Below are 224,471 nucleotides of genomic sequence, written 5' to 3' on the forward strand. Positions count from 1 at the left end.
CAGCTCCACTCCACGACGGGAGACCTTCACCATCAACGACCGCTACCGCGAGTCGTCACACTTCCTCAACCAACCTGCCTGGGCAGTACAGCTAGCCACCCGGGAGATCCCGTATCGCCCGCCGCGCAGCGCTGTCGAGGGTGGCCGGGCCGTCCGCGATAGGCTTGGCCTCGTGTTTGAATCCCTGTCCGACCGGTTGACCGGTGCTCTCTCGGGCCTGCGGGGCAAGGGTCGGCTGACCGATGCCGACATCGATGCCACCGCCCGTGAGATCCGACTGGCGTTGCTCGAGGCCGACGTCTCGCTGCCCGTCGTCCGCGCGTTCATCTCCCGCATCAAGGACCGTGCCAAGGGCGTCGAGGTCTCCGCGGCGCTCAACCCGGCCCAGCAGGTCGTCAAGATCGTCAACGAGGAGCTCATCGGGATCCTCGGCGGCGAGACGCGCCAGCTGGCCTTCGCGCGCAACCCACCGACGGTCATCATGCTGGCGGGTCTGCAGGGTTCGGGTAAGACCACGCTGGCCGGCAAGCTCGCGCGGTGGCTCAAGGCCCAGGGCCACACCCCGCTGCTCGTCGCGTGTGACCTGCAGCGCCCGGGCGCGGTCAACCAGCTGCAGATCGTCGGCGAACGCGCCGGTGTGCACGTGTTCGCACCGCACCCCGGCGTCTCGCCGAGCGGCGCGACCATCGAGCAGATGGCCACGGGCGATCCGGTGTCGGTGGCCGCGGGCGGTCTGGCCGAGGCCCGGGCGAAGCACTACGACGTGGTCATCGTCGACACCGCGGGACGCCTCGGCATCGACCAGGAGCTGATGGCGCAGGCCGCCGCGATCCGCGACGCCGTCGATCCCGACGAGGTGCTGTTCGTCCTCGACGCGATGATCGGTCAGGACGCCGTCACCACCGCCGACGCGTTCCGCGAGGGGGTCGGGTTCACCGGTGTCGTGCTGACCAAGCTCGACGGCGACGCCCGCGGCGGCGCCGCGCTGTCGGTGCGCGAGGTCACCGGGGTACCGATCCTGTTCGCCTCGGCCGGCGAGAAGCTCGAGGACTTCGACGTCTTCCATCCCGACCGGATGGCCAGCCGGATCCTCGGCATGGGCGACGTGCTGACCCTGATCGAGCAGGCCGAGCAGGTCTTCGACGCCCAGCAGGCCGAGGCCACCGCGGCCAAGATCGGCAGCGGCGAGCTCACGCTCGAAGACTTCCTCGAGCAGATGCTGGCGATCCGCAAGATGGGGCCCATCGGCAACCTGCTGGGCATGCTGCCCGGCGCGGGCCAGATGAAGGACGCGCTCGCCGCCGTCGACGACAAGCAGCTCGACCGTGTGCAGGCCATCATCCGCGGCATGACCCCGAAGGAACGCGAAGACCCGAAGATCATCAACGCGTCGCGCCGGTTGCGCATCGCAAACGGATCCGGGGTCACGGTCGCCGAGGTCAACCAGCTCGTCGACCGCTTCTTCGAGGCGCGCAAGATGATGTCTCAGATGGCCGGCCAGATGGGAATGCCGTTCGGCCGCAAGAACACCCGTAAAGCCGCCAAGGGCAAGAACAAGCAGGCCGGGAAGAAGAAGGGTGGCCGCGGGCCGACACCGCCGAAGGCCCGTAATCCGCTCGGTGCGGGGATGCCCGGGATGCCGCCCGGCTTCCCGGATCTGTCGAACATGCCGAAGGGCCTCGACGAGCTGCCGCCCGGCCTCGCCGACATCGATCTGTCGAAGCTCAAGTTCCCGAAGAACTAGCGATGAGCGCCGGCGCGAAGAGCAGACGGTGACGTGAGGCTGCACGTTCGCGGCCGCGGCCTGCCCGACGGTGAGCCCGTCGAATGGTGGGTGGTCGACGGGAGGCTGAGCGCCGAACCGGTCGCCGGCGCCGAGACGGTGTTCGGGGCCGATTCGGACCGCGGCTGGATTCTGCCCGGTCTGGTCGATGCGCACTGCCACGTCGGGCTCGGACCCCAGGGCCCGATCGAGCTGGACGAGGCGGTCGCGCAGGCCGAGACGGAACGAGGCGCCGGCGCGCTGCTGCTGCGCGACGCCGGATCGCCCACCGACACCCGTGCCTTCGACGACCGGCCGGACCTGCCGCGCATCATCCGCGCCGGCCGCCACCTGGCCCGCCCGAAGCGGTATCAGCGGGGCTTCGCGGCCGAACTCGACGACCCGTGGCAGCTTCCCGAGGCGGTCGCCGCGCAGGCACGCTGGGGTGACGGCTGGGTCAAGCTGGTGGGGGACTGGATCGACCGCGAGACCGGTGATCTGGCGCCGCTGTGGTCCGACGACGTGCTCGACGCCGCGATCGACGCCGCGCACGCCAACGGGGCCCGCGTCACCGCGCACGTGTTCAGCGAGGAGGCGCTGCCCGGTCTGATCACCGCCGGCATCGACTGCATCGAGCACGGCACCGGCCTCACCGCCGACACCATCGATCTGATGGTCGAGTACGGCACCGCTCTGGTGCCCACGCTGATCAACATCGAGAACTTCCCGGACATCGCCGAGCAGGCGCACCGCTTCCCGGCCTACCAGAAGCACATGCGGGCGCTGTACGAAACGTGTGCGGAGAGGATCGGCGCTGCGCACGAGGCGGGCGTGCCGATCTTCGCCGGGACCGATGCGGGCAGCGCGGTGGCGCACGGTCGCATCGCCGACGAGGTGGACGCGCTCAAGGGCATCGGCATGACGCCGACCGAGGCGCTCGGCGCGGCATGCTGGGATGCGCGGGAGTGGTTGCGGCGCCCGGGTTTCGCCCACGGGGCGTCGGCGGATCTGGTGTGCTACGCCGAAGATCCCAGGGCGGGGGCCGGTGTGCTCGCCGACCCCACGGTCGTCATGCTGCGCGGGGTCGTCTACTAGCGGCGTGATCCGTTCACGGCTGGCTGAACCCGTAGTCCAGCAGGCTGATCGCCTGTCCGTACAGGTCCCCACTGCCGTACATCTGCACGACGACCAGGCGACGGTCACCGCGCTGCGCCGCACCGACATAGGTCTTGCGGGCCAGATTGGTGAACCCTGTCTTGCCGGCGAGGTCACCGGGATAGCGGCTCAGCAGTTCGTTCTGGTTCTGCAGCGTCTTGCCGGGGAACTGCGCGGTCGGGGACCTCATGATCTGGGCGATCAGCGGATATCGGAGTGCGGCGCGCATGATGACCGCGAGATCGTGGGGTGTGGTGACCGATTCCCACCCTGGCCCGTCCAGGCCGGACGGTGACGAGGCCTTCGTGCTGCGGGCGCCGACCATCGCCGCCTTGCGGTTCATGGCCGCGACCGCGACCCGCTGGCCGCCCAGCATGTCGGCGAGCATGTTCGCCGCATCGTTGCCCGACACCATCAGGATCGCCGCGACCAGCTGCGCCGTGGTGTAGGCCTGACCGGGTTTCAGTCCGACACACGAGCATTCGACCTGCGTGTGCGATTCGTTGGCCCTGGCGAAGTTGTCCGGGCGCAGGTGGTCGAGGACGGTCATCGCGAGGAGCACCTTGATGGTGCTGGCGGGGGCGTAGGTGCCGTAGGGGTCGCGGCTGGCCAGGACACGGCCGGTGTCGAGATCGGCGACCAGCCACGCCTTGGCCGGTCCGTCCGGAAGTGGTTGCGCGGCAGCGGGTTGCGCGGCCGGCTGGGCGGATCCCGCAGCGGCCAGCGACATCGACGCGGCGGGCAGCATCACGCTGAGGGCGAGCGCCAGCCCCGCGAGTCGTCTTCGCACGAAGGGCGACGCTAGTCGCGGCAGGACTCGACCCGGTCTCCCTCGGGTATCGACTTCGACCGATTTCGGCGTGTTCGTCCTCGCCGAGGCGACCTCAGCGGCCCCGACGGTGCCGCGGCGCCGTCAGAGCCGGCTCACCCCGGGATTCGGGCCGAGCGCGAAACCCCAGTCCAGCAGCGCGGCAGCCTGGTCCCAATACGTCGGCCCGCCTTCCTTGACCAGGCCGTACATCAGCGCCACCACGAGATGTCTGCCGTTGCGCGATGCGCCGGCGACGAAGGTCTTCCGGGCCAGGTCGGTGTAGCCGGTCTTGCCGCCGAACGCGCCGGGGTACCGGTGCAGCAGCTCGTCCTGGTTCACGAGCACCGTGTCGCCGTTGCGGGTCGGGAACACGGCGGTCGGCTGCGCGGTGATCTGCGCGAAGACCGGGTACGCCATGGCCGAGCGGAACAGCACAGCCAGATCGTGTGGCGTGGACCAGATGTCGATGCCGGGGCCGTCGATACCCGACGGCGACCCCGCACGGGTCCCCGTGGCCCCGAGGGCCGCTGCCTTGGCATTCATCTTGGCCACCGCGGCGTCGCGGCCGCCGAGCATCGTGGCCAGCGTGTTCGCGGCATCGTTGCCCGACACGAGCAGCAGGGCCTCCAGCAGTTGCCGGGTCGAATACGTCATCCCCGGCGTGACGCCCGCGCAGTTGCACTCGACCCGCGTATCGGCCTCGTCGGCGACCGTCGTCGCGTCCAGCGCCAACTCGTCGAGGACGACCATCGCGAGCAGGATCTTGATGGTGCTGGCCGGGGCGAAGCGTCCGTGCTCGTCGCGCGCGGCCAGCACGGTGCCGGTGTCCATGTCGGCGAGGACCCATGCCTGGGCGGGCCCGTCGGGCAACGGCAGCGAGCCGGCGGGCTGGAGGACGGCTGCCGAGGGGACGGCCGAGGCGGTGGGCGTCTGCCCCGGGGCCACCCCGGCGAGCAGGCACAGCGCGGCGGTCAGGCAGGCGAGAAGCCGTGTCATGTCGGGTGAGCCTAATCCGGGCGGCAGATCGTGTTCAATCGAAGCCATGCTGAGCATCGAGGAGATCTCCGACCGCCTGGAGATCCAGCAACTGCTGATCGACTACTCCACCGCGATCGACCGGCGGCGCTTCGACGACCTCGACGCGGTGTTCACGCCGGACGCCTACATCGACTACCGCGTCAGCGGCGGCGTCGACGGCCGATTTCCCGAGGTGAAGGCGTGGCTCAAGGAGGTCCTGCCGAACTTCCCGGCCTACTACCACATGGTCGGCAACATCGACGTTCGCCTCAGCGGCGACACCGCGACCTCACGGGCGATCTGCTTCAACCCGATGGTGATGGGCGGGGACAACGGGCAGATCTATTTCGTCGGCATCTGGTACATCGACGAGTTCGTCCGGACCGACGAAGGGTGGCGGATGAGCAAGCGCGTCGAGGAGAAGTGTTTCGACAAGCTGGTCTGAAGGTCAGCCGACCGCGCGGCGCGCAAGACGCCCGGCGGCCCGCTTGATGCGCGGCGACAGGTAGAGCGAGACGGCGACGTTGAAGATGTCCTCCCGGAGCCGGGTCAGCGTCGAAGCGGTGATCAGCCACCGCCCGTCGACCTTGGCGTAGGACTCCCGGTAGTGGCCGTATCCGCGCAGGTTGATCCCCGGCGCCAGGCGCACCACGTCTTCGAGTGCCCACACGCCGGTCGCGGTCGTCGGCGACGTCAGCTCGATCTCCGGGGCGTGCACCTGATGCACGGTGGCGTTGTCGCGCAGACTGCGGCGGGTGAACGCCACGAAGTCGTCGGCCCCGACGATGATCTTGCCGCCCGCCTGCGAGGTGTCACTGCGGAAGTCCTCGGCGAACAGGGAGCGCCAGGAGGTCCAGTCCTTGGTGTCGAGGTACCGGCAGTACCGTGCCTTCACCTGTTTGATGGCCTCGATCTCCAGCAGCGCAGCCGCGTCGTCCATGCCTAGAAGGTGACACCGGGGGCCGAATTTGTAAAGGTCACCGGGCGCGTGCCTCGTTCGATTTCCGCCGGTGCGCGCAGGTCTGGCACAATGGTCCGCTGTCTGCGTGCGGCTTCTGAATCAGATGCGCCGCGCCGCGGTCACACACGTAAGGCAAAACCGGATCCGGCACCCCGCCGCGATCGCCGAATTGCAGCGTGGCAACCACAGGAGAAACCGCTCAATCATGGCTGTCAAGATCAAGCTCACCCGTCTCGGGAAGATCCGCAACCCCCAGTACCGCATTGCAGTCGCCGATTCGCGCACCCGTCGCGACGGCCGCTCCATCGAGGTCATCGGTCGTTACCACCCGAAGGAAGAGCCGAGCCTCATCGAGATCGACTCGGAGCGCGCGCAGTACTGGCTCGGCGTCGGCGCCCAGCCCACCGAACCGGTTCTGCAGCTGCTGAAGATCACCGGTGACTGGCAGAAGTTCAAGGGCCTGCCCGGCGAAGAGGGCACGCTCAAGGTCAAGGAGCCCAAGCCCAGCAAGCTCGACCTGTTCAACGCGGCGCTGGCAGAAGCCGACGGCGGACCTTCCACCGAGGCCACCACGCCGAAGAAGAAGAAGGCCCCGGCCAAGAAGGACGAGCAGCCCGCCGAATCGGCCGAGGCTCCCGCCGAGGCCGAGGCAGCCGCCACGTCCGACGCCCCCGCTGCCGAATGAGCTCGGTCGTCGTCGACGCCGTCGAGCACCTGGTGCGCGGCATCGTCGATAACCCTGACGATGTCCGTGTCGACATGGTGACCAACCGTCGCGGCCGCACCGTCGAGGTGCACGTCCACCCCGAGGATCTGGGCAAGGTGATCGGGCGCGGGGGCCGCACGGCGACCGCGCTGCGGACCTTGGTGGCCGGCATCGGTGGACGCGGCATCCGCGTCGACGTGGTGGACACCGACCAGTAGCGGCTATGGACCTGGTTGTCGGGCGCGTCGTCAAAGCGCACGGCGTCACCGGCGAACTGGCCGTCGATGTCCGCACCGACGATCCGGAGGGCCGGTTCGCGCCGGGTGTCACCCTGCGCGGTCGGTCGAACCGGGGTGGCGCCGAACGCGATTACCTCATCGAATCGGTGCGCGCGCACGGTGGTCGACTGCTGATCCGCCTGGAGGGGGTCGGCGATCGCACGGCCGCCGATGCGCTGCGCGGCACACTCTTCCTCGTCGACTCTGCGGTACTGCCGCCGATCGAAGACCCCGACGAGTTCTACGACCATCAGCTCGAAGGCATGACCGTCACCACCACGTCCGGACATGAGGTCGGCACCGTCGCCGAGGTGTTGCACACGACCGCAGGCGAATTGCTGGCCGTTCGCAATCCGGACGGGGCCGAGGTGCTCGTCCCGTTCGTGTCGGCGATCGTGGTGTCGGTGTCGCTGGCCGACGGTGCCATCGAGATCGACCCCCCCGACGGCCTGCTCGAACTCTGAGGACGCGCAGCCGTGAAGATTGACGTGGTCACGATCTTTCCCGCGTTCCTCGAGGTGTTGCGACAATCGTTGCCGGGCAGGGCGATCGACGCCGGCATCGTGGATCTGGCCGTTCACGATCTGCGGGACTGGACCCACGACGTGCACCGCTCGGTGGACGATTCGCCCTACGGTGGCGGACCCGGAATGGTGATGAAGGCCCCGGTGTGGGGTCCCGCGCTCGACGACATCTGTTCGCCGGAGACACTTCTCGTCGTGCCGACCCCGGCGGGGCGCCTCTTCGACCAGGCTGCGGCGCAGCGGTGGTCGGGGGAGAAGCACCTGGTGTTCGCATGCGGCCGGTACGAAGGCATCGACCAGCGGGTCGTCGACGATGCCTCGACCCGGATGCGCGTCGAGGAGGTCTCCATCGGAGACTACGTGCTGCCCGGCGGGGAGTCCGCCGCGGTCGTGATGATCGAGGCCGTCGTACGGCTGCTTCCCGACGTCCTCGGCAATCCCGCGTCCCATCAGGACGATTCACATTCCGAACTCGTCGGCGGACTGCTGGAGGGGCCGAGTTACACGCGGCCGGCCAGCTGGCGTGGGTTCGACGTGCCGGACGTCCTGCTCTCCGGCGACCACGCCCGCATCGCGGCGTGGCGACGCGAGCAGGGGCTGCAACGGACCCGTGAACGGCGGCCCGACCTGCTGGCAGACGACTAGATCCTGCCCGCCGGGAACATCGTCTTCACCGCATCGGTGATGGTCTTGCGGGCCGAGTCGTCGCTGGCGGCCTGCATCGACCCGACCACCATCACGAAGCGGCGGTCGGAGCCGACCACGCCGGTCGATAGATGCATCCAGTCGGAGCCCACGCAGCACATCCAGCCCTGCTTGACCGCGACCGGCTCGGCGAACAGGCCCTCCGGAATGCCGAACCGCTGCGGGTAGATCCCACCGGGAACCATGCCGTCGGGTGCGGTCGGGGTGGAGGCGGCGAGGCTGGACATCATGACGTCGACCTGCTCGCGCGGCAGGCCGCCGGCGCCGGACAGCAGCATGTCGTAGTAGCGCACGAGATCGGTGGCGGTGCTGATGGTGTTGAACCAGCGACCGTTGCCGGGCTTGCGCGTCTGGGTGAGCCCGTAGCGCTTCACGACACGATCGATGATCGCGGTGCCGCCGCTGCGGTTCCAGAACACCTCGGCCGCACTGTCGTCGGAGGCGCGCAGCATCACGTCGAGGGACTTGCGGTCCTCCGGCGACAGCGTGGTGCGGCCCTGGGCCACCTGGAGCAGGAGGTCGTCGGCGATGAACAGCTTGACCACCGACGCGATGGCGATCGTCATGCCGTTGCCGTTGGTGACCAACTCTCCGGTGTTGCGGTCCAACACCGCCGCGGTGATGTCGGCGCCCGCCGAGGCGGCCTGCGAGGTGGCGGCGCGTTCCCGTTCGGCCAGACCGGTGAACGTGGCGACGGGCTGCTCCGGCGGGGCCTCGGGCAGCGGTGCCATCGCGCCCAACGGTGCGACGACCGTGAGGTGCGGGCCGGGGGAGACCGGCGGTGCGCTACTGCCGGTCGCGGTGCACCCGGCGAGGAGAGAGACGGTGGCACTCAGGGCCAGGGACTTGGTGAACAGCCTCGTCGGCTGCTGCATCGGTCTCCTCCGTAAAGTGTGGGTCGACGCTCGTGTTCCCCCAGAATCCGGCAGCGCAGCGCGCGTGCTCAGTGAGACCAGAGTAACGCGTGTGTACCCGGCCCGCTCCTTGCCGAAGCAAGTATCCGGCCCACCGCTGCGGCGGATTTCGGGGATCCACCCTCCGTCTGGCACAATTGGGCAGTTGTCTGTGCACGGTCGGGAGACACATCCCGGTATCAGCCGCACGACTCGCCCAAGCGCCCGAACACATCGGCCCAGTGCGCGTCACCATGACGCCGCAAGGCCGCGACAAGCAAGGAAGTGCCACCGATGAACACGCTGGATTTCGTCGACCAGACGTCGTTGCGCGACGATGTCCCGGCCTTCGGCCCCGGCGACACCGTCAACGTTCACGTGAAGGTCATCGAGGGCTCCAAGGAGCGCATTCAGGTCTTCAAGGGCGTCGTCATCCGTCGCCAGGGCGGCGGCGTCCGCGAAACGTTCACGGTGCGCAAGGAGAGCTACGGCGTGGGCGTCGAGCGCACCTTCCCGGTGCATTCGCCCAACATCGACCACATCGACATCGTCACCCGCGGTGACGTGCGCCGGGCCAAGCTGTACTACCTGCGCGAGCTCCGCGGCAAGAAGGCCAAGATCAAAGAGAAGCGCTGACCCTGTGTGGTCGCGCCGGTCGCGGCGCGCGCTGGCTAGTCTGATCTCGTGACGTTGCCTTCTGAGCCTGCAGGGCCGTCGGGCCCCACCGACCAGTCCGACGAATCGTCAGTCGAGCACCGGCGCCGAGACTCCGGTGACTCCGACTCCGGTGACTCCGACTCCGGTGACGCCGACGACGAGCCCGGCAAGAAGAAGCGGGGAGCGCTGCGCGAAGCGGCGATCCTGATCAGCATCGCGCTGGTGCTCTACTACGTGATGCTGACGTTCATCGCGAGGCCTTACCTGATTCCGTCGGAATCGATGGAGCCCACGCTGCACGGCTGCAACGGCTGCGTCGGTGACCGCATCATGGTCGACAAGTTGTCCTACCGCTTCGGATCGCCGGGGCCCGGCGACGTCGTCGTCTTCAAGGGTCCGCCGAACTGGAGCATCGGCTACAAGTCCATCCGTTCGGACAACACCGCCGTGCGGTGGATCCAGAACGCGCTGTCGGTCGTGGGTTTCGTGCCCCCCGACGAGAACGATCTGGTCAAGCGGATCATCGCCACCGGCGGGCAGACGGTCCAGTGCCGCGTCGACACGGGGCTGACCGTGGACGGCAAGAAACTCGACGAGCCCTACCTCGACCCTGACACGATGATGGCCGATCCTGCGGTCTACCCGTGCCTGGGCAACGAATTCGGCCCGGTGACGGTGCCGGAGGGGCGGCTCTGGGTGATGGGTGACAACCGCACGCACTCGGCGGATTCCCGCACCCACTGCACGAATGAGCCCGCCGACGCGCAGAAGGGTCTGCTGTGCACGGGCGATCCGACGGCCGGCACCATCCCCGTGGACAATGTCATCGGTAAGGCCCAGTTCATCGCCTGGCCGCCGGGTCGGTGGGGCGGCGTGAACTCGGTGAACCCGCAGGACTGACCGGTGGCGTGGAAGGGGCACTGACACTTGCCGACTGCTTGGCCACCGCGCGCGGTCATCCGGAGATCATCGGGCCTGCGCACCCTGGAATCCGCCCTGTACCGCGCCGGTCTCGGACCGGTCGCCGGGGTCGACGAGGTCGGCCGGGGCGCCTGCGCGGGACCGCTCGTCGTCGCTGCGTGCGTGCTCGGCCCCAACCGCCTGGAAAGCCTGGCCGCCCTTGATGATTCGAAGAAGCTGAACGAGAGCGAACGGGAGCGGCTGTTCCCGCTGATCCGCCGGTATGCCCTGGCATTCCACGTGGTGTTCATCCCCTCGGTGGAGGTCGACCGCCGCGGGGTCCACGTCGCCAACATCGAGGGCATGCGCCGTGCGGTGGCGGGCCTGCCGGTGCGTCCCGGGTACGTGCTCTCCGACGGGTTCCGGGTCCCGGGCCTGCCGATGCCGTCGCTGCCGGTGGTCGGCGGGGACGCGGCGGCTGCGTGCATCGCGGCGGCGAGCGTGCTGGCCAAGGTCAGTCGCGATCGTCTGATGGTGGCGATGGAGAACGAACACCCCGGCTACGGGTTCGCCGAACACAAGGGCTACAGCACACGGGCGCACAGCGCCGCGCTGGCGCGGCTGGGCCCCTCGCGCCAGCACCGGTTCTCCTTCATCAATGTGCGCAGATTGGTCGTGGAGGGGGAACCCGGGGAGCATGGGGAACACGGGTGCGAGAAGATGCTCGTGGACATGCCGGTCGCCGGCGATCTACGTGAAGGACAGTTGAGCCGATGAGTGCCGAGGATCTCGAGAAGTACGAAACCGAGATGGAGCTCTCGCTGTACCGGGAGTACAAGGACATCGTCGGGCAGTTCAGCTACGTCGTGGAGACGGAGCGGCGCTTCTACCTGGCCAACAGCGTCGAGATGGTGCCCCGCAACGCCGACGGTGAGGTCTACTTCGAACTGCGGCTGGGCGACGCGTGGGTGTGGGACATGTACCGGCCCGCACGCTTCGTCAAGCAGGTCCGGGTGATCACGTTCAAGGACGTCAACATCGAAGAGGTCGAGAAGCCCGAGCTCCGGCTGCCCGAATAGGGGCTTGCTGCCGCTGACACACTGGGGGAGTGCGCACCACACCGCAGTGCTGGCTGACCGACATGGACGGCGTGCTCGTCCGCGAGGAACATGCGCTGCCCGGCGCGGCGGAGTTCCTGCAGACGCTGACCGACCGGGAACGGCCGTTCCTGGTGCTGACGAACAACTCGATCTTCACGCCGCGCGACCTCGCGGCGCGGCTCGCCCGCTCGGGTCTGATCGTGCCGGAGAGCGCCATCTGGACGTCCGCGCTCGCGACTGCGACATTCCTGGCCGACCAGCTTCCGGGCGGGTCGGCCTACGTGATCGGCGAGGCGGGGCTGACCACCGCGCTGCACGAAGCCGGGTACACGATGACCGACGTGGAGCCGGATTTCGTGGTGCTCGGCGAGACCCGGACGTACTCCTTCGAGGCGATCACGAAGGCGGTCCGCCTGATCCTCGGCGGTGCGCGGTTTATCGCCACCAACCCCGACGTGACCGGCCCGTCGGCCGAGGGGCCGCTGCCGGCGACGGGGTCCGTGGCGGCGATGGTCACGAAAGCGACGGGGCGGGAGCCCTATTTCGTGGGCAAACCGAACCCGATGATGTTCCGTAGCGCGCTCAACCGCATCGAGGCGCACTCCGAGAACACCGTCATGGTCGGCGACCGGATGGACACCGACGTCGTCGCCGGCATCGAAGCCGGCCTGGAAACGATCCTGGTCCTGACCGGATCGACCACGATCGAGGACGTCGAGCGATTTCCGTTCCGCCCCAGCCGGGTACTGCCGTCGATCGCCGAGGCCATCGAACTCATATGATCCCGGTCGAGGTGGCCGCGGCCGCCGACCGTTCTCTGCGCAGCATCGGCGATGCCGGCGCACCGACACAGCGCTGCCACCGCCGTGTGATCCGCAATGCCGTCGGGGCGGCCGTCTCTTCCCTCCTCGACGGCCGACTCGACAGCCGGGTTCGCCCGTGGCACGAAGAGGCGTTGCGGCGCAGGGCCTCCCGGCTCAAGGGCGTGGTGTCCGCACGCGTCCTGTCCGTGGACCACGAGATCCTCGTCGCCGAACTGCACCCCGGCGGGGAGCGGCTCGTCTTCCGCGGCGCCGATGACGGGTGGCGTCTCGTCCGCTTCGCCGACGGCGGTGACTGCTCCGTACGGCCCGAGACCACGCGCCGCGTGTCGCTGCGGGGCAGCGGCCCTGATGCCGTGCTCGCTGCCCTGGGCCTGACCAGACCCCACGGTGTCGAGATGGAGGTCGTTGCGACGGACCTCGGCCAGGGGCAGACCGAAACCCGGTGCAGCTATCGATGGACCGAGGGCGGCCGGACCGTCCTGGCCGACGAGGTCACCACCGAGGTCTTCGACGGTGCCACACCACGTTCCACGCAGTTGCGCGGACTGATCGTCGACGGCGACCGCGGTGTGCTGCTCACCGGGCGTGACGGCAGCGCAGTGATCGTCGAGGGGTGAGGCATCGAGCGGGCGGTGCCCCGCTTGCTAGCTTGAGCGGATGACCGAACCAGCGCCTGACCCGGCGCGGCCGCTGGCCGGAGTGCGGGTGGTCGAGATCTCCAGCTTCGTCGCGGTGCCGTTGGCGGGCATGACGCTCGCGCAGCTTGGCGCCGAGGTGCTGCGCGTGGACCCGGTCGGCGGCGCCGCCGACTACCGCCGCTGGCCGCTCACCGAGTCGGGGGACAGCATCTACTGGGCGGGGCTGAACAAGGGCAAGCGCTCGCTGGCGGTCGACATGCGTGCCGCCGAGGGACAGGCGCTCGTCGCGCGCCTCATCACCGAGACCGGCGTGTTCATCACGAATGTGGCCGGGCGGCAATGGCACTCGTACGATGCGCTGCGCCCCGGGCGGCCTGATCTCATTCACGTCGAGGTGTCCGGGCGCGCCGACGGCGGCACCGCGGTCGACTACACCGTCAATGCGGCCATCGGGTTCCCCCTCGTCACCGGGCCGTCCGAGCTGAGCCCGCCGGTGAACCACGTCCTGCCGGCCTGGGACGTCTCCTGCGGGCTCTACGCGGCCCTGTCGGTGGTCACCGCGTTGCGGCACCGCGATGCGACCGGCCAGGGACAGCGGATCAGCATCCCGCTGGAGAACGTCGCCCTCGCCACCGCGGGCAACCTCAGCCTGCTGACCGAGGCCATGGTCAACGGCACCTCGCGCCGCCGTATCGGCAACGCGGTCTACGGAACGTACGGGCAGAACTTCACCAGCAGCGACGGTGTGTCCTTCATGGTGGTCGCCCTCACCGGCCGGCACTTCCGCGATCTGAACGACCTCACCGGGACCACTGAAGCCGTTGCGCTGCTGGCTGATTCGCTGGGCGCCGATTTCTCCGACGAGGGCGAGCGCTACCGGCACCGGGACGCGCTGAGCGCGTTGTACGCACAGTGGTTCTCCGGGCACACCGGTGCCGAGATCTGCGCCGCGCTGTCTTCGACCTCGGTGTTGTGGGAGCGCTATCAGACGTTCGGCGAGACGGCCGCCGACCGCCGGGTCACCGACAACCCACTGTTCACGCCTCTCGATCAGCCCCGGGTGGGCCGGTATCTGGCGGCGGGCCTTCCGGTGTCCATCGACGGCAGCTATCCGCCGGCGGTGTCCGCACCCGCCCTGGGCGACGACACCGACGCGGTGCTGGCCGACTGGTTGTCGCTGCCAGCCGACGAGGTCACGGGCCTGCGCGAGTCGGGCACCGTCGCGTGAGCCGGCTCCTGGACCTGCTCGACGTGGCCGAGGCCGGTGCCGACGTCTGGCGCGGAACCGCCAGCGGCCCGGCGGGAAAACGTGCCTACGGCGGCCAGTTGGTCGCGCAGAGCCTCGCCGCGGCAGCCCGGACCGTCGACACCGTCAAGACGCCGACGGCGATGCACCTTCAGTTCCTGCGCGGCGGGGAGGCCGGCGACCCGGTCGACTATCGCGTCGCACGCGTCTACGACGGCAGGACCGCGGCCTCGCGTCGGGTCGACGCGGACCAGGACGGGCGCCTGTTGACCACGGCCACAGTGTCGTTCGCCGCGCCGCTGCCGGGCCCCGAGCACGGCCACCGTGACCTTCCGGAGGATCCGGAGTCGCTGCCGCGAACCGGGCCTGCCGGGCCGGCACCGTCCATGCCGCTCGATGAGCTCGATCTTCGGCTCGTCGACGACGGCGCCGGTGAGCACTTCGTCCGGCGGCTGTGGTGGCGGGCCTCGACGGTGCTTCCGGACGATCCGCTGCTGCACACGCTGATCGCCGCCTACGTCACCGACGTGTACCTGATCGACCCCGCGCTGCGGGCCCACGGGCACTCCATGCGGTCCAGGACGCACCGCAGCGGCACCACCGATTCGTCGATCTGGTTCCACCGGCGGATACAGGCCGACCGGTGGAACCTGCTCGAGTGCCGATCGCCCGCGGCCGCCCGGGGACGTGGTGTGGTGTCGGCGAGTCTGATCGGGCAGGACGGCGTCGTGTCGGCGACGCTGGTGCAGGAAGGGCTCATCGCAGAGCGGGAGCCTGCGCCGGATCCGGTGGGTTGAGCCTGCGGGTCCGCAACCACTGTCGCACCAGATTCACCGCCGCGGTGACCGCGATCCCGACGGCAAGGGACGAGACGACGCCGGCGAGGTGATGGGTGCCGAACAACGGATACACCTGGTAGTGCGTGAGGTAGATGAACAGTGATGCCTCTGCGATGATCCCGGCCACCACCGCGACGCCGGTCGGGCAGCGCACCGCGGGCAGCCAGATCAGCAGTGCCAGACCGGCGAGCACCAGGAGTTCACGCAGCGTGCTGTCGAAGTAGCCGTGCAGGCCGACGATCAGCACGGCGGTCACCGCCGCGCGCTGCAGCGGGGTGCGGGCCTTCGATGCCGCCCAGCCGATGGCGAAGAACCAGAACGCCAGCATGGTGAACCACGCATCGCGGCCCAGGTCCAGCCCCAGCGCGTCGTACCGTAACGCCATACCGACGGCCAGGAACGCCATCGCCAGGACGAACGGCCGGCGTCGCTCCAGCCGGTCCATCGCGGGCAGCCAGAACACCGCGGCCAGGGCGACCAGCGTCCACACCAGCACTTCGACGAACCACAGCCGCCCCGCCGTCATGCTGTCGGGCGGACCCAGAATCTTGTTGACCAGCAACAGATTCGTCGGGTGATAGTCGTCGGTGAAGATCAGCGCCAGCGCGATCCACAGCACGGACGGCACCGCGATCCACGCGATGGTGGTACGCAGGTGCCGCGCTCTGTCGGTGCGCGCAAGCGGTGTCAGGCAGAACCGCCCGAAGTTGTATCCGGCGACGCCGAGCAGGATGTGCGCGCCGCCCCACAGTTCGAACAGATCGGCGTGCGAGCCCACGATCAGCACGATCGCCGCCGCCCGCAGGGCCACACTCGATTCCACGGTGGTACCCCAGGACTGCCACCACCGGGGCTCGGGTGGCTTCACGGCGGCCAGCTCGCGCACGGACTTTCGCTGCCAGTCGGCGGGCAATCTGCCGAGGGTCTTCTCCAGCCGCAGGGACATCGTCACGTAGGTCAGCGAGTTCCCGCCGAGTTCGACGAAACTGGCGTCGTCGTCGATGGTTCCGGGGTCGAGCTGCAGCACGTCGGAGAACACGGCGCGAACGTCGGCGGGATCCTGGCCGGTCGCCGCGGCGCCGGCGGCCAGGACGCGCGCCGTCGGGTAATCGGGCTTGCCCGAGGGCAGCGTCGGCAGTTCGGCCACGGTCACGGCGTCGACCGCCCCCGCTGGCACCCCCGCCGCCGAGGCCGCCGCGCGGCGCACACTGTCGGTGTCGTGGTCGCCGGCGGCGATGACCGCGAGACGATCGCCGCGGTCGGTGCACAGTGCCGGCACACCTTGGGTGCGCAGCGTGGTCTCCAACTGGTGGAGGTCGATGCGGAGGCCGTACATCTTGACGAAGCGGCTTCTGCGGCCGATCACCTCGTAGAGTCCGTCGTCCCCCCGGCGGGCGATGTCGCCGGTGCGCAGCGCGTCGAGCGTCGCGCCGTCGGCGAGGTCGGCGGGGGAGTGCGCGTAGCCCATCATGACGTTGTCACCGCGGTACACCAGCTCGCCCGCACCGTCCTCGGGCCACTCGTCGAGAGGCTCGATGGTGAAGGAGCCGCCGGGGATCGGCACGCCGATGGCCGACGGGCGGGTGCGGGCGAGATGGGGTGGGAGGTAGGCCATCCGTGCGGTCGCCTCGGTGGCCCCGTACATCACGAACAGCTGCCAGCCGCGGCGCTCGCCGAGGGTTGCGAAACGGCTCACCCGGTCTTCGGGCATCTTGCCGCCCGCCTGGGTGAGGTAGCGCAGATCGGGCAGGTCCATCGCCGGAAAGCCGCTGCGCTCAAGCAGTTCGAACGTGTACGGCACACCGGCGAAGGTGGTGCCGCGATGGCGGCGGAACAGCTCCCAGAACCGGTGGTCGGAGACCGACAGGTCGCTCAGGATCACCGCCGCCCCCATTAGCAGATGGCTGTGGATCACCGACAGTCCGTAGCAGTACGACATCGGCAGCGTCGTCGCGGCGCGGTCGGAGTCGTGGATGCCGAGATACGTGGCGATCGAGCGCGCGTTCGCGGCCAGGTTGCCGTAGGACAGCCGCACGAGCTTGGGCGAACCGGTGCTGCCGGAGGTGGACATCAGCAGGGCGAGATCGGGGTGCATCCGGTGGCGGCTTCCGGCGCCACCGCCGGTCGCCGTCCGGACTCCCGCGCCGTCGATGACCACGTCCGGGTGATACGTGGCGAGGGTGTTGCTCTGGTCCCGGCCTGCCGGCACGGGGAGCGCGACGTGGCCACCGGCGAGCACCCCGAGGTAGCTGACCAGGGTGTGGAGATCATTGCGAGCCTCGATCATCACGAGGCTGCGGGGGGCGCTCAGGGTGGCGGCGAACGCCTCGACCCGATCGGCCAGCTGGAAGTAGGTGAGCTGCTCGGTGTCGGTGAGCACCGCGACCCGGTCACCGTGGCCACGCAGGTGATCGAGCAGCGGGACCATCCGGCGAGAATACCGTCAGCGCCGGCTGACCCCGCCGTGCGCTCACATCCGGCTGTAGCGACTCCGGATGAACGAGTACACGCCGAAGGCGGCGATGCCGACGGCGGCGGCGATCAGCAGGAACTTGCCGAACGGAGCCTGCCCCAGGGTCTTCACCGCCGCATCCAGCCCACTGGCCTTCGCCGGGTCGGCCTGCAAGGTGGCGAAGACGACCAGCACGCCCGCGCCTCCGAGCACGAGGCCCTTGGCGACGTAACCGATGATGCCGATCGCGGTGATGCCCTTGCCGCCCGAGACCTGCAGCTCGTCGAGGAACTTCTCCGACGCCCCCTTGTAGATGTGATACGCGCCGACCGCGGCGACGCCGACACCGATGGCGATGAGAAGAGCCTTGCCCCAACCCGATTGCATCAGCTGACCGGACATGCCTGCGTTCTGCTGGGCGTTGTTCTGACCGCTGCCCATCGCATAGCGCGCCGCCGAGAATGCGATCGCGAAGTTGACGATGGCCAGCGCCAGGGGCTTGAGGCGCTTCCACGCCGGCTCGTCCTTGCCCTGGGAACGCTCTTTGGGTTTGGCCCCGATGATCGCCTCGGCGAGGTACCACAACCCCAGCGCTGCGAGCCCGGCCGCGGCCACCCACAGCATGATCGCCCCGCCCGTCTGGCTGGCCATGGTGGCCAGGGCGCCGGACTGGTCGGCGTTGCCTCCGCCGCCGGCGAACGCCAGCCGGGCGATGATGTAGCCGACCAGCAGATGCAGCACCCCACTGGCCGCGAACCCGATACGTGCCAGCTTCTCGAAGGCGTTGCTGTCGGTCGCGCGGTCGGCGGCCCCGTGCACGGAGCGGTGCACTGATCCGCCTGTGGTTCCGATCGCCATCGTGTCCTCCTGGTCGGCAGTTGATGGCGTGTACCCCGGATTTGACGGCGCCGAAACCGAAAGGGCGCGCGCCTGGGGATGAATTCGGATCTGGGGATGGATCGCGGGTGGTGTCGGCGACTCACCGCAGGGTGGCGGCATGACCGGAACAGAGAGCCGCGCCGAGATCGGGGCGCTGGGGGAGCAACTGGCGGTGGAGTATCTCCAGGGACTCGGGCTGCGGGTGCTCACCCGGAACTGGCGCTGCCGCTACGGAGAGCTGGACATCGTGGCGGCCGACGAGGCTCGGCGGGCCGTGATCTTCGTGGAGGTGAAGGCCCGCACCGGCGAGCAGTTCGGGGGCGTCGCGCAGGCCGTCACCGTGGCCAAGGTGCGACGCCTGCGACGGTTGGCCGGCCTGTGGCTGAGCGCGCAGAGCGGCAGCTGGGCCTCGGTGCGCATCGATGTGGTCACGGTGCGCCTGGGCCGGCGGCGGACGCCGGAGATCACCCACATCGAAGGCGTGGGCTGATGGCGCTGGGGCGGGCGTTCTCGGTGGCCGTCTGCGGGGTCGAGGGTGCGATCGTCGAGATCGAAGCAGACATCACCGCCGGCCTTCCCGGTGTGCACCTGGTCGGACTGGCCGACGCGGCGCTGCGGGAGTCCCGCGACCGGGTCCGGGCGGCGATCACGAACTGCGGGTTCACCTGGCCGATGGCGCGGCTGACCCTGGCGCTCTCGCCGGCCACGCTGCCCAAGATGGGTTCGGTGTACGACATCGCCCTGGCGGCCGCGGTGTTGTCGGCGAACCGCAAGAAGTCGTGGCCCCGGCTCGAAAAGACGGTTCTGTTGGGCGAACTCGCGCTCGACGGCAGGGTGCGGCCGGTCAAGGGCGTGCTCCCCGCGGTGCTCGCGGCCCGACATCAGGGGTGGCCCACGGTGGTGGTGCCGATCGACAACCTGGCCGAGGCCAGCCTGGTCGAGGGCATCGAGGTCTGGGGTGCGCGCAGCCTCGGCCAGCTTCAGGCCTGGCTGGCGGGCAAAGGCGACCTGGGCGCGCGGGTCGCGCATCCGCAATCTGCCCCCGAGCCGGCCGGCGACCTCGCCGAGGTCGTCGGGCAGTCGCAGGCGCGTTTCGCCGTGGAGGTGGCGGCGGCCGGTGCGCACAACCTGCTGATGACAGGGCCGCCCGGGATCGGCAAAACGATGTTGGCGCAACGGCTTCCGGGACTGCTCCCGCCGCTGTCGGATGCCGAAGCGCTGGAGGTCACCGCCATCCATTCGGTCGCCGGCCTGTTGACCGGCGATGCGCCGCTGATCACCCGGCCGCCCTTCGTCGCGCCCCACCACACCTCCAGCGTGGCGGCACTGGTCGGCGGCGGTTCGGGGGTGGCACGCCCCGGCGCGGTCAGCAGGGCCCACCGTGGCGTTCTCTTCCTGGACGAATTCGCCGAGATCAACACCAACGTGCTGGAGGCGCTGCGAACGCCCATCGAGGACGGCGAGATCCGTCTGGCCCGGCGCGACGGCGTGGCCAGGTACCTGTGCCGGATACAGCTCGTGCTGGCGGCGAACCTGTGTCCGTGCGCGCCGCCCGATCCGCGGGACTGCCAGTGCGGGGTGGCCGAGAAACGCCGCTACCGCACGAAACTGTCGGGGCCCCTGGTCGACCGGGTGGATTTGCGCGTCGAGATGCACGCGTCGAAGGGCGGGACGTTCACCGATGAGGAGGGCGAATCGAGCGCGCAGGTGCGACAACGGGTGTGGGCGGCGCGGCAGGCAGCTGCCGAGCGCTGGCGGCCGCACGGCATCAGTACCAACGCCGACGTCAGCGGCGCCCTCCTGCGGCGTCGGTTCCGGCTCGGCAACGACGCGATGAAGCCCCTGCGCACGGCCGTGGACCGGGGCGCCCTGAGTATCCGCGGGATGGATCGCACCGTACGGGTCGCGTGGACGCTGTGCGACCTCGCCGGCCGCACGGCACCGAACAAGGACGACGTGGCCATCGCGATGAGCTTCCGGCAGGGGAGGAGCCTGTGATGGACGAGATCACCCGTCGCGCCTGGGCGTATCTGTCCCGGGTCGCCGAGCCGCCCAATGCCCACCTCGCCGAGTTGGTCGCCGCCGAGGGCGCCGTGGCCGCCGCGGAACGGATCCGCCGCCGGGCGGTGGACGACAAGCTGCGAAGAGCCACCGAGGCGCGCGTCGATGTGGATTGTTCTGCTCAGGATCTCGAAACCCTCGACCGGATGGGTGGCCGTCTGCTCACCGCCGACGACGCCGAATGGCCCTACCTCGCCTTCAGCGCCTTTCATACCGTGGATCGCGTCAAGCGGCCCCAGGGATTGCCGCCCGTGGTGCTCTGGGTGCTGGGCCCGTTGGCCTTGAGCGAGATCCCCGAGCGCAGCGCGGCAGTCGTCGGCACCCGCGCGGCGACGTCCTACGGCGAATACATCACCGCCGATCTGACCGCCGGTTTGGCCGAGCACCAGGTGGCTGTGGTCTCCGGCGGTGCCTACGGCATCGACGGCGCCGCCCACCGCGCGGCGCTGGCCTGCGAGGGCGAGACGGTGGCCGTGCTCGCCACCGGTCTCGACGTCCCGTATCCCGCAGGCCATTCCGCGCTGCTGCACCGCGTGGGCAAGCACGGTCTGCTGGTCACGGAATATCCGCCGGGCGCGCGACCGACGCGCAGACAGTTCCTGACGCGCAACCGGTTGGTGGCCGCGCTCGGCAGGGCGACGGTCGTCGTCGAGGCCGGGGTGCGCAGCGGTGCGGCCAACACCGCCGGCTGGGCCGGCGCGCTGGGTCGCACCGTCTGCGCGGTACCCGGTCCGGTGACCTCGTCGGCGTCCATCGGCTGCCACGCACTGATCCGCGAGGGGCGGGCCACGCTCGTCGCCCGCGCTGCGGACATCATCGAGGTGGTGGGCCGTGTCGGCGAGCTCGCCCCCGAGCTGGAGCGCCCTGTCGACGCGCTGGACGGCCTCAGCGAGGAGGAGCTGGTGATCTACGAGGCGTTGCCGCGGCGAGGTGTGCGCACCCTCGACGAGATCGCCGTCACTGCGGGCGTGCCGGCCACGGAGGTGCTCGGGCCGCTGACCATGCTCGATGTGCGGGGGCTTGCCGCCCAGGAGGACGGCTGCTGGAAGGTGGCCAAACGCTAGCTCCCTGCGCGGTGACGGCCGCTCGTATAGTCGGCGGGGAAGAGCGAGGCATTGGGAGGCAGAAGTAGTGGCAGGACGTCCCGTGCACACCTTCGAGGTGGTGCGTACAGAACAGCTGACGCCGCATGTGGTCCGAGTTGTGCTCGGCGGCAAGGGTTTCGACACGTTCACGCCCAGCGAGCACACCGACTCCTACGTGAAGCTCGTGTTCGTCGCCGACGACCTCGACGTCGGCACCCTCGCGCAGCCCCTGACGCTGGACAGTTTCAACGCCCTTCCGGCCCACCAGCGGCCCACGGTGCGCACGTACACGGTCCGCGAGGCCGACCCGCAGCGGCGCGAGATCACCATCGACTTCGTGGTCCATGGCGAGCACGGCGTGGCGGGCCCGTGGGCGGCGTCCGCCGAGCCGGGCCGGCGCCTGTTCGTGATGGGTCCGAGCGGCGCGTACTCGCCCGACCCGCAGGCCGACTGGTATCTGTTCGCCGGGGACGAGTCGGCGGTGCCTGCGATCAGCACCGCACTGGAGGCGCTGCCCGACGACGCGGTCGGCCAGGTGTTCATCGAGGTGGCGGGTCCCGAGGACGAGGTCGAGATGAAGGCCCCGGCCGGCGTCGACGTGGCATGGATCTATCGCGGCGGACGCGCCGATCTCGTCAATGAAGACACCGCAGGTGACCACGCGCCGTTGATCGACGCGGTCAAGGGGGCGGCGTGGCTGCCGGGCCAGGTGCAGGTCTTCATCCACGGTGAAGCCCAGGCCGTCATGCACAATCTGCGGCCGTACATCCGCAAGGAGCGCGGGGTCGACGCCAAGTGGGCGTCATCGATCTCGGGCTATTGGCGGCGCGGCCGCACCGAGGAGACGTTCCGCGAGTGGAAGCGCGAACTCGCCGCGGCGGAAACCCAATAGCGCGGAAACCGCCGACGTCGATGGCAGGCTGAAGCCATGACGTTCGGCAATTACCAGCTGGAGATCTACCTGCAGGGCCTCGGCGGCATCATGCCCGAGATCCCGATGGACTACGCGGGCTGGGAGGCCAAGGCGCAGGCGGCGATGACGCCGTCGGTGTGGTCCTACGTGGTCGGCGGCGCCGGAGACGAGCAGACTCAGCGCGTCAACCGCACCGCCTTCGACCGCTGGGGCCTGATGCCGCGAATGATGGTCGGCGCCAAGGAACGCGACCTGACGGTGGAGCTGTTCGGCCACACGCTGCCCTCGCCGATCTTTATGGCTCCGATCGGCGTCGTCGGCATCTGCTCGCAGAGTGGCCACGGCGACCTGGAGGCGGCGCGTGCGGCAGCCCGCACCGGCGTGCCGATGACCGTCTCCACCCTCACCGAAGACCCCATGGAGGACATCGCCGCCGAGTTCGGTGACACTCCGGGGTTCTTCCAGCTGTACACACCGACCGACCGGGATCTGGCCGCCAGCTTCGTGCACCGCGCGGAGGCGGCCGGCTACAAGGCCATCATCGTCACGCTCGACACCTGGATCCCCGGCTGGCGGCCCCGCGACCTGGCGACGTCCAACTTCCCGCAGCTTCGCGGCCGCTGCCTGTCCAACTACACCAGCGACCCGGTGTTCCGCGGTCTGCTGCCTCAGCCTCCCGAGGAGAACCCGCAGGGCGCGGTCCTGCAGTGGACGCAGCTGTTCGGCAACCCCCTCACCTGGGACGATCTTCCGTGGCTGCGGTCGCTGACCGATCTGCCGCTGGTGCTCAAGGGCATCTGCCACCCCGAGGACGTCCGGCGCGCCAAGGACGGTGGCGTCGACGGGATCTACTGCTCCACCCACGGCGGCAGGCAGGCCAACGGGGGGCTGCCGGCCATCGACTGCCTGCCCGGGGTGGTCGACGCCGCCGACGGCCTGCCGGTGCTGTTCGACTCGGGCGTCCGCAGCGGGGCCGACATCGTCAAGGCCCTGGCCCTGGGCGCCACCGCGGTCGGTGTCGGCCGGCCGTACGCCTACGGTCTGGCGATCGGCGGCGAGAACGGGCTCGTCCACGTGCTGCGGTCGCTGCTCGCCGAGGCCGACCTCATCATGGCCGTCGACGGCTATCCGACGCTGGCCGATCTCACTCCGGATACGCTGCGGCGCGTCCTCTGAGACCCGGCGTCGCTCTCTGCGACGGTAGAGAGGTGCAGACCGCCGGCCAGGAGCGCAACGACCCGGACATCGGGTGCCGGCTCGAGGACTTCGACCAGTACCTGGCCCTGGAGCGCGGCCGCTCCGAGCACACCCGCCGCGCCTACCTCGGCGATCTGCGGTCGCTGCTCGAGTTCTCCGAGGCGCGAAATCCCGGCGCCGGCCTCTCGGGGCTGACGCTGCCGGTCCTGCGGTCCTGGCTGGCATCCCAGGCCGCCGCCGGAGCAGCCCGGTCGACGCTGGCGCGCCGAACCTCGGCGGTCAAGACCTTCACCGCCTGGGCGCTGCGGCGCGGCCTGATGGCCGACGATCCGGCGGTCAGGCTGCAGGTGCCCAAAGCCCGCCGCACCCTGCCCGCCGTCCTCCGTCAGGACCAGGCCTTCGACGCCATGGATGCGGCGAAAAGCGGTGCGCAGGAGGGGGACCCGCTCGCACTGCGCGACCGCCTGATCGTCGAGATGCTCTACGCCACCGGGATCCGGGTCAGCGAACTGTGCGGCCTGGACATCGACGACGTGGACGGGCCCCGCCGCGTGCTGCGCGTGCTCGGCAAGGGCAACAAGCAGCGCACGGTGCCCTACGGCGAACCGGCACACGCGGCGCTGGCGGCGTGGTTGTCCGACGGCCGCCCCGAACTGGTCACGGCGGCCTCCGGCGCGGCGCTGCTGCTCGGCGCCCGCGGCGGCCGGCTCGACCCGCGGCAGGCCCGCACCGTCGTCCATCAGACGATGTCGGCGGTCACCGGGGCGCCGGACATCGGCCCGCACGGGTTGCGCCACAGCGCCGCGACGCATCTGCTCGAAGGTGGCGCAGACCTGCGCGTCGTGCAGGAACTGCTCGGTCATTCGTCGCTCGCGACCACCCAGCTCTACACCCACGTCAGCGTGGCCCGGCTGCGTGCCGTGCACGACCAGGCGCATCCACGCGCGTAACCCGGGCAGCCATCGTCGGCCGCGCTCACCGCACCGGTTTGAGCCGCACCGGCGTCGTCGCCACCAGCCCCAGGGGATCGACGTAGTCGGCCCGCGACGCCGGTCCCCACATCGCACCCCAGTGCAGGCAGACCCCCGGGCAGCCGGCGTGGCCGGCCAGCAGCACCCCGATCGGGCTGCCGGCGGCCACCAGCTGCCCGCGGCGTATCGACGGGCGGACCGGCTCGTAGGTGGTGCGCAGCCCGCCGGGGTGTTCGACCGACACCAGTGAGCGCCCCGCCAGCTCGCCGGCGAACACGACGGTGCCGTCGCCCGCGGCGTACACCGGTTGCCCGTCGGCCCCGGCCAGGTCCACGCCGCGGTGCCCGCGCTGCCAGTTCGGCGACGGTGCGTCGAACAGACGCAGCACTGCGGGCCGGGGCCGTAGCGGCCACTGCAGGCGCTCGCCGTCGGCTGCCGCGGGGGCCGCGCACAGCACCGCGAACAGACCGACCCACGCGAGGAGTGACCGCATGAGCTTAAGTCCAACCGAGGTCCGCACCGACTGGAAGGGCCTGATCGCGCGGCTGGGGATGGTGTGAATGCACAGGTCGCGCTGGTAAAAAGCACCCGATCCAGCGTGTAAACTGCTATCCGCAGCTCGCTTCTGCGGGCTGACTTCGCGCGTCTGCGGCACGGGGCCCACTGGAGTCACTCTCTTGAGGGTCGCGTCACCTGCATGCCGGGCGGTCCCGCCACCGGGTTCTCACCCAGGCGGGTCCGGCATCGAGCAGTCGCCAGGGTCCGGCTCACCCGATGCCGGACGACAACCGACAACACAGAAGGCCGGCTACATCACTATGGCTGTCGTAACCATGAAGCAGCTGCTGGACAGCGGCACGCACTTCGGGCATCAGACCCGTCGATGGAATCCCAAGATGAAGCGGTTCATCTTCACCGACCGCAACGGCATCTACATCATCGATCTGCAGCAGACGCTGACCTACATCGACAAGGCCTACGAATTCGTGAAGGAGACCGTCGCTCACGGCGGGACCATCATGTTCGTGGGCACCAAGAAGCAGGCGCAGGAGTCCATCGCCGCGGAGTCGACTCGCGTCGGAATGCCGTATGTGAACCAGCGCTGGCTGGGCGGCATGCTCACCAACTTCTCCACCGTCCACAAGCGTCTGCAGCGCCTCAAGGAACTTGAGGCCATGGAGCAGACCGGCGGTTTCGAGGGTCGCACCAAGAAGGAAATCCTGATGCTGACCCGCGAGAAGAACAAGCTCGAGCGCAGCCTCGGCGGTATCCGCGACATGCAGAAGGTGCCGTCGGCGATCTGGGTCGTCGACACCAACAAGGAGCACCTCGCCGTCGCCGAGGCCCGCAAGTTGAACATCCCGATCATCGCGATCCTGGACACCAACTGCGATCCCGACCTCGTCGACTACCCGATTCCGGGCAATGACGACGCCATCCGTTCGGCAGCGCTGCTGACCAAGGTGGTCGCCTCCGCGGTCGCCGAGGGTCTGCAGGCCCGCGCCGGTGCGGGAGCCAAGTCGGAGACCGAGACCGCAGAACCGCTCGCCGAGTGGGAGCAGGAGCTGCTCGCGGGCGCCACCACGGCGGCACCCGAGGCGGGCGAGGCCGCCCCCACCGAACAGTCCTCCTAACCCGATCGAGCCTCAAAGGAAAGACTTTCATGGCTAACTACACCGCTGCCGACGTCAAACGCCTTCGGGAGCTGACCGGCGCCGGAATGCTGGATTCGAAGAACGCGCTCGTCGAGGCCGAAGGTGACTTCGACAAGGCCGTCGAGCTGCTGCGCATCAAGGGCGCCAAGGATGTGGGCAAGCGCGCCGAGCGTGCCACCGCCGAGGGCCTGGTCGCGGCCAAGGACGGCGCGCTCATCGAGCTGAACTCCGAGACCGACTTCGTCGCCAAGAACGCGGAGTTCCAGGCCCTCGCCGAGGAGATCGTCGCCGCGGCGGCCACTGCCAAGGCCGGCGACCTCGAGTCGCTCAAGGCTGCCCACGTCGGGGTGTCCACAGTCGAGCAGCTCGTCGCCGACCTGTCGGCCAAGATCGGCGAGAAGCTCGAACTGCGTCGTGCCGCGTACTTCGACGGTCAGGTGGAGACCTACCTGCACAAGCGCGCCGCCGACCTGCCGCCCGCGGTGGGTGTGCTGGTGGAGTACACCGGCGACGACAAGTCCGCCGCCCACGCGGTCGCACTGCAGATCGCGGCGCTGAAGGCCAAGTACCTCACCCGTGAGGACGTGCCCGAGGACATCGTGGCCAACGAGCGCCGCATCGCCGAGGAGACCGCCCGCGCGGAGGGCAAGCCGGAGCAGGCGCTGACCAAGATCGTCGAGGGACGCGTCACCGGTTTCTACAAGGACGTCGTGCTGCTCGATCAGCCGTCGGTGTCCGACAACAAGAAGACGGTGAAGGCGCTGCTCGACGAGGCCGGTGTGACCGTGACCCGGTTCGTCCGCTTCGAGGTCGGCCAAGCCTGACCTTCGACATCCACAGGCCCCCGAGACTCCCGGTCTCGGGGGTTTTGTGTTTTGCACGCAACACCCCGAAAACAAACAAATTCGTTCGCGGAGATCAAGAAAATAGGGCACGGCCGCAGATGTATTTGCCACACACGTCAGATTTGTGTCGATACAGAGTTCACTTGTGGGGCGGGTGTGATCTTGATATTTGCTTGATCTGGTCCTGCCGGGCGGCGGCAAATTCTTCAGCTAACTAACAAGGCCTGCCGTCTCACGCGCGTAACCCCAAACTTCATCCATGCTGCTTCCGACGAGTTAATCTCTTCGCATGGCGGTTGGCGCGAACTGTTCTGGTCACGGTGACAGACACGGTTGACACTGCCCGTACGGCAAACACACTTGTCAGCGGGGGATTGCCGGAAGTAGCTCCGGTCGAGGTTGTTCAGCTACATAAACGCAGGGCCTGGGTACCGTTCGCCAGTGCTCTGACCGATGTGACGACGGCATCGCTCTCGGTGGCCCTGGGGATGACCTGGGCCACGAGTCAGGATCTCGCGCTGCCGCCGATCTGGATGCTGTGCTTCTTCGCGCCGACCATCGTCGGGCTTGCGGCGATCCGCGGCATGTACAGGCCGACCCTGCGCCGCACGTTCCTCGACGAACTGCCGGCCATCGAGGCCATCACCGCCTTCGCGGCGATGCTGCTGCTCAGTGGCCTGGTCCTCAACACCAGCATCGACGCGCCGCGGGGGCCCGCCGTGGCCAGGATGTGGATGGTGGCGGCCATTCTGGTCCCGCTCGGTCGCCTGTTCTGGATCCTGGTCAAGAACCACTACTACCGGCACGACCGCCTGATCTCTCCGACCTTGATCGTCGGCAACGGGCGCGTGGCCGCCAAGGTCGTGGACCGGTTGAACATCACCCCCGAGTACGGCCTGCGCCCCATCGGCCTCATCGACGACGAGCTGCCGCACATGGGTATCGACCGCGATCAGCCGGCGACGATCCCGTACCTGGGCAAGCTCGAAGCGCTCGACGAGGTCGTCGCCAAGACCGGCGCGGAATGTCTGGTGGTCGCCTTTTCCCGCACCCGCGACGAAGCGATCACCGCCGCGGTGCGGGTCGCGCACCAACGTGGCATGCGGGTGTGGATCGTGCCCCGCATCTTCGACACCATCGGGGTGCACGCACGCATCGACCACATCGGGGGACTGCCGCTGATCGCGGTGCCGGCGACGAATCCGCGCAGCTGGCAGTTCGCGGCCAAGCACATCTCCGACCGGATGGTCGCAGCCATCGGGTTGGTGCTCATCTCTCCGCTGTTCCTGACCTTGATGCTGCTGGTGCGGCTGAGTTCGCCGGGTCCCATCTTCTTCAGCCAGCCGCGGATAGGGCGCGACGGCAAGGAGTTCGGCTGCCTGAAGTTCCGGTCCATGCGCGCACCGCGCGCCTCCGATGCCGCGTTCGAGCGCAGCGCCGACTCGGCGCCCGGCGGCGTCGAAGGCGTGGACCGCCGCACGCGGATCGGCAAGATCATGCGGTCGACGTCCATGGATGAACTGCCTCAGCTGCTCAATGTCATCCGGGGCCACATGAGCCTGGTCGGTCCGCGCCCCGAGCGGCCCGAGTACGTCGACCTGTTCAACGTCCAGATCGCGCGCTACGGCGATCGCCACCGCGTCAAGGCCGGTATCACCGGTTGGGCTCAGGTGCACGGTCTGCGCGGCCAGACCTCGATCGCCGACCGTGCCGAGTGGGACAACTTCTACATCGAGAACTGGTCGCTGTGGCTCGACTGGAAGATCCTGGCGATGACCGTCGGGGCGGTGCTGCGCCGAGCCGAGTGAATCGGGCACGCCCGCTTCACCGTTCGCAGCGGTACGCTTTGGTACCGTCGCGCCATGGAACGCATCTCCGCCTTCGGTGACGACGCTCTGGGCGACCTCGACGCCACCGGCCTCGTCGACGCACTGCGCGCCGGGACGGTCTCGAAGGCCGAGTTGATCGAGGCCTCCATCGCCAGGGTCGAGAAGGTCAATCCTTCGCTCAACGGGCTCGCTTACGAGGCGTTCGACCGCGCGAAGGCCCGTGCGGGGCGGCGCCGGCCCCACGGGGGCTTCTTCGACGGCGTGCCCTCGTTCCTGAAGGACAACGTCGCCGTGGCGGGCATGCCCACGATGAACGGCACCGACGCCTGGGACAAGGTGCCCGCGGCCGCCGACGGGGACCTTGCGCGGGCGTATCTCGCGACCGGCCTTGTGCCGCTGGGCAAGACGCAGATGTCGGAGTTCGGCTTCAGTGCCGCCGCCGAACATCCGCGCCTGGGCGCGGTGCGCAACCCGTGGAACACCGATCACACCGCCGGGGCGTCCTCGTCGGGGTCGGGGGCGTTCGTCGCGGCGGGTGTCGTGCCGATCGCCCATGCCAACGACGGCGGTGGTTCGATCAGGATTCCGGCGTCCTGCAACGGGCTTGTCGGTCTCAAGCCGTCGCGCGGCAGGCTCCCGCTGGACAGGGACATGCGTCAGATGCCGGTCCGCATCGTCGCCAACGGGGTGGTCACCCGATCGGTGCGCGACACCGCCGCCTTCTACCGCGAGATGGAGAAGGTGACCGCTGCTCCGAAGCTGCGGCCGATCGGAGACGTCACCGGACCTGGCGCGCAGCGTCTGCGCATCGCGGTGTGTACGCAGTCGATCACCCGCGAGGCGAGCCCCGAGGTCACCGAGCTGACGCTGTCCACCGCGGCCCTTCTCGAGCGACTCGGACACCGGATCACGGTGATCGACAACCCGGTTCCGGCGCGCTTCATGGACGACTTCCTGCTGTACTGGTCCTTCCTCGCCTTCGCGTTGGTGCGGGGTGGGCGCCGGACGTTCGGCCCGAGCTTCGATCGCGGCCGGCTGGACAACCTGACGCTCGGCCTGGAGACGTTCGCCGCCCGCAATCTGCACCGGGTGCCGCTCGCCACCGCACGGCTGGCGCGGACCCGCAGGATCACCGCACGCCTGCACGCCACCTACGACGTCGTGCTCATGCCGACCCTCGCCGACCCGCCACCGCGCGTCGGGCATCTCGATCCGACGGCGCCCTACGAGCAGATCATCGAGCGACTCGTCGACTGGGTCGCGTTCACCCCGCTGCAGAATGCGACCGGAGAGCCGGCCATCTCGCTGCCCCTGGCGCAGACCGCATCCGGGCTGCCCGTCGGCATGATGTTCGCGGCGGGCGTCGGGGAGGAGGCACGCCTGCTGCAGCTCGCCTTCGAACTCGAAGAGGCGCAACCGTGGGACCGGATCCGCTGACCCCCCTTCGGCACCGCGAGCGCGCGTGTCTGCACGGCGACACGCGCTGTCCCGGTGGCATTTTGAGCGCGCTCGCGGTGCCCGAAGCGGCCGTTCAGGCCCTGCGGTCGGCCGATCGCAGCGGCAGGAACAACGCGAGCGAGACCAGCAGCAGAGCGCTCAGCGTGACGACGTTCAGGATCTGGTCGCGCGGGCTGTAGTGGTGCAGCATCTGCAGGTGCAGGATCAGGTGTAGCAGGTTGAACGCGCTTCACGTGCTCGCCGCGACGCGCACCAGCGTCGTGTTGGTGACATGGACGAAGGTAAGCACGCTGAGCACGGCCAGGCCGAGGAAGAACGCTCCGACATCCCGGACGAAGTGCTCGTTGTACGGCCCGAGCGGGGGCAGCCAACTCATGCCCAGGCCCGGGAACGTGTCGTACCAATGGCGGGCCGCGAAGAAAGCCCATCCGCCCGTGACGATCCCCGTCGCCGCGAGAACACCGAGGAGGACTCGGTGCAGCGTCGTGTTCGCGGTGCCGTCACCCACGCCGGCGGCGGGTCGGATGCTGACGGTGGCAGGGTCCTCAGGTGCCGTCATGTGTGTGCTCCGTTCGTTCGGGCTCTTCTGTGTCGAAGGTAGGACGCGACGGAGGGCAGAAACGTGACAATGGCCGACGGCGAGGGCGCGCGAAATGCCGCGCGCGGCGGCGCGTCGGCGGGCAGACACGCGCGCTCGCGGTGCCCCCCGGGGGTCGCGGTGCCCTTCGGGACGCGGTGCCCCCGGGACGCGGTGCCGCCGGGTCAGGCGAGGGCGGCCAGGATGCGGCGCAGCTCTCGTCGATCGCGTTCACCCAACGGAGCCAGCACATGGTCTTCGGCCTGCCGGATGCCGTCGTCGGTGCGCTTCAGCACCGCCCGGCCCGCCGCGGTGAGCTCGGCGGGTCGTGACCGGCCCGCTGAGACCTCGGCCGGACGGGAGACGAAGCCGCGGTCCTGCAGGCCGCGCACGACGATGTTCATCGCCTGCGGCGAGACCATGACGTCGCGCGCCAATTCGGCGTTCGAGCGGCCCGGGCTGCGCGACAGGATTCGCAGGCAGATGTATTGCGGGAAGGACAATTCGAGCGGTTCGAGCACGCGCGCGGTCACGTCTGCGCGCAGCGACGTCGCCAGCCGGTGCAGAAGATAGCCCAGTGGCTGCTCGTCGGATCCTGACATGTCAACCATATTGACATATATCAACTACGTTGATACCAAGGAGTCATGACTGATCCCACAGGCCAGATGTTCGAGTCCGCCTACCGCGGCGAAGCAGAGGAGATGGGCGGGGCGGTACGGCCCCCGTGGAGTATCGGAGCACCCCAGCCCGAGATCGCGGCCCTCATCGACGCAGGCAGGTTCCACGGCGACGTCCTCGACGCCGGCTGCGGAGAGGCGGCGGTGTCGATGTACCTGGCCGAGCGGGGGTTCACCACGGTCGGCCTGGATCAGTCGCCCACGGCGATCGAACTGGCCCGGGAAGAGGCGGCGAGGCGGGGTCTGACCACCGTGAGCTTCGACGTCGCCGACATCAGCGCGTTCACCGGTTACGACGGGCGCTTCGGCACGATCGTCGACAGCACGCTCTTCCACTCGATGCCTGTCGAACTGCGCGAGGGCTATCAGCAGTCGATCGTGCGCGCCGCCGCCCCGGGGGCGTCGTACTTCGTCCTGGTCTTCGACCGCAGCTCGATGCCGTCCGACGGCCCGGTCAACCCGGTGACCGAGGAGGAGTTGCGCGAGGTGGTGTCGAAGTACTGGGTCATCGACGAGATCAGGCCTGCCCGCATCCACGCCAATGTGCCCGAGGCGTTCGCCCAGAATTTCCAGGGATTTGCCGGGGCCGACGTGCGTGACGAAGCCGAAGGTCGCAAGTCGGTGGGTGCCTGGCTGCTGACCGCACACCTCGGGTAACGCGCCGCGTTGCACCCATTCGCCCTCGGGGCCGCGAAGGTTTGGCAGGATTGAGGTCGGCCGTCTGCACGACGGCCTCCTCGTGTGCGGACCGGAAGGAGCCCGATGGCAGACCCAACGGCCGAGCAGTCCTCTTCGTTCAGACCCGCCTACACCAGAGTGCTGCTCAAACTCGGTGGGGAGATGTTCGGCGGCGGGCAGGTCGGACTGGACCCCGACGTGGTCGCGCTGGTGGCCCGTCAGATCGCCGAGGTCGTGCGCAGCGGCGTGCAGGTCGCCGTGGTCATCGGAGGGGGCAACTTCTTCCGCGGGGCGCAATTGCAGCAGCGCGGCATGGAGCGGACCCGGTCGGACTACATGGGCATGCTGGGCACAGTGATGAACAGCCTTGCGCTGCAGGACTTCCTGCAGAAGGAAGGCATCGACACCCGGGTGCAGACCGCTATCACGATGGGCCAGGTCGCCGAGCCTTACATTCCGCTGCGGGCGCAGCGTCACCTGGAAAAGGGCCGCGTGGTCATCTTCGGTGCCGGGATGGGCCTGCCCTACTTCTCGACCGACACCACGGCCGCGCAGCGCGCCCTGGAGATCGGCGCCGAGGTCGTGTTGATGGCCAAGGCGGTCGACGGAGTGTTCACCGCGGACCCGCGCGTGCACCCGGACGCGAAGATGATCGCGACCATCACCCACCGCGAGGTCATCGACCGCGGGCTCGCCGTCGCCGACGCCACCGCCTTCAGCTTGTGCATGGACAACGGGATGCCGATCCTGGTGTTCAACCTGCTCACCGATGGCAATATCGCTCGCGCGGTCGCAGGTGAGAAGATCGGAACACTGGTCACGCCGACATGAGCGAGGCGCGGAGCAGGTGCGAAGGACGGGAGAGGTTGTTGTGAGGGGCGAGCGAAGCGACGGGGAATGTTCCAGGGGCGAGCGAAGCGACGGGGAAATGTTCCAGGGGCGACGGGGAATGTTCCAGGGGCGAGCGAAGGGGATTACCCAGTGATCGATGAGACGCTCTTCGATGCCGAGGAGAAGATGGAGAAAGCCGTGTCGGTGGCACGCGACGACCTGGCATCGATCCGCACCGGCCGCGCCAACCCCGCGATGTTCAACCGCATCAGCATCGACTATTACGGCGCGCAGACCCCGATCACCCAGCTGTCGAGCATCAACGTGCCCGAGGCTCGGATGGTCGTCATCAAGCCCTACGAGGCCAACCAGCTCCGCAACATCGAGGATGCGATCCGCAACTCCGATCTGGGCGTGAACCCCACTAACGACGGCAACGTCATCCGGGTGTCGATCCCGCAGCTCACCGAGGAGCGCCGCCGCGACCTGGTCAAGCAGGCCAAGTCCAAGGGTGAGGACGCGAAGGTCTCGGTGCGCAACATCCGGCGCAAGGCGATGGACGAGCTCGCCCGCATCAAGAAGGACGGCGATGCCGGCGAGGACGAGGTGACTCGCGCCGAGAAAGACCTCGACAAGAGCACCCACCAGTACACCAGCCAGATCGACGACATCGTCAAGCACAAAGAAGGCGAGCTGCTGGAGGTCTGAGGTTGACCGATCAGCAATCGATTCCCGTGGCAGAAGAGCCGGTCCGAGAACCGCAGAACAAGACCGCCGAGAAGTCGGGGCGTGCCGGACGTAACCTGCCCGCCGCGATCGCGGTGGGCGTGGCGCTGGGCGCGTCGCTGATCGCCGTCCTCATCTTCGTCCCGAAGGTGTGGGTCGCGGTCGTCGCCGTCGCGATGGCGGTGGCGACCCACGAGGTGGTGCGCCGGCTTCGTGAGAGCGGTTTCTCCATCCCGGTGATCCCGCTGCTGGTCGGCGGACAGGCGATGATCTGGCTGACGTGGCCGTTCGGCACGACCGGCGCGCTGGGAGCGTTCGGCGGCACCGTCGTGGTCTGCATGATCTGGCGACTGGTGTCGGGCGGGCTGTCCACCGCGCCGCAGAACTACCTGCGCGACATGGCCACCACGGTGTTCCTGGCCGCATGGGTCCCGCTGTTCGGCAGCTTCGGCGCCCTGCTCATCTATCCCGAGGACGGCGCAGGCCGGGTCTTCTGCCTGATGCTCGGCGTCGTCGCCTCCGACGTGGGCGGTTACACCGCCGGCGTGCTGTTCGGGAAGCATCCGATGGCGCCGGCGATCAGCCCGAAGAAGTCCTGGGAGGGGCTGGGCGGGTCGCTGGTCCTCGGCATCGTGGTGTCGTCACTGGCCGTGTCCTTCCTGACCGACAACCCGTGGTGGGTCGGTGTGCCGCTGGGCGTGATGCTCGTCATCACGGGGACCCTGGGCGATCTGGTCGAGTCCCAGGTCAAGCGCGACCTCGGCATCAAGGACATGGGCACGCTGCTGCCGGGCCACGGCGGGTTGATGGACCGTCTGGATTCGGTCCTGCCGTCGGCGGTGGCGACGTGGATCGTGCTGACCCTGCTGGCCTGACGCCCGACCGGTGCAGGTGGGGCCTGCACATCGCAGGGGAGACGTACCACACGTGCACGCTCGCTGATTCGGGCGCCACCGCCGGAAGTGACACAATGGCAGGTGCCCATGACTGGATCCGTCCCCGCACTTCCACTCGTCTTCGATCCGCCGCGCCGCGCGATGCCGCCGCGGCATTTCGCCGATCTCGACGAGGCCGGCCGCGCGGAGGCCGTCGCGGAGCTGGGCCTGCCGGCCTTCCGCGCCAAGCAGCTGGCCAACCAGTACTACGGCAGGCTGATCGCCGATCCGGCGCAGATGACCGATCTTCCCGCCGCGATGCGCGGGCAGGTCGGCGAAGCGCTGTTCCCCAGCCTGCTGACGGCGCTGCGCGAGATCGAGTGCGACGCCGGTGAGACCCGCAAGGTGCTGTGGCGCGCCGGCGATGCCACGACCTTCGAATCGGTGCTGATGCGCTACAGCGACCGCAACACCGTGTGCATCTCCTCGCAGGCGGGCTGCGGCATGGCGTGTCCGTTCTGCGCGACGGGCCAGGGCGGGCTCAAGCGGAACCTGTCGACCGCCGAGATCCTTGAGCAGGTGCGCGCGGCGAGCGCCGAGCTGCGCGACCGGGACTCCAGTCCGATTGCGGGCTCCGCCCGCGGCGAACCGACCGCGGGGTCCGCCCGGGCGGGACGGCTGTCGAACATCGTGTTCATGGGGATGGGCGAGCCGCTGGCCAACTACAACCGCGTCGTCGCCGCGGTGCGACGGATCACCGCGGCGCCGCCGAACGGGTTCGGCATCTCCGCGCGGTCGGTGACGGTGTCGACGGTCGGGCTGGTGCCGGCGATCCGCAAGCTCGCCGACGAGAAGCTCAACGTGACGCTGGCGGTATCCCTACACACCCCCGACGACGAGCTGCGCGACACGCTGGTCCCGGTCAACAACCGGTGGAAGGTCTCCGAGGTGCTCGACGCGGCGCGCTACTACGCCGACGTGACCGGCCGGCGTGTGTCGATCGAGTACGCGTTGATCCGCGACGTGAACGACCAGCCCTGGCGCGCTGACCTTCTCGGTAAAAAGCTGCACGGCGCGCTCGGCCCGCTGGTGCACGTCAACCTCATCCCGCTGAACCCGACGCCGGGAAGTGAATGGGACGCCAGCCCCAAGCCCGTCGAGCGCGAATTCGTCCGCCGCGTCCGGGAGCGCGGTGTCTCGTGCACCGTGCGTGACACACGCGGCCGCGAAATCGCCGCTGCCTGCGGGCAATTGGCCGCCGAAGGCTGACACCTCAGGGTCGTCCGACGAACCAGACGTTCTCTTCGCGAAGGTGCCGGCTGCGCCATCCGTCGGGCGTGCGCACCATGTCGTGGTGGTAGTAGCCGCCGCAACAACTCTGCTGCGGCATCCCGGGCAACTGCATGGGGTTGTAGAACATCGCCCGCACCGCGGCGGTGTCTCCGGCGATGTCGCACTCGACGTTGGTGATGTAGTGCATGCTCCACGGCAGCGTCTCGAACCCGGCGGCAAGCCACGCCGTCACCTCGTCTCGGCTTCCCGCCGCGGCGCCGGCCGACGAGTAGTCGATGTGGGCGTCGTCGGTGAACACCGAGCGGTACAGATCCCAGTCCTTCGTGTCGACCGCACGGGCGTATCTGCTCAGCAGCGCCCGGATTTCCAGCTCGTCGGACACGCGCGTGACGTCGGTCATGCGACCAGCTCCAGGCGCAGGTCGCTGATCCGCCATCCCGACGGTGTCCGGACCATCCGGTCGTGCCAGCGGCCGTGGAAGAAGCTGATGCCCTCGGCCCCGGGCAGGCGAACGGCGTTGAACCACATCGCGACCGCGGTCGCGGTATCGCCGTCGATACGGCATTCCACGTTGGTCACGTAGTGCATACCGACGCTGATCGACCGCTGGTGCCGGTTCAGGTAGACGACGGCGTCGTCGCAGCCGCCCGCGAACAGACCGGCTGCCGAGTAGTCCACCCGGGCGTCCTCGGTGAACATCGAGCGATACAGCGCCCAGTCTTTCGAATCCACGGCGCGGCAGTACCGGGTCAGCAGATGGTCGATCTCGAGTTCGTCGCCTAGGGTCTCGACATCGCTCACGCGGGCATGCCGATGGTCTTGGCGTCGAGGTATTCCTTGTATCCCTCCTCGCCGTTGCGGTAGCCCAGGCCGCTCTGCTTGGTTCCGCCGAACGGGCTGCCGATGCCGAAGTGGCTCTTGCCGTTGATGGTGACGTTGCCGGTGCGCATCCGGGTGGCCACCGAGAAGGCGCGCTCGACGTCTCCGCCGCTCACCTCGCCGGAGAGGCCGTAGATGGTGTTGTTGGCGATCGCGACGGCGTCGTCGTCGGTGTCGTAGGGCGTGACTGTCAGGACGGGCCCGAAGATCTCCTCCTGGGCGATCTGCGAGTCGGGGTCGACGTCGGCCAGCAGGGTGGGCTGCGTGTAGTAGCCGACGGGAAGGTGCTCGGGCACGCCGCCGCCGGTGACCAGCCGCGCCCCGGACGCTATGCCCGACTGGATCAAGCCCAGCACCTTCTGCCGCTGGCCGTCGCTGATCTGTGGGCCCTGCATGTTGTTCGGGTCCCACGGATCGCCGACCGGGAAGTTCTCCATCATGTTCTTCATGATCTCGATACCTTCGTCATAGCGACTGCGCGGCAACAGGATCCGGCTGGGCAGGATGCAGCTCTGCCCGGACATGACGCACGCCATCAACGCCGCCATCGGCAGCGCCATGGAGAAGTCGGCGTCGTCGAGCACGATGTGGGCGCTCTTGCCGCCCAACTCCAGCAGGGTCTTCTTGACCGTGGGTGCACCCGCGGCCAGGATGGCGCGGCCGGTCGCGGTCGACCCCGTGAAGGTGATCATGTCCACCCGCGGATCCGAGGACAGCGCCGCGCCGACCTCGTTGGCGTTGGACACGACGACGTTGAAGACGCCCGCGGGGATGTCGGTCTCCTCGGCGACGATGCGGCCGTACTCGCTGCCCGACCACGGTGTCAGCTGAGCCGGTTTGAGCACGACCGTGTTGCCGGCCATCAGGGCGGGCACCGTCTCGGCGACGTTGAGGTAGAACGGCACGTTCCACGGCGTGATGGCCCCGACGACACCGACGGGCTCGTAGTGGATCTTGCGCAGCGCCGGGCCCATCGCGGTTTCGTGGATGCCGTTGTCGACCAGGTAGTCGAAGTTCCTGCCGTGGTCGGCCCAGTGCTTGACCTCGGCGATGGGACTCTCGATCTGGCTGCCGGTCACCTTGACCGGACAGCCCACCTCGGTGATCAGGACGCGGCGCAGCCGTTCCTTGTTGCGCTCGAACGCGTCGTGCAGCTGCATCAGGCAGTGGTAGCGGAACTCCAGGTCCCGGGACCAGTCGGTCTCGTCGAAGGCGCGTCGCGCCGCGGCGACCGCGCGGGCCATGTCGTCGACCGTGCCATCGGTGGCCTGGCCGGCCACCTGCTCACTGGCGGGATGGATCACGTCGAATGTGGCTCCGCTGCCGGTGAATTGCAGTTCACCGTCGATGAGCATGCGCTCGTCGCCCGCGAGCACGCCGGTTTCGGTCTCCGCTGTCGTCATGACAGCTAGCTTTACAAGTTTTCCGCCGAGTGTCACGCTTTCGCGCGGACTTCCTCAGGTCGTCTTGATGCCCACCGCGTGCCGCAGCTGAGCCAGGAACTGGTCGTCGTCGTCGGCTCGCACGATGTAGTGCGACACGGCCACACGGATCGCCGTGGCCGCTTTGACCGCACTGTTGGCGCCGGGCAGAAGTTTCTCCAGTTGGGCGCGCATCAGCGGAATGATGTGGGCCAGGCGTGCGATGACGACCTCGGGTTCGATGTCGACGACGCGCACTCCCGAATAGGAGTGCTGATATTCGACGATGAAACGCATCGCGGCGTCGACCCGCTCGGTGCCCCGCAGCCCGGCGGTCGCCTTGATGATCCCGGTCTCGAACATTTCGCGCTCGTAGATGCCGAAGGCTTCGAGCAGGGCCTGTTTGTCGGCGAACCAGCGGTAGAGGGTGGGGCGGGACACCCCCGCCTGCAACGCGACCTCGGACAGGCTCAGCTTGGTCTGGCCACTGCGACCGAGGACCTCGGCGGTCGCGACGAGGATCCGGTTCCTGGTCGAGGTGTCGTCGGTCTCGGCTCCGGCCTCGGATACTGGTTGATTCACGTCCCTGCCCTTACTTACGGGTTCGGTGTCGATCGTAAAGCGTGCCGGGGCTGCGAGCCGACGGCGCGCGCGGGGTTGTTGGTCACAGGACCCTCCGGAGCAGGGCGATGGTCTCCAGGTCCTCCAGCGCGTCGAGGCTGTGTTCGAGGCCGCGCAGGGCGATGTCCTCCACCTGCATGCCTCCCATGCCCGCGGTGATCAGTGTCGCGACGTAGGGGTACAGGGCGGCCTGGCGGTACCGGTCCCACAGGTCGTCGCGGTCCATATCCGGGCCGCCGTGTGCGACGAGGGACTGCCGGTATACGTCGAGCAGGTCGCGCTGGGTGTCGCGGCGCGCCCGCGTCGCCATTCCGGTGACCAGGGTGTAGGCGAGTTCCCGGCTCGGGTGGCCGCGCCGGACCGCCTGCCAGTCGAGCAGCCCGGCGGCACCCTGCGAGAAGTAGAGGTTGCCCGGGTGTGCGTCCCCGTGCATGACGGTGTGCGGAGGCCGGTCGATGTACGCCGCGGCGGCGCGGTAGTTGTCGTCGATGAAGCGGCCTCGCTGCACGGGCAGCCCTGTGCGCTCGGCGAGGCGGCGTGCCGAGGTTCTCAGCAGCGGCGCGGTCAGCAATGAGGCGCTGTCCTCGGACGCCGTGTACAGCCAGCCGAACGTCCCCATACCGCTGCGTGCGGGAAGACGGCCCCAGAACGTCGCGTGCAGGCGGGCGAGCAACTCGACCACCAGGGCGGCGCGGTCGGCGTCGATGGGGTGCAGCGTGTCCGGGAACTCGCAGTCATGCACCGCGAGGTCTTCGAGCACCAGCACGAACCGGCCTGTGCGCGCGTCGAACCGGCAGCCATGGCAGCGCGGGACGCCGGTCAGCTCCGGGGCGAGCTGACTGTAGAAACGGGTCTCCGTGTCGGCCAGGTTGCCCAGTTCGCCCATCAGACGGGTGCCGACGGTCTCGGCGGCCATCTTGACGAAGACCGTGGCCGGGACGTCGTGCCCGGTCAGGGCGAGGCGGGCCCGGGACGACGTGCCGGCATCGCCGTCGAGCACCACCACCGAGTCGACGGGGCGGCCCAGCAGTTCGGACATCGTGGTGGCATCGAGATCCCCGACGGCGCGCGGCAGCGGCCGGAGCCGGCCGATGAGCGTGTCGGTGCCGATTCGGCCGAATCCGCGGCCAAGATGCAGGGCGAGGCCGGCGACCGGCGCGACGCGATCGGCGATGGCAGACACCACGAGCCTCCTAGGCTTGGACCGGTAGCGTCAACAGAGTTACAAACGTCCGATAGTTTGTAAAGTGCAGAGAGGCGCGGGTGCGATGGCGGGTCCGCTCGAAGGCGTGAAGGTCGTCGAACTCGGCGTCTGGGTGGCCGGGCCGGCGGCGGGCGGCATCCTCGCCGACTGGGGTGCCGACGTCGTGAAGATCGAGCCGCCCGGTGGCGATCCGGCGCGAACCTTCGGCCGGATGCTGGGGATCGACCCGCAAGACCGTCACCATGTCAGCCCACCTTTCCAGATGGACAACCGCGGCAAGCGCGGCATCGTGCTGGATCTGGCCACCCCGCAAGGGAAAGCCCATGCACGGGACCTGATCGCCGACGCCGATGTGTTCCTGACGAACATCCGCACCGGGGCGTTGCGGCGTATCGGTCTGGATTTCGAGGCGGTGGCCGCGACCAATCCACGCCTGGTCTACGGCCTGATCACCGGCTACGGCGCCGAGGGCCCGGACGCCGACCGGCCGGCCTACGACGTCGCGGCGTTCTGGGCCAGGGCAGGTCTGGCGCACCTGCTGACCAGGCCCGGTCAGGCACCGCCGTTCCAGCGTGGCGGCATGGGCGATCACATGGCGGGAATGACGCTCGCCGGGGCGATCTGCGCTGCGCTGGTGGCGCGCACACGCACCGGCGCGGGTCAGCTGGTGTCCACGTCGCTGTATCGCCAGGGTGCCTACACCGTCAGCTTCGACCTCAACACCTTCCTGATCACCGGCCACGCGATCGCCATCGGTCAGCGCGAAACCATGGCCAACCCCTGCATGAACAACTACACCGCCGGCGACGGACGGCGGTTCTGGCTGGTCGGTCTGCAGGGCGAACGACACTGGCCCGCACTGTGTGCCGCCGTCGGCCGGCCGGACTGGACGGCCGACGAACGGTTCGCCACCGGACGGAGCCGCGCGGTCAACGCCGTGGAGCTGATCTCCGAACTCGACGTGATCTTCGCGCAGAAGAGCCTGGACGAGTGGGCACACATCTTCTCCGCACATCCGGACCTGTTCTGGTCGCCCATCAACTCGATGGAGGACGTGCTCGGCGATGAGCAGTTCCACGCGGCCGGGGGAATCGTCTACGTGCCCGACGCCGACGGCGGCGCGGTGCCGATGGTCGCCACACCGGCGGATTTCCACGGCACACCCACCGAAATACGTTCCAGCGCTCCGGAACTGGGGGAGCACACCGAGGAGGTTCTCGCCGAGATCGCCCGCCCCGCGACCGGTGGCGGCTAGTGGGCGTCGAGAGGGGGCTTGACGCGCGCGGCATGCCGTAGCTGCGCCAGGAAGTCCTCGGTGTCGTCGCTGCGCACGAGGTACTGCGAGATCGCCACGCGCACGGCGGTGGCGGCCGACAACGCGGCGTCGGGACCCAGGCACAGCCGTTGAAGTCGTTCGCGCATCAGCGGCAGGACGCGGGTCATCCTGCGGATCACCTGGTCGGGCTCGACGTCGATCATGCGCAGGCCGGGGTAGGACAGCTGGTATTCGACGATGACCCGCAGTGCGGCATCGAGACGTTCGTGCGGTGGCACTTCGGCGGTGGCTTTGGCGATGGCGCGTTCGTAGTACTGGCGCTCCCACACCGCGAACACGTCGAGCAGTTCCCGCTTGTCGGTGAAATAGCGGTAGAGGGTGGGTCGGGATACGCCCGCCTGCGCGGCCACTTCCGACAGCGACAGTTTGGCAGTACCGTTGCGGCCCAACACCTCTGCGGTCGCCGCCAGGATGCGCTGACGCGTCGCGTTGTCAGGCGGCTTCTGCTGCATCCTGCACACTTTACAAAATATTGTCGAAGTGTCACGCTGAATCGGTGATGACGTCATCGGCCGGCGCACCCTCGGAGCGGTCATGAAGGTCGGGGTGGACCTCGACAAGTGCACCGGCCACGGCATCTGCGAGTCGATCGCCGACGAGGTGTTCGAGGTGCAGGACGACGGCACCCTGGTGATCCACGGCGCCGACCGTCCCGAGGCCGACCGCGGCCGCATGCAGCAGGCGGTCACGCAGTGCCCTGCGGCGGCGCTGCGCCTGAGCGGCTAGCTTCGGGGTCGGACGAGCACCGACTGCTGGATGGCACCGACGGCACCGGTCTCGTCGAACAGGGTGCCCCGTGTGGTGCCGATTCCGTCTGGGCCGTAACTGGTCTCGGCGCGGATACCGATCCATTCGCCGTCCGGTACCCGGTGCACGTGCACGGCCAGATCGGTGTTGAGAAAGGTCCACCGGCGGATGTCGAGTTTGGTGCCGATCCCGTTGGCGTCGTCGGCGACGGCGAACAGGCGTTCCAGCGGCGTCATGGTCTCTCCCTCGACCAGATCGACTTCCGGCCTGATCCAGGACTCGCCGGGCCCGTCGGCCATCGGGGTGGTCAGCCATCGCCAGTCGAGGCTGTGGACGTAGTTGACGTCCCAGTTCTTCTTCATGTCCCGGCTGCGTGCCTCGGAGAGCGGACGAAGGGGTTCGGCCGGGTTGTGGACGACGGCCGCGGTGTCGAGGGTCTGCAGGCGCCACCCGCTGGCGCGGGCCACCGGCCGGGGTCGGCCGTCGGGCCCCGGTGCCAGCATCTCGGCGCTGACCAGCTCGATCTGCTTTCCCGGGCGTTCGCGCCGGGATCGCACCCACAGGTCACCGTCGACGGGCACGGGGCCGAGCAGGTCGACGAGCACGCGGCTGAGCCTGGTGTCCGCCCGCGGTTCGCAGCGCTGCAGGGCGCGCACCAGGAGCGCCGACACGGGAGCGGCGTGCTGGATCGCAGGAGACCATGTGCTGCGGACGAAATCGCGGGCGGTGAACTTCTCGCCCCGCTCGTCGTCGTCAGCGGCCAGCGTGTAGTACGAATCCGGCATTCTCGCCTCTCTCAATGCAGGTGCGGTTCGCCGACGAAGCCGGCGGCGGGTATGTCCACGGTCGTGGCGTCCAGGCGTGAAAGCGTTGTCCCGCGCAGCTTCTCGGGATAGGCGTCGGTGGTGGTCACCATGAACAGTGTCCGGCCTTCGGGTCCGCCGAGCGTGCAGGCGATGGCGGTGCGCCCTCCGGTGTCGATGCGGTCGGTCACCCGGCCACCGTCGGTGATCCGCTGGAACTGGTGCGCAAGCGTCATGCCGGCCCACACGCCGCCCTCGTCGTCGAGACAGATGCCGTCGGGCGGTCCCTCCAGACCGTCGGCGAACACCGTTCTCCCGGAGAGGTTTCCGTCCTCGGCGATGTCGAACGCGCTCAGTCGCCGCCCGGTGGACTCGGCGACCAGAAGGGTCGCGCCGTCCGGGGTGATCGCCAAACCGTTCGGGAACTCCAGCCCATCGGCGACGACGGTGGTACGCCGGCCGTCCTCGGGGTCGACCCGCACGATGACGCCGCCGTGGCGCGCCTGAGATCCGACGTAGGCGCAGCCGTGCCGGTCGATCACCATGTCGCCCAGGTCGGCGGGCACCAGCGGCGACAGATCGGCCACGGTCACCACCGACTCGCCGTCGTAGGCCAGCACCGCCCTGCGTTCGGTGGACACGATCAGCAGCGTGCCGTCGGGTCGAAAACCCAAGCCGGACGGCGCATGACCGCGCAGCGGCAGCGTGCTCGTCTCGCCTCCGAGTGTGACCGTGTGCACGGCTTCGCCCAGCATGTCGGAGAACCAGACGAGGCCCTCGAACCAGCGCGGGCCCTCTCCGAAGCAGAAGCCGTCGGCCAACGGGGTGAACGTCATATGACGACTTTACAAAACACGCGGCAAGTGTCACGCTCGCTGGGTGCAGCTGTCAATCAGGAGCATGACCGTCGAGATGACGCCGCGATGAAGCGCTACCACAGCCACACCCTGCTCTACCTGCACGAGACGATCGATCTCGGATCCGCGCGCGCAGACGAGTTCGTCGCGGAGTTCAGCGCGAGCTACCACCCGATGATGAGTGAGCTGGGTGCCCGACTGTTCGGGATGTGGGAGACCACGCCGTACAACGGACACTGGCCCCAGGTCACGATCATCTGGGAGATCGACGCTTTCGCCGACTATGCGCGCATCGGCCGGGCGCAGGCCCGCGGCGGAAGCCACGCGACCGCAGCGGACCGGTGGTCGGAATACCTGCGTGGCTCCGGCGCCAGGGGGGAGGGCCGCATCATGTACGCCGGGCGCAGCAACAGGACGCTCGCTGAGCTGCAGGTCGGGCAGTTCACCGCGGGCCTGGTGATCCAGGAGGTCATGCAGACCAAGCCGGGTCGGCAGGACGACTACATCCGCGAACTCGAACGCCTCTACGTGCCCTGGTCGGAGTCGACCGGTAAGCGGTGGCTCGGCTCGTTCATCACCACGTTCCGATTCAACGAGGTGATCCACTACTGGGCGCTGGACGGGGACTGGGCGTGCTTCGAGAACCACTACCCGTCGTGGAAGGACAGCCCGCCCGCCGAGATCGTCACCTGGATGAGCGTGGCGCCCGCACTGCGCGACGGCTGGGAGGACTCGATCCTGGCCGCCCTCCCTCCGTCCCCCCTGCAGTGAGCGCGGAAATGTCTGGCGCGCAGTTCACCTACGATCCGTTCGACCCCGCCGTGATGGCGGATCCGCTGCCGTTCTACCGCGTACTGCGGGATCAGCACCCGGTGTACTACCTGCCGCAGTGGGACACCTACGCGCTGTCCCGGTTCGACGACATCTGGAACGTGCTGGAGATCAACGACGGAACGTTCGTCGCCTCGGAGGGAACGCTGCCTGCCGCCACGGTGCTGGCAGCCCACAACAACGGGCCGGTGCCCGATCCGCCCCTGCATCCGATGCCCTTTCACGCCATCTTCGACGCGCCGGTCTACGACGAGGTGCGGCGGTGCACCGCCGCACCGTTCCGGCCGAAGAACGTGGCGGCGCTCGCCGAGCGGATCCGGGTGCGGGCCAACGAACGCCTCGACGAACTGCTGCCGCGGGGCCGGTTCGACCTCACCCAGGAGTTCGGGGGGATCGTCGCGGCGTCGGTGGTCTGCGACATCGTCGGTCTCCCCGTCGATCTCGCCGCCGACGTGCTCGCCACCGTCAATGCGGGCAGCCTGGCCCAACCGGGCAGCGGTGTCGAGGTTGCGAACGCGCGTCCGGGCTACCTGGAATATCTGGCTCCCGTCGTCGCGCGCCGCCGCGTGGGGGAGTCCGACCCGTTGCCGATCGTGGACAACCTGCTGGCGTACCGGCTGCCCGACGGGTCCGCACTCAGCGACATGGAGGCCGCGGTGCAGCTGCTCGGGGTGTTCATCGGGGGAACCGAGACGGTGCCCAAGATCGTGGCCCACGGATTGTGGGAATTGTGCTCGCGCCCCGAACAACTGGCCGATGTCAGAGCCGACCTGGACGCGTCGGTGCCCGTCGCCCGCGAGGAGATGATCCGGTACTGCGCGCCCGCACAGTGGTTCGCACGCACGCTGCGTAAACCGTTCACGCTGCACGGCACCACCATCGAGCCCGGCCAGCGGATCATCTCGCTGCTGGCCTCGGCCGGCCGTGACGAACGGGAATACCCCCGACCCGACGAATTCCTCTGGAACCGCCCCATCCCGCGACTGCTGGCCTTCGGCCGCGGTCAACACTTCTGTCTCGGCGCACATCTGGCCCGTCTGGAGATCACGATCCTGGTGAGCGAATGGCTCAAACGGGTTCCGCACTTCCGCGTCGACACCGCCGCCGCATCGCGGCCGCCGTCCAGCTTCCAATGGGGCTGGAACTCACTGCCGGTGGAGGTGTGAGGTGTGGTCGTACCGGCTCGTCGCCCCGTACACGTTCGAGAAATCCGATGTCCTGCCACGCTCGCCCGAATCGCTGGGCGACGGTCAGGTCCTGCTGCGGTTCCTCGCAGCCGGCATCTGTGGCAGCGACCTGCCCGCCTTCCGCGGTGTGAAGGGACGTCTGCCGTTCGACACCGGCCGCCAGGCGGCGGACAAGGACGGCTTCCCTATCCACGAGATCGTCGGGGAGGTCCTCGCGAGCAGGCATCCGTCCCATCGCCGCGGCGACCGGGTCGTGGGCTGGGCCTCGGGATTCGACGGCCTCATGGAGGAGGTGGTCGCCGACGGGGACGGTCTGCTGGCCTACACCGAATCGCTGAGCCCGGCCCACGCCGTGGCGCTGCAGCCGCTGGCCTGCGTGCTCTATGCCGTCGAGCAGCTGCCGGACCTCTCCGGGCGGCACGTCGCCGTGCTCGGTCAGGGATCGATCGGACTGCTGTTCTCCTACGTCGCCAAAGAGCGCGGCGCCGCGCAGGTCACCGGCGTGGACCCCGTCGACCGGGACGCCGTCGCGTCGTCCTTCGGCGTGGACACCGTCGTGCGGGCCACCAGCGACCGGTGGGTCAGCCACCTCACCCCGGATGCCCGGCCCGACATCGTCGTCGAGGCGGTCGGGCACCAGGTGGCCACGCTCGGGCATGCGGTGGAGGCGTGCGCCTTCGGCGGGACGGTGTTCTATTTCGGTGTGCCCGACGATGATTCGTACCCGATCAGCATGCGCACGATGCTCAGGAACAACCTGACGCTGAAATCGGGGGTGACGATGGAGCGCAGGCGGATGCTGGGGGAGGCCGACGCGTTCGCGGGGCAGCATCCCGGCCTGCTCGACCACTACCTCACCCATACGTTTCCCGCCGACGATGTCCAGGCCGCGTTCGAACTGGCCTCCCGGCCGGCGCCGGGACGCATCAAGATCGCGATCGTGGCCTGACATGGGCAGCAGACTGCAGGACGTCCTCGCGGCGAAGGCCCGTCTGTGGGGCGGCTGGATCGTCGGCCCCACGGTGATCGGGCCGGAGGAGTACGCGGCGGCCGGCTACGACTATGTCGGGTTCGACGTCCAGCACGGATATCTGACCGATGCCGACGTCGCGCTGATGCTGCGCCGGCTCGAGTACGTGCCCATCGCCACCGTGGTCCGGTTGCCCGATGCGAGCCCCGCACCGATCGGACGGGTGCTCGATGCAGGCGCCGACGGCGTCGTCATCGCGATGGTGGAGTCGGCCGCCGATGCCGCCGCCGCGGTGGCCGCCACCCGCTATGCCCCCGGCGGAGTCCGGAGTTTCGGGCCCCTGCGTGCAAGCATGGGCGCCGACCCGGCAGCCCTGCAGGCTCGGGCGTCGGTGTTCGCGATGATCGAGACGACCCGGGGCCTCGCGGCGGTCGACGAGATCTGCGGGGTCGACGGGCTCACCGGAATCTACGTCGGCCCTGCCGATCTGGCGCTCTCGATGGGTCACCGGCCGGCCGAGGCCTTCACGCGGCGTGACGTGCTCGATGTGATCCTGCAGGTTCAGCGTGCGGCCGCGCAGGCGGGGTTGGTCAGCGGGATCCACGCCGCGACAGGCGCGGCCGGTCATGCGATGGCGCAGAACGGATTCGGGATGATCACGCTCGCCAGCGAGTCGCAGGCGCTGCGCCGGGGTGCGGCCGCGCACCTCGCCGAGGCGCTCGGGGAGGAGGCCGGTGATGACCGCTGACCGCGTCGCGCTGGTCACCGGCGCCGCCCGCGGCCAGGGCGCCGCGATCGTGGCCCGGCTGCTGCAGGACGGATTGCGGGTGGCGGCCTGCGACATCCGGTTCGAAGAACTGACGCAGACGGTCGCCGACCTCGACGCCCACCGGGTCGTGGCGTACGACCTCGACGTCACCTCCGCCGAGCAGTGGAGCGCCACGGTGGATAGCGTCGTCACCCGCTTCGGAACGCTGACCGCGCTGGTGAACAACGCCGGTGTGCTGCACCGGGCTTCGCTGTCCGAGGAGACGGCGGTGGGATTCGAGAGCAGCTGGCGGGTGAACTGTCTTGGCCCGTTCCTCGGAATCCAGACCGCGCTGCCGCATCTGCGTGCCGCCTCCGGAGCCTCGATCGTCAACACCTGCAGTACCGGAGCCATCCGCCCGTTTCCCGGCCACAGCGCATACGGCTCGTCCAAATGGGCACTCCGGGGCCTCACTCAGGTCGCCGCCGTCGAACTCGCGCCCGCGGGTGTCAGGGTGAACGCGGTGTTCCCGGGGCCCGTCGACACCCCGATGCTCGACGAGGGCACGCAGTCCAGATTGGCCCGGCATGCACTGATGGGCCGAATCGGAAAACCCATGGAGATCGCGGACGCGGTCGCCTTCCTCGTCTCCGACCACGCCACCTTCATCACCGGTTCCGAGCTCATCGTCGATGGCGGGCAATCCCTGCAGATTGGATGACGACCCCCATGGCCAGAGACTTCACCGTCGGCATCATCGGCGCCGGACCCGGCGGGCTGGCGCTCGGAATTTTCCTGCGCAAAGCCGGATTCGACACCTTCACCCTCTTCGACCGCGAGGACGGCGTCGGCGGCACCTGGCGCGTCAACACCTATCCGGGCCTGGCGTGCGATGTGAAATCGCACCTGTACTCGTACTCGTTCGACCTGAACCCCCGCTGGTCTCGGCTGTGGTCTGGCCAACAGGAGATCCTCGACTATTTCGAGCGATGCGCGCTGCGCTACCGCCTGCACGACAATCTGCGTCTCGGCACCGAGATCGTCTCCGCACAGTGGAATCCTGACGAGCGCACGTGGTGCCTGACCACCCAGGCCGGCGAGGAACACCACTTCGATGTCGTGGTCTCGGCAGTCGGGCTGTTCACCGCGCCGGTCATGCCCGACCTCGTCGAAGAGGAGCCGTTCACCGGCACCCTCATGCACACCGCGCGGTGGGACCACTCGGTGGACCTGCGCGGCGCCCGGGTCGCGGTGCTCGGCACGGGTTCCACCGCCGCGCAACTGGTTCCGGAGGTCGCGAAACAGGCCGCGCAGGTGTACTCCGTGCAGCGCTCGCCGACCTGGGTGCTGCCGAAACCGGACCGTCCGTACACGGATCGGGAGAAGTGGGCCTTCGCCCACATCCCGCTGGCGAAAAAGATCTACCGAACGAGGTTGTGGCTGCGCAGCGAGTCGAACATCGCGGTCATCGAGCACGGCAGCGACAAGACCGAGGAGTTCAAGCGCATCGCGCTGCGCGCGCTGGAGAACGCCGTCGCCGACGACGACCTGCGTGCCAAGCTCACGCCCGCCCACCCCTTCGGCTGTAAACGGCTCGTGTTCGCCACCGACTACCTCCAGACGCTGACCCGCCCCCATGTCCAGGTCGTCTCCAGCCCCGCGACAGCCCTGCGCGCCCGGTCGCTGGTCACGGCCGACGGCACCGAGATCGGCGTCGATGTGGTGGTGTGCGCCACCGGATACGCCGCGGCCGACTATCTGGGCCAGATCGAGGTCCGCGGCGCCGACGGGGTGCTGCTGCGCGACACGTGGCGCGACGGGGCGTACGCCTACCTGGGAATGGCAGTGCCCGGATACCCGAACTTCTTCATGCTCTACGGCCCGAACACCAACGTCGGCTCGAACAGCGTCATCTTCATGCTGGAGGCGCAGGCCCGATACATCGTGCGCGCACTGAAGTACATGCGCCGCAAGAACAGATCCTCGATCGAGGTGCGCGCCGACGTGATGACGCGGTTCCTCGAACGGATCGACGCCTGGATGCAGGGCACCGTCTGGCTGACACGCTGCAGCAACTATTTCCGTGCACCCAACGGCCGGGTCGTCACCCAGTGGCCGCGCAGCGCCCGGGACTTCTGGGCGCGCACCCGGTGGTTCCGGCCCAGCGACTACCAGTTCGACACCCCCGGCGCCCGCCGCACCGTAGGCGTATCGGCCAGTACGGCCTCCGGTGGTGACACGCCGTGAACGTCCCGGAGCCGGCCGACATCGCCGAACGGCTCGAACCGGAGCTGCGGCACCTCGTCGCCGCACGGACCGACCTGTCGCCGCCGGTGCTCGGCGCGGTCCGCGACTCCCTGAACCAGCGGCGCGGTGACACCGCCCGCACCGCCGACCTTGTCGGTGTCGAGGTCGAGCAGCGCGACGTCACGGTCTCCGACGGGCACACCGTCACCGTCCGGATCTACCGCGGCGGTCCACCGCCGTCCCCGGCGGTGATCTATTGCCACTCCGGGGCTTTCGTCCTCGGTAACCTCGACACCGACCACCGCCAGTGCATCGAGCTCGCGCGCCGGGGGCGCGCCATGGTCCTGTCGGTCGACTACCGCCTGGCCCCCGAGCATCCGTATCCCGCGGCGCTGGACGACGCGGCCGCCGTGCTGGGGTGGGCGGCCCGCTGTGCCGCCGAACTGGGGATCGACGCGACCTCCCTCGCAGTCGCGGGCAGCAGCGCGGGTGCGGGGCTCGCGGCCAGACTGGCCCAACTCTCGGCGGCGGGTGAGGCGCCTCCCGTCGTCTTCCAGCTGCTGCACCAGCCGGTGCTCGACGACCGGCCCACGCCCTCGAAGGAGGAGTTCACCGCCACGCCGGGCTTCGACGCCGAGGCCGTGGAGTGGATGTGGCGGCACTACGGTGCGGGCGCAACGCTTCCCGACGATGCCGTTCCCGCCCGGGCCGAGCCGCTGCGGTCTCTGCCGGCGGCGCTGATCACCTGCTCGGAGCTCGACCCCCTGCGCGACGAGGCGATCGACTATGCGCTGCGTCTGATGTGGGCCGGCGTCGCCGCCGAAGTGCACGTCTTCGCCGGGACGTGCCACGGCTTCGACTCACTGCTACCCGACTGGGAGCTCAGCAGCCGGCTCTTCGACATGCAGGGAGCGGCCCTGCGGAGGGCCTTCCTACGCTGAGCTCCTCTGCGCCGCGTCGGCGAGCTCACGTGCCACGGCTTCGTGATAGGCGTCGATGTTCGCGGGGTTGACCGTGCGGAAGAAGCCGTCGGGCAGAGGCGAATCCCGGTACGCCTCGACGGTCATGGTGCGGCTGAACAACGTGATGCCCTCACCGGGCTGAGTGAACTTGTACTGCACCGTGATTCGTCCAGGCATTCCGCCCTGGCCGTCGCTGTCGTGGCCGAGGTTACCGACCGAGTTGAACATCCACAGCTTCGGCCGCATCGCGATGGCCAGATGCCAGGTGAAGATCCGCGCCCCGTCCGGTCCGGATTCGGTCCAGGTGTCGCCGACCTCCAGAGGCAGCTTCCCGGGACTCGTGCCCACGTGGGAGCTGCCCGGATACGTCTTCGGCCAGTTGCTGGGATCGGTCACGAAGTCGTAGATGGTCTCGGGGGACTGGGTGAAGGCCGTCTCTGAGGTCGTCGTCACGATACCCACACTGCTCACCCTTCGCCGGAAGCTCTCCATACTTTACAAAGCATCGCCATACTGTCACGCTGCGTGGAGGGAGCCAAGTGGGTGTGGACAGGAGCGGTGGCGATGGACTTCTCGGAAGTCGTGCTGTCAGACGAGGATCGGGCGTTCCAGTCCGAGCTCCGCGCGTTCCTGGCGTCGGTCGTGACCGAGGACGTCATCGCCCGCGACCGTGAGACCGGCGACAACTTCAACGAAGAGGTCCACCTGGCACTCGGTGACGCCGGTTACCTGCAGCGGGACTGGCGTAGCGAGGCCGACGGCGGATTCACCGCTGTGCAGCGACGGATCTGGGAGCTGGAGATCGGCCGCGCGCACACTCCCTGGTTCCACTGGGGCACCACGTCGATGGTGGCCCACGCGGTGGCGACGTTCGGATCAGACGAGCTGAAGGCCGAGGTTCTGGACGAGGTGCTGGCAGGCAGATACCGCCTGTGCCTGGGCTACACCGAACCCGAGGGCGGGTCGGATGTGGCCACCTGCAAGACGCGCGCCGTCCGCGACTCCGACGGCTGGATCATCAACGGTTCGAAGATGTTCACGTCCAATGCCCAACACGCGCAGTACGTCTACCTCATCACCAACACCGACCCGGACGCTCCCAAACATCAGAGCCTGACGATGTTCCTCGTGCCGCTCGACTCACCGGGGGTGGAGATCCAGCCGATCCGTACGGTCGACGGCGATCGGACCAACATCACCTTCTACAGCGACGTCCGCGTCGACGACCGCTACCGCGTCGGACCCGTCAACGGCGGATGGGGGGTCCTGCGCGAAGCGCTCAACGCCGAACACGGCACCGTCGAGCGAGACGCCGGCGGGCTGGACAAGATCGCCGTCATGACCGAGCACGTGCTGCTGCTGGCCGACGAGGTCGACCGGGTCGCCCGACAGGTGCAGTCCGCCGGGCTGCTCTCCGACGCCGCGGTGGCCTATCGGCTGGGCCGGTGCGTGACCCGCCTGGAGGCCGCCATGAGTACGCCGGGGATGTTCGGCCGGGTGGCCATCGCCCAGACCCTGCGCGACATCACACCCGACCTGATGGACATCCTCGGTGCACCGTCGGCGGTGCCGTCGGGGCTCAGCGCCGAGTACCTCTTCCGTCTGGCGTCGCCCATGGGCATCTACGGCGGCACGCTCGACGTGTTCCGCAACATGATCGCCCAGCACGCGCTGGGCCTGGGCAAGCCCGCCTACGCCCCTCCGGCGAAAAGGTCGTAGCCGGATCAGAGCCGCGGGACGACCTCGGAGGCGAGCAGCTCGAGCGTCCCGTCCGAGCAGCGGTCGTGGGTGAACAGCACGATCTGGCCGAAGCCCGCGTCGACCAGCGCGCCCAGTTTGTCCACCAACACCGCCGGGGTTCCGATCAGATCGGTGTCGTGCAGGCCGAATCCCGGCCCGCCGAACCGTTTCTCGGCCAGGCTGCGGACTTTCGGCAGGGAGGCCTCGTCGGGTGCCAGCGCCATCACCGCCTCGATCGAGAGCACGATCGTGGCCGGGTCTCGGCCGATGTCGTCGCAGAGCGAGTGCAGGACCGCGACCTTCCGGTCGATCTGGTCCAGGGCATAGGTGGGGACGTTCCAGACGTCGGCGAAGCGGGCCACCAGCGGCAGCGTGAACTTCTCGCCGACCCCGCCGACGACGATCGGTGGGCGGGGACGCTGCAGCGGTCCGGGTTTCACCGGCATGTCCGTGACGGTGAAGTGCTTGCCGGCGAAGTCGATCCGCTCGTCGGCGAACGCCTGATGCAGGATCGCCAGTGTCTCGCCGAGTTGTTCCGAGCGCTCGCCGAACGTCCCCCAGGGCAGACCCGCCCGGCGGTGCTCGTCTTCGATCGAGCCGCTGCCGATCCCCAGCGACAGCCGTCCGCCCGAGATCTGGTCCAGCGTGGTCGCCATCTTCGCCAGGGTGACGGGGTGGCGGAACTGGTTGCACAACACCATGTGTCCGACGCGCAGTCGCTCGGTGCGGCTCAGCAGCGCGGTGGCCACCGTCCACGCCTCGAGGGACGGGTACTCCGGCATCCCCGGGCCGTAGAGATGATCGAACAGCCACAGCGAGTCGATGCCCAGTTCCTCGCAGCGGCGCGCGCGGTGCAGGAGGTCGTCGAAGGCAAACCCCATCTGGGGCAGGTAGACGCCGATCTCCGGCCTGCTCATCGTGCCTCCCGTGCTGTACATTCCGCCACCTGCATGGTAACGACATTCTCTGAAGCGGAGAAGGCGATTCTGGTCAGGAGGCCGTATGCAGTTCGCGATCACCCACCCGATGCACAGTCACCCCTACAACCCGGAGCTGGTCTCGGGTGCAGGGATTGCCAGGGTGGCCGGCGCGGCCGAGGAGGCCGGCTTCGGCGGATTCGGTTTCACCGACCACCCCGCGCCGTCGCAGCGGTGGCTGGAGTCCGGCGGTCATGACGCCCTCGACCCCTTCGTGGCGATGGGATTCGCGGCGGCCCACACCACGAACCTGAGGCTGATCCCGAACATCGTCGTGCTGCCGTACCGCAACCCGTTCGTCGTCGCCAAGGCCGGCGCCACGCTCGACCTGATCTCGGGCGGACGGTTCACCCTCGCCGTCGGTGTCGGCTATCTCAAACGCGAATTCGCGGCACTGGGAGTCGATTTCGACGATCGCGCCAATCTGTTCGAGGAGTCGCTGGATGTCATCCGCGAGATCTGGACCGGCGACGACCTGAACTACGACGGCACGAACTTCAGCGCCAAGGGGATCACCGCGCACCCGAGGCCGGTCAGCACGCCGCACCCGCCGATCTGGGTGGGTGGGAACACCTCGGCGGCGCGGGCGCGCGTCGCCAGGTACGCCCAGGGCTGGTGCCCCTTCCAGGCCCCCGCGGTGCTCGCGCAGACGGCCCGCACCGCGGCGCTGGAATCCGTGAAGCAGCTCAAGGCCGGCATCGACGATCTGCACCGCCGGCTGGACGACGCCGGGCGGGATCCGCAGAGCGTGGACATCACGTTCACCAACGGCGCCGGGGGGACACCGGGGGCCGCCGACTTCGACGCCGAGGAATTCCTCTCCGGCGTCGGCGAACTCGAGGCGGTCGGGGTGACCTGGATTCAGGTGAACGTGCCCGGCGACAGCCTCGCCCACGCCGTCGAGGCGATCGAGCAGTTCGGCGAGACCGTCATCCGGCGAGCCTGACCAGTGTCTTGCCGATGTTGGCGCCGGTGAACAGGCCGTTGAGCGCGTCCACGCAGGATTCGATGCCCTCGAAGATGTGCTCGCGATGGGTGAGCAGGCCCTGCTCCTCCCACCGGCGCAGCGCGGTGAACGCCTCGTCGAAACGGCCCCACTCGTCGAGGGCGTTGAAGCCCTGCATGGTCGCCGTTCTGGCCAGCAGGTTCACGTAATTGGCCGGGCCGGGATGGTCCCCGGTCAGATAGCTGGAGATCACCCCGCACAGCACGACGCGCGCCCGGTGGGCGAGTCGCCCGAGCACGGCGTTGAGAATGGGCCCGCCGACGTTGTCGAAGTACACGTCGACCCCCTTCGGGCAGTGCTTTTTCAGGGCGGCGGGCACGTCGTCGTTGCGGTAGTCGATGCACGCATCGAAGCCGAAATCCTCCACCACCGCCCGGCATTTGTGCGGGCCCCCGGCGATACCGATGACACGCGCGCCCGCGATCTTGGCGATCTGACCGGCGACCGATCCCGTCGCCCCGGCCGCGGCGGACACCACCACCGTCTCGCCGGGTTGCGGGCGTCCGATCCCGGTCATCCCGAAGTAGGCGGTGGCCCCCGTCGGCCCGTAGATGGACATCACGGCGAGCTGATCGACCTGGTCGCCGGGACCCGGGACAGGCGTGGTGAACAGGTCGTCGCGGACCAGCGTGTACTCCTGGAACCCCGTCAGCGTCGTCACGATGTCGCCGACCGCGTAAGCCTCGCACCGGGATTCGACGACCTCGCCGATGCCGGCAGCCCGGATCACCTCGCCGAGCTGCACGGGCGGAAGGTAACTCGGCTGGTCGTCGAGCCACGTTCTTGCCGCCGCGTCGATGCCGACATACGTCGTGCGCACCAGCGCCTCACCGTCGCCGGGTTGCGGTGCCGCCACCGCCACCAGCTCGGTGTCCTCCGGCGCGACAAGGCCGTTCGGGCGACGGCGCAGCAGGATCTGGCGGTTCGTCAGCGTCGACACCCGCCAGAACCTACCGAAGGCGCATCGCGGCCGGACCCCAATCGGTCACACCCGCCACAGTGCTTCCTGGGTCGTCGTGGCGATCAGTGCGCCCGCGGAGCTGTACAGCGAGCCGTGCACCAAGCCCCGGCAGTCACCGACATTGAGCGGGTGCACCTCGTAACGGTGCCAGTCGTGGGGCACGTACGGGCGGTGGAACCACACCGAATGGTCCAGGCTCGCCGCGTATCCGAGACCGGGTTCCAGCGAGGCCCCCGAGGGGCGGGCGACCGGGACGGGACCGAAGTCCGACATGAAGGTCAGCGTGCAGGCACGGATCAGCGGATCGTCCTCGATCGTCTCGCGCGTGCGGATCCAGAACGGTGGCACGGCGAAGATGGAATCGTCCTCGGGTCGGGTGCGGATGTCGAAGCGCGCGGCGTACTCGATGTCGGGCTCTTTGGCGACAGCTGCGGCGAGGTCGAGCGACGGCGCGGGCGTCGGATACTCGTCGGCGCCGGGCTCGGGGGAGTGGAACGACGCGATCATCTCCAGGATGACCGCATCCTGCTGTACCGCCGTCACGCGGCGGGTGTCGAACGACCGGCCGTCACGGGTGCGTTCGACGTGCAGTTCCACATCGACGCCGTAGCGGCCGCCGCGCACGAAGTACAGATGCAGCGACTGGGGCAGTTTTCCGGGGTCGACGGTCGCCCCTGCGGCGCCCAGGGACTGGGCCGCGATCATGCCGCCGAACAACCGGGGACCCGGGCCCGCCGGGGGCGGCGAGGTGACGAAGGTGTCGCCGCGACGATCGAACCGTAGGAGCTGCGCGATCCAACTCGAGTTGACACCTGTCATCAACAGCAGACCCTATCGGGCGGCGAAGTACTTCTCTCCGTCGGTGGCCGCACGACCGAACCCGGCCTTCAGTACAGGCGCCAGGACCTTGAACGGTAGCCGCAACGCGCTCACCGGTTCGATCGCCACCAGCCAGGTGAACCGGGTGCCGGCGCCGTCGGGTGTGATGCGGTAGTCCTCGGCGAAGCGGCGGAACAGCGGCACGTTGGCCTCGTACGCCCAGAACGAGTATCCCGACCCCTCGTCCCACCGGAAGAAGCGCTCGCGGACCAGCGACGGGCCGGTTCCCACCTCGCGGGTGGTGCCGACTCCGAACGGCCGCGGCGACGTCCAGGTGACCGACCCGACCGTCGAGCCCCAGGCGGCCAGCGACTCGTCGGATTGCAACGATTCCCACACCTGGTCCGGCGTTGCCGCGTAGTGCTTTTCGTACCGGAACACGTGCGGGGCGGTGTCGAAGAAGCCGGCGTCGGCCGACTCGAGGGCATACCAGCGTGTCATGGCATGCAGCATCGCCTGTGCTGTGCGAGCTGACAAGCGGGACCGCTCAGAACGCCGCCTCCGGCAGGTTCATCAGGTCGTCGACGGTGTCGTCGAGCTCCTCGACGATGCGCCGGACCGCCGACAGCGGGGGCAGCATGTTCGCCGCGAAGAACGATGCGGTGGCGATCTTGCCCTCGTAGAACGGGGCGTCGCCGGCACTGTGCCCGCCCTCCAGCGCCGCCTGGGCCACGAGCGCCTGATCGAGAAGCCGCCATCCGATGAGCAGGTCGCCGACGGCCAGGAGCAGGCGCACCGAGACCATCCCGACCTTGTAGATCTCGCGGGGCCGCTCCGAGGCCGCCATCAGGTAGCCCGTCACGGCGGCCGTCATCGCCTGGACGTCCTCCAGCGCCGTGCGCAGCAGCATCGCCTGTGGCTTGAGCCTGCCGTCGCAGGCATCGACGGTGCGCACGATCTGGGCGGTTACGTGGGCCAGCGCCTCGCCACGGTCACGGACGACCTTGCGGAAGAAGAAGTCCAGCGACTGGATCGCCGTCGTGCCCTCGTAGAGGGAGTCGATCTTCGAATCCCGGATGTACTGCTCGATCGGGTAGTCCTGCAGGAAACCCGAGCCGCCCAGCGTCTGCAGCGATTCGGTCAGGATCTCGTAGGCCCGCTCCGACCCCACCCCCTTGACCACCGGCAGCAACAGATCGTCGACCCGGTGCGCCATGGAGGGGTCCGCTCCGGAGGTCTGAGCCGCCATGTCGTCGTTCTGGTGCGCTGCGGCGTACATGTACAGCGCGCGCAGCCCTTCGGCGTAGGCCTTCTGGGTGAGCAGGCTCCGGCGCACGTCGGGGTGGTGCATGATCGTCACCCGCGGCGCGGTCTTGTCGGTCATCTGGGTGAGATCCGCGCCCTGGACGCGCTCCTTGGCGTAGGCCAGCGCGTTCAGGTAGCCGGTCGAGAGCGTGCCGGCGGACTTCACCCCGATCGTCATGCGCGCGTGCTCGATGACGGTGAACATCTGGGCGATGCCGTTGTGCACGTCGCCGACGAGGTAGCCGACCGCGGGCCTGCCGTGGGCGCCGAACGTCAGCTCGCACGTCGGGGAGCTCTTCAGCCCCATCTTGTGCTCCAGGTTCGTCACGAACACCCCGTTGCGTTCGCCGAGTTCCATCGTCTCGGGGTCGAACAGGATCTTCGGTACGTAGAACAGGCTCAGACCCTTGGTACCTGCGCCGGCACCCTCGGGACGGGCCAGCACGAGGTGGAAGATGTTCTCGGCGGTGTCGCCGACGTCCCCGCCGGAGATGAACCGTTTGACGCCCTCGATGTGCCAGGTGCCGTCGGGTTGTGCGATCGCCTTGGCCCGGCCTGCACCCACGTCGGAGCCCGCGTCGGCCTCGGTGAGGACCATGGTCGCGGCCCAGCCCCGTGCGAGGCCTTCGGCGGCCCAATTCCTTTGCTGCTCAGTGCCTTCGACCGCGAGGGCATGGGCCATCGCCGGACCCAGGGCGTGGAAGAAACCGACGGCGGGATTGGCACAGAACATCATCTCGCCGATGGCCCAGGTCAACGCGGCCGGTGCGGGGACCCCGCCGATCTCCTCGGCGATGCCCAGCCTCCACCACTGCGCGTCCTTGACCGCGGACACGGTGCGCGCGATCTCCTCCGAGACCGAGATGCTGTGTGTCGCCGGGTCGAAGACCGGCGGATTGCGATCGGCGTCGACGAACGACGCCGCGACCGGGCCTTCGGCGAGCCTGGCCACCTCGTCGAGCATCGTGCGTGCGGTGTCGACGTCGAGGTCTCCGTAGTCGCCGGCGTCGAGCACGTCGCCGATGCGGAGCACTTCGAAGAGGTTGAACGCGAGATCGCGGACGTTGGCGATGTAGTGGCCTTGACCCATGACGGGCAGTGTGAGGGTCCAGCAAAGGCGTACGCAACCGTAACCTGGGCAAACCTACGGTAACGCAACCGTAGGGTGCGAGGTCCGATCCTTATGTGATGTCACTCACACCTGGCATCCGCAATCCTCGTAGGATGCCGAGGCGGGCAGCTCGGCCAGGACGTCGACCTTCGTCTCGTCGAAGCTGAGGAGGCCCTTGATCGGCGTGCTCTCCGGCAGCGGTTCCTCGTAGCTCCATGCGGCGTCCTCGATGACGACGCCGTCCGTGACGGCGTGCCAATAGGTCGCATACCCCTTGTAATTGCAGTAGCTCGACGTCTCCGAGCGCTGCAGCAGGTCCGTGCGGACGGTCGACGGGGCGACGTACAACCGGGGTCGCAGTGCGGTCTCGAACAGGATCACGGTGTCGACGGTGTCGACCAGCACCGTGTCCCCGACGCTCACTCTCAGGCCGCGCCCGGTGGGGCGGCAGTCGACGCGGTGGTACGGATTGGGCGGATAGTGCACCAGCCGCCGGCCCTCCTCGAACCACGTGTCGACAGCCGACCACGGGACCACGCAGTACCCGGGTGCTTCCGGCACGGGTTTGCTCGGAAGCTCGCCGACGTCCTCGACGGAGAATGCGTAGGCCAGTGGGTGACCCTGCCGGTGCACCATCAGGGCCCGCTCGGTGTCGATCACCGGGTGTCCGTCGACGAGTGCCTGGATGCGCCGCGGATGCGGTTCGATGTAGACGAGATCGCCTGTCGCGGGGGGAGTGAGCTGACCGGCCCGGTCGCGGCTGAGCGGTCCACTGCCGGCAACGAGGCTCATCGAAGCGACCCCGGGACAACGGTTTTCGTACCGACCATCGCGACCTCGACTCTGCGTTGCTGGGGTGTGTGCACGGTTCGCGACCGAGTTTACAAAGAGATCGGCGAATGTCACGGTGCCGGTTTTCGTGACGATGCCGTGCCGGCCAAGTTCTGCTAACAAGGAGTGTCAGATTCCATCCATCGCACGCCCGTAGGGGCGAAGATCGCTGGAATGGGTACACGTCCGACGGTGTCGATGGCGAACGGGGTGGCGCGGTGAGACGACTCAACGGTGTGGACGCGATGATGCTCTACAGCGAGACGCCCGAGATCCACATGCACACCCTCAAGATCGGTGTGCTCGATGTGTCGAACGTCGAGGGCTATGACTTCGAGCTGTTCCGCAGGGCTGCCCTGCCGCGGCTGCACGCGCTGGCTCCGCTGCGCTACCAACTGGTCGACATCCCGTTCAAGCTGCATCATCCGATGTGGGTGCAGAACGCCGAGATCGATCTGGACTACCACCTGCGCCGCGCGCGGGTCGCCGCCCCCGGGGGACGCCGCGAGCTGGATCAACTGATCGGCGAGATCGCCGGCACACCCCTGGACCGCAACCACCCGCTGTGGGAGATGTACATCGCAGACGGTCTGGCGGACAACAAGATCGCAGTGATCCACAAGGTGCATCACGTACTGGCCGACGGCGTCGCCTCGGCGAACCAGATGGCGATGGCCATCGGGGCGCGCGAGCCCGAGATCGGCGGGCAGCTCGCCGCCTACCCGGCCGAATCGACGGCGCCGGGAAATCTGGTCCGAGGCGCGGGCCGCGACCATGTCGGTCAGCTGCGCAGGCTTCCGAAGCTCGTGAACGAGACCGCGACCGGGGTGTCGCGCGTGCGACGGAAGGCCAGGGAGCGCGGGCGGCACCCCGACCTCGCGCGCAACTTCGCCCCGCCGCCGTCGTTCATCAACCATGTCGTCACGCCCGGGCGCCGGTTCGCCACGGCGCCGCTGGCTCTCGCCGACGTCAAACAGACCGCCCGGCATCTCGGGGTCACTCTCAACGACATCGTGCTGGCCACCGCCGCAGGCGCGCTGCGCGAACTGCAGCTGCGCTACGACGGCAAGGCCGACGTCCCGCTCATCGCCGGGGTGCCGGTCAGCTACAACACCTCGCCGGAACGCCTGGTGGGCAACGAATTCACCTATATGACACCGTCGTTGCCGGTCCACGTCGACGATCCCCTGGAACGGGTCCGGTTGACCGCGACGGCGACCGCGATCGCGAAGGAGAACCACAGCCTGCTGGGCCCCACCCTGTTACCGTCGTGGCTCACCTATCTCCCGCCGGGGACGACGCCGCGGGTCTTCCGGATGCAGGCCCGACGCCTGGAGTCGGCGATGGTGATGAACCTCACGATCTCCAACGTTCCCGGCCCACGCGAACGCGGCTGCGTCGAAGGTGCGGTCGTCGACGAGATCTACTCCGTCGGACCCATCGTCGCCGGCAGCGGGATGAACATCACGGTGTGGAGCTACGTCGACCAGCTGGCCATCTCGGTGCTGACCGACGACCGGACCCTCAAGGATCCCCACGAGGCGACCGACGCGCTCATCGCGTCGTTCACCGAGATCCGCGCCGCGGCCGGGTTGCCAGCGGAATTGACACCCGTCGAAACGGCCATGCCGATCGCCCCCGCCCTGTAACTCCCGGAAGCTGTTGTTCGCAGCCCTCTTTCGCGGTCGACGCCCTCCCGCCTCCGTCAGCCGAAATACGAACGAGGCTTTACAGAACACTGCGAGAGTGTCACGCTGTCTGAGGCGCGACGGGATGCGCGCGGGAGGGTGGCGCGATGACGATGTTTGACGTGAACGACCTCGGGGCGTTCGAGCGAAGAGGATCCGGTGTGCGGACGTCCGGCGAGATACTGCATACCTACGACCTCACGGTGATCGCCTCCGACGCCGACAGCGTGGTCGCGTCGGCCGGAGGCTGGCTCTGCGATCGGGTCCGTGCCGGCTGGCAGGTCACGGTCGTGGTACCGGAGGCGGCCGACGTGCGTGCGCTGACGATCCTCGGCGTGGCGGTGGAGACGTCGATGCCGCACGACGAAGCGCTGCAGCAGCCCGCGGCAGCCGTCGCGGTCGATGCGTCCGTCCTGCGCCGCGACGACTCGGTGCGGCGCGACGTGCTGCGGTTGGTGGATTCGCGACGGGTCGAGGTCACGGTGTGGGGCGAGGCGCCGCTGTTCGGGTCCGACGCGCGATTCGAGCGGGTCCGTCACCGCCTCAGCGCAGCCGCCCGCGCGTTCAAATCCGGCGCCCTACGCACGTCCGGGCATGCGGAAACCCATTCCGGTGCCGAAGAATTCGTCAGTACCGCACTCTGGTATCCGCCCGACGGGGCTGACCTGGTGCCGATCGCGGAACGCTAGGTCCGCGGCGTCGTCACGCCGCGCTGGGACCGGATGTCAGCGGGTGTCGCGGTTGCGGTGGGAGTACCAGCTGCGCGCCACGAAGCCCCAGACGAACAGGGCGAACGCGACCAGGAAGATGTCCTCGACACGACCGGTGTGATTGCCGTGGATCATCAGCAACAGGAAGGCGCCGGCCAGCAGGCCGCCGATCTGGAAACCGCGCAGGCTTCCGGTCGACCAGCCCCATTCCGCGGACGGTACTTCCTCGATGTCCACGCCGGTGCGTCGTTCCACCTCGGTGCTTGCCACGGCTGGCTCCTCAGGGTCGGGCGACTCTTCCGCCGCCATTCTGACACAGCACTACTACGAGTCGACGTAGAGCCGGGTCTATCGCGCAGTAGGCTCCCCGGTCATGACAGCTGAGGGCTCACACGGCGTCTTCGACGGCAAGGCGGTGCTGGTCACCGGCGCCGCCCGCGGGCAGGGCCGGGCCCATGCGGTCCGGTTCGCCGAAGAGGGCGCCGATGTCATCGCGGTCGACGTCTGCGCTCAGCTCGACTCCGTCGCCTACCCGATGTCGACGCCCGAGGACCTCGCCGAGACCGCGCGGCTCGTCGAACAGACCGGCCGCCGGATCGTCGCCGAGCGCGCCGACGTGCGTGACCGCGACCGCCTGGCCGAGGTCGTGGCCAGGGGAGTGGAGCAGTTCGGTCGTCTCGACTTCGTCCTCGCCAACGCCGGGATCCTGCCCGCCGCAGGTCCGCAGGGCCGCGACATCGCGGCCTTCACCGACGCCGTGGGCGTGATGCTCAACGGTGTGTACTACACCATCGACGCGGCACTGCCCGCCCTGCTGGACAACCCCGACGGCGGAGCCATCGTCATCACCAGCTCCGCGGCCGGATTCACCTCTGTCAGCACCGAATTCGGCACGATGAACCACGGTGCGGCCGGGTACACCGCGGCCAAGCACGGCGTCATCGGCCTGATGCGCCACTTCGCCCGCTCGCTCGCCGAGAAGAACATCCGCGTCAACTCCGTCCATCCCGGAGGGGTCGCCACCCCGATGGTGCTCAACCAGGCGATGGCCGAGTGGGCCGGCGAACACCCGTCGTTCAGCGCCGCCCAGCAGGCCCTGCTGCAGCTGCCGATGATGGAGCCGCGCGATGTCAGCGACGCGATGGTCTACCTGTGCGGGCCCTCCGGCAGGTACCTCACCGGCGTGGCGCTGCCGCTCGACGCCGGCCAGACCCTGAAGTAGTCATCCGACGGGGTTATCCGACGGGGTTGTCTGGTCGGATTCCTCAACGCGGCTCGTTCCTCGCCGCTTGATCGTCATCCGACGGCGCTATAGCGGCGCAGGGCCTCCGCCCTCTCCTGCTTGTGGTCCACGATCGGCTGCGGGTAGTCCACCGGTCGGTCGTCGCCGAGGTTGTGGACGTCCACGGTGCTGTCCAGGTCGCGCAGTTCCTCGACCCAGCGCCGCACATAGACCCCCGACGGGTCGAACTTCTTGCCCTGCGTCGTCGGATTGAACACCCGGAAGTACGGGGCCGCGTCGGTGCCGCACCCCGCCGCCCACTGCCAGCCGTGCTGGTTGTTGGCCATGTCGCCGTCGACGAGCTGCTCGAGGAACCAGCGCGCACCCCACTGCCAGGGCAGATGAAGGTCCTTGACCAGAAACGACGCGACGATCATCCGCACGCGGTTGTGCATGAAGCCCGACTCGGCCAACTGGCGCATTCCGGCATCGACGATCGGGAATCCCGTCCGCCCGGCCTTCCACGTCTCGAAGGACTTCTCCGCTGCCTGGCCGTCGTCGACCTTGATGTCGTCGAACGCGGTGTTCCAGTTCCACCACACGCTGCGCGGCCACTCGTGGACCACCGACGCATAGAAGTCGCGGAAGGCCAGCTCACGCAGGTAGGTCTGGGCGCCCTCGCCGCGGCCCAGATCCGCAGCCAGGGTCCGCGGGTGCATCGTGCCGAATTTCAGATGGGCCGACATGCGGCTCGTCGCGTCGAGGTCGGGCCGATTGCGGTCCTCGCCGTAGCTCTTCAGACCTTCCTCGACGAACTGCGTCCACTGATCGCGCGCTCCCTTCTCCCCGGCCGGCCGATCGAGCTCGACACCGAGGTCGGGAATCTCGACGATCTGCGGCCCCTTCGTCACCTCGGCCGGGTCGATCCAGCGTGCCGACGTCTTGTCCGACTCCGCCGGCTTACGCCACCCGTGTTTCCGCCAGGCGTCGAAGAAAGGTGAGAACACCTTGTAGGGGCTGCCGTCGCCCTTGGTCACCCGACCCGGGCTGACCAGGTAGGGCGACCCCGTGGCGACCAGCTCGACGTCGCCGAGCGCCTCGCGCACCCGCTCGTCGCGCCGTCTGCCGTAGGGGAGGTGCTCCTCGGAGATGTGCACGGAGCCCGCGCCGACGGCCCTGGCCACCGCGGGGATCCGTTCCGTGGGGTCACCGTCGGTGACGAACAGCCGCCCGTCAAGGCTGTCGCGGAGGTCGCGCAGCGCCTCGTAGAGATACTGCAGGCGCCGCGGACCCGCCGACGCCTGCAGCGTGCCGTCGAGGACGTAGCAGGCCAGCACGTCGCCGTCGACATCCGCGGCCGCCAGCAGGGCGGGCAGATCGGCGAGTCGTAGATCTCGGCGAAACCACAACACGGCGGGCATGGCATTGATGCTGCCCCCGATCTTCGGTAGAGAAACGGGGAGTCGGCGATTCTGACGAAAGGGTTAGGCCTGTGCAGTTCTGGTCCGGCGCGACGTTCCTCGACACCACCGATGTCCTCCCGCTGGCGCGGATGCTCGACGAGGCCGGCTACGACGGCATGGTCACCTCCGACCACATGATCTACCCGCGCCGGCTGCAGTCCACCTATCCCGATTCCGAGACCGGCACGCCGCCGTGGCCCGCCGAGACGGCGTGGCCGGATGCGTGGGTCCTCACCGGTGCGATGGCGGCGGTGACCACGCGGCTGCGTTTCTCGAACGCGGTCTACATCGCTCCCGCCAGGCCGCTGCTGGAGGTCGCCAAACAGGTCGCCACCGCGGCGGTCCTCTCCGGCGGCCGGGTCGCCCTCGCTGCCGGGGTCGGCTGGATGCGCGAGGAGTACGACCTGATGGGTCAGGACTTCTCCACTCGGGGCAGGAGGCTCGACGAGATGATCCCCGCGCTGCGGGCTCTGTGGCAGGGCGGGTGGGTGTCGTGGAGCGGAGAGCACTACGAAGTGCCCGAGATGATGATCGAACCTCATCCGCCCGGTCGTGTCCCGATCTTCTGCGGCGGCGAATCCGAGGCGGCACTGCGGCGTGCGGCGAGACTGTGCGACGGCTGGGTCGGCTACGCCTATCGGTGGGAGGAGGCCGTCGGCTATGCGCGCAGGCTCACCGCTCTGCGCCGCGAGTACGGCCGTCTCGACGAACCGTTCGACATCCTGCTGGCGCTTATGGAGCCCCCGACCCCGCAGCTCTACCTACGCGCCGAACAGGAAGGCATCACGTCGGTGATGGTCGCGCCGTGGATGGGCGCCGATCTGGGCGGGTCGACCGGCGTCGAAGGGTTCCGCGGCCCCATCGAGAGATTCGCCGAGACCGTCATCGCCAAGGTGCGGAGTTGACGCGACGTCGCCACCCGACGCGGGTGGCGCGTCGACATCGCCCGAACACTTCCCGGTCCACTGCCCCCGGACGCGAGGATCCCCCGCACAGCCGGGGGGGAAGGTGCGGGGGATCCTCTGTCGGAGCGCCGTCGGCTACATTGCCGGCGGCATCAACACGGTGTCGATGAGATAGACAGTCGCGTTGGCCGTCTGTACGCCACCGCAGACCACGGAGGCGTTGTTGACCATCAGGTGGTCGGGCATACCGGTGACGTTCACCGTGGCGCCCTGCACCGTGGCGTGTTCACCGACGACCTGCTCGGGTGCGGCCTGACCCGGAACCACGTGGTAGGTCAGGATATTCGTCAGCAGGTCGGCGTCGGTCTTGAGGGTCTCGACCGTCGCCGGGTCGAGTTTGGCGAACGCCTCGTCGGTCGGGGCGAACACGGTGAACTCACCGCCGTTGAGCGTGTCGACGAGGTTGACGGCCGGATTCAACTGTCCGGACACCGCTTTCGTCAGTGTGGTGAGCATCGGGTTGTTCGATGCCGCGGTGGCGACCGGATCCATCGCCATGCCCTGAACCGAGCCAGGGCCCTGGGGCACCTGCTGGACGTAGGCCGCGCAGCCCGGTCCGACCGGGGCCGCAGAGGCCGTCGATGCGGTGCCGAGTGAGAGGCCGACGGCCGCAGCCATCGCGAAACCCGCTCCGAGAACTGATTTTCCGGTGACATACATGAGTTTCATCCCTTCCTGTTCGCTAGTTGGCCGGAGGCATCAGAACGGTGTCGATCATGTAGACCGTCGCGTTGGCGGTCTTCACGCCGCCGCAGACCAGGCCCGCGTCGTTGACCTTCAGGTCGTTGCCCGCGCCGGTCACGGTGACCGGTGCGCCCTGCACGGTGGTGTGCTCGCCGGCGACCGCGTCGGGAGCGGCCTGACCCGGAACCACGTGGTAGGTCAGGATGCTGGTCAGCAGGTCGGAGTCGGTCTTGAGGGTTTCCAGCGTCGCGGGGTCGATCTTGGCGAACGCGTCGTTGGTCGGCGCGAAGACGGTGAACTCGTCGCCGTTGAGCGTGTCGACCAGGTTCACGTTGGGGTTGAGCTGGCCGGACAGCGCCTGGGTGAGGGTGGTGAGCTGCGGGTTGTTGGACGCCGCGACGGTGACCGGATCGGCGGCCATACCGGCGACGGAGCCGGGGCCCTCGGGAACCTGTTCTGCGTATGCGGCGCAACCGGTTCCGATGAGGTTGGCGGCGGGATCAGCGGCGGGGGCCGACGTCGACGTCGTCTCCGAGCCCGTCGCGGACTCAGCGGCCGACTCGGCCGCGCTGGTGGCAGAGGAAGCGTTGCTCGAGGCCTCTTCGCTCGAACAGGCAGCCGCGCCGAAAATGGCGAGAGCAGCGAGTCCGGCCGCGGCGGTCGTCTTCCGGTGGTGTGTCTTCATTTCCTCATCCCTTCGCGTACGGACACCGTTGCCCGCACTGACTTGGCACACGGGTAATTCCCAGCCGCCACGCAGTTGGATGGGTTCGGATCGCTGGTGTCACATTCACGTCACAACCCTTACGGCGACGTCCCGATCCGGGTCGGGACATCCGGTACACGCGATGGCGGCACAATGAAGCGGTGACAGCATCCGGCGACCGGCTCCGCGTACTGATCCTGGGCAGCACCGGCTCGATCGGAACCCAGGCCCTGGAGGTGATCGCCGCCAACCCCGACCGCTTCGAGGTCGTCGGGCTCGCCGCAGGGGGAGGCTCTCGCGAGCTGCTGGCCCGGCAGCGCGCCGAGACCGGTGTGACGAACATCGCCGTGGCCGACGAAGCGGCCGCCGACGCGATCGGAGACGTCCCCTTCGCCGGACCCGACGCCGCCACCCGCCTCGTCGAGACCACCGAAGCCGACGTCGTGCTCAATGCGCTCGTCGGCGCCCTCGGGCTCACACCGACTCTGGCCGCCCTGGCCACCGGTGCGCGGTTGGCGCTCGCCAACAAGGAGTCGCTGATCGCCGGGGGACCACTGGTCCAGCGGGCAGCCGCACCCGGCCAGATCGTGCCCGTCGACTCCGAGCACTCGGCGCTGGCCCAGTGTCTCCGCGGCGGGACCGGCGACGAGGTGGCCGCGCTGGTGCTGACGGCCTCCGGCGGCCCGTTCCGCGGCTGGACCGCCGACCGGCTCGAGAGCGTGACCCCCGAGCAGGCCGCTGCCCATCCGACCTGGTCGATGGGCCCGATGAACACTCTGAACTCTGCGTCGCTGGTCAACAAGGGCCTGGAACTCATCGAGACCCATCTGCTGTTCGGCATCCCCTACGACCGCATCGAGGTCGTCGTGCACCCGCAGTCGATCGTGCACTCGATGGTGACGTTCACCGACGGCTCCACCCTGGCCCAGGCCAGCCCGCCGGACATGAAGCTGCCCATCGCGCTGGCGTTGGGCTGGCCCTCGCGGGTGCCCGGCGCGGCCGCCGCGTGCGACTTCTCCACGGCGTCGCGCTGGGATTTCGAGCCCTTGGACGACACCGTCTTCCCGGCTGTGACCCTGGCCCGGCAGGCCGGGCAGGCGGGTGGCTGCCTGCCGGCGATCTACAACGCGGCGAACGAGGAAGCCGCCGAGGCGTTCCTTCAGGGGCGGATCCGCTTTCCGGCGATCGTGCGAACTGTGGCCGGTGTGCTGCGCGCTGCCGACCAGTGGGCCGCCGAACCAGCTACCGTGGATGACGTACTCGACGCACAGAACTGGGCCCGTGACCGGGCGCGGAGCGCAGTCGAGGCCGAAAACCGCAGGTAAGTATCCGGTAGTAGTAGTTAGGACTGGCCGCCCAGATGATGTACGTGCTCGGCGTGACGCTGTTCGCGCTCGCCATTCTGGTATCGGTGGCACTGCACGAGTGCGGCCACATGTGGGTGGCCCGCGCCACCGGGATGAAGGTGCGCCGCTACTTCGTCGGCTTCGGACCCACCCTGTGGTCGACGTTCCGGCCCAACCGGCTGGGCCAGACCGAGTACGGCATCAAGGCGGTACCGCTGGGCGGGTTCTGCGACATCGCCGGGATGACCGCCGTCGAGGAACTCGACCCTGCTGACCGGCCTTACGCGATGTACAGGCAGAAGACCTGGAAGCGCGTCGCGGTCCTGTTCGCCGGCCCGGCGATGAACTTCCTCATCGGGCTGATCCTGATCTACGCCATCGCGATCATCTGGGGTCTGCCCAACATCAAGGCGCCGACCACCGCCGTCGTCGGCGAGACTTCGTGCATCAAATCCGAAGTCGCGCAAGGCGAATTGGGGGACTGCATCACGCCCAGCCCCGCCGCGGCGGCCGGCGTCCAGGCCAACGACGTCATCCTCAAGGTCGGTGACACCGAGGTGCCGACGTTCGACGCACTCGTCGAGGCGGTGCGTCAGCAGAACGGTCCGACGACGCTGACCGTGCAGCGCGACGAGAACGGCACGCTGCGCGAGTTCACCACCACCGTCGACGTCACCCCCAGCCAGCGGTACGTGGCGGGCGAGGAGGGCGGGCCCGCCGTGCCCGTCGACGTCGGCAGCATCGGCGTCACCGCCGCGCAGTTCGGGCCGACGCAGTACAACCCGCTGACGGCCGTCCCGGGGACCCTCGTCTTCACCAAGGACCTGGCCGTCGAGCTCGGCAAGGCGATCGTGAAGATCCCCACCAAGGTCGGCGCGCTCGTGCACTCCATCACCGGAGGCGAGCGCGACCCGGAGACGCCCATCAGCGTCGTCGGCGCGTCCCGGATCGGCGGCGAGACCGTCGAGCACGGCATCTGGGTCGCGTTCTGGTTTTTCCTGGCCCAGCTGAACTTCGTCCTCGGCGCCGTCAACCTGATCCCGCTGCTGCCCCTCGACGGCGGACACATCGCGATCGCGCTCTACGAGAAGGCCCGCAACAAGATCCGGGAGGCGCGCGGCAAAGTGGCCGGCGCACCCGTCAACTATTTGAAGCTGATGCCCCTCACCTACGTGGTGATCATCGTGATGGTGGGCTTCACGCTTCTCACCGTGACAGCCGACGTGATCAACCCGATCACGTTGTTCCAGTAAAGGACTAAAGAAGTGACCTCAATCGGTTTGGGGATGCCCGCGCCACCGGCGCCCGTCCTGGCTCCCCGCCGTAAGACCCGCCAGTTGATGGTGCGCGACGTCGGTGTCGGCAGCGACCACCCGATCCCCGTGCAGTCGATGTGCACCACCAAGACCCACGACATCAACGCCACGCTGCAGCAGATCGCCGAACTGACGGCGTCGGGCTGCGACATCGTGCGGGTGGCGTGTCCGCGTCAGGAGGACGCCGACGCGCTGCCGATCATCGCGAAGAAGTCGAAGATCCCGGTGATCGCCGACATCCACTTCCAGCCCAAGTACATCTTCGCCGCGATCGACGCCGGCTGTGCGGCCGTGCGGGTGAACCCCGGCAATATCAAGGAGTTCGACGGCCGGGTCAAGGAGGTCGCCAAGGCGGCCGGTGCCGCGGGGATCCCGATCCGCATCGGCGTCAACGCCGGATCGCTGGACAAGCGCTTCATGGAGAAGTACGGCAAGGCCACGCCCGAGGCGCTCGTCGAGTCGGCGCTGTGGGAGGCCTCGCTGTTCGAGGAGCACGGTTTCGGCGACATCAAGATCAGCGTCAAGCACAACGATCCGGTGGTCATGGTCGCGGCCTACGAGCTGCTCGCTTCCAAGAGCGATTACCCGCTGCACCTCGGAGTCACCGAGGCCGGTCCGGCGTTCCAGGGGACCATCAAGTCCGCGGTCGCGTTCGGCGCACTGCTGTCCAAGGGCATCGGCGACACCATCCGGGTGTCCCTGTCCGCCCCGCCGGCCGAGGAAGTCAAGGTCGGCAACCAGATCCTGGAGTCGCTCAACCTGCGGCCGCGCGGCCTGGAGATCGTGTCGTGCCCGTCGTGTGGTCGCGCCCAGGTCGACGTCTACACGCTGGCCAACGAAGTCACCGCGGGCCTGGAGGGCATGGAGGTGCCGCTGCGCGTCGCGGTCATGGGCTGCGTCGTCAACGGCCCCGGCGAAGCGCGCGAGGCCGACCTCGGCGTGGCGTCGGGCAACGGCAAGGGACAGATCTTCGTCAAGGGCGAGGTCATCAAGACCGTCCCCGAGGCCATGATCGTGGAGACCCTCATCGAGGAGGCCATGCGGCTCGCCTCGGAGATGGAGACGGAACGCGGTTCCGATGATGCCACCGGTTCGCCGGTGGTGACCGTAAGCTGAGGGCGGGTCCCAGGGGGTGGGACCCCGGTTCGGGTCCGTTGTAGAAAGAGTCCAGATGTCGGCTCCTCCGCTTTTCCGGCTTGTTGACGAGCGAAGAGTGTCGGTGGTGCGCGACATTCACGCCGTGCGCCAGGTCCTCGACGACGATCCGGTCGCGTCGTGCATGGTCGCCGCACGCGTCGCCGAGCACGGCATCGAACCCTCGGCGATCGGCGGGGAGTTGTGGACCCGCAGGCGTGCCGGCGAATCGCTGTGCTTCGCCGGAGCCAACATCATCCCGCTGCGCGGCGGGCTCGGCGACATGAATGCGTTCGCCGACAAGGCCATGAGCAGTGCCCGCCGCTGCTCGTCGCTGGTGGGGCGCTCCGATCTGGTACTGCCCATGTGGCAGCGGCTGGAGCCGGTGTGGGGGCCAGCGCGCGACGTGCGCGCCCACCAGCCGCTGATGGCGTTGGACACGGCACCGTCGTGCGCCGTCGATCCGGCGGTGCGGCAAGTCCGCATGGACGAGCTCGACGCGTATCTGGTGGCGGCCATCGACATGTTCATCGGTGAGGTCGGCATCGACCCCCGCATCGGCGACGGTGGCCGCGGATATCGCCGGCGGGTCGCCGGTCTCATCGCCGCCGGGCGGGCCTGGGCCAAGTTCGAGCGCGGGGAAGTGGTTTACAAGGCCGAGGTCGGCTCCCAGTCACCGGCCGTCGGGCAGATCCAGGGCGTCTGGGTGCATCCCGACCGGCGCGGCCGAGGCATCGGCACGGCAGGCACCGCGACCGTCGCTGCTGCTGTCGTCGGTGGTGGCCGGATCGCCAGTCTCTACGTCAACAGCTTCAACACCGTGGCCCGGGCGACGTATGCGCGCATCGGATTCACCGAGATCGCGTCGTTCGCGACGGTACTGCTGGACTGATCCCGCGCTGGGCCTACGCTCCAGGTATGACGGAGCAGGACACGACGGCTGTGTCGGGAGCGAGCCGCGAGATGGCTACCGCGCTCGTCCACGCCTTGGAGCGTCGACATGAAGTGCTCGACGCCGTCGTCGCCTCCGACGACTACGACGCCGCGATCGAAGCCATCGCCGACCTGCTCGAGACGTCCGAGGACGCCGCCGAGGCGGTGCTGCGTCTGTCCTTCGACCGGCTCACGAAGGTGTCGCGGCGCCGCATCGCCGCGCAGCTGGACACCCTGACCAGCCAGGCACTGGGCCGCCCCACTGAGCAGACCCCGGGTTCGCCCCGGCGGCTGCAGCTGCGACCGTTCTCCGCCGACGCCGACCGCGACATCTTCGCCGCCCGGACCGCCGACATGCGCTCGGCCGGCGACGGCACGGCAGCGCCCGCGGGCGATTTGGGCGACGAGATCCGCGACGCCGTGGCACGCGTGGCCGCCGAGGAGGCGGCGTGGCTGGTGGCCGAGGTCGGCTCGGCCAAGGTCGGCATGGTGTTCGGCGAACTGTCCGACGGCGAGGTCGGGGTGCGGATATGGATCCACCCTGAGCATCGCAAACAGGGCTACGGCACCGCCGCGCTGCGGGCGTCGCGGTCGGAGATGGCGGCGTATTTCCCGGCGGTGCCGCTGGTGGTGCGGGCTCCCGCCGCGGGAGCGTGACCAAGGCGTTCACGCGCTGAGGCAGGCGCCGAGTTCTGCGTGAGGGCTGCTGGCGCCCGGATTCTGCGACCACTGCGCAGAAGTGGCCGTGACCGCGGTGCGCCTACGCCGAAATCGGTTCGTTACTTCTTAACATCTGTCCCAATGGCAACACAGTTCTCACCCGTATCACGCGTGGCAGCACTCGCGACCACCGCGGCGGTGGTGGTGACCCTGGGGGCCTGCACGCCGCGCCCGAACGGTCCCGAGCCCACCGCCGAGGAGTTCTTCGCGGCGCTGGCCACCGGCGACACCGGCGCCGCCGCGCAACTCGCCGACCGGCCGGAGGAAGCGCGCGCCGCGCTCAACGAGGCGTGGGCGGGCCTGCAGGCGACGAACCTGGACGCCCAGATCCTCAGCAGCAAGTACGCCGAGGACACCGGCAGCATCACCTACCGGTACACCTGGCACCTACCGAAGGGCCGCACCTGGACCTACGACGGTCAGCTCAACATGGTGCGTGACGAGGGGACCTGGGAAGTGCGGTGGGGCGCCACCGGGTTGCACCCGAGGTTGGGGGAGAACCAGACTTTCGCCCTGCGCGCCGAGGCGCCGCCGCGGGCCTCCGTGCATGAGCGCACCGGCACGAACGTGCTGGTGCCCGGCTACAAATACCAGTTCTCACTCGACGCCCGGGCTGCCGGCGCCGAGCTCATGACGACCGCCAGGGCCGTGGCCGGGGCCCTGCACCGCTTCAACAACACCCTCGATCCGCAACGGCTGGCCGAGCAGGCCAGCTCCACGAAGGGCCCGCTGACCCTGGTCACGCTGCGGCAGGCCGACCACGACGCTGTCGTTGGCGCGGTGGCGTCGTTGCCCGGCGTGGTGGTCACCCCGCAGCCGGAGATGGTGCCCACCGACGACACGTTCGCCCCGGCCGTCGTCAACGAGATCAACAAGACGGTGTCCGACCAGCTCGACGGCGACCCCGGCTGGCGCGTCGTGACCGTGAACCAGAACGGTGTGGACGTCGATGTGCTGAACGAGGTGCCCGGTTCGCCGGCGCCGTCGGTGAGCATCAGCCTCGACCGCGCGGTCCAGAACGCCGCGCAGAACGCGGTCAACGTGACCGACAAGCAGGCGATGATCGTCGTCCTCAAACCGTCCACCGGCGAAATCCTGGCCGTGGCACAGAATCCCGCCGCCGACCGGGAGGGGCCACTGGCGACGATGGGTCTGTACCCACCCGGGTCGACGTTCAAGATCGTGACCGCCGGTGCGGCCATCGAGCGTCAGATGGCCACGCCCAACACGCTTCTGGGCTGCCCCGGGCACATGGACATCGGCCATCGGACCGTCCCGAACTACGGCGGTTTCGACCTCGGGACCGTGCCGATGTCGCGCGCGTTCGCGAGCTCGTGCAACACCACCTTCGCCGAACTCGCGAGCAGGATGCCCCCGCGCGGTTTGACGCAGGCCGCGTCCCAGTACGGCATCGGACCCGACTACACGATCCCCGGCCTGTCCACGGTCAGCGGGTCGGTGCCGCCCACGGTCAACCTGACCGAGCGCACCGAGGACGGGTTCGGCCAGGGCAAGGTGCTCGTCAGTCCGTTCGGAATGGCACTGGCCGCCGCGACCGTGTCGGCCGGCCGTACCCCGGTGCCGCACCTGATCGAGGGCCGCGAAACCGCCGTCACCGGTGAGCAGCAACAGATTTCGCCCGAGGTCGTGGAGAGCCTGCGGCCGATGATGCGGCTCGTCGTCACCAACGGCACCGCCAAGGATCTGCAGGGCGCCGGCGATGTTCGGGGCAAGACCGGGGAGGCGGAGTTCGCCGGGGGCTCACACTCGTGGTTCACCGGCTACCGGGGAGACATGGCCTTCTCCGCCCTGATCGTCGGCGGCGGAAGCTCGGAGTACGCGGTGCGCATGCTCAAGGGGATGCTCGACTCGCTGCCCCCGGACTACCTGGCGTAGAGGTCAGCTCAGGATCCGTCGGCGTCGGGCCTCCGACACCGATTCGCCCCGGCTGGCGACACCGAGCTTGATGTAGGTGCCCTTGAGGTACCACTTGACCGTGTTGATCGTGACACCGAGGGTGCGCGCGATCTGCTTGTTGGACAGGCCACGTTCCAGGAGTCGCAGGATCTCGATCTCGCGGACGCTGAGCGGTTCCTCGGGGGACGGACCATGCTGCACCGGGGGCAGGACCACCCGTAACGTTCCCCGATCCGCGTGGGCGACAGCGAGCAGCTTCGATAGGTAGTCGGCCGACACCCGCGGATGCGCATCGACCCACCGGCCGGTCCTGGTCGCTTCGCGCAGTCCCGCGATGAGCTTCTGGACCTCCGGCCCGTTGTCGACGATCGTTCGGACGAGGCCGGCCCGGGCGCCCGTCACCAGGGCCTGCACCAGCAGGTCGGTGGCGCCGTCGACGTCGTCCCGCAGCATCGACACCCGGGCCAGGCCGATGGTGTGCACGGTCTCGGCGTAGCGCCACCGCACGGCCGCGGCTTCGGCACGCATCGTCCTGATGATCGCGGCAGCCTTGTCGAAGTCGTTGCGCGCGCACGCGATTCGCTCCGCCATGCACAGCCGGTAATGGTGCGTGGCGGTCGCGATGCCGTCGCTCGACGTCGGGCCGCCGGTGCTGTGGCGGGCCAGTGTGTCCTCGGCCCGGGTGAGGTCGTCGACGGCCAGATAGAGGCGCACGCGTTCGTAATCCAGCGCGGCGGCCAGCCGGGGCAGCACGAGGCGACGGGCCGCGTCCGAGCCTTCGTCGAGGAGCGCGAAGGCACCGTCGAGGTCCCCGCGCAGGACACGGATGCGCGGAAGCGTGGTGTAGGTCGCCACCATGAAATCGGCGACGCCGCTCTCGGCGCCGAGTTCGTGACACTCCTCCAACAGCGTTTCGGCCGTGTCGATGTCACCGCGCTCGTAGGCCAGTTTGCCCAAGAGTGCGCCGGCGAGCCGTGCGGCATGCGAGTGGGCGCCCGCCGCGTTCTGGGCCAGCTCGCGGGCCTCCCGTACGCGGCGTTCGGCGGTGTCCAGATCCACCTGCGCGAACGCCGCGAGACCGGCGAAGCAGCGGCCGTAGACGCCGGCGAAGGGACCGCCGGCCCGCTGGTGGTACGCGTTGGCCCACTGTTGCCGCGCCTGGGCGGTCGCGAAGTCGTGGGTCTGGATGTCGACGAACGTGCGGATGTTCGCTGACACCGCGACGAGGAACGGCCGTACCGGCGCGTTCTCGACCAGGTACGGCGCGACGAGATCGGCGGCGCGGTCGATGCGATCGCCGTAGACGTCCACGCAGGCCTGGACGATGTCGGCTTCCCCGAGCACCGCGGCGCTGGTCTCGTCTTCGGCCGCGCCCAGTGCCGTACGCACATGGTCGAGTGCGGTCTGCGCGCCCGTACCCCGCTGCAACAGGCAGTTCGCCCAGGCGATGGCCATCTGCAGTGCGGGCCGGGCGGTCAGCTCCCGTTCGGGCAATTTGCTCACCAGAGCCAGCAGGCTCGCCATCCGGCTGTGCTCGACCAGATTCATGGCCTGGTGCTCGACGAGATCGACGGCGGTGCCGCTGTCGCCCGCGGCGAGTGCGTGGCTCACCGCCGCGGTGAGCATTCCCTGCCCGGCGAACCAGGCCGACGCGGTCCGGTGCAGTGGGACGACGAGGTCCCCGCGGTCGCGCTGGAGCCGCTGGCGCAGATAGTCGGCGAACAGATGGTGGTAGCGGAACCATTCGCGGTCGGCGTCCATCGGACGGAGGAACAGGTCGCGACGCTCCAGTTCCTCGAGGACCGCCTGCCCCTGCGGTTCGCCGGTGAGGGCGGTGGCCAGGTCGGCGCAGAGCCGGTCGCACACCGACGTGCGCAGCAGGAAGTCCAGCAGGTGCGGGGGCAGCCCGTCCAGGACGTTCTCGGCGAGGTAATCGCCGACGGAATGGTGGCGGCCGGAGAACCCGGCGATCAGTGCGGACGGGTCGTTGCTGCGGCGCAGCGACAGGGTGGCCAACTGTAGCGCGGCCACCCAGCCGTCGGTGCTCGAGAACAGGCGGTCCACATCGTCGCTGCCCAAGACCAGCGCATTCAGCTCGGTCAGGAACGCCGCGGATTCGTCCGCGTCGAAGCGCAGCTGCGTGACGTCGATCTCGGTGACCAGGTCGCGGACCCGCAGCCAGCCGATCGCCGGTGCCCGGGTCCTGCTGGTGACGATCAGGTGCAGGTTGTCCGGAGCCATCCTGAGAAGGAAGTCCAGTGCCGCCGCCGTGTCGGCGCTGTCCACCAGGTGCCAGTCGTCGATCACGACCGCCAGCGGCCGCCCGTAGGCCTGCAGGTGATTGACCAGCTCGGCGAGCACATAACGCGTGGCGCCGCCGGAACGCTGCTCGAGCTGCTCGCCCAGATCGGCACCCAGCGCAGGCTCGACCCGTTGCAGGGCGACCACGAGGTGAGCCAGGAAGATCACCGGGTCGTTGTCGTCGTCGGCGGCGCTCAGCCAGGCGACGGGCACGCCGTCGGCCCGTAGTTCGCGTTGCCACTGCAGGGCCAGCGTCGTCTTGCCGTAGCCCGCCGGGGCGTGGATGACCGTCAACCGCTTGCGCCGGCCTTCGCGGAGCAGATCGATCAGACGGGTGCGCTCGATCAGTCGACCCCCACCGGACGGGGGCTGAACCCTGGTGGAGATGATGCTCGTCGGCTGCGGCTCGGCCTGCATCGACTCACCCCCCGGAGCGCGCGCCTGGCAGCTCGGCTTCACACACGACGCGTCTGCTGATGATTTTGGGACATCGTGGCGTCTCCGGCACGGAGAACTCGTTTTTCGGCCCGGTTGTGTTGGGATGGCGCCGGTCGGTTGGCAAATCCGGAATGAAGCCGTTGAAACGGTCCACACCCGGCGATTTCGGCAAACTCGCCGGTCGCCGCCCGCAGCCACCCGTTAGGGTGGCGCGACTCAGCAAACCGGGTGGTTCTGGATTGAAGGTGCCGGCACCCCGGCTAGCCTCGGGTGATCGGCGCCAGACGTGCGGTCACGATGGCGAAAGGCAGCCAGCAACGGCAATGACAAGTTCTCTCGACCACGCCGCGGTCGGCAGGGGCCTGGTGACAGGGTTCCAGCCGGTGGTGTCGCTGCCCAGCGGCGAGATCGTCGGTTACGAAGCGCTGGCTCGCTGGCCGCAGCTGCGCGACACCACGCCGCTGGAGGTCTTCGACCGCGCCCGGGAGACCGGCACCCTCGACTGCCTCGACCGCCTCTGCATCCGATCTGCGACGCGCAACGCACTGGACGGCAACTCGACGCCCGGGATGCTGCTGCTGGTCAACAGCGAACCGGGAACTCCCTACGCCGAGCTGTGCGCGGACACCGGGGTGCGGCGTGCCGCCGACACCTTCCATCTCGCGTTCGAGATCACCGAGCGCGGCCTGATGAACGACCCGCACGCCCTGCTGCGCAAGATCGCGGCGCTGCGGTCGATGGGGATCGCGATCGCCCTGGACGACATCGGGGCGCATCCGGATTCGGTGGCACTGCTCGACGTGGTGGCCCCCGACATCCTCAAGCTCGACATCGGACTGGTGCAGCGACACCCCGATCGCATCCAGGCCAAGACGATCGCGGCGATCCGCGAGTACCACGACCGGACCGGCGCCGTCATCTGTGCCGAGGGCATCGAGACCGACGCGCACCTGCAGCAGGCCATGGCGTACGGAGCGACCCTGGGCCAGGGCTTCAAGTTCGGCGCCGCCGGCGATCTGGCGGTCGCGCCCGCGCCGTTCCGATGGCCCGCCATGACTCCGGCGACCAGTGCCGACACCCGGCCGTCGATCTTCGACGTCGCCGCGACCGGTCAGCGGACCCGCAGGATCCGTCGTTCGGTGCTGACCGGTCTGCTCAACCAGATGCAGCGCGTCGCATTGAAAGCGGAGGTCCCGCCCATTCTGCTGGCGACACTCGGGCACGAGGAGGTCGCGGACCTGACCCGGCAGAAGCTGCGGTGCATCGCCGAGACGTCGCCGTTCGTCGCGGTGTTGGGCACCGAGGCGCCGGCGGGGCTCGGTCGGCGGGTCAGGACGATCGACGTCCCCGCCGACGACCCCGTGGCCCGGGAGGTCTCGATGGTCGTTCTGGGCGCAGATGTGGCGATGGGGCTGGCCGCCCGGGCGCCGGTGACAGGCAGCGCCGCCGGCGAGGCCGATCCGTTCTTCGAGGTGGTGCTCGTGTTCGACCGCGAGCGTGCCGCGGCCATGGTCCGCAGCCTGCTCGGACACTCGTCCCCGACCATCTCGATCCATGTCGAGCCCGACAGGCGCAAGCTGGCGTCCTGCACCTGTGGCTGGCAGGCCGAGCGCCGCCGGCTGTGGTCGACCGCCGTCGGAGACGTGGCCGATCATCGCATCAAAACCGGCCACGTGCCGCTCGACCAGCTGGCCGGATAGGCCGCACCTACAGCGCCGACGTGCCGCGCGGGCCTGTCCCGGCGGTACCGTGGATGCCCTATGACCGACATGAATCCTGGCCGGCCCCACCGCCTCCCTGAGGCGGCGGCGCGCAACGGCGCCCTGGAACCGGTCGAGATGCGGATCTCCGACGCCGACCGCAACGGCACGCTGCGCCGTCTGCACAACGCCGTGGCCCTGGGCCTGATCGACATCCAGGAGTTCGAGGAGCGGTCGGCGATGGTGTCGCAGGCGCGGCAGCGGATCGAACTCGACGCCCTCGTCGGTGACCTGCCCGGCCCCGGCGCGATCGTCACGTCGGCGGCCGACCGCGTCGAACTGCGCGGGGTCCTCGGTTCGCTGAAGCGCCAGGGGGAGTGGGTCGTTCCGTCCCGGCTGGCCTTGCACCGCCGCATGGGATCGGTCGATCTCGACCTGACCCGGGCGCGCTTCGCCGGGCCGATCGTCGTCATCGAGCTGGACATGAGGTTCGGCGGACTGGACCTGCGCCTGCCCGACGGAGCGAGCGCCTCCATCGACGATGTCGAGGTCAATGTCGGGAGCGCCCACGACCACCGCAAAGACGCACCGGCGGAGGGCAATCCGCACGTGATCCTCACCGGCAAGGTCGTGTTCGGTTCGGTCGACATCAGAGGCCCGCGCCGGACGTGGCGGCGGGGACCGCTGCGCGCCACCTGAGCACGTCGTCGGCAACGCCCGAACGATTCGGCCGGCACGGATTCTCTCGTGCCTGCCCGCCGGTTTCGCTCGCGTCCCCCGTGATCACCGGGGTGGCGTGACGCTCAGCGGGGGTCGAGCACGGCAAAGCTCACGGTGGCACGAGCGGCCAGCCGATCGCGCGCGACGTCGGTGACGTCGACCGCGATGATCGACAGCCGCCGCCCGGCGCGCACGACGGTCGCCTCCGCGCGGGCCGGCCCCTGCAGGACCGGAGCCAGGTAGTGGATCGTCATGTCGGCGGTGGTGACGTCCTGACCGGGGCCGACGTGCCGGTCGGCCAACCGGCCCGCGGCGATGTCGATCAGCGTCGCGACCAGCCCACCCTGCAGCGCACCTCGCCGGTTCACCAGGTCGGGCCGGTTGTCGAACTCGATGACCATGCGCTCGTCGGTGTCCTCGACGTCGCGGAAGTTCATCTGGGCGAACAAATGGCCCGGGCTGACCTGCATGGCCGAACGCTAGCATTGCTGCATGTCTGTACGGACCGCCCTCCGACCCGGCACGGTCTCGCCGATGCTCCCCGTGCCCAACTCGATCGCCCGCCCCGAGTACGTGGGCAAGCCGACCGCTCGCGAAGGCAGCGAGCCGTGGGTGCAGACCCCCGAGGTGATCGAGAAGATGCGCGTCGCGGGCCGCATCGCCGCCGGTGCGCTGGCCGCCGCGGGTGAAGCCGTCGCCCCCGGCGTGACCACCGACGAACTCGACCGGATCGCGCACGACTACATGGTCGATCACGGCGCCTACCCGTCGACCCTGGGCTACAAGGGCTTTCCGAAGTCGTGCTGCACGTCGCTGAACGAGGTGATCTGCCACGGCATTCCGGATTCGACCGTCATCGAGGACGGCGACATCGTCAACATCGACGTCACCGCCTACATCGACGGCGTCCACGGCGACACCAACGCGACCTTCCTGGCCGGCGACGTGTCCGAGGAGCATCGGCTGCTCGTCGAGCGGACCCACGAGGCGACCATGCGGGCCATCAAGGCCGTGAAGCCGGGCCGCGCGCTCTCGATCGTGGGTCGCGTCATCGAATCCTATGCAAACCGGTTCGGCTACAACGTCGTTCGCGATTTCACCGGCCACGGCATCGGCACCACGTTCCACAACGGGCTGGTCGTTCTGCACTACGACCAGCCCTCGGTGGAGACCGTGCTCGAGCCGGGGATGACCTTCACCATCGAGCCGATGATCAACCTCGGCAGCCTCGACTACGAGATTTGGTCCGACGACTGGACCGTCGCGACCAAGGACAAGAAGTGGACCGCGCAGTTCGAACACACGCTGGTGGTCACCGACTCGGGTGCAGAGATCCTGACGCAGCTCTGACCGCCGGTAGCCTGAACCCATGACCAGGCCGGCGCTCGCCACGCTGGTCATCGCGTGCCTGCTCACCGGATGCGGCGCGACGGTCACCGGAACGGCGACGTGGCCGGGAGCCCGCCTGGAGCGCGCCGTCCTGACCGAGGCCGACTTCCCGCAAGGCGTCCGCTATGAACGCGTCGTCAACGAACCCCGCGGCGACAACGCCGCGCGGCCGCCCGCGATGCTGTCCCGGCCCGAAGGGTGCGCCGACGCGCTGACACGCGACATCGCGTTCTCCGCGGAATGGGGACCGGGCAGTGCCGCCGAGTACGTCGCCGCGTATGACGGTGCGCGCATGGTCATCACGGTGCTGACATGGCGGCTGGACCTCGACCGGCTGGCCGCGACCGCGCAACGGTGCGCCGAGTACGAGACGTTCTTCGAACCGTCCGATCCCGGCATCCCGGTCACGACGACACCGCTGGAGGTCGGCCGTCGGGACGCGCTGGCGTATCAGCAGACTCTGCGATTGCAGAGTGAAGCGAGCAGCGTGTACTTCTCTTTCGAAAACGTCGGCACCATGGCGGTTTTCGGCATTGCGTTCCCGACGACGGATTCCTCGATATCGGTCAAAGGCACGCTGCCGCAGACGTTTCTGGAGGTCACTGCCAAACAAGCCAAACGCGCGCGGGCCGCCTGACCGCTTCGGCGAACAGCGCGAAAAGCCCCGCGCCGACTGTGCCCGGCACTGTAGCGTGACGCAATGCCCACTCCCATGGTGACCGTCGACGGCTTCGGTGTGCCTGTGGAGGTCGCCGGACCGGAGAAGGGTTCGGTCGTGGTGTTGCTGGGGGCCGCACACCAGGCGCCGGCCGCCTACGAAGGGGTCTGTCAGCGGCTGCACACCGCGTCGCTGAAAACCGTCGTGATCGGACCCGATCCGCGGCTGACCGCCAAGTCGGTCATCAGCATCCTCGACGGGCTCGAGGTTCGGTGGGCGCTTCTGGTCGGCGACCGGTTGGGCGGCGAACTCGCCTGGGAGCTGGCCGCCACCCGGCTGGACCGGTTCATCGGGCTGGTGGTCATCGATCGCGGACATCCCCGCGTGCCGGACCTGACGGGATCGATCCGCGACGAACACTGTCCGCCGGTGGAACTCAACACCACGGCGCTCGTCAGCACCAGCGCCGCGCGGGCGGTCGCGAAGGCCAGTCAGCGCTTCGTCTACGGCGAGTACCGCATCGTCGATCTGCTGGGGCGGCGCAACGCCGCGGATTCGACCGCTCAGCTGGCCGCCGAGATCGTGATGCGCACCAGCACCTGGTGAGCGGTCAGCCCGGTGAGCCCTCGGTGGGGGACACCTCGTCGGGCGTCCACGCCTGCGGCAGGCCGGGCTGGTTCGGGAACAGGAAATCCACGAAAGCCGCTGCGGTGGGCTGAGGTTCGTGGTTCGCCAGGCCCGGACGTTCGTTGGCCTCGATGAATACGTACTCCGGTCGCGTCACATCCGGGACGAGCAGGTCGACCCCGGTCACCGGGATGCCGATGGCCGCCGCGGCGGCGACGGCGACGCGGCACAGCTCCGGGTGCACCGTCGCGGTCACGTCGTGGATCGTGCCGCCCTGGTGCAGGTTCGCGGTGCGGCGCACCCGTAGCCGGGTTCCCTCGTCCAGCACGTCATCGAAGGAGTAGCCGGCTTCCCTGACCGTGGTCTCGGTGACGACGTCCATCGGGATCCGGGACTCGCCGCCGGTCGCCGCCGCCCGGCGCCGGCTCTGTGTCTCGATCAGCTCGCGGATCGTGTGCTTGCCCGTGCCGGTGACCTCGGCGGGCATGCGCAGCGCGGCCGCGACGACCCTGCCGTCGATGACGACCAGACGCAGGTCGTCGCCGTCGGCACGCTGCTCGATGAGCACCTCGGGGTGCTGCTCGCGGGCGCGGGCCAGGGCGGCATCGAGTTCCTCGGCGCTCTCGATGCCCACGGTGATGCCTTTGCCCTGCTCGCCCCGGGTCGGCTTCACCACGACGTCGCCGACGTCGGCGAGGAAGTCGTGATCGGCCTGATCGAAGGTCGCCAGGCGACCCTTGGGGACGGCGATGCCGGCCTCGGACACGATGCGTCGCGTCAACCGCTTGTCGTCGCAGCGCGCCATCGCCACCGCGGAGGTGTACTCCGACAGCGATTCACGGGTGACCACGGCGCGTCCGCCGTGCGAGAGGCGCATCTCGCCGGCCTCGGCGTCGAGCACCTCCACCCAGATCCCGCGCCGCATCGCCTCGTCGGCGATGATCCGCGCGTACGGGTTCAGATCGTCGACGGTCTCCGGGGGATGGGTGAACAGGGGTTCGTTGATGGCGTTCTTGCGTTTCACCGCCATCACCGGGACGCGGGCGAAACCCAGCTTCTCGTACAGCCCGATCGCCGCCGCGTTGTCATGGGTGACGGAGAGATCCATGTACGAGCGGCCCCGCTCGCGGTAGAGCGCAGCCAGGCTTCTGGTCAGCGCCGCACCGACACCGGGCAGCGTCGCGGCGGGGTCGACGGCCAGCGTCCACAGGCTCGAACCCTCCTCGGGGTCGGAGAACAGCGCCTTGTGGTCGACGCCGGTGACGGTGCCGAGCACCGTGCCGTCGTCGTCGCTGACCGCCACCAGATAGTCCACCGACGGCTGATCGAGGTGGTTGTCCCACAGCACATCCGTCGGTGCCGGCACCATGCCGCACCGCACGTACACGCGGTTCATCTCGTCGGCGTCGTGGCGGCTCTCCAAGGTGCGGATGTGGAAACCGGTGGGTGTCGGGTTCGGGGTCTGCGCCTCGGCGAACCGCAGCCGGTAGGTGTGGCTGGGGTCGATGAAGAGTTCCGACGGCGCCTTGGACACCAGCACATGGGGTTCGCGGGCGTAGATGCAGATGTCGCGACGGCCCTGCCCCTCCTGGCGGAGCACATCGGCCAACCGCTCAGGGTCGGCGAACGTCTGCCCGAAAATGAGCCTGCCCCAACCGAGTTCGAGCACCACGTCGTCGGCCATCGTGTCGAGGACGTCCTGGTTGGCGGCCTCGTGAAGAGCCAGCGTGATGGCCTCGGGGTGGTCGGCGCTGGGCTCGGCGGTCATGCCGCTGCCCCGGTGATCCCGTGTTTCTGCAGCCACAGTTCCAGCAGGGCGATCTGCCACAGTTCGTTGCCGCGCAGGGGGGTGAGCCTGCCGTTCGGATCGGCGAGCAGACGCTCCACCGCGTCAGGGCGGAACAGGCCCCGCTCCTTGGCCACCGGCGCGTAGAGCGCGTCGCGGACCAGATCGAGGTACGGGCCTTCCAGGTGGGTCAGCGCGGGGACCGGGAAGTAGCCCTTGGGGCGGTCGATCACCTCAGACGGGATGACCTGCCGCGCAGCCTGTTTCAGCACGCCCTTGCCCTCGTGGGCGGTCTTGTACTGCGGCGGGCAGGTCGCGGCGAGCTCCACCAGTTCGTGGTCGAGGAACGGCACGCGCCCCTCCAGGCCCCATGCCATCGTCATGTTGTCGACGCGCTTGACGGGGTCGTCGACCAGCATCACGGTGGTGTCGAGGCGCAGCGCCCGGTCGACGCCCGTCTGCGCGCCCGCCCGGGCGAAATGCTCGGTGACGAAGAGCTCGCTGGGATCGTCGGAGGTCGCGTAGCCCGGGGCGACCAGATCGGCGTAGGCCGACTGGTCGCGGTCGAAGAACGCCGCGCGATAGCTGGCGACCGACCCCTCCAGGGAGGCGGCGGACGGTTCGCCCATCGGGGGATACCAGTGGTACCCGGCGAACACCTCGTCGGCGCCCTGGCCGGACTGCACCACCTTGACGTGCTTGGCCACCTCTTCGCTGAGCAGGTAGAACGCGACGCAGTCGTGACTGACCATCGGTTCGCTCATCGCGCCGATGGCCCCGTCGAGGGCCGGCAGCATGCGCGCGGTGTCGATACGGATCTGGTGGTGGTCGGTGCCGAAGCGCTCGGCGATGACGTCGGAGTACCGGAACTCGTCGCCCTTGACGCCGTTGACCGATTCGAAGCCGATGGAGAAGGTCTTGAGCCCATGCTGGCCGGCCTCGGCGAGCAGTCCGACGATGAGGCTGGAATCGACGCCCCCGGACAGCAGGCACCCGACGGGCACATCGGCGACCAGGCGGCGCTTGACAGCCGTCCGCAGCGAATCCAGAACCGCGTCTTCCCAATCCTTTTCGGACCAGTCGGCGCGGTCGTCGCGGCGGGAGAAATCGGGCTCCCAGTACGTCGTCGTGGTCACCCTGCCGTCGGGCTCGATCGCCATCAGCGACGCGGGGGGCAGCTTGCTGACACCGCGCAGGATGGTGCGCGGCGACGGCACCACCGAGTGGAAGGTCATGTAGTGGTGCAGCGCCACCGGGTCGATGTGGGTGTCGATCTCGCCACCGGCCAGCAGCGCGGGTAGCGATGACGCGAACCGGACCCGGTCGGTGTTCTGCGTGAAGTAGAGGGGCTTGATGCCCAGACGGTCGCGGCCGAGCAGCACGCGGCCGCTGTCGCGCTCCACGATCGCGAACGCGAACATGCCTTTGAGGTGGTCGACGAAGCGGTCGCCCCAGTGGTGGTAACCCTTCAGCAACACCTCGGTGTCGCTGTGGGAGAAGAAGCGGTAGCCGTGCCCGGACAGCTCGTCGCGCAGCTGCTCGTAGTTGTAGATGCAGCCGTTCCAGGCGACCGCGAGGCCCAATTCGGAATCGACCATCGGTTGGGCGCCGGCCTCGGTGAGATCGATGATCTTGAGGCGCCGGTGGCCGAGAGCGACCCGCCCCTGAGACCAGACTCCCGCGGCGTCGGGGCCACGGGGAACCATGACCTCGGCCATTGCGGTGACCGCTTGGACATTCGGGCTGGTTCCGTCGAGGCGTACCTCGCCGGTGGCTCCACACACGTGTTCGACCCTATCCTGTGACGACGTCCTCGACTACCCGTGCCACCGTGCGCCAGCGCCCGGCAGCGCCGTGGTTATTTACCCCCGGGGCAACGGGTCAAACCCGGGTCGCACGATCAAGATCGAGACTCACGTCACAGCGCGTGGAGCCACGCGTCAGGAGACGCCCTCCAGCCGGTCGCCGGAGGCGTCGACCTGCTTGATCGGGCCCGTGAACCAGTGCTTGACCGACACGTGCCAGTAGATGAAGAGCAGGATCAGCACGCCGCCCACCAGCAGCGGTGTGTAGTTGACGTACTTCCACTCGAAGGCGTCGCCCCAGAAGACGCCGCCCGAGGACGTCGGGAACATCGCGATGATCGAGGTCACGATGATCTCTACGACGGCCACGGGGGCCATCCACCGGTGGTGGCCGCGCAGGTTCCACCTGCCCACCTGGAAGTCGTCGCCCATCCGCCACCGCAGGTAGATCGGCACCGCGAAGCACAGATAGAGCCCCACGACGCCGATCGAGACCACCGCAAAGAACGCCACGGGGACCGGCGCGCCGTTGATGTCCACCTCGACCAGGGCCGGCAGTGTGATGAGTGCGGCCAGGACGGCGGTGATGATGACACCGTTGGCCGGGATCTTGTTCTTGCTGACCTTGGACCACAGCTGGTGGCCGGGTACCGCGCGGTCGCGGCTGAACGCGAACAGCATGCGCGAGGCGCTGGTCTGGCACGCCGTGGTGCAGAAGAACTGGCCCGCTGTCGAGATGAGCAGGATGATGGCGACCCACTGGGAGTCGAGGGCCTGGGTGAAGATGCCGACGACCGCGCCTCCGCCCGCCGACACCGCGTCGGCGTCGTTGACCGCGAATAGGAACGTCAGCAGCAGGATCCAGCCGCCGATCGCAGAGTAGAAGATTGAACGCCAGATTCCCTTGGCGGCGCCGTCGGCCGCGCTCTTGGTCTCCTCCGACAGGTGCGCCGACGCGTCGTAGCCGGTGATCGTGTACTGCGTCAGAATCGCCGAGATCGGGAGCACGAACAGCAGCACGCCGATGCCCGACATCTCTCCGCCGAACATGCCGCTGTTGTTGATGGTCCGGGCGAACACGTCCGAGAAGCTCGCGTGCTGTTCGGGCAGCAGCCACAGGATCGCGATCACGGTGGCCGCGCCGGCGACATGCCACCACACCGAGATGTTGTTGATGACGGCCAGCAGATGCGACGAGAAGATGTTGATCAGCGCCGACACCGCCAGGATGATCACGAACAGCCCGAAGGTCCGCGTCAGGCTGTACCCGGCGAGCCACCCTTCGCTGAAGGTGCCCAGCGTGAGGTCCAGGAAGGTCGCGCAGCCGTAGGCCACCGAGGCCAGGATGGCGATGAGGCCGATCAGATTCAGCCAGCCGGTGTAGAACCCCGCCTTCGGGCCACCGAGTTTGGCTGCCCACCAATAGATTCCGCCCGAGGTCGGGTAGGCCGAGACCAGTTCGGACATGCACAGGCCGATGATGAGGATGAAGCACGAGACGATGGGCCAGCCCCAGGCGATGGCCGCCGGGCCGCCGTTGTTCCAGCCTAGGCCGAAGGACGTGAAGCAGCCCGCCAGGATCGAGATGATCGAGAAGGAGATCGCGAAGTTGCTGAAACCCGACCAGGAGCGTGACAGCTCCTGGGTGTAGCCGAGGCTGGCGAGGTGTCGCTCGTCCTCGTCCAGATGCTCATGTCCTTCGGGCATGGGGTATCTCCTCTGCGAGAAAGCAGCGCATGGACGAGCGCTGGCACCACTGACGGACAATAGATCCCTATTGGTCTGGTGTCCTACCTTTGGACATGAAAATCTGTTCGTGCGATTGTGGTGGCCCCGCCACCGGTGCGGGCCAAGGGTCGGTCGACAGGGTTTCACGCCGTCGCACGACCGACACCGTAGGAAGGGCAGGCTTGAGCTGATGACCAGACGCGGAATGCTGTCGAGGGCGGTCCTGGAACAACAGGTGGCCGAGGGGGACATCGACACCGTCATCGTGGCGTTCTGCGACATGCAGGGCCGGCTCACCGGCAAACGCATCTCGGCACGCCTGTTCGTCGACGACGTCGCCGCCCACGGCGCCGAGTGCTGCAATTACCTGCTCGCCGTCGACGTGGACATGAACACCGTCGAGGGTTATGCGATCTCGAGCTGGGAGACCGGCTACGGAGACATGGTGATGACGCCGGACTTCGACACCCTGCGCCTGCTCCCGTGGCTGCCCGGCACCGCGATGGTGATGGCGGACCTGTCGTGGACCGACGGCCGGCCGGTGACCCAGGCGCCGCGCACGGTACTGCGCACGCAGCTCGACCGACTCGCCGAGCGCGGCCTCGGAGCCGTCGCCGCCACCGAACTCGAGTTCATGGTGTTCGACGACACCTACCGCGACGCCTGGAAAGCCGGCTACCGCGACATGTCACCGGCGACCGACTACAACATCGACTACGCGATGCTGGCCTCGACGCGCATGGAGCCGCTGCTGCGCGACATCCGCCTCGGCATGGAGGGCGCAGGCCTGTACTGCGAAGGCGTCAAAGGCGAGTGCAACCTCGGGCAGCAGGAGATCGGCTTCCGCTACGACGAGGCGCTGGTGGTCTGTGACAACCACACCATCTACAAGAACGGCGCCAAGGAGATCGCCGACCAGCACGGCAAGAGCCTGACGTTCATGGCCAAGTTCGACGAACGGGAGGGCAACAGCTGCCATATCCACATCTCGTTCCGCGGGATGGAGGACGGTACCCCGACGGTGCCGGTGTTCGCCGACGATGACGACGAGCTCGGCATGTCGGCGATGTTCCGCAGCTTCGTTGCCGGCCAACTCGCCACGCTGCGCGAGATGACCCTGTTCTATGCGCCGAACATCAACTCCTACAAGCGATTCGTCGAAGGCAGCTTTGCGCCGACCGCGGTGGCGTGGGGCATCGACAACCGCACCTGCGCCCTGCGCGTGGTCGGTCACGGCCAGGGCATGCGCATGGAGTGCCGCGCACCCGGCGGCGACGTCAACCAGTACCTGGCGGTCGCGGCGCTGATCGCCGGCGGTCTGCACGGCATCGATCAGGGGCTCGAGCTCCCCGAAGCCATGCAGGGCAACGCGTATTCCAGTGGCGCCGACAGGCTGCCCACCACCCTGACCGAGGCCATGGAACTGTTCGACAACTCGCAGGTCGCCCGTGCGGCATTCGGGGACGACGTCGTGGACCACTACCTGAACAACGCCCGCGTCGAGCTGAAGGCCTTCAACGCGGCGGTGACCGACTGGGAGAGGGTGCGTGGTTTTGAGCGCCTCTGATCCCGGGGTCGCCACGTCGCCACACTCTTACGCACAGCCGCCCCGGCCCGTGATCGGGTTGACCACCTATCTGCAGCAGGCGCAGACCGGAGTGTGGGATGTGCGGGCCAGCTTCCTGCCCGCCATCTACTTCGAGGGCATCGGCATGGCCGGCGGCATCTCGGTGCTCCTGCCGCCGCAGCCGGTCGACGACGCCATCGCCGACAGGGTGCTCGACGGCCTCGACGGGCTCGTCATCACCGGTGGCCGCGACGTCGACCCGGCCGTCTACGGCGCCGAGCGCCATCCGACGACCGACGAGCCCGGCGCCGACAGCCGCACCCGGGATGCGTTCGAGTTCGCGCTGCTGCGTGCGGCGCTGCGCAGGGGCATGCCGGTACTCGGGATCTGCCGCGGCGCCCAGGTCCTCAACGTCGCGCTGGGCGGGACGCTGCATCAGCACCTGCCCGACGTCGTGGGCCACACCCGCCACCAGCAAGGCAACGCGGTGTTCACCACGTCCTCGATCACCACGGTGCCCGGCAGCAGGGTGGCCGCGCTCGTCGGGCCCGACACCGAAGCACAGTGCTACCACCATCAGGCGATCGACCGCCTCGGCGACGGGCTCGTGGTCAGCGCCTCCGACGCCGACGGGGTCATCGAGGCCGTCGAGCTCGACCCCGCCCGCCACCCGGACCGCTGGGTCGTGGCGGTGCAGTGGCATCCCGAGGAGCGGCTGGACGACCTGCGGCTGTTCGCGGGCCTGGCCGGCGCCGCAGGCGGTTACGCGATCCGCAGGCACGCCGTTCCCCACGGGGCTGACCGAGCGGGGGCCGGTCGCCCGGAAGTCAACCGCACAGAGACACAGAAAGTGAGCTGATGGTTCCGACATCGGTGAGTGACGTCATCAACCCCGCGACCGAAGAGGTCCTGCGCACCGTCGAGCACACCGACGAAGCGGGCGTCGACGACGCGGTGGCCCGGGCCAGGGCCGCTCAGCGGGTGTGGGCCCGCCAGGCGCCGGCCGAACGGGCCGCCGCGCTGCGCGCGTTCGCCGCCGTGGTGGACGCCCACGTCGAGGAGCTGGCGGCGCTCGAGGTGGCCAACTCCGGCCATCCGATCGGTAATGCGCGGTGGGAGGCAGGCCACGTCCGTGACGTGTTGCAGTTCTACTCCGCGTCCCCGGAGAGGTTGTCGGGCAAGCAGATTCCGGTCGCCGGCGGCCTGGACGTCACGTTCAACGAGCCGCTCGGGGTCGTCGGCGTCATCACCCCGTGGAATTTCCCGATGACCATCGCGTCGTGGGGATTCGCGCCCGCCTTGGCGGCAGGCAACGCCGTGCTGGTCAAACCGGCCGAATGGACGCCGTTGACCACACTGCGCCTCGGCGAGCTCGCGCTCGAGGCGGGGCTGCCCGCCGACCTGTTCCAGGTGCTGCCCGGCCGGGGCTCGGTGGTGGGGGAACGCTTCGTCAGCCACCCCGACGTGCGCAAGGTCGTTTTCACCGGCTCGACCGAGGTCGGCACCCGGGTGATGGCGGGAGCCGCCACCCAGGTCAAGCGGGTCACCCTGGAACTCGGCGGCAAGAGCGCCAACATCGTGTTCGACGACTGTGATCTCGAACGTGCGGCGGCGACCGCACCGTACGGCGTGTTCGACAACTCCGGACAGGACTGCTGTGCGCGCAGTCGGATTCTGGTGCAGCGCAGTGTGTTCGACAAATTCATGGAGATGTTCGAGCCGGCGGTCAAGGGTGTGGTGGTCGGCGACCCGAAGGCCGAGGGCACCGAGATGGGTCCGTTGGTCTCCAAGGCGCACTGGAACTCGGTGTCCTCCTTCGTCCCCGACGACGCGCCCGTCGCGTTCCGGGGGTCGGCCCCGCAGGGCCCCGGGTATTGGTTCCCCCCGACCGTGCTGACCCCGCAGCGCACCGACCGCAGCGTCACCGAGGAGATCTTCGGGCCCGTGGTCACGGTGCTGCCCTTCGACGATGAGGCCGACGCCATCGCGCTGGCCAACGACACGGTCTATGGACTGTCCGGATCGATCTGGACCGAGAATCTGTCGCGTGCGATGCGGGTCTCGCGGGCCGTGGAAGCGGGGAACCTGTCGGTCAATTCGCACTCGTCGGTCCGCTACAGCACCCCGTTCGGCGGGTTCAAACAATCCGGGCTGGGCCGCGAACTCGGACCCGACGCCCCGCTGTCGTTCACCGAAACCAAGAACGTCTTTTTCGCAGTCCAGGATGTGGAGGACAACTGATGGATCTGACCCAGCGGATGGCAGGCAAGGTCGCCGTGATCACCGGCGGCGCCAGCGGGATCGGCCTGGCGACGGCCAAGCGCATGAGGGCCGAGGGCGCCACGATCGTGATCGGCGACATCGACCCCGCGGCGGGCAAGACCGTGGCCGACGACCTCAACGGCACGTTCGTCCAGGTGGACGTCTCCGATCAGGTGGCCGTCGATGCGCTGTTCGACACTGCTGCCGAGACCTACGGCTCGGTGGACATCGCCTTCAACAACGCAGGCATCAGCCCGCCGGAGGACGACCTGATCGAGAACACCGGCATCGACGCATGGGACCGGGTGCAGGACATCAACCTCAAGTCCGTCTTCTTCTGCTGCAAGGCGGCGCTGCGCCACATGGTGCCCCAGCAGAAGGGCTCCATCGTCAACACCGCGTCGTTCGTCGCGGTGATGGGGTCCGCGACATCGCAGATCTCCTACACCGCGTCCAAGGGCGGGGTGCTGGCGATGTCCCGCGAACTCGGCGTCCAGTACGCGCGGCAGGGCATCCGGGTCAACGCATTGTGCCCGGGTCCGGTGAACACCCCGCTGCTGCAGGAACTGTTCGCCAAGGATCCCGAGCGTGCCGCCCGCCGCCTGGTGCACGTGCCGGTGGGCCGGTTCGCCGAGCCGGAGGAACTCGCGGCCGCGGTGGCGTTCCTGGCCAGTGACGACGCGTCGTTCATCACCGCCTCGTCGTTCCTCGTCGACGGCGGCATCAGCGGTCACTACGTGACACCGCTGTAAGGGCGGGCGATGACGGCCCCGCCGGACCCGGCAGGTGAGCAGACGGCAGCTTCTGACGAGCGCTTGCGCGAGGAGCAGAGCGCTTCTGACGCGCTGTTGCGTCCGGTGCGGCCGCTCAACGCCTTCGAGGACACGGTGGAGCGACTGCTGCAGACGATCCGCCTCGGCGTGCTGCAACCGGGGGAGTCGCTGCCGCCGGAGCGGGACCTGGCCGGCCGGCTCGGGGTGAGCCGAGACACGGTCCGCGAAGCCATCAAGTCGCTCGGCGACGCGGGCTATCTGGTGTCGCGCCGAGGGCGCTACGGCGGGACATTCCTCGCGGAGTCGTTGCCGACCCCGACGACCGGCGACGTCGCGTTCCATCGCGCCGAGATCGACGATGCGGTGCGGCTGCGCGAGATTCTCGAGGTCGGCGCCTCCAGGATGGCCGCCCAGCGCACGCTCACCGCAGGTGATCGGGAAGCGTTGTGGGGCAGGCTGATCGACGTCCGGGGCGCCGACCCGGAGGACTACCGGCGCCTGGACTCCCGCCTGCACCTGGCGATCGCCGAGGCCGCGGGGGTGCCGTCGCTGGTTCCCCTGGTCGCGCAGAACCGGATGCGTCTGAACGAGCTGCTGGACTGCATACCGCTGCTGCCCCGCAACATCGCGCACTCCGAAGAACAGCACGAGGCGATCGTGACGGCAATCCTGGCCGGTGACGCCGACACCGCGGCGCAGACGATGGCGGCGCACGTATGGGGCTCAGCGGCCCTGCTGCACGGCTTCCTCGACTGATACAGGCCATGTGACCTGGTATTTCATCGCCGCTGAAGAGACGTTTCATCCCTGAACGCGACCGTTGTCTCCGTACATCCCGGCATCCGGGCGATCACGTTTGGAGACAGCAATGACCGATCTCAACCCCACCGCGGGCAGCAGCTACGTCGGCCGCGTCGGAAGACTCGCCGTGGCGCTCGGCGCGGGGGCTGTCCTGGTGACCGCCCCGGTTCACGGGCAGACCCACCCGCAGCCCCGGGCGCACGCCGAGGCGCACGTCGTGACCGCGGCGGTGACGACCGGGTTGCCTGCGCCGACAGCAACGCCCGTGTTGGCCGCCGAGCCGGCGGTGCCGGCCCCCGCCGTCGGCGTGCAACGCCTTTCACCGGCCGCCGGGCCGGCACCGGTCCGACAGAGCGGTGGACCCGCTGCCCTGGCCGGGGGCACGGTGCAGGTCCCGCGTCAGTGGCCGTCCGTCGCCACGACCGACCCCGATCCGGTCGACGAACCGGTGCGCATCCGGACCGCCTCGCTGTTCGAACCGACCGCGGCGGGCGCGACCCTGAGTTTCGGCGGCGGCGGCGATCCGCGTGCTGCGGGCCTGGTGCCGGGACCCACCGGCGAGAACGTCCTTTCCGCCTTCATCGGTGTCTTCATCGGCAACGGTGACGAACCGGGCGAGAACGGCGGTCTGCTGATCGGCAACGGCGCCGACGGCGCAGCGGGCCAGAACGGCGGCCGCGGTGGCCTGCTGTTCGGCAACGGAGGCAAGGGCGGCCTCGGGCTCCCGGGCCAGGCCGGCGGAAACGGCGGCAGCGCGGGCATTTTCGGCAACGGCGGCGCCGGTGGAGACGGCGGGGCGGTGATCGGGTCGACACCGGGCACCGGCGGAACCGGAGGTAGGGGCGGTAACGCCGGCCTGTTCGGCAAGGGCGGCGCCGGCGGCAACGGTGGAAGCGTGATGACCGCAGGTGGCGCCACCGGCGGCCAGGGTGGGGCGGGCGGCAACGGGGGTCTTGCCTCGGGTGCGGGCGGCAACGGCGGCGACGGCGGAAGCGCGTTCAGTGACGGCAACGCCACCGGTGGGAGCGGAGGGTCGGGCGGCCACGGTGGCCTGACGGGCAACGGAGGCCGCGGTGGCTACGGCGGGAACGCGTCGACGGCCGACGGGGTGGCCAACGGTGGAGCCGGCGGCAACGGCGGACAGGCCGGCGTCGGCTACGCCGGGGGCGGCGGTGGCGGCGGCAACGCCGAGACCGACACCGGGACCGCCAACAGCGGCGCAGGGGGTCACGGCGGCGATGCCCACGTTCTCGGAAACGGCGGCACCGGAGGGGGTTCCGGGACGGCCACCGCCGACGACACCGGTGACGCCAACGGCAACGGGGGTGGCAACGGCGGAGACGGCGCGATCCTGGGTTCCGGCGGGTCGGGAGGTGTGGGCGGAAGTTCCACCTCCAAGGGCGGCCCCGCGCAGGGTGGCACGGGTGGCGACGGCGGCGACGGCGGACTCGGTTCACCGGGCGGCAACGGCGGCGACGGTGGTTCGGCGACGTCCACTGACAACAACTCCACCGGCAAGGGCGGTAACGGCGGCAACGGGGGAGACCCGGGCCCCGGCGGTAACACCCCCGGCACCGGAGGCACCGGCGGCACAGGCAGTGGCAAGAGCCCGGGCAGCTCCAACGGCACGAACGGCGCGAACGGAGATGCCGGGTAGGCGTCACCGGCACACGTGGCCGCGGTTCACCCCTGTCGGTGGGCCGCGGTCACCGCGTTCGGCCCCATCACGCGGGTTCGTGAGGGACGCTGTACACCGATGTCGACGCAATTCCGGGTGCTCGGTGAGGTGGAGGCGGTGGTGGACGGCTGCCGTCTCGACGTCGGCCATGCGCGCCAGCGCTGCGTGCTGGCCGCCCTGCTCGTCGACGTCAACCGACCGGTGACCGTGGATCAACTGGTCGACCGGGTCTGGGCCGATCAGCCGCCGAGCCGGGCACGCAACGCCCTCGCCGGTTACCTGTCCCGGCTCCGGGCGCTGCTGGCCGGCGGCGAGGTGACGATCAACCGAAGTCCGTCCGGCTACACGCTGTCGGTCGACGAGAAGGCGGTCGACCTCCATCTGTTCCGCCACCTGGCCGCGTCCGCGCGCGCCGCAGGTGAGCCGGCGGAGGCCCTGGAGCACTTCCGGCAGGCGCTGGACCTGTGGCGCGGCGAACCGTTCGCCGCGATGGACAGCCCGTGGTTCGCCGATACGCGGATGTCTCTTGCCGCAGAACGCTTTTCGGTGCTGCTGGACCGCAATGACGCGGCGCTTCGGGCGGGCCGGCACATCGAGATCGTGGCCGAACTCGAATCGCTGCGCCACCTCCACCCTCTCGACGAACGGTTGGCCGGGCAGACCATGCTCGCCCAATCTCGCAGCGGGCGCCAGGCGGACGCGTTGGCGACGTACCGCCAGGTGCGCCAGCAGCTCGTCGACGAGCTCGGCGTCGATCCCGGCCCGATCCTGCGTGCGGTGCACCAGCAGATCCTCGACACCGACCAGAGCCCACCGGCCGCCCCGAAAAAGCCAGTGCCGCAACCCGTGCCCCGGCCGCCCAGCCTGCCGCGCCGCCCGACGTCCTTCATCGGGCGCACCGACCAGCTGGCGGCGGTCTCCGAAGCCGTGCTGAGCGGTCCGCTGATCACCCTGACCGGTGTCGGCGGGGTCGGCAAGACGCGGCTGGCACTCGAGGTGGCCGACCGGACCGTCGGCCGCTTCGTCCACGGCGCCTCGGTGTGCGAACTGGCCCCGGTCGCCGACGGCGCCATGCTGGGGCAAACCGTCGCCGCGGGCCTGGGTCTGCAGGCCAACCCGGAGCTCGGCGTGGAGGGCACCGTCATCGAGCACCTCCGCGGGCATCATCTGCTGCTCGTGATCGACAACTGCGAACACGTCCTGGACTCCGCGGCGGGCTTCGTCGAGCGGGTCACCGCGAACTGCCCGGAGGTCACGGTGCTGGCCACCAGCCGGGAACCGCTGACCGTCGCCGGGGAACGCATCATCCCGATCCCTCCGCTGCCCCACGACGAGGCGACCGAGTTGTTCGCCGAGCGGGCCCGCGCCGGTCGCCCCGATTTCGACCTCGATGCCGAACCGGTCGGAGCAGTCGCCGAGATCTGCCGACGTCTCGACGGTGTGCCGCTGGCCATCGAACTCGCCGCCGCCCGCACGCGGATGATGAACAGCCTGGACATCGCCCGCCGCCTCGACGGGTTGCGGCTGCTCAGCGGCAACGCCCGCGGTGCCCACCCCCGCCAGCAGAGCGTCACCGCCACCATCGACTGGTCCTACCGTCTGCTCGGCGACCGGGAACAGGCACTGTTCGACCGACTCTCGGTGTTCGCGGGCAGCTTCGACTTCGAAGCCGTGCACGGGGTGTGCGCCGACAACGACGTGACCGAGGACGACACCCTCGAGGCGCTGACGGGTCTGGTCGACAAGTCGATGGTGACCATTCGCGGGGGTGCTACCAGTACGCGGTACGCCGTATTGGAGACGCTGCGCGCCTACGGTCGGGAACGTCTGCAGCACAACGGATCTCATGCGCGCTATGCGATGCGGCACGCCCACTACTTCGCCGACCTGGTCGAGCGGGGCGCCGAGGCGATGCACGGGCCCGACGAGCAGGCGTGGATCGAGCGCCTGGCGCCGACGGCGGGAACCACGGTGACGAGTCCGGACACCGAGAACATCCGCACGGCCTTCGAGTGGGCGATGGCCAACGCGGACACCGACACGGTGATGCGCATGGTCGCCTCGGTCTGCGAGCTGATGCAGATGCGCGTGGGCTACACGGCCACCGACTGGGTCGACCGGGCGGTTGCCGTCGCCGATCCCGGCCATCCGCTGTTCGCCGAGGTCATCGGGGTGGCTGCGCGAAAGGCCTGGGTGCTCGGCGATTTCGCGGAGGCGCGGGCGCTGGCGACGCGGGCCGGGGGGCGGGTGCCCGCACCGGGGCACACCTATCTGGGGTACCCGGCGGATGTCCTGGCCGAGACCTCGCTGTCGGAGGGCGATCCCGAGACAGCGCTGGCGCGCTACCGGGCCGAGGTCGACGTGGCCCGCGGCATCGACGACGCTCCGCGCCTGGTCTGGGTGCTGTATCAGATCACCATCGCCCTGGACTTTCTCGGCACCCCCGAAACAGGACTCTCCGACGCCCAGGAGGCGCTGCGGGTCGCCCGGGGCACCGCGAACCCGAGCACGCTGGCGATGGCGTGCTGTGCGATGGGCCGGGCGCTGAAACGCGTCGACCACGAGCGCGCGCTGGTCTGGTTCGACGAGGCGATCGGCCACGCCGCGCCGGTGCAGAACAACTGGTTGACGGGTATCGCGCGGATGGAAGCCGCCGCGACCCGCGCCCTGTACGCCGATCCGTCGGTGGCCGCACGCGAGTTGATCGACGTGCTCGACCACTGGGCCAAGGCAGGGCCCGGCACCGGGTCGCAGCACTGGTTCACGATGCGATTCGCCGCCGCACTGCTGGAACGGCTGGGCGCCGACGAGGATGCGGCGGCCCTGCGGCGGGCCGTCGCCGCCGCCGGACACGAACTGCTCGACGAAAGCCTGCTCACCACCCGACCCGGACAGGCGCCCCCGCTGACAGGTGCGCAGGCACTCGCCCTGGCCCGCTCCAGCCTGCGCCGGTTCTGCTGAGACCCGCGGGCATTCACAGAGCTCTCGAACGTCGGCAGAACCCGACGCATGGGGGTCGACGCCTGCAGAGGTGTGTCCCGGCCGCCCTGCTGGTCGGTGCCGACGGACAACGGATGACCAGGCGATTTCACGCGTGCCGAAAGAGTGCCGAAAACGCCACGAGCACGCTCTGGAGTGCGACCATCAATAACGAAGGAGATCGCGAGATGACCACTGTCGACAATGAAGCGGACCGGGCCCTCAAAGCCAAGCACCGGGCGCTCTGGGCGTCCGGCGACTACCCGGCGGTCGCCGCCGAACTGATCCCCGCGCTGGGCCCCGAACTGGTCCTCGCCTGCGGAGTGAAGCCGGGCGACCACGTCCTGGACGTCGCCGCCGGATCGGGCAACGCCTCCATCCCCGCCGCGGCGGCCGGCGCCGTCGTCACGGCCAGCGACCTCACGCCCGAGCTGTTCGAGGTGGGCCGCCGCATCGCCGCAGAACGCGGTGTCGCGCTCGAATGGGTCGAGGCCGATGCCGAGGCTCTGCCGTTCGCGGACAACAGTTTCGACGTCGTGATGTCCTGTGTCGGTGCGATGTTCGCACCGCACCATCAGGCCACCGCCGACGAACTGGTGCGCGTGGTCCGCCCCGGGGGCACCATCGGTCTGATCAACTGGACGCCGGAGGGTTTCATCGGAAACCTGTTCGCGACCATGAAGCCCTTCGCGCCGCCGCCCCCTCCCGGGGCGAGCCCGCCGCCGCTGTGGGGGAGCGAGGAGCACGTCGCGACGCTGTTCGGCGATCGCGTGTCCGACCTGTCGATGCGGCGACAGACCGTGCACATCAACCACTGCGCCACGCCGATCGAGTTCCGCGAGTACTGGAAGCACAATTACGGCCCGACGATCGCCGCTTACCGCTTCAATGCCGAGCAGCCGGCGCGGGTCGACGAGCTCGACCACGCGTTCCTGGACTTCCTCACGACGTGGAACCAGGCGACCGAACCGGACCGGACCGCCTACGACGCGGAGTATCTGCTCGTCACCGCCACGAAGCGCTGAGGGGTGGAGGCCGGCGGCGTGTCAGCCGGCGGGGACTAGATTGCCATTGTGGAGGATCACCAGCTCGTCGAGCGGGCGTCGTCGGCTCTGGCCGAGGTGGACACGCCCGGCTGGGCGCAGCGATTCGACCTGGTGTCGGATCCGCACCGGCTGGAGATCCTGCTGTGCCTGCACCGGGCGCCCGGCATCTGTGTGAGCGATCTCGCCGCGGCGCTCGGCAGGTCGGAGAACACCGTGTCGCAGGCGCTGCGGGTGCTGCGTCAGCAGGGCTGGGTCAACAGCACGCGTGCCGGCCGGTCGGTGAGCTACCGCCTCGAAGACGAGATCGTCCACGACCTGCTGCACTGGATCGGCGCGCGCCACGGCTGATCCGGGTCGAACGGGTTGTCGAGCACGGCTCACCCGTGCCCGAGGCCACCTAGAATCACCCCGTGCGTGTGTTGAGTCTCGACGAACCACCGCTGACGCCCCACCCGGAGCTCGGCGGCACGTCGGACCAGCCCGCCCACGCGCGGATCGCCCACTGGCTCGAGGACCTGGTGACCTCCGGGGAGCTGGCACCCGGCGACAAGCTGCCCCCCGAAGTGGAGATCGCCACGTCACTGGGCGTGAGCCGGATGACGTTGCGGCAGGCCCTCGGCGCCGTCGAGGCCAAAGGCTTCATCGACCGCCGCCGGGGCCGGTTCGGTGGCAGCTTCATCGCCACGCCGCGCTTCGAACTGGACCATGCGGCGCTGCCCGGGTTCACCGAACAGATGCTGCGCATCGATGTCGAGCCGGGGGCCCGGGTGCTGCGTGCGGGCACCCACAGGCCCGACGTCGTGGTGAGCAAGGCGCTGGGGCTGCGCCGCTCCGAGCAGGTCCACGAGATCCTGCGGGTGCGGACCGCGAACGGGGACCCGATCGTCCTCGAAGAGGCCTACCTGCCGGCCGACGTCTTCCCCGATCTGCTGTCGCGGGATCTGCAGGGTTCGCTGTATGCGGTGATGCGCGACTATGGAAGCCCACCGTCGACGGCCGACGAGCGCATCGAAGCCACGCCCGCGACGGTCGAACAGAGCGAGATCCTGGGGATCGCACCGGCGAGCCCGTTGCTGCTGATCGTCCGAACGTCGTATGCCGAGAACGGTGTCGCCGTCGAATACTCGCGCGACTATCTGCGATCCGACCGGACGACGATCCGGATCACCTCCCGTGCCGAGGTGACGGGCGAGGCGGGGCACCGGCGATAGGCCAGTGGTCGCTGGCAGATAATGTCTAGACCTTTTGCGGCCTGGGGTCTACAGTGACTTCCGACCACTCTGCCTCGGCCTGAGGACCACGAATGTCGTCACCGCTGACCGATCAGAAGCTCGACGAACTCTTCGAGCAGATCGCGCTGCTCGCGGGCCGGCCGCGCACCCTCGAGCAACTCTCCGGCGGTCTGACGAACCGGAACATCAAGATCACCACCCCGGACGGCATCTACGTCGCGCGCTGTGTCGACACCGAACGCAACCTCCTCGGCATCGATCGCGACCGCGAACACGCCAACACCGTGGCTGCCGAACGGGCCGGCGTCGGCGCGCGTGTGCTCGATTACCGGCCGGATCTCGGTGTGCTGCTGCTGGCATACCTCGAGGGAAAGACACTCGACAACAGCGACTTTCAACGCGACGGGGTCATCGCGAAAGCTGCCCGGGCTTGCCGCACCCTGCACCGGGGGCCGCGCTTTGCCGGTCGCTTCGACATGTTCGAACGGCAACCGGCCTACCTCGCGACGACGCGGCAACACGGGTTCGCCATCCCGGCCGACTATCACGACCACGCCGAGGCGTTCGCCGCCGCCCGGCACGTGCTCACGGCCACCGACGACACGACGGTGCCCTGCAACAACGACCTGCTCGCGGGGAATTTCATCGAAGACGGTGACCGGATGTGGCTGATCGACTACGAATACGCCGGCAACAACGACCCGTGCTTCGAACTGGGCAACATCTGGAGCGAGTGCGGGCTGTCCCTGGAGCAGCTCGCCGAACTGGTCACCGAGTACTACGGACGCGAACTGCGCCACAAGATCGCCAGGGCGCACCTGCAGGGAATCGTCGCCAAATACGGGTGGACGCTCTGGGGTTGCATCCAATACGGCTCCAGCGCCATCGAATACGACTTCTGGGACTGGGCGATGGAGCGATACGAAGCGGCCGTGGAGGAGTTCAGGCACCCCGGCTATGCCCGGCTGCTCGACGATGTGGCCGCCCACGACTGAAAAGGTTGAGATGACCCGCGAGAACACCCCCGGCAAACCCCTCCCCACCCGCGCCCGCGTCGTGATCGTCGGCGGCGGCGTGATCGGCACCAGCGTCGCCTATCACCTTACGAAGTTGGGCATCACCGACGTCGTGCTCCTCGAACAGGGGCAGCTTTCCAGTGGAACCACTTGGCACGCAGCGGGTCTCGTCGGTCAGCTGCGGGCCTCGGAGGGGATGACGCGCCTGGTCCAGTACTCCACGGCGCTGTATGCCGAATTGGAGAACGAGACCGGCCTGTCGGCCGGCTACAAGCAGTGCGGCGGGGTCACCGTCGCCCGTACCGAGGACCGGATGGTCCAGCTGCGCCGCACCGCCGCCAACGCCGCGGCTTTCGACCTGCAGTGCGAACTTCTGACCCCCGACGAGGCGCTCCAGCACTATCCGGTGATGCGGGTCGACGACCTCGTCGGCGCGATCTGGCTGCCCGCCGACGGAAAGGCCAACCCCACCGATCTGACCTTCGCGCTCGCCAAGGGGGCCCGGAGCCGCGGGTGCCGCATTCTGGAGAAGACCCGTGTCCTCGACATCCTCACGGCTGACGGGGCCGTGACGGGGGTGCGGACCGACGCCGGCGACATCGAGGCCGAGATCGTCGTCAACTGCGCGGGACAGTGGGCCAAGCAGGTCGGCGCCACGGCCGGGGTGATCGTCCCCTTGCACTCGGCCGAACACTTCTACGTCGTCAGCGAACGGATCGACGGAGTCCATCCCGACCTGCCCATCCTGCGCGACCCCGACGGCTACACCTATTTCAAGGAAGAGGTCGGCGGCCTCGTCATCGGTGGGTTCGAGCCCGAGGCCAAACCGTGGGTGTCGCCGGACAAGATCCCGTATCCGTTCGAATTCCAGCTCCTCGACGAGGACTGGGACCACTTCGAGATCCTGATGAACAATGCGCTGCTGCGCATTCCCGCGTTGGAGAGGACCGGCATCAAGAAGTTCTACAACGGGCCCGAGAGTTTCACCCCCGACAACCAGTTCGTACTCGGGGAAGCGCCCGAATGCCGGAACTTCTACGTCGGTGCCGGATTCAACTCGGTCGGCATCGCCACCGCCGGCGGTGCGGGACGGGCATTGGCGGAGTGGATCGCCGAGGGGCAACCGTCCACCGATCTCACCGGTGTGGACATCCGGCGCTTCGCGCCGTTCAACGGCAACAACCGCTGGCTGCACGACCGGGTCGCCGAGGTCCTCGGCATCCACTACGAGATCCCTTGGCCGAACCGGGAAATGACGACCGCCCGGCCCTTCCGCCGCTCCCCGGTGCACCATCTCCTGGCCGCCGCCGGGGCCAACTTCGGCAGCCGGATGGGCTGGGAACGTGCGAATTTCTTCGCGCCGGCCGGCTGCGAGCCCGTCATCGACTACACCTGGGACACCCCGAACTGGCTGAGGTGGTCGGCCGCCGAACAGGCCAGCACCCGCACCGGCGTCACGGTGTTCGACCAGACTTCGTTCTCCAAATACCTGCTCGTGGGCCGTGATTCGGAAGCAGCGCTGCAGTGGCTGTGCACCGCCGACGTCGGGGTGGAGGTCGGCCGGTCGGTCTACACCGGGATGCTCAACTCCCGCGGCACCTACGAGTCGGACGTGACGGTCACCCGGACGGGGCTCGACGAGTACCTCATCGTCAGCAGCGCGGCCACCACGGAGCGCGACAAGGACCACCTGCGCCGCCACCTGCCCGCCGGCGCGCATGCCCACCTCGTCGACGTCACCTCGTCCTACGCCGTGTTCGGCGTGATGGGTCCGCGGTCTCGGGAATTGCTGTCGACGCTGACCGACGCCGACCTGTCGAACGAAGGGTTCCCGTTCGGTACGAGCCGGGTGATCTCGCTGGGCTACGCGACCGTGCGTGCGACCCGCATCACCTATGTCGGCGAACTGGGCTGGGAACTCTACGTCCCCACCGAGTTCGCAGTCGGCGTGTACGAGGACCTGATCGCGGCGGGGGAGACGTACGACATCGCCCGAGGCGGTTACGCGGCGATCGAATCCCTGCGGCTGGAGAAGGGATACCGGGCGTTCGGCCGCGAGCTGACCCCGAGCGAGAACCCGGCCGAAGCGGGTCTGCTGTTCGCCTGCAAGCTCGCAACCGACATTCCGTTCCTCGGCCGCGAGGCGCTGGAGAAGGCGCGCGCCGACGGAGTCCGCAAGAAGCTGGTGGGCTTCCGTGTCGATTCGCCGGAGCCGATGCTCTGGGGTGGGGAACTGATCCTGCGCGACGGCGCGGTGGCCGGCCAGGCCACGTCCGCGGCGTGGGGCCAATCGATCGGGGCGGCCGTCGGGCTGGCGTACCTGCGATCGGCAGACGGCTCGGTGATCGACGCCGACTGGGTTCGCCGCGGCAGCTACCAGATCAACGTCGGGGGGCGTCTGTACCCGGTGACGGTGTCGCTGCGACCGCTGTACGACCCGCAGTCGCAGCGGGTGCGGAGCTGACCGGTGCCGCAGGCAGCCGAACGGTGAAACTCGTTGTCCCGGGCGAAGACTGCGCTGAGATTGTGCCGCCATGGGCTTCGACGATCGACGCCACGATGGCCAGGCCGAGCCCGAAGCTCCCGGTCCCGCGCGAACGTGCCCTGTCGGCCCGGACGAACCGCTCGAAGAGGTGCGGCAGCAGACGGTCGTCAATTCCGGGTCCGTCGTCGGCGACGGTCATCTCGACATAGGCGCTGCCCTCGCCGGTGTGCCCCGTGGACAGGGACGTCGTCACGGCCGTGCCCGCAGGGGTGTGGACGCGGGCGTTGGACAGCAGGTTGGCCAGCGTCTGGTGCAGCTGCGCCCGGTCACCCCGAACCCATACCGAACGGTCGGGAATGTCGGTGCGCCACCGGTGCGTCGGTGCCGACACCGCGGCGTCGTTGACGGCGTGGACAACCAGGTCCGTCAGGTCGATGTCGGTCGCCCGGAGATCTTGGCCCTCGTCGAGCCGGGCCAGCAGCAGCAGATCGGCGACCAGCGAGTTCATCCGGCCGGCCTCGGCTTCGATGCGGGCCAAGGAGTATTCGGTCGTCTCCGGGAGGACCGCGCTGTCCTGCCGCGTCAGCTCCGCGTAGCCGTGGATCGCGGCGAGCGGGGTGCGCAGCTCGTGGCTGGCGTCGGTAATGAACTGGCGCATCCTCCGGTCCGACGCGGCGACATCGCCGAGCGCACACTCGACGTGGTCGAGCAGACGGTTGAGGGTGTCGCCGACAAGACCGACCTCAGTGCGCGGGTCGGTGTCGCGGGCGGGGACGCGCGGTGCGATGGTGTGGTTGTCCCGGTCGAGCGGAAGGGCCGCGACCTCCGCCGCCGTCGCCGCGACACGTCGCAGCGGTCGCAGCGCATAGCGCACGATCCCCACCGTGCTCAGGGCGGTCAACACCAGCGCCAGCGCCGTCATCGCGGACACGATCGCGGTCTCGCGGACCATCGCGTTCCAGGCCGGAGTCCGCGACACCCCGGTGACCAGCACCTCGTCGCCGTCGCCGGGCCTGCCCACCATGCGGTACCAGCCAAGGCCCGGCAACTCGATGCTGCGAGGTTGCGGGTCAGTCCACGAGAGCCCGGCGATGGTGGCGACCGCCTCGCCGGGTGCCTGTTGGGCATCCCCGTCGCCGAAGTACGCCGAATCGACCACGCGACCGTTCTGTATCAACGCCACGACGTTGCCCGGAGCCTGGCCGATCAGGCGGGTCAGCGGCTTCATCCCGCCGGCCGGCGGCAGCTGACCGTCGATCCCGGGGGTACTCCGGTACTTCACGATGGAGTTGATGCCGCCGTCCGCGGCGCCGGCCAGCTGCGAGTCAATGATGCCCAGCACCGAGGCGCGCAGGCTCACCACCGACATGGCGCCGACGGTCACCAAGGCGATCATCACCACCACAGACACGCCGATGACCAACTGCCGCAACAGAGTCCAGCTCTGCCACGCGCGTCTCATTCTGCTGGCCGCAGCATGTAGCCGATCCCACGGACCGTGTGGATCATCGGAGTGCGCCCCGCGTCGATCTTCTTGCGCAGGTACGACACGTACAGGTCCACGATGCTGGAGCGGCCACCGAAATCGTAGTTCCAGACTTGGCGCAGGATGTCGGAGCGGTCCATGGCCTTCCGCTGATTGCGCATCAGCAGTCGCAGCAACTCGAACTCGGTGGATGTCAGCGAGACCGGTTCACCGGCGCGCGTCACCTCCCGGCTGGCGGCGTCCAGCGCGAGATCGCCGACCACCAGCGACTCGTCGTCTGCCGGGGTCAGGTAGGCCGAACGGCGTAGGAGACCACGCAGCCGCGCGACGAGTTCTTCGAGAGAGAACGGTTTGGTCATGTAATCATCGCCGCCCGCGGTCAAGCCCGTCACCCGGTCGGCGACCGAATCCCGTGCCGTCAGGAACAGCGTGGGGGTATAGGTCCCCGTTTCGCGCATCTGCCTCAGCACGCCCAGCCCGTCGGTGTCGGGCAGCATGATGTCGAGGACCAAGAGGTCGGGGGTGGCCGACCGGTACTTCGCGACCGCGTCGGCGGCGTCGTGCGCGACGTCGATCTCCCAACCCTCGTAGGTGAGGGCCATCCGCACGAGGTTGGTCAGGGCCCGTTCGTCGTCGACGAGCAGCACCCGGATCGGTGACCCGTCGGCACGGTACATCCGGGGCAGCTTGCCCAGGATGGCGCGGCGGGGTCCCTGGTCCTCGGCCGGTGCGGAGGTCATCAAGCCATTCTCGCGCGTGCGGCCGGTACTCGTCACGACACTCATAGAGATCTCATAGGCGACGGTGCCCCGCATGTGAGTTCCGCATGAAAGTCGTCGCCCCCGCCGTTGCGCCGACGAGAATTCTCGGGTCGAAACGGGTTCTGAATCCGTTTCACCGCAACGACTCTGAAAGGAAGGCGGCACCGCCATGTCTCTTGGAACATCCCCCGACGCCTTTGCCGAAACCCGCGCGACCTCGTATCACGCGTGGGCACTCGGAACGTTCCGCATCCTCGTCGCGCTGCTGTTCGTGATGCACGGCACCGTGAAGATCTTCGGCTGGCCGCAGGGTTCGCCCGCCGCCCTGGGGGCCTGGCCGATGTGGTGGGCAGGTGCCCTGGAGCTCGTACTCGGCGGGCTGATCGCGATCGGGTTGTGGACACGAACCGCGGCGTTCGTCGCGAGCGGGATGATGGCGGTCGCGTACTTCTGGCGGCATTTCCCGGACGGCTTCTGGCCGATGGCCAACGGCGGCGAGACGGCCGTGCTGTACTGCTTCGTCTTTCTGTTCCTCGTCGTGACCGGTCCCGGTGGCTTCGCAGTGTCGCGGCGCTGATGACCGCCACGCACAAAGGCTGTCGCGGAACAGGTTTCACACCGATTGCACATGATTTGGGTTTTCTATGCAGATCCGGTCGAGGCGCCTCACGCCCCTAGATTGGAGAACACGGGCCAGGAACGCCGACGGAAGGATCTCGAAAGTGACCGGGACAGAACACGACTCGACCGAGCGACGCTTCGAACGTGACGCGTTGCCGATGCTGGACACCCTGTACCGCGCGGCGCGCCGGTACACGGGCAACGCGGCCGACGCCGAGGACCTGGTGCAGGAGACGATGCTGAAGGCGTACACAGCGTTTCACCGCTACGAGGACGGCACCAACATCCGGGCCTGGCTGCTGCGGATCCTGACCAACACGTGGATGAAGTCGCACCGGCGCGCACAGAGCCGACCGCGGGAAGTCCTGGCCGAGGACTTCACCGACGCGCAGCTGACGGCACACGCCGGGCACTCCTCGACAGGACTGCCCTCCGCCGAACTCGACGCCCTCGAATCCCTCGGCGACGACGACATCCGGCACGCACTGTCCGCCCTCAGCGAGGAGCAGCGGCTGGTCGTCTACTACGCCGACGTGGAAGGCCTGCGCTACAGGGAGATCGCGCACATTCTCGTGATCTCCGAAGGCACCGTGATGTCACGTCTGCACCGCGGGAGGCAGGCGCTGCGTCGCCTGTTGCTCGACGTGGCCACCGACCGTGGATATGTGCGCACGGCCAGCGCCGCCTGATGCCTAATGCCGCTTCGACGGCGGCCAGGGCGGCTCGCCGCACAGCGCCAGCAGTGCGTTCTCGACGACCTCCGGAAGCGCCGGGTGGATCCAGTACTGGCCGCGGGCCATGTCCTGGGCGGGCAGGTCGAACGCCATCGCCTGGATGAGCGGCTGGATGACCGAGGAGGCCTGGTGCCCCATGATGTGCGCTCCCAGCAGAAGCCCGGTGTCGTCGTCGACGATCAGCTTCGCGAACCCGGTCGAGTCCTCCATCGCCCAGCCGTAGGCGACGTCGCCGTAATCCTGCACCTTGGAACGGATTCGGTAGCCGGCCGCCCTCGCTTCGTTCTCGGTCAGCCCCACCGAGGCGATCTGGGGTTCGGTGAACACCGCCGACGGGACGTTGCGGTGATTGGCGGGCATCAGGTTGTCGGTGTCGTCCCAACCCTGCAGCAGATTGTGTTTGACCACTCGGCCCTCGTGGTTGGCGACGTGTTTGAGCTGGAACGGCGAGCTGACGTCGCCGAGCGCGAACACGTTTCGCGCTGTGGTGCGCTGGAATTCGTCGACGACGACGAGACCCTTCTCGACCTGGACCCCCGCCAGGTGGGCATCGAGCTGATCGCCGTTGGGCACGCGGCCGGTGGCGACGAGCAGGGTGTCCCCGCGCAACGACGAGCCGTCGTCGAGATGCAGCGTCACACCCGACTCGTCGGATGTGCCCGACACGATGTTGCGCCGGCTGCGGATCTCCCACTTCTTGCCCGCGATGTCGGTGAAGCGTTCGCACACCGTGTCGTCGCAGTGGGTCAGCATGGTGGTGCCACGCAGCACGATGGTGACCCGTGAACCGAGCGAGGAGAACACGTGCGCGAACTCGGCGGCCACGAAACCACCGCCGACGATCACGAGGTGCTCCGGCAGATCGGAGATCCGCATGATGGTGTCGCTGGTGTGGTACTTCACCCCGCAGTCGGCGATCGCCGGCGGCACGGTCGCCCGCGCCCCGGCCGCGATCACGACCTGATCGGCGGTGAACTCGTGGCCGTCTTCGGTGCGCAGGCGGTACCCGTCCCCGGTGTCGGGCCCGGCGAATCTCGTGTGACTCGCGAAGACCTCGACGTTCGGTGAGGACCGCCGATACTGTTCGCCGCCACTGGAGAGCGGGTCGATGCGGCCGAACACCCGCGAGACGATGTCCGGCCACCGCACGCCGTCGATGTGACCGTCCACACCGAAGCGGCTGGACTCCCTTATCTGCTCGGCCACCCCGGCCGCATAGACGAACATCTTCGTCGGGATGCAGCCCACGTTCAGGCAGGTGCCGCCGAAATCGCCCTTCTCACAGATCGCGACGCGCTTGTCGACGTAGCGCTCGTCCAGGATCGAGTTGCCCGAACCCGTGCCGATGATGGCGATGTCGAAGTCAGCCATGGCCTGTGCTCCCGTCGGATGGTGTTGCGGCGCCGCGGGTGTCGACCAGGTACCAGTCCAGCCAACGGTCCAGCTCATCGTAGGCCTGCCGGCGCGGCTCCGGCAGGGACAGGAAGACGTCGTGTTTGGCGTCGGTGATCGGCACGACCGTCGTCCGGTTCCCGATGCAGCCCGCCCAGCGCGCGATCTGCGCCACGTCGAGGACCGCGTCGCCACGCTGGATCAGATCGGGGTCGGCGACCTCGCGCACGCTGTGATCCGAGCGCAGGATCAGGTTGGGGACGCCCACGTCCAGGCCGCGGTGCAGCCTCGCGTGCCCGCGCCGGATCGCATGCAGCCACCCGAAGGTGACCGGGAAGCCGCCGATCGGCTTCCAGTCCAGGTTGTAGTCGAAGTCGCCGAAGAAGTCGCTGTGCAGCGTCGTGCCGTAACCGCCGTCGGGAACCGGGTGACGCACGACGCGGTGTTTCCGGAGCCGGCTCATCGCCGAGATCGCGGCGGACACGGCAGGTGTGCGCAAGATCGCAGGGCCCTGCAGATCCAGCCACGGCGCGTTCAACACCAGCCCGGCGACCCCGCGGTCTGCGGTGGCGCCGCGGGCACGCAATCTATCCAGCCACAGCGACACCACCAGCCCGCCCGCCGAATGGCCGTAGACCAGCACGCGCGGGCCCGACACCGCGGCGATCGCCGCCAGGGCGCGCTCGAGTTCGGCGTCGTAACGCGCGAGGTCGGTGGTGAAGTGTGGCGTCTGGCCCTCGCGATGAGATCGGCCGCATTTGTGCAGGTCCAGGGCGTAGAAGGCGAAGCCGCGGGCCGCGAAGTGGTCGGCGAGTTCGGTGTTGAAGAAGTAGTCGGTGAAGCCGTGCACCATCAGCACCGCGTGGCGGGCGGACGGGTCGGGTTCACCGCGCCGGACGAGCGTCGCCTCCAGCTCACCCTCACCATCGGGATCGGGGCCCAGGGCGAAGGTGCACTGCCAGTATCCGGGCAGCACGTCGGGCTCCCATCCAGACACGACAGCCACCCTAGTGGCGCGACGGCGTGACGGACTGTCTGGGCAGTGGTCGGAGGGTTACCGCCCGGGCAGGCGGGATAACCTGAACACCGGTAAGCCGTGTGCAACGGGCAGCGACCACGAAGGACCGACGAAAAGGTGTCAGAAGCAGAGAAGACCGACGTCCTGCTGGTCGGGGCCGGCATCATGAGCGCGACTCTGAGTGCGTTGCTGCGGCTGTTGGAGCCCAGCTGGTCCATGACGTTGGTCGAGCGCCTCGACGGTGCCGCCGCCGAGAGCAGTGACCCGTGGAACAACGCGGGCACAGGGCACTCCGCGCTGTGCGAGCTGAACTACACGCCGGCCCGTCCGGACGGCTCGATCGACATCGCCAAGGCGGTGAGCGTCAACGAGCAGTTCCAGGTGTCCCGCCAGTTCTGGACCTACGCCGTCGAGAACGGCGTCATCCCCGACGTGCGCAGCTTCCTCAACCCGATCCCGCACGTGAGTTTCGTCTCGGGCGCCGACAACGTGCAGTACCTCAAGAAGCGCTACAACGCGTTGGTCACCAATCCGCTCTTCGCCACCATGGAGTTCATCGACGACAGCGACGAGTTCGCCCGCCGGCTGCCGCTCATGGCCGAGAAGCGGGACTTCTCCGAGCCCGTGGGCCTGAACTGGACCCAGGACGGCACCGACGTGGACTTCGGGTCGCTGTCGCGACAGCTGATCGGTTTCGGCGCCAAGCAGGGCATGTCCACGCTCTTCGGGCACGAGGTGCGCAACCTCAGCCAGAACTCGGACGGCTCGTGGGCGGTGAAGGTCGTCAACCGGCGCACCGGGCTCAAGCGGAACTTCCACGCCAAGTTCGTCTTCGTCGGCGCCGGTGGCGGCGCGCTGCCCCTGCTGCAGAAGGCGGGCATCAAGGAGGCCAAGGGCTTCGGCGGTTTCCCCGTCGGCGGCCAGTGGCTGCGCACCGGGAACTCCGACCTGACGGCCAGGCACCAGGCCAAGGTGTACGGTCTGCCGCCGCTGGGTGCGCCGCCGATGTCGGTGCCGCACCTCGACACCCGCGTGATCAACGACAAGTCGTGGCTGCTGTTCGGACCGTTCGCGGGATGGTCGCCGAAGTTCCTCAAGCAGGGCAAGGTCACCGACCTGCCGTTCTCTGTCCGGCCGAACAACCTCGTCTCCATGCTCGGCGTGGGGCTCACCGAGATGGGGCTGTTGAAGTACCTGATCGGCCAGCTCCTGCTCAGCGAATCGGCACGGGTGGAGAATCTGCGCGACTTCGCGCCCAGCGCACGGGATTCCGATTGGGAACTCGACATCGCCGGGCAGCGTGTGCAGGTGATCCGCAAGGCCAAGGGCAAGGGCGGTGTGCTGGAGTTCGGCACCACCGTGCTTGCCGCGGCCGACGGCAGCATCGCCGGCCTGCTCGGGGCGTCTCCGGGCGCCTCGACGGCCGTCCCGGCGATGTTCGACGTGATGAAGCGCTGCTTCGCCGACCGGTACCCGAGCTGGGAGCCCAAGCTCAAGGAAATGGTGCCGTCGCTCGGCACCCAGCTGTCCGACGAGCCCAAGCTGTTCGAGGAGGTGTGGGCCCGCGGCACCGAGGTGCTCAAACTCGACAAGCCGGCCAGCGTCGTCCCGGCCTCCGCGGACGGACAGAACACCGCGGGCACGGAGCACTCCCCGACAGCGGCGACGGTGTGACCGGGGCTGCCGAATGACAGTGGCGTTGCGCCGCAGCTGGGCCAAGGATCTCGACGCCGCGACACTCTACGAGCTGCTCAAGCTGCGCGTGGAAGTGTTCGTCGTCGAACAGGCCACCCCCTATCCCGAACTCGACGGCCGCGACCTGCTGGCCGAGACCCGGCATTTCTGGCTGGAAAACCCTGAGGGAGAAGTCATCTCGACTTTGAGGTTGATGGAGGAACACCCGGCCGGGCAGAAGGCGTTCCGCATCGGGCGCGTGTGCACCAAGCGCCGCGATCGCGGGCACGGCCACACGGCACGGCTGCTGCAGGCCGCGCTCGCCGAGGTCGGCGACTACCCGTGCCACATCAACGCCCAGACTTACCTGGAGGAGATGTACGGCAGGCACGGCTTCGTCCGGGACGGCGACGAATTCCTCGACGACGGCATCCCGCACGTCCCGATGGTCAAGCCGTGACGGCCCTGGCCTCCGGGGCACCGGCGGCCGACTCCCCGCCGATCTATCCCTTCAGCGCGGTCATCGGGCACGACCGGCTGCGCCTGGCGCTGGTGCTGTGCGCGGTGCGCCCCGACATCGGGGGAGTGCTGATCCGCGGCGAGAAGGGCACCGCCAAGTCCACGGCGGTGCGCGGACTGGCGCACGTGCTGACGGCTGCCTTCGCGGCATCCGGCGGCGGGGGGCAACTGGTCGAGCTGCCGATCGGAGCGACCGAGGACCGTGTCGTCGGGTCCCTGGACCTGCAGAAGGTGCTCCGCGACGGCGAGCACGCGTTCTCGCCCGGCCTGCTGGCGCGGGCCCACCGCGGCGTGCTCTACGTCGACGAGGTCAACCTGCTGCACGACCACCTCGTCGACGTGCTGCTCGACGCGGCGGCGATGGGGCGGGTGCACATCGAACGCGACGGTGTCTCGCACACCCACGAGGCGCGCTTCGTGCTCATCGGCACGATGAATCCTGAAGAGGGCGAACTGCGTCCGCAGCTGCTCGACCGTTTCGGGCTCACCGTGGACGTGGCCGCCTCTCGTGACGTCGATGTGCGCGCCGACGTGATCCGGGCCCGACTGGCCTATGAGGCCGACCCCGCGGCGTTCGCCGGGAGATACGCCGACGCGGACGCCGAGCTGGCCGCCCGCATCGCGCGGGCCCGCGCCCTTCTGGTCGATGTGGTGTTGCCGGACAACGAATTACGACGGATCGCCGCGCTGTGTGCGGCGTTCGACGTCGACGGTATGCGCGCCGACCTCGTGGTCGCCCGCACCGCGGTGGCCCACGCGGCCTGGCGCGGGTCCGAGACCGGGGCGGCGGGCGCTATCACCGTCGACGAGGGCGACATCCGGGTGGCGGCCGAACTGGCGCTGCCCCATCGTCGCCGGCGCGACCCGTTCGACGACCCCGGCCTGGATCCAGACCGGCTCGACGAGGCGATGCAGCAGGCCGGCGATGCCGCCGACGAGTCGTCGGCCGAACCGGATCCCGAACCGGAACCGGATCCCGACCCGCCCGGCGGTGGAATGTCGGAGTCCACCGAAGGCCAGGCGAGCGAACAACGTTCGTCGCAGCCGCCGTCCGGGGCGCCCACCCGTCAGAGTGGGTCGCCGTCGGCGACGTTCAAGGCCCGGGCACTCGTCGTCCCCGGGGTCGGCGAGGGCGCACCGGGGCGGCGGTCGCGCGCACGCAACCGCACCGGCACCGTGGTGTCGGCGACGTCGGAACCCGGCACCGGTCACGGTATGCACGTCTTCGCCACGCTGCTCACCGCAGCGGGCCGGCAGTCCGCCCCCGGGGCGGTGCGGCCGGGACCCGACGACGTGCGCCGCGCCGTCCGCGAGGGCCGCGAGGGCAACCTGGTGATCTTCGTCGTGGATGCGTCCGGGTCGATGGCGGCCCGCGACCGGATGTCGGCGGTCAGCGGCGCGACGCTCTCGCTGTTGCGCGACGCCTACCAACGCCGGGACAAGGTCGCAGTGATCACCTTCCGTCACCAGGATGCGCAGGTGCTGCTGCCGCCGACCGGGTCGGTGTACATCGCCAGCCGTCGGCTGGCCCGCTTCGACACCGGCGGCAAAACCCCGCTGGCGCAAGGGCTTCTGGCCGCACGGGACATGGTGGTCCGGGAACGCGCGAGGGACCGCGCCCGCCGCAGCCTCGTCGTCGTGCTGACCGACGGCCGTGCCACAGGCGGGCCGGCGCCCCTGGACCGGGCGCGTCACGCCGCCGGCCTGTTGGTGGCCGAGGGAGCGGCGGCGGTCGTCGTGGACTGCGAGACCTCGTACATCCGGCTGGATCTGGCGCAGGAGCTGGCGCGCCAGCTCGGAGCGCCGGCGGTACGCCTGGACGAGCTGCGGGCGGACAACCTGACAGCGCTGGTGAAGACGCGCGCAGCGTAGAAGGGTGAGGCAATGCCACAGGGCCAACCGCTGACGGTTCCCGACGACGGACTGACGACGCGGGCGCGACGCAACGCCCCGCTGCTCGCGGTCCACACCGGACCCGGTAAGGGCAAGTCGACCGCCGCGTTCGGCATGGCGCTGCGCGCCTGGAACCAGGGTTTCGACATCGCGGTGTTCCAGTTCGTCAAGAGTGCGAAATGGAAGGTCGGGGAGGAGACCGCGCTCACCGAGCTGGGCCGTGCCCACGAGGAGCGCGGCGTGGGCGGACCCGTCGAATGGCACAAGATGGGGTCGGGCTGGTCGTGGACGCGCAAGTCCGGTTCCGAGGTCGACCATGCCGCCGCGGCGGCCGACGGCTGGGCGGAGATCTCCCGCCGGCTCGCCGAGGAGCGCCACGACTTCTATGTGCTCGACGAGTTCACCTATCCGCTGAAATGGGGATGGGTCGACGTCGACGAGGTGGTCGGCGTGCTGGCGTCGCGCCCCGGCACCCAGCATGTGGTGATCACCGGCCGCGATGCACCGCCGGCGCTGCTCGACGCGGCCGACCTCGTCACCGAGATGACCAAGGTCAAGCATCCGATGGACGCCGGCCGAAAAGGCCAGAAGGGCATCGAGTGGTGACTATCGGCGTGCTCGATGCGCGCGAGCGCGCGCGAAATGCCGGCTGCCGCGGCGCGTCGGCGTGCAGACACGCGCGCTCGCGGTGCAGGGGGCGGGCGGTGTCGGTGGGGCCGGCGGTGTCGGGGTGAGTACGCCCGCGGTGGTGATTGCGGCCCCGGCCTCGGGCAGCGGCAAGACGACGGTCGCCACGGGCCTGATCGGGGCTCTGCGGCGAGCCGGCCATCGGGTGGCGCCGTTCAAGGTCGGCCCTGACTTCATCGACCCCGGGTACCACGCGCTCGCCTCGGGCCGGCCGGGTCGCAACCTCGACCCGGTGCTCGTCGGCGAACCGTTGATCGGCCCGCTGTACCGGCACGGCAGCGACGACGCCGACATCGCGGTCGTCGAAGGGGTGATGGGCCTGTTCGACGGTCGCATCGACGGTTCGGCCATCGGGCCCGCGCGCGGATCCACCGCGCACGTCGCGGCCCTGCTCGGCGCCCCCGTCGTGCTGGTGGTCGACGCCCGGGGGCAGAGCCACAGCATCGCCGCCCTGCTGCACGGCTTCGCCACCTTCGACCGCTCCGTCCGGCTCGCCGGCGTCGTCTTGAACCGGGTGGGGTCCGAACGCCACGACGCGGTGCTGCGGCAGGCCTGCGAACACGCCGGCGTCGAGGTCCTCGGTTCGATCCCGCGCACCGAGGAACTCGCGGTGCCGTCCCGCCACCTCGGACTGGTCACAGCCGTCGAGCACGGCCGCCGCGCCACCGCGGCGGTGGAGGCCATGACCGACCTCGTGGCCCGTCACGTCGACCTCGCCTCGGTCACCGCCGTCGCGTCGAGCCGTGTCACGGACCTACCGTGGACGCCGGCGCAGTTCCCGGCGTCGCCGACACCGGTGACCGTGGCCCTGGCGGCGGGGAAGGCCTTCTCGTTCGGCTATGCCGAACACCGGGAGCTGCTCACCGCCGCGGGCGCCGACGTGGTCGACTTCGACCCGCTGTGCGACCCGTTGCCGGTCGGCACCGCCGCGCTGGTGCTGCCGGGCGGATTCCCCGAGGAGTTCGGCACAGAGCTCTCCGGCAACGACGAGGTGCGGGGACAGATCAGGGCGCTGGCGGCCGGTGGTGCGCCGATCCACGCCGAATGTGCGGGGCTGACCTATCTGGTCGACGACCTCGACGGACACCCGATGTGCGGCGTCGTCGCCGGGTCGGCGTCGTTCACACCGTCGCTGACCCTCGGGTACCGCGATGCGGTCGCGGTATCGGAGTCGTCGCTGCACGCCGTCGGCGACCGCATCACCGGCCACGAATTCCACCGCACCACCGTGCATTACGCGCCCGATCGGCAGCCCGCGTGGCGATACGCCGGCCGGGGAGGGCACGTGGTCGAGGACGGCGCGGTGTCGGCCGGGGTGCACGCCGGGTATCTGCACACCCATCCCGCTGCGCATCCCGGGGCCATCGCCCGCTTCGTCGCTGCGGCATCACCCTTTAAGCTCGCCGGGTGGTCCGCACGCGAGGAGCAAGGTGACTTCTGACAACGCCTATCTGGTGGGACTGCGCCTCGCCGGGAAGAAGGTCGTCGTGGTCGGCGGGGGCACCGTGGCGCAGCGGCGGCTTCCGCTTCTGGTGACCACCGGCGCGGACGTCCACGTCATCACCAAGGCAGCCACCCCTGTCGTCGAGGCGATCGACGGAATCACGTTGTCGCTGCGCCCGTTTCGTGAGGGAGATCTCGAAGGCGCCTGGTATGTGATCGCGGCCACCGACGACCCGGACGTGAACGCCGCGATCGTCGCCGAGGCCGAGAGCCGGCACGTCTTCTGTGTGCGTGCCGACATCGCGATCGAGGGCACCGCGGTCACGCCGGCCACCTTCGACTACGAGGGACTGTCGGTCGGAGTGCTGGCCGGCGGCGAGCACCGCCGGTCCGCGGGCATCCGCACCGCGATCCGGGAGGCGCTGCAGCAGGGCGTCATCACCGACGACAGCGGCGAGGCACCCGGTGTGGTCAAAGGTGGCGTCGCACTGGTCGGGGGCGGACCGGGCGACCCGGAGCTGGTGACCGTGCGGGGACGGCGCCTGCTGGCGCACGCCGACGTCGTCGTCGCCGATCGGCTGGCGCCGCAGGAACTCCTGGCCGAGATGTCCCCCGATGTCGAGGTGATCGACGCCGCCAAGATCCCGTACGGCCGGGCGATGGCGCAGGACGCGATCAACGACGTCCTCATCGACCGCGCCAAGGCGGGCAAGTTCGTCGTGCGGCTCAAGGGCGGCGATCCGTTCGTCTTCGCCCGGGGCTACGAGGAGATCATCGCGTGCGCCGATGCCGGCATTCCGGTGACGGTGGTGCCCGGTGTGACCAGTGCCATAGCGGTTCCTGCGCTGGCCGGTGTTCCGGTCACCCACCGCGGTCTCACGCACGAGTTCGTGGTGGTCAGCGGCCATCTCGCGCCTGACCATCCCGAATCGTTAGTCAATTGGGATGCGCTCGCCGCAATGAGCGGGACGATTGTTTTGCTGATGGCTGTCGAGCGGATCGAGCTCTTCGTCAAGGTGCTTCTCGAAGGCGGTCGACCTGCGGATACTCCGGTGTTGGTGGTCCAGCATGGGACGACGTCGGCGCAGAGGACTTTGCGGGCCACCCTCGCCGACGCCCCGGAACGCATCCGTTCGGACGGTATTCGGCCCCCGGCGATCGTCGTGATCGGGGCGGTGGCAGGCTTCGGCGCTTAAAGGAATCTTAAGATTACTGTAAAGTAACCCGTTATGACGGCTCTCAATGATGCGGAGCGTGCCGCCATCCACCGTGATGCTGAAGACAGAGGAAAACGAGGCTCGGACCGAGCTTCGAGCAAAGCCCTGCCTGCACGTATCCCGGGATCGGGTGAGACGGCCGGCGGCCGTCCGAAAGCCCCCGGAGGCGACGCGGCGCGACCCAGCAGGACCCCTTCCTGGATGCCCTCGCGGCGGTTCATCGCCGCGGTGGTCGCCATCGGCGGCATGCAGCTGCTCGCCACGATGGACAGCACCGTCGCGATCGTGGCGCTGCCGAAGATCCAGGACGAGCTCAGCCTCTCCGATGCCGGCCGCAGCTGGGTCATCACCGCCTACGTCCTGACGTTCGGTGGGCTGATGCTGCTCGGCGGGCGGCTCGGCGACGTGATCGGACGCAAGCGCACCTTCATCGTCGGCGTCGCGCTGTTCACGATCGCCTCGGTGCTGTGCGGCCTGGCCTGGAACGAGGCCACGCTGGTCATCGCCCGCTTGCTGCAGGGTGTCGGCGCGGCGATCGCCTCGCCGACGGCTCTCGCGCTGATCGCGACCACATTCCCGAAGGGCCCCGCCCGGAACGCCGCCACCGCGATCTTCGCGGCCATGACCGGCATCGGGTCGGTCATGGGCCTGATCCTGGGCGGCGCGCTGACCGAGGTCTCGTGGCGCTGGGCGTTCCTGATCAACGTCCCCATCGGCCTGCTGATGATCCACCTCGCCCGCAGGACCCTGCGCGAGACCCATCGCGAACGGCTGAAGCTCGACGCCACCGGCGCCATCCTGGCGACCCTGGGCTGCACGGCCGCGGTGTTCGCCTTCTCGATCGGGCCCGAGGCCGGCTGGGTCTCGCCGATCACGCTCGGCTCCGGTGCGGCCGCGATCGCCGCGTTCATCGCCTTCCTGTGGGTCGAACGCAGCGCGGAGAACCCGGTCGTGCCGTTCGAGCTCTTCTACGACCGCAACCGCGTGGCCACTTTCGCGGCGATCTTCCTCGCCGGCGGTGTCATGTTCACGCTGACCGTGACCATCGGGCTCTATGTCCAGGACATCCTGGGCTACAGCGCGCTGCGCGCCGGCATCGGCTTCATCCCGTTCGTCATCGCGCTCGGCATCGGCCTCGGGCTGTCCTCGGCGCTGGTGTCGAAGTTCCCGCCCCGCGTCCTGGTGATCGGTGGCGGCGTCCTGGTGCTGGCAGCCATGATCTACGGCTCCACGCTCGACGCGAACATCCCGTACTTCCCGAACCTCGTGCTGCCCATCACCATCGGTGGCTTCGGCATCGGCATGATCGTGGTGCCGCTGACCGTGTCGGCGATCGCCGGCGTCGGCTTCGACCAGATCGGCCCCGTGTCGGCCATCGCGCTGATGCTGCAGAACCTGGGCGGGCCCGTGGTCCTGGCGATCATCCAGGCCGTCATCACGTCGCGCACGCTCTACCTCGGTGGCACCACCGGCCCGGTCAACGACATGAACGCCGCCCAGCTGCACGCCCTCGACCAGGGCTACTCCTACGGTCTGCTGTGGGTGGCCGCCGTCGCCGTCATCGTCGGCGGTGCGGCGCTGTTCATCGGCTACACGGCCCAGCAGGTCGCCCACGCCCAGGAAGTCAAGGACGCGATCGACGCCGGCGAGCTCTAGCTCGTCTGCGCTCGCCGCTCGGTAGGGTGGCTCAGCGTGGCTTCGGGGTCCTCTGCACACGACTCGGCGCCACTGTCGTCCTCGGTGCTGGGCATCGCGATCGTCGCGATCACCGGCATGCAGCTCATGTCGACGCTCGACGGCACCATCGTCATCGTCGCGCTGCCCCGGATGCAGGCCGAACTGGACCTCTCCGATGCGGGCAAGAGCTGGGTCATCACCGCCTACGTCCTGGCGTTCGGCGGCCTGCTGCTGCTGGGCGGTCGCATCGGCGACGCCATCGGCCACAAGCGGGCCTTCCTGTCCGGCGTCGGCGTGTTCACCCTCGCCTCCCTGGTGTGCGGTCTGGCCACCGAAGAGATCACCCTCATCGCGGCCCGCGCCGTCCAGGGCGTCGGTGCGGCCGTCGCCGCCCCCACCGGGTTGGCGCTGATCGCCACGACCTATGCGGTCGGTCACGCCCGCAACCGTGCCCTGGCGGTGTCGGCGGCCATGCAGGCCACCGGCTCGGTGCTGGGGCTCGTGCTGGGCGGCGCGTTGACGGTCGTGTCGTGGCGCCTGGCATTCCTGATCAACGTGCCGATCGGCATCGTCATCATCGCCATCGCGGTGTACCGGCTGGCGGAGACCCACCATGAACGGCTGAAGCTCGACGTGACCGGTGCGCTGCTGGCCACCCTGGGCTGCGCCTCGGCGGTGCTGGTCTTCACCCAGGGTCCCGCCCGCGGCTGGGGTGATGTGTTCGTCCTCGCGGCGGGCGTGGCCACGGTGCTGTTCTTCGCCGGGTTCTTCGCCGTCGAGCGCTCCGCCGACCATCCGATCGTGCCGCTGTCGGTGTTCGACAACCGCAACCGGGTGGCCACGTTCCTGTCGCTGTTCCTCGCCGGCGGCGTGATGCTGAGCGCGACGGTGATGATCGGGCTCTATGTGCAGGACGCGATGGGCTACTCGGCGCTGCTGGCCGGTGTCTGCTTCATCCCGTTCGCGCTCGCGCTGGGGGTGGGCACCGTCGTCGCGGCGCGGCTGGCCCCGCACATCGCTCCCCGCTGGATCATCCTGGGAGCCGGGCTGCTCGTCCCGTGCGCGATGCTCTACGGCTCCACGCTCGACCGCGGGGTGCCGTACTTCCCGGACCTGCTCGCCCCCCTGGTGGTCGGCGGGTTCGGCATCGGGGTGATCTCGGTGATCCTGCCGCTGTGCGCGGTCGCCGACGTGGGGCCCACCGAGATCGGACCGGTCTCCTCCATCACGCTGATGGTCCAGAACCTGGGCGGGCCCGTGGTCCTGGTGGCGATCCAGGCGGTGCAGACCTCGCGCACGCTGTATCTGGGCGGCACGACCGGTCCCGTGGCCGACATGACGCCGGCGCAGCTCGACGCACTCGACGCCGGCTACACCTATTCGCTGCTGTGGGTGGCGGGAGTCTCGGTGTTCGTCGGCGCCGCAGCGCTGTTCATCCGCTTCACCGCCCGCCAGATCGCGGTCGCCCAGCACAACCGCGAGGCAGTGGAGGCGGGCGAGCTCTGAGCCGCGCACGCCCCGGCACTGGTGCGCGGCGACTCGGGCGATCGCCCCATCAGTAAGGTGGTCGGCTGTGATCACCCGCATGTCCGAGCTGTTCCTGCGCACGCTGCGCGACGACCCGGCCGACGCCGAAGTGCCGAGCCACAAGCTGCTCATCCGGGCGGGCTACGTCCGCCCCGTCGGCCCCGGTCTGTACAGCTGGCTGCCGCTGGGCCTGAAGGTGCTGCGCAAGATCGAGAAGGTCGTGCGCGACGAGATGAACGCCATCGGCGGGCAGGAGATCCTGTTCCCGGCGCTGCTGCCCCGCGGGCCCTACGAGACGTCCAACCGGTGGACCGAGTACGGCGACGGCGTGTTCCGGCTGAAGGATCGCCGCGGCAACGACTACATGCTGGGGCCGACGCACGAAGAATTCTTCACGCTGACGGTCAAGGGGGAGTACTCCTCCTACAAGGACTTCCCGCTGACGGTGTACCAGATCCAGACCAAGTACCGCGACGAGGCGCGTCCGCGCGCCGGCATCCTGCGCGGGCGCGAGTTCATCATGAAGGACTCGTATTCGTTCGACATCGACGACGACGGTCTCAAGAACGCCTACCACCGCCATCGCGAGGCCTATCAGCGCATCTTCGAGCAGCTGGCGGTGCGCTACGTGATCGTCTCGGCGGTGTCCGGGGCGATGGGCGGCAGTGCCTCCGAGGAGTTCCTCGCCGAGAGCGAGGTCGGTGAGGACACCTATGTGCGGTGCCCCGAGTCGGGCTACGCCGCCAACGTCGAGGCCGTGATCACCGCGGTGCCCGACACCATCCCGGCGGAGCAGATCGCGGAGCTGCCCAGCGCAACCGTCCACCAGACCGGGGACACCCCCACCATCGCCACGTTGGTCGACTGGGCCAACGGCGCCGACCTTCCCAGCTTCGGCGGCCGCACCGTCACCGCCGCCGACACCCTCAAGAACGTGCTGCTGAAGGTGCGCGAGCCCGGCGGCGAGTGGGAGCTGCTGGCCGTGGGGGTGCCCGGAGACCGCGATGTCGACGACAAACGCCTGGGCGCCGCGCTGGAACCGGCCGAGTACGCGATGCTCGACGATGCCGACTTCGCGAAGTACCCGTTCCTGGTGAAGGGATACATCGGCCCGAAAGGACTGCTGGCCAACGGAGTTCGCTACCTCGTGGACCCGCGCGTGGTGGACGGCACGGCGTGGATCACCGGTGCGGACTCGAAGGGCGACCACGTCGTCGACCTCGTGGCCGGACGTGACTTCACCCCGGACGGCACGATCGAGGCGGCCGAGGTGCGCGAGGGCGACCCGTCCCCGGACGGCGCCGGAACCCTGGTGGCCGCGCGCGGCATCGAGATCGGCCACGTCTTCCAGCTGGGCCGCAAGTACGCCGACGCGTTCAACGCCGACGTGCTCGGGGAGGACGGCCGGCCGGTCCGCCTCACCATGGGCTCCTACGGCATCGGGGTGTCGCGGCTCGTCGCCGTGATCGCCGAACAGCACCACGACGAACTGGGTCTGCGCTGGCCCTCGAGCGTCTCGCCGTTCGATGTCCACGTCGTGATCGCCAACAAGGACGCCGACGCGCGCACAGGCGCCACCGAACTCGCCGGCGACCTGGACCGCCTCGGCATCGACGTGCTGCTCGACGACCGCACCGCATCGCCGGGGGTGAAATTCAAGGACGCCGAGCTGCTCGGCGTGCCGTGGATCGTGGTCGTCGGACGCGGGTGGGGCGACGGTGTGGTCGAACTGCGGAACCGTTTCAGCGGTGACAAGCAGGAGATCGCCGTCGACGGTGCGGTCGAGCAGATCCGCGCGGCGATCACCGGTCAGCCGCGCTGACCCGCTACTCGGCGCCGCCGGGGAACGCCACGGTGACCTTCGTGTCGCCGCGCACGGCACGCCACCGGGCGGCGGTGACGGCGCACTCGGTCAGCGCCGTCACGCCGAAAGCCCGTACCCCCTGATCGGTGGCCTGCTCGACCACCGCGCGCCACGCCACGGCGGCGTCCTCTTCCATGCGCACCGCCAGGTTGGTCGCATCGGCGGGGGTGTCGACCTCCGACGGCATCTGATAGCCGGGCTCGGGAACCGGGGCGGCGAGGCCCTGGTCTTCCATCAGCGCGATCGCGGCTTCCCGGCGCGCACGATGCTCGGCCATCGCCTCCGACACCAGGTAGTTGACGTCGGGTACGGAGTGCGCCGAGACGACCCCGTAGCCGTAGATGGTGGCGTGCTCGGTGGCGACCGCGTCGTAAAGCGCTCCGGCAGCCGGGTTTTCGGGACGGCTGGGCATCCCGGCATCCTGCGACGGGGACGTCACGACGCGGATCCTGCCAGCACGACGGTGTAGGCAGCGGTGCATGCCGCCGCGATCGAGGCGAGCAGCCCCGCCCGGTAGCCGGACAGGGAGCCGGCGGCCTGGGTCGCGCTGTCGGCCGAGGCCCGCAGGGCGCCGGTCACGTCGTCGGCGGTCGGTGCGGGCATCGCTGCCGGCGAGGTCGTCGCGGTCGCCGGGGTGGTCGTGACGCTCGGCGTCGGTGCGGCGTGGCCGGTCAGCCGCACGATCTCCTCGGCCAGCGCCTCGGCGTGCGCTGCCCGCTGCGCCGCGATGTCGGCCAGCGCGTCGGCGAGTTTCCCACGTGCGGTCGTGGCGACCTCGGAGGCCAGATCGCTGTCGGCGCGCGCCCGGTCCAGCGCGGTGGTCAGGTCGTCCAGGTCAGGGGGAGGGGGCTCGGTTCCACAGCCCACCGCGGTGGCGCCGAGGGCGGCCAGTGCGACCGCGCCGACGAGCACACGCCGACGGCTCAGGGTCGGCGGACGGCTCGGCACGTGCCACATCCTGCCATCCGGCCCACGGCGGGCAGCGGGGCCCGCGTCCCCACCGCCGGCCGGCGGTGCGCATTTTTCGTTATTTGTCTAGGCTGCGCTGGCGTATCGTGGAGAGTCGGATTTGCAGGAGGCCCTCTTGCGCACCGTGTCCGGACAACTCAAGACGAGGAGCTCGCCGTGGCGGAGCGGTCTACGGGATTACCGTCGCAACGACAGGTGATCGAACTGCTCGACGGGGAGTTCGCGCGTGCCGGATACGACATCGAGGACGTCGTCGTCGACACCGCCGCGCGTCCGCCGCGCATCGCCGTGGTCGCCGACCGTGACGGCGGGCTCGACCTCGATGCGGTCGCAGAGCTGTCCCGGCTGGCCGCCGAACTGCTCGACGCGCTGGACACGCCGCCCTATCTCCTCGAGGTGACCTCCCCCGGGGTGGACCGGCCGCTGACCGACGTGAAGCACTTCCGCCGCGCCCGGGGCCGGCTGGCCCAACTGACGCTGGCCGACGGGACCACGCTGACCGGCCGCATCGGACAGATCGGTGACGGCACGGTGGGCGTCGTGGTCAGGGAAGCCAAGAAGAACCTTACGGTACGCGACATCGCGCTCGATACGATCGTCAAAGCTGTTGTGCAAGTGGAGTTCTCGCCGCCAAGTCCACGAGAGTTGGAACTGGCCGGCGTCTCCGGAGAGGATGCCTCAACGTGAACATCGACATGGCGGCCCTGCATGCGATCGAGGCCGACAAGGGAATCACCGTCGACGTGGTCGTCGACACCATCAAATCGGCTCTGCTGACGGCATATCGGCACACCGAGGGTCACGAGGCCGATGCGCGCATCGACGTCGACCGCAAGACCGGCGTGGTCAAGGTGATGGCCAGGCAGACCGATGAAGACGGCAACGTGCTGCACGAATGGGACGACACCCCAGAGGGTTTCGGTCGTATCGCGGCGACGACGGCCCGTCAGGTCATCCTCCAGCGGCTGCGCGACGCCGAGAACGAGAAGAACTACGGGGAGTTCTCGGCGCGGGAGGGTGACATCGTCGCGGGCGTGATCCAGCGCGACGCCCGCGCGAACGCGCGTGGACTCGTTGTCGTCCGGATGGGCAGCGAAACCAAGGGATCCGAAGGTGTGATCCCGTCCGCCGAACAGGTTCCCGGCGAACGCTACGAGCACGGCGACCGTCTGCGCTGCTACGTCGTGGGCGTCGCCCGCGGTGCGCGGGAGCCGGTCATCACGCTGTCGCGCACACACCCGAACCTGGTGCGCAAGCTGTTCTCGCTGGAGGTCCCCGAGATCGCCGACGGCTCGGTCGAGATCGTCGCCGTGGCTCGGGAGGCCGGGCACCGCTCGAAGATCGCGGTGACGTCGCGGGCCCCGGGCCTGAATGCCAAGGGCGCCTGCATCGGACCGATGGGGCAGCGGGTGCGCAACGTGATGAGCGAACTGTCCGGCGAGAAGATCGACATCATCGACTACGACGAGGACCCGGCGCGCTTCGTCGCCAACGCGCTGTCCCCGGCCAAGGTGGTCTCGGTGACCGTCATCGACGAGGCGGCCCGTGCGGCCCGGGTGATCGTCCCGGACTTCCAGCTGTCCCTCGCGATCGGCAAGGAAGGCCAGAACGCGCGGCTCGCCGCGCGGCTGACCGGATGGCGGATCGACATCCGCAGCGACGACCACAAAGAGGGCGAGGAGAGTGCGCAGGGCCACTCCCGCGGCGCGGCCGGGGGGCGCTGAGCGGGCCCTGCGGATCCCAATCAGCACCGGTTTTCCTTCCGGGACCGCCGTGACGGTAGACTCAGCTGTGATCCAGCGCGAGACCTCGGCTCGGATGCGAAAAAGCACCCCCACCCCATCGGGCGGACCGGTGCGGACCTGCATCGGATGCCGGAGACGAGAGCTGGCCGTCGAACTGCTTCGGGTTGTCGCTGTCGACAAGGGGAACGGCTCTTGGGCCGTCACCGTTGACGAGGCGCGAAGGCTTCCGGGGCGGGGTGCATGGCTGCATCCCGATCCAGGGTGTCTGCACGCGGCCGTTCGCCGGCGAGCGTTCGGCCGAGCGTTGCGGATCACCGGTTCACCGGACATCACCGCGGTGTCAGAGCGTTTCCCGTCCCGGGAGACGCCTTAGGCATCCGGGCAAGAGAACAGGTAAGCGAAGAACATGAGCACACCGTGAAGTCCCGATGACCATGCGTCATAGCTAACCCGAGGCGCGGCGCCTACCACCGCTGTCGCCTCCTAGACAGGAGATGTAGTGGCAGGTAAAGCCCGCGTGCACGAGTTGGCGAAGGAACTCGGTGTCACAAGCAAGGAAGTACTCGCCCGCCTGGGCGAGCAAGGTGAGTTCGTCAAGTCCGCCTCGTCGACGGTGGAGGCCCCGGTGGCCCGCCGTCTGCGCGAGTCATTCGGCGGCAACAAGACCGACAAGGTGAAGCCGGGCGGCGGCGCGTCCAACGGGGCCGCCGCGAAACCGTCCGCACCCGAGAAGCGTCCCGGCCCCAGGCCCGGACCCCCCGCGCCCAAGCCGTCCGCGCCTGCGGCGGCCGAGCCCGCGGCCCCCGTCGCCCCGCCGACGCCCGCCCCGGCAGCCCCCGCACCTGCGCCGGCAGCCCCCGCACCCGCAGCGTCCGCGGCCCCGCCCGCTCAGGCGGAGCCGTCCGCACGGCCCACGCCCGGTCCGCGCCCGGGCCCCGGCGGCCCGCGCCCCGGTGCACCCAAGCCGGCCGCGCGTACCCCCCGCGTCGGCAACAACCCGTTCTCCTCACAGCAGCCGGTCGAGCGTCCGGCACCGAGGCCCCAGAGCCCGGGTGGCCCCCGCCCGGGTCCCGGCGCCGGTGGTCCCCGCCCAGGTGGCGGACCCCGTCCCGGTGCGTCGCCGGGCAACATGCCCCCGCGCCCCGGTGGCGGTCCCCGTCCCGGCGGCGGTCCCCGTCCCGGCGGTGGTCCCCGTCCCGGTGGTGGCCCCAGGCCGGCGCCCGGTGGCGCGGGTCGTCCCGGCGGTGGCGGCGGCGGTAACTACCGCGGCGGTGCCGGCGGTGGCGGAGGTGCCGGTGGCGCAGCTGCCGGAGGTTTCCGCGGTCGTCCCGGCGGTGGCGGCGGTGGCCGTCCCGGTCAGCGCGGCGGCGCGGCCGGCGCGTTCGGTCGTCCCGGTGGCGCTCCGAAGCGTGGTCGCAAGTCGAAGCGCGCGAAAAGGGCCGAATACGAGAACATGCAGGCCCCGGTCGTCGGTGGCGTGCGGCTTCCGCACGGCAATGGCGAGACCATCCGGCTGGCCCGTGGCGCATCGCTGAGCGATTTCGCCGACAAGATCAACGCCAACCCGGCTTCGCTGGTGCAGGCGCTGTTCAACCTCGGCGAGATGGTCACAGCCACCCAGTCGGTGGGCGATGAGACGCTCGAGCTGCTCGGCAGCGAGATGAACTACGTCGTGCAGGTCGTGTCCCCGGAGGACGAGGACCGCGAGCTGCTGCAGTCGTTCGACCTGTCCTACGGCGAAGACGAGGGCGGCGAGGACGACCTCGAGTTCCGTCCGCCGGTGGTTACCGTCATGGGTCACGTCGACCACGGCAAGACCCGACTGCTCGACACGATCCGTAACGCCACCGTGCGCGAGGGCGAGGCCGGCGGCATCACCCAGCACATCGGCGCCTACCAGGTGGCCGTCGACCTCGACGGCAACGAGCGGCCCATCACCTTCATCGACACCCCCGGTCACGAGGCGTTCACCGCCATGCGTGCCCGCGGTGCGAAGGCCACGGACATCGCGATCCTGGTCGTCGCCGCCGACGACGGTGTCATGCCGCAGACGGTGGAAGCCGTCAACCACGCCCAGGCGGCCGACGTGCCGATCGTGGTGGCGGTCAACAAGATCGACAAGGAAGGTGCCGACCCGGCCAAGATCCGCGGTCAGCTCACCGAATACGGGCTGGTCCCCGAGGAGTACGGCGGCGACACGATGTTCGTCGACATCTCGGCCAAGGCCGGCACCAACATCGAGGCGTTGCTCGAAGCGGTCATCCTGACCGCGGATGCTTCGCTGGACCTGCGGGCCAACCCCGACATGGAGGCCCAGGGTGTGGCCATCGAGGCGCACCTGGACCGCGGTCGTGGCCCGGTGGCCACCGTGCTCATCCAGCGCGGAACGCTGCGCGTCGGCGACTCGGTGGTGGCCGGCGACGCCTACGGTCGCGTGCGCCGCATGGTCGACGAGCACGGCGAGGACGTCGAGGCGGCCCTGCCGTCACGCCCGGTGCAGGTCATCGGCTTCACGTCGGTGCCCGGTGCCGGTGACAACTTCCTCGTCGTCGACGAAGACCGCATCGCCCGCCAGATCGCCGACCGCCGCAGCGCGCGCAAGCGCAACGCGATGGCGGCCCGCACCCGTAAGCGGATCAGCCTGGAAGATCTGGATTCGGCGCTGAAGGAAACCAGCCAGCTGAACCTGATCCTCAAGGGCGACAACTCCGGCACGGTCGAGGCCCTGGAGGAAGCGCTGCTCGGGATCCAGGTCGACGACGAGGTCGAGCTGCGCGTCATCGACCGCGGCGTCGGTGGCGTCACCGAGACCAACGTCAACCTGGCGTCGGCGTCGGACGCGATCATCATCGGCTTCAACGTCCGCGCCGAGGGCAAGGCGACGGAGCTGGCCAACCGCGAAGGTGTGGAGATCCGGTACTACTCGGTGATCTACCAGGCCATCGACGAGATCGAGAGCGCGCTCAAGGGCATGCTCAAGCCGATCTACGAGGAGAAGGAGCTCGGCCGGGCCGAGATCCGCGCGATCTTCCGGTCGTCGAAGGTCGGCAACATCGCCGGCTGCCTCGTCACGTCGGGCATCATGCGCCGCAACGCCAAGGCCCGTCTGCTCCGCGACAACGTCGTGGTCGCCGAGACCGTCACCATCTCGTCGCTCCGGCGTGAGAAGGACGACGTCACCGAGGTCCGCGACGGCTACGAGTGCGGTCTGACGCTGACGTACTCCGACATCAAGGAAGGCGATGTCATCGAGACGTACGAGCTGGTCGAGAAAGAGCGTGTGTAGGCCATGAGCGCCTGCGCAACGAGCGAATCGCCCGAACATGGCTGACCCCGCACGGGCGAAGCGACTGGCGAAACGCATCTCGACCCTCGTCGCCTCGGCGATCGAGTACGAGATCAAGGATCCCCGGCTCGCCGGGGTGACGATCACGGACGCCAAGGTCACCAACGACCTGCACGACGCGACGCTGTACTACACGGTGTTGGGCCGGTCCCTCGACGAGGAACCCGACTACGACGCAGCCGCCGCGGCGCTGGAAAGCGCCAAAGGCGTGCTGCGCACCAAAGTCGGTGCCTCGCTCGGGGTCCGGTTCACCCCGACGCTGGCGTTCGCCCGCGACACCGTGCCCGACGCCGCGCACCGCATGGAAGAGCTGCTGGCCCGAGCGCGGGCCGCAGATGAGGATTTGGCGAGAGTTCGGCAGGGTGCCAAGCACGCAGGCGACGCCGACCCTTACCGTGTAGGCGGAGGGGACGAAGAGGCAACCGGGGGGCCGGACGCTGAGGACACGGGTGGCACCAACTCGGTCGATGACTGACCCGACGACTGACGTTCCCACTGCTACGCGAGGGGGCGGGCATGTCGACGCGTGCAGCGCCGCCGATCTGCTGACGCGTGCCGAGAGCGTCAGCATCGTGTGCCACGTCTTTCCCGATGCCGACACCATCGGCGCCGGGCTGGCCCTTGCGCTGGTGCTCGAGCGCACCGGCAAGGAGGTCGAGGTCAGCTTCGCCGAGCCGGAGAAGCTGCCCGATTCTCTGCACTCCCTACCGGGCGGGCACCTGCTGGTGGCCCCCGACAACCTGCGGCGTGACGCGGACCTGCTGGTCACCGTCGACATCCCGAGCGTGAACAGGCTCGGGGCCCTCGCCGAGCTGACCGACACCGTCGAGGACGTGCTCGTCATCGACCATCACGCGTCCAACCAGCTCTTCGGCACCGCGAACTTCGTCGACGCCGCCGCCGACTCGACGACGATGCTGGTCGCCGACCTGCTCGACGCGTGGGGCAAGCCCATCGAGCTCGACGTCGCGCACTGCCTCTATGCCGGGCTGGCCACCGACACCGGATCGTTCCGCTGGGCCAGCGCCCGCGCGCACCGGCTCGCCGGCCGGTTGGTGGAACTGGGCGTCGACAACGCCGCGGTCAGTCGCACGCTGCTCGACACCCATCCGTACGCGTGGCTGCCGATGCTGTCGCGCGTGCTCGGGTCCGCCGAACTGCTCACCGACGCCGCGGACGGCCGCGGGCTGGTGTACGCGGTGGTCGACCACGAGGAACTCACGAACGCCCGGCCCGAAGAGGTCGAGAGCATCGTCGACATCGTCCGGACCACGCAGCAGGCCGAGGTGGCCGCGGTGTTCAAGGAGATCAGGCCACAGGTCTGGTCGGTGTCGATGCGGTCGAAGGCGATGGACGTCTCCGCGGTGGCGGGCACGTTCGGCGGTGGCGGTCACCGCCTGGCCGCCGGGTTCACGGCCACCGGCGCCGCCGCGGACGTCGTCGCGGCCCTGCGTGCGGCCCTTGGCTGACGCCGTCGCGCCGGCCACCGGCCGGCGGATCGCCGCGCTCGCGTTCCCGGCCCTCGGGGTGCTCGCCGCCGAACCCCTCTACCTGCTGTTCGACCTCGCGGTCATCGGTCGACTCGGAGCGCTGAGCCTCGCGGGACTGGCGATCGGCGCGCTGATCATGGGCGTCCTGAGCTCCCAGCTGACCTTCCTCTCCTACGGCACGACCGCCAGGGCCGCGCGGTTCTACGGGGCCGGAGACCGGACGGCCGCCGTCGAGGAGGGAGTGCAGGCGACGTGGCTGGCCCTCGGCATGGGTGGCGCCATCGTCGTCGCCGTCCAGCTGACCGCGCAGCCTCTGGTGTCGGCGTTGGCCGCCGGGGGAGACATCGCCGCCGCGGCACTGCCGTGGGTGCGTATCGCCAGCCTCGCCGTCCCGGCGATCCTCGTCGCGGCCGCCGGCAACGGCTGGATGCGTGGTGTGCAGGACACCGTGCGGCCGCTGCGCTACGTGGTCCTCGGTTTCGCGCTGTCCGCGGTGCTGTGCCCGCTGCTGGTCTACGGATGGTGGGGGGCGCCCCGGCTCGGACTTCCCGGGTCGGCGGTGGCGAACGTGGTGGGGCAGTGGCTGGCCGCTGCCCTGTTCTGCCGGGCACTGATCGTCGAGAAGGTGCCGTTGCGCCTGCGTCCCGCGGTGCTGCGGGCACAGGTGGTGATGGGCCGCGATCTGATTCTGCGCACGATGGCGTTCCAGGCGTGCTTCGTCTCCGCCGGCGCCGTGGCGGCCCGGTTCGGTGCCGCCGCCGTCGCCGCGCACCAGGTGGTGTTGCAGCTGTGGAGTTTCCTTGCGCTGGTGCTCGATTCGCTGGCGATCGCCGCGCAGTCACTGGTCGGCGCGGCGCTGGGCGCCGGACAGCTCGTGCACGCGAAATCGGTCGCGTGGCGGGTGACGCTGTTCTCCACCGTCGCCGGGCTGGTCCTGGCGGCGGTGTTCGCCGTGGGTTCGTCGGTGTTCCCGACGGTGTTCACCGACGACGACACCGTGCTCGCCGAGATCGGTGTCCCGTGGTGGTTCCTGGTGGCCCAATTGCCGATCGCCGGCGTGGTTTTCGCGATCGACGGAGTGCTGCTGGGCGCCGGTGACGCGACGTTCATGCGCAACGCGACCCTGGCGAGCGCCCTGGTCGGATTCCTTCCGCTGATCTGGCTGTCGCTGGCGTTCGGGTGGGGGTTGGTGGGCATCTGGGCGGGGCTGAGCACCTTCATGGTGCTGCGGTTGGCGTTCGTCGGGTGGCGTGTCCTGTCCGGTCGGTGGCTGGTGCCCGGCACCCGCTGACGTGATCGTTCACTCGGGTGTGCGGGCGGTGACCGCCCAGACGTCCCGGCGGCCGGCATGTCCGGTGCCGACCGCGACGTCGGCGAAACCTGCGCGACGGCAGAGCGCGGCAAAGGCTTCGGCCTGCTCCGCCGTCCAGCCGTGACTGGCGACCCCGTTGGCGCCCGGCTCCGTCCGGCGCTCGACGGCCAGTAGCCGGCCACCGGGCCTGAGCACCCGGTGCGCCTCGCGGAGACCGGCGTCGACGTCGCGCCAGTGGTGCACCGTGGCCAGCGCCCACACGAGAGTCGCGGAGTCCTCGGCGACGGGCAGTGACTCCGCGGTGCCCTCGCGCCACGAGATCGCGGCGTTCCGGCGGGTGGCCAGACGGGCGAGGCGCAGCATCGAGGCGGACGGGTCGACTCCGGTGACCGCCGCCCGTCGGTGCGCGGCCGCACGAGCGGCAGTGCCGGGCCCGCAACCGATGTCGACGACGTGGTCGTCGTGGCCGACGCGCATCAGGTCGGCGGCGAATGCGGCAGAGGCACGACCCGTCAGCAGAAAGATCAGCGCGAACACGGCGCCCGTGACACCCGAGAACCCGGGGTGATCCGCGTGGTGGTTGACGGCGAGCGGGGAGGTTTCACTCATGACGACGACCTTGCCGGTTCAAGCCCGGTTGAAGTCAAATGGCCTCATGGACCAGATATCCATCGGCGAGGCCGCGTCCCGGCTGCAGATGTCGGCGTCGGCGTTGCGCTACTACGACGAGCGGGGGCTGGTACACCCGGCCTCGCGACGCTCCGGGAGGCGCATGTACGGCCGGGAAGAGTTGCGCCGGTTGGCTTTTCTCAAGATTGTGCACCGGTTGGGCGTCCCGCTGGACACCGCGGCGGCGGTGCTCGGGGCCCCGGGCGAGCAGTGGCGGGACTGCGTGCGGGAGCAGATCGCCGAGCTCGACACGGTGATCGCCCAGGCGAGGGCGGCCCAGCAGTTCCTGGGGCATGCGATGAACTGCCCGGCCGACGACCCGACTAGGGACTGCCCGGTGATGACGGAGGCCCTCGACCGGCTCGTGGACGGGCTGACGGTCGACGAGCTCGGCGCCGAGCAGATGCGCTGACTGCAGCGAGCGCGCGTCTCTGCACAGGACACTCCGATGAAGTGTGTGCAGACACGCGCGCTCGCGGTGCTGGTGGGGGAGGGAGGTCAGTCGGCGGAGGTCGTGCTCCCCAGCAGATCGCGCACCCGGTTGGCCACCCGGATGAACTCCGGACGTTCCATCGTCTCGGCGTACTCGCGCTCGGCGGGCAGCTCGACGTCGAGGGTCTCGATGATGCGTCCCGGCCGGGGGCTCATCACGACCACGCGGTTGGCCAGATACACCGCCTCGGCGACCGAGTGCGTCACCAGCACCACCGTCGTGCCGGTCTCACGCCAGATCCGGTGCAGTTCGACGTTCATCTTCTCGCGGGTCAGCGCGTCGAGGGCGCCGAAGGGCTCGTCCATGAGCAGGACGCGTGGCTGGTGCAGCAGCGCCCGGCACAGCGAAACACGTTGCTGCATACCGCCGGAGAGCTCATGGGGCAGCGCGTTCTCGAAGCCGGTCAGACCGGTCATCTCGATCAGCTGATCGCAGCGCTGCTGCGCGGCCTGCCGGGGCATGCCCCGCATCTCGGCCTGCAGCAGGATGTTCTTGCGCACCGAGCGCCATTCCAGCAGGGCGGCCCGCTGGAACACGTACCCGATGTCGCGTTGCGGTCCCCGGACCTCCCTGCCTCGCAGCATGACGTTCCCCGACGTGGCGTCGGTCAGGCCTGCGACGACCTTGAGCAGGGTCGACTTCCCGCACCCCGACGGCCCGGCGATGGAGACGAACTCGCCGTCGGCGACCTGCAGGTCCACGTCGTTGAGGGCGGTGACGGTCGCGCGCTTGGAGGAGAACCGCACGCTGAGGCTCTCGATCGTGATTGCCGCGGAGTCCACGGACGTCATGGATGTTCCCGGGGGTGTGATGGTGGCAGTGGTCATGTCCATGGTCTCCTACTGCTGACCTTCGGGCGCGAAGGACGAATCCCAGTACGCGGCAGGCTCTTTGGCCGACCGCAGCAGCCCGGCCTCGTTGAGCGTGGCGATGGTGGTCTTCCAGTCCTGCTCGGCGTTGGTGCCGGGAACCTGCTCGGCGGTGGCCGGTGTCGACAGCAGCGGGATGGTCTGCTGCCACTGCTGCAGCAGCACTTCGCGCGGAGGCATCTGCGGATCCTTGCCGGCCATCGCGTCCACGGCGGCCTCGGGATTCTCGGCGGCCGCGGCGTACGCCTCGCTGGTGGCGTCGACCATCGACTGCACGAGTTCGGCGTTGTCACTGATGGTGGAGTTCTTGGCGATCAGGCCGTTGCTGTAGAAGTTCAGGCCCGCATCGGAGTAGCGCAGGTAGCGCACCTCCCGGCCACTCTTGTTGGCGATGGTCGGGCCCTGGTCGTGCGCGAAACCGATGAGGCCGTCCACCCGCCCGGACAGCATCGCGGCCATCTTCCCCGCGGCATCGAGGCTCTGCTGGGTGACCTGGCCCTCGGGCACCCCGACCTTGTCCAGGAAGATCGGGAAGGTGGTGGTCGGGGCGTCACCGGCCGACACCGCGATGGTCCGGCCCGCGAGGTCCTGCGGGGTGTCGATGCCCGAGTCGGCGAACACCTGCACCGCTGACGGGGTGGTCTGCAGGAACACTCCCGCGCTCTTGACGTCGACACCCTTGTCGATGTTGCTCAGCACTGCGGGGGTGTCGGCCCAGCCGAAGTCGGCCTGGCCGGATCCGACGGCCTGGACGGTCTTGGTGGAGCCCTGGCCGGCGTCGATGGTGAGGTCGATGCCGTGCTTGGCGAAGATGCCCTCCTGCACGCCGTAGTAGAACGGGGCGTGCTCGCCGTAGGGGTACCAGTTGAGCATCAGCGTGGCCGGTGCCGTGGAACCCTCGGCGGCCGGGGTGTTCTCGGAACCGCTTCCGCCGCAGGCGGACAGCGTGAGCAGGGCAGCGGTGGCGGCGGCCGCGACGGTGGCGCGGCGTCGGGTGAACATCATTGTTTGTCCTTTGCGGGTCGGTGGGGGTCAGGCGGCGGTGCTGGCGGAATTGGAGGTGCGGCGCGACGAATGCCACGGGATGAGCAGCTTCTCGGCGATCTCGATGATCGCGAAGAGCACAATGCCCAGCAGCGACATGATGATGAGTGCCGCGAACAGCATTGCGGTGTCGACGTTTCCGTTGGCCTGAAGGATCACGTAGCCGAGACCTTCGTTGGCGCCGACGAACTCACCGACCACGGCGCCGGTGACGGCCAGGGTGGCGGCGACCTTCAGGCCCGACATCAGCTGCGGCAGCGACGCGGGGAAGCGGATCTTCATGAACGTCTTGAACCGGCTCGCGCCCATCGTCGAGGTCAGCTCCAGGATCTCGGGATCGACCGAACGCAGGCCGGCCAGCCCGGAGATGACGATGGGGAAGAAGGCCATCAGCACGGCCACCAGGATCTTCGGCGACGGTCCGAACCCGAGCCACACGACGAACAGCGGCGCGATCGCGATCTTCGGGATCACCTGGGCGAACAGGATCAACGGGTACACCGTCTTCTCCAGGCTGGACGAGTACATCATCGCCACGGCGACGAACACCCCGAAGACCGCGGCGATGACGAAGCCGACCACCGTCTCCCAGGTGGTCACCCAGGTGTGCTGGGCCAGGTAGGCCGCGTTCTCCTGCGCTGTCAGCCAGGTGTCTGCGGGCGAGGGCAGGATGTAGGGCGCGACGAGCTCGGCGGCGGTCACCGCCCACCAGGCTGCGAGCAGCACGATGACCAGCGCCACCGGGCGCCACAACGCCGCGGCCGTGCGGCGTGGAGAGAAGGACGGACGCCACGAGCGTCGCGTGCCGCTGGAGTCCGGAGGGGGCGCCGACGAGGAGGGGCGCACGCCGGCCGATGCGGTTACCGCCATGGAGTTTCCTAATGGTCGCAGGGGCTCGGGTGTGACACCCGATGGGAATGCGCTTTCCGAAGCGATTCCGACCCTAACGTGACCCAGCGCACACTGTCAACGAACTCACAGACTCCGATGTCCCCGCGCAGGTCAGGCGGGCAGACGCGTGCTGTCGCGAAGGACGACGCGGCCCGGGATGCGTTCCCGGAGGTCGTCGACGTCGGAACGCAGCGCGAGGTCGACGGCGCGCGCGCCGATCTCTTCGAGGGGCAGGGCGACGGTCGACAGGCTCGGCGTGTGGTCCCGCAGAGTCGGGATGTCGTCGAACCCGGCGATGCAGACGTCACGGGGTACCGACAGGCCCATCTCCCGCCACGCGGCGATCGCCCCGATCGCCATGACGTCGGTGACTGCGAAGACGCAGACCGGCGCCGCATCCGATCCGGGTGTCAGCTGCAGCGCGGCGGCCAGCCGGCGGGCCGCGGAGTATCCGCCGTCGCGGGTGAAGTCGCCGGACACCTCGACCAGGGGGGTGAGGCCGTTCCTGCCCAGGGCCTCGACGAAGCCGTTGCGCCGGTCGACGGCCGTCCGGATGCTCGCGGGCCCGCCGATGACGGCGAACTGGGCATGACCGGCAGCGGTCAGTGCATCGGCCAATTCCGCTGAGGCATAGTGGTTTTCCGGTTCGACAGCCCCGCCGAAGGCCAGTGGCTGGCCGATCACGACCACCCGGCCGCCGTTGGCCCGGTAGCGCCCGAACTCACCTTCCAGATCGCGGTCCAGATGTCCGCTCTGTCGCGACCCGGCGAGCACGATCGCGTCCGCCCGGTGGGCGATGAACGTGGCCACCGAGTCCCGTTCGATGTCGAAGTCGCGGTCCGTGCTGGCCAGCAGCACCTGCTTGCGCGCGGTGCGGGCGGCGGTCTGCACCCCTCGGACGATCGAGGAGAAGTAGGGGTCGGCGATGTCGTGGACGATGAGCCCGAGCAGACCGGTCGACGCCCGGGCCAGCGCCTGCGCCTGGGCATTCGGCACGTAGCCCAGTTCGCGGGCGGCGGTGCGGACCCGGTCGGCGACGCCTTCGCCCGGAATGCGGGCAGAACCGTTGAGCACCCGCGACGCCGTGGCCTGCGACACGCCGGCCCGCGCCGCGACATCCTGCAGGGTTACCGCTGCCATCTCCGCTGCTCCTGACCGTTGCGCGAGGTCCGCGTCGCGGAGCCACCGGAGCGCCACACGCGCCCGGGGTTGACCGCGACCCGGACACACCTTACCGTGGAAAGCGCATTCCGAAGTGCTGACACCGCCGTTCTCCCACGTAGTGAGAGGGCGAGCTGTGCATTCACCCGACAGCACTTGCCGGGGCCCGACGAGTCGGCCCCTGGCTTCCTCAGACAAGGAAACCCTGATGACCTCGACGACGTCACCGACCGGGTCCCGCAGAACCCTGCGTATCGCCATGAACGGCGTGACCGGACGCATGGGCTATCGCCAGCACCTGCTGCGTTCCATCCTGCCGCTGCGCGACAGCGGTCTGGTGCTCGAAGACGGGACCCGCGTGGCCGTCGAGCCGATCCTGGTGGGCCGCAACGCCGACAAGATCGCCGACCTGGCGGCCCAGCACGACGTGGCGGAGTGGACCACCGATGTGGCGTCGGTGATCGCCGATCCGACCGTGGATGTGTACTTCGACGCGCAGGTGACCTCGCGCCGGGTCGAGGCGCTGTCGTCGGCGATCAAGGCGGGCAAGCACGTCTACACCGAGAAGCCGACCGCCGAAACGCTGACCGAGGCAATCGAACTGGCGCGCATGGCGCAGAACGCCGGCGTCGTGGCCGGAGTCGTGCACGACAAGCTGTACCTGCCGGGGCTGGTGAAGCTGCGCCGGCTGGTTGACGAGGGTTTCTTCGGTCGCATCCTGTCCCTTCGCGGGGAGTTCGGCTATTGGGTGTTCGAGGGCGACAGCCAGCCGGCCCAGCGTCCGAGCTGGAACTACCGTGCCGAGGACGGGGGCGGCATCACCGTCGACATGTTCTGCCACTGGAACTACGTCATGGAGGGCTTGCTCGGGTCGGTGCGTGCGGTGACCGCCCGGGCCGTCACCCACATCCCGGATCGGTGGGACGAGTCGGGGCAGGCCTATGCCGCCACGGCCGACGACGCCGCGTACGGCATCTTCGAGATCGACGGCGGCATCGTCGCCCAGATCAACTCGTCGTGGGCGGTGCGGGTGTACCGCGACGAACTGGTCGAGTTCCAGATCGACGGCACCCACGGCTCGGCCGTCGCGGGGCTGCGGCGCTGCGTCGCGCAGCAACGGGCCCACACGCCCAAGCCGGTGTGGAACCCCGATCTCCCGGTCACGGAGCCGTTCCGTGACCAGTGGCTGGAGGTGCCCGCCAACGCCGATCTCGACAACGGCTTCAAGCTGCAGTGGGAGGAGTTCCTGCGCGACGTGGTCGCCGACCGGCCGCACCGCTTCGGTCTGCTGTCGGCGGCCCGCGGTGTGCAGTTGGCGGAACTCGGCCTGAAGAGCTCGGCAGAAGGACGCCGCCTCGAGGTCCCGGAGATCGTGCTGTGACCGCCACGACGAATGCGCGTACTGCGTCGGTGGTGCTGCCGGTCGGCGGCGAGCTGCGCCGCCATGACCTCGGCGAGCCGGGCGTGTGGCGGAGGCCGTTGCAGCCCATCACCTCTCGCATCGCCTACGCCGCAGCGCACGTGGTCCCCAAGGTACTGGCCGACAGCACGCCGGGCGCACCCGCCGACCTCGACTGGGACACCACGATGGCCTACCGCCACGAGCTGTGGTCCTACGGCCTGGGGGTGGCCGACGCGATGGACACCGCGCAGCGGGGGATGGGCCTGGACTGGGCCGCCACGCGCGAGCTCATCGTCCGGTCGGGCCGCGAGGCCGCGTCGGTCGGTGGGCTGCTGGCCTGTGGCGCCGGCACCGACGACCTCGATCCGGCCGACGTGCCGTCCGGGCAGCGTGGTCTGGACGTCATCACCGACGCCTACCGCCGGCAGATCGACGTGGTCCGGGGCGCTGGGGCCAACGTGATCCTGATGGCCTCCCGTGCCCTGGCCGCGACCGCCACCTCGCCGCAGGACTATCTGTCGGTCTACGGCAGGTTGCTCGCCGAAACGGACCGGCCGGTGATCCTGCACTGGCTGGGGGAGATGTTCGACCCCGCCTTGCGCGGCTACTGGGGAAGTGCCGACATCGCTACGGCGACAGCGACTTTCGAGAGCCTTGTGCAGGATAACGCAGCCAAGGTCGACGGGGTCAAAGTCTCCCTGCTCGATGCCGCGCACGAGGTGGAGCTGCGCCGTGCCCTTCCCGACGGCGTACGTCTCTACACCGGCGACGACTTCAACTACCCGGAGCTGATCGCCGGTGACGGCGACCGGCATTCGGACGCACTACTCGGGATCTTCGCCGCGATCTACCCCGCCGCGTCCGCAGCGCTGCAGCGGCTCGACGCCGGCGACACGGCCGACGCCCGCCGGATCCTGGATTCGACGCAGGCGCTCGGGCGACACATCTTCGCCGCCCCGACGTACTACTACAAGACCGGTATCGCGTTCCTGGCCTGGCTCAACGGCCACCAGCGCAACTTCGCGCTGGTGGGAGGTCTGGCCGGCGGCCGGTCGGTCACCCACCTGAGCGAGGTGTTCGTGCTGGCCGACCGGGCCGGTCTGCTCGCCGACCCCGAACTGGCGGCCGACCGGATGCGCGCGTACCTGTCCGTGAACGGGGTGAGCTGATGTCCTCGGATCTGGGCCGGCTGTCGTTGAACACCATGACGACCAAGGGGTGGACACTGCGCCGGGCCGTCGAGGCCACCGCGGCGGCGGGCCTGCCGGCCGTCGGTCTGTGGCGCGACCGGGTTGCCGAAGCCGGCCTGGACGACGCAGCGAAGCTGGTGCTGGACAACGGTTTGCGGGTGTCGAGCCTGTGCCGCGGCGGATTCCTCACCGGGCTCGGGGACGGGCGGGAAGCGCTCGACGACAATCGGCGGGCGATCGACGAGGCGGCGGCACTGAGCGCGCCGGAGCTGGTCATGGTCGTCGGCGGGGTGCCCGACCGCGACCTCCTCGGCGCGCGGACCCGGCTGGCGGAACGTCTCGCCGAGCTGGTGCCCTACGCCGCCGAGCGGGATGTCCGGCTGGCGCTCGAACCCCTGCACCCGGTGTTCTGCGCAGACCGCGCGGTGATCAACACGCTGGCTCAGGCGCTCGAGCTGGCGGCACCGCATCCGGCGCGCACGGTCGGCGTCGTCGTCGACACCTACCACGTGTGGTGGGATCCCGCGCTCGCGCAGTCCGTCGCCGACGCCGGTGCCCAGGGCCGGATCAGCAGCTACCAGGTGTGCGACTGGCTGGTGCCGATGGCCGCCGACCCGCTGGTGTCGCGGGGCATGATGGGCGATGGGGTCATCGACTTCGCCTCGATCACCGCGATGGTCCGCGACGCCGGGTACGACGGCGACATCGAGGTGGAGATCTTCAACGAAACCGTCTGGGCCACCGACGGTGTCACGGTGCTGGAGACGATGAAGCAGCGCTACCGCGAGCTCGTCCTGCCGTCGCTCTAGCGCACCTGCGAGCGGCCCCGCTCCATCACGCCGCTGCGGCTCGCCGCGATGTCGTCCCCGCTGGTGCTCTTCATCCATTCGCGGGCCGCCGCGGCCTCCTGCCACAGCGCCGCGCCGTTCTGGCCGTCGTCGATGGCGTGGTAGGACGCCAGCAGCGCCCGCACCGCCTTCTGGTTGTTGCCGACGATCGACGTCGCGACCTGACGGGCGGTGTCGAGCAGCGCGTCGTGCGCGACGACCTGCGTGACGAGTCCGCAGCGCAGCGCCTCCTCGGCGGACAGGTAGTCGCCGGTCATGCTCATCCGGCGGGCCATGCCGACACCGACCTTCTGCGGCAGCCGCACCGACAGCCCCCAGGTCGGCATGAGGCCGACGCGGGCGTGGGTGTCGGCGAAGCGGGCCTGCTCGGAGGCGATCAGGATGTCGCAGTAAAGGGCCATCTCGAGGCCGCCGGTCACGGCGGCGCCGTTGATCGCGCCGATCACGGGCTTGGTCATGGGCGGCCACTTCGGCGAGATGTCGGGCAGCTCGGTGGTGTCGCCGAGTTCCTTCAGATCGAGACCTGCACAGAAGACGGGGTCGGCGCCGGTCAGGATCACGACGTCGACGTCGTCGTCGGCTTCGGCCTCGCGCAGTGCGTCGAACAGCCGACTGCGCAACGCCGCCGACAGCGCGTTGCGTGCGCCGGGGCGATTGAAGGTCAGGGTGCGGACGCGGTCGGAGGTGTCGATCAGCAGGACATCCTCGGTGGGGGTGCTCATGCGCTCACCGTATCGACACCCGTCAAGCGCCTATCGTGGAGGTCATGTGCCGAAACATCACCGAGCTCCGGGGCCTGGAGCCGGCCGCCACCCCCGAAGAGATCGAGGCCGCCGCGCGCCAGTACGTGCGCAAGGTCAGCGGCATCACCCGGCCGTCGGGGGCCAACGCGCAGGCGTTCGAGACCGCGGTCGCCGAGGTCACGGAGACCACCCGACGGCTGCTCGGCGAGCTGCAACCGCGTCGTCAACCGCCGAAAACCGTTCCGCCGCTGCGGCGCCCCGAGGTTCGCGCGCGACTCAGCCTGCAGTGAGCGCGACCGCGGCGGCGAACGCGACATCGACCCGCCCGGCCCTCAAGGAGTGGGGCGCGGCGGTTCGTGCGCTGCTCGACGGCAGGCAGACGGTGCTGTTGCGCAAGGGCGGCATCCACGAGAAGCGCTTCGCCGTGGCCGCCTCGGAATTCCTGCTCTTCCCGACCGTCGCGCACAGCCATGCCGACCGGGTCCGTCCCGAGCACCGCGACCTCCTGGCCGTCGCGGCCACAGACAGCACCGACGACCTCGTGGTGGTGCGGGCCGGGGCGCGGGTGGTGGCCGCGATCGAGGTCACCCGCCCTCAGAATCTGGAAGCGATTGCGCCGCTCCACATCTGGACGGCCGAATCCGTCCGGTCCGACCGGCTGGACTTCCGGCCCCGACACCGGCTGACGGTGCTCGTCGTGTCGGCGGCCCCGTTGCTGAGCCCGGTGCGGCTCGATCGCAGCCCCGAATATCGGGGCTGCTCGAGCTGGGTGCAGCTCCCTGTGGCCCCGGCGTGGGGTGCCCCCGTGCACGACGAGGCCACCCTGGATGCCGTTGCCCGGCAGGTGCGGGACTCAGTCGCCTGAGACCGGCAGCACCAGCCGGGTCGACGCACCGAGGTGCACCGTGTGCCGGGCCGTCGCGAGGCGGGTGGCCGACGACGACGGTTCGCCGGTCCCGAGGTTGCGCAGGAAGCGCGGGTGCGAGCCGCCCGCGACGAGCACCCGGATCCGGGTCCCGGCGGGGAATGTCCATGCCACGGCGTCGAGTTCGATACGCACGGTGCCGGTTGCGGGTGCGGCCGCGACGTAGCCGTCACTGACGTTATGGGACGTGCCGTCGGCGTCCACCTCACTGATCCGGACGAACAGATCGTTGTAGGGGTTCGCGCACTCGTGCGACACCTCCAGCACCGGGGTGCCGATCACACACAGGTCGTCGGTCAGCGGTCTGCTGGTGAAGGTGAGCGTGTCCGCCCGCCGGGACAGCACGGTGTCGTCGCGGTAGCCGCCGACCGGGGAGAGCAGCCTGCCGCCGACGGTCGGGGTGGGGTCGGCCGGGTTGTAGACGAACGTCGCCGCACCGCCCGCGTCCGGCGCCTCGGCGATGAGCCCGTGTGGGGCACGGGGATAGAGGACGTGCTCCTCGGTCGCCGGGGGCCAGTCGGGCAGTTCGCGCCAGCCTTCGCCGCGGACATGGATGCGCACCGCAGCGCTGCGCTGTGGCGGCCGGCCCGCGAGGTGGGTGCCCAGCCAGTCCAGCGTCTCCCGCAGCACTGTCGGCGCCGCCTTGGTCATCATGTGGCCGTGCGTCCACGGCCCGACGGTGAGACCGACGGGCACCCCGCGGCCGCTGATCCGCCGGTACTGCTCCAGGGTCTGCTCGAGAAACAGGTCCTGCCAGCCGGTCAGGAACAGGACGGGGACCTCGGTGTGGTCGAGGGCCTCGGCGATGCGCAGCCGGGCCCAGAACGGATCCTCGGTGCCCGGATGGTCGAGCCACGACTCGAACCAGGGAGCGCCGTCGCCCAGCAGTGCGCGGCTCGCCTCGCCCAGCGGTGAACCCAGCGACGCCTGCGTCACCAGCCGCTGCGCGCGCAGCTGACGCAGCAGGACCCGCAGCCGGTTCGGATCCTCCTGCCGGGACACCAGATCGCTCCAGCCGAGGAAGTCGTTCAGCGCGAACGACCCGTCGCCCCAGCGCGGTCCGCTCACATCGTGGGGACCGACGGTGATGACGGACGCCGTGAGCTCCGGCGGGGGGTCGGCCAGCAGCGCCCACTGCGTCCAGCCCAGATAGGACAGTCCGATGGTGCCGAACGTGCCGGTGAACCAGGGTTGTTCGCGCAACCAGGCGACGGTGTCGGCACCGTCGTCGACCTCGTGGACGAACGGGTCGAACTCGCCGCCGGATCCGAAGGTGCCGCGCACACTCTGGAAGACGACGTGGTATCCGCGTGCGGCGTACACCCCGCCGAACAACCCCGAGAAGGGCCAGCCACGCCCGTAGGGCGCCCGCACCAGCAGGGTGCCCACGGGAGTCTGGGTGCGGGGACGGTAGTGATCGGCGACCAGGTCGACGCCGTCGCGCATCGGGATGCGCTCCCGCCGCTGCACGTCGTAGTCACAGACCGGCGGCGGCACCTTCAGGGCCTTGGTGACGGCCTGGCGGGCAACACGCGGGAGTGCAGAGCTCACCGGACAGACACTACCGACCGCCGGGTGGGCCCTCGCCGGCCTCGATCGCGGCGACGACCCTGCCGATGAGCCATGTCAGCGCGCCGGATGCCTCGGCGGGGGACAGCTGCCAGGCGTCCACGAGGCGTTCGTAGCTCGGTAGGCCCCACAGCACGTCGAGCAGGCCGGCGACCACCCGCCTGCGGTCGGTGTCCCAGTCCGGCGCGGCGCCGGTGACGGCGTGCAGGAGGGCCTGGCGGCGGCGTTCGTCGGCGCCGGTGAAGACCGGGTCGGTGGGGGTGCGCACGGCTCCTTCGGTGGTGAACCGTTGCAGCGACGCGAAGAACCGGCCCGTCACCTCGGTCAGCGTGCCCAGGTCGACCCCGGCGTAGTCGACACCGGCCTCGTCTTCGAGGCGGGCCATCACCGCGTCGTGCAGTGCGCGTTCGGTGGGGAAGTGGCGGTACACCGTGCGTTCGGCGACGCCGGCGCGTTCGGCGACGGCGCGGAAGGTCAGGTCGCGCCAATCCCACGTCTGGTACTCGTGTACCAACTCTGCGGCCGCACCCAGGATGCGACCCCGGGTCTGCTCGGCCTGCCGTCGCCGGGCCGGGCTGTCGTAGGCGCGGCGGGAACCGGTGCTTGACGCGTCGTCCATATTGGTGGCAGTGTACTGTCTCGAATCGGCGGAGGGGGTGCGGGTGGCATCTGCTGCGGATCTGATGCACGCGGCCTCCGCCGAGACCGGTCTGAACGACTTCGGCGACAACGCTTTCCGCGAGGGCCTGGATCTCCTCCTCGGTGCCCTGGAGCGCGAAGCCCGGCTGAACGCCCGCGGTGAGGCGTTCGTGTATCCGCGCATCGTGGGCCACCTCCGGCAACGGCTGCAGGTGGAGCACTGGTATCGCAAACATCCCGAGATCGGTGACGAACCCCTGGACGCCCCGCTGTTCGGTCTCGGGCTGCCCCGCACCGGATCGACCGCACTGTCATTTCTGCTCGCTCAGGATCCCGGCGTCCGGTACCTGCACAGCTGGGAGGCCGCGCAACCGTGTCCTCCGCCGTCGACGGTCACCGGGCACGACCCACGGATCCCCGACGGCGCGGGCGCCGTGGTCGCCGGCAGCCGCCGCCATGTGCCGACCGATCCCGACGGCCCGGCGGAATGCCTCGACCTGATGGCGCTGGACTTCAAATCCCAAATCTTCCAGGCCTTCGCCCAGATCCCGACGTATTCGCAGTGGCTCGTCGACGGGGCCGACTTCACGTCGACCTACCGCTACCAGCGGCGTGTGCTCACGCTGCTGCAGTGGGGCCGGCCGGTGCGCCCGTGGCGGTTGAAATCACCCGCCCACGTGCTGTCGCTGAGACACCTCGACGAGGTGTTCCCGGACGCGCGGTTCGTGATGACCCATCGCGATCCGACCGACGTGCTCGTGTCGGTGGCCGACGTGTACGCCGACATCGTGGCCGGTTTCAGTGACCACGTCGACCGGCGCTATCTGGGCGAGCTCAACGCCCATCAGTGGTCGACAGGGATGGACCGTGTGGTGGCGTTCCGCGATGGCGGAGCCGAATCCCGGTTCCACGACCTGGATTTCCGTGCCATGGCCCACGATCCGGTGACCGAGGTGCGGGCGCTGTACGCCTGGTTGGGTGTCGAGGTCTCGGAGCAGTTCGAGTCCGGTATGCGGCGTTGGTGGGACCACAACGCCCGGACGCGGGAGAGCGCGCCGAAGGCCATGCCGGAGGCTTTCGGACTGGAGCCCGATCGGATCAGGCCCCTGTTCGCCGATTACGTCGAGCACGCGCGGCGCTGGACCGGACAGCGCAGCGCCGTGGCGGAAGGATGACATCAGTTCGATGGCAATCGATCTCACCGGCTCGATCGACCCGCAGCGGGAGCTGACGTTCGCCGGTCGGCCCGCGGACCCGCAGATGCGGGACTCGGTCAGTTTCTGGGTGTCCGACGACCGCGGCGAACTGGGGCTGCCCCGGGTCGGCATCGAGGCCCTCGCGGCCGACTGGGACCACCACGGCATCCAGGTCAACGTCGCCTTCCCGGACGGTCGGGTACTGCGCACTCGCGAGGACGCGCCCAAGCTCCCGGTGGCCGGCGCCGACGGACTGCCCAGGGTGCTCGGCGCCGGTCCGCTGGCCTTCACGTGTGTACGCGAATTCGCTTCGTGGACAATGTCGTTCAAGGGCCATCTGGTGCAGACCAGCTCGGCCGACCTGGTGGCCGGGCGCAAGGACGGACCTCTGGTCGAGGTCAGCTTCGACGTCGAGGCCACGCCGGCCGCACCTCCCTGGGTGCAGGGCGCACTGCAGCCCGAGGCCGCGTCCTCGCTGCGGACCACCCTCACCGGCGACCTGATGGGTGGGCCCCGCTACGAGCAGTTGTTCCGGGCCACCGGGTCGCTCACCGTGGGACGGCAGGTCCACGCCTTCACCGGCTCGGGCCTGAGAATCAAGCGCCAGGGAGTGCGGAAGCTGGAGGGGTTCTGGGGTCACTGCTGGCAGTCGGCGCTGTTCCCCAGCGGCCGCGGGTTCGGATACATCGCCTACCCGCCGCGGCCCGATGGCCGGCCGACCTTCAACGAGGGCTACGTCTTCACCGGCGACGGCGCGCTCATCCCGGCACGGGTCGTCGACGCTCCCTGGCTGCGCAGGCTGCAACCGCTCGGCGAGGACGTGTCGGAGGTGCTGGACACCGCCGCCGGTCCGGTGCGGATCGCCGGCGAGACCGTCGTGTCCACCCACGACATCACGGACCCGAGCACCGTCGCCCCCGGGCAGCTGGCCGCGATGGCGGATTGGACATTCCCGGCGCTGCAGCAGGCCGGTGTCCGTTACTCCTGGGACGGCGAGACCACGTACGGGATGCTGGAACGGTCGATCCCGACAGACCAGCTCAAGACGTAGGTCGCCCCTCGGTGGGCCGCCGGGTCAGTAGATGTACGACGGGCTGAGCTCGTGGGCGCGCTGGAGATTGGTCTGTAGGCAGTCGGGATCCGGGTTCGAGTAGATCGGGGAGTAGAACAACGACTGCTGGATCACCCCGTAGCTGGTCTTGAACGTGATCATGCAGGTGATCCACCAGCGGTTGTTCCAGTCGGTGGGCTTCATGATCCAGTACTGGGCGGCGCGGTGGCCGTTGATGTCGAGCTCGACGGCGTCGGGCGGCAGCGTCTGCTCGAAGGTGCGCCACACGAACGCCTCGACAGCCATCTGGTAGTTGCCGGCGTCGTACTTGCAGCGCAGGCTGTCCTCGGCGGTCGGCGGCGTGTAGGCCAGGCCGATGCGCTGGACGACGTCGAGCGGGATGTCCCGGCACGGGTCGAAGGGGTCGGGGTCGGTGAGGTCGATCACCGGGTACTTGATCGTCGTCGTGGCGTTCGGCAACGGTGCGAAGGTCGACCGCAGGTCGACGGCCCCGGGGGCGGCGATCACGGCGGGTTTCGCCTGCCAGACCACGACCACCGCTGCGACCAGCGCACACAGCGCCGAGAACAGTCGCAGCTTGGCGACCATCGAAACCCCCTGGGTCCTGTTGGCGAACGTCCTTGTCCGGGGAGTGTAACGGGCGGCATGCCGGGGCCGGGCGAGAACTTAGAACCTGTTCTAGTTGCCGCCAGGTGACGATGCCGTGTCCACCAGTAGGCTGACGGGCTGTGACCATCGAGGAACGGCGCCCGACCTTGTGGGCGGTCAGTGACCTCCATACCGGGCACACCGGCAACAAGCCGGTCACGGAGTCGCTGCACCCGGCATCGCCGGACGACTGGCTGATCGTCGCCGGGGACGTCGCCGAACGCACCGACGAGATCCGGTGGGCGCTGGACCTGCTGCGCAAACGCTTCGCCAAGGTGATCTGGATACCGGGCAACCACGAGTTGTGGACGACGCAGCGCGACCCCATGCAGATCTTCGGCAAGGCCCGCTACGACTATCTCGTCACCATGTGCGACGAGATGGGCATCATCACGCCCGAGCACCCCTACCCGGTCTGGACCGAAGAGGGTGGTCCGGCGACCATCGTGCCGATGTTCCTGCTCTACGACTACTCGTTCCTGCCCCAGGGGGCCGGCACGAAAGCCGAGGGCTTGGCGATCGCGCGGGAGAAGAACATCGTCGGCACCGACGAGTACCTGCTCTCGGCCGAGCCGTATTCGACCCGTGACGCGTGGTGCCGCGACAGGGTGAACTACACCCGCAAGCGCCTCGAGGACCTCGACTGGATGATGCCGACGGTCCAGGTCAACCACTTCCCGATGGTGCGGGAACCCTGCGAGGCGATGTTCTACCCCGAGTTCTCGCTGTGGTGCGGCACCACTGCCACCGCCGACTGGCACACGCGCTACAACGCGATCTGTTCGGTGTACGGGCACCTGCACATCCCGCGCACCACCTGGTACGACGGCGTGCGCTTCGAAGAGGTGTCGGTGGGTTACCCGAGGGAGTGGCGCCGGCGCAGGCCCTACCGCTGGCTGCGGCAGATCCTGCCGGATCCGAAATACGCGCCCGGCTATCTCAACGAGTTCGGCGGCCATTTCCAGATCACCCAGGAGATGCGCGAGAATGCCGAGAAGATGCAACAGCGGATCAAGGACCGGGCGTGATCGCTGCGACGCTGCTGGCCGGCGTGCTGCCCGGCGAGACCGATGCCCTGGCGGCGGCCGAGTTGTACACCGACCCACGGGAACTCGCACCCCTGCCCGAAGAGGAGCCGCTGATCGCGAGGTCGGTGGCCAAGCGGCGCAACGAGTTCATCACCGTCCGCTACTGCGCCCGGCAGGCGCTCGTCGACCTCGGCCGTGAGCCGGTCCCGATCCTCAAGGGCGACAAGGGCGAACCGTGCTGGCCCGACGGTGTCGTCGGCAGCCTCACCCACTGCGAGGGCTTCCGTGGTGCGGCCGTCGGCCTGCGTACCGAGATCCGCTCGCTCGGGATCGACGCCGAACCCCACGATGTCCTGCCCCACGGAGTGCTCGACGCGATCAGCCTGCCCGTGGAGCGCCACGAGCTGGGGGCCATGCCCGACGGCGTGCACTGGGATCGGGTCCTGTTCTGCGCCAAGGAGGCCACGTACAAAGCGTGGTTCCCCCTCACGCACCGGTGGCTGGGATTCGAGGACGCCCACATCAGATTCGACGTCGACGGTTCGGGGCAGGCCGGAACCTTCACCTCCGAGATCCTGATCGACCCGGCCGCCGAATCGGGCCCGCCGTTGACCTCGCTGACCGGCCGGTGGTCGGTTCGCGACGGCATCGCGCTGACCGCAATAGTGCTGTGACCGCACCGGGTTTGGTCGTCGTCGACAAACCGGGCGGGATGACCAGCCACGACGTGGTGGGCCGGTGCCGCCGACTGTTCGGCACCCGCAAGGTCGGGCACGCAGGCACGCTGGACCCGATGGCCACCGGGGTGCTGGTCGTGGGCATCGAGCGCGCCACCAAGATCCTGGGGCTGCTCACCGCCACCGACAAGTCCTATGCCGCGACGATCCGGCTGGGCCAGACGACGTCCACCGAGGACGCCGAAGGTGAACTGCTGCACTCGGTGTCGGCCGCACACCTCACCGGGGCGCAGATCGACGCCGCGATCGCACCGCTGCGCGGGCCGATCGAGCAGGTGCCCTCGGCGGTCAGCGCGATCAAAGTCGACGGCAAGCGTGCCTACCAGAGGGCGCGCGAGGGTGAGACGGTGGAGCTGGCCGCCCGCCCCGTGCGGATCGAACGTTTCGACGTCCTCGCCGTGCGCCACGAGGGCGACGTCGTCGATGTCGACGTGGTCGTGGACTGTTCGAGCGGAACCTACATCCGCGCACTGGCGCGCGACGTCGGCGCCGCCCTGGGCGTCGGCGGGCACCTGATCGCGCTGCGCCGCACCCGCGTCGGCGGTTTCGGCCTGGACCAGGCGCGCACCCTCGATGAGCTCGCCGAGCACGCGAACCTGAGCTACTCACTCGATGAGGCGTGCCTGCAAGCATTTCCGCGACGCGAGCTCACCGACGTCGAGGTGGTCGACGTCAGCCACGGCCGGCCGCTGACCCCCGCCGGCATCGACGGCGTCTACGCGGCGACCGCACCGGACGGCCGGGTGATGGCACTGCTGCAGGACGCGGGCGCGAGGACGGCGTCGGTGGTCGTGGTCCGGCCCGCCACGCTGTAGAACTGCCGGGGTGAAGGACGACATCCTGTACTCGCCCGAGACCGCCGCGCTGCTGCTAGCCATGACGGCCCTGCAGCGCACCGCCGGGGTCGGGGCCCGGGAGGCTCTTGACCGCTCGTACGACGCGTGGGCCGAGCACGGCGGCGGAGCGTGGCAGTTCTCGGAGTTGGCGGCCCTGGTCGACCGCCTGGCCGCGGGCCGAGGAGATCAGGCGTAGAGCTGTTCGAACTGCTTGATCGACTTGTCGATGTCGCCTTTGACCGCGCGGACGGCCGCGGAACCGATCGGGCCGAACAGCGGTGCACCACCGAGGTCCATCCGCACGGTGAAGGTGCAGCCCTCACCGGTGGAGGCCACCTTCATGGTCAGCTTGTAGCGGGTGCCGCCCACGCCTTCTCCGCTGACCGCCAGCGCCGACGGCGGGTCGAACTGCTGCACCGTCCACGTCACGCGATTGCGCATGCCCTTAGCGCCGGCGACCCCGACGATCCTGGTGCCCACCCCGATCTCGTCGGGCAACTCCGAGCGCCATCCCTGGTGCATGCTCAGCCAGTCGCCGAGGGTCGACAGGTCCGACGCGTGCTGCCACGCCTTGTCGGCCGGCATCGGCAACGAGCGGGACAGTTCCAACTTGGCCATGAATGCTCCTATGCGACGACCCAGATTGCCTGTGCGGCAGGGCTTCCCAAATCGACAGTGGTTTCGTTGCCGGTGTCGGCGAGTTGGTCTCGGCTCTCGATCGCGACCGAGATCATGCCCGCGAAGTCACGCCGGGCGACGACGCGCAGTCGCGAATCGAGGCTGATGCCGACGGTGTCGAAGTAGCGGAGCATCTCCGGGTCGGCGTCGGAGATCCGCGCGACGGTGCCGGCCTCGCCGTCCTGGCAGGCCGAGAGCTGACGTGCCGGCGGCGTGGGGACCCTGCCGTCGGGGGCGGGGATCGGGTCACCGTGCGGATCCCGCGTCGGGAAGCCCAATTTGGCGTCGATGCGGTCGAGCATCCGGTCGGAGACGGCGTGTTCGAGGATCTCGGCCTCGTCGTGCACCTCGTCCCAGCCGTAGCCGAGTTCGTTGACCAGGAACGTCTCCATCAGGCGGTGCCGGCGCACCATCGCCAGCGCCGCCCGCCTGCCCGCGTCGGTCAGGGTGACCGCGCCGTATTTCTCGTGGTCGACGAGGCCCTGATCGGCGAGCTTGCGGATCGATTCGGAGGCGGTGCTGGCCGAGACGCCGATGCGATCGGCGAGGAGTTTGGTGCTGACCTTCTCGTGCGACCACTCCTGCGCGGTCCAGATGACCTTGAGGTAGTCCTGGGCGACCGTCGACAAATCGGTGGGGTTGGCCGGGTTGCCGTCAGGACTCACAAGAAGGGAGTTTAGGCAATCATCACCTGATCCGTTGGTGCCGCTCGGCTGCTATTGGCCCAGAGTTGCGTACGGGTCGTAGGCTAGCGGCGTGCAGCGCTGGCGGGGGCAGGATGAAATCCCCACAGACTGGGGACGGTGCGTCGTCACCATCGGTGTGTTCGACGGTGTCCACCGCGGACACCAGGAGCTGATCAGTCGTGCCGTCAAGGCGGGCCGGTCGCGGGGCGTTCCGACGGTGTTGATGACCTTCGACCCCCATCCGATGGAGGTCGTGTTCCCGGGGAGCCACCCCGCGCAGCTCACCACCCTCACCCGGCGCGCCGAGCTCGTCGAGGAGATGGGCATCGACGTCTTCCTCGTGATGCCGTTCACGGCCGACTTCATGAAGCTCACCCCCGAGCGCTACATCCACGAGCTGCTCGTCGAGCGGCTGCACGTGGTCGAGGTCGTCGTCGGGGACAACTTCACCTTCGGCAAGAAGGCCGCGGGCAACGTGGACCTGCTGCGCAAGGCCGGCGAGCGGTTCGGTTTCGCCGTGGACTCGCTGACGCTGGTCTCCGAAGTTGCGGAGGCCTCGCGCCAGGAGGCGGTCACGTTCTCCTCGACCTACATCCGGTCCTGTGTGGATGCGGGGGACATGGTCGCCGCCGCCGAGGCGCTCGGCCGCCCGCACCGGGTGGAGGGCGTGGTGGTCCGCGGTGACGGGCGGGGCAGGGGCCTGGGATTCCCGACCGCGAACGTGGCCCCGCCCATGTATGCGGCCATCCCGGCAGACGGCGTCTACGCCGCGTGGTTCACGGTGCTGGGGCACGGCCCGGTGGTCGGCAGCGTGACGCCGGGGGAGCGGTACCAGGCGGCGGTGTCGGTGGGCACCAACCCCACGTTCTCGGGTCGCACGCGCACGGTGGAGGCGTTCGTGCTCGACACCGACGCCGATCTCTACGGCCAGCACGTCGCCGTCGACTTCGTCGCCCGGCTGCGTGGACAGGAGCGATTCGACTCCGTGGGCGACCTCGTCACCGCGATGGGCGCCGACACCGATCGGGCCCGCACCATCCTCTCGGCACGCTAGACCTGCGGTTTCGTCGATTGGCCCCGTGCCCGAGCCCGCTGCTAGACTCCCTGCCGACCTGGCGCGTGCTGCAGTTCGCGGTGGCCGTGCCTTCGGGAAGTGACCCCAGTCGGGGATTCACCCCAATGTTCGCGGACCTATCTGATGGAGTTGTTTCGTGGCGCTCACTGCCGAACAGAAGAAGGAAATCCTGGGCCAGTACGGCCTGCACGACACCGACACCGGTTCTCCGGAGGCGCAGGTCGCGCTGCTGACCAGGCGGATCTCGGATCTCACCGAACACCTCAAGCAGCACAAGCACGACCACCACTCCCGCCGCGGCCTGCTGCTGCTGGTCGGTCGTCGTCGCCGGCTGCTGAAGTACGTCGCCCAGGTCGACGTCCAGCGCTACCGCTCGCTGATCGAGCGCCTGGGGCTGCGTCGCTGATCCCGGCCTTCCTTTCGCACTTCCGCCCCGCTGCCCCTTCGGTAGCGGGGCGGATGTGTTCGGCGCGAACGAACGGGGCCGGGGATTAGGGGTTCCGCAGGTGCCGGGATGTAGCATAGGTGCGTTCGGTCGCCCGGAGCCGCTTCGGCGGCGACATTCCTCCGGCGGCACGAACACACTTGGGTGCGGTCCTCGCAGACCCGCGTGCACCGTTCCCGCGTGACACGACATGAACCGCCTGATCGCGCGGTCTTCGGTAGTGGCTGCCGGAGGATCACTCCGGCCGCTTCGATCGACGGCCGTCGACGCATCACGGCGCGACTGCCCCGACGCCGGGGCGTCCGCATTCATCGCGTGAGCACGCGAAACCGTAGATGACCCAGAGAGGCCGTACGGACATCCATGTCTGTCGTTGAAATTGAAGACGGTGTGTACGAAGCCACCGCCGTGATCGACAACGGGAGCTTCGGCACCCGCACCATCCGATTCGAGACCGGCCGGCTGGCCCAGCAGGCCGCCGGCGCCGTCGTCGCCTACCTCGATGACGAGACCATGCTGCTGAGCGCGACCACCGCCAGCAAGCAGCCCAAGGACCACTTCGACTTCTTCCCCCTGACGATCGACGTCGAGGAGCGGATGTACGCCGCGGGACGTATCCCCGGCTCGTTCTTCCGCCGCGAGGGCCGCCCCTCCACCGACGCGATCCTGACCTGCCGCCTGATCGACCGGCCGCTGCGCCCGTCCTTCGTCAGCGGTCTGCGCAACGAGATCCAGGTCGTGGTCACGGTCCTGAGCCTGGACCCCAAGGACCTGTACGACGTGCTGGCCATCAACGCCGCGTCGGCGTCCACCCAGATCTCCGGCCTGCCGTTCTCCGGCCCGGTGGGCGGCGTGCGCGTCGCGCTGATCGACGGCCAGTGGGTCGCGTTCCCCACCGTCGAGCAGCTCGAAGGTGCGGTGTTCGACATGGTCGTCGCCGGCCGGAAGACCGATGACGATGTGGCCATCATGATGGTCGAAGCCGAGGCGACCGACAAGGTCATCGAGCTCGTCGCCGGTGGCGCGGGCGCCCCGACCGAAGCCGTCGTGGCCGAGGGCCTCGAAGCCGCCAAGCCGTTCATCGCAGCGCTGTGCGAAGCCCAGGCCGCGCTGGCCGGTGCGGCCGGCAAGGAGACCGCCGACTACCCGGTGTTCCCCGACTACCAGGAGGACGTCTACTACTCGGTGGCCTCGGTGGCCACCGACGCGCTGTCCGAGGCGCTGACGATCGCGGGCAAGAACGAGCGCAACGACCGCACCGACGAGATCAAGGTCGAGGTGCTGCAGCGGCTCGCCGAGCAGTACGCGGGCCGGGAGAAAGAGGTCGGCGCCGCGTTCCGCTCGCTGACCAAAAAGCTTGTGCGCCAGCGCATCCTGACTGATCACTTCCGCATCGACGGCCGTGGCGTCACCGACATCCGCGCGCTGTCGGCCGAGGTCGCGGTCATCCCGCGGGCGCACGGCAGCGCCCTGTTCGAGCGCGGCGAGACCCAGATCATGGGTGTCACCACGCTGGACATGGTCAAGATGGCCCAGCAGATCGACTCGCTCGGGCCCGAGACCTCCAAGCGCTACATGCACCACTACAACTTCCCGCCGTACTCGACCGGTGAGACCGGCCGCGTCGGCTCGCCCAAGCGCCGCGAGATCGGCCACGGCGCACTCGCCGAGCGGGCGCTGATGCCGGTGCTGCCGAGCGTCGAGGAGTTCCCGTACGCCATCCGCCAGGTCTCGGAAGCGTTGGGCTCCAACGGTTCCACCTCGATGGGCTCGGTGTGCGCCTCCACCCTGTCGCTGCTGAACGCCGGTGTGCCGCTGAAGGCCCCGGTCGCCGGCATCGCGATGGGCCTGGTGTCCGACGAGGTCGACGGCGAACGTCGCTTCGTCACGCTGACCGACATCCTCGGCGCCGAGGACGCTTTCGGCGACATGGACTTCAAGTGTGCGGGCACCAAGGACTTCGTCACCGCGCTGCAGCTCGACACCAAGCTCGACGGAATCCCGTCGCCGGTGCTGGCCGCCGCGCTCGCGCAGGCCAAGGACGCCCGGATCACGATCCTCGAGGTGATGGCCGAGGCCATCGACGCCCCCGACGAGATGAGCCCGTACGCACCGCGCATCACCACGATCAAGGTTCCGGTCGACAAGATCGGCGAGGTCATCGGGCCCAAGGGCAAGATGATCAACTCGATCACCGAGGAGACCGGCGCGTCGATCTCCATCGAGGACGACGGCACCGTGTTCGTCGGCGCCTCCAACGGCGAGGCCGCGCAGGCCGCGATCGACAAGATCAACGCGATCGCCAACCCGCAGCTGCCCAAGGTCGGGGAACGGTTCCTCGGCACTGTCGTCAAGACCACCGACTTCGGCGCCTTCGTGTCGCTGCTGCCGGGTCGCGACGGCCTGGTGCACATCTCGAAGCTGGGCCGAGGCAAGCGCATCAACAAGGTCGAGGATGTCGTCAAGGTCGGTGACAAGCTCCGCGTGGAGATCGCCGACATCGACAACCGCGGCAAGATCTCGCTGGTCCTCGTCGCCGAGGACGAAGTCGCAGAGGCAGCCGGCACAGAGGCACCCGCGCCCGCAGATGCCGCGGCCGCCGGCAGCTAGTTCAGGGGCGCTCCGCCGCGGCAAACGCGGCGGAGCCCTCCCTGACAAGTCCACGGCGGTGCGCCGCACCCAGCTGCCCGGTGGCCTGCGTGTGGTCACCGAGCACATCCCGTCGGTGCTGTCAGCATCGGTCGGGGTGTGGGTCAACGTCGGTTCGCGCGACGAAGGCCGCAGTGTGGCCGGTGCCGCGCACTTCCTTGAGCACCTGCTGTTCAAGTCGACCCCCACCCGCACCGCCGTCGACATCGCCCAGGCGGTCGACGCCGTCGGCGGCGAACTCAACGCGTTCACCTCGCGCGAGCACACGTGCTACTACGCCTACGTGCTGGATTCGGACCTGGCGCTGGCGATCGACCTGGTCGCCGATGTCGTGCTGAACGGCCGTTGCGCGGGGGAGGACGTCGAGGTCGAGCGAGACGTCGTCCTCGAAGAGATCGCGATGCGCGACGACGACCCCGAAGACACCCTCGGCGACGTGTTCCTGTCCGCGATGTTCGGTGACCACCCGGTGGGGCGTCCGGTCATCGGCAGCGTGGAGTCGATCTCGTCCATGACCCGAGCCCAACTGCACTCGTTCCACCAGCGCCGCTACACCCCCGACCGGATGGTGGTCGCGGTCGCCGGCAACGTCAACCACGACGAGGTCGTGGCCCTGGTCCGCGAACACTTCGGCCCCCACCTGGTCCGCGGCCGCACACCGGTGGCGCCGCGCAAGGGCGCGGGCAGGGTCAGCGGCCGGCCGACCCTGCAGGTGGTCAGCCGTGACGCCGAACAGACCCACCTTTCGCTCGGCGTGCGTACCCCCGGTCGGCACTGGGACCACCGGTGGGCGCTGTCGGTGCTCAACACCGCCCTCGGCGGAGGCCTGAGTTCTCGCCTCTTCCAACAGATCAGGGAGACCAGGGGCCTGGCCTACTCGGTGTACTCGACGGTCGACACCTTCGCCGACAGCGGGGCCCTGTCCATCTACGCCGGCTGCCTGCCCGAGCGTTTCGACGAGGTGGTCCGGGTGACCACCGACGTGCTGGCCGAGGTTGCGCGCGACGGCATCACCGCCGACGAGTGCCGCATCGCGAAGGGCTCGATGCGTGGCGGACTGGTGCTGGGACTGGAGGATTCCGGCTCCCGGATGAACCGCATCGGCCGTAGCGAGCTGAACTACGGACAGCACCGCACGATCGCGCACACGCTGTCGAAGATCGACAGCGTCACCCTCGACGAGGTCAATGCCGTGGCGCGACAGCTGCTCACCCGCCCGTTCGGCGCTGCGGTGCTCGGTCCGGTGCGAGGCAAGCGGTCGCTGCCGAGGGCGCTTCAAACCCTCGCGGGCTGACCGGTAGCCTGGCGGGCGATGACGGACTTTTCCCGACGACACGTTCTGGTCGGCGGGTTGTCGCTGGTCGCGCTCGCGGCGTGCTCGCCGCAGACCGTGCTGGCCGACCCCGCCCAGCCCCTACCCCCGGCCGCGGAGCGCCTCGACGCTCTCGGCGCACGCCACAACGCCCGAATCGGCCTCTACGCAGTCAATCTGGACACCGAGAAGAGCCTGGCCCACCGCGACGGCGAGACCTTCGCGATGTGCTCGACGTTCAAGACGTATGCGGCCGCGGCAGTGCTGCAACGAGTTCAGCAGGGCAGGCTGGCTCTGGCTGACACCGTGACCATCGCGCCGGCCGACATCCGGCCGCATTCGCCGGTGACGGAGCCCCGCGTCGGCACGGCGATGACGCTGGCCGAACTGTGCCAGGCGGCGCTGCAGCAGAGCGACAACGCCGCCGCCAACGGCCTGCTCCGGGTGCTGGGTGGCCCGCCGTCGATCACCGAGTTCGCGCGCAGCATCGGTGACGACCGCACGCGGCTCGACCGCTGGGAGGTGGAGCTCAACTCGGCGGTGCCCGGCGATCCGCGGGACACCAGCACGCCGCGGGCCCTGGGCACCGGGTACCGCACCGTTCTGACCGGCGATGTTCTGGGCCCTACGGGTCGTCAGCAGCTGGTGGACTGGATGCGGGGCAACCAGACCTCCAGCATGCGGGCCGGGCTGCCGGCCGGATACACCAGCGCGGACAAGACGGGCAGCGGCGACTACGGCACGACCAACGATGTCGGCATCGCCTTCGGGCCGGCGGGGGAGCGGGTGCTGCTGGCGGTGATGACGCGGTCGGCCACCGACGACCCGGACGCGGCGAGCCTCCGCCCGCTGATCGGCGAGGTGGCCACCCTCGCGCTGGCCGAGCTGAGCGGTCGCTAGACCAGCCTCAGCGAGTTGTCCCGCTGCAGCACAAAGAAATACGGGGCCTTGATGCCACGAAGGTCCATCGCACCCAGGACGGTCTGGTCGTCGATCTGACGGAACACGTCGTTGATGGGCAGCTGGTCATAGATCATCGTCGCGGTGTCGACGCCCCGGAAGCGGGTCGTCCGCAGACGCGCCTTCGGTCCGCGCGCCCGCAGCGCAGGCTTCAGCGTCATGATCGGGCCCGCGAAATTCTGCTTCTTCAGCGCGGGGACTTTGGTGGCCACACCCAGTCCGGCGAACGCGAGGGCCGGGTTGAGAGGCCACAGGCCGGTGCCGTCGGCGGTGGGGAAGAGCAGGGGATCGACGGACTCGCTGTCGCGGAAGTGCTTACCCCACCATCCGCTCGCGGCCAGCATGCCGTCGAGCGGATGATCGGTCGGCAGTTCGGCGCCGTGCCAGGTGCCCAGCATGAACTCCGGTTCGACGGCGGGCCGGGAATCGAACAGCGTGAGGGCGTCGGCCGTGGTGGTCGGGGCGTCGGGAAGGACGTCGGTGAGCGCGAGCATGACCGCGATATTACTTGACACCCGTCAAGTGCGGCACACTATGGGCATGGCTCCGAGGAGGGTGGGCATCGTTCCGACGAGGGTAGGCATGGTTCCGACGAGGGTGAGCCTGTGTGCCGAGGAGGGTGACCGTGCGCTCCAATGAGGTCTGCCCCTGCGGCAGCGGGACCGCCTTCGGGGCATGCTGTCTGCCCCTGCACCTGGGGGAACGGCACGCCGCCAGCGCCGAACAGCTGATGCGGTCGCGGTACAGCGCGTACGTGGTCGGCGACAGCGCCTACGTGTGGCGGACGTGGCACCCGCGTACCCGGCCTGCGGAGGTCAACGACCTGGAGGTGACCTGGCGGCGGCTGGAAATCCTGGACCGGGTGGCGGGTCAGGCCGGCGACGACGTCGGTGAGGTGGAGTTCCGTGCACATCACCGCGTCGGGGTGCTGCACGAACGGTCGCGGTTCGAAATGCGAGCGGGGCGGTGGTTCTACGTCGACGGTGATCTGCTCGACTGATCTCCATGCCGGGGTTTCATCGCCCGGCCGGCATCGCGGGGACGCCGACCGGGCGAGAGGGGGATGGTCGTCAGGCCAGCAGGTCGGCCGGGTCGGTGAAGGGCAGGTCGAGATCGGCGGCGACCTGCTCGGACAACAGCGCGCCCTCGTGGGTCGAGAGGCCCTTGGCCAGTGCGGCATCGCCCCGGCAGGCCTCCAGCCAGCCCTTGCCGGCCAGCTTCAGCACGTACGGCAGGGTCGCGTTGGTCAGTGCGTAGGTCGAGGTGCGGGGCACCGCGCCCGGCATGTTGGCCACGCAGTAGAAGACGGTGTCGTGCACCGGGAACGTCGGATCGTCGTGCGTCGTCGGGCGGGAGTCCTCGAAGCAGCCGCCCTGGTCGATGGCGATGTCCACCAGCACTGCGCCCGACTTCATCGCTGCCACAGTCGAATTGGTGACAAGCTTGGGTGCCTTCGCGCCGGGGACCAGCACCGCGCCGATCACGAGGTCGGCGCCCTTGACAGCGTCTTCGAGGTCGAGCATCGACGAATACCGCGTCTCGATGCTGCCGTTGAATTCGTTGTCGATCTTGCGCAGGGTGTTGATGTTGACGTCGAACACGTTGACGTGGGCACCCATCCCCTTGGCGATGCGCGCGGCGTTGTACCCGGCCACGCCACCGCCGATCACGACGACCTCGGCCGGGGCGACGCCGGGCACACCTCCCATGAGGACGCCGCGGCCGCCGTGGCTGCGCATCAGGTGGTAGGCGCCGACCTGTGCGGAGAGGCGTCCGGCGACCTCGCTCATCGGGGCCAGAAGCGGCAGTGCGCCCTCGGCGGTCTGCACGGTCTCGTACGCGATCGACGTGGTGCCGGACGCCATCAGCGCATCGGTGCACGGCGTGGACGCGGCCAGGTGCAGGTAGGTGAACAGTGTCTGGCCCTTGCGCATCTTCGCGTACTCGGGCTCGATGGGCTCTTTGACCTTGAGCAGCAGTTCGGCCTCGGCCCACACCTCGTCGGCACCGTTGATCATCTGCGCACCGGCGCGCTTGAAGTCGGCGTCCGAAATCGCGGAGCCCTCGCCGGCGCCGGCCTGGATCAGGACGTCGTGGCCACGCTGCACCAGTTCGGCGACACCGGACGGGGTGATCGCGACACGGAATTCGTTGTTCTTGATCTCGGTCGGGATGCCGACACGCATGATCGCTCCTCAATCGGGGATTTGTTCTCTCCAGTCTGAAGAAACGTCGATGAGATGGCAATCGCGACGTCAATAATTCAGTAAAGTGCGGTCATGGTGGAAGATCAGTCGGAATTCGATCCCGGTCGCACGGAGCGTCCGAAGAATGTTCGGGCGGTCGCGATCGATGACGTCGACAGACGGATCCTGACCGCGCTGCACGACGATGCCCGTATGTCCAACAGCGCTCTGGCCGAACTCGTCGGCGTGGCCCCCTCGACCTGTCACGGCCGGGTGCGCCGGCTGCAGGACCTGGGTGTCATCCGGGGGTTCTACGCCGACATCGACCCCTCGGCGATCGGTCTCACCCTGCAGGCGATGATCTCGGTCAGCCTGCAGTCGAACTCACGCGGCAAGATCCGCAACTTCATCCAGACCATCCGCCGCAAACCGCAGGTGATGGATGTGTATTTCCTCGCGGGGGCCGATGACTTCATCCTGCATGTCGCCGCCCGCGACACCGACGATCTGCGCGCGTTCGTGGTGGAGAACCTCAACGCCGACGCCGATGTCGCCGGCACGCAGACCTCGCTGATCTTCGAGCATCTGCGCGGCGCCTCGCCGCTGTGATCAGGCGGGCGTCAGCGTGACGTTGTGGAGGGCCACCGCCACGTCGCTGGGCAGGATGTCGACGAACGTCGGAGCGTTGCGCTGCGCCGGTGCGGTCGCGATGATGTTGCCCGGAAACGTTGGCGCACAGGGGAAGTTGCTGCAGCGGAACCACAGGCCGGGAGGGCTCTGGTACGGCTGCATACTGGGCGACTGGTCTACCCGATAGCGCCCCGGCGGGATGAAGGTGGTGGCCCAGCCGTCGCGTGGCTGGGTGGTGACACCGAACACCCCGTTGCTTCCGTACGGCACCGCGTTCGCCGGAATCGCCGGCAGCGCCGAACCCATCAGCGTGCAGACGGCCGCGGCGGCGAGCATCGACGATCGCCGGAATGTGCACCTCATTTTCTGAGGCTAGACCGCACCGCGGGCCCGCGTCCCCGTCTTGGGGGAGGAGGTGTTTCAGGGTGTACCTGCCCCGGTGGCGGCGAGGAGCCCGGTGCCCGCCGACCGCTAGGGTGAGCGGATGCGAGTCGGAGTGCTGGGCGCCAAGGGCAAGGTGGGCGCAACGATGGTGGCGGCCGTCGAATCCGCCGAGGATCTCGTCTTCACCACCGGGGTGGACGCCGGGGACGCGCTGTCGGCGCTGACCGACAGCAGTACCGAGGCGGTCATCGACTTCACGCACCCCAGCGTCGTGATGGACAACCTGAAGTTTCTGATAGACAACGGCATTCACGCCGTCGTCGGCACGACCGGCTTCACCGACGAACGCCTCGATCAGGTGAGGGAGTGGGTGTCGGCCCAGCCCGGCGTGTCGGTCCTGATCGCCCCGAACTTCGCGATCGGCGCCGTCCTGTCCATGCACTTCGCCCAGCAGGCCGCGAAATACTTCGAATCGGTCGAGGTGATCGAGCTGCACCACCCGCACAAGGCTGACGCCCCGTCGGGAACCGCTGTGCGCACCGCCCGCCTCATCGCCGAAGCGCGCAAAGGGATGCCGCCCAATCCCGACGCGACCAGTACGGGACTGGAGGGCGCCCGGGGAGCCGACGTCGACGGCGTCCCCGTCCATTCCGTGCGGCTCGCGGGCCTGGTCGCGCACCAGGAAGTGCTGTTCGGGACCCTCGGCGAGACGCTGACCATCCGCCACGACAGCATCGACCGGACCTCGTTCGTTCCCGGCGTCCTGCTCGCCGTCCGCAAGATCGACCAGTTCCCCGGCCTGACCATCGGCATCGAGCCGCTCCTCGACCTGGCATGAGCGACGGAGCCCGGGCTCTGCGCACGCAGCTGCTGATCGGATTCATGTGCGCCGCGCTGATCGTGTATTTCGTGCTGCTGGGTCGGACCGCGCTGTTGCTCATCGCCTCGGGTGAGATCGCACCCATCGGGCTCGGCATCGGCATCCTGCTTCTCCCGATAGTCGGCCTGTGGGCGATGGTGGCGACCCTGCGTGCCGGTCTCGCGCATCAACGTCTGGCGCGCAAGGCCCGCGAGGGCGGGATGGAGCTCGACGTGAACGACCTACCGCGCCGGGCTTCCGGCCGGATCGAGCGCGACGCCGCCGATGCGCTGTTCCACCGGGTGCGCGAGGAGTTGGAAGCCGACCCCGACAACTGGCTGCGGTGGTACCGGCTCGCGCGCGCCTACGACTATGCCGGGGATCGCTCTCGTGCCCGGGAGACGATGAAAAAGGCTGTGCAGATGGAGGAGTCGGCGCGATGAGCAAGACGCTGCTGATCATCCACCACACCCCCTCTCCGCACTGTCACGAGATGTTCGACGCGGTGCTCGCGGGTGCCACCGATCCCGACATCGAGGGCGTGGACGTTCTGCGCAGGCCGGCGCTGACCGTGTCACCGGCAGAGATGCTCGCGGCCGACGGCTATCTCCTCGGAACGCCGGTCAACCTCGGATACATCAGCGGCGCACTGAAACACGCGTTCGACAGCGCCTACTACCCGCTGCTCGATGCCACCGGGGGCCGGCCGTTCGGCGTCTACCTGCACGGCAACGAGGGCACCGAAGGCGCCGAGCGCGCCCTCGACGGGATCACCGCCGGGCTGGGGTGGGAGCGTGTCGCCGAGACCGTCGTGGTGTCCGGTAAACCGGCCAAAACCGATGTCGAACGGTGCTGGAACCTCGGCGCAACGGTCGCCGCAGCCTTGATGGCCTGATCCGACGCACGGGTCCGGCGCCCGGGCCCGTGTTCGCCTCCCGCCACACGAATCGGCCGATACCGCGGCCGCAGCGGCGCATCACTGGCACTGTCCAGGTGACGAGATCGGCTGCCGGTGGCGGATCTGCGCTCTGACTCGGAGGAAAGCCGTGACTGCACCAGCTGGACGTCTCCGTGGCAAGTCGGCGGTCATCACCGGGGCGGCGATGGGCATCGGCCGGGCCACCGCCGAGGTCTTCGCACGCGAGGGAGCCCGTCTGATCGTGACGGACATACAACGCGAACCGCTGCTCGGCGTGGCCGAGGAATTACGCAGCGGCGGCGCCGACGTCGACGTCGTCGCCGGTGATGTGTCGGTCGAGGACGACGCGCGGCGGATGATCGCGGCCGCCGTCGACCGCTACGGGCGGATCGACGTGCTCGTGGCCAACGCAGGCATCATCCCGCTGGGCGACGCGACCGAGGTGACGGCTGCGGCCTGGGACGAGGTCATGGCGATCGACGGGCGAGGCATGTTCCTCACGTGCAAGTTCGCGATCGAAGCCATGGTGGCGACCGGTGGCGGCGCCATCGTGTGCCTGTCCTCGATCTCGGGACTGGCCGGCCAGAAGCGGCAGGCGGCGTACGGGCCGGCCAAATTCGTCGCCACCGGCCTGACCAAGCACCTGGCGGTCGAGTGGGCTGACCGCGGCATCAGGGTGAACGCCGTGGCGCCGGGGACGATTCGCACCGAGCGGGTCAGCCGGCTCCCCGAGGAGCCGGGCGGCGCGGAGTACCTGGCAGACATCGAGCGCATGCACCCGATCGGTCGGCTGGGCGAACCGGGGGAGGTGGCCAACGTCATCGCCTTCCTGGCCTCCGACGAAGCGTCCTTCGTCACCGGCGCCGTGGTGCCCGTCGACGGGGGATTCCTGGCGCAGTGACGTCTCGCACCGGGTCGCCGACCGGCGTGAACGGGCCGGACGGCTCGTTCAGAAGCGTAGATTGTGGACGCCCACCGGGGAGGCGATCCTGGACAACAGGCGTGAGCCCCCGATCCGAGGCCGGACGACGGAGGAAAACTCATGCCGGGTATCGCCGAACTGGCCCTCGCGGGAGCGCCCATTGCGGGTGGAGCACTGCTCGGCCTGGCCGCCGGCAACCTCAGGACGCCCGACATCCGCGCGTCGATCGCTGCGGACATGGATCTGCTGGAGCGGATCCCGCAGGATCAGGTCCACCGCAGGGCCGAGTTGCAGCGGGTCATCGACCTGCGCATCGACGGGGTGATCGCCGCGGTGGACAAGAACCGCGAGATGCGCGAGCTCGCGGCGTCCTACCAGGGCAACTGGCGCGACATCGTCGTGTTCATCTGCGCGATCCTGTTCACCGTCATCTGGTGGAACGTCGAGCACAGCCGAGCCAACTGGCTGCTCATGTTCGTCGTCCTGATCGTGCTGTCACTTCTTGCCGGCGTCTATGCCGCTCGCGGCGTCGCACGGGCACTCACGTCGGTTCTGCATTCGCGGCGTAGCGCGTCCTCCTGAGAGTCCTGCGTCGAAAGGGCCTCCGCCGCCGGGACTTTCAGCGCAGATGGGTTCCGAAGAACGACTGCATGGCGTCCCAGTGCTGCTCCGCGGCAGCCTCGTCGTACGGCGCGTTGTCGGGCACCGCGAAGCCGTGCTCGGCGGGATACCACACGATGGTGTGCTCGACGCCTGCCGCGCTCAGCGCCTTGTCCAGGGTGTCGCCGTTCGAGACGGTGAACGACCTGTCGTTGCGGGCCGCCCCGACGTAGACCGCGGCGCGCATCTTCTCGGCGAGCAGGTGGGGACTTCCGGCGTCGTCGGAGGCCAGGCCGCCGCCGTGGAATGACATCGCGGCGCTCACGCGCTCGGGCACACGGCCGGCCACCACGAGCGAGGTGCGTCCGCCCATGCAGTACCCCGTCGTCCCGAACGATTCACCGCCGACCTCCGGGCGCGAGGCCAGGTAGTCGAACAGGGAGGTCGCATCCGAGGCCATGATGTCCGGCGTCACCTTGGCGATCATCCCGAACAGTCGCCGGCGTTCGGCGTCGTCGCCGAACACCGTCGCCATCTCGAACGGCGCCCAGTCGCCGTCGCGGTAGTACACGTCGGGTACCAGCACGGCGTAGCCGTAGCCGGCGAGCCTGTCGGCCATGGTCCGGAACGTCTCCCTGGCCCCGCCGGCATCCGGGTAAAGGACGACGCCCGGCCACGGGCCGTCTCCGCCGGGAGTGTGCAGGGTGACGGGGCAGGAACCGTCAGCGGTCGTGACGGTGTCGGCGATGCGCGGCATGGGTCCGTTCTACTCCCGCCCTCTGGCCGTAAGCTGAGGGGCGTGCCGATCGCCACGCCGTACGAGGATCTGTTGCGTCTGGTGCTCGATACGGGGATCCCGAAATCGGACCGCACCGGTACGGGCACCCGGAGCCTGTTCGGCCACCAGATGCGCTACGACCTGAACGCAGGGTTCCCGCTGATCACCACCAAGAAGGTGCACACGAAGTCGATCGTCTACGAGCTGCTGTGGTTCCTGCGGGGTGACTCGAATGTGCGCTGGCTGCAGGACCACGGTGTGACGATCTGGGACGAATGGGCCTCTCCGACAGGGGATCTCGGTCCGGTCTATGGGGTGCAGTGGCGGTCGTGGCCGACGCCGTCGGGCGAGCACATCGACCAGATCGCCGCGGCGCTGGACCTGCTGCGCCGTGATCCGGACTCCCGGCGCAACATCGTCTCGGCCTGGAACGTCGGCGAGATCCCGCAGATGGCGCTCCCGCCGTGTCACGCGTTCTTCCAGTTCTATGTCGCCGAGGGGCGGTTGAGCTGCCAGCTCTACCAGCGCAGCGCCGACCTGTTCCTCGGCGTGCCGTTCAACATCGCCAGCTATGCGCTGCTCACCCACATGATGGCGGCGCAGGCCGGCCTCGGGGTCGGCGAATTCGTGTGGACCGGCGGTGACTGCCACATCTACGACAACCATGTCGAGCAGGTGACCGAACAGCTGTCCCGCGACCCCCGCCCCTATCCCGAACTCGTTCTCGCGCCGCGGGATTCGATCTTCGACTACACCTATGAGGACGTCGTCATCAAGAGTTATGACCCGCATCCGGCGATCAAGGCCCCGGTGGCGGTATGAGGACTGCTGGCAGGTCCGAATCAACGGACGCGAGGACTGCTGGCAGGTCCGAATCAACGGACGCGAGGACTGCTGGCAGGTCCGAATCAACGGGTATGAGGGCACCCCAGCTGACCATGATCTGGGCGCAGTCGAGCTCCGGGGTCATCGGGCGCGGCAACGGCATCCCGTGGCAGGTGCCCGAGGACATGGCCCGCTTCAAGGAACTGACGATGGGTCAGACGGTGATCATGGGCAGGCAGACGTGGGAGTCGCTGCCCGCGAAGTTCCGGCCGCTGCCGGGACGCCGGAATGTCGTACTGACCCGCCAGGCTGATTACGTGGCAGACGGCGCAGAGGTCATCACGTCGCTGGAGGACGCCCCGCTCGACGGCGCATGGGTGATCGGCGGGTCGCAGATCTACGGTCTGGCGATGCCGTTGGCCACCCGGTGCGAGGTCACCGAGGTCGACGTCGACCTGCGCAGGGAGGACGACGACGCCCTGGCGCCGCTTCTCGACGAGGCCTGGGTCGGCACTGAAGAGGACTGGCGCGACAGCTCGTCGGGGCTGCGCTACCGGTTCTACAGCTTTCAAAGGAAATGAGACTCACCGCTGCGCAGGCGCGGCGGGCCGCGGTCGCCGCGCAGGGGTTTCGCGAATCGAAGCCGGCGGGCGCGGTGAGCCGCGCACACCTCAAGAAACTGATCGCGCGGCTGCAGGTGCTACAGCTGGACTCGGTCTCGGTCGCCGTGCGCGCCCACTACGCGCCGGTGTTCAGCCGGCTCGGCCCCTATGACCGCGACATCCTGGATCGGGCCGCATGGAGCCACTCCGCGCGGTCGCCGCGACTGCTCGTCGAGTACTGGGCCCACGAAGCAGCGCTGATGGCCGTCGACGACTGGCCCCTGTTGCGCTGGCGGATGCAGGAGTACGTCCACGGCCGTTGGGGCGTCGAGATCGTCAAGAAGAACGCCGCACTCGCCGACGACATCGTGGCGGCCGTCGCGGCGCTCGGGCCTTCGACGGCCGGACAGATCGAGGCGTACCTGGAGTCCGAACCGCGGGGGCGGAAGGGGCCGTGGTGGGACCGCAGCGACACCAAGTGGGTCGCCGAGGCGCTGTGGTCGGCGGGTGTGCTGACCACGGCCACCCGGGTCGGCTTCGCCCGGCACTACGACCTCACCGAGCGGGTCCTGCCCGCCGACGTCGTGAACCGTCACGTCGAGGAGCCAGACGCGGTGCGCGAGCTGACGCGCAAGGCGGCGACCGCACTCGGCATCGCCACCGAAGCAGACCTTCGGGACTACTTCCGGTTGAACGCGCGGCAGGTGAAGCCGGCGATCGCCGACCTCGTCGCGGCCGGTGATCTCGAACCCGTCGAGGTCGAGGGCTGGACGGCGCCGGCGTATCTGCGCGCCGGCCAGACGGTGCCTCGCCGTGATCGCGGGACGGCGTTGCTGTGCCCGTTCGATCCACTGATCTTCTTCCGCCCGCGGGTCGAGCGGCTCTTCGGCGGGTTCCACTACCGGATCGAGATCTACACCCCCGCTCCGAAGCGCCGTTTCGGCTACTACGTGTGGCCGTTCCTGCTGGACGGGGACCTCGTGGGCCGCGTCGATCTCAAAGCAGACCGGGTGTCGGGTGCGCTGCAGGTGCTCGGGGCGTTCAGTGAGGACGGTCGCGACCGCGGACGCATCGCCGCCGGGCTCGTCGGCGAACTGCAGTCGATGGCCGCCTGGCTCGGGCTCAGCGACGTGTCCGTGGGGGATCGGGGCGATTTGGTCGACCCGTTGCGCGCTGCGTTGGTTAGCTGACGGCATGGACGTTCTGCGCACCCCCGACGAGCGATTCGCCGACCTGCCCCAGTTTCCCTTCGCACCGCACTACGTGGAGGTCGACGGCCTGCGGATGCACTACCTCGACGAGGGTCCGCCGGACGCCCCGGTGGTGCTGCTCCTGCACGGCGAGCCGTCCTGGAGCTATCTCTATCGCCACATGATCCCCGTGTTGACCGCGGCGGGTCTGCGCGCGGTGGCGCCCGACCTCGTCGGCTTCGGCCGCAGCGACAAGCCGGCCAGGCGCGAGGACTACAGCTACCAGGCGCACGTCGACTGGACCTGGGCAGCGATCGACGCGATCGGCCTCACCGGGATCACACTGGTGTGTCAGGACTGGGGCGGGCTCATCGGCCTGCGCCTCGTGGGCGAACATCCCGACCGCTTCGCCCGTGTCGTGGCGGCCAACACCACACTGCCGACCGGCGACCAGGATCCCGGAGAGGCTTTTCTGGCCTGGCAGCGCTTCAGCCAGGAAACGCCCGACTTCCCCGTGGGTCAGATCGTCAACGGCGGCTGCGTGTCGACGCTCGCACCCGAGGTGATCGCAGCCTACGACGCCCCGTTTCCCGACGACACCTTCAAGGCGGGCGCGCGCCAGTTTCCGACCCTCGTCCCGACCAGTCCGGACGACCCGGCTGCGCCGGCGAACCGGGCCGCCTGGGAAGTGCTGCGCCGGTTCGACAAACCGTTCCTGTGCGCGTTCTCCGACTCGGATCCGATCACCCGGGGCGCCGACGCCGCACTGCGCAGGCTCATCCCGGGCGCGCAGGGGCAGCCGCAGGTCACGATCGCCGGTGGGGGACACTTCCTCCAGGAAGACAAGGGTCGCGAGCTCGCCGCCGTCGTGGTCGACTTCGTCACCGCCAACCCGACGTAGTGGCACCGTGCCGGGCGGCGACGCCCCGAGGTGACGCCGCGATCTCTGCGCGATGAGCTGGGGAGTCGGCGTGTTTGGTTGGTGGCGACGCTGGTGGCAGCAGTCGGACCACTACGACTGGTTCAGCGCGTATCTGCGCGAACGCGGATTGCAGGGGCAGTGGCGGAGCGCCACGTTCGTGTTCACGGCGGCGCTCGGAGCCGTGCCGCTCATGATGCTCGCCAGCGACCGGGGCCCCGGCGGTACGGTCGCGACCGTCGTCTCGGTCACGGCCGCGCTGGCCGCGTTCGCGGCGTCCGCGCTGTGGCTCACCCGTTGGCCCACCAGAACCTGGTCCCTGACCTACACCCTGGTGTGCACCGCGTGTATCGCCGCGGGATGTCTGGTGGTGCCCGACCCGTACGGCGGTCTCATGGGGTGCACCGTCTTCGCCGTCATCGGCGGGTATCTCGCCTACTTCCACGCTTTCGGGCACGTGGTGACGAACTTCTGCGTCGCCATGGGATGCGCCGCGGTGTCGGCATTCCGGATGCTCGCCGGCACCGGTGACGTTCCGATCGTGGCCGCATCGTTCCTGATCGTCCTGGGGCTGAACGTGGGTGTGCCCTTCGGCGTCCATTCGTTGGTGCATTCGCTGCACATCGACCTGCGCAACTCCGACCGTGATCCGTTGACCGGCCTGCTCAACCGCCGGTCGTTCTACAGCACCGTCCACGACCTGCTCCTCGGTCGGGAGCCGCTCAACACGCACGTCAACGTCACGATGGTCGACCTCGACGATTTCAAGAAGCTCAACGACACCCGGGGGCACGCGGTGGGCGATGCCGCGCTGGTCGATGTGGCCGCGGTGCTGCAACGCCACGGTGGCAACGCGGTGCTCGGCCGACTCGGCGGCGAGGAGTTCGTGGTCGCCGACATCGACACCGCGTCGCGGCACGCGATCACCGCCGAGCGCATCCGCCGGGGTATCGCGGCGACGCCGTTCCAGATCACCGCCAGCCTCGGCATCTGCACCGCCACGGTCGAAGCCGGAGCTCCCGTCGAACACCCCGAGTTCATCGAGACGCTCATCCGTGAGGCCGATGCCGCGATGTATGCGGTCAAACGTGCCGGGGGTGACCGGGTCGGGCACCGTTTCCTCGGCCAGGGCGGGGAGGGCTGATTCGCCGAAGGTCGTTGCCGCCGCTCCGGTCCCGAGCGACGTGCCGCAGCGGCCTCCGATCCGCACGTTAGGCTCTGCCGGTGGCCGAGATCGCGCCGCTGCGCGTGCAGCTGATCGCCAAGACGGAGTTCGCAGCGCCGCCCGACGTGCCGTGGAGCACCGACGCCGAGGGTGGTGCCGCGCTGGTCGAGTTCGCGGGCCGGGCGTGCTACCAGAGCTGGTCGAAGCCCAATCCCCGCACCGCGACCAACACCGCCTACCTCCGCCACATCATCGACGTCGGACACTTCTCGGTGCTCGAGCACGCGTCGGTGTCGTTCTACATCACCGGGCTGTCGCGCTCCTGCACCCACGAACTCATCCGGCACCGGCATTTCTCCTACTCGCAGTTGTCGCAGCGCTATGTCCCGGAAGACGACTCCCAGGTGGTCGTCCCGCCCGGGATCGAGGACGACCCCGAGCTGCTGGCGCTGTTCACCGACGCCGCCGACGCGAGCCGGGCCGCCTACACCGATCTCCTGGCTCGGCTCGAGGCGAAGCTGGCCGAGGTGCCCAACGCGACATTGCGGCGCAAACAGGCCCGGCAGGCCGCCCGCGCCGTGCTCCCGAACGCGACCGAGACCCGGATCGTGGTCACCGGCAACTACCGCGCGTGGCGGCACTTCATCGCCATGCGCGCCAGCGAACACGCCGACGTGGAGATCAGGCGACTGTCCATCGAGTGCCTGCGCCGGCTCGTCGAGGTGGCACCACAGGTGTTCTCCGACTTCGAGATCACCGTGCTGGCCGACGGCACCGAGGTCGCGACCAGCCCGTTGGCAACCGAGGTCTGACTCGCAAAGGCATTCGTGGGGCGAAAGGGTGACCGGGTAATCTTGGTGCCCGTGAGTACCAGCGGATTCGACGCCCCAGCCCGGTTGGGCACCTTGTTGACCGCGATGGCCACTCCGTTCAAGCCCGACGGCTCGCTCGACACCGACGCCGCGGCCCGGCTCGCGAACCGGCTCGTCGACGGCGGCTGCGACGGCCTGGTGGTCTCGGGCACCACCGGCGAGTCCCCGACCACCACCGACGACGAGAAGCTCCGGCTACTGCGCACCGTCCTCGAAGCTGTCGGGGACCGCGCCCGCGTCATCGCCGGCGCCGGTACCTACGACACCGCCCACAGCGTGCACCTGGCGAAAGCCAGCGCTGCCGAGGGCGCGCACGGCCTGCTGGTGGTGACGCCGTACTACTCGCGTCCGCCGCAGGCCGGTATCGCCGCCCACTTCACCACTGTCGCCGACGCGACCGACCTGCCCAACATCCTCTACGACATCCCGCCGCGGTCGGTGGTGCCCATCGAATGGGACACCATCCGCACACTGGCGGCACATCCGAACATCGTCGCGATCAAGGACGCCAAAGGCGACCTGCACGGCGGCGGGCAGATCATCGCGGAGACCGGGCTGGCCTACTACTCCGGCGACGACGCGCTCAACCTCCCCTGGCTGGCGATGGGCGCGGTGGGTTTCATCAGCGTCTGGGGCCACCTTGCGGCCGGGCAGCTGCGAGACATGGTGTCCGCCTTCGCTTCCGGCGATGTCGCGACCGCCCGCAAGATCAACGTGACTCTGGGTCCGCTGGCCTGCGCCCAGGCGCGACTGGGCGGGGTCACGCTGTCGAAAGCCGGACTGCGACTGCAGGGATTCGAGGTCGGCGACCCGCGGCTGCCCCAGATCCCCGCCACCGACGAGCAGACCGAGGCGCTGGCCGCTGACATGCGTGCCGCCGGGGTGCTGAGGTAGTGGTCGCGCAGTGGACCTGACGCACATTCCACCAGGGCCGCTGGCCCCGGGCGGCCTGCGGATCACCGCGCTCGGCGGTATCGGCGAGATCGGCCGCAACATGACGGTTTTCGAACATCTCGGACGTCTGCTGATCGTCGACTGCGGGGTGCTCTTCCCGACGCATGACGAGCCGGGCGTGGATCTCATCCTGCCCGACCTGCGCCACGTCGAGGGCCGCCTCGACGACGTCGAGGCGCTGATCGTCACGCACGCCCACGAGGACCACATCGGGGCGATCCCGTTCCTGCTCAAACAGCGTGCGGACATCCCCATCGTGGGCTCCAAGTTCACCCTCGCGCTGATCGCCGAGAAGTGCCGCGAGCATCGTCTGAGCCCGAAGCTCCACGAGGTGGCAGAAGGCCAGAAATCCACGCACGGTGTCTTCGAATGCCAGTACTTCGCCGTCAACCACTCGATCCCGGGGTGCCTGGCGATCGGTGTCCACACCGGCGCCGGGACGGTGCTGCACACCGGTGACATCAAGCTCGACCAACTCCCGCCCGATGGCAGGCCGACCGATCTGCCGGGGATGTCGCGCCTCGGCGACGCCGGGGTCGATCTGTTCCTCTGTGATTCGACGAACTCCGAGATTCCCGGTGTGGGCCCGTCGGAGAGCGAGGTGGGGCCGGCGCTGCACCGTCTGATGCGCGGCGCCGACGGCCGGGTGATCGTCGCGTGTTTCGCCTCGAACGTCGACCGGGTGCAGTCGATCATCGACGCCGCGGTCGCACTGGGCCGCCGGGTGTCCTTCGTCGGCCGGTCGATGGTGCGCAACATGGGCATCGCGCGAGATCTCGGCTACCTGAAGGTCGCCGACGAGGACGTGCTGGACATCGCGGCCGCAGAGATGATGCCTGCCGATCGTGTCGTACTGATCACCACCGGAACACAGGGCGAGCCGATGGCGGCGCTGTCGCGGATGTCGCGTGGTGAGCACCGCAGCATCACGCTGACCGCCGGCGACCTGATCATCCTGTCGTCGTCGCTGATCCCCGGCAACGAGGAGGCGGTGTACGGGGTCATCGACGCGCTGGCCAAGATCGGGGCCCGGGTCGTCACCAATGCGCAGGCGCGCGTGCATGTTTCGGGTCACGCCTATGCCGGCGAACTGCTGTTCCTCTACAACGGTGTCCGCCCGCGCAATGTGATGCCCGTCCACGGGACGTGGCGGATGCTGCGCGCCAATGCCGCGCTGGCGGCCAGGACAGGCGTTCCCGAGGACAACATCGTGCTCGCCGAGAACGGGGTCAGCGTCGATCTGGTGGCGGGCCGGGTGAGCATCTCCGGCGCCGTACCGGTCGGCAAGATGTTCGTCGACGGGCTGATCACAGGTGACGTCGGTGACGCCACACTGGGGGAGCGGCTCATCCTGTCGTCGGGATTCGTCGCCGTGACCGTGGTGGTGCGCCGGGGCACCGGAAAGCCCGCCGCTCCCGTGCACCTGCATTCGCGCGGCTTCTCAGAGGACCCCAAGGCGCTCGAACCGGTGGCCCGCCGGGTCGAGGCCGAGCTGGAGAACCTCGCCTCGCAGAACGTCACCGATCCGACCCGGATCGCCCAGGGGGTGCGGCGCACCGTCGGCAAGTGGGTGGGTGAGACCTACCGCCGCCAGCCGATGATCGTGCCGACGGTCATCGAGATCTGACGGCGACCGGACCCTGCGCGTTGTCCGGCCCGCCGCGCTGCGACGGCTGTCCCGTCGACAAGTCACGGTTACCCCTCGTCAACCGTGGCGCGGCGGCCGTGTGAGCACGCACGCTGACGTTGCTCATAACTATTATGCACCTCGTAAAGAGGAAGGCAAGATCGTGAATGCATTCCCTTTGTCCGCACAATAGAAATCTGCGTAAATAATGGCGTCATCGGCACGATCTCGGTGGTAGTGATTAATGCGGAGTGGCAAAAGTCCAGCTGAGAGCCGGTGACTCATTGCGTCGGCACATAAATGCCGAATTGCACAGAATGGCGCGGTGCGGCGGCGGCGACGGGCGGTGCAGGCGCTAACACGCCACAGGCCGGAATCACGCCCTGATGATCATGATTATTTGCTGCCGACGGTGTCACATCGCTTCCAGGCGGTAGCCCATTCCGCGCAGTGTCACAAAACGACGGGCCCCGAGCTTGCGGCGGAGATAGCGGACGTAGACGTCGACCACATTGCTTCCGGGGTCGTAGTCGTAACCCCACACCTGCCTGAGCAGTTGTTCACGTGACAACACCTGTCCCGGGTGTCGCAGGAATGTCTCCGCCAGCGCGAATTCGCGCGCGGACAGGTTGACCGAATAGTCGCCGACATGGGCTTTGCGGGTGCGGAGATCGAGCCGCAGCCCGCCATAGGACAGCGTCGTCAGCTCTGCCACCCGCTCCGGGGCCAGGCGCAACCGGACCCGGGCCAGCAACTCCTCGAACCGGAACGGCTTCAGGAGGTAGTCGTCGGCGCCGCCCTCGAGGGTCGCCACGGTGTCGGCGGCGCTGGTGCGCGCCGTGAGCACCACGACCGGTAGGGCGCTGCCCTCGGCGCGCAGCCGCTTCAGCACCGTGAACCCGTCCATTCCGGGCAGGCCGGTGTCGAGCACCATCAGGTCGAAATCGCCGCTGCGTGCGTACGCGTAGGCCGACGGTCCGTCGGCGACAACGGTGACCGAGAAGCCGTTGGCCGACAGCCCTTTCCGCACGAAGGACGAGATCCGGGGTTCGTCTTCGGCGATCAGGACAGATGCCATGACTGTTCCGTCTCGTGGGTGGTCACCACGGCGGGGAGGCGCACGCTGAACGTGGAGCCGCGGCCCACCGCCGAATCGAGCATCACGTCCCCTTCGTGTGCCAGGGCGATGGCCCGCACGATCGAAGACCGAGGCCGGCGCCGTCCGAATGCGCACCGATTTGCTCACCGCGGGCGAACGATCGACGATCCCGGTCCGATCCCCGGGGCGCACCCCTGGTCCCGAATCGGAGACCCAGAACATCAGCCAGCCGCCCGACAGCTCCGATCCTACGCCGGTCGACCCTTCTGGCCTGGTAGATCGGTAGTCATTGTCCGTCAGGGCCACCAGCGCCCGGGTCGCCCGTTGCGGGTCCGGCGACGCGGTTCCGATCACGGTGCACGGCACTGCGAAGTCATGGCCGGCGAGTTTGCTGACCTTCGCAAAGATTTCGGCGGTCAGCGTGCGACGTCGACAGCGGACGGGTGCAGGAACGGCGGGTGCCCAGAGTGGGCCGGCAGCAACAGGTCTGACACCTCAACAGCTCATGGCCGGCGTCGATGAACCGCCGTTGCGCGCGCACCCCGGACTCCACCCGTCCCGCATGCGGTCGAGCGTGGCGATCGGGTCGGCGCCGTGGCCGATACGTATCCGGTCGCCGGGAGGTGAGAATCGGGGGAAACGACTCTCGTCTAGCGCTCGGCCAGCACCGTCCATTCCAGCGGCGAGGCGGCCATCGCGCGGCCGGTCGGCCGGATGTAGGTGTCGCGGTAATAGCTCGGCCCGGCCTGCTCGACGAGACGCCAACCGTGCTCGGCGAGGAGGTCACCGACGAGTTCGGGCACCATCCCCGACTTCCACACCTGGCGACGGCGGCGGAAGCGGCGGTACAGCGATTCGGCCCCGTAGAGACAGGTGCCGTCGATGAAGTCCTGGCGGATGTAGGTGAACACCAACTTGCTGCCCGGTGCGGCACCGCTCAGCTGTGCGAGCGTGGCCCGTACCGCCTCGGGGCTGAGGTACTGGGTCACGCCTTCCCAGATGAAGAAGGTCCGCAGGTCGCTGCGATACCCGTGCGACTCCAGGGCGGGGATCAGCGCATCACGCTCGAAGTCGACCGGGACGAGGTGCACCGAGGCCGGGGGCGAGCCCAGAACACGCTGCAGCACAGCAGTTTTGCGTTCGATGTTGAGCTCCTGGTCCACCTCGAAGACCGGCAGCTCGCTGTGGCGGGCGATGCGGCAACCGCGGGTGTCCAGGCCCGCGCCCAGGACGACCACGCTGTCGGTGTCGTTGAGAGGGTCCGAAAGCCGTTCGTCGATGTAGCGCTTACGGCACGCGATGCTCGCCCACAGCCCCGGCCCGTAGCGGTCGACGGTCGATATGACCGCCCGCCGAAACGCATCGGACCGGGTGGCCCGCACCAGCAGGCGAAACCGGCCGGACAGGAACGACTCGGCAAGGTCGTCCTGGACCAGCCGGTGACCTGGCGGTTCGTTGTGCTCGATGGCCGCCAGGACGATCGGCCCGAAAGCCGTTTGCGCGGCGGCGTTTCGAGCCGTCATCGCTTGTTGATGTACCCGGCGTCGACCGGCAGCGTGATGCCTGTGACGTAGCGCGCGGCATCGGACACCAGCCAGAACACCGCATTGGCGATGTCCTCGGGTTCGAGCGCCTGCACCGGAAGCGCATTGCCCATGTCGGGCCCACCCTGGCTCTGCTGGGCCATCCCGTCCAGCCAGGAACGGGTGAACTCGTTGTCGATCATCGGCGTGTTCACCCCGGCGGGGTGCACGGAGTTCACCCGGATGCTGTAGCGGGCAAGGAAGTTGGCGTAAACGCGCATGATGCCGACCATGCCGTGCTTGGCGGCCGCATATCCCACCGAGCCGGCCACCGGGGCGCCGAGGCCCACGAGCCCGGCGACGGAACTGGTCAGCACGATCGCGCCGCCGTTGCCGAACTTCACCATCGGCTTCATCGCGACATCGATCGTGTTGTACACACCGGTCAGGTTCACGTCGATCACGTCCTGCCAGGCGTTGTCCGCCGCCATCGGCGCGATACCCGCGTTCGCGACCACGATGTCGAGACGGCCGCCCAGTTTCTCGGTCCCGTCACGCACCGCGGCTTTGACGGCCTCCCGGTCACGGACGTCGGCCTGGTGGCTGACGATGCGCGCGCCGGTGTCCTCGACGAGCTTGACCGTCTCGGCCATGTCCTCGGGGGAGGCCAGGGGATAGGGGACGGACTCGATCTGCGCGCACAGGTCTAGGGCGATGATGTCGGCGCCCTCGGAGGCCAGTTTGACCGCGTGGGCGCGGCCCTGGCCGCGGGCGGCGCCGGTGATGAAGGCGACCTTGCCGGTGAGCTCACCCATGATTACGGCCGCAGCTGACCCTTGGCCGGGTCGCCCGCCACGACCGGCTGCAGCACCTTGATGTCGGGGGCGCCGTCGAGATGCTCACCGACGGTGCCGAAGAACGTGGCCACCGCCGGAGCCGCGCTGTGCGCCTGCAGCGCGTCGGCATCGGCCCACTGCTCGACGAAGACGAAGGTGCCGTCGGCCTCGTGCAGTGAGTAGAGCTGGCAACCGGGCTCGTCGTGGACCGCCTCGATCGCCTGGGTGCAGGCGCTACGCACCGCATCGACGGACTCGGGCTTGGCGGTCATGGTGGCGATGACGACGATCGGCATTCGTACTCCTCGATGAGCGTGACTGAACAGATGTCACCGTACTGTCTCGTGCGGCCGCTGTCGTCGCCTCACGCGCGTTCGACGAGCGCCCCGGCGCCGCAGGCCACCGGGGGCGAGGCGCGGTCGTGCGGCGTGATCACGGGACCCGTGTCGCCGCGACCCGTTCGAGGCCCCGGGGAGACCAATCTGTGACCAGTGTGGCGCATGGTGCTTCTGAGGTCATTGCGACTAGGCTGAACCCCATGGCGAGTAAGACCGCGGCCCGATCTTCTGCACGTCAGAGCAGGTCAAAGGCCCCTTCGCGCGGCGGAGGACGGCCTTCGCGCCCGTCTGCCCCGCGCCGCAAGCCGGTCCGCCGGAACTCCTCGGCCGTGTCGTCGGCCGGGACCGCGGTGGGCCGGGGCGTCCGTGCGGGCTGGCTGATGCTGGCCAAGGGGGCCGGAAGCACCGCGCGATCGGTCGGACGCGCCCGCGACCTCGAACCGGGCCATCGCCGCGACGGCGTCGCGCTCGCGCTGCTCGGCCTGGCCGTCGTCGTCGCGGCCGGCTCGTGGTTCGACGCGGCTCGGCCCGTGGGCGCCTGGATCGACACGATCGTGCGCGTGTTGATCGGCGCGGCCGTCGTGGTCGTCCCGGTCGTCCTGGCCGCCATCGGCGTGACCCTGATGCGGTCGGAGCCGGATCCGGAGGCCCGACCCCGCCTCATCCTGGGCTTTGCGATGATCGCGCTGCCCGCGCTGGGGCTGTGGCACCTGTGGTCGGGCTCGCCGCAGGACCCGGCCGAGCGTCAACACGCGGGCGGCTTCGTCGGTTTCGCCCTCGGAGGCCCCCTCTCCGACGGGCTGACAGCGTGGATCGCTGCGCCCCTTCTGTTCATCGGCGTGCTGTTCGGCGTGCTGCTGGTGACGGGGACGACGATCCGCGAGGTCCCCGCGACGGTGCGTGACATGTTCACCACGCGGTGGCAGCGCGACTACGACGACGATGACTATGACTATGACGACGATGACTATGGCGATGACCATGGCGACGAGGACGGCGAGCGCGGCAGCGCCGAGCACGAGGATTTCTCCGACGGGTACTACGACGACGAAGCCGGCTACGAGGACAAGGATGAACCGCAGGCCTGGCCCTCCGCCGTACAGCCCACGGTGCCGCTGGCACGCCCGGATGCCCCGTCGGGCACCCCGATGGACAACTATCCCCTCGACGAGGAGGAGACGCCGCCCGTCCCGGCGCCGGCGGCCCGAAACCGCAAGAAGCCGCGCAAGGAGCCGGCGCTGTCCCTCGACCGCGCGGTCGAGGGGCCCTACGTGCTGCCGTCGCTGGAACTGCTCGTCGCCGGAGATCCGCCGAAACGGCTGACCGCGGCGAACCAGCACATGACCGACGCGATCACCTCGGTGCTCTCGCAGTTCAAGGTCGACGCCGCCGTGACCGGCTGCACCCGCGGCCCGACCGTCACCCGGTACGAGGTCGAGCTCGGGCCCGGCGTCAAGGTCGAGAAGATCACTGCGCTGCACCGCAACATCGCCTACGCCGTGGCGACCGAGAGCGTGCGCATGCTCGCGCCGATCCCGGGCAAGTCGGCGGTCGGCATCGAGGTCCCCAACACCGACCGCGAGATGGTGCGGCTGGCCGACGTGCTGACCGACCCCGTGGTGCGCTCCGATCACCACCCGCTGGTGATCGGCCTGGGCAAGGACATCGAGGGCGAGATGATCTCGGCCAACCTCGCGAAGATGCCCCACCTGCTGGTCGCCGGTTCCACCGGCTCGGGCAAGTCGAGCTTCGTCAACTCGATGCTCGTCTCGCTGCTCTCCCGGGCAACCCCGGACGAGGTCAGGATGATCCTCATCGACCCCAAGATGGTGGAACTGACGCCCTACGAAGGCATTCCGCATCTGATCACGCCGATCATCACCGAGCCGAAGAAGGCTGCGGCCGCCCTGGCGTGGCTGGTCGAGGAGATGGAGCAGCGCTACCAGGACATGCAGGCCTCCCGGGTCCGGCACATCGACGTGTTCAACGAGAAGGTGCGGTCCGGCGACATCACCGCGCCTCTGGGCAGCAACCGCGAATACAAGCCGTACCCCTACATCCTCGCGATCGTCGACGAGCTCGCCGACCTGATGATGACGGCACCCCGTGACGTCGAAGAGGCGATCGTGCGCATCACGCAGAAAGCGCGCGCGGCGGGTATCCACCTGGTGCTGGCGACCCAGCGCCCGTCCGTGGACGTGGTGACCGGTCTGATCAAGACCAACGTCCCGTCGCGGCTGGCGTTCGCGACGTCGTCGCTGACCGACAGCCGGGTCATCCTGGATCAACCGGGCGCCGAGAAGCTGATCGGTATGGGCGACGGCCTGTTCCTGCCGATGGGCGCGAACAAGCCGCTGCGACTGCAGGGTGCGTTCATCACCGATGAAGAGATCCATGCGGTCGTGTCGGCCACCAAGGATCAGGCCGAACCGGAGTTCGTCGAAGGCGTGACCGCGGTGAAGGCCGGGGAGCGCAAGGACGTCGATCCCGACATCGGTGACGACATGGACGTGCTGCTGCAGGCGGTGGAGCTGGTGGTCTCCAGCCAGTTCGGGTCCACCTCGATGCTGCAGCGCAAGCTGCGCGTCGGGTTCGCCAAGGCGGGCCGTCTGATGGACCTGATGGAGACCCGCGGCATCGTCGGACCCTCGGAGGGTTCGAAGGCGCGCGAGGTGCTGGTCAAGCCCGACGAGCTGGCGGGAACCCTGGCGTTGATCCGCGGAGGATCCGACGCCAACGGCGCCGACGCGGACGACGAACCCGACTTCTAGGTCGTGCTCACAGCGTGAGCAGCATCCGCGTGTTGCCCAGGATGTTGGGTTTGACGTAGGAGAGGTCGAGGAATTCCGCGACGCCCGTGTCATAGGACCGGCACATCTCCTCGTACACCTCGGAGGTGACGGGCGTGCCCTCGATCTCGGCGAATCCGTGCCGGGCGAAGAACTCGGTCTCGAAGGTGAGCACGAAGATCCGGCTCAGGTGCAGATCGGCGGCCACGGCGAGCAGCCGGTCGACGATGGCGTGTCCGACGCCCTGGCCGCGCACCTTCGGATGCACCGCCACCGTGCGTACCTCACCGAGATCCGACCACAGCACGTGCAGCGCGCCGCAGCCGATCAGTTCGCCGTCGACCTCGCCCACCCAGAACTCCTGCACGGACTCGTACAGGGTCACCAGGTTCTTCTCCAGCAGGATCCTGCCCGCATAGATGTCCACGAGCGCCTTGATGTGAGGGACGTCGGAGGTCCTGGCGCGGCGCACGACGAGCTGACCGGCAGGCGTATCCGGATGTGCGCTCATGCTCCGAAGAGTATCGGCTCAAGCAACCAGTATTCTGTGGCGGTGCCGGGCCAACCACACACCGACCCTGTGGTTCCGCGCGCCCGCGTGGCCAATCTCGCAAACATGTTGACCGGCGTCCGTTTTGTGCTGGTGCCCGTCTTCCTGGTCGCGCTGTTCGTCGGCGACGGACACGAAACAACCTGGCGCATCACGGCTTTCGCCGTCTTCGCGGTTGCGGTGATCACCGACCACCTCGACGGTGCGCTGGCCCGTAGTTACGGCATGGTGACCGAGTTCGGCACGCTGGCCGACCCGATCGCCGACAAGGCACTGATCGGCGCCGCGCTCATCGGCCTGTCGATGCTCGGGGACCTGCCCTGGTGGGTGACCGTGGTCATCCTGGTCCGCGAACTCGGGGTGACGTTGTTGCGCCTGGCGGTGCTGCGCCGCGGCGTCATCCCGGCCAGCCGCGGCGGCAAGCTCAAGACGCTCGTCCAGGCCGTGGCGATCGGACTGTTCGTGCTGCCGCTGTCGGGGGCGTGGCTGACCGGCGCGTGGGTCATCATGCTCGCCGCGGTCGTGCTGACGGTGCTCACCGGAATCGACTACTTCGTCTCGGCGGTCAGGGATTCGCGTGGACGACCCGCTGGTCACTGACGACGCCCGGGCGCTGGTCGCCGATCTGACGGTGCGCAGGCAGACGCTGGCCACCGCGGAATCGCTGACGGCCGGGCTGCTGGCGGCCACCGTCGCCGGGGTGCCCGGCGCCAGTGCCGTGCTGCGCGGCGGACTGGTCACCTACACCGTGGAATCGAAGGCCGAACTGGCCGGTGTCGCGCCCGAGCTGCTCGCCGACGTCGGACCCGTGGCCGAGCCCACTGCCCGGGCACTGGCCGTCGGCGCGATGCAGCGGTGCGGTGCGACGTGGGGCGTCGGACTGACCGGTGTGGCCGGCCCCGAACCCCACGGCGGGCACGCGGTGGGCACGGTCTTCCTCGGTTTCGCCGGACCCGCCGACGCCGAGGTGGTCGAACTGCACCTCCCGGGGAGTCGCTGGGACATCCGGCTCGGTGCCGTACACGCCGCTCTGCGGCATCTGCGCGCGCTCGTCGAAGCGCAGTGACACGTGACACCGGTGACGTCTGAGGGCGGTAGCCAATTTCGGGAACCATCTCGCCGACATCCAGCGTTGGTCTGGGTAGTCGAGGCAAGGAGGACGCGATGGCGACATTGCTGCGCGAGGTGATCGGCGACGTTCTGCGTCGCGCCCGGGTCGAGCAGGGACGCACCCTGCGGGAAGTCTCGGATTCGGCACGGGTGAGCCTGGGCTACCTGTCCGAAGTCGAGCGGGGCCGCAAGGAGGCGTCCAGCGAGCTGCTGAGCGCCATCTGCAACGCCCTGTCCGTCCCGCTGTCCCGGGTGCTCTCCGAAGCCGGCGGTGAACTCGCCCTCTCCGAATCCCGTGCCGCCGCAGCCCTGCCGTCCGGGGTGCCCGCCGGAACGCCGAACATCGACGTCACGACCAAGGTCGTCATTCCGCAGGTCGTCTCGATGGCGGTGGCCTGAGGAGTTCCCCGTGCCGGGGGTGTGGTGATCTGCGCGCAACCGATAAGTTGGGGGCCAAGCACTTGCCGGTAAGCCGACACAGTTCGACAGACACGAAGGCGGAATGAACCCATGGCCAATCCGTTCACCAAGGCGTGGAAGTACCTCATGGCGCTGTTCAGCTCCAAGGTCGACGAATACGCCGATCCGAAGGTGCAGATCCAGCAGGCCATCGAAGAGGCTCAGCGTCAGCATCAGGCGCTCACCCAGCAGGCCGCCCAGGTGATCGGCAACCAGCGTCAACTAGAGATGCGGCTGAACCGGCAGCTGGCCGACATCGAGAAGCTGCAGGTCAACGTGCGCCAGGCGCTGACGCTGGCCGATCAGGCGGTCGCCGCGGGCGATGCCACCAAGGCCACCGAGTACAACAACGCCGCCGAGGCGTTCGCCGCGCAGCTGGTCACCGCCGAGCAGAGCGTCGAGGACCTCAAGGGTCTGCACGACCAGGCGCTGCAGGCAGCCGGGCAGGCCAAGAAGGCCGTCGAGCAGAACGCGATGATGCTGCAGCAGAAGGTCGCCGAACGCACCAAGCTGCTCTCGCAGCTGGAGCAGGCCAAGATGCAGGAGCAGGTCAGCTCGTCGCTGCAGTCCATGAGCGAACTCGCCGCACCCGGCAACACGCCGAGCCTCGACGAGGTCCGGGACAAGATCGAGCGCCGCTACGCCAACGCGGTCGGCGCCGCCGAACTGGCGCAGAACTCGGTGCAGGGCCGGATGATGGAAGTGCAGCAGGCCAGCGTCCAGATGGCCGGGCATTCGCGCCTGGAGCAGATCCGCGCGTCGATGCGCGGCGATCAGCTGCCTGCCGGGGGCGCTGCCGGGACGGCATCTCCGCAGACCCCGGCCACGCCGTCGACCAATGCCAACCCGACACCGGAAAATCCGCTGTCGCAATAACGTCACGGGAGCTAGTGGTGAGTACTCGGACCGGCCGACCGGAAGCCTGGCGCTCGTTCGCCCAGCGCGGCATCGACACCGCCGCGGAATGGTCGGACGTCGTGGCCGAGAAACTCAGTGCCGCCTCCGATCCCCGGGCGAAGCTGCTGCGTAAGCGGCGCTGGGCGCTAAGGCTCGGCGTGTTCTTCGCCGTGTCCGCAGTGTTCTGGATCGGTGTCACCGCAGTGCTGGCGTCGTGGAGCACGCCGGTCTGGGCGCTGTTCATCCCGTCCCCGATCGCCGTCGGCGCGGCCTTCCTGTCCACGCTGGCGTTCCTGCGATACCGCTGGTTGCGGGGCGAACCCCTGCCGCCGCAACGTCATGCGCGTCGCCTGCCCCAGTGGGGATCGGCCGCCCGCCAGCCGATGGCCGCACTCGCGGCGTCCGAGCGGGGCCTGTTCTCGCTGCTCGGTGTCATGGAGCGGGGCCACATGCTGCCCGCCGACGAGTTGCGCGAGCTTCGTGCCGCGGCCGAATACACCGCCGCGACGATGGCGGCCACCGCCAACGAGGTGGTGTCGATGGAGAGAGCGGTGAAGTCCTCGCCGCAGTCCAGGTCGTACCTGTCGCCCACGATCACCGCGTTCACCACCCAACTCGATCTGGGTGCGCGGCAGTACAACGACATGGTCTCTGCCGCAGCGCAACTGGTGTCCGCGGCGAACTCCGGTGCGTTGTCGAGCTCGCCGATGTCGCAGCGGCGCTACCGCGACGAGCTGGGTATGGCCACCGACCGGTTGACCGGGTGGGCGCAGGCGTTCGACGAGCTGGGCCGCCTCCGCGGCGCCTGAATACCTAGAGCTTGAGTACCTAGAACCTGAGTACTAGAACCGCGGGCGCAGTGCGGGGATGACGGCCCCGGCGATCGCGCGCAGCGGTGCCTTCACCATGACGTCGAGCATGTCGAAGTAGTCGCGCCAGAGGGTGATCTGGCCTGCGTCGTCGACCTCGAAGATCCCGCACACCCAGAACTGCAGCCGCAGCGGGCCGATGATGATGGCGTCGGTGCGTTCGTTGAGCACCGTGCCGCCCTCTGCGGTGATGCGGTGGAACTTCACCGCGAACCCGTACCGGCCCACACCCTTGCGCAGCATGGTCACGATCCTGCGCCGGCCGCGGATGCTGGGGAGTCCGACGTTCTGCCACACCAGCTCCGGAGCGGCCAGCGACTCCACGGTGTCGATGTCCTCGGCTTCCAGGGCGAGCAGGAATCTGCGCACGATCTCCCGGTTGTCGACGGACTTACGGTCGACGGATGTCGTGTCGACGCTGTTCGTCGCGGCGGTCGGCAGCATGCCTTCGGGGGCCTCGTCGGTCATATCGCCCGAGCCTAACGGCGGACGCTGTGGCAGGGTAGCCCGCATGCGAGTTGCGGTGGTCGCCGGACCCGATCCCGGCCACGCGTTCCCCGCGATCGCGCTGTGCGAGAAGCTGCTTGCCGCCGATGACCGGCCGACGCTGTTCACGGGCACGAGGTGGTTGGACACCGCGCGCGGGCAGGGCATCGACGCCGTCGAACTGGACGGCCTCGACCCGACCGCGTTCGACGACGACGCCGACGCCGGGGCCAAGATCCACCGGCGCGCCGCGCGGATGGCCGTCCTGAACGAGGCCCGCATCGGTGCCGGCGCACCCGACCTCGTGGTCTCCGATTCGATCACCGTCTGCGGCGGGCTGGCCGCCGATCTGCTCGGCCTGCCGTGGGTCGAGCTGAACACCCACCCGCTGTACCGGCCGTCGAAGGGGCTGCCGCCGCTGGGCAGTGGGCTGGCGCCCGGTACCGGGCTGCGGGGCCGGCTGCGTGACAGCGTGCTGCGGACGCTCAGCGCACGGTCGTGGCGGGCAGGGATGCGCCAGCGCGCCCAGGCCCGTGCGGAGATCGGTCTGCCCGCCGACGATCCGGGACCGGTCCGGCGCCTCATCGCGACCCTGCCCGCCCTGGAGGTGCCGCGCCCGGACTGGCCCGCCGAGGCCGTCGTCGTGGGCCCGTTGCATTTCGAGCCGACCACCGAGCTGCTGACCCTTCCCGCCGGGGACGGTCCGGTCGTCGTCGTCGCGCCGTCGACGGCGTCGACGGGGGCGGGCGGGCTGACGGAACTGGCCCTCTCGACGCTCGTCCCGGGCGAGGTGCTCCCCGCGGGGTCGCGCGTGGTGGTGTCGCGGCTCGAAGGCCCCGATTCGGCACTGCCGCCGTGGGCGGTGGTGGGCCTGGGCCGCCAGGACGACCTCCTCTCGCGCGCCGATCTGCTGATCTGCGGCGGCGGACACGGCACGGTGGCCAAATCGTTGCTGGCGGGTGTGCCCATGGTGGTGGTCCCCGGCGGGGGAGATCAGTGGGAGATCGCCAATCGCCTTGTGCGTCAAGGCAGTGCAGAACTCGTCCGGCCGTTGACGGCCGATGCGCTGTCGGCCGCGGTGCAGCAGGTGCTGGGACGGTCGAGTTACCGCGAGGCCGCCCTGCGGGCCGCGGCGACGGCCGCCGACGTCACGGATCCGGTACAGGTGTGCCACGACGCGCTGCGGGCGTCGGCGTAGTTTGGGCGTGTGCGGCTGACGGAATTTCACGAGCTGGTCGAGGGGCAGTTTGGCGCGGTACGGGCATCGTCACTGCTGGTCGACCACGTCTTGACCAGCGTGGGCGGGCGGACCGCCGCCCAGGCCATCGAAGACGGCGTCGAACCCCGCGAGGTGTGGAGGGCGCTGTGCGCCGATTTCGACGTCCCCCGCGATCAATGGTGAGGAGGGTGTGATGGCACGTCACGACTATGAGATCACTCTCACCTGGACCGGCAATCGCGGGTCGGGCACGTCCGATGTGCGCTCCTACGCCCGGGATCACGTGGTCGGTGCGGCCGGACGGGCCCCGATCGACGCATCGTCGGACCCGGCGTTCCGGGGTGATCCGACGCGGTGGAATCCCGAACAGCTCTATGTCGCCTCGATCGCCCAATGTCACATGCTGTGGTACCTGCACCTCGCCGCGGCCGCGGGCGTGACGGTGACCGCCTACGAGGACCGTCCCACGGCGGTGATGGTCGAAGAGGCCGGTGGGGCAGGGCAATTCGACAGTGTCACGCTGAACCCGGTGGTCACGGTCCGCGACGGCGACGATGTGGCGCTCGCGGAGCGGCTGCACGATCAGGTGGGCGGGTACTGCTTCATCGCCCGGTCGGTGAAGACCCCGATCCATCACCGGCCCACGACCCTGGTGTCGGCCTGCGCGGAGTGAGCGGTAGGCGCTGAAACCGCCGTCCCTCGGCGTGTCCTCTTGTATCGAACAGGTGTTCGTCTACTGTGGGGTGAGTTCGACCCGAAGACTTGTCGGTGGCCTCGCCTAGCGTCACAGCCAACCGACCGAGACCTGGTCAACAACGACTACCTGAGAGGTATCACCATGGCGCAGCAAGCCCCCGATCGCGAGAAGGCCCTGGAGCTCGCACTCGCACAGATCGACAAGAACTTCGGCAAGGGTTCGGTGATGCGGCTCGGCGAGGACGTGCGCCCGCCGATCTCGGTCATCCCCACCGGCTCGATCGCCCTCGACGTCGCGCTCGGCATCGGCGGCCTGCCCCGTGGCCGTGTCGTCGAGATCTACGGTCCGGAATCCTCCGGTAAGACCACCGTCGCCCTGCATGCCGTCGCCAATGCCCAAGCCGCAGGCGGTATCGCCGCGTTCATCGACGCCGAGCACGCGCTGGACCCGGAGTACGCCAAGAAGCTCGGCGTCGACACCGACGCGCTGCTGGTCTCCCAGCCCGACACCGGTGAGCAGGCCCTGGAGATCGCCGACATGCTGGTGCGTTCCGGCGCGCTGGACATCCTGGTCATCGACTCGGTGGCCGCCCTGGTGCCGCGCGCCGAGATCGAGGGCGAGATGGGTGACAGCCACGTCGGTCTGCAGGCCCGCCTGATGAGCCAGGCGCTGCGCAAGATGACGGGCGCACTGAACAACTCGGGCACCACCGCCATCTTCATCAACCAGCTCCGCGAGAAGATCGGCGTGATGTTCGGCTCGCCCGAGACCACCACGGGCGGTAAGGCGCTGAAGTTCTACGCCTCGGTGCGTCTGGACGTCCGGCGTATCGAGACGCTCAAGGACGGTACCGACGCCGTCGGTAACCGCACCAGGGTCAAGGTCGTCAAGAACAAGGTGTCGCCGCCGTTCAAGCAGGCCGAGTTCGACATCCTCTACGGCCGCGGGATCAGCCGGGAGGGCTCGCTGATCGACATGGGTGTCGAGCACGGCTTCATCCGCAAATCCGGATCGTGGTTCACCTACGACGGTGAGCAGTTGGGGCAGGGCAAGGAGAACGCGCGAAACTTCATGCTGGAGAACCCCGATGTCGCCAACGAGATCGAGAAGAAGATCAAAGAGAAGCTCGGTATCGGCGCCCAGTTGACCGATGACATGGCCGATGACGCTCTTCCCGCTCCCGTCGACTTCTGACCCCGAGTCGGACAAGCGTGCCGAGCAGGCGCGGGCCCTGTGCCTGCGCCTGCTCACCGCACGGGCGCGGACCCGCGCCGAACTGGAGGCGCAGCTGAGCAAGCGGGGCTACCCCGACGACCTCAGCGCCCAGGTTCTCGACCGGCTCGCACAGGTCGGCCTCGTCGATGACGAGGACTTCGCCGAGCAGTGGGTGCGGTCACGGCGCCTCAACGCGGGAAAAGGCAAGCGCGCGTTGGCCGCCGAGTTGCGTAACAAGGGCGTGGACAACGAGGTGATCGACGCCGCGCTGTCCGACATCGACGCCGGCGCCGAACGCACCCGCGCCGAGCAGTTGGTTCGCGACAAGTTGCGCCGCGAGAAGCTCGGCGACCCCAGCGATCGGGACGCGGAGAACAAGGTGGCCCGTCGGCTGGTCGGAATGCTCGCCCGCCGCGGCTACCACCAGTCGATGGCCTTCGACGTCGTCACCACCGAACTGGCCAACGAGAGGGAACGCCGCAAGGTGTGACCGGGGGATCGGCCCGTCGGACCGATCGGCCTGCCGTTTACGCGGCGCTTCCGTGCGCCCGCCACGGCGCGGCGTTCAGGTCGGCGATGACGCTGCGCGTGACCACGCGCCGCAGCACGATCACCGCCGCGGCGGCGGCGATGGCCGTCCAGGTGGAGTCGACGCTCAATCGCAACAGCCCGGCCGCGGTGAGCAGCTCGAGCATCACCCGCAGCGCGAGCAGCGGGGCCCGGAAGACGACCAGCGCTGCGACGCCCAGCATGATGCCGGCGATGGCCAGGCACCACGAGGCGGCGACGACGACGCTCACCGGGGTGTAGGCGGATCCGCCGCGGACCCCGGGTTCCTCAGCAGCTCGATTTCCCGCTGCTCCTGGGCGATCTCACGGTTGAGGAAGTAGTTCAGCACGGTGCGGATCGCCGCGATCGCCGCGAGCTTGCCGATCTCCTCGAACGTCGGCGAGATCGCCGTGCGCAGTACGTCGGCGGCGAGCTGGAACTCCAGTCCGAGCACCAGGAACCTGGCCAGCGTCAGCCGCACGGCAGAGAACTGATTGATGTTGCGCCGTGCCAAGGCGACGAGGAACTTCGCGATGGCGACAACGGCGCCGATCATGATGACCACCGCGCCGCACGCCTCGATGAGCCGGACCATCAGGTCGACCATCTCGCGCAGCGCCGACTCCGGCAGGAGCTCGAACGCGCGCAGCGACTCGGTCATCGGCGTCAGACGCCGCGGCTGCGGTCGCCCTGCAGTTCGAGCGGTTCGGCCTCCATGGGCGCCGGCCCTTTGCTCGACCGCCGTAGCCTGCGTTCCAGCCGCGTCGCCAGCCACGACAGCGTGAAGTTGAGCGCGATCATCAGCAGCGCGATCACGATGAGCGCCGGAATGTAGTTGCCGTACGCCGAGCCGATGACCGTGCCCTGCCGCACCATCTCGACGAACGTGATCTGGTATCCGAGGGCGGTGTCCTTGAGCACCACGACGAGCTGCGAGATCAGCACCGGCAGCATCGAGGTGACCGCCTGCGGCAGCAGGACCGACCGCATGGTCTGGCCCCAGGTCAACCCCAGGGCGGACGCGGCTTCGGCCTGTCCGCGCGGCAGTGCGTGCACACCCGCACGCACGATCTCGGCGATGACGGCGCCGTTGTAGAGCGTGAGCCCGGTGATGACGCCGGCCAGGGCAAGGTGCTGGGACGGGAAAACGTCGTAGAACGCATACAGGAAGTACGCGAAGATCATCATGATCAGCACCGGCACAGCCCGGAAGAACTCGACGAACACCGCGCAGAACCAGCGCAGGAACGGGTTCATCGACAACCGGCCCACGCCGAGCACGAACCCGAGCACCAGCGCCAGCACGATCGACACCGCGGCCGCGGTCAGCGTCCCTTCGATACCCGGCAGCACGTAGGTACGCCACAGATCCGGGGTGAGGAACGGCTCCCACTTCTCGGCGGTGAGCTGTCCTCGCGAATCCAGCCGCGCGTAGACGACCCACAGGATCGCCAGGACGACGGCGACGGTGACCGCGGTGATGACATGGTTGCGGACGCGGGCCCGGGGCCCCGGGGCATCGAAGAGAACCGAGGATCCGGTCATCGCACGACCGCCAATCTCTTGCCCATCCACCCGAAGAGCAACCCCAGTGGCAGGGTGAGGATCACGAACCCGAGGGCGAAGATTCCGCCGACCACCAGCACCGCCGCGGTGTTCTCGATCATCTCCTTCATCAGCAGTGCCGCTTCGGCGACGCCGATGGCCGAGGCGATCGTGGTGTTCTTCGTCAACGCGATCAGCACCGAGCCCAGCGGGATGACCACCGCGCGAAACGCCTGCGGCAGCAGGATGATCCGCAGGTTCTGACCGAAGCTGAGCCCCAGGGATCGGGCGGCTTCGGCCTGTCCCAGCGGAATCGTGTTCACCCCGGAGCGCACCGTCTCGCACACGAACGACGCGGTGTAGACCGTCAACCCGAGCACGGCGAGCCGAAAGCCGCTGTCGGCGATGAACGTCGGGGACTGCCGGGTCGCCAGGGTGAGCCCGAGCGTCTGGGCAAGTCCGAACGAACAGAACAGGATGATCAGGGTCAGCGGGGTGTTGCGCACGATGTTGACGTACGCGGTGCCGATCCAGTTGAGCATCGGCACCGGCGCCAGCCGCATCGCGGCCAGCACCGTGCCGAGCACCAGGGCACCGAGCGCCGAGAGGACCGTGAGCTGGACGGTGGTCCAGAACGCGGCGAAGATCTCAGCGCGATACTCGGTGAAAACCTCCACGGGCGGCTCCGGTGGCTACCTGGTCGGTCAGTTGTCCAGCGGCGGGGGTGCCGGCGCGGTGATCCCGGCCGGGCCGAGGTTCTTGTCGAACGCTTCCTTCCAGGCCCCGCTGTCCTCCATCTTCTTGAGCGCATCGTTGATCTTGGTGCGCATCTCGGTGTCGTCCTTCTTCAGGCCGATCCCGTAACGCTCCTCGGAGAACGGCTCGCCGACGATCTTGAACGCACCCGGGCTCTGCGCCGCGTACCCCGCCAGGATGACCTCGTCGGTGGTGACCGCGTCGACGGCGCCGTTCTTGAGCGCATCGATGCACGCCGAGTACGTGTCGTACTGCTGGAGCTGCACGCCCTGGTACTCGTCCTTGATCTTCTGGGCGGGCGTCGACCCGGACACCGAGCAGAGGATCTTGTTGTTCTCCAGCGACGCCGCGCCGGTGATGTCGTTGTTGTCCGAACGGACCAGCAGGCTCTGGCCCGTGATCAGGTACGGCCCGGCGAAGGACACCTTCTCCTTGCGCGCATCGGTGATCGAGTACGTCGCGGCGATGAACGACACCTGCCCGTTCTGGATCAGGTTCTCGCGCTGCGCCGACGGCGCTTCCTTCCATTCGATCTTGTCCGGTGCGAAGCCAAGCTCGCCGGCGACGTAGGTGGCGACGTCGACGTCGAACCCGCTCATGGTGCCGTCGGGGTTCTTCTGGCCGAGGCCGGGCTGGTCGAACTTGGTGCCGATGACGATGGTGTCCCCGCCGCCGGCGCCACCACCGCCGCCGGAGTCACCTCCGCCACAGGCGGTGACGGCGAGGGGGAGCGCGACGGCCAGGCCGAGCGCACCGAGGATGCGCTTGGAGAAAACCATGAACGTGTTCCTTTCGGTGGACATCAGTGATGCAGGATCTTGCCGAGAAAGTCTTTGGCGCGGTCGGTCTGCGGGTTGTCGAAGAACTGGACGGGTTCGGCGTCCTCGACGATGGCCCCGTCGGACATGAACACGACGCGGTTGGCGGCACGCCGGGCGAAACCCATTTCGTGGGTGACGACGAGCATCGTCATCCCCTCGGTCGCCAGGCCCGACATCACGGCCAGCACTTCGTTGATCATCTCGGGGTCCAGCGCGCTGGTGGGCTCGTCGAAGAGCATCACCTTGGGGTTCATCGCCAGCGACCGTGCGATGGCGACGCGCTGCTGCTGACCGCCGGACAGTTGAGCGGGGTATTTGTCGGCCTGGTTGGCCACGCCCACCCGCTCGAGCAGGCTCATCGCCTTCTCACGCGCCTGCTCCTTGGACGACTTGCGCACCTTCATCGGCGCGAGGGTCACGTTCTCCAGAATTGTCTTGTGCGCGAACAGATTGAAGGACTGGAACACCATCCCGACATCCGAACGGAGTTGCGCCAGTTTGCGACCCTCCGCCGGAAGGACGTTCCCGTCGATCGCGATCGTGCCCGAGTCGATGGTCTCCAGACGGTTGATGGTGCGGCACAGCGTGGACTTGCCGGACCCCGACGGCCCCAGCACGACGACCACCTGTCCCTTGCCGACCTCAAGGTTGATGTCCTTGAGAACGTGGAGTGCGCCGAAGTGCTTGTTGACCGCGCTGACCGAGATCATCGGCACGGCAGGGGACTCCCTGGGGCTCTCCATGCGTGATGACCTTACCCAGGGAACGTCCAGCGTGCCCGGAACTCACCGATCCCGCGATTCCCCGAAGCCGGGCGCCCGCCCCGGTGATTTCGGGCCGACCGAGGGTGCTCCGTAGGATGGGGCGGTGACTACCACGGTGACGCAGACGAGCGGGCTTTCGTCCGATCGTGCCGTGCGCACCTTCGAGGTCCGCACCTACGGCTGCCAGATGAACGTGCACGATTCCGAGCGCCTCGCGGGCCTGCTGGAGGAAGCCGGTTATCAGCGTGCCGGGGACGGCGCCGACGCCGACATCGTCGTGTTCAACACCTGCGCGGTGCGTGAGAACGCCGACAACAAGCTCTACGGCAACCTCAGTCACCTCGCCCCGCGCAAGCAGGCGGACCCGCACATGCAGATCGCCGTCGGCGGTTGCCTGGCCCAGAAGGACCGCGACTCCGTTCTGCGCAAGGCCCCGTGGGTCGACGTCGTCTTCGGCACCCACAACATCGGCTCGTTACCCACCCTGCTCGACCGGGCCCGTCACAACCGCGTGGCGCAGGTCGAAATCGCCGAGGCGCTGCAGGAATTCCCGTCGGCACTGCCGGCCCGTCGCGAATCCTCGTATGCCGCATGGGTTTCCATCTCGGTGGGGTGCAACAACACCTGCACGTTCTGCATCGTGCCGTCGCTGCGCGGCAAGGAGGTCGACCGCAGGCCGGGCGACGTGCTGGCCGAGGTGCAGACCCTGGTCGACCAGGGCGTGCTGGAGATCACGCTGCTGGGGCAGAACGTGAACGCCTACGGCGTCTCGTTCGCCACGGACGAGCGCCTGCGCGAGAACCCTCACATGTGGTCGGACCAGCCCCGCGATCGCGGGGCCTTCGCGAAGTTGCTCCGTGCGTGCGGGCGGATCGACGGCCTGGAGCGGGTGCGCTTCACCTCGCCGCACCCCGCCGAGTTCACCGACGACGTGATCGAGGCGATGGCCGAGACGCCGAACGTGTGCCCCACCTTGCACATGCCCCTGCAATCGGGCTCCGACCGCATCCTGCGGGCGATGCGCCGCTCCTACCGGGCGGATCGCTACCTCGGGATCATCGAGCGGGTCCGGGCGGCGATCCCGCATGCGGCGATCACCACCGACCTCATCGTGGGATTTCCGGGGGAGACCGAGGAGGACTTCCAGGCCACCCTCGATGTCGTCGCCGCGGCCAGGTTCTCCACCGCCTTCACATTCCAGTACTCGAAACGCCCGGGCACGCCCGCTGCGGAGTTCACCGACCAGGTGCCGAAAGCCGTTGTGTCGGAGCGTTATCAACGTCTCATCGAGTTGCAGGAGCGGATCTCGCTGGAGGAGAACCGCGCTCAGGTCGGCCGCGAGGTGGAGCTGCTGGTCGCCACCGGCGAGGGACGCAAGGACGCCGCGACGGCCCGGATGTCAGGCCGCGCACGCGACGGCCGGCTGGTCCATTTCGCGCCCGGTGACGTCGGTGATCCCGTCGCCGGCAACGGCATCAGGCCCGGCGACATCGTCGTCACGACCGTCACCGGCGCCGCACCGCACCACCTGATCGCCGACGCCCCACTGATCGGGCACCGGCGCACCCGCGCCGGCGACGCGCACGCCGCCGGCCAGAGGCCCCGCACCGGCGTCGGACTCGGGATGCCCGCCGTGGGCATGCCGGCGGCCGCGCCGATGACCGCAGGGTGCTCGCGATGACCGGCAACGCCCCGAGTGGTGACGATTTCGACAGCTTCAAGGGCGACATCGAAGCCGCCGAACGCCGGGTCGCCCGCGAGATCGACCCCGGCCCCCGGGCCCTGGTCATCGCCATCCTGGTGTTCGTGCTGATGGCCACCCTGGTGCTGCCGCACACCGGCGCCGCCCGGGGGATCGACGTGCTCACCGGTTCGGACGCCGCGATGGCGAGCGGCGTCGCGCTGCCGCACCGCGTGTTCGCGTGGCTGTCGATCGTGTTCGGTGTCGGGTTCTCCATGGCCGCACTGCTGACCCGTCGCTGGGCGCTGGCCTGGATCGCGCTGGCCGGATCCACCGTGGCGTCGTTCGTGGGGTTGCTGGCGGTGTGGTCGCGCCAGACCGCGCCGGACCCGTACCCGGGACCCGGGATCGGGCTGTTCGTGGCGTGGCTGTCGGTCATCCTGCTGAGCTACCACTGGGCCAGGGCCGTCGCCGCGCGCACTGCATTACAGCTCGCCGCCGAGGAACACCGGCGCCGCGTGATCGCCGAAGGCCAGAACAAAGGCCTGCTGGAAACCTTCACCGAGGATCGCGACGCCCCGCCGACGAACGACGGCGACGACACCCCGCCTCGCTGAGGCGCCCGGTCACCGCTTCTTGCTGAGCGAATCCGCGGCCGCGTCGGCCCACTGCCGCCACTGCTCGGCGCTGGCCCGCGCCTGCTCGGCGTCCTTGGTGCGGCCCGCCGCGGCGGCCTTCTCGGCCTGACGCTCGAACTGTTCGGCCCGCGCCCGGAACTGGTCGGCCCTGGCCTTCGCCTCGGGGTCCACGCCGCCGGTGGGGGCGTCGCGGATCTTCTTCTCCACGGCCCGCAGGCGGCGCTCCAGATCGGCGGCCCGTTCGCGGGGCACCTTGCCGATGGCATCCCACTTGTCGCCCAGGGCGCGCAGCGCAGCACGTGCGGCGTCGAGGTCAGAGGTGTCGATCCGCTCCGCCTCGGCCAGCAACGCCTCCTTGGCCTGCAGGTTGGTGCGGAACTCGGCGTCGCGTTCGGCGGTCGCGGCGTTGCGCGCGGAGAAGAACTTGTCCTGCGCAGCCTTGAACCGCTGCCACAGGGCGTCGTCGACGTCCTTCGACGCGCGGCCTGCGGCCTTCCACTCGGTCAGCAGGTCGCGGAAGGTGCCCGACGTGGGACCCCAGTCCGTGGAGTCACACAGCTGCTCGGCCCGCTCGCAGAGGGCCTCCTTGGCCTGTTTGGCGCCGGCGCGTTCACGGTCCAGCTCCGCGAAGTGCGACCCCCGGCGGCGGTTGAAGGTCTCGCGGGCCGCCGAGTACCGCTTCCACAGCGCGTCGTCGACCTTGCGGTCCAGACCGGTGATCGTCTTCCACTCGTCGAGGATGGCCCGCATCCGGTCGCCGGCGGCTTTCCACTGGGTGGCGTTGGCCGCCAGATCCTCGGCCTCGGCGGCGAGCGCTTCCTTGCGGGCGGTCTGAGCGGCCCGCAGTTCCTCGCGCTTGGCCTTCTCCTCCTGGGTGGCGCTGTCGGCGTGTTCGACGATCGCGGCCAGCCGCGCGGCCAGCGAATCGACATCGCCGAGCACATGGGCCTCGGGCAGGGTCTCGGCCAGTGTCTTGGCCGCCGAGCGGATCTTGCGCGCGTCCCCGACACCGGACGCGAGGCGGGTCTCCAGCAGCACCACCTCGGTCTGCAGATCGTCGAAACGGCGTCCGAAGTGCGCGTACGCCGCCTCGGCGTCGCCGGCCTGCCAGGAACCGATGGTCCGTTCGCCGGAGGCTGTGATCAGCCAGACCGTGCCGTCGGGGTCGACCCGGCCGAACCGGTGCGGGTCGCTGCTGGGCACGACCGGGACGGCCGCGGCGGCAGCCGGCGCCGCCGGGCGGGGCCCCGGACGGGGTGCGGGCCCGGGTTTGGGTCTGGCGGTGGCGGACGGCTTGGGTGGTGTCGGCGCCTCGGGAGCTGCAGTGTCCGGCGCGTCCTGCGCGGCGTTCTGCTGATCGGCTTCCTGGGAGCCACCTGACTCGGTGATCGTCATGTCCGTTACCTCGTGCCCTCCGCGCGGTTCCCCACGCACGTGCCGCGCAGCGCGGCGCCTGTAGCCGTCGACGTCGTCGTACAACGCTTCGAACGGTTGTCGAATGCTTATTGAAACAGGTTGCCCGGCGCTGCGCCCACGCCTTGGCATCGCTGATGCCTAGGCTCTCTGCGAAAGCGGTCCGGGTGAGGCGGGGAGGTGACGATGGCGAAGGCGGATATCGCCGCGCTGCTGGCCTTGGCCGCGGCATTCTTCATCGCCGTCGGCGACGTCATCCATCAGCGCTCGGCCCACGAGGTGACCGACGAGGCCGTCGGGCACACCGAGCTCTTCCTGCGGCTTCTCAAGGACCGGAAGTGGTGGCTGGGCAGCGGGGTCGCCGCGGCGGGATTCGCGCTGCAGGCCGCCGCCCTGGGACTGGGCTCGGTGCTGCTCGTGCAGGCCCTGCTCGTGACGTCACTGCTGTTCGCGCTGCCGATCAACGCGAAGTTGAGCCATCGCCGGGTGACCCGGTGGGAGTGGTTGTGGGCCGCGTTGCTGGCCGGCGCGGTCGCGGTCATCGTGACGGTCGGAAACCCCACCGAAGGCGCGTCGCGGGCGTCGCTGGAGACCTGGCTCGGCGTCGCGGCGGTGCTCGGCCCCGTCCTCGCGCTGTGCGTGATCGGCGCCCGGATGTCGTCCGGACCGGTCAGCGCGGTGCTGATGGCCGTGGTCTCCGGCGCTCTGTGGGGATTGTTCGCGGTGCTGACCAAGGCGGTCGTGCACCGTCTCGATGTCACCAGCCTCGCCGGTGTCCTCGAACTCGCGCGCACCCCGGAGCTCTACGCGTGGGCCGTCGTCGGAATCGTCGGCACGTCGACGCAGCAGGCCGCGTTCCGCGCGGGTGCGCTGACAGCCTCGCTGCCCACCATGACGGTCGCCGAACCCATGGTCGCGTGCGCGCTGGGCGTCGTGGTGCTGGGCGAGACGCTGCGCCCGGGTGAGGCGGGCTGGGTCACGCTGATCGCCGCCGTCACGGTGATGGTGGTCGCCACCGCGGCCCTGGCGCGTGGGGAGGCGGCCGCCCGGGATCCGGTTGGCTAGCTTGGACCTGATGTTGAGCGCCCTCGCGATCGTGCCGTCGCCACCGCTGCTGGTCCCCGAGCTCGCCTCGTCGGCGGCTGCCGAGACCGAGGAGCTGCGGGCGGCGGCGATCGCGGCCGCAGCGGGTCTGCCTCCGCGCTGGATCGCCGTCGGCGTCGCGGCAGGCGACGCCGTCCACGGTCCGGGTTCGTGCGGCACCTTCGCGGGCTACGGCGTCGACGTGCGGGTCGGGCTGTCGCCGGGTCCGGCCGGGGAACCCGTCGCGCTGCCGCTGTGTTCGCTGGTCACCGGCTGGCTGCGTGGTCAGGCCCGGCCCGAGGCCCAGGCCGAGGTCCACGCGTTCCGCAGTGACCTCGACGCCGAGTCGGCCCTGCGCCAGGGCGGACTGCTGCGGCAGACGATCGACGCCCGTGGCGACGAGGTCGGCGTGCTCGTCGTGGCCGACGGCGCCAACACGCTCACCGCGACCGCGCCCGGCGGGCACGACCCCGATTCGGTGCCGGTGCAGGACGCGCTCGACGACGCGCTGGCCCGCGGCGACGCGGCGGCGCTGAGGTCGTTGCCCGAGGGCATCGTCGGCCGGGTGGCCTACCAGGTACTGGCGGGGCTGATCGGTACCGGACCGCAGTCGGCCACCGAGCTCTACCGCGGGGCGCCGTACGGGGTCGGCTACTTCGTCGGCGTCTGGGCTCCGTGACCCCGGTGCGGCCGCTGGCCATCGTCGGCCCCACGGGAACGGGGAAGTCCGACCTCGCGCTGGCGATCGCCGACGCGCTCGGCGCCGAGATCGCCGTGGAGGTGGTCAACGCCGACGCCATGCAGCTGTACCGGGGCATGGACATCGGCACCGCGAAGCTCAGCGTCGCCGAGCGGCGCGGTGTGCCACACCACCAGCTCGACGTCCTGGACGTGACGGAGACCGCGACCGTCGCCCGCTACCAGCAGGCCGCGGGCACGGATGTCGAGGCCATCGCCGCGCGAGGCGCGGTGCCCGTCATCGTCGGCGGGTCGATGCTCTACATCCAGTCGCTGCTCGACGAGTGGTCGTTCCCGGCCACCGACCCCGGCGTGCGGGCCCGGTGGGAGGCGCGCCTGGCCGAGGTGGGGGTCGCGGCGCTGCACCGTGAGCTCGCCGTCGTCGACGCCGCGGCGGCCGCGTCGATCCTGCCGACCGACGGCAGACGCATCGTGCGCGCCCTCGAGGTCGTCGAGCTGACCGGCCGACCCTTCGCGGCCTCCGCGCCCACCATCGGGACCCCGAAATGGAACGCGGCCATCATCGGGTTGGACTGGGAGACAACCACTTTGGACGACCGACTACGCCGCCGCACCGACACCATGTTCGAGCGGGGGCTCGTCGACGAGGTGATCGGGTTGCTCGGCCGCGGGTTGCGCGACGGCGTGACCGCGGCGCGGGCGCTGGGCTACGCGCAGGTCCTCGCGGAGCTGGACGCCGGTGGCGACGGCAGCGCGGCGCGCGAACCCACCTTCGTCGGCACCCGCCGCTACGTGCGCAGGCAGCGGTCCTGGTTTCGGCGTGATCACCGCATCACCTGGCTCGACGGGTCCGCCCCGGGAAACGTCGACGCCGCCCTGCACGCGTGGCGCGACGTATCCTGACCTGGTGAAGTTCGCCAAGGGTCACGGCACGCAGAACGACTTCGTGCTGCTGCCCGACGTCGGGGCAGATCTCGCGCTCACGGCCGGCGCCGTGGCCGCGCTGTGTGACCGCAGGCGGGGCCTGGGGGCCGACGGGCTCCTGCGCGTGACGACCGCCGGCGCCGCGCTTGCCGCCGGCGTGTTCGACCGCCTCCCCGAAGGCGTCGCCGAGGACGACTGGTTCATGGACTACCGCAACGGCGACGGATCGATCGCCGAGATGTGCGGCAACGGCGTCCGCGTGTTCGCCCACTATCTGCGGGCCAGCGGACTGGAACCGCGCAGCGAGTTCGTGGTCGGATCGCTGGCAGGGCCCCGACCGGTCACGATGCACGAGGTCACCGACACCCTCGCCGACGTGACCGTCGAGATGGGCAAGGCCAACGGGCTCGGCTCCGGGGTCGCCACGGTGGGTGGGCGGGAATTCACCGGCTTGGCCGTCGACGTGGGCAACCCGCATCTGGCCTGCGTGGACGCCGACCTCACCGAGCAGGAACTGGCCGCGCTCGACGTCGCCGCGCCGGTGCGATTCGACCACGGGCAGTTCCCCCACGGGGTCAACGTCGAGGTGCTCACCGCACCGTCGAACGGTGCGGTGTCGATGCGCGTCCATGAACGCGGGGTGGGGGAGACCCGGTCCTGCGGGACCGGGACCGTCGCGGCCGCCGTGGCGGCGCTGGCCCACCGCGGCGAGCAGACCGGGGTGCTGACCGTGCGCATCCCCGGCGGGGAGGTTGTCGTGACGATCAGCGACGCGACCAGCTATCTGCGGGGTCCCTCGGTCCTGCTCGCGCACGGCGAGCTCGCCGACGACTGGTGGGCCGCGCAGTGACGTGGTGCCGGCCCGCCGGCGTGACGCCTTGCCGGCCCGCCGGCGTGACGTCGTGCCGGCTCGCCGGCAGTCAAGGAATTGCTGGCGCCGCCGGCGCGTTAATTGGAGTGCATGAGAAGTGACATTCGTGCGAATCTTGATTCGCTTATGACATATCCCGAATTCCCCGACGAAACGCCCAGCCTCGGCGAGCTGGCGCTGGAAGACCGCGCCGCACTCCGCCGGGTGTCCGGCCTCTCCACCGAACTGACCGACGTCTCGGAGGTCGAATACCGGCAGCTGCGGCTGGAACGGGTCGTGCTGGTGGGTGTGTGGACCGACGGTACGGCCGCCGACGCCGACGCCAGCCTCGCCGAACTCGCCGCACTGGCCGAGACGGCGGGCTCCGAGGTGCTCGAAGGGCTGATCCAGCGGCGCGACAAACCCGACCCGTCGACCTACATCGGCTCCGGTAAGGCGATCGAACTGCGCGAGATCGTGCTCGCCACCGGCGCCGACACCGTGATCTGCGACGGCGAGCTCAGCCCCGCGCAGCTCAATGCGCTGGAAAAGGTGGTGAAGGTCAAGGTCATCGACCGGACCGCCCTGATCCTGGACATCTTCGCCCAGCACGCCACCAGCCGCGAAGGCAAGGCGCAGGTATCGCTGGCGCAGATGGAGTACATGCTTCCGCGGTTGCGCGGCTGGGGTGAGTCGATGTCGCGGCAGGCAGGCGGCCGGGCAGGTGGAGCCGGTGGCGGCGTGGGTACCCGCGGCCCCGGCGAGACGAAGATCGAAACCGACCGCCGCCGAATCCGCGAGCGAATGTCGAAACTGCGCCGCGAGATTCGTGACATGAAGCAGGTCCGCGACACCCAGCGCAGCCGCAGGCTGACCAACGACATACCCGCGGTGGCCATCGTCGGCTACACCAACGCCGGCAAGTCGAGCCTGCTCAACGCGCTCACCGGCGCCGGTGTGCTGGTCGAGAACGCCTTGTTCGCCACGCTGGAACCCACTACGCGCCGTGGCGAACTCACCGACGGACGGGAATTCGTCCTGACCGACACGGTGGGCTTCGTCCGGCATCTGCCGACCCAGCTCGTCGAGGCATTCCGCTCGACGCTCGAAGAGGTCGTCGATGCCGAGCTGCTCCTGCACGTCGTCGACGGATCCGACGCGAATCCGCTCGCCCAGATCAACGCCGTGCGCCAGGTGGTGAACGACGTGGTGGCCGAGACGGATGCCAAAGCGCCGCCGGAGTTGTTGGTGGTCAACAAGATCGACGCCGCGGATGGTTTGGTGCTGGCTCAGTTGCGCCAGGCTCTACCCGGGGCGGTGTTCGTGTCGGCGCACACCGGTGAGGGTCTCGACCGGTTGCAGGTACGACTGTCGGAGATGATCGCCCCTCGCGACACTGTGGTCGACGTCACGATCCCCTACAGCAGAGGCGATCTCGTCAACCGGGTGCACGCCGAGGGTCGGGTGGACGCCGTCGAGCACATCGAATCCGGTACCCGGATCAAGGCCCGTGTCCCCATCGCCCTGGCTGCCGGCCTCGGCGAATTCTCCACCGTCTGAGCTGGCCGAATAGGGAACCGGGACAACCGTCCGGTAGCATTGCTGACGATGTCGACCGCGCAGGACCAGAGTTGGTAACCGCGTGAGAAGCGTCGACAGACTCTAGTTATCCCGTGGCGAACCCGCCACCACTGTGTGCACACTCCGCTTGGACGGCTTCCGTCGCGGCTGCCGGGCACACCTTGCCCGAACTAGGCCGACAAGACAGGACGTTCTTCATGACTGCATCACCCCTTGCCACACCGACCTTCGCCGACCTCGGCGTGCCCGCACCGCTGGTGGCGGCGCTCACCGAGCGCGGTATCGACGAACCGTTCCCCATCCAGGCGGCGACGCTGCCCGACGCCCTCGCCGGACGGGACGTCCTTGGCCGCGGAAAGACCGGCAGCGGAAAGACATTGGCGTTCTCGCTGCCCCTGGTGGCGGCGCTGACCGGCGTCCGGCGGCAGGCGTCTCGCCCGTCGGGTCTGGTGCTGGCGCCCACCCGCGAACTGGCCACCCAGATCACCGCGACCCTGGAGCCGCTGGCAGCAGCGGCCGGCCTGCGCGTCACCACGATCTACGGTGGCGTCTCCCAGGGCCGCCAGGTCTCCGCGCTGCGCGGCGGCGTCGACATCGTCGTCGCATGCCCGGGCCGCCTCGAAGATCTGATGCAGCAGAAGCTGCTCACCCTCGACAACGTCACCGTGACCGTTCTCGACGAGGCCGATCACATGGCCGACCTGGGCTTCCTGCCCGGCGTCACGCGCATTCTCAACGCCACGCCGTCGGGTGGGCAGCGCCTGCTGTTCTCCGCGACGCTGGACAACGGTGTCGACAAGCTGGTCAACCGCTTCCTCAGCCAACCGGTGCTGCATTCGGTGAACGAGGCCGCCGAAGCACCTGCGCAGATGACCCACCACGTGTTCCACGTCGGGGGAGTGCAGCAGAAGAAGGACCTGGTGCACCGCCTCGCGTCCGGGACCGGACGCCGGATCCTGTTCATGCGCACCAAGCATCAGGCGCGCAAGCTGGCCAAGCAGCTCACCGATTCGGGCGTGCCGTCGGTCGATCTGCACGGCAACCTCTCGCAGCCGGCGCGTGAGCGCAACCTCGCGGCCTTCGCCAGCGGCGAGGCTCGGGTGCTGGTGGCCACCGACATCGCCGCCCGCGGCGTGCACGTGGACAACGTCGAGCTCGTCGTGCATGTCGACCCGCCGATGGAGCACAAGGCCTACCTGCACCGCTCGGGCCGTACTGCGCGGGCCGGCAGCGACGGCGACGTGGTCACCGTCGTGCTGCCCGAGCAGCGCCGGGACACCCAGCAGTTGCTGCGCAAGGCCGGTATCAGCGTGCGCCCGCAGGACGTTCACGCCGATTCGGCCGAGGTCCACGCGCTCGTCGGCGAGCTCGCACCGCTGCGCGCGCCGGCTCCGAAGGCGGCGACCGCGGTGAAGCCCGCCGCGAAGAAGCCGGAGCACCACCGCGGCGGCGGGGGAGAGCAGCGGCGCGGCGGCCCGGCGCGCACCTCGCGCGGGCCGCGACGCCGCAGGCCCCGTCAGGGAGCCCAGGCTCAGCGCGGCGCCAGCACCGGAGGCTGATGTGCGCGCACCGGAGGCGGTGCGGCGCAATACTTCTCGACCTGGACGAGGACGTGGGCACCGGTGCATCCCTGTGCCAGTGACGAGGTGCCGACGTCATCGGTGAGCACGTTCGGGTTCCCGTGCACACACATCGAATCGAGGTCCGCGGGGTCGGCGGGGTCGAACCACGCCCCGGTGGACAACTGCACCACCTGCGGGCGCACCCCGTCGTCGAGGACCACCCCGGCAAGGCACGCGCCGCGGTCGTTGAACACCCGGACCACGTCGCCCGCTGCGAGGCCACGCGCGCCGGCGTCATCGGGGTGCATCCGGAGGGGTTCCCGGCCACCGACTTTCGACGCGAGGCTGGCCGCTCCGCCGTCGAGCTGGCTGTGCAACCTGCTGGTCGGCTGATTGGCCAGGAGATGCAGCGGATACCGCCGGGCCCTCGGTCCGCCGAGCCACTCCTGCGGTTCGAACCACGCGGGGTGCCCGGTGCAATCGTCGTACCCGAAGCTGTCGATGTCGGCGGAGAAGATCTCGATCTTGCCGCTCGGCGTCGCGAGCCGGTGCGCCCGCGGGTCGGCGCGGAAGTCGGCGAGCAGGGTCAGGCCGTCGTCGGTCGGCAGACGCAGCCGGCCCGCCCGCCAGAACTCCTCGAACGGGGGGACCGGGAAATCCAATGTCGCCGACCATTTCTCATACAGGTGCGCGAGCCACTCCGATGAGGTGCGGCCCTCGGTGAAGGTCTCGCCGACACCCAGGCGTATGGCCAGCGCGGCGAAGGTGTCGTAGTCGTCGCGCGACTGCGCGTAGGGCTCGGCCAGCCGGGGCATCGCCATCAGCACCGGGTCGTTGCGGGAGCCGGAGTAGTCGTCACGTTCGGCGAATGTCGTGGACGGCACCACGATGTCGGCGTGTTTCGCCATCGCCGTCCAGTACGGGTCGTGCACCACGACCGTGTCCGGCCGGCCCAATGCCCGCCGGAGGCGGGGCAGGTTCTGATGGTGGTGGAACGGGTTACCACCTGCCCAATACACGAGCTTGATGTCGGGGTAGGTGAGGCGAAGCCCGTTGTAGTCGAACGGCTTTCCGGGATTGAGCAGCATGTCGCTGATCGCGGCCACCGGAATGAACGTCCGCACCGGGTTGATGCCCTGGGGCAGGCGCGGCAGGCCGCACCGGATGGGGGCGAGCCCGGGCTCGTTCATCGAACCGTAGCCGTGCCCGAAACCGCCGCCGGCAAGACCGATCTGACCCAGCATCGCCGCCAGCGTCAACCCCATCCACGGGGCCTGCTCGCCGTGACGGGTGCGCTGCAGCGACCAGCTCACGGTCACGATGGTGCGCGCCGCGGCCATTCGCCGGGCCAACGCGACCAGGTCCTCGGCCACCAGGCCGCTGAGATTCGCCGCCCACTGCGGAGTTTTCGGTACGCCGTCGTCGGTGCCGAGCAGGTAGCGCTCGAACCGGTCGTATCCCACGCAGTAGTCGGCCAGGAACTCGCGGTCGGCCAGCGACTCGGTGGCGAGAACGTAGGCGAGCCCCAGCATGATCGCGACGTCGGTCCCCGGGACGGGCGCGAACCAGTCGCACGGTCCGTCGACGTCGTCGCGCAGAGGCGAGAACGACACGATGCGGCCGCCGCGGCGCCGGAAGCGTTCCAGCGCACCGCGAGCCGGGTGTGCGGTGGTTCCCCCGTGGTTGACGCCGGTGTTCTTCAGCGCGAGACCGCCGAAACACACCATGAGGTCGGTGTGTTCGACGATGACCTCCCACTGGGTGGAGCGCTTGAACAGATCGTCGTGGGTGCCGACCACCCGGGGCATGATGACCCCGGTGGCGCCGAGGCTGTAGGAGTGCCGCGAGAATGTGTAGCCGCCAAGGCAATTCAGGAACCGGTGTACCTGGCTCTGCGCGTGGTGAAACCGACCCGCGCTGGACCAACCGTAGGAGCCGCCGTAGATCGCCTCGTTGCCGTGGGTGTCGACGACCCGGCGCAGTTCGCCGGCCAGCAGTTCGGTCAGATCGTCCCACGACACCTGCACGAAGGAATCGGCCCCGCGGCGCGTGCTGGGGCCCGGCCCGTCGTCGAGCCAACCGCGCCGGACGGCGGGGGCCGTGATACGCGCTGTGTGCCGGATCGAGCCGGGCAGATTTCCCAGTGCGGGGGACGGATCGGCGTCGCCGCTCAGTGGGCGCACCGAGGTGATGTCGCCGTCGCCGACCGTGGCGGAGAACGCTCCCCAGTGCGTCAGGCTCGTCCGGGCGGGAACCACGGGCGCAAGTCTAGTGCGCGGCCCCGCTCCAGCCCCGCGCCTCGACCAACCATCCGGTTGGATGGGGTACGTTGGCGGTAACTGTCCGTACCAACACCACGAGGACATCCCCATGGCTGAAACAAAGTCCGTCGTCGCCTACGAGCGCACCCTGTTCGAGCCCGAGCACGAGATGTTCCGGGAGTCGTTCCGCACCTTCCTCGAGCGTCACGTCGCACCGCACCACGACCAGTGGGAGAAGGACAAGCTCGTCGACCGCGGCGTCTGGGTGGAGGCCGGAAAGCAGGGCTTCCTGGGCATGGCGGTTCCCGAGCAGTACGGCGGCGGCGGGGTCGACGACTTCCGTTACAACACGGTCATCACCGAGGAGATCACCGCCGGCCGCTACAGCGGTCTGGGTTTCAGCCTGCACAACGACGTCGTGGCGCCGTATCTGCTGCGGCTCGGCACCGAGGAGCAGAAGCAGCGGTGGCTGCCGAAGTTCTGCAGCGGCGAACTGATCTCGGCGATCGCGATGACCGAGCCCGGCACCGGCAGCGACCTGCAGGGCATCAAGGCCCGTGCGGTCAAGGAGGGCGACCACTACATCCTCAACGGCGCAAAGACGTTCATCACCAACGGCATCAACGCCGATCTGGTGATCGTCGTCGCCCAGACCGACCCGGAGAAGGGCGCCCTGGGCTTCTCGCTGCTCGTCGTCGAGCGCGGTATGGAGGGATTCGACCGCGGCCGCAAGCTCGACAAGATCGGGCTGGACGCCCAGGACACCGCCGAGTTGTCGTTCACCGATGTGAAGGTGCCCGCGGAGAACCTGCTGGGCGAAGAGGGTCAGGGCTTCATCTATCTGATGCAGAACCTGCCCCAGGAACGCATCAGCATCGCGATCATGGCCGCCGCGGCCATGGAGGCCGTTCTGGATGCCACGCTGCAGTACGCCAAGGAGCGCAAGGCATTCGGCAAGCCCATCGGCAGCCAGCAGAACAGCCGGTTCCTGCTCGCCGAGCTGTCGACCGAGGCCACCGTGGTCCGGATGATGGTCGACGAGTTCATTCGGTTGCACCTCGACGAGAAGCTCACTGTCGAGCAGGCCGCGATGGCCAAGTGGTACGCGACCGAGAAGCAGGTCCACCTGATCGACCGGTGCCTGCAGCTGCACGGCGGTTACGGCTACATGCGCGAGTATGACGTCGCGCGTGCCTATCTCGACGCCCGCGTGCAGACGATCTACGGCGGCACCACCGAGATCATGAAGGAGATCATCGGGCGCAGCCTCGGGGTCTGAACGCGGCGGAGAGCACCCGGACGCCGCGGTGAAATGCGCACGAGGGGCGCATTTTGTTTCTCACTGATTCGGCGAGGTGACTTGGTTATCGACGTCGACTGACGCACAGTGAACGGACGCGGTAACTTTCTCAGAATTTTGCAAGGTGTTGCAAAAGGACATGTCGCGACCGCGGGGAGGAAGAATGATCCGGCAGCCGATGCTGCGCCGAGGAGTGATCGGTCGCTTGACGGTCGGGCTGTTAGGGGTCGCCACGGCGTTCCTGCTCGCACCGACTGCGGTGGCGCAACCCGAGGTCGATGCCAGCAATGCCATCACCGGGGCGTGGCAGGCCAGCGGCGGGGACACCGGTCCTCTGGGTCCCCGGTCGGGTGACGCCTATCCGGTCGGCGCGGGTTTCGCGGCGAACTTCGCGGCCGGCAAGATGTTCTTCACCCCCGCCACCGGCGCACATTTCATGCAGGGCGCGATTCTGGAGAAGTACGAGTCGCTGGGCGGCGCTGCCGACAGTGACCTCGGGTTTCCCACCATCGACGAGGGTCCCGGGCGTGCGCCCGAGAGTCGCAACGCGACGTTCAGCGCACCCGACAACCCGGTGATCTTCTGGACCCCCGCCACCGGCGCCCACGTGGTGCGTGGCCCGGTGAACGCCGCGTGGGACCGCCTCGGCGGGTCCTCGGGGGTTCTCGGAGTTCCTGCCGAGGACGAGACCTACAACGGTGCGGTCGTCACGCAGAAGTTCACCGGTGGCGAGATCTCCTACGACGCCGGTGCCAAGACCTTCAGCACGGTGCCCCCGGATCTGGCCGGACAGTTGGCCGATCTCACCATTCCCGACGATCCGGTCTCCGCGATCAACGCCGGACGCCGGGCCGCAGGTGGCCCCCTGGGGCCGCTGGGGGCCTCCGAGGGCGAACCGTACAAGATCGGCGCCGACGGCATGGGCCAGGACTTCGTCAACGGCACCATCTTCTACAGCCCGGCCACGGGCGCGAACGTGGTGACCGGTCAGGTGCTGGAGAAGTACCAGAGCGTGGGAGGGCCCGAAGGCGACCTCGGCTTCCCGATCTCCAGTGAGGAGGACGGGGGCCTCGCGCCTGCCAGCCGTTTCAGCGCTTTCGCCGCCGAGGACAAGCCGGTGATCTTCTGGACGCCCGACCACGGCGCGGTGATCGTGCGCGGGGCGATGAACGCGGCCTGGGACAAACTCGGCGGGGCCACAGGTGAACTCGGTGCTCCCGTTGCCGACCAGACCCAGGACGGGAACGTCGTCACACAGCGATTCAGTGGCGGAGCCGTCTCGTGGGACTCCGCGACGAAGAAGTTCAGCACCGAGCCGGCCAGCCTGGCCCCCCAGCTGGTCGGCCTCGAGGTGCCCGGCTCCGGTGCGCCGCAGGCGCCGCCGTCGTCTCAGGCCTCGGACAACGCCGAGGATTCGGGGCTCGCGTGGAACTGGTGGTGGCTGCTCGCGGTCATACCCGTTCTGCTACTGCTCGGATTGGTGGCCTTCGCGGTGATGCGCAACCGCGGTCGCCGCGAAGACGACGACATGTTCGCCGTCCCCGGTTCGCCCGGCTACGACTACGACGACGCCCGGGCCCCTGGCGCGGGACCACCCGCCGACGATGGCCGCGAGGATGAGCTGTTCGGCGACCGGTATGCCCGGGAGGGGATCGGCTCGCTGGCCTCCTCCGGGCCTGCCACCCCGCCGTCCCAGGATGAGGTCGCCCCGCAGCCCCTCAGTTTCTGGGGCGCACCGGTGCCGACCGAGGGCCCGTCGGGCGACACCGGCACGCACTCCGAAGTCCAGGAAGATCCGGACGCCGTCGACACCGCACCCACGCGGGTGCAGACGGTCGACGAGACCGGCGCTACTTCTGATCCGTTGGTCGGCGCGGTTGATCCGGTGGTCGGCGGGGTTGATCCGGTGGCGGACGATGTCGAGTCCGGTGCTGTGTTCGAGCCTGCGCCCGACGACGTGTCGGCGGAGGATTTCGCCGCCGATCGCGAACCCCTCCCGCCGCCGGTCGACGACGACTCCTTGGGCGGGGGACGGGATCCGCTGACCGACACCGGTCGTCATGCCCGGATCGACATCGACGAGCCCATGCCGTTGGGTACCGCCTTGCACATGCCGTTCGACGATCCCCAGGAGATCCCGTCGGGATATCCGGTGAAGGCCGACACGAAGTCGGGCCTCTACTGGGCTCCCGACAGCGCGGATTATCACGAGGCGCCCGTGGAGATCTGGTTCGCCAGCGAGGAGATCGCACGCACCAACGGTTTCGTCCGCGGCGAGTAGGGCCCGCCGGCCGTCAGATCTTGCGGATGACCGTGACGACCTTGCCGAGAATCGCGGCCTCGTTGCCGGGGATCGGATCGAACGCCGGGTTGTGGGGCATCAGCCAGACCTGACCGCGGGTGCGCTTGAACGTCTTCACGGTTGCCTCGCCGTCGATCATGGCGGCCACGATGTCGCCGTTGTCGGCGACGCTCTGCTGCCTGACGACCACCCAGTCGCCGTCGCAGATCGCCGCGTCGACCATGGACTCGCCGACCACCTTGAGCAGGAAGAGCGAACCCTCGCCGACCAGCTCGCGGGGCAGCGGGAAGACGTCCTCGACGGCTTCCTCGGCGAGGATGGGCCCACCGGCGGCGATGCGCCCGAGAACCGGGACGAACGTGGGTTCGGGCAGTGAATCCGAACCGGCGACGTCGGTGGTGACGCTCGGAGCGACGTTGTCGTCGGCGCCGCGCACGTCGACCGCGCGGGGCCGGTTCGGGTCGCGGCGCAGGTAGCCCTTGCGCTCCAATGTGCGCAACTGGTGGGCGACCGAGGAGGTGGAGGTCAGACCCACCGCGTCACCGATCTCCCGGATGCTCGGTGGGTAGCCGCGGGTCGTCACCGACGCGCGGATGACGTCGAGGATGGTGCGCTGACGTTCGGTCAGGCCAGAATCACGACCCCGGGCTGCGCCGGAGCCGTCGGTGCTGTCACTGCTGTCGTCGCTCATGTGCCCGAATGTAGCCCCGCCCGCCCCGATAATCAAACATGTGTTCGAGGCGTGTCGCGGAACCGCCTTCGGATTCCGCGCCCCGGGGACTTGTCGGTGGGCTGCGTTAGCGTTCGCAACAGTTCGATCACGTGTTCTATTCATCGAACATGTGATCGAGTACTGTTCGAACACAAGAGCGAATCGGCCCCCCGGATCGAAAGGCAGAATGATGACCATCCTCGACGATCGGCAGACCTGGAACGAGTTCGAGCGCGCACCCCGGCTGCAGGTGGGTGGGGGCCGAGTGCGCCCGGTCCCTGCGACACGCAGGCCGCGCTCGCAGCGTCCGGCGGGCGCCCCGATGCGCCACCGCGGTACCGGAGTGCTGGTCTCCCGGGCGTCCCATCGCCGTCGTCCGATCACCCCGGTCACCACGGTCGGCTTGGCGCTGGTGGCCGCCGCGATCACCCTGTGGTTGGGCCTGGTCGCGCAGTTCGGCGGCGTGGGGGGCGCTGAGGCGGAGATTCCGGGCCGTCTCGCCGTCGTCCAGGTCCAGAGCGGTGAGTCGCTGCAGCATGTGGCCCGTCGCGTCGCGCCGGATGCGCCCGTCTCCGAGGTGGTCGAACGGATCCGTGAGTTGAACAAGCTCGAGACCGTGTCTCTCGACGCCGGGCAGACCCTGATCGCACCGATCGCCTGAACGCGGTCGTCCCTCTGCGGAGAACGCCTGCCGCGCAGTGAGATTGGGGATGGTTCGGATGAGGCATGTGCCAGGGGGTGCGGCAATGGGCCGGCCGCGGAGCACGCAGGTACGCTCAAGGGCGTTCGAAGCGGTTGTCCGTCGGTGCGGCGAAGGAGCGGTGATGCACTGTCCGTTCTGCCGTCATCCCGATTCCCGGGTGGTGGATTCCCGCGAGACCGACGAGGGGCAGGCCATCCGCCGGCGCAGATCGTGCCCGGAGTGTGGGCGACGCTTCACCACGGTGGAGACGGCGATCCTCGCGGTGGTCAAACGTAGTGGCGTCACCGAACCGTTCAGCCGGGAGAAGGTCATCCGCGGGGTGCGGCGCGCATGTCAGGGCCGGCAGGTCGATGACGACGCACTCAACCTGCTCGCCCAGCAGGTCGAGGACGCCGTGCGCGCCACCGGGTCGCCGGAGGTGCCCAGCCACGAGGTCGGGCTGGCGATTCTGGGGCCGTTGCGCGAACTCGACGAGGTCGCCTATCTGCGGTTCGCTTCGGTGTACCGCTCGTTCTCGTCCGCTGAGGACTTCGAGCGGGAGATCCAGGCCTTGCGCGCCCATCGCGAGGTCGCCGCGAAAGGCTGATGCCTCAGTCGATCTGGCGGCCACTGTCCGCGACGACACGACCCGCGACCTGAACCCAGCCCTCGGCACTCCAGGTGGTCTCGATGATCGACCCCTGCCCCTGGATGATGGTGAGGTCCCGGCTGAGGTATTCGGTCATCCGGACCGCTGCCGCCCCGGTCGCCTCGTCTTCGCGAATGCCGAGCTGGGGGGCGAACATCCGGGATCGGATGACACCGGCGGCCCGGTCGAGCCAGGTCCACAGGTAGTGCTTGCCCTCGTCGGCGTAGTCGTCGGGGTCCGCGGCTGCGAGTTCCTCGGCGGAGGACAGGTCGTGGATCCAGAATTCCGGCGCCCAGTCGGCACGGGCGGCGACAGTGGTGAGGTCGCCGCGGTACGTGACCTGCACGATGCCCGCAGGCACCTGCAGCGTCGTGACGGGGGTGCCCCGCTCCTTGAGCCACCACGCGGCCCCGACGGTCGGGTGGCCGGCGAACGGCAATTCGGTGGTCGGTGTGAAGATGCGGGCCCCAGCGCTGTGCAGACCTTCCCGGGGGAGGCTGATGTAGATCGTCTCGCTGTACCCCAGCTCGGTGGCGATGCGCTGGCGGTCGCCGGGGTCCACCGCCGCGCCGTCCACGACGCCGAGTGGATTGCCGAATCTTCCCTCACCATCGGTGAATACGCGCAGGACTGTGACATCGATGGACATGCGCCGATGCTACGTGCCGGCGTTCACCGCGGGGTCGGGTTGCGCTGCGTGATCGCGGTGCGGCGCACCTCCGGGCGGACCCGGCGTCGCTTCGCGCGGACCGGACTCGAGGCTCCGTCGTCGCCGTCGGGCCCTCGGCTGGCCGGCAGGTCAGAGACCTTCCCGTGGGTGGTCGTCCCCGTCCTTGCGTTTCTTCTCACCGGCCTGTTGAGCGAGGAATCGCTCGAATTCGGCACCGAGTTCTTCTCCGCTGGGCAGATCCTCGTCGTGCGCCAACAGCGACCGGTTCTCCTGCGCGGCAACGAAAGCGTCGTACTGTCGCTCCAACGCCTCCACCACCTGGGCGACTTCGGTACTGGCGGCGACCTGTTCGTTGATCTTGTCGAACACGTCCGCGGCGGCCGTGGTCAGATCCGCGGTCGGGATCTCCAGCGAACCGCACCGAGCAACCTCCGACAGCAGCGTCTCGGCGGCGGACGGGTAGTCGGTCTGGGCGAGGTAGTGCGGCACGTGGACGGTGTAGCCGACCACTTCGTAACCGTGCTGGGCCATGCGGAACTCCAGCAGGTTCGACGCGCTGCCGGGGACCTGCACCTCACCGACCCACGGTTGGTGTTCGGCGATGAGCTCCTTGTCGTTGGAATGCGCCGTCAAGGTCATCGGCCGGGTGTGGGGCACTGCCATGGGGATGGACCCCAGCCCGATGACGCGTCGCACACCGAGCCGTTCGGCCAGCAGGCGAACCGCGGTGACGAAACGTTCCCAGCGCAGATCCGGCTCGAGCCCGGCGAGCAACAGGAACGGTGTCCCGACGGTGTCGTGCAGGGCGTAGAGATTCAGCACGGGCTCGTCGTAGTGCGTGAAATGGTCCGTCTTGAACGTCATCAACGGACGCCGCGACCGGTAGTCGAGCAGCTCGTCGATGGCGAACGACGCCACCAGCTCGGTGTCGAGCGAGTTCTTCAGGTGCTGTGACGCCAGCCTGATCGCATGACCGGCGTCGGAGAAACCCTCCAGCGCATGCACCAGAACCGGGCCGCGGCCGTCGGGGGTGGACAGCTGCGGGCCGGGGAACTCCAGCTCGTACATTCCGGTCTGCTCCGGCTGATACTGCTGGCCGGGATCGTGTGCCTCGTCTGCCACCTGTTCCGCCTCCTCGTTCGGCTGCGACACCGTGTGGTGTCGGCGAGCCGTGGACATCCAGTGTCTCGTACGCCTGCGACGCCGCCCCGCCGACCTACGCGGCGTCATCCATTCGTTCGAACGCGCACACGGCGATGTGACATTCCGCGGTGGTGCACGGCCATCTACCCCGCCCGCGCGGCGAGGAAACGCCGACGGGAGGAAGATCGGTCGGCATGCAGGCACTGGGCAGGGGCGCTGCGAGGCTCGGATACGTGGGGCTGGCGGTGGCGTCGGTGCTGACCGCCTGCACGGCCGCGCCGGGCTCTCGGCCGTCCCCGCCGGCTGCTCAGACGTCGCCGACTGCGCTGACATCGCCCGCCGCGCGTCCGGTCGATCCCGACCCGCGCGTGGGCGCGGTGTACCTGGGCGACGGCGACCTGCACACCTGCACCGCCTCTGTCCTGGCGCCGTCGTCGGCGAATCTGATCCTGACCGCCGGGCATTGCCTGGCCCGCGGCATCGAGGCCCGGTTCGTGCCGGGCGACGGCGACGGCGACGGCGACGGCGTCGTCGAGGCGGGCAGCTGGGCTGTGGACGCCGTCTATCTCGATCCGCGCTGGGTGACCGGCACGGACCCGGCCGCGGACTTCGCGGTGGCGCACGTCAGCCGCAGTGACGGCGCCGGCCTGCAGTCGGTGGTCGGTGACGGCCTGCGCCTCGCCACCTCGCCGCGGCCGGGCGCAGAGGTCACGGTGATCGGCTATCCCGCCGGGGTGGGTGGCGGGCCGGCGGCATGCCGCGCCTCGACCGCACCTGCTTTGCGCGGCTTTCCCACGCTGCACTGTGCGGGTGTCGTCGGCGGGTTCTCGGGCGCGCCGTGGATCACCGGGTCGAGCGTCTCGGGATTGGTCGGGGGACTCGACGGCGGCGGGTGCGCCGAAGAGGTGTCGTACTCGCCGCCCTTCGACGATGCCGTGGCAAGGCTGCAGGCGCGCGCGCAGGCCGGCGGTCCCGGCGACGATCCGCCGCCGTTCTTCGACGACGGGTGTGGCTGAGCGGGTCGCGCAGGGCCGCCCGCCATCGATCCCCAAACCCGATTTCATCCCCAGTTGTGGCCCCCCGGATCGTTCTCGGGCCTCCATCGTCGGTGCCGGTTGCGAGGTTGACGCTATGTCCTCGACACCACACCCCGATTCCTCACTCGACTGCCCCGGCGCGCTGATCGCGGCGCTGCCTGCCGTGCTGGGCTTCGTGCCCGTGCAGTCACTCGTCCTCGTCACCGCCGCCGGCGGTGAGATGGGAGCGGTCCTGCGCAGCGACCTGGTCGACTGTTCGGACGAACGGCTGCGTGAGCTGGCTGAATTGGCGGCGGCCTCGGGAGCCCAGGTCGTGTTCGCCGTCATCGTCGACGCCGACGGTGCCGGTTGCCCCGCCTGTGTGGACGACCACCGGTGGGTGATCAGGACCGTGGGGTCGGCGCTCGCCGCACTCGACGTCGAGTTGGTGGCTGCGCACGTGGTCTCAGAGGTGGCCGTGGGTGCCCGCTGGTACTGCGTGGACGGCTGCGGTAATTCGGGGGTGGTCGACGATCCGACCGCGTCCCCGACGGCGCTGGCCGCGGTACTCGACGGGCGCCGTCTTTACGCCCGCCGTGAAGAGCTGCTGGCGGTCGTCGCGACCGCGGATGAGGCGCGCACGGCGGCGCTGACGGAAAGGATCGACGCCGACGCGCCCGATCGCCCCCGCTCCGAGGCCGAGGCGTGCACCGAGATCAAGGCGGTATTGGACTGCGTAGCCCAGCACGGGACCACGACGCCGCTGACCGACGCCCAGCTGTCCAGGCTGGCGTGGGCGATGACGGACACCCGGGTCCGGGACACGCTCTACGCGCTGGCGGTCGGGGACCGTGCCGGTGCCGCGGAGGCGCTCTGGGCGCACCTGTCGCGGACGCTGCCGGCGCCGTGGCGGGTCGAAGCGCTTGTCCTGCTGGCCTTTTCGGCGTATGCGCGAGGGGACGGTCCGATGGCGGGAATCTCGCTGGATGCGGCTCTGCGCTGTGGTCCGCACAGGATGGCCGGCATGCTCGACCGGGCTCTGCAGGCGGGGATGCGCCCCGATCAGATCAGGGAGTTGGCCGACACGGGCTATCGGTTGGCTGCGCAGCTCGGGGTGCGGCTACCTCCGCGGCGGCTGTTCGGCCGCCGCGCGGGCTGAGGGTCAGACCTTCTCGACCTTGACGGCGTGAGCCATCTCGTGGGGGAGTTCGACCTGCTCGTGGCCCGGGATCACGATGTTGACGCCGCCGTGATCGTTGACCTCGACGGTCACGCGCGCGTTCGGCACGACGCCGGCGTCCTTGAGGCGGGCGATCAACTCGACGTCGCCCTGGACGTGCTCGGTCAGCTGGCGCACGACGACGGCGACCGGCATACCGGCGGGAAGTTCGGTCAGGCGGACGAGGCTGAACGCCTCGTTGGCGAACTCGTCACCGACACCGAGCTCGGACAGGCCGGGGATCGGGTTGCCGAACGGTGAGGTCGTCGGGTTGTTCAACACCTGCACCAGCCGGCGCTCGACGTCCACGCTCATCACGTGCTCCCAGCGGCAGGCCTCGGCGTGGACTTCTTCCCACGGCAGTCCGATCACGTCGACCAGAAGGCGTTCGGCGAGACGGTGCTTGCGCATCACCGCGACAGCCAGCGCGCGGCCCTTGTCGGTCAGCTCGAGGTGGCGGTCACCGGCGACATGGAGCAGGCCGTCGCGCTCCATCCGGGACACGGTCTGGCTCACGGTGGGCCCGCTCTGGTCGAGACGCTCCGCGATGCGCGCACGCAGCGGGATCACGCCCTCTTCCTCGAGGTCGTAGATCGTTCGCAGATACATCTCGGTGGTATCAACTAGATCGTTCATTGCACAGCCCTCCGTCTGGCGCGAGTCTACCGGCCTTCCGGGCCGGACAGCGCCCCTTCCCCGAGCGACACGGCCCACACTGCGAGCCCACAGGAGCTCCCCGCAGAAGACCCGCCGAAGCGTCCGGCGGGTCTTCCAGGGGGAGTGGCTCAGCTGGCGTAGGAGCGCAGGCGATCGGCCCGTTCGCCGTTGCGCAGCTTCGCCATCACCTCGCGCTCGATCTGACGCACGCGTTCCCGGGAGAGTCCGAACAGCTTGCCGATCTGGTCGAGCGTGCGCGGCTGGCCGTCGTCGAGACCGAAGCGCAGGCGGATGACCTGCTGCTCGCGCTCGTCGAGGGTGGCCAGCACGTACCGGATGTCGGTGTGCAGCAGTTCGGAGATCACCGCGTTCTCGGCCGACATCGCCTCGGCGTCTTCGATGAAGTCGCCCAGCGGGGCCTCTTCGTCGCTGCCGACGGGCATGTCCAGGCTCACCGGGTCGCGGCTGTGCTCCAAGAGGTCGTTGATCTTCTCGACGGGGATGCCCGACTCCTCGGCCAGTTCCTCGTCGGTGGCCTCGCGGCCCAGGTTCTGGTGCATCTCGCGCTTGATCCGCGCCAGCTTGTTGACCTGCTCGACGAGGTGGACGGGCAGCCGGATCGTGCGGCTCTGGTCTGCCATGCCCCGGGTGATCGCCTGACGGATCCACCACGTGGCGTAGGTCGAGAACTTGAATCCCTTGGTGTAGTCGAACTTCTCCATGGCCCGGATCAGGCCGAGGTTGCCCTCCTGGATCAGGTCGAGCAGCGGCATACCGCGTCCGGTGTAGCGCTTGGCCAGCGACACCACCAGTCGCAGGTTGGCTTCCAGCAGATGACGCCGCGCCGCCTCGCCGTCGCGCACCACTGCAGCCAGATCCCGTTTGCGGTTGTCGCCGAGACGCTTTCGCGTGGCGAGCAGGTGCTGTGCGTAGAGGCCTGCCTCGATGCGCTTGGCCAGCTCGACTTCGTCCGCAGCGTTGAGAAGCGCGGTCTTGCCGATGCCGTTCAGGTAGACCCGCACCAGGTCGGCGGCGGGGCTCTGAGCGTCCAGGTCTTCGGCGATGCGGCTGGTGGTGGCGTTTGCCATGGCGGCCTCCTGATCGGGTGGAACTTTCAAGGACTACAACGCCCTAGGCAGCCGATGAGTTCCCACGTTCCGGGGGCTTCACACCTTCTGATCAGCGGTTATTGGACCCAGACCTGAGAATCGTCTGAGAATAGAGCCAGAAGGCGCTCAGGTGGGCACATCGCCGCGGGGATCGTCGGATCCCTGTTGCGGCGCGGGGCGCGGGGTGCGTTCGATCGCGGGGCGCTCGGCCGTGGGGAACAGGGGGATCCGGCGCGGCATGTCGTAGCGGCGGGGTTCCTCGGCGGTGCGGGGCGGGCGGTCGTTGGCGATCAGCACCGCCATCCAGGGCAGCGGGATCGACGCCACGACGATGGCCAGCGAGATGAGGCCGTTCTCCCAGATGCCGTAGGCGACCGCGGCCAGGATCAGCGCGGGGATACGGAAGGACATCAGCGTCAGGTACTTACGCACGCGCCGGCGGTGCTGCTCCTCGTAGGCGGGGGCGGCCCGGGTGATCAACACCGGGCGACCCTCGTCGTCGAAACTCAGCTCTTGGCCGTGTTTCATATCTCCACTGTTCCACATCAAAACCCGGGTGTGCCCGTCGCGTTTCTTACCAAACTCTTGCCGGGCAGAATGGGGTCATGGACACCCAGACGATCGAGCGCACCGAGACCGACGAACGCGTCGACGACGGGACGGACGACGACCGGCCCAAGTTCTTCCACTATGTGAAGAAGGACAAGATCGCCGAGAGCGCCGTGATGGGCACGCACGTCGTCGCGTTGTGCGGCGAGGTGTTTCCGGTCACCCGCTCGGCCAAGCCCGGGTCGCCGGTCTGCCCGGACTGCAAGCGGATCTACGAGCAGCTCAAGAAGTAGGGGCGTCGCCCGCGGCGGGGTCGCCGGACACGTCGCCGACGGTGGCCGCAGTCGGAGGGGCGGTGCCCGGTCGCGACGCCGCTTGCGAGGGGCTGCCGTTCAGAGAGTCCGCCTTCGCCTCCAGCCACCACCGAAGCCGCTTGGCGTGGGTGTCGGGGGCCGGCCATTCTTCTTCGATGGCCGCGTTCAGTTCGGCGCCGATCATGATCGCGAAGCCCAGGAAGAACGCGAACAACAGGAACGCGATCGGCGTGGCCAGCGCACCGTAGGTGTAGCCGGTGCTGGTGATCCAGGTCAGGTACACGCGCAGGCCCCACGTCGCGATCAGGAACACGACGGTGGCCAGCACCGAGCCGAGCAGCAGCCGGTGCGATGGCAGGGGTCTGGGCAACGACACCCGGAACAGCACGTTCACCGCGATCGTGAAGGCGACGAAAAGCACGGGGTAGTACCCGAACTGCAGCACGTGGTCCCAGCTGTCCGGGATGAACTCGGCGATCTTGCGCGGCCCCAGCGCCAGGAACGGCGCCGTGATGATGGCCCCCACGAGCATCACCACGTAGAGCCCCAGCGCGTAGAACCGTTGCCGCACCGGATGCCTCAGCGGCGTCTGGTCGTGCGCCTCGGTGATCGAGTCCACGAACGCCGAGATGGCCGACGACCCGGCCCACAGCGAGATGACGAAACCGACCGACACCACCTCGCCGCGAGCGCCACGCACGATGTCGCGCACCGTCGGCTCGATGATCTCGTTCACCACGTTGGGCGAGAAGAACCGTTCGGCCGTGCCCACGATCTGATGCTGGATCGTCGGGAGCGTGTCGGGCCCGAACATCGGCGCGATATAGGCGAGGCTGCCCAGCATTCCCAGCAGCAACGGGGGCAACGACAGCGCACACCAGAACGCCGCTTGAGCCGACTCCGAGAAAATCGAATCGTCCCAGCTCTTTCCGAGCGTCCGCAGCGCGATGTGCCGGACGTGATGGCGCGACGGTGCGGGTTTCCTCGACGGCCGCGCAGGAGACCGCTCTGACTGGTCACTCATGACCAGTCCAGCATTGCCGATTCGCCGACTTAAGGCTGCAGCGGGCTCACTTCCAGCACGGCCGCCAATTCGACGAGCTTGGCCTCGTGCTCGTTGGCGTGATGCTGGCAGAACAGGAGTTCGGCACCCGAAGGAAGCTTCGCCCGTACGCGGGCTGCGGCCCCACAACGGTCGCAGCGGTCAGCCTTGGTCAATCCAGGACTGGTCAGCGTTGCGGTCATGGCACCTCCATAGGGTGGTTGCGACGTACTTCTACTGTGTCAGACGCTTGGGGTTCCGGCCTTGTTCCCCGGGGGTTCACGGGTGTGTCGTGTCTCACGGACGGACGTGTTGCGACGGAAAGGGGCTGCGGATATGACATCTGCACCACAGAGCGGAGAACTCGTGCACCTGTGCGGGGCGGATGAGTGGGACGCTGCGCAGCGCACCGGCCTGCGCGCGCCCGAATCCCTGGAGTCCGTCGGCTTCGTGCACCTGTCGAGCCCGCAACAGGTCCACCTGCCGGCCAACCGGCTGTACGCCGGCCGTACCGATCTGGTGCTGCTCCGCCTCGACCCTGCACGACTCGCCTCTCCGGTTCGTTGGGAACCCGGCGTTCCGGCCGATCCCGATGGCATGGAGTTCCCACATTTGTATGGACCTTTGCCTGCCGCGGCTGTGATAAGCGTCACTCCCTACCTGCCGGGCGCCGACGGACGGTTCGCGCCGGTCGAGGCGTGATCGCGGGACCGCTGCCGCTGGGCGGTAGAGGGCCATTCTCATCGAGGGCATAGGCCGCTCCCGTGCCGGTGCGTCACTCAATACACTGACCAGCCGTGGGCATCATCTTTGGCTTTGCACCGTGGATCGTCTACTGGGTACTGGTCGGCAACGTCCCCTTCGCGGCAGCGGTGCTGATCGCGCTGGCGGTCTCCGTGGCTGCCGTGGTGGCCGCCCGCCTCGCAGGATCGCCCGGCCGGACTCTCGAAATCGGCGCTGTCGCAACGTTCCTGATTCTCGCGGTGCTGACGTTCACGGTCAGCACGGACTTCATGGAACGGTGGCTGCAGCCACTCAGCAACGCGGGAATCTTCCTTGTGGCACTGGTGAGCGCCCTCATCGGGCGGCCGTTCGTGCGCGAGTTCGCGGTGGTGGGTCAGCCGAAGGAAGTCATCGAGAGTGACACGTTCCAGCGGATCACGTCTGTTCTGACCTGGGTCTGGATCGCGGCGTTCGCCGGCATGACGGTCTCCTCGGTGATCCCCCCGCTGGTGCGGGGCGACGCGACGATCCTGGACACCAGAACCCCGCTGTCGTTCGTCTGCTATTGGGTGGTGCCGTTCTCCCTGCTGGCCGTGGCGGCGCTGCTGACGCGGATTTTGCCGGATCGCATGGTCCCGCCCGCCGAGGAGATCGTTCGCAAGACGACATTCGTCGCCTTCGCCGAGGCCGAGATCGACCAGCTCATCTATCTGGCGACCGAACACGCCAACCGTGAGGTGGGCGCCGGCAAAGAGGCCTACGACATCCGGATCGGGTCCAAGGGCGTGCCGTTGGTCGGCGACGACACCCGGGAGTCCTGGCCTTCGACGTACAAGGTCCGCGACCGCAAGCGCTGACCGTCTGTATCGGCGCCGATTGCTGAAAGCGCCCGAACTCCTGATGTGTTTGCCGTGTTAGATTTCAGCTAACAACCAGGCAATTCGACGGGGGACGTCCGCGTGGCACAGCGCTGTGGCAAACAAGTCAAAATCATCGATTCGACGATCAAGCGCTGCGGGGAGCAGATGGCCCGGCACGTACTGCTGGCCGGTACCGGGGGCGCCGCGGTCATCGGCGCCGGGCTCGTGCTCGCCGCGCAGCCCGCCGACCCCGCAACCACGCATGCAGACATCCGGCTCGCGTCCTTCGACCCGCTCGTCGTTCCCAATTCCCCTGTTCCAGAGGAACTTCTGTGGTTCGGCACGGCCGGCGGCCGCGACCGTGACCGCGCGGCGTCGGCAACCACCGCGGTATCGACCCCGTCCGCGGCTCGCCCGATGATCGGCCCCGGCGGCTGGCTGATCGGCGACGGCGCGGATGCGGCCGCCGACTGTGAAGGGTCGGCCTGCAACGGCTCCAACGGGGGCCTGCTGTTCGGCAACGGTGGCGACGGTGCGCGGGGCGGCAAAGGTGGCAACGCCGGACTCTTTGGCGGAAACGGCGGTGACGGGGGCGACGGCTACCTGGCCGGCCAACACGGCGGTGCCGGAGGCAATGCCGGTCTGTTCGCGTCGACGGGTGACGGCGGCGACGGCGGTGACGGTGCCGACGGTGCCTACGGCATCGCCGGCGGAAACGGCGGGGCTGGCGGGAACGCCGGCAGGCTGCACGGAAACGGCGGCGCCGGCGGTAACGGTGGGACCGGCGGCACGGGTCTCGATGGGGTGAATGCGACCGCGTCGGGCCGAGCCGCGACCGGCACCCCGAGCTACCTCGGCTCCACGGGGTTGCCGTATTCGAACTCCGTGGTCGAGGGCTACCTGGTCGGCGGCATGGGCGGGCGCGGCGCCGATGCGGCCGCAGGGTCGAACCAGTCCGGAGGCAACGGCGGGCAGGGGCAGGGCATCATCCCGCTGTTCGCCGGCCCCCACACCTTCGCGGTCAGCGGGGCCGGCGGTGACGGCGGCGACGGGTCCGGCGGCGGCGCCGGCGGCAAGGGCGGAGACGCCGGCCTCGCGCAGGGCAGCTCGCCGCTGGTCGCGGTGTTCGGCAACAACGGCGGCGTCGGCGGCGACGGCGGTTCCTCCGGCGGCCGGGGCGGTGACGGCGGCGCCGGTGGCGACGTCAAGATCGGCCCGACGATCGGCTTTGGCGGACCCGGCGGCGCAGGCGGGAACGGCGGCACGGGCGCGGCGGGTGCGACAGGCACCAGCGGCGGTGCCGGCGGCGCAGGCGGCCGCAGCGGTTCTCAGACAGGAAACGGCGGCGCCGGCGGCTCAGGTGGCGCCGGCGGCCAAGGTGGCACAGGCGCGGTCGGCGGCGACGGCGGCACCGGCGGCACCGGGGGCGCCGACGTCTCCGAATCCGGCTCCGGCACGGTGCGCGCAGGCCAGGGCGGTCACGGCGGGTTCGGCGGCGCCGGAGGCGCAGGCGGTGACGGCGGTACCGGGGGCGCCGCCGGCAAGGGTGGCGCCGGAAGCACCGAAGGCGCAGCGGGCGGCGCGGACGGTACCCGGGGCGCCACCGGAGCAGGAGGTCGCGGCGGCACCGGCGGTCGGGGCGGCGACGGGGGAGCGGCCGGAGACGGCACCTCCGGCCTTTCCGGCAGCGGCGGCACCGACGGCGTCGGCGGCGAGGGCACGCGCGGCGGCGCGGGTGGCCGCGGGGGTGACGGTGGTAACGGGAGCCACGCCTCCGACGCCGGCTAGGAAACCGCCGGATTAGACGGCGCGGGCCTCGATGACCGAGATCGGGCTCACCGTGGGGATGACCCGGGTGAGCTCGAAGCCCGCCTGACCCAGCAGCGTCTCGTACTCGGCGCGCGTGCGTTCCCTGCCCTTGAGCATCAGCAGCATCTCGAGGTCGAGCATGTGTCCGATGAACGACGAAGCACGTTGTGGGAGAACCATTTCCAACAGGATGACGGTGCCTCCGTCGGCGATCGCGGTGCGGATGTTGCGCAGGATCGTCGTCGCGTCCTCATCGTTCCAGTCGTGAATGATGTTCTTCAGCACGTACACGTCGCCGCCCGCGGGCACCGACTCCATGAACGAGCCGCCGGTGACGGTGATGCGGTGCGAGACGCCCTCGTCGGCCAGGAGTGCAGCCGCCCCGTCGACGACCTTCGGCAGGTCGTAGAGGATCCCGTCGGCGTCGGGCGCCTGCCGCAGGATGGTCGACAGCACCGCTCCGTGGCCTCCGCCCACATCGACGATCAGCCGGGCCCCGCTGAAGTCGTACGCCTGCAGCGCCACGTCGTTCGACAGTCCGCTCGCCGCCGTCATCGCCCGGTTGAACACGCCGGCGAATTCCGGGTCGGTGTCCAGGTACTCGAAGAACGACATGCCCCGCAGCTTGTCGGCGGCGGGCAGGCCGGTCTGCACGGAGTACAGCAGGCTGCCCCAGTCGGCCCAGCGGGCGGGATGTCCGATGAACAGGACCATGTCGCGCAGGGATCCCTCGGTGTCACTGCGCAGCGCTTCGCCCACGGGGGTGAGCGCGAATCTGCCGTCGCGCCGTTCCACGAGCGCACCGCGGCTGGTCATCGCCCGCATCAGCCGGTAGACCGCGTCCGGGTCGGCGCCGACCTGAGCGGCCACCGTGTCGGCATGCGCAGGACCTCCCGCGAGCCGGTCGGGGATGCCGAGCTGCGCGGCCACGCAGAGCACCTGCGTGGTCCACGCTCCGGTCGCGAGCTCAAGGAGCGCAACATTGCCCGGCGCCGTCCGGCGGTGCAGCCGTTGCAGACCCGCGCGGACGCGGTCGACCGCGCGGATCACCGGCACCGGCGGGAGCCGCTTCGGGGCGGCCTCGTTCACTGTTCGTCTCATCGCGGACGAACGTAGGGCAGTGGACTTAATTAATTCTTGGAACGACCCGGCTGTCAGTCCAGGTAGTCGCGCAGCACCTGAGAACGGCTGGGATGGCGCAACTTCGACATCGTCTTGGACTCGATCTGGCGGATGCGCTCACGCGTCACCCCGTAGACCTGCCCGATCTCGTCGAGCGTGCGGGGCTGACCGTCGGTCAGGCCGAACCTGAGCCGCACCACGCCCGCTTCGCGCTCCGACAGCGTCTCGAGCACCGACTGCAGCTGATCCTGCAGCAGCGTGAACGACACGGCGTCGACGGCGACGACGGCCTCGGAGTCCTCGATGAAATCGCCGAGCTGCGAGTCACCTTCGTCACCGATGGTCTGGTCCAGCGAGATCGGCTCACGCGCGTACTGCTGGATCTCCAGCACCTTCTCGGGCGTGATGTCCATTTCCTTGGCGAGCTCTTCGGGCGTGGGTTCGCGACCCAGGTCCTGCAGCAGTTCGCGCTGGATGCGGCCGAGCTTGTTGATCACCTCGACCATGTGCACCGGGATGCGGATGGTGCGGGCCTGGTCTGCCATCGCGCGCGTGATCGCCTGGCGGATCCACCACGTGGCGTAGGTCGAGAACTTGTAGCCCTTGGTGTAGTCGAACTTCTCGACCGCGCGGATCAGGCCCAGGTTGCCTTCCTGGATGAGGTCCAGGAACGCCATGCCGCGCCCGGTGTAGCGCTTGGCCAGCGACACCACCAGACGCAGGTTGGCCTCGAGCAGGTGGTTCTTGGCCCGGTCGCCGTCACGGCAGATCCACATGTAATCGCGCCGCTGCGCGGTGGTGAGCTTCTCGCCCTTCTCGGCGAGTTCGGCCATAAGCTGCGTGCAGTACAGGCCTGCCTCGATGCGCTTGGCGAGCTCGACTTCCTCTTCGGCGTTGAGCAGCGCGACCTTGCCGATCTGCTTGAGGTACGCGCGTACCGAGTCCGCCGAGGCGGTGAGCTCAGCATCCTTGCGCGCCTGCCGCAGGGCTTCGGATTCCTCCTCGTCCCACACGAAGTCGCCGGAGGCCTTGTCCTTCTCGGACGGCTCGGGCAGCGAATCGTCTTCGTCCTTGGCGGGCTTGGCGCCGGCTTTCGGGGCGGCCACGGCGTCGCCTTCGGCGGCCTCGTCCTCGGAATCGTCGTCGGAGGCAGTGGCGTCGTCGTCGACCTCGATGTCCGCGAGGTCGAGTTCGGCCTCCTCCAGGTCGTCGCCGGGCTCGCCTTCGATCTCGTCGCCGCCCTCAAGCTCCTCGCCGGTGAGCTCCTCGTCGACACCGTCGGCGTTCGGCGAGGTCGCCTTCTTGGCGCGGCCACGGGCGGCCGGAGCGTCGGCTGCTTTGGCGGCACGCGGCTTGGTGCCCTTGGCCGCCACACTCTTGGCGGCCTTCTTCGCAGGCGCCTTCTTGGCTGGGGTCTTGGCTGCGGTGCGCTTCACCGGCTCGTCGGTTGCCGGGCTTGCCTTGGTCGCTGCCACGTACACCCTTTCGGTCGTGCGGGTTTCCGGGGCACACGTGCGCCACCGGGTGTCGGCTATGTCGAATGTCGGCGTCGATCTCAAAGCGTCATGTCGGGGTGGGATACATCCCGCCGCTGTCTGGTCGGTGGCCGCCGTCGACCATTGTAACGACAGTGTGGGTTAACGCCGCGCGCCGCGGCAAATTTGACGTCTCTGCGCGTCGGCCCGCGGACGGCCGCGCCGGCACAGGCGTCACTGCGGGCAGTGGGTTACCTGCCGGTAGCCGTCACGTCGACGTCGGCGGCCATCGCGGCGCCGACGATGCCCGCGGTGTTCTGCAGTTCCGCGGCCACGACCGGGACGCGGTTCTTGAGCAGCGGCACCCATTTGTCGGCCTTGCGGCTGATGCCGCCGCCGGCGATGAACAGGTCGGGCCATATTGCGTTCTCGATCGCGACCAGCACCTTGGTGACCTCGACGGTCCAGCGCTCGTAGCTCCAGTCCTTGCGTTCCTTGACCGAGCTCGCCGCGCGGTGCTCGGCTTCCTTACCGCCCACCTCGAGGTGGCCGAACTCGGTGTTGGGCAGCAGCACCCCGTTGTGGATCACCGCCGAGCCGATTCCGGTGCCGAAGGTCAGCAACACGATCACGCCGGTGTTGTCGCGACCGGCGCCGAACTTCTCCTCGGCGAGCCCGGCGGCGTCGGCGTCGTTGAGCACGGTCACGCGCCGGCCGTTCAGCGCGCCCGCGATGACCTCCTGGGCGTTCAGCCCGATCCAGCCCTTGTCGACGTTGGCGGCGGTGCAGACGATCCCGTCGGCGACGACGCCCGGATAGGTCACCCCGAGCGGGCCCTCCCAGCCGAAGTGCGCGACAACCTCGGCGATGGTCTTCGCCACTGCGTCCGGGGTGGCCGGCTGCGGGGTGAGGAGCTTGAAGCGTTCGCCGATGAGCTGGCCGGTGTCGAGGTCGACGATGCCGCCTTTGACGCCGCTGCCGCCCACGTCGATGCCGAACCCGCGACGCAGCGAGCCGGCTCCGGGGTCGAACGTCCCGGCCGCACCCGACGATTCCGGCGACTCCGGCGACTCAGCTTCGGCGGACATGGGGGCTCCTCTGCGCAGGTGGGCGGCCTCGGCCTGGTGGGGCGATGCCACCCTATCGGCTCACCAATTGTGATGTGCGCCAGTCGTGCATCCGGTGGGCCGCCGAGGTGCCCGGTGTGCTGCGATGGTCCGGTGACTACCGACAACGATCCCGTGGAGCTGCGCCGGGTTGCCGAGCAGCTGGCGACCGAGGCCGCCGAGTTCGTGCGCACCCGCCGCATCGAGGTGTTCGGCCCGGGCGCTCCGGGTGACGGGCCCTCCGGTGGGGAGCCCGCGGTGCGGGCGAAGAGCACTCCGACTGATCCGGTGACCGTCGTCGACACCGCCACGGAGCGGCTCCTGCGGGAGCGGCTCGCGGTCCTTCGGCCCGGGGACGCGATCCTGGGCGAGGAGGAGGGCGGCCCGGCAGGGGTCGCGACCGGGCAGCTCACCTGGGTCCTGGATCCGATCGACGGGACGGTCAACTTCCTTTACGGCATCCCCGCCTACGCCGTGTCGGTCGGCGTTCGTCGCGACGGCGTCTCGGTCGCCGGGGCCGTGGCCGACGTGGCGGCGGGAGCCGTCTACTCGGCCGCACTGGGGCACGGAGCCCACGTGCGGCAGGACGCCGCGGTCACCCCGCTGCGGTGTAGCCCGGCCACCGACCTGTCCATGGCCCTGGTGGGCACCGGGTTCTCCTACGACCGCGAGCACAGGCGGCAGCAGGGGCGGATCGTGGCCGGGTTGCTGCCCGACGTGCGCGATCTGCGCCGCCTCGGATCGTGCGCGCTCGACCTCTGCATGGTCGCGGCGGGCCGGCTGGACGCCTACTTCGAAGACGACGTCCACCTGTGGGACTGGGCGGCGGGCGCCCTGATCGCCGCGG

Annotated in this window: 228 protein-coding genes (1 of these 228 running past the window's edge); 148 read left to right on the forward strand and 80 right to left on the reverse strand. The window is 69.1% G+C overall.

Going from position 1 to position 224,471, the window contains the following annotated elements; all coding sequences use genetic code 11:
* Nucleotides 1–172 precede the first annotated feature (172 nt).
* Both ffh and FHR72_RS07170 read left to right on the forward strand, forming a co-directional pair.
* A complete protein-coding gene (ffh, locus tag FHR72_RS07165; RefSeq protein ID WP_183467265.1) occupies nt 173–1,744 on the forward strand; it encodes a signal recognition particle protein in 1,572 nt (523 codons plus the stop codon).
* A 33-nt stretch (nt 1,745–1,777) separates the two neighbouring features.
* The gene (locus FHR72_RS07170) at nt 1,778–2,857 is read left to right on the forward strand and encodes a metal-dependent hydrolase family protein (protein WP_183467266.1); all 1,080 of its coding nucleotides are present in this window, start codon (nt 1,778–1,780) and stop codon (nt 2,855–2,857) included.
* Nucleotides 2,858–2,870: 13 nt separating this feature from the next.
* Here the strand turns inward: FHR72_RS07170 and FHR72_RS07175 are convergent, their stop codons facing one another.
* Both FHR72_RS07175 and FHR72_RS07180 read right to left on the reverse strand, forming a co-directional pair.
* Nucleotides 2,871–3,665, reverse strand: a complete 795-nt coding sequence (locus FHR72_RS07175) for a D-alanyl-D-alanine carboxypeptidase (protein ID WP_221193246.1) — start codon at nt 3,663–3,665, stop codon at nt 2,871–2,873.
* A 165-nt stretch (nt 3,666–3,830) separates the two neighbouring features.
* Nucleotides 3,831–4,724, reverse strand: a complete 894-nt coding sequence (locus FHR72_RS07180) for a D-alanyl-D-alanine carboxypeptidase family protein (RefSeq protein ID WP_183467268.1) — start codon at nt 4,722–4,724, stop codon at nt 3,831–3,833.
* Nucleotides 4,725–4,770: 46 nt separating this feature from the next.
* On the opposite strand from FHR72_RS07180, the gene FHR72_RS07185 reads away from it, so the two are divergent.
* Nucleotides 4,771–5,190: a nuclear transport factor 2 family protein gene (locus FHR72_RS07185; RefSeq protein WP_183467269.1), complete on the forward strand. Its 420-nt coding sequence runs from the start codon at nt 4,771–4,773 to the stop codon at nt 5,188–5,190.
* A 3-nt stretch (nt 5,191–5,193) separates the two neighbouring features.
* On the opposite strand, the gene FHR72_RS07190 is transcribed toward FHR72_RS07185, so the two are convergent.
* Complete coding sequence (locus tag FHR72_RS07190) at nt 5,194–5,685, reverse strand: nuclear transport factor 2 family protein (protein ID WP_183467270.1); 492 nt, start codon at nt 5,683–5,685, stop codon at nt 5,194–5,196.
* 226 nt (nt 5,686–5,911) lie between these two features.
* Here FHR72_RS07190 and rpsP point away from each other — a divergent pair, with 226 nt between their 5' ends.
* Genes rpsP through trmD form a run of 4 tightly spaced genes read left to right on the forward strand, consistent with a single transcriptional unit; the run spans nt 5,912 to nt 7,859 of the window.
* Nucleotides 5,912–6,391, forward strand: a complete 480-nt coding sequence (rpsP, locus tag FHR72_RS07195; protein WP_183467271.1) for a 30S ribosomal protein S16 — start codon at nt 5,912–5,914, stop codon at nt 6,389–6,391.
* Entirely contained in the window at nt 6,388–6,630 is a 243-nt protein-coding gene (locus FHR72_RS07200; protein ID WP_005148848.1) for an RNA-binding protein, read from the forward strand. The genes rpsP and FHR72_RS07200 overlap by 4 nt, the downstream gene beginning before the upstream one ends.
* Nucleotides 6,631–6,635: 5 nt before the next feature.
* On the forward strand, nt 6,636–7,154 hold the full coding sequence (gene rimM, locus FHR72_RS07205; RefSeq protein ID WP_183467272.1) for a ribosome maturation factor RimM: 519 nt from the start codon (nt 6,636–6,638) through the stop codon (nt 7,152–7,154).
* A 12-nt stretch (nt 7,155–7,166) separates the two neighbouring features.
* Nucleotides 7,167–7,859, forward strand: a complete 693-nt coding sequence (trmD, locus tag FHR72_RS07210; RefSeq protein WP_183467273.1) for a tRNA (guanosine(37)-N1)-methyltransferase TrmD — start codon at nt 7,167–7,169, stop codon at nt 7,857–7,859.
* Here the strand turns inward: trmD and FHR72_RS07215 are convergent.
* The gene (locus FHR72_RS07215; protein WP_183467274.1) at nt 7,856–8,794 is read right to left on the reverse strand and encodes a serine hydrolase; all 939 of its coding nucleotides are present in this window, start codon (nt 8,792–8,794) and stop codon (nt 7,856–7,858) included. The genes trmD and FHR72_RS07215 overlap by 4 nt on opposite strands.
* 312 nt (nt 8,795–9,106) lie before the next feature.
* Between FHR72_RS07215 and rplS the strand changes: the two genes are divergently transcribed.
* From rplS to FHR72_RS07255, 8 genes are read left to right on the forward strand one after another with little or no spacing between them, the layout of a single operon-like run.
* Entirely contained in the window at nt 9,107–9,448 is a 342-nt protein-coding gene (gene rplS, locus FHR72_RS07220) for a 50S ribosomal protein L19 (RefSeq protein WP_024447038.1), read from the forward strand.
* Between the two features lie 48 nt (nt 9,449–9,496).
* Nucleotides 9,497–10,369, forward strand: a complete 873-nt coding sequence (gene lepB / locus FHR72_RS07225) for a signal peptidase I (RefSeq protein ID WP_183467275.1) — start codon at nt 9,497–9,499, stop codon at nt 10,367–10,369.
* 27 nt (nt 10,370–10,396) lie between these two features.
* A complete protein-coding gene (locus tag FHR72_RS07230) occupies nt 10,397–11,146 on the forward strand; it encodes a ribonuclease HII (RefSeq protein ID WP_183467276.1) in 750 nt (249 codons plus the stop codon).
* On the forward strand, nt 11,143–11,448 hold the full coding sequence (locus FHR72_RS07235; protein WP_003928621.1) for a DUF2469 domain-containing protein: 306 nt from the start codon (nt 11,143–11,145) through the stop codon (nt 11,446–11,448). The genes FHR72_RS07230 and FHR72_RS07235 overlap by 4 nt, the downstream gene beginning before the upstream one ends.
* Before the next feature lie 29 nt (nt 11,449–11,477).
* Entirely contained in the window at nt 11,478–12,251 is a 774-nt protein-coding gene (locus FHR72_RS07240; RefSeq protein WP_183467277.1) for an HAD-IIA family hydrolase, read from the forward strand.
* Complete coding sequence (locus FHR72_RS07245) at nt 12,248–12,910, forward strand: hypothetical protein (protein WP_183467278.1); 663 nt, start codon at nt 12,248–12,250, stop codon at nt 12,908–12,910. The genes FHR72_RS07240 and FHR72_RS07245 overlap by 4 nt, the downstream gene beginning before the upstream one ends.
* A gap of 40 nt (nt 12,911–12,950) precedes the next feature.
* Nucleotides 12,951–14,159 carry a CoA transferase gene (locus tag FHR72_RS07250; RefSeq protein WP_183467279.1) on the forward strand — a complete coding sequence of 403 codons (1,209 nt, stop codon included), beginning with the start codon at nt 12,951–12,953 and terminating at the stop codon, nt 14,157–14,159.
* The gene (locus FHR72_RS07255) at nt 14,156–14,974 is read left to right on the forward strand and encodes an acyl-CoA thioesterase (protein WP_183467280.1); all 819 of its coding nucleotides are present in this window, start codon (nt 14,156–14,158) and stop codon (nt 14,972–14,974) included. The genes FHR72_RS07250 and FHR72_RS07255 overlap by 4 nt, the downstream gene beginning before the upstream one ends.
* Here FHR72_RS07255 and FHR72_RS07260 read toward each other — a convergent pair.
* Nucleotides 14,934–17,444: an AMP-binding protein gene (locus FHR72_RS07260; RefSeq protein ID WP_183467281.1), complete on the reverse strand. Its 2,511-nt coding sequence runs from the start codon at nt 17,442–17,444 to the stop codon at nt 14,934–14,936. The two genes, FHR72_RS07255 and FHR72_RS07260, sit on opposite strands and share 41 nt — an antisense overlap.
* A gap of 42 nt (nt 17,445–17,486) precedes the next feature.
* A complete protein-coding gene (locus FHR72_RS07265) occupies nt 17,487–18,326 on the reverse strand; it encodes a DUF1206 domain-containing protein (protein WP_183467282.1) in 840 nt (279 codons plus the stop codon).
* A gap of 139 nt (nt 18,327–18,465) precedes the next feature.
* Between FHR72_RS07265 and FHR72_RS07270 the strand changes: the two genes are divergently transcribed.
* The 6 genes from FHR72_RS07270 (at nt 18,466) to FHR72_RS07295 (ending at nt 24,553) form a co-directional block, all read left to right on the forward strand.
* Entirely contained in the window at nt 18,466–18,837 is a 372-nt protein-coding gene (locus FHR72_RS07270) for a YraN family protein (protein WP_183467283.1), read from the forward strand.
* On the forward strand, nt 18,837–20,345 hold the full coding sequence (locus tag FHR72_RS07275) for a YifB family Mg chelatase-like AAA ATPase (RefSeq protein ID WP_183467284.1): 1,509 nt from the start codon (nt 18,837–18,839) through the stop codon (nt 20,343–20,345). Before FHR72_RS07270 ends, FHR72_RS07275 begins: the two co-directional genes overlap by 1 nt.
* On the forward strand, nt 20,345–21,472 hold the full coding sequence (gene dprA / locus FHR72_RS07280) for a DNA-processing protein DprA (protein WP_183467285.1): 1,128 nt from the start codon (nt 20,345–20,347) through the stop codon (nt 21,470–21,472). Before FHR72_RS07275 ends, dprA begins: the two co-directional genes overlap by 1 nt.
* Before the next feature lie 67 nt (nt 21,473–21,539).
* Nucleotides 21,540–22,385: a siderophore-interacting protein gene (locus FHR72_RS07285; protein ID WP_183467286.1), complete on the forward strand. Its 846-nt coding sequence runs from the start codon at nt 21,540–21,542 to the stop codon at nt 22,383–22,385.
* A gap of 36 nt (nt 22,386–22,421) precedes the next feature.
* Complete coding sequence (locus FHR72_RS07290; RefSeq protein WP_183467287.1) at nt 22,422–23,582, forward strand: lactate 2-monooxygenase; 1,161 nt, start codon at nt 22,422–22,424, stop codon at nt 23,580–23,582.
* Between the two features lie 68 nt (nt 23,583–23,650).
* Nucleotides 23,651–24,553, forward strand: coding sequence for a tyrosine recombinase XerC (locus tag FHR72_RS07295; RefSeq protein ID WP_183467828.1), 903 nt, complete (start codon nt 23,651–23,653; stop codon nt 24,551–24,553).
* Nucleotides 24,554–24,578: 25 nt separating this feature from the next.
* Here FHR72_RS07295 and FHR72_RS07300 read toward each other — a convergent pair whose 3' ends face one another.
* Complete coding sequence (locus tag FHR72_RS07300; RefSeq protein WP_183467288.1) at nt 24,579–25,067, reverse strand: M23 family metallopeptidase; 489 nt, start codon at nt 25,065–25,067, stop codon at nt 24,579–24,581.
* Nucleotides 25,068–25,392: 325 nt separating this feature from the next.
* On the opposite strand from FHR72_RS07300, the gene rpsB reads away from it, so the two are divergent.
* From rpsB to FHR72_RS07320, 4 genes are all read left to right on the forward strand, one after another.
* Nucleotides 25,393–26,208 carry a 30S ribosomal protein S2 gene (gene rpsB, locus FHR72_RS07305; protein ID WP_183467289.1) on the forward strand — a complete coding sequence of 272 codons (816 nt, stop codon included), beginning with the start codon at nt 25,393–25,395 and terminating at the stop codon, nt 26,206–26,208.
* 29 nt (nt 26,209–26,237) lie between these two features.
* The gene (gene tsf / locus FHR72_RS07310) at nt 26,238–27,053 is read left to right on the forward strand and encodes a translation elongation factor Ts (RefSeq protein ID WP_183467290.1); all 816 of its coding nucleotides are present in this window, start codon (nt 26,238–26,240) and stop codon (nt 27,051–27,053) included.
* A gap of 476 nt (nt 27,054–27,529) precedes the next feature.
* The gene (locus tag FHR72_RS07315; RefSeq protein WP_311736082.1) at nt 27,530–28,882 is read left to right on the forward strand and encodes a sugar transferase; all 1,353 of its coding nucleotides are present in this window, start codon (nt 27,530–27,532) and stop codon (nt 28,880–28,882) included.
* A 54-nt stretch (nt 28,883–28,936) separates the two neighbouring features.
* Nucleotides 28,937–30,340: an amidase gene (locus tag FHR72_RS07320; RefSeq protein WP_183467292.1), complete on the forward strand. Its 1,404-nt coding sequence runs from the start codon at nt 28,937–28,939 to the stop codon at nt 30,338–30,340.
* A gap of 250 nt (nt 30,341–30,590) precedes the next feature.
* On the opposite strand, the gene FHR72_RS26485 is transcribed toward FHR72_RS07320, so the two are convergent.
* Nucleotides 30,591–30,920: a hypothetical protein gene (locus tag FHR72_RS26485; protein WP_260155919.1), complete on the reverse strand. Its 330-nt coding sequence runs from the start codon at nt 30,918–30,920 to the stop codon at nt 30,591–30,593.
* Nucleotides 30,921–31,123: 203 nt separating this feature from the next.
* Nucleotides 31,124–31,549: a MarR family winged helix-turn-helix transcriptional regulator gene (locus tag FHR72_RS07330; protein ID WP_183467293.1), complete on the reverse strand. Its 426-nt coding sequence runs from the start codon at nt 31,547–31,549 to the stop codon at nt 31,124–31,126.
* Between the two features lie 36 nt (nt 31,550–31,585).
* On the opposite strand from FHR72_RS07330, the gene FHR72_RS07335 reads away from it, so the two are divergent.
* The 5 genes from FHR72_RS07335 (at nt 31,586) to rlmN (ending at nt 35,997) form a co-directional block, all read left to right on the forward strand.
* Nucleotides 31,586–32,275 carry a class I SAM-dependent methyltransferase gene (locus FHR72_RS07335; protein ID WP_183467294.1) on the forward strand — a complete coding sequence of 230 codons (690 nt, stop codon included), beginning with the start codon at nt 31,586–31,588 and terminating at the stop codon, nt 32,273–32,275.
* 105 nt (nt 32,276–32,380) lie between these two features.
* On the forward strand, nt 32,381–33,127 hold the full coding sequence (gene pyrH, locus FHR72_RS07340; protein ID WP_183467295.1) for a UMP kinase: 747 nt from the start codon (nt 32,381–32,383) through the stop codon (nt 33,125–33,127).
* Nucleotides 33,128–33,277: 150 nt separating this feature from the next.
* A complete protein-coding gene (gene frr, locus FHR72_RS07345) occupies nt 33,278–33,835 on the forward strand; it encodes a ribosome recycling factor (RefSeq protein WP_183467296.1) in 558 nt (185 codons plus the stop codon).
* A gap of 2 nt (nt 33,836–33,837) precedes the next feature.
* Nucleotides 33,838–34,728 carry a phosphatidate cytidylyltransferase gene (locus tag FHR72_RS07350; protein WP_183467297.1) on the forward strand — a complete coding sequence of 297 codons (891 nt, stop codon included), beginning with the start codon at nt 33,838–33,840 and terminating at the stop codon, nt 34,726–34,728.
* Nucleotides 34,729–34,836: 108 nt separating this feature from the next.
* Nucleotides 34,837–35,997, forward strand: coding sequence for a dual-specificity RNA methyltransferase RlmN (rlmN, locus tag FHR72_RS07355; protein ID WP_183467298.1), 1,161 nt, complete (start codon nt 34,837–34,839; stop codon nt 35,995–35,997).
* A gap of 4 nt (nt 35,998–36,001) precedes the next feature.
* Here rlmN and FHR72_RS07360 read toward each other — a convergent pair whose 3' ends face one another.
* The 5 genes from FHR72_RS07360 to FHR72_RS07380 all read right to left on the reverse strand — a co-directional run bounded on the left by FHR72_RS07360 (nt 36,002) and on the right by FHR72_RS07380 (nt 40,125).
* Entirely contained in the window at nt 36,002–36,421 is a 420-nt protein-coding gene (locus FHR72_RS07360; RefSeq protein WP_183467299.1) for a nuclear transport factor 2 family protein, read from the reverse strand.
* Nucleotides 36,418–36,822 (reverse strand): nuclear transport factor 2 family protein, encoded by a 405-nt coding sequence (locus FHR72_RS07365; protein ID WP_183467300.1) that lies wholly within the window; start codon nt 36,820–36,822, stop codon nt 36,418–36,420. Before FHR72_RS07365 ends, FHR72_RS07360 begins: the two co-directional genes overlap by 4 nt.
* Nucleotides 36,819–38,303: an aldehyde dehydrogenase family protein gene (locus tag FHR72_RS07370; RefSeq protein ID WP_183467301.1), complete on the reverse strand. Its 1,485-nt coding sequence runs from the start codon at nt 38,301–38,303 to the stop codon at nt 36,819–36,821. The genes FHR72_RS07365 and FHR72_RS07370 overlap by 4 nt, the downstream gene beginning before the upstream one ends.
* A 54-nt stretch (nt 38,304–38,357) precedes the next feature.
* Nucleotides 38,358–38,903, reverse strand: a complete 546-nt coding sequence (locus tag FHR72_RS07375) for a TetR/AcrR family transcriptional regulator (RefSeq protein ID WP_183467302.1) — start codon at nt 38,901–38,903, stop codon at nt 38,358–38,360.
* Between the two features lie 82 nt (nt 38,904–38,985).
* Nucleotides 38,986–40,125: a phosphotransferase gene (locus FHR72_RS07380; protein ID WP_183467303.1), complete on the reverse strand. Its 1,140-nt coding sequence runs from the start codon at nt 40,123–40,125 to the stop codon at nt 38,986–38,988.
* An 85-nt stretch (nt 40,126–40,210) separates the two neighbouring features.
* On the opposite strand from FHR72_RS07380, the gene FHR72_RS07385 reads away from it, so the two are divergent.
* The gene (locus FHR72_RS07385) at nt 40,211–41,401 is read left to right on the forward strand and encodes a CaiB/BaiF CoA transferase family protein (protein ID WP_183467829.1); all 1,191 of its coding nucleotides are present in this window, start codon (nt 40,211–40,213) and stop codon (nt 41,399–41,401) included.
* Here FHR72_RS07385 and FHR72_RS07390 read toward each other — a convergent pair.
* Nucleotides 41,398–41,934 (reverse strand): TetR/AcrR family transcriptional regulator, encoded by a 537-nt coding sequence (locus FHR72_RS07390; RefSeq protein WP_183467304.1) that lies wholly within the window; start codon nt 41,932–41,934, stop codon nt 41,398–41,400. The genes FHR72_RS07385 and FHR72_RS07390 overlap by 4 nt on opposite strands.
* Nucleotides 41,935–42,016: 82 nt before the next feature.
* Here FHR72_RS07390 and FHR72_RS07395 point away from each other — a divergent pair, with 82 nt between their 5' ends.
* Nucleotides 42,017–42,208, forward strand: a complete 192-nt coding sequence (locus tag FHR72_RS07395; RefSeq protein ID WP_183467305.1) for a ferredoxin — start codon at nt 42,017–42,019, stop codon at nt 42,206–42,208.
* On the opposite strand, the gene FHR72_RS07400 is transcribed toward FHR72_RS07395, so the two are convergent.
* Both FHR72_RS07400 and FHR72_RS07405 read right to left on the reverse strand, forming a co-directional pair.
* Complete coding sequence (locus FHR72_RS07400) at nt 42,205–43,014, reverse strand: thioesterase family protein (protein WP_183467306.1); 810 nt, start codon at nt 43,012–43,014, stop codon at nt 42,205–42,207. The genes FHR72_RS07395 and FHR72_RS07400 overlap by 4 nt on opposite strands.
* Before the next feature lie 11 nt (nt 43,015–43,025).
* Nucleotides 43,026–43,868: an SMP-30/gluconolactonase/LRE family protein gene (locus FHR72_RS07405; protein ID WP_183467307.1), complete on the reverse strand. Its 843-nt coding sequence runs from the start codon at nt 43,866–43,868 to the stop codon at nt 43,026–43,028.
* Nucleotides 43,869–43,955: 87 nt separating this feature from the next.
* On the opposite strand from FHR72_RS07405, the gene FHR72_RS07410 reads away from it, so the two are divergent.
* From FHR72_RS07410 to FHR72_RS07440, 7 genes are read left to right on the forward strand one after another with little or no spacing between them, the layout of a single operon-like run.
* Nucleotides 43,956–44,660: an NIPSNAP family protein gene (locus FHR72_RS07410; protein WP_183467308.1), complete on the forward strand. Its 705-nt coding sequence runs from the start codon at nt 43,956–43,958 to the stop codon at nt 44,658–44,660.
* A gap of 8 nt (nt 44,661–44,668) precedes the next feature.
* A complete protein-coding gene (locus tag FHR72_RS07415) occupies nt 44,669–45,886 on the forward strand; it encodes a cytochrome P450 (protein WP_183467309.1) in 1,218 nt (405 codons plus the stop codon).
* Nucleotide 45,887: 1 nt separating this feature from the next.
* Nucleotides 45,888–46,856 (forward strand): zinc-binding dehydrogenase, encoded by a 969-nt coding sequence (locus FHR72_RS07420; protein ID WP_183467310.1) that lies wholly within the window; start codon nt 45,888–45,890, stop codon nt 46,854–46,856.
* Nucleotide 46,857: 1 nt separating this feature from the next.
* The gene (locus FHR72_RS07425; protein ID WP_183467311.1) at nt 46,858–47,625 is read left to right on the forward strand and encodes an HpcH/HpaI aldolase family protein; all 768 of its coding nucleotides are present in this window, start codon (nt 46,858–46,860) and stop codon (nt 47,623–47,625) included.
* Nucleotides 47,615–48,346, forward strand: coding sequence for an SDR family NAD(P)-dependent oxidoreductase (locus tag FHR72_RS07430; RefSeq protein WP_183467312.1), 732 nt, complete (start codon nt 47,615–47,617; stop codon nt 48,344–48,346). The genes FHR72_RS07425 and FHR72_RS07430 overlap by 11 nt, the downstream gene beginning before the upstream one ends.
* Before the next feature lie 8 nt (nt 48,347–48,354).
* On the forward strand, nt 48,355–49,872 hold the full coding sequence (locus FHR72_RS07435) for a flavin-containing monooxygenase (protein WP_183467830.1): 1,518 nt from the start codon (nt 48,355–48,357) through the stop codon (nt 49,870–49,872).
* Nucleotides 49,869–50,813, forward strand: coding sequence for an alpha/beta hydrolase (locus FHR72_RS07440; RefSeq protein ID WP_183467313.1), 945 nt, complete (start codon nt 49,869–49,871; stop codon nt 50,811–50,813). The genes FHR72_RS07435 and FHR72_RS07440 overlap by 4 nt, the downstream gene beginning before the upstream one ends.
* On the opposite strand, the gene FHR72_RS07445 is transcribed toward FHR72_RS07440, so the two are convergent.
* Nucleotides 50,805–51,296, reverse strand: coding sequence for an SRPBCC family protein (locus FHR72_RS07445; RefSeq protein WP_183467314.1), 492 nt, complete (start codon nt 51,294–51,296; stop codon nt 50,805–50,807). The genes FHR72_RS07440 and FHR72_RS07445 overlap by 9 nt on opposite strands.
* Before the next feature lie 102 nt (nt 51,297–51,398).
* Between FHR72_RS07445 and FHR72_RS07450 the strand changes: the two genes are divergently transcribed.
* Nucleotides 51,399–52,553, forward strand: a complete 1,155-nt coding sequence (locus tag FHR72_RS07450) for an acyl-CoA dehydrogenase family protein (protein ID WP_183467831.1) — start codon at nt 51,399–51,401, stop codon at nt 52,551–52,553.
* Nucleotides 52,554–52,558: 5 nt separating this feature from the next.
* On the opposite strand, the gene FHR72_RS07455 is transcribed toward FHR72_RS07450, so the two are convergent.
* Entirely contained in the window at nt 52,559–53,491 is a 933-nt protein-coding gene (locus tag FHR72_RS07455; protein ID WP_183467315.1) for an LLM class flavin-dependent oxidoreductase, read from the reverse strand.
* A gap of 85 nt (nt 53,492–53,576) precedes the next feature.
* Between FHR72_RS07455 and FHR72_RS07460 the strand changes: the two genes are divergently transcribed.
* Complete coding sequence (locus FHR72_RS07460; protein WP_183467316.1) at nt 53,577–54,497, forward strand: LLM class F420-dependent oxidoreductase; 921 nt, start codon at nt 53,577–53,579, stop codon at nt 54,495–54,497.
* Here FHR72_RS07460 and FHR72_RS07465 read toward each other — a convergent pair.
* The 5 genes from FHR72_RS07465 to FHR72_RS07485 form a co-directional block, all read right to left on the reverse strand.
* A complete protein-coding gene (locus FHR72_RS07465; RefSeq protein ID WP_183467317.1) occupies nt 54,481–55,497 on the reverse strand; it encodes an NADP-dependent oxidoreductase in 1,017 nt (338 codons plus the stop codon). The two genes, FHR72_RS07460 and FHR72_RS07465, sit on opposite strands and share 17 nt — an antisense overlap.
* Nucleotides 55,498–55,542: 45 nt before the next feature.
* Complete coding sequence (locus tag FHR72_RS07470) at nt 55,543–56,337, reverse strand: acyl-CoA thioesterase (RefSeq protein ID WP_183467318.1); 795 nt, start codon at nt 56,335–56,337, stop codon at nt 55,543–55,545.
* A 12-nt stretch (nt 56,338–56,349) separates the two neighbouring features.
* A complete protein-coding gene (locus FHR72_RS07475; protein ID WP_183467319.1) occupies nt 56,350–56,838 on the reverse strand; it encodes an SRPBCC family protein in 489 nt (162 codons plus the stop codon).
* Between the two features lie 46 nt (nt 56,839–56,884).
* Complete coding sequence (locus FHR72_RS07480) at nt 56,885–58,732, reverse strand: acyl-CoA dehydrogenase (protein ID WP_183467320.1); 1,848 nt, start codon at nt 58,730–58,732, stop codon at nt 56,885–56,887.
* A gap of 105 nt (nt 58,733–58,837) precedes the next feature.
* On the reverse strand, nt 58,838–59,545 hold the full coding sequence (locus FHR72_RS07485) for a DUF427 domain-containing protein (RefSeq protein ID WP_183467321.1): 708 nt from the start codon (nt 59,543–59,545) through the stop codon (nt 58,838–58,840).
* Nucleotides 59,546–59,802: 257 nt separating this feature from the next.
* On the opposite strand from FHR72_RS07485, the gene FHR72_RS07490 reads away from it, so the two are divergent.
* Both FHR72_RS07490 and FHR72_RS07495 read left to right on the forward strand, forming a co-directional pair.
* Nucleotides 59,803–61,233 carry a WS/DGAT/MGAT family O-acyltransferase gene (locus tag FHR72_RS07490; protein ID WP_183467322.1) on the forward strand — a complete coding sequence of 477 codons (1,431 nt, stop codon included), beginning with the start codon at nt 59,803–59,805 and terminating at the stop codon, nt 61,231–61,233.
* A 146-nt stretch (nt 61,234–61,379) separates the two neighbouring features.
* The gene (locus FHR72_RS07495) at nt 61,380–61,961 is read left to right on the forward strand and encodes a hypothetical protein (RefSeq protein ID WP_183467323.1); all 582 of its coding nucleotides are present in this window, start codon (nt 61,380–61,382) and stop codon (nt 61,959–61,961) included.
* Nucleotides 61,962–61,997: 36 nt separating this feature from the next.
* On the opposite strand, the gene FHR72_RS07500 is transcribed toward FHR72_RS07495, so the two are convergent.
* Entirely contained in the window at nt 61,998–62,252 is a 255-nt protein-coding gene (locus tag FHR72_RS07500; RefSeq protein ID WP_183467324.1) for a DUF2631 domain-containing protein, read from the reverse strand.
* Nucleotides 62,253–62,355: 103 nt separating this feature from the next.
* On the opposite strand from FHR72_RS07500, the gene FHR72_RS07505 reads away from it, so the two are divergent.
* Nucleotides 62,356–63,204: a mycofactocin-coupled SDR family oxidoreductase gene (locus tag FHR72_RS07505; protein ID WP_183467325.1), complete on the forward strand. Its 849-nt coding sequence runs from the start codon at nt 62,356–62,358 to the stop codon at nt 63,202–63,204.
* Nucleotides 63,205–63,278: 74 nt separating this feature from the next.
* Here the strand turns inward: FHR72_RS07505 and FHR72_RS07510 are convergent, their stop codons facing one another.
* Entirely contained in the window at nt 63,279–64,625 is a 1,347-nt protein-coding gene (locus FHR72_RS07510) for a cryptochrome/photolyase family protein (protein ID WP_183467326.1), read from the reverse strand.
* A 71-nt stretch (nt 64,626–64,696) separates the two neighbouring features.
* On the opposite strand from FHR72_RS07510, the gene FHR72_RS07515 reads away from it, so the two are divergent.
* The gene (locus tag FHR72_RS07515) at nt 64,697–65,572 is read left to right on the forward strand and encodes a TIGR03619 family F420-dependent LLM class oxidoreductase (RefSeq protein ID WP_183467327.1); all 876 of its coding nucleotides are present in this window, start codon (nt 64,697–64,699) and stop codon (nt 65,570–65,572) included.
* 135 nt (nt 65,573–65,707) lie between these two features.
* Here FHR72_RS07515 and FHR72_RS07520 read toward each other — a convergent pair whose 3' ends face one another.
* Both FHR72_RS07520 and FHR72_RS07525 read right to left on the reverse strand, forming a co-directional pair.
* Nucleotides 65,708–66,292 (reverse strand): fasciclin domain-containing protein, encoded by a 585-nt coding sequence (locus FHR72_RS07520; protein WP_183467832.1) that lies wholly within the window; start codon nt 66,290–66,292, stop codon nt 65,708–65,710.
* A gap of 22 nt (nt 66,293–66,314) precedes the next feature.
* Nucleotides 66,315–67,001, reverse strand: coding sequence for a fasciclin domain-containing protein (locus FHR72_RS07525; protein ID WP_183467328.1), 687 nt, complete (start codon nt 66,999–67,001; stop codon nt 66,315–66,317).
* Nucleotides 67,002–67,183: 182 nt separating this feature from the next.
* On the opposite strand from FHR72_RS07525, the gene dxr reads away from it, so the two are divergent.
* From dxr to FHR72_RS07555, 6 genes are all read left to right on the forward strand, one after another.
* Nucleotides 67,184–68,347, forward strand: a complete 1,164-nt coding sequence (dxr, locus tag FHR72_RS07530) for a 1-deoxy-D-xylulose-5-phosphate reductoisomerase (RefSeq protein ID WP_183467329.1) — start codon at nt 67,184–67,186, stop codon at nt 68,345–68,347.
* A 35-nt stretch (nt 68,348–68,382) separates the two neighbouring features.
* On the forward strand, nt 68,383–69,621 hold the full coding sequence (locus FHR72_RS07535) for a M50 family metallopeptidase (RefSeq protein WP_183467330.1): 1,239 nt from the start codon (nt 68,383–68,385) through the stop codon (nt 69,619–69,621).
* Between the two features lie 12 nt (nt 69,622–69,633).
* Complete coding sequence (gene ispG, locus FHR72_RS07540) at nt 69,634–70,800, forward strand: flavodoxin-dependent (E)-4-hydroxy-3-methylbut-2-enyl-diphosphate synthase (RefSeq protein ID WP_183467331.1); 1,167 nt, start codon at nt 69,634–69,636, stop codon at nt 70,798–70,800.
* 55 nt (nt 70,801–70,855) lie between these two features.
* Nucleotides 70,856–71,710 (forward strand): GNAT family N-acetyltransferase, encoded by an 855-nt coding sequence (locus FHR72_RS07545; protein ID WP_183467332.1) that lies wholly within the window; start codon nt 70,856–70,858, stop codon nt 71,708–71,710.
* A 26-nt stretch (nt 71,711–71,736) separates the two neighbouring features.
* A complete protein-coding gene (locus tag FHR72_RS07550) occupies nt 71,737–72,408 on the forward strand; it encodes a GNAT family N-acetyltransferase (RefSeq protein ID WP_183467333.1) in 672 nt (223 codons plus the stop codon).
* Between the two features lie 144 nt (nt 72,409–72,552).
* Entirely contained in the window at nt 72,553–74,367 is a 1,815-nt protein-coding gene (locus tag FHR72_RS07555) for a penicillin-binding transpeptidase domain-containing protein (protein ID WP_183467334.1), read from the forward strand.
* Nucleotides 74,368–74,370: 3 nt separating this feature from the next.
* On the opposite strand, the gene FHR72_RS07560 is transcribed toward FHR72_RS07555, so the two are convergent.
* Nucleotides 74,371–77,106, reverse strand: a complete 2,736-nt coding sequence (locus FHR72_RS07560) for a winged helix-turn-helix domain-containing protein (protein ID WP_183467335.1) — start codon at nt 77,104–77,106, stop codon at nt 74,371–74,373.
* 344 nt (nt 77,107–77,450) lie between these two features.
* On the opposite strand from FHR72_RS07560, the gene FHR72_RS07565 reads away from it, so the two are divergent.
* A complete protein-coding gene (locus tag FHR72_RS07565) occupies nt 77,451–78,827 on the forward strand; it encodes an EAL domain-containing protein (protein WP_183467336.1) in 1,377 nt (458 codons plus the stop codon).
* 60 nt (nt 78,828–78,887) lie between these two features.
* Complete coding sequence (locus FHR72_RS07570) at nt 78,888–79,526, forward strand: DUF1707 SHOCT-like domain-containing protein (RefSeq protein ID WP_396888408.1); 639 nt, start codon at nt 78,888–78,890, stop codon at nt 79,524–79,526.
* Between the two features lie 104 nt (nt 79,527–79,630).
* Here FHR72_RS07570 and FHR72_RS07575 read toward each other — a convergent pair whose 3' ends face one another.
* Nucleotides 79,631–80,017 (reverse strand): PaaI family thioesterase, encoded by a 387-nt coding sequence (locus FHR72_RS07575; protein WP_183467337.1) that lies wholly within the window; start codon nt 80,015–80,017, stop codon nt 79,631–79,633.
* Between the two features lie 22 nt (nt 80,018–80,039).
* On the opposite strand from FHR72_RS07575, the gene map reads away from it, so the two are divergent.
* The 3 genes from map to FHR72_RS07590 all read left to right on the forward strand — a co-directional run bounded on the left by map (nt 80,040) and on the right by FHR72_RS07590 (nt 82,200).
* On the forward strand, nt 80,040–80,897 hold the full coding sequence (gene map / locus FHR72_RS07580) for a type I methionyl aminopeptidase (protein ID WP_183467338.1): 858 nt from the start codon (nt 80,040–80,042) through the stop codon (nt 80,895–80,897).
* A gap of 19 nt (nt 80,898–80,916) precedes the next feature.
* Nucleotides 80,917–81,573 carry a hypothetical protein gene (locus tag FHR72_RS07585; protein ID WP_183467339.1) on the forward strand — a complete coding sequence of 219 codons (657 nt, stop codon included), beginning with the start codon at nt 80,917–80,919 and terminating at the stop codon, nt 81,571–81,573.
* A gap of 63 nt (nt 81,574–81,636) precedes the next feature.
* Complete coding sequence (locus FHR72_RS07590) at nt 81,637–82,200, forward strand: alpha/beta fold hydrolase (RefSeq protein ID WP_183467340.1); 564 nt, start codon at nt 81,637–81,639, stop codon at nt 82,198–82,200.
* Between the two features lie 4 nt (nt 82,201–82,204).
* Here the strand turns inward: FHR72_RS07590 and ngg are convergent, their stop codons facing one another.
* From ngg to FHR72_RS07605, 3 genes are all read right to left on the reverse strand, one after another.
* Nucleotides 82,205–83,989 carry an N-acetylglutaminylglutamine synthetase gene (gene ngg / locus FHR72_RS07595; RefSeq protein ID WP_183467341.1) on the reverse strand — a complete coding sequence of 595 codons (1,785 nt, stop codon included), beginning with the start codon at nt 83,987–83,989 and terminating at the stop codon, nt 82,205–82,207.
* Complete coding sequence (locus tag FHR72_RS07600) at nt 83,986–85,791, reverse strand: N-acetylglutaminylglutamine amidotransferase (RefSeq protein WP_183467342.1); 1,806 nt, start codon at nt 85,789–85,791, stop codon at nt 83,986–83,988. Before FHR72_RS07600 ends, ngg begins: the two co-directional genes overlap by 4 nt.
* Nucleotides 85,792–85,947: 156 nt before the next feature.
* Entirely contained in the window at nt 85,948–87,519 is a 1,572-nt protein-coding gene (locus FHR72_RS07605) for an amino acid permease (protein WP_183467343.1), read from the reverse strand.
* Nucleotides 87,520–87,730: 211 nt separating this feature from the next.
* Here FHR72_RS07605 and FHR72_RS07610 point away from each other — a divergent pair, with 211 nt between their 5' ends.
* The 12 genes from FHR72_RS07610 (at nt 87,731) to FHR72_RS07665 (ending at nt 103,358) form a co-directional block, all read left to right on the forward strand.
* Nucleotides 87,731–89,107, forward strand: coding sequence for a glutamine synthetase family protein (locus FHR72_RS07610; protein ID WP_183467344.1), 1,377 nt, complete (start codon nt 87,731–87,733; stop codon nt 89,105–89,107).
* Nucleotides 89,094–89,966 carry a gamma-glutamyl-gamma-aminobutyrate hydrolase family protein gene (locus tag FHR72_RS07615; protein WP_221193215.1) on the forward strand — a complete coding sequence of 291 codons (873 nt, stop codon included), beginning with the start codon at nt 89,094–89,096 and terminating at the stop codon, nt 89,964–89,966. Before FHR72_RS07610 ends, FHR72_RS07615 begins: the two co-directional genes overlap by 14 nt.
* Entirely contained in the window at nt 89,966–91,348 is a 1,383-nt protein-coding gene (locus FHR72_RS07620) for an aldehyde dehydrogenase family protein (RefSeq protein ID WP_183467345.1), read from the forward strand. The genes FHR72_RS07615 and FHR72_RS07620 overlap by 1 nt, the downstream gene beginning before the upstream one ends.
* Nucleotides 91,345–92,121, forward strand: a complete 777-nt coding sequence (locus FHR72_RS07625; protein ID WP_183467835.1) for a 3-oxoacyl-ACP reductase — start codon at nt 91,345–91,347, stop codon at nt 92,119–92,121. Before FHR72_RS07620 ends, FHR72_RS07625 begins: the two co-directional genes overlap by 4 nt.
* A gap of 9 nt (nt 92,122–92,130) precedes the next feature.
* Entirely contained in the window at nt 92,131–92,898 is a 768-nt protein-coding gene (locus FHR72_RS07630) for a FadR/GntR family transcriptional regulator (RefSeq protein WP_183467346.1), read from the forward strand.
* 112 nt (nt 92,899–93,010) lie between these two features.
* The gene (locus FHR72_RS26725) at nt 93,011–94,600 is read left to right on the forward strand and encodes a PGRS repeat-containing protein (protein WP_183467347.1); all 1,590 of its coding nucleotides are present in this window, start codon (nt 93,011–93,013) and stop codon (nt 94,598–94,600) included.
* 99 nt (nt 94,601–94,699) lie between these two features.
* Entirely contained in the window at nt 94,700–97,582 is a 2,883-nt protein-coding gene (locus tag FHR72_RS07640; RefSeq protein WP_183467348.1) for an AfsR/SARP family transcriptional regulator, read from the forward strand.
* Nucleotides 97,583–97,788: 206 nt separating this feature from the next.
* On the forward strand, nt 97,789–98,625 hold the full coding sequence (locus FHR72_RS07645) for a class I SAM-dependent methyltransferase (protein WP_183467349.1): 837 nt from the start codon (nt 97,789–97,791) through the stop codon (nt 98,623–98,625).
* Nucleotides 98,626–98,673: 48 nt separating this feature from the next.
* On the forward strand, nt 98,674–98,994 hold the full coding sequence (locus tag FHR72_RS07650; RefSeq protein ID WP_396888410.1) for an ArsR/SmtB family transcription factor: 321 nt from the start codon (nt 98,674–98,676) through the stop codon (nt 98,992–98,994).
* Nucleotides 98,995–99,056: 62 nt separating this feature from the next.
* Nucleotides 99,057–99,857, forward strand: a complete 801-nt coding sequence (locus FHR72_RS07655; protein WP_183467350.1) for a GntR family transcriptional regulator — start codon at nt 99,057–99,059, stop codon at nt 99,855–99,857.
* Between the two features lie 92 nt (nt 99,858–99,949).
* The gene (locus FHR72_RS07660) at nt 99,950–100,873 is read left to right on the forward strand and encodes a phosphotransferase (protein WP_183467351.1); all 924 of its coding nucleotides are present in this window, start codon (nt 99,950–99,952) and stop codon (nt 100,871–100,873) included.
* A gap of 10 nt (nt 100,874–100,883) precedes the next feature.
* Nucleotides 100,884–103,358 carry a GcvT family protein gene (locus tag FHR72_RS07665; RefSeq protein WP_183467352.1) on the forward strand — a complete coding sequence of 825 codons (2,475 nt, stop codon included), beginning with the start codon at nt 100,884–100,886 and terminating at the stop codon, nt 103,356–103,358.
* Here FHR72_RS07665 and FHR72_RS07670 read toward each other — a convergent pair.
* A complete protein-coding gene (locus FHR72_RS07670) occupies nt 103,276–104,841 on the reverse strand; it encodes a sensor histidine kinase (RefSeq protein WP_183467353.1) in 1,566 nt (521 codons plus the stop codon). The two genes, FHR72_RS07665 and FHR72_RS07670, sit on opposite strands and share 83 nt — an antisense overlap.
* Nucleotides 104,838–105,605 (reverse strand): response regulator transcription factor, encoded by a 768-nt coding sequence (locus FHR72_RS07675; RefSeq protein ID WP_183467354.1) that lies wholly within the window; start codon nt 105,603–105,605, stop codon nt 104,838–104,840. The genes FHR72_RS07670 and FHR72_RS07675 overlap by 4 nt, the downstream gene beginning before the upstream one ends.
* 190 nt (nt 105,606–105,795) lie before the next feature.
* On the opposite strand from FHR72_RS07675, the gene FHR72_RS07680 reads away from it, so the two are divergent.
* Both FHR72_RS07680 and FHR72_RS07685 read left to right on the forward strand, forming a co-directional pair.
* Nucleotides 105,796–106,203, forward strand: coding sequence for a DoxX family protein (locus tag FHR72_RS07680; protein WP_183467355.1), 408 nt, complete (start codon nt 105,796–105,798; stop codon nt 106,201–106,203).
* 202 nt (nt 106,204–106,405) lie between these two features.
* On the forward strand, nt 106,406–106,936 hold the full coding sequence (locus tag FHR72_RS07685) for a sigma-70 family RNA polymerase sigma factor (RefSeq protein ID WP_260155946.1): 531 nt from the start codon (nt 106,406–106,408) through the stop codon (nt 106,934–106,936).
* Nucleotides 106,937–106,939: 3 nt separating this feature from the next.
* On the opposite strand, the gene mtr is transcribed toward FHR72_RS07685, so the two are convergent.
* Complete coding sequence (mtr, locus tag FHR72_RS07690) at nt 106,940–108,352, reverse strand: mycothione reductase (protein WP_183467357.1); 1,413 nt, start codon at nt 108,350–108,352, stop codon at nt 106,940–106,942.
* Complete coding sequence (locus FHR72_RS07695) at nt 108,345–109,370, reverse strand: alpha/beta hydrolase (RefSeq protein WP_183467358.1); 1,026 nt, start codon at nt 109,368–109,370, stop codon at nt 108,345–108,347. The genes mtr and FHR72_RS07695 overlap by 8 nt, the downstream gene beginning before the upstream one ends.
* Nucleotides 109,371–109,508: 138 nt before the next feature.
* Here FHR72_RS07695 and mqo point away from each other — a divergent pair, with 138 nt between their 5' ends.
* The 9 genes from mqo to FHR72_RS07740 all read left to right on the forward strand — a co-directional run bounded on the left by mqo (nt 109,509) and on the right by FHR72_RS07740 (nt 121,850).
* Nucleotides 109,509–111,065, forward strand: a complete 1,557-nt coding sequence (mqo, locus tag FHR72_RS07700; RefSeq protein ID WP_183467359.1) for a malate dehydrogenase (quinone) — start codon at nt 109,509–109,511, stop codon at nt 111,063–111,065.
* A 13-nt stretch (nt 111,066–111,078) separates the two neighbouring features.
* Complete coding sequence (locus tag FHR72_RS07705; protein WP_183467360.1) at nt 111,079–111,525, forward strand: GNAT family N-acetyltransferase; 447 nt, start codon at nt 111,079–111,081, stop codon at nt 111,523–111,525.
* A complete protein-coding gene (locus FHR72_RS07710) occupies nt 111,522–113,456 on the forward strand; it encodes a magnesium chelatase subunit D family protein (protein WP_311736084.1) in 1,935 nt (644 codons plus the stop codon). Before FHR72_RS07705 ends, FHR72_RS07710 begins: the two co-directional genes overlap by 4 nt.
* A gap of 12 nt (nt 113,457–113,468) precedes the next feature.
* Nucleotides 113,469–114,083: a cob(I)yrinic acid a,c-diamide adenosyltransferase gene (gene cobO / locus FHR72_RS07715; RefSeq protein WP_183467361.1), complete on the forward strand. Its 615-nt coding sequence runs from the start codon at nt 113,469–113,471 to the stop codon at nt 114,081–114,083.
* A 124-nt stretch (nt 114,084–114,207) separates the two neighbouring features.
* Nucleotides 114,208–115,605: a cobyrinic acid a,c-diamide synthase CobB gene (locus FHR72_RS07720; RefSeq protein ID WP_183467362.1), complete on the forward strand. Its 1,398-nt coding sequence runs from the start codon at nt 114,208–114,210 to the stop codon at nt 115,603–115,605.
* Nucleotides 115,595–116,803, forward strand: coding sequence for a uroporphyrinogen-III C-methyltransferase (gene cobA / locus FHR72_RS07725; RefSeq protein ID WP_183467363.1), 1,209 nt, complete (start codon nt 115,595–115,597; stop codon nt 116,801–116,803). The genes FHR72_RS07720 and cobA overlap by 11 nt, the downstream gene beginning before the upstream one ends.
* 33 nt (nt 116,804–116,836) lie before the next feature.
* Entirely contained in the window at nt 116,837–118,480 is a 1,644-nt protein-coding gene (locus tag FHR72_RS07730) for an MFS transporter (protein ID WP_183467364.1), read from the forward strand.
* A gap of 36 nt (nt 118,481–118,516) precedes the next feature.
* Nucleotides 118,517–120,007, forward strand: coding sequence for an MFS transporter (locus FHR72_RS07735; RefSeq protein WP_396888411.1), 1,491 nt, complete (start codon nt 118,517–118,519; stop codon nt 120,005–120,007).
* Between the two features lie 67 nt (nt 120,008–120,074).
* Nucleotides 120,075–121,850 (forward strand): proline--tRNA ligase, encoded by a 1,776-nt coding sequence (locus FHR72_RS07740; RefSeq protein ID WP_183467365.1) that lies wholly within the window; start codon nt 120,075–120,077, stop codon nt 121,848–121,850.
* Between the two features lie 4 nt (nt 121,851–121,854).
* Here the strand turns inward: FHR72_RS07740 and FHR72_RS07745 are convergent, their stop codons facing one another.
* Both FHR72_RS07745 and FHR72_RS07750 read right to left on the reverse strand, forming a co-directional pair.
* On the reverse strand, nt 121,855–122,304 hold the full coding sequence (locus tag FHR72_RS07745; protein WP_260155947.1) for a ferritin-like domain-containing protein: 450 nt from the start codon (nt 122,302–122,304) through the stop codon (nt 121,855–121,857).
* 23 nt (nt 122,305–122,327) lie between these two features.
* On the reverse strand, nt 122,328–122,849 hold the full coding sequence (locus FHR72_RS07750; RefSeq protein ID WP_183467367.1) for a hypothetical protein: 522 nt from the start codon (nt 122,847–122,849) through the stop codon (nt 122,328–122,330).
* A 168-nt stretch (nt 122,850–123,017) separates the two neighbouring features.
* Here FHR72_RS07750 and rimP point away from each other — a divergent pair, with 168 nt between their 5' ends.
* From rimP to FHR72_RS07785, 7 genes are all read left to right on the forward strand, one after another.
* Nucleotides 123,018–123,548: a ribosome maturation factor RimP gene (gene rimP, locus FHR72_RS07755; protein WP_183467368.1), complete on the forward strand. Its 531-nt coding sequence runs from the start codon at nt 123,018–123,020 to the stop codon at nt 123,546–123,548.
* Nucleotides 123,545–124,585, forward strand: coding sequence for a transcription termination factor NusA (gene nusA, locus FHR72_RS07760; RefSeq protein ID WP_183467369.1), 1,041 nt, complete (start codon nt 123,545–123,547; stop codon nt 124,583–124,585). Before rimP ends, nusA begins: the two co-directional genes overlap by 4 nt.
* Nucleotides 124,586–124,679: 94 nt before the next feature.
* Nucleotides 124,680–124,979, forward strand: a complete 300-nt coding sequence (locus tag FHR72_RS07765) for a YlxR family protein (protein ID WP_221193272.1) — start codon at nt 124,680–124,682, stop codon at nt 124,977–124,979.
* A gap of 126 nt (nt 124,980–125,105) precedes the next feature.
* Nucleotides 125,106–127,892, forward strand: coding sequence for a translation initiation factor IF-2 (infB, locus tag FHR72_RS07770; RefSeq protein ID WP_183467370.1), 2,787 nt, complete (start codon nt 125,106–125,108; stop codon nt 127,890–127,892).
* 37 nt (nt 127,893–127,929) lie between these two features.
* Complete coding sequence (gene rbfA / locus FHR72_RS07775) at nt 127,930–128,427, forward strand: 30S ribosome-binding factor RbfA (protein WP_183467371.1); 498 nt, start codon at nt 127,930–127,932, stop codon at nt 128,425–128,427.
* Nucleotides 128,420–129,421 (forward strand): DHH family phosphoesterase, encoded by a 1,002-nt coding sequence (locus FHR72_RS07780; protein WP_183467372.1) that lies wholly within the window; start codon nt 128,420–128,422, stop codon nt 129,419–129,421. Before rbfA ends, FHR72_RS07780 begins: the two co-directional genes overlap by 8 nt.
* Nucleotides 129,414–130,733, forward strand: a complete 1,320-nt coding sequence (locus FHR72_RS07785; RefSeq protein WP_183467373.1) for an MATE family efflux transporter — start codon at nt 129,414–129,416, stop codon at nt 130,731–130,733. The genes FHR72_RS07780 and FHR72_RS07785 overlap by 8 nt, the downstream gene beginning before the upstream one ends.
* Before the next feature lie 9 nt (nt 130,734–130,742).
* Here the strand turns inward: FHR72_RS07785 and FHR72_RS07790 are convergent, their stop codons facing one another.
* Entirely contained in the window at nt 130,743–131,363 is a 621-nt protein-coding gene (locus tag FHR72_RS07790) for a class I SAM-dependent methyltransferase (RefSeq protein WP_183467374.1), read from the reverse strand.
* Between the two features lie 46 nt (nt 131,364–131,409).
* On the opposite strand from FHR72_RS07790, the gene FHR72_RS07795 reads away from it, so the two are divergent.
* Nucleotides 131,410–131,835 (forward strand): MerR family transcriptional regulator, encoded by a 426-nt coding sequence (locus tag FHR72_RS07795; protein ID WP_183467375.1) that lies wholly within the window; start codon nt 131,410–131,412, stop codon nt 131,833–131,835.
* Nucleotides 131,836–131,921: 86 nt separating this feature from the next.
* Here FHR72_RS07795 and FHR72_RS07800 read toward each other — a convergent pair whose 3' ends face one another.
* From FHR72_RS07800 to FHR72_RS07815, 4 genes are all read right to left on the reverse strand, one after another.
* Nucleotides 131,922–132,743 carry an ABC transporter ATP-binding protein gene (locus tag FHR72_RS07800; protein ID WP_183467376.1) on the reverse strand — a complete coding sequence of 274 codons (822 nt, stop codon included), beginning with the start codon at nt 132,741–132,743 and terminating at the stop codon, nt 131,922–131,924.
* Nucleotides 132,744–132,755: 12 nt separating this feature from the next.
* The gene (locus tag FHR72_RS07805; protein ID WP_183467377.1) at nt 132,756–133,790 is read right to left on the reverse strand and encodes an ABC transporter substrate-binding protein; all 1,035 of its coding nucleotides are present in this window, start codon (nt 133,788–133,790) and stop codon (nt 132,756–132,758) included.
* A 27-nt stretch (nt 133,791–133,817) separates the two neighbouring features.
* Entirely contained in the window at nt 133,818–134,699 is an 882-nt protein-coding gene (locus FHR72_RS07810) for an ABC transporter permease (RefSeq protein ID WP_183467378.1), read from the reverse strand.
* A gap of 132 nt (nt 134,700–134,831) precedes the next feature.
* Entirely contained in the window at nt 134,832–135,860 is a 1,029-nt protein-coding gene (locus tag FHR72_RS07815) for a LacI family DNA-binding transcriptional regulator (protein ID WP_183467379.1), read from the reverse strand.
* A 229-nt stretch (nt 135,861–136,089) separates the two neighbouring features.
* Between FHR72_RS07815 and FHR72_RS07820 the strand changes: the two genes are divergently transcribed.
* From FHR72_RS07820 to FHR72_RS07830, 3 genes are read left to right on the forward strand one after another with little or no spacing between them, the layout of a single operon-like run.
* Nucleotides 136,090–137,262 carry a Gfo/Idh/MocA family protein gene (locus tag FHR72_RS07820; RefSeq protein WP_183467380.1) on the forward strand — a complete coding sequence of 391 codons (1,173 nt, stop codon included), beginning with the start codon at nt 136,090–136,092 and terminating at the stop codon, nt 137,260–137,262.
* Nucleotides 137,259–138,452 carry a dihydrodipicolinate synthase family protein gene (locus FHR72_RS07825; RefSeq protein WP_396888412.1) on the forward strand — a complete coding sequence of 398 codons (1,194 nt, stop codon included), beginning with the start codon at nt 137,259–137,261 and terminating at the stop codon, nt 138,450–138,452. Before FHR72_RS07820 ends, FHR72_RS07825 begins: the two co-directional genes overlap by 4 nt.
* A complete protein-coding gene (locus FHR72_RS07830; protein ID WP_183467381.1) occupies nt 138,452–139,282 on the forward strand; it encodes a sugar phosphate isomerase/epimerase family protein in 831 nt (276 codons plus the stop codon). Before FHR72_RS07825 ends, FHR72_RS07830 begins: the two co-directional genes overlap by 1 nt.
* Here the strand turns inward: FHR72_RS07830 and FHR72_RS07835 are convergent.
* Nucleotides 139,279–140,043, reverse strand: a complete 765-nt coding sequence (locus tag FHR72_RS07835; RefSeq protein WP_183467382.1) for an enoyl-CoA hydratase — start codon at nt 140,041–140,043, stop codon at nt 139,279–139,281. The two genes, FHR72_RS07830 and FHR72_RS07835, sit on opposite strands and share 4 nt — an antisense overlap.
* Nucleotides 140,044–140,087: 44 nt before the next feature.
* Here FHR72_RS07835 and FHR72_RS07840 point away from each other — a divergent pair, with 44 nt between their 5' ends.
* Together FHR72_RS07840 and FHR72_RS07845 are read left to right on the forward strand one after the other, a co-directional pair.
* Nucleotides 140,088–140,354 carry a DUF2277 domain-containing protein gene (locus tag FHR72_RS07840; protein WP_183467383.1) on the forward strand — a complete coding sequence of 89 codons (267 nt, stop codon included), beginning with the start codon at nt 140,088–140,090 and terminating at the stop codon, nt 140,352–140,354.
* The gene (locus tag FHR72_RS07845) at nt 140,351–140,929 is read left to right on the forward strand and encodes a DUF1802 family protein (RefSeq protein WP_183467384.1); all 579 of its coding nucleotides are present in this window, start codon (nt 140,351–140,353) and stop codon (nt 140,927–140,929) included. Before FHR72_RS07840 ends, FHR72_RS07845 begins: the two co-directional genes overlap by 4 nt.
* Here FHR72_RS07845 and FHR72_RS07850 read toward each other — a convergent pair.
* The gene (locus FHR72_RS07850) at nt 140,918–142,540 is read right to left on the reverse strand and encodes a CocE/NonD family hydrolase (RefSeq protein ID WP_183467385.1); all 1,623 of its coding nucleotides are present in this window, start codon (nt 142,538–142,540) and stop codon (nt 140,918–140,920) included. The genes FHR72_RS07845 and FHR72_RS07850 overlap by 12 nt on opposite strands.
* Nucleotides 142,541–142,550: 10 nt before the next feature.
* A complete protein-coding gene (locus tag FHR72_RS07855; RefSeq protein WP_183467386.1) occupies nt 142,551–143,177 on the reverse strand; it encodes a TetR/AcrR family transcriptional regulator in 627 nt (208 codons plus the stop codon).
* 43 nt (nt 143,178–143,220) lie between these two features.
* On the opposite strand from FHR72_RS07855, the gene FHR72_RS07860 reads away from it, so the two are divergent.
* Together FHR72_RS07860 and FHR72_RS07865 are read left to right on the forward strand one after the other, a co-directional pair.
* Nucleotides 143,221–144,372, forward strand: a complete 1,152-nt coding sequence (locus FHR72_RS07860) for a sulfotransferase family protein (RefSeq protein ID WP_183467387.1) — start codon at nt 143,221–143,223, stop codon at nt 144,370–144,372.
* A 10-nt stretch (nt 144,373–144,382) separates the two neighbouring features.
* Complete coding sequence (locus FHR72_RS07865; RefSeq protein ID WP_183467388.1) at nt 144,383–145,444, forward strand: DUF7064 domain-containing protein; 1,062 nt, start codon at nt 144,383–144,385, stop codon at nt 145,442–145,444.
* 24 nt (nt 145,445–145,468) lie between these two features.
* Here FHR72_RS07865 and FHR72_RS07870 read toward each other — a convergent pair whose 3' ends face one another.
* A complete protein-coding gene (locus FHR72_RS07870; protein ID WP_183467389.1) occupies nt 145,469–146,053 on the reverse strand; it encodes a DUF3558 domain-containing protein in 585 nt (194 codons plus the stop codon).
* Between the two features lie 140 nt (nt 146,054–146,193).
* On the opposite strand from FHR72_RS07870, the gene FHR72_RS07875 reads away from it, so the two are divergent.
* The 4 genes from FHR72_RS07875 to FHR72_RS07890 are packed head-to-tail and all read left to right on the forward strand — an operon-like array spanning nt 146,194 to nt 148,910.
* Complete coding sequence (locus FHR72_RS07875) at nt 146,194–147,141, forward strand: ACP phosphodiesterase PptH (RefSeq protein WP_183467390.1); 948 nt, start codon at nt 146,194–146,196, stop codon at nt 147,139–147,141.
* Nucleotides 147,138–147,815: a 4'-phosphopantetheinyl transferase PptT gene (gene pptT / locus FHR72_RS07880; protein ID WP_183467391.1), complete on the forward strand. Its 678-nt coding sequence runs from the start codon at nt 147,138–147,140 to the stop codon at nt 147,813–147,815. Before FHR72_RS07875 ends, pptT begins: the two co-directional genes overlap by 4 nt.
* Nucleotides 147,812–148,693 (forward strand): tRNA pseudouridine(55) synthase TruB, encoded by an 882-nt coding sequence (truB, locus tag FHR72_RS07885; RefSeq protein ID WP_183467392.1) that lies wholly within the window; start codon nt 147,812–147,814, stop codon nt 148,691–148,693. The genes pptT and truB overlap by 4 nt, the downstream gene beginning before the upstream one ends.
* A gap of 10 nt (nt 148,694–148,703) precedes the next feature.
* Nucleotides 148,704–148,910: a hypothetical protein gene (locus tag FHR72_RS07890; RefSeq protein WP_183467393.1), complete on the forward strand. Its 207-nt coding sequence runs from the start codon at nt 148,704–148,706 to the stop codon at nt 148,908–148,910.
* On the opposite strand, the gene FHR72_RS07895 is transcribed toward FHR72_RS07890, so the two are convergent.
* Together FHR72_RS07895 and mntR are read right to left on the reverse strand one after the other, a co-directional pair.
* Entirely contained in the window at nt 148,901–149,332 is a 432-nt protein-coding gene (locus FHR72_RS07895; protein ID WP_183467394.1) for a type II toxin-antitoxin system Rv0910 family toxin, read from the reverse strand. The genes FHR72_RS07890 and FHR72_RS07895 overlap by 10 nt on opposite strands.
* Before the next feature lie 8 nt (nt 149,333–149,340).
* On the reverse strand, nt 149,341–150,057 hold the full coding sequence (gene mntR, locus FHR72_RS07900; protein ID WP_183467395.1) for a manganese-binding transcriptional regulator MntR: 717 nt from the start codon (nt 150,055–150,057) through the stop codon (nt 149,341–149,343).
* Nucleotides 150,058–150,148: 91 nt separating this feature from the next.
* Here mntR and FHR72_RS07905 point away from each other — a divergent pair, with 91 nt between their 5' ends.
* The 5 genes from FHR72_RS07905 (at nt 150,149) to bla (ending at nt 156,459) form a co-directional block, all read left to right on the forward strand.
* Entirely contained in the window at nt 150,149–151,132 is a 984-nt protein-coding gene (locus FHR72_RS07905; RefSeq protein ID WP_183467396.1) for a bifunctional riboflavin kinase/FAD synthetase, read from the forward strand.
* Between the two features lie 157 nt (nt 151,133–151,289).
* Entirely contained in the window at nt 151,290–151,559 is a 270-nt protein-coding gene (gene rpsO / locus FHR72_RS07910) for a 30S ribosomal protein S15 (RefSeq protein WP_183467397.1), read from the forward strand.
* Between the two features lie 402 nt (nt 151,560–151,961).
* Nucleotides 151,962–154,208 (forward strand): polyribonucleotide nucleotidyltransferase, encoded by a 2,247-nt coding sequence (locus tag FHR72_RS07915; RefSeq protein ID WP_183467398.1) that lies wholly within the window; start codon nt 151,962–151,964, stop codon nt 154,206–154,208.
* The gene (locus FHR72_RS07920) at nt 154,186–155,541 is read left to right on the forward strand and encodes a M16 family metallopeptidase (protein ID WP_183467399.1); all 1,356 of its coding nucleotides are present in this window, start codon (nt 154,186–154,188) and stop codon (nt 155,539–155,541) included. Before FHR72_RS07915 ends, FHR72_RS07920 begins: the two co-directional genes overlap by 23 nt.
* An 18-nt stretch (nt 155,542–155,559) precedes the next feature.
* Complete coding sequence (gene bla, locus FHR72_RS07925) at nt 155,560–156,459, forward strand: class A beta-lactamase (protein ID WP_183467400.1); 900 nt, start codon at nt 155,560–155,562, stop codon at nt 156,457–156,459.
* Here bla and FHR72_RS07930 read toward each other — a convergent pair.
* The gene (locus FHR72_RS07930) at nt 156,456–157,013 is read right to left on the reverse strand and encodes a DUF4334 domain-containing protein (RefSeq protein WP_183467401.1); all 558 of its coding nucleotides are present in this window, start codon (nt 157,011–157,013) and stop codon (nt 156,456–156,458) included. The two genes, bla and FHR72_RS07930, sit on opposite strands and share 4 nt — an antisense overlap.
* 131 nt (nt 157,014–157,144) lie before the next feature.
* On the opposite strand from FHR72_RS07930, the gene FHR72_RS07935 reads away from it, so the two are divergent.
* Nucleotides 157,145–157,519 carry a YchJ family protein gene (locus tag FHR72_RS07935; RefSeq protein WP_183467402.1) on the forward strand — a complete coding sequence of 125 codons (375 nt, stop codon included), beginning with the start codon at nt 157,145–157,147 and terminating at the stop codon, nt 157,517–157,519.
* A gap of 70 nt (nt 157,520–157,589) precedes the next feature.
* On the opposite strand, the gene ald is transcribed toward FHR72_RS07935, so the two are convergent.
* Nucleotides 157,590–158,705 (reverse strand): alanine dehydrogenase, encoded by a 1,116-nt coding sequence (ald, locus tag FHR72_RS07940; protein ID WP_183467403.1) that lies wholly within the window; start codon nt 158,703–158,705, stop codon nt 157,590–157,592.
* A 93-nt stretch (nt 158,706–158,798) separates the two neighbouring features.
* Between ald and aldR the strand changes: the two genes are divergently transcribed.
* The gene (gene aldR, locus FHR72_RS07945; protein ID WP_183467404.1) at nt 158,799–159,314 is read left to right on the forward strand and encodes an HTH-type transcriptional regulator AldR; all 516 of its coding nucleotides are present in this window, start codon (nt 158,799–158,801) and stop codon (nt 159,312–159,314) included.
* Here the strand turns inward: aldR and FHR72_RS07950 are convergent, their stop codons facing one another.
* Nucleotides 159,315–159,698: a hypothetical protein gene (locus tag FHR72_RS07950; RefSeq protein ID WP_396888413.1), complete on the reverse strand. Its 384-nt coding sequence runs from the start codon at nt 159,696–159,698 to the stop codon at nt 159,315–159,317.
* 121 nt (nt 159,699–159,819) lie between these two features.
* Here FHR72_RS07950 and dapB point away from each other — a divergent pair, with 121 nt between their 5' ends.
* The 5 genes from dapB (at nt 159,820) to FHR72_RS07975 (ending at nt 163,001) form a co-directional block, all read left to right on the forward strand.
* A complete protein-coding gene (gene dapB / locus FHR72_RS07955; protein WP_183467405.1) occupies nt 159,820–160,557 on the forward strand; it encodes a 4-hydroxy-tetrahydrodipicolinate reductase in 738 nt (245 codons plus the stop codon).
* A complete protein-coding gene (locus FHR72_RS07960) occupies nt 160,554–161,021 on the forward strand; it encodes a hypothetical protein (protein WP_183467406.1) in 468 nt (155 codons plus the stop codon). Before dapB ends, FHR72_RS07960 begins: the two co-directional genes overlap by 4 nt.
* A complete protein-coding gene (locus tag FHR72_RS07965; RefSeq protein ID WP_183467407.1) occupies nt 161,018–161,473 on the forward strand; it encodes a flavodoxin family protein in 456 nt (151 codons plus the stop codon). Before FHR72_RS07960 ends, FHR72_RS07965 begins: the two co-directional genes overlap by 4 nt.
* A gap of 151 nt (nt 161,474–161,624) precedes the next feature.
* Nucleotides 161,625–162,398 carry an SDR family NAD(P)-dependent oxidoreductase gene (locus FHR72_RS07970; protein WP_183467408.1) on the forward strand — a complete coding sequence of 258 codons (774 nt, stop codon included), beginning with the start codon at nt 161,625–161,627 and terminating at the stop codon, nt 162,396–162,398.
* Nucleotides 162,399–162,539: 141 nt separating this feature from the next.
* Nucleotides 162,540–163,001 (forward strand): hypothetical protein, encoded by a 462-nt coding sequence (locus FHR72_RS07975; RefSeq protein ID WP_183467409.1) that lies wholly within the window; start codon nt 162,540–162,542, stop codon nt 162,999–163,001.
* Between the two features lie 37 nt (nt 163,002–163,038).
* Here FHR72_RS07975 and FHR72_RS07980 read toward each other — a convergent pair whose 3' ends face one another.
* Nucleotides 163,039–163,776: a dienelactone hydrolase family protein gene (locus FHR72_RS07980; RefSeq protein WP_183467410.1), complete on the reverse strand. Its 738-nt coding sequence runs from the start codon at nt 163,774–163,776 to the stop codon at nt 163,039–163,041.
* 42 nt (nt 163,777–163,818) lie between these two features.
* Between FHR72_RS07980 and FHR72_RS07985 the strand changes: the two genes are divergently transcribed.
* The 8 genes from FHR72_RS07985 to FHR72_RS08020 all read left to right on the forward strand — a co-directional run bounded on the left by FHR72_RS07985 (nt 163,819) and on the right by FHR72_RS08020 (nt 171,951).
* Nucleotides 163,819–164,619 (forward strand): thymidylate synthase, encoded by an 801-nt coding sequence (locus FHR72_RS07985; protein ID WP_183467411.1) that lies wholly within the window; start codon nt 163,819–163,821, stop codon nt 164,617–164,619.
* A gap of 95 nt (nt 164,620–164,714) precedes the next feature.
* Nucleotides 164,715–165,203 (forward strand): dihydrofolate reductase, encoded by a 489-nt coding sequence (locus FHR72_RS07990; protein WP_183467412.1) that lies wholly within the window; start codon nt 164,715–164,717, stop codon nt 165,201–165,203.
* Nucleotides 165,200–166,414: a winged helix-turn-helix domain-containing protein gene (locus tag FHR72_RS07995; protein WP_183467413.1), complete on the forward strand. Its 1,215-nt coding sequence runs from the start codon at nt 165,200–165,202 to the stop codon at nt 166,412–166,414. Before FHR72_RS07990 ends, FHR72_RS07995 begins: the two co-directional genes overlap by 4 nt.
* A gap of 4 nt (nt 166,415–166,418) precedes the next feature.
* On the forward strand, nt 166,419–167,315 hold the full coding sequence (locus FHR72_RS08000) for a haloalkane dehalogenase (RefSeq protein WP_183467414.1): 897 nt from the start codon (nt 166,419–166,421) through the stop codon (nt 167,313–167,315).
* A 52-nt stretch (nt 167,316–167,367) separates the two neighbouring features.
* Entirely contained in the window at nt 167,368–168,477 is a 1,110-nt protein-coding gene (locus FHR72_RS08005; protein WP_221193217.1) for a GGDEF domain-containing protein, read from the forward strand.
* Nucleotides 168,478–168,557: 80 nt separating this feature from the next.
* A complete protein-coding gene (gene thyX / locus FHR72_RS08010) occupies nt 168,558–169,310 on the forward strand; it encodes an FAD-dependent thymidylate synthase (protein WP_183467415.1) in 753 nt (250 codons plus the stop codon).
* A 45-nt stretch (nt 169,311–169,355) separates the two neighbouring features.
* On the forward strand, nt 169,356–170,264 hold the full coding sequence (gene dapA, locus FHR72_RS08015; RefSeq protein ID WP_183467416.1) for a 4-hydroxy-tetrahydrodipicolinate synthase: 909 nt from the start codon (nt 169,356–169,358) through the stop codon (nt 170,262–170,264).
* 10 nt (nt 170,265–170,274) lie between these two features.
* A complete protein-coding gene (locus FHR72_RS08020; protein WP_183467417.1) occupies nt 170,275–171,951 on the forward strand; it encodes a ribonuclease J in 1,677 nt (558 codons plus the stop codon).
* Between the two features lie 415 nt (nt 171,952–172,366).
* Here the strand turns inward: FHR72_RS08020 and FHR72_RS08025 are convergent, their stop codons facing one another.
* From FHR72_RS08025 to FHR72_RS08045, 5 genes are all read right to left on the reverse strand, one after another.
* Entirely contained in the window at nt 172,367–173,029 is a 663-nt protein-coding gene (locus tag FHR72_RS08025) for a response regulator transcription factor (protein WP_183467418.1), read from the reverse strand.
* Nucleotides 173,014–173,148 carry an ATP-binding protein gene (locus tag FHR72_RS08030; RefSeq protein WP_183467419.1) on the reverse strand — a complete coding sequence of 45 codons (135 nt, stop codon included), beginning with the start codon at nt 173,146–173,148 and terminating at the stop codon, nt 173,014–173,016. The genes FHR72_RS08025 and FHR72_RS08030 overlap by 16 nt, the downstream gene beginning before the upstream one ends.
* Before the next feature lie 552 nt (nt 173,149–173,700).
* A complete protein-coding gene (locus FHR72_RS08035) occupies nt 173,701–174,573 on the reverse strand; it encodes an SAM-dependent methyltransferase (RefSeq protein ID WP_183467420.1) in 873 nt (290 codons plus the stop codon).
* Nucleotides 174,570–175,388 carry a mycofactocin-coupled SDR family oxidoreductase gene (locus tag FHR72_RS08040; RefSeq protein WP_183467421.1) on the reverse strand — a complete coding sequence of 273 codons (819 nt, stop codon included), beginning with the start codon at nt 175,386–175,388 and terminating at the stop codon, nt 174,570–174,572. The genes FHR72_RS08035 and FHR72_RS08040 overlap by 4 nt, the downstream gene beginning before the upstream one ends.
* A 2-nt stretch (nt 175,389–175,390) precedes the next feature.
* On the reverse strand, nt 175,391–175,705 hold the full coding sequence (locus FHR72_RS08045) for a putative quinol monooxygenase (RefSeq protein ID WP_183467422.1): 315 nt from the start codon (nt 175,703–175,705) through the stop codon (nt 175,391–175,393).
* A gap of 242 nt (nt 175,706–175,947) precedes the next feature.
* On the opposite strand from FHR72_RS08045, the gene FHR72_RS08050 reads away from it, so the two are divergent.
* On the forward strand, nt 175,948–178,518 hold the full coding sequence (locus FHR72_RS08050; RefSeq protein WP_260155927.1) for an FtsK/SpoIIIE family DNA translocase: 2,571 nt from the start codon (nt 175,948–175,950) through the stop codon (nt 178,516–178,518).
* A 7-nt stretch (nt 178,519–178,525) separates the two neighbouring features.
* Here the strand turns inward: FHR72_RS08050 and FHR72_RS08055 are convergent, their stop codons facing one another.
* Nucleotides 178,526–179,047, reverse strand: coding sequence for an amino-acid N-acetyltransferase (locus FHR72_RS08055; protein WP_183467424.1), 522 nt, complete (start codon nt 179,045–179,047; stop codon nt 178,526–178,528).
* A gap of 42 nt (nt 179,048–179,089) precedes the next feature.
* On the opposite strand from FHR72_RS08055, the gene pgsA reads away from it, so the two are divergent.
* The 5 genes from pgsA (at nt 179,090) to pspM (ending at nt 182,361) form a co-directional block, all read left to right on the forward strand.
* Nucleotides 179,090–179,686: a CDP-diacylglycerol--glycerol-3-phosphate 3-phosphatidyltransferase gene (pgsA, locus tag FHR72_RS08060; RefSeq protein WP_311736085.1), complete on the forward strand. Its 597-nt coding sequence runs from the start codon at nt 179,090–179,092 to the stop codon at nt 179,684–179,686.
* Nucleotides 179,664–180,152, forward strand: coding sequence for a CinA family protein (locus tag FHR72_RS08065; RefSeq protein ID WP_183467426.1), 489 nt, complete (start codon nt 179,664–179,666; stop codon nt 180,150–180,152). The genes pgsA and FHR72_RS08065 overlap by 23 nt, the downstream gene beginning before the upstream one ends.
* Before the next feature lie 98 nt (nt 180,153–180,250).
* Nucleotides 180,251–180,595 carry a transcriptional regulator ClgR gene (gene clgR, locus FHR72_RS08070; protein ID WP_183467427.1) on the forward strand — a complete coding sequence of 115 codons (345 nt, stop codon included), beginning with the start codon at nt 180,251–180,253 and terminating at the stop codon, nt 180,593–180,595.
* A 111-nt stretch (nt 180,596–180,706) separates the two neighbouring features.
* Nucleotides 180,707–181,531, forward strand: a complete 825-nt coding sequence (pspA, locus tag FHR72_RS08075) for a phage shock protein PspA (protein ID WP_183467428.1) — start codon at nt 180,707–180,709, stop codon at nt 181,529–181,531.
* A gap of 17 nt (nt 181,532–181,548) precedes the next feature.
* Nucleotides 181,549–182,361 (forward strand): phage shock envelope stress response protein PspM, encoded by an 813-nt coding sequence (gene pspM, locus FHR72_RS08080; protein ID WP_183467429.1) that lies wholly within the window; start codon nt 181,549–181,551, stop codon nt 182,359–182,361.
* A 33-nt stretch (nt 182,362–182,394) separates the two neighbouring features.
* On the opposite strand, the gene FHR72_RS08085 is transcribed toward pspM, so the two are convergent.
* Nucleotides 182,395–182,889 carry a limonene-1,2-epoxide hydrolase family protein gene (locus FHR72_RS08085; RefSeq protein WP_183467430.1) on the reverse strand — a complete coding sequence of 165 codons (495 nt, stop codon included), beginning with the start codon at nt 182,887–182,889 and terminating at the stop codon, nt 182,395–182,397.
* A gap of 43 nt (nt 182,890–182,932) precedes the next feature.
* Here FHR72_RS08085 and FHR72_RS08090 point away from each other — a divergent pair, with 43 nt between their 5' ends.
* From FHR72_RS08090 to recX, 5 genes are all read left to right on the forward strand, one after another.
* Nucleotides 182,933–184,105, forward strand: a complete 1,173-nt coding sequence (locus FHR72_RS08090; protein ID WP_183467431.1) for a glycosyltransferase — start codon at nt 182,933–182,935, stop codon at nt 184,103–184,105.
* A gap of 9 nt (nt 184,106–184,114) precedes the next feature.
* Nucleotides 184,115–184,309 (forward strand): DUF3046 domain-containing protein, encoded by a 195-nt coding sequence (locus tag FHR72_RS08095; RefSeq protein ID WP_183467432.1) that lies wholly within the window; start codon nt 184,115–184,117, stop codon nt 184,307–184,309.
* Nucleotides 184,310–184,319: 10 nt separating this feature from the next.
* The gene (locus FHR72_RS08100; protein WP_183467433.1) at nt 184,320–184,799 is read left to right on the forward strand and encodes an OsmC family protein; all 480 of its coding nucleotides are present in this window, start codon (nt 184,320–184,322) and stop codon (nt 184,797–184,799) included.
* 165 nt (nt 184,800–184,964) lie between these two features.
* Nucleotides 184,965–186,017 (forward strand): recombinase RecA, encoded by a 1,053-nt coding sequence (gene recA / locus FHR72_RS08105; protein ID WP_183467434.1) that lies wholly within the window; start codon nt 184,965–184,967, stop codon nt 186,015–186,017.
* A complete protein-coding gene (recX, locus tag FHR72_RS08110; RefSeq protein WP_183467435.1) occupies nt 185,986–186,528 on the forward strand; it encodes a recombination regulator RecX in 543 nt (180 codons plus the stop codon). The genes recA and recX overlap by 32 nt, the downstream gene beginning before the upstream one ends.
* A gap of 37 nt (nt 186,529–186,565) precedes the next feature.
* Here recX and FHR72_RS08115 read toward each other — a convergent pair whose 3' ends face one another.
* Genes FHR72_RS08115 through FHR72_RS08140 form a run of 6 tightly spaced genes read right to left on the reverse strand, consistent with a single transcriptional unit; the run spans nt 186,566 to nt 190,419 of the window.
* Nucleotides 186,566–186,838, reverse strand: a complete 273-nt coding sequence (locus FHR72_RS08115; protein WP_183467436.1) for a hypothetical protein — start codon at nt 186,836–186,838, stop codon at nt 186,566–186,568.
* Nucleotides 186,835–187,248 (reverse strand): DUF1622 domain-containing protein, encoded by a 414-nt coding sequence (locus FHR72_RS08120; RefSeq protein WP_183467437.1) that lies wholly within the window; start codon nt 187,246–187,248, stop codon nt 186,835–186,837. The genes FHR72_RS08115 and FHR72_RS08120 overlap by 4 nt, the downstream gene beginning before the upstream one ends.
* A 5-nt stretch (nt 187,249–187,253) precedes the next feature.
* Complete coding sequence (locus tag FHR72_RS08125) at nt 187,254–188,132, reverse strand: amino acid ABC transporter permease (protein WP_183467438.1); 879 nt, start codon at nt 188,130–188,132, stop codon at nt 187,254–187,256.
* Nucleotides 188,129–188,809 (reverse strand): amino acid ABC transporter permease, encoded by a 681-nt coding sequence (locus FHR72_RS08130; protein WP_183467439.1) that lies wholly within the window; start codon nt 188,807–188,809, stop codon nt 188,129–188,131. The genes FHR72_RS08125 and FHR72_RS08130 overlap by 4 nt, the downstream gene beginning before the upstream one ends.
* Nucleotides 188,810–188,836: 27 nt before the next feature.
* A complete protein-coding gene (locus tag FHR72_RS08135) occupies nt 188,837–189,667 on the reverse strand; it encodes a glutamate ABC transporter substrate-binding protein (RefSeq protein ID WP_183467440.1) in 831 nt (276 codons plus the stop codon).
* A gap of 23 nt (nt 189,668–189,690) precedes the next feature.
* A complete protein-coding gene (locus tag FHR72_RS08140) occupies nt 189,691–190,419 on the reverse strand; it encodes an amino acid ABC transporter ATP-binding protein (protein WP_183467843.1) in 729 nt (242 codons plus the stop codon).
* Between the two features lie 157 nt (nt 190,420–190,576).
* Here FHR72_RS08140 and miaB point away from each other — a divergent pair, with 157 nt between their 5' ends.
* Nucleotides 190,577–192,154 (forward strand): tRNA (N6-isopentenyl adenosine(37)-C2)-methylthiotransferase MiaB, encoded by a 1,578-nt coding sequence (gene miaB, locus FHR72_RS08145; RefSeq protein WP_183467441.1) that lies wholly within the window; start codon nt 190,577–190,579, stop codon nt 192,152–192,154.
* Nucleotides 192,151–192,771 carry an Rv2732c family membrane protein gene (locus FHR72_RS08150; protein ID WP_183467442.1) on the forward strand — a complete coding sequence of 207 codons (621 nt, stop codon included), beginning with the start codon at nt 192,151–192,153 and terminating at the stop codon, nt 192,769–192,771. Before miaB ends, FHR72_RS08150 begins: the two co-directional genes overlap by 4 nt.
* A 9-nt stretch (nt 192,772–192,780) precedes the next feature.
* Here FHR72_RS08150 and FHR72_RS08155 read toward each other — a convergent pair whose 3' ends face one another.
* On the reverse strand, nt 192,781–194,187 hold the full coding sequence (locus FHR72_RS08155) for a DUF349 domain-containing protein (protein WP_183467443.1): 1,407 nt from the start codon (nt 194,185–194,187) through the stop codon (nt 192,781–192,783).
* Nucleotides 194,188–194,391: 204 nt separating this feature from the next.
* Here FHR72_RS08155 and FHR72_RS08160 point away from each other — a divergent pair, with 204 nt between their 5' ends.
* From FHR72_RS08160 to FHR72_RS08185, 6 genes are all read left to right on the forward strand, one after another.
* Nucleotides 194,392–195,270: a DMT family transporter gene (locus FHR72_RS08160; RefSeq protein WP_183467444.1), complete on the forward strand. Its 879-nt coding sequence runs from the start codon at nt 194,392–194,394 to the stop codon at nt 195,268–195,270.
* 10 nt (nt 195,271–195,280) lie between these two features.
* On the forward strand, nt 195,281–195,967 hold the full coding sequence (locus FHR72_RS08165; protein WP_183467445.1) for a class III extradiol ring-cleavage dioxygenase family protein: 687 nt from the start codon (nt 195,281–195,283) through the stop codon (nt 195,965–195,967).
* Nucleotides 195,968–195,972: 5 nt separating this feature from the next.
* The gene (gene miaA, locus FHR72_RS08170) at nt 195,973–196,890 is read left to right on the forward strand and encodes a tRNA (adenosine(37)-N6)-dimethylallyltransferase MiaA (RefSeq protein ID WP_183467844.1); all 918 of its coding nucleotides are present in this window, start codon (nt 195,973–195,975) and stop codon (nt 196,888–196,890) included.
* 4 nt (nt 196,891–196,894) lie between these two features.
* The gene (gene dapF / locus FHR72_RS08175) at nt 196,895–197,761 is read left to right on the forward strand and encodes a diaminopimelate epimerase (protein ID WP_183467446.1); all 867 of its coding nucleotides are present in this window, start codon (nt 196,895–196,897) and stop codon (nt 197,759–197,761) included.
* Between the two features lie 147 nt (nt 197,762–197,908).
* Nucleotides 197,909–199,321 (forward strand): GTPase HflX, encoded by a 1,413-nt coding sequence (gene hflX, locus FHR72_RS08180; protein WP_221193219.1) that lies wholly within the window; start codon nt 197,909–197,911, stop codon nt 199,319–199,321.
* A 218-nt stretch (nt 199,322–199,539) separates the two neighbouring features.
* Complete coding sequence (locus tag FHR72_RS08185) at nt 199,540–200,901, forward strand: DEAD/DEAH box helicase (protein WP_183467448.1); 1,362 nt, start codon at nt 199,540–199,542, stop codon at nt 200,899–200,901.
* On the opposite strand, the gene FHR72_RS08190 is transcribed toward FHR72_RS08185, so the two are convergent.
* Nucleotides 200,874–203,162 (reverse strand): molybdopterin-dependent oxidoreductase, encoded by a 2,289-nt coding sequence (locus FHR72_RS08190; protein WP_311736086.1) that lies wholly within the window; start codon nt 203,160–203,162, stop codon nt 200,874–200,876. The genes FHR72_RS08185 and FHR72_RS08190 overlap by 28 nt on opposite strands.
* A gap of 112 nt (nt 203,163–203,274) precedes the next feature.
* Here FHR72_RS08190 and FHR72_RS08195 point away from each other — a divergent pair, with 112 nt between their 5' ends.
* Together FHR72_RS08195 and FHR72_RS08200 are read left to right on the forward strand one after the other, a co-directional pair.
* On the forward strand, nt 203,275–204,444 hold the full coding sequence (locus FHR72_RS08195; protein WP_183467450.1) for an acyl-CoA dehydrogenase family protein: 1,170 nt from the start codon (nt 203,275–203,277) through the stop codon (nt 204,442–204,444).
* 184 nt (nt 204,445–204,628) lie between these two features.
* Nucleotides 204,629–206,746, forward strand: a complete 2,118-nt coding sequence (locus FHR72_RS08200; protein ID WP_183467451.1) for an LGFP repeat-containing protein — start codon at nt 204,629–204,631, stop codon at nt 206,744–206,746.
* A gap of 13 nt (nt 206,747–206,759) precedes the next feature.
* Here FHR72_RS08200 and lexA read toward each other — a convergent pair whose 3' ends face one another.
* Nucleotides 206,760–207,458 carry a transcriptional repressor LexA gene (lexA, locus tag FHR72_RS08205; RefSeq protein ID WP_183467452.1) on the reverse strand — a complete coding sequence of 233 codons (699 nt, stop codon included), beginning with the start codon at nt 207,456–207,458 and terminating at the stop codon, nt 206,760–206,762.
* 211 nt (nt 207,459–207,669) lie between these two features.
* On the opposite strand from lexA, the gene FHR72_RS08210 reads away from it, so the two are divergent.
* The gene (locus FHR72_RS08210) at nt 207,670–208,140 is read left to right on the forward strand and encodes a LysM peptidoglycan-binding domain-containing protein (RefSeq protein ID WP_183467453.1); all 471 of its coding nucleotides are present in this window, start codon (nt 207,670–207,672) and stop codon (nt 208,138–208,140) included.
* 163 nt (nt 208,141–208,303) lie between these two features.
* Nucleotides 208,304–208,768, forward strand: coding sequence for a transcriptional regulator NrdR (gene nrdR, locus FHR72_RS08215; RefSeq protein ID WP_183467454.1), 465 nt, complete (start codon nt 208,304–208,306; stop codon nt 208,766–208,768).
* A 4-nt stretch (nt 208,769–208,772) separates the two neighbouring features.
* On the opposite strand, the gene FHR72_RS08220 is transcribed toward nrdR, so the two are convergent.
* Together FHR72_RS08220 and FHR72_RS08225 are read right to left on the reverse strand one after the other, a co-directional pair.
* Complete coding sequence (locus FHR72_RS08220) at nt 208,773–209,459, reverse strand: PhzF family protein (protein ID WP_183467455.1); 687 nt, start codon at nt 209,457–209,459, stop codon at nt 208,773–208,775.
* Between the two features lie 150 nt (nt 209,460–209,609).
* Nucleotides 209,610–210,602, reverse strand: a complete 993-nt coding sequence (locus FHR72_RS08225) for a proteasome assembly chaperone family protein (protein ID WP_183467456.1) — start codon at nt 210,600–210,602, stop codon at nt 209,610–209,612.
* 215 nt (nt 210,603–210,817) lie between these two features.
* Between FHR72_RS08225 and FHR72_RS08230 the strand changes: the two genes are divergently transcribed.
* Nucleotides 210,818–211,639: a trypsin-like serine peptidase gene (locus tag FHR72_RS08230; protein ID WP_183467457.1), complete on the forward strand. Its 822-nt coding sequence runs from the start codon at nt 210,818–210,820 to the stop codon at nt 211,637–211,639.
* A gap of 115 nt (nt 211,640–211,754) precedes the next feature.
* Nucleotides 211,755–212,798 (forward strand): DUF4192 domain-containing protein, encoded by a 1,044-nt coding sequence (locus FHR72_RS08235; protein ID WP_183467458.1) that lies wholly within the window; start codon nt 211,755–211,757, stop codon nt 212,796–212,798.
* Nucleotides 212,799–212,801: 3 nt separating this feature from the next.
* On the opposite strand, the gene FHR72_RS08240 is transcribed toward FHR72_RS08235, so the two are convergent.
* The 3 genes from FHR72_RS08240 to FHR72_RS08250 form a co-directional block, all read right to left on the reverse strand.
* Nucleotides 212,802–213,494 (reverse strand): iron-dependent transcriptional repressor DtxR, encoded by a 693-nt coding sequence (locus tag FHR72_RS08240; protein WP_183467459.1) that lies wholly within the window; start codon nt 213,492–213,494, stop codon nt 212,802–212,804.
* A 149-nt stretch (nt 213,495–213,643) separates the two neighbouring features.
* Complete coding sequence (sigB, locus tag FHR72_RS08245) at nt 213,644–214,603, reverse strand: sigma-70 family RNA polymerase sigma factor SigB (protein ID WP_183467460.1); 960 nt, start codon at nt 214,601–214,603, stop codon at nt 213,644–213,646.
* Nucleotides 214,604–214,750: 147 nt separating this feature from the next.
* On the reverse strand, nt 214,751–215,152 hold the full coding sequence (locus FHR72_RS08250; protein WP_260155928.1) for a DUF3099 domain-containing protein: 402 nt from the start codon (nt 215,150–215,152) through the stop codon (nt 214,751–214,753).
* Nucleotides 215,153–215,229: 77 nt separating this feature from the next.
* On the opposite strand from FHR72_RS08250, the gene FHR72_RS08255 reads away from it, so the two are divergent.
* The gene (locus FHR72_RS08255) at nt 215,230–215,466 is read left to right on the forward strand and encodes a DUF3039 domain-containing protein (protein ID WP_024445914.1); all 237 of its coding nucleotides are present in this window, start codon (nt 215,230–215,232) and stop codon (nt 215,464–215,466) included.
* On the opposite strand, the gene FHR72_RS08260 is transcribed toward FHR72_RS08255, so the two are convergent.
* Both FHR72_RS08260 and FHR72_RS08265 read right to left on the reverse strand, forming a co-directional pair.
* Complete coding sequence (locus FHR72_RS08260) at nt 215,456–216,511, reverse strand: YihY/virulence factor BrkB family protein (RefSeq protein ID WP_183467462.1); 1,056 nt, start codon at nt 216,509–216,511, stop codon at nt 215,456–215,458. The genes FHR72_RS08255 and FHR72_RS08260 overlap by 11 nt on opposite strands.
* Before the next feature lie 29 nt (nt 216,512–216,540).
* A complete protein-coding gene (locus FHR72_RS08265) occupies nt 216,541–216,732 on the reverse strand; it encodes a DUF7455 domain-containing protein (RefSeq protein ID WP_183467463.1) in 192 nt (63 codons plus the stop codon).
* A 133-nt stretch (nt 216,733–216,865) separates the two neighbouring features.
* Between FHR72_RS08265 and FHR72_RS08270 the strand changes: the two genes are divergently transcribed.
* The 3 genes from FHR72_RS08270 to FHR72_RS26730 all read left to right on the forward strand — a co-directional run bounded on the left by FHR72_RS08270 (nt 216,866) and on the right by FHR72_RS26730 (nt 219,900).
* Nucleotides 216,866–217,231: a DUF952 domain-containing protein gene (locus FHR72_RS08270; RefSeq protein ID WP_183467464.1), complete on the forward strand. Its 366-nt coding sequence runs from the start codon at nt 216,866–216,868 to the stop codon at nt 217,229–217,231.
* Between the two features lie 95 nt (nt 217,232–217,326).
* A complete protein-coding gene (locus FHR72_RS08275; protein ID WP_183467465.1) occupies nt 217,327–218,109 on the forward strand; it encodes a hypothetical protein in 783 nt (260 codons plus the stop codon).
* 102 nt (nt 218,110–218,211) lie between these two features.
* A complete protein-coding gene (locus FHR72_RS26730) occupies nt 218,212–219,900 on the forward strand; it encodes a hypothetical protein (RefSeq protein ID WP_183467466.1) in 1,689 nt (562 codons plus the stop codon).
* A gap of 12 nt (nt 219,901–219,912) precedes the next feature.
* On the opposite strand, the gene FHR72_RS08285 is transcribed toward FHR72_RS26730, so the two are convergent.
* The 3 genes from FHR72_RS08285 to ppgK form a co-directional block, all read right to left on the reverse strand.
* On the reverse strand, nt 219,913–221,022 hold the full coding sequence (locus tag FHR72_RS08285; protein ID WP_183467467.1) for a methyltransferase: 1,110 nt from the start codon (nt 221,020–221,022) through the stop codon (nt 219,913–219,915).
* A 53-nt stretch (nt 221,023–221,075) separates the two neighbouring features.
* Entirely contained in the window at nt 221,076–222,518 is a 1,443-nt protein-coding gene (locus FHR72_RS08290; protein WP_311736087.1) for an RNA polymerase sigma factor, read from the reverse strand.
* A 251-nt stretch (nt 222,519–222,769) separates the two neighbouring features.
* Nucleotides 222,770–223,606, reverse strand: coding sequence for a polyphosphate--glucose phosphotransferase (ppgK, locus tag FHR72_RS08295; protein ID WP_183467468.1), 837 nt, complete (start codon nt 223,604–223,606; stop codon nt 222,770–222,772).
* A 114-nt stretch (nt 223,607–223,720) separates the two neighbouring features.
* On the opposite strand from ppgK, the gene FHR72_RS08300 reads away from it, so the two are divergent.
* Nucleotides 223,721–224,471, forward strand: the 5' portion of a protein-coding gene (locus FHR72_RS08300) for an inositol monophosphatase family protein (protein ID WP_311736089.1). The gene runs 125 nt beyond the window's last position; only the first 751 of its 876 coding nucleotides appear in the window; its start codon is at nt 223,721–223,723; its stop codon lies beyond the right edge, outside the window.

The sequence above is a fragment of the Mycolicibacterium iranicum genome (assembly GCF_014190915.1).
Lineage (GTDB): Bacteria > Actinomycetota > Actinomycetes > Mycobacteriales > Mycobacteriaceae > Mycobacterium > Mycobacterium iranicum_B.

What these genes read in the sequence shown, in the direction of transcription:
- FHR72_RS07245 (WP_183467278.1), top strand. Translation starts at nt 12,248, where the DNA reads ATGATCCCGGTCGAGGTGGCCGCGGCCGCCGACCGTTCTCTGCGCAGC.
- FHR72_RS07290 (WP_183467287.1), top strand. Translation starts at nt 22,422, where the DNA reads ATGACGTTCGGCAATTACCAGCTGGAGATCTACCTGCAGGGCCTCGGC.
- FHR72_RS08140 (WP_183467843.1), bottom strand. Translation starts at nt 190,419, where the DNA reads ATGATCTCGGTCAGCGCGGTCAACAAGCACTTCGGCGCACTCCACGTT.
- FHR72_RS07485 (WP_183467321.1), bottom strand. Translation starts at nt 59,545, where the DNA reads ATGAGCCTCGTTGCCGGCAGTGGACCGCTCAGCCGCGACCGGGCCGGT.
- dprA (WP_183467285.1), top strand. Translation starts at nt 20,345, where the DNA reads ATGGACGAGATCACCCGTCGCGCCTGGGCGTATCTGTCCCGGGTCGCC.
- FHR72_RS07865 (WP_183467388.1), top strand. Translation starts at nt 144,383, where the DNA reads ATGGCAATCGATCTCACCGGCTCGATCGACCCGCAGCGGGAGCTGACG.
- FHR72_RS07570 (WP_396888408.1), top strand. Translation starts at nt 78,888, where the DNA reads ATGACCGACATGAATCCTGGCCGGCCCCACCGCCTCCCTGAGGCGGCG.
- FHR72_RS07895 (WP_183467394.1), bottom strand. Translation starts at nt 149,332, where the DNA reads ATGGCCAAGTTGGAACTGTCCCGCTCGTTGCCGATGCCGGCCGACAAG.
- FHR72_RS07745 (WP_260155947.1), bottom strand. Translation starts at nt 122,304, where the DNA reads ATGCCCAGCCGTCCCGAAAACCCGGCTGCCGGAGCGCTTTACGACGCG.
- rbfA (WP_183467371.1), top strand. Translation starts at nt 127,930, where the DNA reads ATGGCTGACCCCGCACGGGCGAAGCGACTGGCGAAACGCATCTCGACC.
- FHR72_RS08035 (WP_183467420.1), bottom strand. Translation starts at nt 174,573, where the DNA reads ATGACGGCTCGAAACGCCGCCGCGCAAACGGCTTTCGGGCCGATCGTC.
- FHR72_RS08270 (WP_183467464.1), top strand. Translation starts at nt 216,866, where the DNA reads ATGACATCTGCACCACAGAGCGGAGAACTCGTGCACCTGTGCGGGGCG.
- FHR72_RS07590 (WP_183467340.1), top strand. Translation starts at nt 81,637, where the DNA reads ATGCCCACTCCCATGGTGACCGTCGACGGCTTCGGTGTGCCTGTGGAG.
- FHR72_RS07510 (WP_183467326.1), bottom strand. Translation starts at nt 64,625, where the DNA reads ATGCCCGCCGTGTTGTGGTTTCGCCGAGATCTACGACTCGCCGATCTG.
- FHR72_RS07800 (WP_183467376.1), bottom strand. Translation starts at nt 132,743, where the DNA reads ATGACCACTGCCACCATCACACCCCCGGGAACATCCATGACGTCCGTG.
- ppgK (WP_183467468.1), bottom strand. Translation starts at nt 223,606, where the DNA reads ATGTCCGCCGAAGCTGAGTCGCCGGAGTCGCCGGAATCGTCGGGTGCG.
- FHR72_RS07450 (WP_183467831.1), top strand. Translation starts at nt 51,399, where the DNA reads ATGGACTTCTCGGAAGTCGTGCTGTCAGACGAGGATCGGGCGTTCCAG.
- FHR72_RS08090 (WP_183467431.1), top strand. Translation starts at nt 182,933, where the DNA reads ATGCGAGTTGCGGTGGTCGCCGGACCCGATCCCGGCCACGCGTTCCCC.
- FHR72_RS07335 (WP_183467294.1), top strand. Translation starts at nt 31,586, where the DNA reads ATGACTGATCCCACAGGCCAGATGTTCGAGTCCGCCTACCGCGGCGAA.
- FHR72_RS07480 (WP_183467320.1), bottom strand. Translation starts at nt 58,732, where the DNA reads ATGGGTCAAGGCCACTACATCGCCAACGTCCGCGATCTCGCGTTCAAC.
- FHR72_RS07790 (WP_183467374.1), bottom strand. Translation starts at nt 131,363, where the DNA reads ATGAGTGAAACCTCCCCGCTCGCCGTCAACCACCACGCGGATCACCCC.
- aldR (WP_183467404.1), top strand. Translation starts at nt 158,799, where the DNA reads ATGGTGGAAGATCAGTCGGAATTCGATCCCGGTCGCACGGAGCGTCCG.
- FHR72_RS07395 (WP_183467305.1), top strand. Translation starts at nt 42,017, where the DNA reads ATGAAGGTCGGGGTGGACCTCGACAAGTGCACCGGCCACGGCATCTGC.
- FHR72_RS08160 (WP_183467444.1), top strand. Translation starts at nt 194,392, where the DNA reads ATGGCGAAGGCGGATATCGCCGCGCTGCTGGCCTTGGCCGCGGCATTC.
- FHR72_RS07360 (WP_183467299.1), bottom strand. Translation starts at nt 36,421, where the DNA reads ATGACCGACGTCACGCGCGTGTCCGACGAGCTGGAAATCCGGGCGCTG.
- FHR72_RS07560 (WP_183467335.1), bottom strand. Translation starts at nt 77,106, where the DNA reads ATGCAGGCCGAGCCGCAGCCGACGAGCATCATCTCCACCAGGGTTCAG.
- FHR72_RS08005 (WP_221193217.1), top strand. Translation starts at nt 167,368, where the DNA reads ATGAGCTGGGGAGTCGGCGTGTTTGGTTGGTGGCGACGCTGGTGGCAG.
- FHR72_RS08255 (WP_024445914.1), top strand. Translation starts at nt 215,230, where the DNA reads ATGGACACCCAGACGATCGAGCGCACCGAGACCGACGAACGCGTCGAC.
- FHR72_RS07630 (WP_183467346.1), top strand. Translation starts at nt 92,131, where the DNA reads ATGACGGCCCCGCCGGACCCGGCAGGTGAGCAGACGGCAGCTTCTGAC.
- FHR72_RS07670 (WP_183467353.1), bottom strand. Translation starts at nt 104,841, where the DNA reads ATGAGACGCGCGTGGCAGAGCTGGACTCTGTTGCGGCAGTTGGTCATC.
- FHR72_RS07275 (WP_183467284.1), top strand. Translation starts at nt 18,837, where the DNA reads ATGGCGCTGGGGCGGGCGTTCTCGGTGGCCGTCTGCGGGGTCGAGGGT.
- FHR72_RS07535 (WP_183467330.1), top strand. Translation starts at nt 68,383, where the DNA reads ATGATGTACGTGCTCGGCGTGACGCTGTTCGCGCTCGCCATTCTGGTA.
- FHR72_RS07300 (WP_183467288.1), bottom strand. Translation starts at nt 25,067, where the DNA reads ATGCGGTCACTCCTCGCGTGGGTCGGTCTGTTCGCGGTGCTGTGCGCG.
- FHR72_RS08100 (WP_183467433.1), top strand. Translation starts at nt 184,320, where the DNA reads ATGGCACGTCACGACTATGAGATCACTCTCACCTGGACCGGCAATCGC.
- FHR72_RS07505 (WP_183467325.1), top strand. Translation starts at nt 62,356, where the DNA reads ATGACAGCTGAGGGCTCACACGGCGTCTTCGACGGCAAGGCGGTGCTG.
- FHR72_RS07795 (WP_183467375.1), top strand. Translation starts at nt 131,410, where the DNA reads ATGGACCAGATATCCATCGGCGAGGCCGCGTCCCGGCTGCAGATGTCG.
- FHR72_RS07585 (WP_183467339.1), top strand. Translation starts at nt 80,917, where the DNA reads ATGACCAGGCCGGCGCTCGCCACGCTGGTCATCGCGTGCCTGCTCACC.
- ngg (WP_183467341.1), bottom strand. Translation starts at nt 83,989, where the DNA reads ATGACCGCCGAGCCCAGCGCCGACCACCCCGAGGCCATCACGCTGGCT.
- mtr (WP_183467357.1), bottom strand. Translation starts at nt 108,352, where the DNA reads ATGGCTGACTTCGACATCGCCATCATCGGCACGGGTTCGGGCAACTCG.
- FHR72_RS07330 (WP_183467293.1), bottom strand. Translation starts at nt 31,549, where the DNA reads ATGGTTGACATGTCAGGATCCGACGAGCAGCCACTGGGCTATCTTCTG.
- FHR72_RS07550 (WP_183467333.1), top strand. Translation starts at nt 71,737, where the DNA reads ATGACGGAGCAGGACACGACGGCTGTGTCGGGAGCGAGCCGCGAGATG.
- recX (WP_183467435.1), top strand. Translation starts at nt 185,986, where the DNA reads ATGACGCTCTTCCCGCTCCCGTCGACTTCTGACCCCGAGTCGGACAAG.
- FHR72_RS08285 (WP_183467467.1), bottom strand. Translation starts at nt 221,022, where the DNA reads ATGAGACGAACAGTGAACGAGGCCGCCCCGAAGCGGCTCCCGCCGGTG.
- FHR72_RS07915 (WP_183467398.1), top strand. Translation starts at nt 151,962, where the DNA reads ATGTCTGTCGTTGAAATTGAAGACGGTGTGTACGAAGCCACCGCCGTG.
- FHR72_RS07235 (WP_003928621.1), top strand. Translation starts at nt 11,143, where the DNA reads ATGAGTGCCGAGGATCTCGAGAAGTACGAAACCGAGATGGAGCTCTCG.
- FHR72_RS08150 (WP_183467442.1), top strand. Translation starts at nt 192,151, where the DNA reads ATGACCGGCAACGCCCCGAGTGGTGACGATTTCGACAGCTTCAAGGGC.
- FHR72_RS08235 (WP_183467458.1), top strand. Translation starts at nt 211,755, where the DNA reads ATGTCCTCGACACCACACCCCGATTCCTCACTCGACTGCCCCGGCGCG.
- FHR72_RS08135 (WP_183467440.1), bottom strand. Translation starts at nt 189,667, where the DNA reads ATGGTTTTCTCCAAGCGCATCCTCGGTGCGCTCGGCCTGGCCGTCGCG.
- sigB (WP_183467460.1), bottom strand. Translation starts at nt 214,603, where the DNA reads ATGGCAAACGCCACCACCAGCCGCATCGCCGAAGACCTGGACGCTCAG.
- FHR72_RS07805 (WP_183467377.1), bottom strand. Translation starts at nt 133,790, where the DNA reads ATGATGTTCACCCGACGCCGCGCCACCGTCGCGGCCGCCGCCACCGCT.
- FHR72_RS07950 (WP_396888413.1), bottom strand. Translation starts at nt 159,698, where the DNA reads ATGAGGTGCACATTCCGGCGATCGTCGATGCTCGCCGCCGCGGCCGTC.
- lexA (WP_183467452.1), bottom strand. Translation starts at nt 207,458, where the DNA reads ATGAGCGACGACAGCAGTGACAGCACCGACGGCTCCGGCGCAGCCCGG.
- FHR72_RS07610 (WP_183467344.1), top strand. Translation starts at nt 87,731, where the DNA reads ATGACCAGACGCGGAATGCTGTCGAGGGCGGTCCTGGAACAACAGGTG.
- FHR72_RS07410 (WP_183467308.1), top strand. Translation starts at nt 43,956, where the DNA reads ATGAAGCGCTACCACAGCCACACCCTGCTCTACCTGCACGAGACGATC.
- FHR72_RS07665 (WP_183467352.1), top strand. Translation starts at nt 100,884, where the DNA reads ATGACCCGCGAGAACACCCCCGGCAAACCCCTCCCCACCCGCGCCCGC.
- FHR72_RS07810 (WP_183467378.1), bottom strand. Translation starts at nt 134,699, where the DNA reads ATGGCGGTAACCGCATCGGCCGGCGTGCGCCCCTCCTCGTCGGCGCCC.
- pyrH (WP_183467295.1), top strand. Translation starts at nt 32,381, where the DNA reads ATGGCAGACCCAACGGCCGAGCAGTCCTCTTCGTTCAGACCCGCCTAC.
- FHR72_RS07575 (WP_183467337.1), bottom strand. Translation starts at nt 80,017, where the DNA reads ATGCAGGTCAGCCCGGGCCATTTGTTCGCCCAGATGAACTTCCGCGAC.
- FHR72_RS07980 (WP_183467410.1), bottom strand. Translation starts at nt 163,776, where the DNA reads ATGCCGCGCATCGCCGACACCGTCACGACCGCTGACGGTTCCTGCCCC.
- FHR72_RS26485 (WP_260155919.1), bottom strand. Translation starts at nt 30,920, where the DNA reads ATGACGGCACCTGAGGACCCTGCCACCGTCAGCATCCGACCCGCCGCC.
- FHR72_RS07430 (WP_183467312.1), top strand. Translation starts at nt 47,615, where the DNA reads ATGACCGCTGACCGCGTCGCGCTGGTCACCGGCGCCGCCCGCGGCCAG.
- FHR72_RS07180 (WP_183467268.1), bottom strand. Translation starts at nt 4,724, where the DNA reads ATGACACGGCTTCTCGCCTGCCTGACCGCCGCGCTGTGCCTGCTCGCC.
- FHR72_RS08055 (WP_183467424.1), bottom strand. Translation starts at nt 179,047, where the DNA reads ATGAGCGCACATCCGGATACGCCTGCCGGTCAGCTCGTCGTGCGCCGC.
- FHR72_RS07620 (WP_183467345.1), top strand. Translation starts at nt 89,966, where the DNA reads ATGGTTCCGACATCGGTGAGTGACGTCATCAACCCCGCGACCGAAGAG.
- FHR72_RS07960 (WP_183467406.1), top strand. Translation starts at nt 160,554, where the DNA reads ATGAGCGACGGAGCCCGGGCTCTGCGCACGCAGCTGCTGATCGGATTC.
- FHR72_RS08050 (WP_260155927.1), top strand. Translation starts at nt 175,948, where the DNA reads ATGGCGAGTAAGACCGCGGCCCGATCTTCTGCACGTCAGAGCAGGTCA.
- nrdR (WP_183467454.1), top strand. Translation starts at nt 208,304, where the DNA reads ATGCACTGTCCGTTCTGCCGTCATCCCGATTCCCGGGTGGTGGATTCC.
- FHR72_RS07830 (WP_183467381.1), top strand. Translation starts at nt 138,452, where the DNA reads ATGTCCTCGGATCTGGGCCGGCTGTCGTTGAACACCATGACGACCAAG.
- rplS (WP_024447038.1), top strand. Translation starts at nt 9,107, where the DNA reads ATGAACACGCTGGATTTCGTCGACCAGACGTCGTTGCGCGACGATGTC.
- FHR72_RS26725 (WP_183467347.1), top strand. Translation starts at nt 93,011, where the DNA reads ATGACCGATCTCAACCCCACCGCGGGCAGCAGCTACGTCGGCCGCGTC.
- FHR72_RS07995 (WP_183467413.1), top strand. Translation starts at nt 165,200, where the DNA reads ATGAGACTCACCGCTGCGCAGGCGCGGCGGGCCGCGGTCGCCGCGCAG.
- FHR72_RS07405 (WP_183467307.1), bottom strand. Translation starts at nt 43,868, where the DNA reads ATGACGTTCACCCCGTTGGCCGACGGCTTCTGCTTCGGAGAGGGCCCG.
- FHR72_RS07645 (WP_183467349.1), top strand. Translation starts at nt 97,789, where the DNA reads ATGACCACTGTCGACAATGAAGCGGACCGGGCCCTCAAAGCCAAGCAC.
- FHR72_RS07605 (WP_183467343.1), bottom strand. Translation starts at nt 87,519, where the DNA reads ATGCCCGAAGGACATGAGCATCTGGACGAGGACGAGCGACACCTCGCC.
- FHR72_RS08120 (WP_183467437.1), bottom strand. Translation starts at nt 187,248, where the DNA reads ATGACCGAGTCGCTGCGCGCGTTCGAGCTCCTGCCGGAGTCGGCGCTG.
- FHR72_RS08045 (WP_183467422.1), bottom strand. Translation starts at nt 175,705, where the DNA reads ATGCCGATCGTCGTCATCGCCACCATGACCGCCAAGCCCGAGTCCGTC.
- FHR72_RS07660 (WP_183467351.1), top strand. Translation starts at nt 99,950, where the DNA reads ATGTCGTCACCGCTGACCGATCAGAAGCTCGACGAACTCTTCGAGCAG.
- tsf (WP_183467290.1), top strand. Translation starts at nt 26,238, where the DNA reads ATGGCTAACTACACCGCTGCCGACGTCAAACGCCTTCGGGAGCTGACC.
- FHR72_RS08220 (WP_183467455.1), bottom strand. Translation starts at nt 209,459, where the DNA reads ATGTCCATCGATGTCACAGTCCTGCGCGTATTCACCGATGGTGAGGGA.
- FHR72_RS07815 (WP_183467379.1), bottom strand. Translation starts at nt 135,860, where the DNA reads ATGGCAGCGGTAACCCTGCAGGATGTCGCGGCGCGGGCCGGCGTGTCG.
- FHR72_RS07185 (WP_183467269.1), top strand. Translation starts at nt 4,771, where the DNA reads ATGCTGAGCATCGAGGAGATCTCCGACCGCCTGGAGATCCAGCAACTG.
- clgR (WP_183467427.1), top strand. Translation starts at nt 180,251, where the DNA reads ATGGCGACATTGCTGCGCGAGGTGATCGGCGACGTTCTGCGTCGCGCC.
- rlmN (WP_183467298.1), top strand. Translation starts at nt 34,837, where the DNA reads ATGACTGGATCCGTCCCCGCACTTCCACTCGTCTTCGATCCGCCGCGC.
- FHR72_RS07265 (WP_183467282.1), bottom strand. Translation starts at nt 18,326, where the DNA reads ATGGCGATCGGAACCACAGGCGGATCAGTGCACCGCTCCGTGCACGGG.
- FHR72_RS07930 (WP_183467401.1), bottom strand. Translation starts at nt 157,013, where the DNA reads ATGCTCGCGCTCACCGACGTCCTTCCCGACGCCCCGACCACCACGGCC.
- FHR72_RS07965 (WP_183467407.1), top strand. Translation starts at nt 161,018, where the DNA reads ATGAGCAAGACGCTGCTGATCATCCACCACACCCCCTCTCCGCACTGT.
- FHR72_RS07545 (WP_183467332.1), top strand. Translation starts at nt 70,856, where the DNA reads ATGTCGGCTCCTCCGCTTTTCCGGCTTGTTGACGAGCGAAGAGTGTCG.
- FHR72_RS08265 (WP_183467463.1), bottom strand. Translation starts at nt 216,732, where the DNA reads ATGACCGCAACGCTGACCAGTCCTGGATTGACCAAGGCTGACCGCTGC.
- FHR72_RS07260 (WP_183467281.1), bottom strand. Translation starts at nt 17,444, where the DNA reads ATGGTCCCGCTGCTCGATCACCTGCGTGGCCACGGTGACCGGGTCGCG.
- cobO (WP_183467361.1), top strand. Translation starts at nt 113,469, where the DNA reads ATGCCACAGGGCCAACCGCTGACGGTTCCCGACGACGGACTGACGACG.
- FHR72_RS07855 (WP_183467386.1), bottom strand. Translation starts at nt 143,177, where the DNA reads ATGGACGACGCGTCAAGCACCGGTTCCCGCCGCGCCTACGACAGCCCG.
- FHR72_RS08085 (WP_183467430.1), bottom strand. Translation starts at nt 182,889, where the DNA reads ATGACCGACGAGGCCCCCGAAGGCATGCTGCCGACCGCCGCGACGAAC.
- FHR72_RS08165 (WP_183467445.1), top strand. Translation starts at nt 195,281, where the DNA reads ATGTTGAGCGCCCTCGCGATCGTGCCGTCGCCACCGCTGCTGGTCCCC.
- FHR72_RS07390 (WP_183467304.1), bottom strand. Translation starts at nt 41,934, where the DNA reads ATGCAGCAGAAGCCGCCTGACAACGCGACGCGTCAGCGCATCCTGGCG.
- hflX (WP_221193219.1), top strand. Translation starts at nt 197,909, where the DNA reads ATGACATATCCCGAATTCCCCGACGAAACGCCCAGCCTCGGCGAGCTG.
- rpsB (WP_183467289.1), top strand. Translation starts at nt 25,393, where the DNA reads ATGGCTGTCGTAACCATGAAGCAGCTGCTGGACAGCGGCACGCACTTC.
- FHR72_RS08155 (WP_183467443.1), bottom strand. Translation starts at nt 194,187, where the DNA reads ATGACGATCACCGAGTCAGGTGGCTCCCAGGAAGCCGATCAGCAGAAC.
- FHR72_RS07990 (WP_183467412.1), top strand. Translation starts at nt 164,715, where the DNA reads ATGAGGGCACCCCAGCTGACCATGATCTGGGCGCAGTCGAGCTCCGGG.
- FHR72_RS07870 (WP_183467389.1), bottom strand. Translation starts at nt 146,053, where the DNA reads ATGGTCGCCAAGCTGCGACTGTTCTCGGCGCTGTGTGCGCTGGTCGCA.
- FHR72_RS07840 (WP_183467383.1), top strand. Translation starts at nt 140,088, where the DNA reads ATGTGCCGAAACATCACCGAGCTCCGGGGCCTGGAGCCGGCCGCCACC.
- FHR72_RS08000 (WP_183467414.1), top strand. Translation starts at nt 166,419, where the DNA reads ATGGACGTTCTGCGCACCCCCGACGAGCGATTCGCCGACCTGCCCCAG.
- FHR72_RS07370 (WP_183467301.1), bottom strand. Translation starts at nt 38,303, where the DNA reads ATGACGACAGCGGAGACCGAAACCGGCGTGCTCGCGGGCGACGAGCGC.
- FHR72_RS07675 (WP_183467354.1), bottom strand. Translation starts at nt 105,605, where the DNA reads ATGACCTCCGCACCGGCCGAGGACCAGGGACCCCGCCGCGCCATCCTG.
- FHR72_RS08260 (WP_183467462.1), bottom strand. Translation starts at nt 216,511, where the DNA reads ATGAGTGACCAGTCAGAGCGGTCTCCTGCGCGGCCGTCGAGGAAACCC.
- FHR72_RS07685 (WP_260155946.1), top strand. Translation starts at nt 106,406, where the DNA reads ATGCTGGACACCCTGTACCGCGCGGCGCGCCGGTACACGGGCAACGCG.
- FHR72_RS07190 (WP_183467270.1), bottom strand. Translation starts at nt 5,685, where the DNA reads ATGGACGACGCGGCTGCGCTGCTGGAGATCGAGGCCATCAAACAGGTG.
- FHR72_RS07555 (WP_183467334.1), top strand. Translation starts at nt 72,553, where the DNA reads ATGGCAACACAGTTCTCACCCGTATCACGCGTGGCAGCACTCGCGACC.
- FHR72_RS07425 (WP_183467311.1), top strand. Translation starts at nt 46,858, where the DNA reads ATGGGCAGCAGACTGCAGGACGTCCTCGCGGCGAAGGCCCGTCTGTGG.
- rpsP (WP_183467271.1), top strand. Translation starts at nt 5,912, where the DNA reads ATGGCTGTCAAGATCAAGCTCACCCGTCTCGGGAAGATCCGCAACCCC.
- ald (WP_183467403.1), bottom strand. Translation starts at nt 158,705, where the DNA reads ATGCGTGTCGGCATCCCGACCGAGATCAAGAACAACGAATTCCGTGTC.
- FHR72_RS07415 (WP_183467309.1), top strand. Translation starts at nt 44,669, where the DNA reads ATGTCTGGCGCGCAGTTCACCTACGATCCGTTCGACCCCGCCGTGATG.
- map (WP_183467338.1), top strand. Translation starts at nt 80,040, where the DNA reads ATGTCTGTACGGACCGCCCTCCGACCCGGCACGGTCTCGCCGATGCTC.
- FHR72_RS07495 (WP_183467323.1), top strand. Translation starts at nt 61,380, where the DNA reads ATGACGATGTTTGACGTGAACGACCTCGGGGCGTTCGAGCGAAGAGGA.
- FHR72_RS07765 (WP_221193272.1), top strand. Translation starts at nt 124,680, where the DNA reads ATGCGAAAAAGCACCCCCACCCCATCGGGCGGACCGGTGCGGACCTGC.
- FHR72_RS07475 (WP_183467319.1), bottom strand. Translation starts at nt 56,838, where the DNA reads ATGACACGCTGGTATGCCCTCGAGTCGGCCGACGCCGGCTTCTTCGAC.
- FHR72_RS08025 (WP_183467418.1), bottom strand. Translation starts at nt 173,029, where the DNA reads ATGGCATCTGTCCTGATCGCCGAAGACGAACCCCGGATCTCGTCCTTC.
- pspA (WP_183467428.1), top strand. Translation starts at nt 180,707, where the DNA reads ATGGCCAATCCGTTCACCAAGGCGTGGAAGTACCTCATGGCGCTGTTC.
- FHR72_RS08200 (WP_183467451.1), top strand. Translation starts at nt 204,629, where the DNA reads ATGATCCGGCAGCCGATGCTGCGCCGAGGAGTGATCGGTCGCTTGACG.
- FHR72_RS07730 (WP_183467364.1), top strand. Translation starts at nt 116,837, where the DNA reads ATGACGGCTCTCAATGATGCGGAGCGTGCCGCCATCCACCGTGATGCT.
- FHR72_RS07200 (WP_005148848.1), top strand. Translation starts at nt 6,388, where the DNA reads ATGAGCTCGGTCGTCGTCGACGCCGTCGAGCACCTGGTGCGCGGCATC.
- FHR72_RS07175 (WP_221193246.1), bottom strand. Translation starts at nt 3,665, where the DNA reads ATGCTGCCCGCCGCGTCGATGTCGCTGGCCGCTGCGGGATCCGCCCAG.
- FHR72_RS07385 (WP_183467829.1), top strand. Translation starts at nt 40,211, where the DNA reads ATGGCGGGTCCGCTCGAAGGCGTGAAGGTCGTCGAACTCGGCGTCTGG.
- FHR72_RS08230 (WP_183467457.1), top strand. Translation starts at nt 210,818, where the DNA reads ATGCAGGCACTGGGCAGGGGCGCTGCGAGGCTCGGATACGTGGGGCTG.
- FHR72_RS07470 (WP_183467318.1), bottom strand. Translation starts at nt 56,337, where the DNA reads ATGACAGGTGTCAACTCGAGTTGGATCGCGCAGCTCCTACGGTTCGAT.
- FHR72_RS07565 (WP_183467336.1), top strand. Translation starts at nt 77,451, where the DNA reads ATGACAAGTTCTCTCGACCACGCCGCGGTCGGCAGGGGCCTGGTGACA.
- recA (WP_183467434.1), top strand. Translation starts at nt 184,965, where the DNA reads ATGGCGCAGCAAGCCCCCGATCGCGAGAAGGCCCTGGAGCTCGCACTC.
- FHR72_RS08185 (WP_183467448.1), top strand. Translation starts at nt 199,540, where the DNA reads ATGACTGCATCACCCCTTGCCACACCGACCTTCGCCGACCTCGGCGTG.
- FHR72_RS07520 (WP_183467832.1), bottom strand. Translation starts at nt 66,292, where the DNA reads ATGTATGTCACCGGAAAATCAGTTCTCGGAGCGGGTTTCGCGATGGCT.
- rimM (WP_183467272.1), top strand. Translation starts at nt 6,636, where the DNA reads ATGGACCTGGTTGTCGGGCGCGTCGTCAAAGCGCACGGCGTCACCGGC.
- FHR72_RS07320 (WP_183467292.1), top strand. Translation starts at nt 28,937, where the DNA reads ATGGAACGCATCTCCGCCTTCGGTGACGACGCTCTGGGCGACCTCGAC.
- FHR72_RS07705 (WP_183467360.1), top strand. Translation starts at nt 111,079, where the DNA reads ATGACAGTGGCGTTGCGCCGCAGCTGGGCCAAGGATCTCGACGCCGCG.
- FHR72_RS07750 (WP_183467367.1), bottom strand. Translation starts at nt 122,849, where the DNA reads ATGTGGCACGTGCCGAGCCGTCCGCCGACCCTGAGCCGTCGGCGTGTG.
- FHR72_RS07680 (WP_183467355.1), top strand. Translation starts at nt 105,796, where the DNA reads ATGTCTCTTGGAACATCCCCCGACGCCTTTGCCGAAACCCGCGCGACC.
- FHR72_RS07835 (WP_183467382.1), bottom strand. Translation starts at nt 140,043, where the DNA reads ATGAGCACCCCCACCGAGGATGTCCTGCTGATCGACACCTCCGACCGC.
- FHR72_RS08040 (WP_183467421.1), bottom strand. Translation starts at nt 175,388, where the DNA reads ATGGGTGAGCTCACCGGCAAGGTCGCCTTCATCACCGGCGCCGCCCGC.
- FHR72_RS08240 (WP_183467459.1), bottom strand. Translation starts at nt 213,494, where the DNA reads ATGAACGATCTAGTTGATACCACCGAGATGTATCTGCGAACGATCTAC.
- FHR72_RS07435 (WP_183467830.1), top strand. Translation starts at nt 48,355, where the DNA reads ATGGCCAGAGACTTCACCGTCGGCATCATCGGCGCCGGACCCGGCGGG.
- dapB (WP_183467405.1), top strand. Translation starts at nt 159,820, where the DNA reads ATGCGAGTCGGAGTGCTGGGCGCCAAGGGCAAGGTGGGCGCAACGATG.
- FHR72_RS08125 (WP_183467438.1), bottom strand. Translation starts at nt 188,132, where the DNA reads ATGACCGGATCCTCGGTTCTCTTCGATGCCCCGGGGCCCCGGGCCCGC.
- FHR72_RS07400 (WP_183467306.1), bottom strand. Translation starts at nt 43,014, where the DNA reads ATGCCGGATTCGTACTACACGCTGGCCGCTGACGACGACGAGCGGGGC.
- FHR72_RS08210 (WP_183467453.1), top strand. Translation starts at nt 207,670, where the DNA reads ATGACCATCCTCGACGATCGGCAGACCTGGAACGAGTTCGAGCGCGCA.
- FHR72_RS07215 (WP_183467274.1), bottom strand. Translation starts at nt 8,794, where the DNA reads ATGCAGCAGCCGACGAGGCTGTTCACCAAGTCCCTGGCCCTGAGTGCC.
- FHR72_RS07250 (WP_183467279.1), top strand. Translation starts at nt 12,951, where the DNA reads ATGACCGAACCAGCGCCTGACCCGGCGCGGCCGCTGGCCGGAGTGCGG.
- FHR72_RS07460 (WP_183467316.1), top strand. Translation starts at nt 53,577, where the DNA reads ATGCAGTTCGCGATCACCCACCCGATGCACAGTCACCCCTACAACCCG.
- FHR72_RS07640 (WP_183467348.1), top strand. Translation starts at nt 94,700, where the DNA reads ATGTCGACGCAATTCCGGGTGCTCGGTGAGGTGGAGGCGGTGGTGGAC.
- FHR72_RS07780 (WP_183467372.1), top strand. Translation starts at nt 128,420, where the DNA reads ATGACTGACCCGACGACTGACGTTCCCACTGCTACGCGAGGGGGCGGG.
- FHR72_RS08250 (WP_260155928.1), bottom strand. Translation starts at nt 215,152, where the DNA reads ATGAAACACGGCCAAGAGCTGAGTTTCGACGACGAGGGTCGCCCGGTG.
- FHR72_RS07820 (WP_183467380.1), top strand. Translation starts at nt 136,090, where the DNA reads ATGACCTCGACGACGTCACCGACCGGGTCCCGCAGAACCCTGCGTATC.
- FHR72_RS07455 (WP_183467315.1), bottom strand. Translation starts at nt 53,491, where the DNA reads ATGAGCAGGCCGGAGATCGGCGTCTACCTGCCCCAGATGGGGTTTGCC.
- FHR72_RS07525 (WP_183467328.1), bottom strand. Translation starts at nt 67,001, where the DNA reads ATGAAGACACACCACCGGAAGACGACCGCCGCGGCCGGACTCGCTGCT.
- FHR72_RS07270 (WP_183467283.1), top strand. Translation starts at nt 18,466, where the DNA reads ATGACCGGAACAGAGAGCCGCGCCGAGATCGGGGCGCTGGGGGAGCAA.
- FHR72_RS08195 (WP_183467450.1), top strand. Translation starts at nt 203,275, where the DNA reads ATGGCTGAAACAAAGTCCGTCGTCGCCTACGAGCGCACCCTGTTCGAG.
- FHR72_RS07920 (WP_183467399.1), top strand. Translation starts at nt 154,186, where the DNA reads ATGCCGCGGCCGCCGGCAGCTAGTTCAGGGGCGCTCCGCCGCGGCAAA.
- FHR72_RS07975 (WP_183467409.1), top strand. Translation starts at nt 162,540, where the DNA reads ATGCCGGGTATCGCCGAACTGGCCCTCGCGGGAGCGCCCATTGCGGGT.
- bla (WP_183467400.1), top strand. Translation starts at nt 155,560, where the DNA reads ATGACGGACTTTTCCCGACGACACGTTCTGGTCGGCGGGTTGTCGCTG.